The organism is Pseudonocardia sp. DR1-2, from assembly GCF_023717215.1.
GTDB classification, from domain to species: Bacteria; Actinomycetota; Actinomycetes; order Mycobacteriales; family Pseudonocardiaceae; genus Pseudonocardia; species Pseudonocardia alni.
This window is the reverse complement of sequence record NZ_JAMQOF010000004.1, coordinates 171,864-398,735: the sequence shown is the minus strand read 5'-3', so window position 1 is coordinate 398,735 and position 226,872 is coordinate 171,864. Positions and strand designations below refer to the sequence as shown.

The following is a 226,872-nucleotide window of genomic DNA, read 5'->3' as shown; positions in this document are numbered from 1 at the left end:
GCTGCTGACCTCCGCCGACCGGATCGCCGACGCCCTCGCCACCACCGAGGACGGCCCGAAGGTCGGCACGGTGTTCCGCGCCGCGGGGACCCGGATGGGTGCCCGCCGGTTCTGGCTGCGGCACGCCGCCGACGTCCGCGGGGCCCTCGACCTCGACGACGGCGCGGTCGAGGCCGTCCGCCGCCGTCGCCGCTCGCTGCTCGCCGCCGGGGTGCACGGCGTGTCCGGTGACTTCGACGCCGGCGACGTCGTCGAGCTGCTCGCCCCCGGTGGGCGGGCCATCGCGCGGGGTGTCGTCTCCTACGACGCGACCGAGCTGCCGCACATGATCGGCCGACGGACCCGCGAGCTGCCACCCGAGCAGCGGCGCGAGCTCGTCCACGCGGACGACCTCGTTCTGCTCTAGACGGCGGCAGGGGCACAATGCCCGCATGTCGGCCGACCGCGCCCGTTCCGCGCTGGTCGCGTCCCTGGTCCGCGACGGCCGGGTGCGCACCCCCGCGGTCCGCGCGGCACTGGAGACGGTGCCGCGCCACCTGTTCCTGCCCGCCCTCGACCCCGGCGGGGCCTACGCCGACGTCGCCGTCCCGATCAAGGTCGACGACGGCGTGACGGTCAGCTCGGTCTCCCAGCCGTCGATGGTCGCGATCATGCTGGAACAGCTGGAGGCCGGGCCGGGACACCGGGTGCTGGAGATCGGTGCGGGGGCCGGCTGGAACGCGGCGCTGCTGGCGGAGCTGGTCGGTCCGGACGGGGCCGTGACCACCCTCGACATCGACGACGACCTGGTCGCCGGGGCCCGGGCGAACCTGGACGCCGCCGGGTTCGACGGCGTCGACGTCGTCGTCGGGGACGGGGCGCTCGGGTACCCGCCCGCCGCGCCCTACGACCGGATCGAGCTGACCGTCGGCTCCACCGGCGTCCGGCCGGAGTGGGTCGCCCAGCTCGCGCCCGGTGGGCGGCTGCTGCTGCCGCTCACGGTGCGCGGCAGCCAGCTGTCGGTGGCGTTCGCCCACACCGCCCCGGGACGGCTGCACTCGCGGTCGGTGCGCAGCTGCGCGTTCGTCCGGCTGCGCGGGGAGGGCGCCGACCCGGGCGCCGAGGTCGCGCTTCCGGACGGCCGGTGGCGGGTGCAGCCCGCCTGCGGCTCCGACGACGCCGACGTCCCGGACCCGCGGGCGCTGGCCCGCGCGACCACCGGTGCGGGCACCGACCGGCCGGTGGCCGCGGCGGGCACGGTGGCGGACCTGTGGGACGGGCTCGGGCTGTGGTGCGCGGTCGCGGACCCGGGGGTGGTGCGGCTGTTCGGCCCGGCCGGGGGTGGGGTCGCACCGGCGCTGTTCGACCTCGGTGGCGTCCGCGCGACGCTGGGCCTGGTCGCGGGCGACGGGTGCGCGGTGCTGCTGGCGGACCCGGAGGCGACGGTGCGGGCCTGCGGGCCGGACGGTGACCTCGCCGCCGAGCGGCTGGCCGGGCTGGTCGCGGGGTGGGTCGACGCGGGCCGGCCGCACGCGGCGGACCTGCGGATCGAGGCGGTCGTCCCGTCGCTCGCCGGTCCCGGTGGCGGGGCGGAGCGCGGCTCCGGTGTGGACCGGGCCGGGCCGGGGGACGTGGTGGTGGACGGCGCGGGCACCCGGCTGACGCTGCGCTGGGGTCCGGCCACGGGCTGACACGCGGGGACACGGCCCGGAGCCGGGCCCGGGGCGACACGGTCCCGCACCGCTGCTGCGGCGCGGAGCCCGTGGCCCGGTGCCCCGGCCCACCGGCGTCCCCGGGCGGGCCGCCGGCGGACCCCGGGCCCGCCGGCGGCCCGCCCGCGGTGACCGGGGCACGGTGCTCACCGGGACCGGGTCGTCCGCTTCGGACCCGTCGTCTTCGTCGTGGTCCGCGGCGCCGCGGTCGCCCGGGGGGCCGGGGTCCGCGCGGCGGTGGTCCGCGGTGTGCCCGGGGACCGGGCGACGACTGTGCGGTGGTGGTCGTGGTCGTCGTCGTCGAGCGCGGAGACCGGCACCCACCGCGGCCCGGCCGGTGACACGACCGCCTCGGGCGCCGGGCAGGCGGCCGGGTCCACCTCCAGGTAGTCGTCGCCGTCGGCCTCCAGGACCCCGCACACCTGCCGTTCCGGTCCGGTCGAGCAGGCGGTCAGCGGGGCCCCGGCGACGACGACCAGTGCGAGTGCGGAGAGCCAGGTCGCGGTCCGCACGGCTCAGACCTGCTCGACGTCGAAGTTGACCAGACCGCCCTGGATCTCGGTCACGGTCGCGCGGACGTCGATCGAGTCCTCGCCGGAGGTGACGCGGCAGCCGACGGCCTGGCCGGTGGTGGGGGCGAGGTCGCCGTCGCAGGTGGTGGTGTCGATCGGGACGCCGGCGTTCTGCGCGACGAGCGAGCCGACGGTGTCCTGCAGCAGGGCCTTCGGCACCGGGCGGGGCTCGGTGGTGATGTCGAAGGAGACGTTGTCCCCGTCGACGGCGGTGACGGTGACGACCGCGCCGACCGGCTGGCCACCGGAGTGGAACTCGCAGGTCTGGCTCGCCCCGACGGTCGCGTCGAGGTCGGTGGCGCAGTCGGCCTTCCCGTTGTCGAGGGAGACGCCCTGCGCGCCCAGCTTGCTGACGATCTGCTGCTCGACGCTGTCCGCCGGGACGGAGGCGAGGCTGCAGGCCGTGGTGCCGAACAGGACGGTGCCGGTCGCCGCGGCGACCAGGCCGAGCCGGGCGAGGCTGCGCAGGGTGGCGTTCATGGTGTCTCCTCGGGTGGTGGCCCCGGCGGCCCGGGCGGCCGGTGGGGCGAACACCACGAACTCTGCGGTGGGCCACTGGCAATCCACTTGCAGCGGCCTTGCAGGGTCCTGCACGCGGTCCCGCGGAGCGCGGCTCAGGCGCTCCGGCCCACCACCCGGGTGGCGACGGTGCCGCCGTCACCGAGCTCGTCGAGGACCGCGGCGATCGCCGCCCGCCCACCCGCGACGCCCTCGGTGAACGCGGTGGCGTACCGCTCCGCCGAGCCGCCGAGCGCGGCCCGGACCAGGGCGACGTTGCGCTCGGAGTCCTGCGGGTCCATCTCCTCGGGCCGGTAGCCGACCTCGCCGCCGACCGCGGACACCGCCCCCAGCAGCCGGGCGCCCCGCGCTCCGTCGCCGGACTGTCCCAGCGCGCCCGCGAGCGTGTGCACCGCGACCAGCCAGGACGTCACGTCGGGTTCGCCACCGAGGAACCGCACGAGCGACTCCGCCTCGTCCAGCGCAGCCGGATCGCCGCGGTCGAGCAGGGTCTTCACCAGGTGCCAGCGCGAGGACCCGTCGGCGAACCCGTGCCCGGCCCGCCGCGCCACGGCCACCGCGGACCGCAGCACGTCCAGCGCCGTCGCCGTGTCCCCGCCGAGGCGCGCGAGGTGCCCGGCGGCCATCAGCGTCTCGGACTCACCGGGGCCGTCCCCGGCCGCGCGCGAGACCGCGAGTGCCTCGCCCAGCAGGGCCTGCGCGGCCGCCGGGTCGGCCGCCGCGGCCAGGTAGGCGCGGAACGCCAGCCCGCGGGCGACCTTCGTCGGGTGCCGGGCCGGGTCCATCCGCTCCAGCCCGGCGGCGACGTCGGCGGCTGCACCGGCCGGGTCACCGGCCAGGTAGCGCAGGGGACCGGAGGCGAAGTGCGCCAGCCCGACGGCCTCCGGGTCGGCGTCCGGCCCGGCCGCGGCCAGCGTGGCGGTGGCCCACCCGATGCCCTCGGCGACCCGGCCGAAGCGGTACCAGTACCAGCCCATCGCCCCGGCCAGGCGCAGCGCGTCGTCGACCGCGGCGGCACCGCCGTCGGCCAGCGCGGCACCGAACGCGGCCCGCACGTTCGGCTGCTCGGCGCGGACCCGCCCGAACCAGCGGGCCGCGTCGTGGCCGAGCCACGCGGCGTCGGCCTCGGTGACGACGTCGAGGACCCAGCGCCGGTGCGCGGTGCGGGCCGCGGTGCGCGCGGCGTCGTCGAGCAGGGTGTCGCCGAAGGCCCGCAGGGTCTCCAGCAGCGCGAACCGGCGGGGGCCCGGCGCACTGGTGTCGACGCCGACCAGGGACTTCGCGACGAGCGTGGCCAGCCCGTCGCGGACCGGCACCCCGGCGACGGCGGCGGCCGCGGCCGCGTCGAACCCGCCGGTGAACACCGACAGCGCCCCGAACAGCCGCCGGTCGGCCGGGCCGAGGTCGTCGACCGACAGCGCGATGGTGTGCTCCAGGCTCCGGTGCCGGGCGGGGGTGCCCCGGCCGGCCCCCACGAGCAGGGAGAACCGGTCGTCGAGGGCGTCGGCGATCTCCCCGACCGACAGGGTGCGGCTGCGGGCGGCCGCCAGCTCGACGGCCAGCGGGAGCCCGTCGAGCCGGGCGCAGACCTCGGCGACGCGGGCCCGGTCGTCGCCGGTGGGGGCCGCGCCGGGGGCCGCGGCCGACGCGCGGTCCAGGAACAGCTGCTCGGCCGCGGCGGAGGACAGCGGCGCGAGCTCCAGCAGCTGCTCACCGGGCAGGTCGACGGGCTCGCGGCTGGTCGCGACCACCCGCACGCCGGGGCACGCGGGCAGCAGCGTGGTGAGCAGCTCGGCGACGGCGTCGAGGACGTGCTCGCAGTTGTCGAGCACCAGCAGGCCGGGGGCGCCGGCCAGGGCGGCGGCGAGCTGGTCGGCGCCCTGGGCGGTGAGCACCCCGGCGGCCTCGGCGACGACCGGGGCGAGCAGCGCGCCGGAGGTCCCCGGGGCGAGGTCGGCGAGCTCGGCCCACCACACCGGACCGCCCGCGTCGGCGGCGAGCGCCAGCGCCACGCGGGTCTTGCCCACCCCGCCGGGGCCGACGACGGTGACGAGCCGGTGGGCGTCGAGGGCGGCGCGCAGCCGGACGAGGTCGTCGTCGCGGCCGAGCAGCGCCGTCGACGGCACCGGCAGCGGCCTGCGGGTGGTCCCGGCGGCGGGCGCCGGGGCGTCGGCGGCGGGGGCCCGGCGCAGCAGCTCCGGGTCGTGGGCGAGCACCGCCCGTTCGGTCGCGGCGAGGCCGGGCCCCGGGTCGACGCCGAGCTCCTCGGCGAGCAGGTCCCGCGCGGTCCGCAGGACGGCGAGGGCGTCGGCCTGGCGCCCGGCGCGGTAGAGCGCGCGGGCCCGCAGCTCCCACGCGCGCTCGCGCAGGGGGTACTCGGTGGTGAGCGCGGCCAGGTCGTCGAGCAGCGTCACGTCCTCGCCGGTGGCGAGCGCGGCGGCGGCCCGGTCCTCGCGGATCCCGGCGCGCAGCTCGGTCAGCGCGGCCACCTCGGCGGCCAGGAAGGCACGGTCGGCGAGGTCGCCGAACGGGGTGCCGTCGCCGGTGGCCAGCGCCAGGTCCAGCACGGACACCGCCTCGTGCGGGCGTCGCTGCGCCAGCGCGGTCGCGCCCCGGGCGGCGAGCTCGCGCATCGCCCACACGTCGACCTGCTCGGGCCGGAGGGCCAGGGTGTAGCCGCCGCTGCCGCGGACCAGCACCGTCGCGGCCCCGCGCGCCGAGCGGCCGGGCTCCAGGACACCGCGCAGCCGGGCGACGTAGGTGTGCAGCGCCTGCTTCGCGGCCGGGGCGGGTTCGGAGTCCCAGACGGCGTCGATGAGCAGGTCCTCGGTGGCCGGACGCCCGGCGGCGACGACGAGCGCGGCGAGCAGGGCCCGCGGGCGCGGCCCGCCGAGCGCCAGGTCGTCGCCGTCACGGCTCGCCCGCACACCTCCGAGGACCGAGAGCTGCAGTGACGACGCCTGCGGGGGGACCGCCTCCGCAGGCACGGCAGGACCGGACATGCCCCGACCCTACGAAGATGATCCGGATCTCCGGAATCATCTGCTCTGATGATGCGTGGCCGGTCAGCCGCGCGGCTCCAGGTGGACCAGCGGGATCTCGCGGGTGGTGCTGCGCTGGTAGCCGGCGTAGTTGCGGTACTTCCCGGCGATCTGCGGCCAGAGCGTCGCGCGGTCGGCCGGGTCGGCGATCCGGGCGCGCATGGGTACGCGGGGCCCGCCCTGCACGGCGACCTCGACGTCCGGGTCGGCACGCAGGTTGAGGAACCAGGCGGGGTGGCGGTCGTCGCCGCCCCGGGAGGCGACGACGACGTAGCTCCCGTCGCCGTGGACCGGTGCCGTCAGCAGCACCGTGCGCGGCTCGCCGGAGCGCCGGCCGCGGGTGGTCAGCTCGACGACGGGCATCCCCATCGCCGAGTGGCCGACCTTCCCACCGGTCAGCCGGATCAGCAGACGGTGGCCCGCGTTCATGGCCTTCAGCGCGATGTCGGGTGGGTTCACGCCCTCGAGCCTACCGGCGGGTAGCCGGGCTCGTCAGCTCGTCGCGACCTCCTCGTAGGACACCCCGGCCGTGCCCGGGACGGCGCGTCGCTCGCCCGCGCGTCCCGGCGTCGCGTCCGGGATCCGGGCGGCGACCGGCCGATCACGGTGACCGGGGCGGTCGTCCGACCACGGCGGACCGGGACGGACGACGGAGTCGGGACCGCTGCGCGGACCGGGCTGCCATGCTGGACCTCCGGGCGGCGGCGGAGCCCCGGGACGACCGAGCGGAGGCGCTGCGAGTGGACGCACCGCCCGGGTCCCCGACGAGCACCCCGGTGACGGTCCTCGTCGCCGACGACCACGCCGTCGTCCGCCGTGGGGTCCGTGCCTACCTGGAGTCCCTCGACGACGTCGAGGTCGTCGGCGAGGCCGGTGACGGGCAGGAGGTGCTGGACCGGCTCGGCGCGATGTCCGTGCACCGGGCGCTGCCCGACGTCGTCCTGATCGACCTGGTGATGCCCCGCCTCGACGGCGCCACGACGACGGCGCTGATCGTCGAGCGCTTCCCGGGCGTGCGGGTCGTCGTGCTGACCGGCTTCGGTGAGCGGGAACGGGTGCACGGCGCACTCGGCAGCGGAGCGTCGGGTTACCTGCTGAAGGACGCCGGACCGGGCGAGGTGGCCGCGGCGGTCCGGGCCGCCGCCCGCGGGGAGGTGTTCCTCGACCCGAGGGTCGCCCGGCAGCTGACCAGGGAGACGGTCTCGCCGGCGAGCGGGCTCGGCGCACTCACCCTCCGCGAGCGGGACGTGCTGATGCTGGTCGCCCAGGGCCGGTCCAACCAGGAGATCGCCGACCGGCTGCTGATCAGCGAGCGGACCGCGCGGAAGCACGTCGGCAACGTGCTGCGCAAGCTGCAGCTCTCCTCGCGCACCCAGGCGGCGCTGGTCGCGGTCCGGGAGGGGCTCGTCCCACCGCAGGGCCGGCCGGTCGGCGACGACGGATGACGTAGCGCGGCCGGGTGCCCGTGGCCGCCACGTCGGCCCGTCGCGCAGGTCCGAACCCCTTTCACCCGGTGGAAGGCGGTCTGGTGGGCCCCGAGGCGGATTCCTAGCGTGCCCGGGACCCCTCAGTTCCGACGACGGGACCCGCCATGTTCGAGACCATGATCGATCCGACCGGGGCCGCCGATCCGGTCGCCCCGGCGGGTGCGGCGCTCGCGCCACGCCCTGCGGACCTGGCGGGGCTGCGGCTCGGCCTGCTGCTCAACACCAAGCGCAACGCGGCGGAGCTGCTCGACGCCGTCGCGGAGCGGTTCGCACAGCAGTACGGCACGGTGCCCGCCGCCCGGCACGTCAAGCCGCACATCAACGACCCGGTCGCACCGGAGGTCCTCGCCGACCTGGTCGAGCGGTGCGACGTGGTGCTCGTCGGTGTCGGCGACTGCGGGTCGTGCAGCGCGTCCGCCGTCACCGACGGCATCGCGCTCGAGGCGGCCGGGGTCCCGGCCGCCGTACTGGTCAGCGAGGCCTTCCGGACGACCGCGGACGCGATGGCCGGGCTGCGCGGCAGCCCCGGCTACGACTACGCGGTCGTGCCGCACCCGGTCGCCTCGCTCGACGCCGCCGGAGTCGTGGCCCGGGCCGGCGAGGTGCTGCCCGGGCTGGTGCGGCTGCTGCACGCGCCGGTGGGACCGGGCGGCCCGCCCGGGAACGGCGCGGACCACCCCGGGGCGGGTGTCCGGTGAGCGCCGCGACCTCCGTCGATCCGGTGGACATCGCCCGGGCCGCGGTCGAGCACGCCTACGACCAGGGCTGGACCGACGGCCTGCCGGTCGTCCCGGTGAACGCGGCCACCCGCGACGAGTTCCTCGCGGCGACCCCGCGCGATCCGGGTGAGGTGGTCGCGCACGCCGGGAGCCTGGGCCGGGAGTGCACCGTCGAACGGGTCGCGGTGAACGCCGCGATGGCCGGCTGCCGCCCGGAGTACCTGCCCGTCGTGCTGGCCGCGTGGGACGCCCTGATGGCCCAGCGGGTCGTCACCGGCGGCGGCTGGCAGAGCACCAGCGGCCCGGCCCCGCTGATCGTGGTGAACGGCGACGTGCGGGCCGAGCTGGGGATCAACTCGGCGGGCGGCTCGGTGGGGCCCGGCTTCCGGGCGAACGCGACGATCGCCCGCGCGATCGGGCTGACCGTGCGCAACGTGCTCGGCATCCGCCCGCACGAGCTGGACCAGGCCACCCAGGGGCTGCCCGGCCGGTTCGCGGTGTGCGTGGGGGAGAACGAGGAGCAGAGCCCCTGGGAGCCCCTCTCGGTGGAGCTCGGCGCCGCGCCCGGCGCCGGGTCGGTCTCGGCGATGTTGATCCGGACCTGCGAGTTCGTCGACAACCGGGACTCCACCGACCCGGAGGACCTGCTCCGCGACATCGCGGACACGGTGGCCCGGACCGGCACGGTGGTCGGGGGACGGTCGTCGGCGGGTCTGCTGCTCGGCGTCGAGCACGCCACGCTGCTGGCCGACGGCGGGTTCGGCAAGGCCGACGTCGCCGCCTGGATCAGCGAGCACGCCGTGCGGACCGCCGCCGACCTGCGGGCCGCCGGGAAGGGCCGGGCGGCCGGGGACGCGCCGGACGACGCCCCGTTCCCGATGGTGCCCGAGCCCGAGCACCTGCCGATCGTCGTCACCGGCGCCCGCAACGCCGGGATGTCGCTGGTGGTGCGGCCGTTCGGGTTCGGCGGATGGTCGCGCACCACGCACCCGGTGCACGTCGGCGGGGCCGCGGCGTGAACCCGGTGCTGGACGTGCGGGACCTGCGTGTCGAGTTCCCGACGGCGGCCGGTGCGCTCGGGGTGGTCGACGGCGTCTCGTTCGACGTCGGGCCGGGCGAGACGGTCGCGCTGGTCGGGGAGTCCGGATCGGGCAAGAGCGTCAGCTCGCTGGCGGTGCTCGGGCTGCTCGGCAGGGGCCGGATCGCGGGCGGGTCGGTGTCGTTCCGGGGCGAGGAGATCGCCGGTGCCGGTCCCGAGCGGTTGCGCCGGCTGCGCGGCGCCGAGATCGCGATGGTGTTCCAGAACCCGATGAGCGCGCTGGACCCGCTGTTCAGCGTCGGGGACCAGGTCGTCGAGGCGATCCGGGTGCACCGGCCGGTCGGCCGGGCGCAGGCCCGGGAGCGTGCCGTCGAGCTGCTCCGCGAGGTGGGGCTGCCGGACCCGGAACGCCGGATGCGGTCCTATCCGCACGAGCTGTCGGGCGGTCAGCAACAGCGGGTCGGGGTGGCGATGGCGCTGGCGTGCGATCCGGAGCTGCTGATCGCCGACGAGCCGACGACCGCGCTGGACGTGACGGTCGAGGCGCAGATCCTGGCCCTGATGCGACGGCTCCAACGCGAGCACGGCGCGGCACTGCTGCTCATCACGCACGACATGTCGGTGGTGGCCCGGATGGCCGACCGGGTGGTGGTGATGTACGCGGGCCAGGTCGTCGAGCGGGGCACCGTCGCCGAGGTGCTGAGCGCGCCCACCCATCCCTACACCCGGGCGCTGATCGGCTCCGTCCCGACCGTCCACACCGGACGGGACGAGCTGCTGACGGTGATCCCGGGGAGCGTGCCGAACCCGGCCGACGTGCCCGACGGCTGTCGGTTCCATCCGCGTTGCCCGCAGGCGGTGGAGCGGTGCCGCACCGAGGTGCCACCGGTGGTCCGGACGGGGGAGGGCCGGATCAGCCGGTGCTGGCTGGCCGAGGACGCGGGCCGCGTCCCGGCGCCGACCGGGGCCCCGGGCACCGGCGCCCGGTGACCGGGCGGCCACGTCATCCGTCGCGGCGTGGACCGCGACGCGCACCGCACCCTGCGACCTGTCTTCTCCCTGGTGGAAGACGGTCTGGTGACCGGCCGGGTGCGATTCCTAGCCTCTCGCAGCACACGGCCGACGGAGTCCGACGGGAGACCCACATGTGTCAGACCACCACCGACCGGACCGGGCGTGTGCCGGCGGGCGTCCCGGCCGGTGCCCGGTGACCGGGCCGGCGCTGTTCGAGGCCCACGACCTGGTGAAGCACTTCCGGAGCCGGCGCGGGGTCGTGCAGGCCGTCAACGGCGTGTCGCTGAGCATCCCGCGCGGCCGCACGGTCGGACTGGTCGGCGAGTCGGGTTCCGGCAAGTCCACGGTGGCCCGGCTCGCGCTGCGGCTGCTGGAACCGACCTCGGGGACGCTGTCGTTCGACGGCGCCGATCTCGGCGCCGCCTCGGGCGCGGCGCTGCGCCGGCTGCGCCGCCGGATGCAGATCGTCTTCCAGGACCCGAACGGCTCGCTGAACCCCCGGATGACCGTCCTGCAGGCGGTGGGGGAGCCGCTCGTGGTGCACCGGATGGCCCGTGGGGCCGCACTCGCCGACCGGGTCGTCGAGCTGCTCGAACGGGTCGGGCTGGGTGCGCGCGACCTGAACCGGTACGCCCACCAGTTCTCCGGCGGTCAGGCCCAGCGGATCGGGATCGCCCGCGCGCTCGCCACCGACCCGGACCTCATCGTGTGCGACGAGGCGGTCTCCGCGCTGGACGTCTCGGTGCAGGCCCAGGTGCTCAACCTGCTCCGCGGCCTGCAGGCCGAGCGCGGGCTGTCCTACCTGTTCATCGCCCACGACCTGAACGTCGTCCGCTACATGTCCGACGAGGTCTGCGTGATGTACCTCGGCGAGATCGTCGAACGCGGGGACGGCGACGCGGTGCTGCGGGACCCGCAGCACCCCTACACCCGGATGCTCGTGTCCGCCGTCCCCGACCTGGCCACGGCCGGACCGGCCCAGGAGGTCACGCCGGTCGGCGAGGTGCCCAGCCCGATCGACCCGCCGCCGGGGTGCCGGTTCCACACCCGCTGCCCGCAGGCCGAGGCCGGCTGCCGCGAGGAACGGCCCGCGCTGCGCAGGGTCGTCGCCGACCGCGACGTCGCCTGCCTGCTGGCCGGGGCACGGACCTCCGGGGCGGTGCGACCGTGACCCGCTACGTCCTGCGCAGGCTCGCCTACGGCGGTGTGGTGATGGCGCTGGTGACCGCTCTGGTGTTCGTGCTCGTGCGGCTGGTCCCCGGCGACGCGGTGACGATGCAGCTGGCCGAGTCCGGCGCGAGCCCGGAGCAGGTCGCGGCGCTGCGCGCCGAGTTCGGCCTCGACGTGCCGGTCTGGACGCAGCTGGGGAACTGGCTCGCCGGTGTCGCACGCGGTGATCTCGGCAGGTCGTTCTACGGCGGCGGCGCACCGGTGACCGGGCTGTTCCTGGAACGGGTGCCGGTCACCGTCTCGCTCGGCCTGCTGGCGATGCTGTTCGCGACCGTCGCCGGCATCGGCCTCGGCGTGCTGGCCGCGGTCACCCGCGGCTCCGCGCTGGACGCCGCCGTGCGGAGCTTCGCGGTCGCGTTCCTGTCGGTGCCCAACTTCGTCGTCGCGCTGCTGGCGCTGACCGCGTGCGCGGTCTGGCTCAACTGGTCGCCACCGCTGGCCTACCGGCCGCTGACCGAGGACCCGGTGAACTGGATCCAGCAGATGGCGATCCCGGTGATCGCGCTGGGCACCGCCGGGATGGCGGGGACCGCGCGGATGGCGCGGTCGTCGCTGCTGGAGTCGCTGGGGTCGGACTACGTGCGCACGGTCCGTGCGAAGGGCGCGCGGGAGCGCACCGTCGTCGGCAAGCACGCCGCCCGGAACTCCACCATCGCGGTGCTCACGCTGCTCGGCCTGGAGCTGGCGACGGTGCTCGGTGGCACCGTGATCCTGGAGCAGATGTTCGGGATCCCGGGGACCGGGCAGCTCATCTACTCCGCGGTGCTGGAGCGCGACTACCCGGTGGTCGTCGCCTGCACGATCTTCTACGCGGGACTGTTCGTGGTGACGATCATCGTGATCGACCTGCTCTACGCGCTGGTCGACCCGCGGATCCGGACCGGGCGGGCACTCTCGTGAGCGCGCCGGCCACGCCCGCGCGGCTGCGCGCCGTCCCCGGCGCCGTCGCCCGGTTCGTCCGCGCCCAGCCCCTCGGCGGGATCGCGCTGACGGTACTGACGCTGTTCGTGCTGGCCGGGCTGCTGGCGCCGCTGGTGGCGCCGTACGACCCGCTGGAGCAGTTCCGCCGGGACATCCTCGACGGCCCGTCCGCCCGGTTCCTGCTCGGCACCGACGACCTCGGCCGGGACGTGCTGAGCCGTTCGCTGCACGGCGCACGGACCTCGTTGCTGATCGGGGTGGTGACCACCGCGGTCAGCCTGGTGCTGGGCACCACGATCGGGGTGGTCTCCGGCTACGCGGGCCGGGGCGTCGACATCGTCCTGCAACGGGTGATGGACGCCGTCCAGGCGATCCCCGGCATCGTGCTGCTGCTGTTCATCGCGGTGATCCTCGGGCCCTCGGTGCGCAACACGATCATCGCGCTGACCGTGGTGATCACACCGTCGTTCAACCGGATCGCCCGCGGCGAGACCCTGCGGGTGCGCGAGGAGCGCTACGTCGAGGCGGCCCGGGCCACCGGTGCCGGGACCGGCCGGATCCTGGCCCGGCACGTCCTGCCGAACATCGTCGCCCCGGTGTTCACCCTGGCCAGCCTGATCTTCGCCGGGGTGGTCATCGCCGAGTCGGCGCTGAGCTTCCTCGGCATCGGCGCGCCGCCGCCGACCCCGTCCTGGGGGCTGATGCTCTCCGAGGGCGTCCGGTACGTGGAGCGCGCGCCGTGGCTGATCGTCGTGCCGGCTGTGCTGCTCTCGCTGGCCGTCTTCAGCCTCAACCTGCTCGGCGACGCGCTGCGCGACCACCTGGACCCGCGCCTGCAGCACGCCACCTTCGCCGAGTCCCGGCGGTGGTGGCGGCCCCGCCCGCCGGCCCGCCTCGCCCCCGGCCTCGCCCGGGCGGCGGAGGAGCTCGACGCCACCGACCCCACCGACCGACGACCCGACTAGGAGCGTGCACAGTGGACATCTCACTCGCCGGGAAGGTGGCCCTGGTCACCGGAGCCGGTCCGAACATCGGCGGCGGGATCGGCCTGGCGCTCGCGCGCTACGGCGCGACCGTGGCCTGCAACGACATCGACCCGGACGCGGCGGCCGCCGCCGTCGAGCGGATCGAGCGCAACGGTGGCCGGGCCATCGCGGTCCCCGGCGACGTCACCGACGAGGACCAGGTGGCGGGCTACGTCGACCGGATCGTCGGCGAGCTGGGCGGGATCGACATCCTGGTCAACAACGCCGCCCTGCTCGGCGGCAAGGGGGTGCTCGACGAGAGCGCCGAGTTCTTCGACCGTGCCGTGCGGGTCGCCGGGCTGGGCAGCTTCCTCAACACCCGGGCGGTCGGGCGGCACATGGCCGAGCGCGGCACCCGTGGCTCGATCGTGCTGGTCTCGTCGTCGAACGGCTGGTCCGGCTCGGCCGGGGTGATCGCCTACGCCTTCCACAAGGGCGGGGTGAACAACTTCGTGCGGGCCGCGGCGATGGACCTCGCCCCCTACGGGATCCGGGTCAACTCCTTCACCCCGACCGCGCCGACCCCGGACAACCCGGCCCTGACCGGACCGGACGGGAAGTCGGCCATGGACCGGCCGCGGAACGGGATCGGCGGCGGCACCGGCGACGAGCCGTGGCGGCGGCCCGCCCGCTGGAGCGGCGACCGGGTGCCCATGGTGCCGATGGGCACCACCGGCACCCCGACCGACATCGGGCACTGCGTGGCCTGGATGTGCTCGGACCAGGCCCGGCTGATCACCGGCCAGGACTTCGTCGTCGACGGCGGGGCCCGGGCGAAGAACTTCGCCTACGTCCCGGCGGCGGCCGGTGACCTCGCCGGACCGGTTCCGCTGGTCGGGCTGGACGTGACCGGCGAGCTCGACCGGGAGACGGTGTGAGACCGGGTCGCGCCGCGGCGCTGCTGATGGCCGCGGCGCTGGTGCTGTCGTCCTGCGGGGCCGGTGGCGGTGGCGGCAGCGACGAGCCGGTCGGCGACCCGCGTCCCGGCGGCTCGCTGGTGTGGCAGCTGCCGGCCGAGGTGTCCACCGACCTGAACCCGCTGGAGAGCTCCGACCCGAGCGCCACCGGGCTGATCTCCGGCTCGGTCTACGGGAAGCTGCTCGACTGGCGCACCGGACCCGACGTCACGGAGATGGAGCTGGAGGGCGACCTGGCCGAGTCGTGGGAGGTCTCCGAGGACGGTCTGACCTACACCTTCCACCTGCGCCGGGACGTCACCTGGCACGACGTCGAGCCGGTGAACGGCAGGCCCTTCGTCGCCGACGACGTCGTCGCGACGATCACCGCGATGAAGGAGCGCGGCCTGCAGGCCTACATGCTCGAGGCGGTGCGGACCGTGCAGGCGCCGGACGAGCACACCGTCGTCCTGACCCTGGACCGGCCCTTCGCCCCGCTGCTGGAGTACGTGGCCTACCACACCTTCCTGATGGTTCCCCGGGAAGGGATCGAGGGGCGCTACGACCTGGACACGGTGGCGATCGGCACCGGGCCGTTCCTGCTCGCCGAGCACACCCCGGACGTCGAGTGGGTGCTCCGGCGCAATCCCGACTACCACGTTCCCGACCGCCCGTACCTCGACGAGGTCCGGCGACCGGTCATCAACGACACGGCGGCGACCACCGCGGCCCTGCGGAGCGGCCGCCTCGACGTGGGCACCACCAGCGACGTCACCGTGGCCGACGAGTTCCGCGACGGCGACCACACGGTGACCGAGACGCCCGGCGCGCCGGTGAGCTTCTACCTCAACCCGCGCGTGGAGCCGTTCGACGACGTCCGGGTGCGCCGCGCGGTGTCCCTCGCGATCGACTGGGAGGGCATGGGGGAGACCGTCCGCGGCTCGTTCAACCTCACCTCCATCCTGCGTCCCGACGTCTCCGACGCCGCACTGTCCGAGGACGAGGTCCGCGAGATCCGCCCGTTCGACTCCGAGCAGGCCCGCCGGCTCCTCGCCGAGGCCGGCCTCCCGGACGGCTTCGCGACCACGCTGCTCGTCCAGCGGGTCGACGACGAGGACGTGCGCGAGGCCCAGTGGATGCAGGCCGACCTGGCCGAGGTCGGGATCGACGTCACGATCGAGACCGTCGACCCCGGGACCGGGATCGAACGCCGGCGCACCCACGAGTTCGCCATGACCAAGGCACTCCGGACCGTGCACCTGCCCGACCAGACCTGGCGCGACTTCATGCCCGGCTACATCGAGAACTACGCGCTCGTCGACGACCCGGAGCTCGTCGAGGGCTACGCCCGGACCCGGACCACCACCGACGACGCCGAGCGGCGCGAGCTGCACCGCGCGATGCAGAGGCGGATGGAGACCGAGATCGTGCAGGGCCTGTTCCCGATCCAGAAGTTCGACTACACGATCCTCTCCTCGCGGACCCGGGACCTGTTCCCGGTGCCGATCCACCAGGGCCGCCGGCTCGCCGACGTGTGGCTCAGCGACCAGCCGGCGTCGCCGTGAGCGTCGGGGTACACGATCTCGTCGTCGTCGGGTCCGGCCCGGCCGGGTACACCGCGGCGGTCTACGCCGCCCGGGCCCGGCTGGCTCCGCTGGTGTTCGAGGGTTCCAGCCACGGCGGCGCCTTGATGACCACCACCGACGTGGAGAACTACCCCGGCTTCCCCGACGGCGTCGACGGGCCCGGCCTGATGGGACGGATGCGGGCGCAGGCCGAGCGGTTCGGCGCCGACCTGCGGCCCCGCGACGTCGGCGAGATCCGGCTGGACGGCCCGGTCAAGGAGATCGTGACCGACGGCGAGGTGCACCGGGCCCGTGCGGTGGTGCTCGCGATGGGCGCCGCGCCGCGCTACCTCGGCGTGCCGGGGGAGCAGGAGCTGCTCGGGCGGGGGGTCTCGTCCTGCGCGACCTGCGACGGGTTCTTCTTCACCGGCCGGGACGTCGCCGTCGTCGGTGGCGGGGACTCCGCGATGGAGGAGGCGCAGTTCCTCACCCGGTTCGCCCGCAGCGTCACGGTCGTGCACCGCCGGGACACCTTCCGGGCGTCGCGGATCATGCTGGAGCGGGCACGGGCGAACCCCGCGATCCGCTGGGCGACCGGTCGCGAGGTCGTCGCGGTGACCGGCGACGGCGCGGTCGGCGGGCTGCGCCTGCGCGACGTCCGGGACGGCGCGGAGTCCGGGCTGGACGTCGCCGGGGTGTTCGTCGCGATCGGCCACGACCCGCGCAGCGGGCTGGTCGCCGACCGGCTCGACCTGGACCCCGACGGCTACGTCCGCACGCTCGACGGGACCACCCGGACCGCCGTCGACGGGGTGTTCGCCTGCGGTGACCTGGTGGACCGGCACTACCGGCAGGCGGTCACCGCCGCCGGGTCGGGCTGCGCCGCGGCGATCGACGCCGAGCGCTGGCTGGCCGGGGCCCGCGTGGACCGTCCTTCCACGACGTGAAAGCGCCCTCCCGGCACCCGCCGGGAGGGCGGCATCGTGAGGTCACGAGCCGGTGACCCGGCCCACATTCCCTTCCGGGCCCCGGACCTCCGCCGAGGCGGCCGTATCCGTTCCCACACAGAGGAGCCGACATGGGCATGACGACCCGAGCCGCGATCTGCCGCACACCGGGGACGCCGTGGGAGATCACCGACGTCGAGCTGGACGACCCGCGCGCCAACGAGGTCCGCATCCGGTTCCACGCCGCGGGGCTCTGCCACTCCGACGACCACATCCAGAAGGGCGACGCCCGGATGCGGATGCCCGTCGTCGGCGGGCACGAGGGCGCCGGGGTGGTCGAGGCGGTCGGTCCCGGTGTCACCCGGGTGCAGGTCGGGGACCACGTCGTGTGCTCCTTCATCCCGGCCTGCGGCTCCTGCCGGTACTGCTCCACCGCCCGGCAGAACCTGTGCGACGCCGGGAAGAACGCCGCCACCGGTGAGTTCCCGGACGGGACCTTCCGGTTCCACCTCGACGGCGAGGACCTCGGCGGGCTCTGCGTGCTCGGCACGTTCTCCCAGTACGCGGTGGTCTCCGAGTTCTCCTGCATCCCGATCGCCGACGACATCCCGTTCGACGTCGCCTCCCTGGTCGGCTGCGGCGTCCCGACCGGCTGGGGCTCGGCGGTGCACGCCGCCGGGGTCCGCGCCGGGCAGACCGTCGTCGTCTACGGCTGCGGCGGGGTCGGGGCCAACGCGGTGCAGGGCGCCCGGCTCGCCGGTGCCCGCAACGTGGTGGTGGTCGACCCGGTGGCGTTCAAGCGCGACATGGCGAAGGTCTTCGGGGCCACCCACACCTTCGCCGACGCGCAGAGCGCGCACGAGTTCGTCGTCGAGACCACCTGGGGCGAGCTCGCCGACCACGCGATCATCACCGTCGGCGTGCTGCACGACGAGGTGATCGCCCGCGCGCTGGCGGTCACCGGGAAGTCCGGTCAGGTCACCGTCACCGCGGTCGGCAACGGCTCGGTCCGGGCGCCGTCCGGGATGCTGATCGGCTACCAGCGCCGGGTGCAGGGCGCGATCTTCGGCGCCTGCAACCCGCTCCACGACGTGCCCCGGCTGCTCGACCTCTACCGCTCCGGCGACCTCAAGCTGGACGAGCTGATCACCAGGCGGTACCGCCTGGAGGAGGTCAACCAGGGCTACGCGGACATGGCGGACGGCCGGAACGTCCGCGGCGTGATCGTCCACGAGCACTGAGGCGGCGACGATGACGACCGACACGACGGCCGGCACGGACACCGGTACCGGCACCGCACCGACCGCCGGGGCCACCCACCTGATCGGCGACGCCTGGGTGCCCGCCGCGGACGGCCGCACGATCGACGTGCTCGACCCCTCCACCGGCGAGGTCGTCGGCCGGGTGCCGCGGGGCACCGCCACCGACGTCGACGCCGCCGTCGCGGCCGCCCGGGAGGCGTTCCCGGCCTGGCGCGACACCAGTGCCACCGAGCGCGGGCGGCTGCTGCTGCGCTGGGCCGAGCTGGTCGAGCGGCACGCCGACGAGCTGGACCGGCTGGAGTCCCGTGAGGTGGGGCGGCCGCACTGGGGCCCGCCGCCGATGGCCCGGATGCTCACCTTCCTGGCCGGGCAGGCCGACAAGGTGCAGGGGCTCTCGCTGCCCACCCACACCCCGGACGTCCTCGGTCTCACCCTGCGCGAGCCCTACGGCGTCGTCGCCTCGATCATCCCGTGGAACGCCCCGGGCCCGATGTTCGCCAACGACACCGGCGCCGCGATCGCCGCGGGCAACACCGTGGTCGTCAAACCGGCCGAGGACGCCCCGCTGACCCCGCTCGCGCTGGCCCGGCTCGCCCGCGAGGCCGGGATCCCGCCGGGGGTGGTCAACGTCGTCACCGGCTACGGCCACGAGGCCGGCGCCGCCCTCCCCGCGCACCCCGACGTCGCCCGGGTCGGTTTCACCGGCTCCCCGGAGACCGGGTCCGCGGTGATGGCGACCTGCGCACGACGGCTGGTCCCGCTGCACCTGGAGCTGGGCGGCAAGTCCCCGCAGGTGGTGTTCCCGGACGCCGACCTGGACCGGGCGATCCCGGCGATCGTCGCGGGCATCACGCTGAACACCGGCCAGATCTGCGCCGCCGGGTCCCGGGTCGTGGTGGACCGGTCGATCCGCGCCGAGGTGGTGGAACGGCTCGCCGCCGAGATGGCGGCGGTCAGCGTCGGCCCCTGGCATGCACGGGCCCGGATGGGGCCGCTGATCAACGCCCGGCAGCGGGACCGGGTGCTCGGCTACGTCCGCACCGGACGGGAGGAGGGCGCCCGGCTGGTGACCGGCGGCGGCACGCCGACCGGGAGCGGACTGGACCGGGGGTTCTTCGTCGAACCGACGCTGTTCGACGACGTCGACCCCGGCATGACCATCGCCCGCGAGGAGATCTTCGGCCCGGTCCTGTCGGTGCTCGCGGTGGACGACGAGGCCGAGGCCCTCGACGTCGCGAACGGCACCGACTACGGGCTGGTCGCGTCGGTCTGGACCCGCGACGTCGGCCGTGCCGTGCGGATGTCGCGCGGGCTGGCCGCCGGGCAGGTCGTGGTGAACGCCGCGCTTGGCGCCGGGGTGATCGGCGGGCCGTTCGGCGGGTACCGGCGCAGCGGCTTCGGCCGCACCATGGGCGCCGACGCCGTGCTGGAGCACACCCAGGTGAAGACGGTGTCGATCCGTGGCTGAGCGGACGGCGGGCACCGGGGTGCGGCTGCGGGTGCTGATGGAACCCCGCCACGGCTGCCGCTACGACGAGATCCTCGCCCTCGCCCGGGCGACCGAGGCCGCCGGGTTCGACGCGTTCTTCCGCTCCGACCACCTGATGGGCGTCGACCCGCACGACCGCACGTACCGCCCCACCGACTGCTGGACCACGCTGGGCGGCCTGGCCCGCGACACCGGCCGGATCCGGCTCGGCGCCCTGGTCGGGGCCGCCACGTTCCGCGAGGCCGGCCTGCTCGCGACGATCGTCGCCTCCGTCGACGAGATGAGCGGCGGCCGGGTCGAGCTGGGACTGGGCACCGGCTGGTACGAGCGCGAGCACGCCGCGTTCGGGATCCCGTTCCCGCCGACCCGCGACCGGTTCGACCGGCTGGAGGAACAGCTGACGGTCGTCACCGGCCTGTGGCGGGCCGCCCGGACCGGCACGTCGTTCTCCCACGACGGCCACCACCACCGGATCGCGGACAACCACACCCCGCCGCACCCGGCGCAGGACCCGCACCCGCCGGTGATCGTCGGCGGGACCGGTCCGCGGCGCACCCCCGCGATCGCCGCCCGCTTCGCCGACGAGTTCAACGGCGCCCTCGGCGGCGACCTGGCCGAGCGCTACGCGGTGTTCGACCGGGCGTGCGAGGCGATCGGCCGGGACCCGGCGACCGCCCGCCGGTCCGCGGTACTGCCGGTGGCCTGCGGCGCCGACCCGGCGCAGGTCGCCCGCCGCGGCGCGGTCATCGGGTCCGACCTCATGCGCGACAACGCCGCCATCGGGTCCCCGGACCACGTCGCCGACCGGATCGGACGGCTGGCCGAGGCCGGTGCGGACACCGTCTACCTGCACGTCTACGACATCGCCGATCTCGACCACATCGCCCTGATCGGGGCGGAGGTGCTGCCGCACGTCGCGGCACGACCGGAGGGGGCCCCGCAGTGAGCACAGCAGAGACGACGGCCGGACCGTCCACCACCGACGCCGGTGTCATCACCACCCGGGCGGCGGTGGCCCGCGGCCCGCACACCGGCTGGGAGCTGACCGACCTGCGGCTCGAACCGCCCCGCGCGCACGAGGTGCGGGTCCGGTTCCACGCCGCCGGGCTCTGCCACTCCGACGACCACATCACCGCGGGCGACGCGCCCGTACGGTTCCCGGTCGTCGGCGGCCACGAGGGCGCCGGGATCGTCGAGTCGGTCGGCCCGGACGTGCGCCGGGTCCGCCCCGGCGACCGGATCGTCTGCTCCTACATCCCCGCCTGCGGCGCCTGCCGTCCCTGCTCGACCGGGCACCAGAACATGTGCGTGAAGGGCCTCAACGCGGGCACCGGGATGTTCCTCGACGGGTCGTTCCGGTTCCACCAGGGCACCGGCGACGAGCGCGTGGACTTCGGCGGCTTCTGCACGCTCGGCACGTTCTCGCAGTACGCGGTGGTGTCGGAGTGGGCGTGCGTCCCGCTGCCCGAGGACATCCCGTTCGAGATCGGCGCGCTGGTCGGCTGCGGTGTCCCCACCGGCTGGGGCTCCGCGGTGTACGCCGCGGGCGTCCGGGCGGGGGAGACCGTGGTGATCTACGGCGCGGGCGGGGTCGGGTCGAACGCCGTGCAGGGCGCCCGCTACGCCGGGGCGAAGAACGTGGTCGTCGTCGATCCGGTCGCGTTCAAGCGCGAGTCCGCCGAGATGTTCGGGGCGACGCACACCTTCGCCGACGCGGCGAGCGCACACGAGTTCGTCGTCGAGACCACCTGGGGCCAGCTCGCCGACCACGCGATCTGCACCCCCGGCGTCCTCACCCCGGAGATCGTGAACGACGCCGTCGCGGTCGTCGGCAAGGGCGGCAGGGTCACCGTGACCGCGGTCGGGCGGCTCGGGGAGAACACCGTCGACGTGCACGCCGGGATGATGATCAGCTACCAGCGCCAGATCCGTGGCGCGCTGTTCGGCGGCTGCAACCCCCTGTACGACATCCCCCGCCTGCTCGGCCTCTACCGGGCCGGCGACCTCAAGCTCGACGAGCTGATCACCCGCCGGTACCGGCTGGACGAGGTCGACCGGGGCTACGCCGACATGACCGCCGGCCGCACCATCCGCGGCGTGATCGTCCACGACGTCTGACGCCCGCCGCGATCCGAGGAGCCACCGTGTCCCCTGCACCCGTGCCCGGGTTCGTCGCGTCGGCCGACGCCGAGGCCGTCACCGACCTGTTGCGGGCCCAGCTCGAGGGCCTGCCCGCCCGCTCGCCGTTCTACGCCGACCTGTTCGCCGAGCACGGGATCGACGCGTCGGCGTTCGGCTCGCTCGCCGACCTGGCCCGGTTCCCCTTCACCGGCAAGCAGATGCTGCGCGACTCCCAGGCGGCGCAGCCGCCGTTGGGCCGGCACGCCGGCGTCGCGATGTCGGAGGTCGTGCGGGTGCACGCCTCCACCGGCACCACCGGACGTCCCAGCTGGGTCGGGGTGACCCGGCGCGACGCGGGCGCCTGGACCGAGCTGGTCGCACGGGCGTTCCGCACCATGGGGGCCACCCGCGACGACGTCGTCCTGCACGGCGCCGGCCTCACCCTGTTCGTCGGCGGTCTCCCGATCCGGGACGCGCTGGAACGCATCGGCAGCACGATGGTCCCGATCGGGACCGGGGCGTCGGAGAAGGCGGTGCTGGCGCTGGAGTCGCTCGGCGTCACGGCGCTGCACTCGACGCCGTCCTACGCCCGCTACCTGGCCGAGCACCTGCGGGCGGCCGGCCGCGACCCGCGCGGGTTCGGGCTGCGGAAGATCTTCGTCGGAGGTGAGCCCGGCGGCGGGGAACCCGCGTTCCGCAGACAGGTCGAGCAGGAGTGGGGCGCCCCGGTCACCGAGGGGCTCGGCAACGCCGACATGGCCCCGGTGCTGTTCGCCGAGCAGCCCGGCAGCGGTGGGATGCGCTTCACCGGCGGCCGGCACGTGGTCGCCGAGCTGATCGACCCGGAGTCCGGGGAGCCGGTGGGCGCCGAACCCGGCGCCGAGGGCGAGCTCGTCTACACCTCGGTGGACCGCGAATGCTGCCCGCTCGTGCGCTTCCGCACCCGGGACCGGGTGGTCGTCACCGGCCGGGCGGCCGACGACGCCCCGCTGATCCGCTGCATCGGGCGGACCGACGACATGCTGATCGTGCTCGGCGTCAACGTCTTCCCGTCCGCGGTGCGCGATCTCGTCGTCGCACTGCACCCGCGCACCACCGGCGCCGTGCAGATCGTGCTGCCCGAGCACGGCCCGCGGGTCGACCCGCCGCTGCGGATCGAGGCCGAGTGGGGCGAGGCGGCCGGTGACACCGAGCAGCTCGGCAGGGAGATCGAGACCGCGATCCGGACCCGGCTGTCGGTCAGGGCCGCGGTGACGCTCGTGCCGCCCGGCTCGCTGGAACGCGCCGAGATGAAGTCCCGGCTGACCCGGCTCGCGGGCTGAACAGGAAGGAGACGAGACGTGTCCGAGAGGCCCAGCCCCATCCTCGACCCGACCGGCCGGGGCGCCGATCCCTCCCCGGAGCCCGGGGCGGGAGTGCTCGCGCCGCGCCGCCCGGAGCTGACCGGCCTCCGGATCGGGGTCCTGGAGAACACCAAGAAGAACGCCGATCTGCTGCTCACCGAGGTGGCCCGGTTGCTCGTCGACGAGCACGGTGCCGCCGGGGTCACGGTGGCCCGCACGAAACGGCAGTTCGCCGTCCCGGCGCCCGCCGAGCTGATCGAGGAGTACGCCCGCGGCTGCGACGTCGTCGTCACCGGGGTCGGTGACTGCGGATCGTGCAGCGCGTCCGCGGTCGCCGACGGGGTGCTGTTCGAGAGGGCGGGGGTGCCCGCCGCGGTGATCTGCAGCGACGCGTTCGCCGCCACCGCCGACACGATGGCCGCGCTGCGCGGCGCCACCGGCTACCGCTACCTGACCACCCCGCACCCGGTCGCGATCCTCGAACCGGACCAGGTCCGGGACCGTGCCGCGCGGCTCGCCGGCGACGTCGCCGCTCTGCTCACCGGGGCGCAGCGGTGACCGCCGGGACCGACCCGGACCCGGATCTCGCCGCCGCCGCGGTCGAGCACTGCTTCGAGCAGGGCTGGACCGACGGGCTGCCGGTGGTGCCTGCGTCGCGCGCGCTGGTCGACCGCTTCCTCGCCACCACCGATCTGGCCCCGGAGACCGAGATCGGCAGGCTGCCGCAGCTGGACCGGGCGGTCACCGTCGAGCTGGCCGCGATCAACGCGGTGATGGCGGGCTGCCGCCCGGAGTACTTCCCCGTCGTCCTCGCGGCCTGGGCCGCACTGACCGCGGAACGCGCCACCGGTGGTGGGGGCTGGCAGTCGACCAGCGGTCCGGCACCGCTGATCGTGGTCAACGGCCCGGTCCGCGACGCGCTCGGGTTCAACTCCACCGGCGGCGTGTTCGGGCCGGGGTTCCGGCCGAACGCCACCGTCGCGCGGTCGATCGGGCTGATCGTGCGCAACGTCTACGGCGTGCACCCGCACGCCCTGGAGCAGGCCACCCAGGGGCTGCCCGGGCGCTGGCAGATCTGCATCGCCGAGAACGAGGAGGAGAGCCCCTGGGAGCCGCTGTCGGTCGAGGCCGGCGTCGCGCCGGGGGAGTCCGCCGTGTCCGCGACACTGCTGCGGACCTGCGAGTACGTCGACAACCGGCACACCGGCTCGGCCGAGCAGCTGCTCGCCGACGTCGCCGACACGCTCTCCCGCACCGGGGCCTGGATCTTCCGGCACGCGAGCGCCGGGGTCGTGTTCTGCCCCGAGCACGCCCAGCAGCTCGCCGCCGCCGGGTTCGGCCGTGCCGAGGTGCGGGCCTGGCTGGCGCAGCGGTGCGGCCGCAGCGTCACCGACCTCGCCCGGGCCGGGAAGGACGGCCTGGACGGCCAGGTCCGGTTCGCCGACGGCACCCGCGGCGACGGCTTCGACCCGCTGCTCGCCGGCTCCGGCCGGGAGAACCTGCTGCTGGCCGTCGCCGGGGCACGCAACGCCGGCATCTCGATGGTGGTGCGGCTGTTCTCCGACTGGTCCGGCACCGCGGTCCCGGTGGCGGGGGTGACCCGGTGACCGGCCCGCTGGAGAACCCGTTCGTGCCCGGGGCCGGCCCGATGGCCGGCCGCGCCGTGCTCGTCACCGGCGCCGGCCAGAACGGCGGGCTCCCCGGTGTCGGCTACGCGACCGCCCGGCTGGTGGCGGCCCAGGGCGCCCGGGTCGCGGTGCTCGACCGGGACCCGGCCGCCGCGGGCCGCACCGTCGAGCGGATCACCGCCGACGGCGGACGGGCCGTCCCGGTCGTCGCCGACGTCACGACCGACCCGGCCTGCGGTGCCGCCGTCGCCCGGGCGGCCGGCCTGCTCGGCGGCCTCGACGGCCTGGTGAACAACGTCGCCGCCGGGGACCGGGCCGGGCTGTTCGACGTCACCCCGGAGCGGTTCGACGAGCTGCTCCGGATCAACCTCACCTCGGCCTGGCAGGTCACCCGGCACGCCGTCCCGCTGCTGCCGCCCGGCTCGTCAATCGTGAACGTGTCCTCGGTCGGGGTCCGGATGCGCGGGCCCGGGATGGTCTACTGCGTCGCCAAGGCGGGGCTCGAGAACCTCACCGAGGGCGCCGCGACGACGCTGGGGCCGCAGGGCATCCGGGTCAACTGCGTGCAGGTCGGCGCGATCTGGGGGTCGTTCGCCGCCGCGAACATGAGCGAGGACCTGCGCGGTGCGCGCCGGGACTCGACCGCGCTGAAGACCGAGGGCACGGCCTGGGACGTGGCCGCCGCGGTGGCGTTCCTGCTCGGTGCGCACGCCCGCTGGATCTCCGGGCACACCCTCGCGGTGGAGGGCGGGCCGCCGCACCGGTTCCCGCCCGGGCCGCCGGTCCGCTCGGTGGCCGGGGCCGACGACGCGCGGTGGTCCGTCGGTGCCGGGACCGCGGGAGCCGCCCCGGGCGACGGAGGTGCCCGGTGAGCGCCCGGGTCGCGCTGGTCACCGGCTGCGGCAAGCCGGACGGCGCCGGCCAGGGGATCGCCCGCCGGCTCGCCGCGGCCGGGTACGCCGTCGTCGTCACCGACCGGGTGCCCGGCGGCGTGCCCAACGCCCGGCAGGCGGCGCAGTCCGGGACCGGGACGCACGACGGGCTCACGACGCTGACCGCGGAGCTCACCGGCACCGGGGCCCGGGCGGTCTCCGTGCTCGGTGACATCGGCCGGCCCGAGGACGCCGCCCGCATGGTGGGCACCGCCGTCGACGAGTTCGGCAGGCTCGACGTCCTGGTCAACAACGCCGCCGCGCCACAGGGCGCCGACCGGGCCGACATCGGCGAAACCTCGCTGCAGGTGTGGCAGGAGCTGCTGCACACCAACCTGACCGGCACCTTCCTGATGTGCCGGGAGGCGGTGCCGGTGATGCGCGGGCAGCGCTACGGCCGCATCGTCAACATCTCCTCGATGGCCGGGCTGTCCGCGGCCCCGCGCTCGGCCGCCTACTCGGCGTCCAAGGCCGGGGTGGTCGGGCTGACCCGCGCGCTCGCGATGGACGTCGCCGGGTGGGGGATCACGGTCAACGCGATCTGTCCCGGCCTGCTCGCGACCAGCCGGGCGGTGCTCGATCCGGCGCTGGACGACGAGGCCGCCGTCGCGGCGGTCGCCGTCCGCGGGCGGTCCATCGCGGTCGGGCGGGCCGGGCGGCCCGACGACGTCGCGGCGGCGGTCGCCTACCTCGCCGCCGACGACGCCGGCTACGTCACCGCCCAGACCCTCGTCCTCGACGGCGGCGGGCTCAGCCCGTTCCCGCTGCCCCGACCCGCCGACCACGCAGGAGACACGCCATGAGCGACCAGGTACGCGCGGCCGTGCAGACCGCACCCGGAACGATCGAGCTGCGCGAGTTCCCGCGTCCGGCGATCGGTGCCGACGACGGGCTGCTGCGGGTCGAGGCGAACGGGATCTGCGGCAGCGACGTCGAGATGTTCCGCGGCCACATGCGGATGGGGACCGGCAGGCCGGTGATCCCCGGGCACGAGCCGCTCGGGATCGTCGAGGAGGTCGGCGAGCGTGCGGCCGCCCGGTGGGGCGTCGAGCCGGGTGACCGGGTCGCCCTCGAGGTCATCGTGCCGTGCCGGGCCTGCCACGACTGTCTCACCGGCCGCTACCAGTCCTGCCGCCACCGCGGGAACGCACACGGCGTGACCGGGACCGACGTCGCGCCGTCGCTGTGGGGCGGCATGGCCGAGCACCTCTACCTGGCCCCGAACGCGGTGCTGCACAAGGTCGACCGGGACCTGCCCGCGGAGCTGGCGGTGATGTTCAACCCGCTCGGCGCCGGCGTCCGGTGGGCGGTGCACCTGGGCGGCGTCGGGCTCGGCGACACCGTGCTGGTGCTGGGTGCGGGCCAGCGCGGGATCGCCTCGGTGATTGCCGCCCGTGCGGCCGGGGCCGGGACGATCGTCGTCACCGGACTGGAGTCCGACGTGCACAAGCTGGAGCTGGCCAGGGAGTTCGGCGCCGACCACACCGTCGTCGTCGACGGGCCCGGCGCCGAGGACCCGGTCGAGACGGTGCTCGACCTGACCGGCGGGGCCGGGGCCGACGTCGTCCTGGAGCTGACCCCGATGGCCGCCGCCCCGCTCACCCAGGCGCTGCGCGCCGCGAAGCACGGCGGCACCGTCGTGCTCGCCGGGCTCAAGGGCGGCCGGGAGAACCCGCTGAACACCGACCTGATCATCAACCGGGCGCTGACCGTGCGCGGTGCCTTCGGCGTCGACGCCCGCGGCTACGCCGAGGCCATCGCGATCATCGAGTCCGGCCGCTTCCCGCTGGAGAAGCTGCACACCCACACCTTCGGGCTCGACGACACCGCGCTGGCGCTGCGGACCCTCGGCGGGGACGAGCCCGGCGAGCGCGCGGTGCACGTGTCGGTCCATCCCCACCTGCGCTGAGGAGTCGCCGTGCTGATCGACGCACACGCCCACCTGCTGCCCCACGACTACCCCGACGACGGCCCCGGGTGCTTCCCGCGGATGGAGGCGATCGACGGCACCGACGCCCGGCTGCTGGTGTTCGGGTCGGTGCGGTTCACCGCGAAGGCCGCGTTCTTCGACGCCGAACGGCGGATCGAGGCCCAGGACGCGTCCGGTGTGGACGCCGAGGTGATCACCCCGATGCCGCCGCTGCTGCGCTACGACCTCCCGGTCGCCGACGGGCTGTCGCTGGCCCGGCACGTCAACGAGTTCACCGCGACGCTGAGCGCGGCCGCACCGGGCAGGCTCTACGGCTTCGGCATCGTCCCGATGCAGGACCCGGACACCGCGACCGCGGAGCTGAAGCAGATCCGCGACGCCGGCCTGCACGGTGTCGAGATCGCCTCCGGGGTGCTCGGCAGGCCGATCGGGGACGAGCGGTTCCGGCCGTTCTTCGCCGAGGCGGAGCGGCTCGGGCTGCCGGTGTTCGTGCACGCGATGCCCGTCCCGACCGACCAGCTCCCGGCCTCGGCGATGGGCACCCACGTGGTCGGCCTGCAGGGCGCGACCGCCGCCGCGTCGATGGTCACCGGTGGGACCGCGGCCGGGTGCCCGGACCTGCGGCTGTCGTTCAGCCACGCGGCCGGCGGGTTCCCGCTCGTCCTGCCGCGGGCGCAGTACTTCTGGAGCGGCACCTGGAACGAGGAGCCCGCGGTGCCCGAGCGCGCGTTCGCGCACGACGACGGCCCGTCCCCGTCCGAGCTCGCCCGGCGCTTCTACTACGACACGACGGTCTTCGACCACCGCGCCCTGCGCTACCTCGTCGACCTGCTCGGCCACGACCGGCTGCTGGCGGGCTCGGACTTCCCGGCGATGCCGCGCGAGGAGCCCTGCGGCCGGACCCTGCGGTCGCTGGACCTGTCCGCGGCCGAGCTGGACGACATCCTGTGGCACAACACCTTCCGCTGGCTCGGGGTCGAACCGCCGGCCTGACCCCGGTCCCGCCGCACGCTCGCTCCCCCGGGCCCGGTGCCCGGGGGAGCGGCGTGTGCCGGACGGCTCAGAGGCCGGTGACCGGGCGTGGTCCCAGGGTCCGGGAGATCGCCCGGGACGCCTGGGTCAGCACCCCCGCGAGCTCACGGGTCCGCGCCTCGGTCGCCTCCACGACCACGCTGACGGCCGCGGCGACCCGTCCGCCGGCGTCGAGCACCGGCACCGCGACCACCATGTCGGGGACCGTGATCTGCCCGCGCGCCACCGCCACCCCGGTCTGCCGGATGGAGGCCAGGGTGCGTCGCAGCACGTCCGGGTCGATCACCGTCATCGGGCTGAAGCGTTCCAGCGGCGAGCTGAGCACCTGTTCCTGGAACTCCGGTTCGGCGTGCGCGAGCAGCACCAGACCGGTGCCGGTGGCGTGCATCGGCCAGCGGTCCCCGACCCGGCTGTTCACCGGGTTGCGCACACGGGCGCGGATCGCCTCCACGTAGACCACGCCGGTGCCGTCCCGCACCCCCAGCTGCACGTTGCCGCGGGTGGCCCGGTGGAGGTCCTCGAGGTGCGGGTGGGCGGCCTCGCGCAGGCCGAGACCGCGCGGTGCCAGCGCCGACAGCTCCAGCAGCCGCAGCCCGACCGAGTAGCGGCCCTCGCCGTCGCGCTCCAGCGCACCCCAGGCCACGAGCTCGTGCACCAGCCGGTGCGCGGTCGACAGGCTGAGCCCGGCGCGCCGCGCGATGTCGCTGAGCGTGAGCGACCGGTGCCGGGGTCCGAAGGCGTCGAGCACCGCGAGCATCCGGCCCGCGGCCGTGACCCGCCGGCCGGGATCCGGTTCGTGGGCCCACCCGGGGCCGTGCTCCGCCGTGACCGTCATCGACCGGCCCCCGTGCCCGTCGTACCGCAGGGTTCCACCACGCCCGACCCCCTCGTCCAGCGTCCACGTCGTGCGGCGGCCGGAGCCGGCGCCCGGTCAGTGTTCGCAGGTCACACGCTGCGTCACAAGGGCAGCACGGACGAACGGGTCGGATGGGACAGAGGGCCTACGTCATTCGTCGCGGTCGGGCCGGGGAGGGCACCAAGTTGTCTTCCGCCGGGTGGAAGCGCCCTCCACCGCGACGGTGGGGCTGCCCGACGCTGGTCGACATCACAGTGAGCCCGATCACGTTCCCCGGCTGCCCTCGACCGCCGGTCCCCGGGGCCCACCACCGACCGGACGCCCGCCGCCGCGCGGGCCGGCCGGTCCCGAACCGAACGGGAGTGCCCCGTGAGACGACGGATGCACCTGCCGGCCCTGCTGCTGGCCGCGGCCATGGTCGTGGCCGGCTGCGGAGGTGGGGCGGCCACGAACGCGGGCGGCGCTCCCGCGGAGCCGACCGGTCCGCCCCAGCGGGGCGGTGAGCTGACCGTCCTGGAGGACGGCTCGTTCGCCGGTGGCTGGCCGACCGGTCTGGACCCGGCCACCAACACCACCGGCGGTGCGAACGTGCCGCAGATGAGCGCGATCTACGGCGGGCTGTTCCGGCTCGTCGCCGACGACGACGGCACGAACGCCCGGGTGGAGCCGCACCAGGCGGAGAGCAGCTCCGTCGAGAACGGGGGCCGGACGGTCCGGATCACGCTGCGCGAGGGGCTCCGGTTCACCGACGGCACGGCGTTCGACGCCGAGGCGGTCGCCGTCAACTTCCGCCGCGCCGTCGACTCACCCTGCACCTGTTCGCCGAACTGGCCGCTCGCCGACGGCGGGATCACCACCGACGGGCCGCGGACCGTCGTCCTGCAGTTCACCCGGCCCTACGCCGCGGTGATCAACGCGATGCCGGTGACGAACGTGAACTGGATCGCCTCGCCCACCGCGCTCGCGGCGAAGGGCGAGGACGCCTTCGCGATCGAGCCGGTCGGCGCCGGGCCCTTCACCGTGGTGTCCAACCAGCTCAGCTCCGAGCTGGTGCTGGCACGCAACCCGGACTACTTCAAGGAGGGTCTGCCCTACCTGGACCGGCTGACCTTCCAGTCGATCGGCGGCGACCAGCCCGCCTACCAGGCGCTGCTGGCCGGGCAGGCGCAGGCCTACGAGGGCCTGACCACGACGCCGCTGCTGGAGCAGGCGCAGTCCCAGGGGCGGCTCGCCGTGACGGTGCAGCCCGCGACGTCGCCCTACGTCGTCCAGCTCAACACCCGGGCCGCGCCGTTCGACGACCCGCGGGCCCGGGAGGCGATCTACGCCGCCACCGACTTCGACGCGATCGGGCAGGGCCTGTTCCGCGGCCGGTACCCGGTCAGCCAGAGCTTCACCGGTCCGGGCGGGCTGTTCCACACCGAGAATACCCCCGGCTACACCGGCCACGACCCGGAGCGGGCGCGGCAGCTCGTCGCGGAGCTCGGCGGGCTGGAGGTCGACCTCGGGACACTCGGTTCCTACGTGGCCGAGCAGGTCCTGACCGCGCTGCAGACGCAGTGGCAGGAGGCGGGCATCACCGTCCGGACCGAGACCTACGAGCTGTCCACACTGGTCCAGGAGTTCAACGGCGGCGGCTGGCAGGCGATGCTGCAGACCGCCGGATCGTGGGACCCGGCCGCCGGGGTCGGCGTCAACTTTCGGTTCGACTCGGACAGCCCGTTCTCCGGGGTCGCCGACCCCGAGCTGGACGCACTGTTCGACCAGGCCGCCGCCTCGGTCGATCCCGCGCAGCGTCAGGAGCTCTACGACCGGGCGGGCGGCCTGATCGCCGAGAACCACTACGGCCCGTTCGGTCTCGCCTTCGCTCCGGCCAACCTCGCGGTCCCGGGGGTGTACGGACCGGGCCTGACCAGCCGGATCCCGCCGATCGTCGTCAACACCGGGGTGCACTGGGACGAGGTCTGGCGGGAGTCGCAGCAGTGACCGCGGGCGTACCGGTCCGCGACCGTTCCGCGCGACTCGCGGCGCTGCGCGGGTCACCGGCACTGCGGATGGTCGGCAAGCGGACGCTGATGGCGGTCCCCATCGTGCTCGGGGCCAGCGTCCTGACCTTCTGGGTGCTCAGCCTGATCCCGGGCGGGGCGGCGCAGCAGCTGCTCGGACCGGAGGCGACCGCCGAGCAGATCGCCGCGCTGGAACAGCGGCTCGGGCTCGACCGGTCCGGACCCGTGCGCTACCTGCAGTGGCTCGGCGGTGCCGTGACCGGAGACCTCGGCAACTCGGTGGTCAGCGGCCAGCCGGTCACCCCGGTGCTCGCGGAGCGACTGGCCGTCACCGGGCAGCTGGTGGGGATGGCCTTCGTCCTATCGCTCGGACTGGCGATCCCGGTCGCGCTGCTGGCGGCCTACCGGCCGAACCGCCTGTTCGACCGGCTCAGCATGCTCGTCAGCATCACCGGGCTGTCGGTGGCGAACTACGTGCTGGCCCTGCTGCTGGTGCTGCTGTTCGCGGTGCAGTTGTCGCTCTTCCCGGCGATCGGCTTCGTACCGCTCTCGGAGAGCGTGACCGGCAACCTGCACTCGCTGGCGCTGCCCGCGGTGGCGATCGCGTTCCCGCTGTTCTGCTTCTACACCCGGTTCCTGCGCGGCGACCTGGTGGACCAGCTGCAGGGCGAGGACTACATCACCACGGCCCGCGCCAAGGGCGTCGGGCCGTGGCGGGTACTGGTGCGGCACGCGTTCCGGAACTCGTCGTTCGGGCTGATCACCGTGGTCGGGCTGAACCTGGGGACGCTCATCGGCGCGACCGTGATCATCGAGCAGGTCTTCGCGCTGCCCGGCCTCGGGCAGCTGCTCCTGCAGGCGATCAACACCCGGGACTTCGTGGTGGTGCAGGCCTGCGTCGTCGTGTTCGCCGTGATCGCGGTACTGGCCAACCTGCTCGCCGACCTGCTCTACGCCGTGCTCGACCCGAGGATCCGCTATGGCAGTCGCTGAGCCCGTCACCGCCGTCGTCCCCGCCGCGCCGCCGGGCAGGCGTGGCCTGCTCCGGAGCCCGGCGGTCGTCCTGCCGGGCGGGCTGCTCGCCCTGATCACCGCGGCCTGCTTCGTCGGGCCGGTGGTGCTGCCGCTGCCGCCGCCGGTCGGCGGGAGCGTGCTGTCGAGCTACCTCCCGGCGCTCTCACCGGGGCACCTGCTCGGCACCGACCCGAACGGCAACGACATCCTGTCCCGGGTGCTGCACGGCGGGCGCTCGTCGCTGATCGTCGCGGTGTCGGTGAACCTGCTCGGGCTGCTCGTGGGCGGCACCCTCGGCGCGGTGTCGGGCTTCCTGGGCGGGATCGTCGACACCGTCATCATGCGGGTGCTGGACGTGCTGATCGCGTTCCCGTCACTGGTGCTGACCCTGGCGGTGGCCCAGAGCCTCGGACCGAGCCGGACGAACACCGTCCTCGCGCTGGCGTTCTTCAGCGTGCCGGCGTTCGCCCGGATCGCCAGGGCCGCGACCCTGCGGCTGCGCGAGCAGCCGTTCATGGCCGCGGCCGACCTGTGCGGGACGCCGGGCCACCGGACGCTGCTGCGCCACGTCGCGCCCAACATCGCACCCCAGCTGATCACCTTCGGGATGCTCGGCATGGGCATCGTGATGGTGATCGAGGGGGCGCTGTCGTTCCTCGGGCTCGGCATCCCGCCCCCCGCTCCGAGCTGGGGGAACATGATCGCCCAGGGCCAGCAGAGCCTGTCCGCGACGCCGATGCTGGTCGTCTGGCCGTGCCTGGTGCTCTTCGTGACCGTCCTGACCTTCAACCTGCTGGGCGAGACCCTGCGCGCACGATGGAGCGGCCGATGACGATCTCCGGCACCGACACCGCACCGGCCCGTACCGACCCGGCGCCGGTCGGAGACCCGTTGCTCGTGGTGCGGGACCTGCGGGTCCGGTTCACCCGCGAGGGCGTTCCCGTGCACGCGGTCAACGGGCTGTCCTACAGCGTCGCCCCCGGACGGACCCTGGCGGTGATCGGCGAGTCCGGGTCCGGCAAGAGCGTGAGCTCGCGGGCCCTGCTCGGGCTGCTGCCCGGCTCCGCCCGGGTCACCGGCTCGGCGACGTTCGACGGCACCGAGCTGATCGGCATGCCGGAGCGCGAGATGCGCAGGCGGCGCGGCTCGGACATCGCCATGGTCTTCCAGGACCCGGCCCGCTCGCTCAACCCGACGATGCGGATCGGCAACCAGATCACCGAGGCCGTCCGGGTGCACGCCGACGTCGACGCCCGGTCGGCGCGGGAGCGTGCCGTCGAGCTGCTCACGCTGGTCCGGCTGCCGGCACCGGAGCGGCGCTTCTTCGAGTACCCGCACCAGCTCTCCGGCGGGATGCGGCAGCGGGTCATGATCGCGATCGCGCTGGCCGGGCAGCCCCGGCTGCTGATCGCCGACGAGGCGACGACCGCGCTCGACGTGACCACCCAGGCCCAGATCATGGAGCTGCTGGCCGAACTGCAGCAGCGGCTCGGCACCGCCGTCGTCATGATCAGCCACGACCTCGGGCTGGCCGCCAGCTACGCCGACGACGTGCTGGTCATGTACGCGGGCCGGGCCGTCGAGTACGCGCCCGCGCCGACCCTGTTCGGTGCCGTCCGGATGCCGTACACCGCGGCACTGCTGGGCGCGATCCCGCTGCTCGACCGGCCGTCGCACAGCCTGCTGCCGGTGATCCCCGGCCAGCCGCCCGACCTGCGGGCGCTGCCCGAGGGCTGCCCGTTCCGCCCACGGTGCGCCTCGGCCGACGACCTGTGCCTGACCGAGCCCCCACTGACCGAACACGAACCCGGCCACCACTGGGCCTGCTGGCATCCCGCACCGGGCCGGGGCGCCGAACCCGAGGAGGACCGGCGATGACCGTCACCGACCACCGGGGGACCGGACCGCGGACCGCTCCGGTCGCCCCGCTGCTGGCCGCCCGCGACGTCGTCCAGGAGTTCCCGGTCCGGGCCGCGGGCGGGGGGAAGGGCGGCGTGGTGCACGCCGTCTCCAACGTGTCCCTGGAGGTCCACCCGGGGGAGACGCTCGGGGTGGTCGGCGAGACCGGTTCCGGCAAGTCCACGCTGGCCCGGTCGCTGATCCAGGCGCCGCGGCCGCAGTCGGGCGAGATCGAGTTCCAGGGCGTCGACCTGATGGGGCTGGGGCGGCGGGACCTGGTGCGGGCGCGACGGTCGCTGCAGATGGTCTACCAGGATCCGTTCGGCTCGCTGAACCCGCGCTGGCGGGTCGCCGAGCTGGTCGCCGAGCCACTGGTCGGCTACCGGGAGGGCACCGCCGCCTCGCGTGCCCGCCGCGTCGACGAGCTGCTGGACATGGTCGGGCTGGACCCGTCGCTGTACGGGCGGCGGCGCCCGCACGAGCTGTCCGGCGGGCAGTGCCAGCGGGTCGCGATCGCCCGGGCGATCGCGCTGGACCCGGCGCTGCTCATCTGCGACGAGGCGGTGTCCTCACTGGACGTGCTGATCCAGGCACAGGTGCTCAACCTGTTCGAACGCCTGCGCTCCGAGCTCGGCCTGTCCTACCTGTTCATCGCGCACGACCTCGCGCTGGTCAAACAGGTCAGCGACCGGGTCGCGGTGATGCACCTCGGGCAGCTCGCCGAGATCGGCCCCGCGACCGCGCTCTACCGCGCGCCCCGGCACCCCTACACCTCGGCGCTGCTCGACTCGATCCCCGGCCTGGACCCGGCGACCGGACGGGTGCGGCGGCCCACGGCGCCCCCCGGCGAGCCGCCGTCACCGCTGGACCCGCCCAGCGGCTGCCGCTACCGCACCCGTTGCCCGCGTGCGCAGGCGCGCTGCGCCGAGGAGGAACCGGTGCTGGTCGAACTGGCGCCGGGGCACCGGGCCGCCTGCCACTTCCCGCTCGACCCACCCGGACGCACCGACGACGAGGGGACCCGCACATGACGATCGACCACGCCGCCCTGGACGGACTGCGCGCCGGTCTGGAGGCCGACGACTACGCGATGGAGGTGACCGAGTCCGGCGACCGGCTGCAGGTCCGGATCAGCGCCGGACCGGACGCCTGCGCGGACTGTCTCGTCCCGAAGGACATGATGCGTGCCGTCCTGCACTCGGCGCTGGGCGTCCCCGAGGAGCGGATCGAGATCGGCTACCCCGGCGAAACGCTCGAACCGGGCGGCGAGTGACCGCATGATGGTGCGGTGCACACCGATGTGACGACCGTCCCCGACCGGGACGAGCCGGGAGCGGCCGCGCTCGTCGCGGTGTGTGCGGACGGCCTGGTCCTGCTCGACTCCGACGGCCGGTTCCGTTCGCTGAACCCGGCCGCCCTCCGGCTGCTCGGCCGCCCGGCCGACGAGCTCCTGGGCGTCCGGGCGCCGTTCGTCCCCGCCCCGGTGGGCCCGTCCGGGACGCGGACGGTGCGCTGGACCGGGGCCGACGGGTCGGCCCGCGAGCTCCGGTACCGGGCCGCGCCGGACGGCACCGGCGGCCTGGCCGTGTGGTTCAGCGACGTCACCGACCGGCTGGCCCGGCAGGAGCGGCTGACCGCGATCGTCCGGGCCGCCGCGGGGGTCGCCGAGGCGGGGTCGCTGGCCGGCACGCTGGACGCCATCGCCCGCGAGATCATCGGCACCGCGCACATCGCGGCCGCCCAGATCCTGGCGGTCGACGACCCGGCGGCCGACCTGCAGGTGCTCGGGATGGCCGGGTTCGGCGCGGCACCGGACTTCGTCCGGCGGCTGCGGGCCTGCCGGGAGGGCGGCGCGGACATCCGGTTCCTGGAGGCGTACGCGCGGGGCGAGGCGGTCGTCGTCCCGCACCGGCGGGCGACGATCATGGCGGACCCGGCGTGGGAGCCGCTGCACGAGATCATGGACCGGCCGGACTGGGACGGGTTCGTCGCGATGCCGATGGTCGTCCGCGGCACCACCGTCGGCGTGATCAACGCCTACTACGAGCCGGACGAGGCGCCGGACCCGTCCTCGCTGGCGTTCCTCGAGGCGATGGCCGCGCACGCCGCCGTCGCCGTGGACACCGCCCGGCTGGTGGCCCGGTCCCGGTCCGACGCCCGCACGGCGGAGCGCCGCAGGCTGGCCCGGGACCTGCACGACTCGGTGGTGCAGCAGCTGTTCTCGATACGCATGCAGGTCTCGGCGCTGCAGGGCCGGCTGGACCGCTCCGACCCGGACCCGGCCCGCGTACTCGGCGCGGCGACCGAGCTGTCCGCGATGTCCGCCGACGCGCTGGACGACCTGCGGCTGCTGGTGCGCGAGATGCACCCGGCCGCCCCGCGTGGCGGTGACCTGGTGGAGGCGGTCCGCACGCACGCCTCCGAGGTGCAGTCCCGGACGGGCCTGCGGGTGGACGTCGTCGCCCCGGTGGACCCGCGGCTGGGTCCGGGCGTCGCCGACGACCTCTACCGGACCGTCCGGGAGGCCCTGCACAACGCCGTCAAGCACGCCGGGGCGGGCACGGTGCGGGTGCGGATCGAACGTAGCGGCGGCGACCTGGTGGTCGAGGTCGCCGACGACGGGTCCGGGACCCGGCCCGCGGATCCGCCGGCCGGGCTGTCCGGGGGCCTGGGGCTGGTGTCGATGCGTGAGCGGGCCGAACGGTGGGGCGGCGCCTGCTCGGCGGGCCCGCGCCCGGACGGCGGTTGGACGGTCCGGACCGTGCTCCCGGTCGCGGGCCTGGACGAGCAGGAGACCTGAGGTGCCCCGTTCCGCGACGGCCGCGCTGGCCAACGTCGACCTGAACCTGCTGGTGATCCTGCGCGAGCTGTTGCGCGAGCAGAACGTCACCCGGGCGGCCGAGCGGGTCGGGGTGACCCAGCCCGCGGCGAGCGCCGCGCTCGCCCGGCTGCGCAGGCACTTCGACGACGACCTGCTCGAACGCACCCGCGGCCGCTACGTGCTGTCCCCGCTGGGGCGCCGGCTCGCCCTCCAGGTCGAACCGCTCTGCCTCGGTCTGGAGCGGTTGTTCGCGCCGGAGGAGCCGTTCCGGCCGGAGGTCTCCGAGCACGAGTTCACGGTGATGACCACCGACTACGTGCTGGCGGCGATGGGCGAGTCGCTGTCGCGCGTGGTGCACGAGGCCGCACCCGGGGTACGGCTGCACGTCCCGGTCGTGAAGGGCAGGCTGCCCGGCGACCTGCCGGAGACGCTGCGCACGCTGGACGGGATCATCTCCGCGCCGAAGGCCGAGTTCAAGGTCGACGAGCTGTGCGGCCAGGAGCTGTTCCGGGACCGCTGGGTGTGCGTCGTCGACGCGGAGAACCCGGTGCGGGACCGGATCGAGCTGTCCGACCTCGAACGTCTGCCGTGGGTGGTCCCGAACCAGCCCGACCCGCAGTACCCGGCGAGCTCCCCGCTCGCGCCCCTGCTCGCGATGCTCCGCACCCGGCCGCGGGTGGCGGTCCGGGTCGACAGCTACGCGGCCACCCCGTGGTTCGTCGCCGGGACCGATCGGGTCGCGGTCATGCAGGGTCGGCTCGCCGCCGGTTTCGCCGACCGTCCCGACCTGCGGATCCTTCCCTGCCCGGGGGACCCGCCACCGATCGTGGAGATCTTCTGGTGGCACCGGCTGCGCTCCGACGACGCCGCGCACACCTGGCTGCGCGCGATGCTGGACACCGCCTCGCGCTCGTTGCGACCCGGCCCATAGACGCGGTGGATGACCCGCATCCGAACTTCCTCTTTCCGTCCGGGGTGACCTGCGACATAGCGTCGGGAGCATGCGGATCGTGGTGGCCCGGGTGGACGACTTCCCGCCCGGCGAACGAAGGATCGTGACCCGTGGACGGCGCTCCATCGGGGTCTTCCGGGTCGGTGACCGGTTCTACGCGCTCAACAACCACTGCCCCCACCTGGGCGGACCGTTGTGCCAGGGCCGCACGCAGGCATGGGTCCGGTCGAGCACACCCGGACGGTACGAGCGCGACGACGAGCACGCCCTGATCGCCTGCCCCTGGCACGGCTGGGAGTACGACCTGGCCACCGGGCAGTCGTTCCTCGGCCCGGGGGAGCCGCCGGCCCGGAGCTACGAGGTGAGCGTCGAGCCCGCCGACGTGTCCACCGTGGAGCCCGCGCCCGGGGAGCGCAGGCCCGGCCCGTTCGTCGCCGAGACCTTCGACGTGACCGTCGAGCGGTTCGGCTCGGGCGACCACGTCGTCGTCGACACCACGCCGCGGCCCGCCCGCACCGTTCCGAGCCAGGGGGAGAGCCCGTGACCACCGCACCCGAGGCGCCCGCGGCGCCGGCCCGCCGGCGTACCGGCTTCACGATCGTCGACACCGACATCCACCCGGCCTGCCCGCCCGGCGAGCTGATGCCGCGCCTGGACCCGGCCGCCCGGCGCCGCTACGAGCTGTTCGGCAGCCGCGTGCCCGCCCCGCCGGACGTCTACCCGCGGGTGCGCAACTCCGGCTACCGGCTGGACGCCTGGCCGGAGGGTGCCTTCCCGGGCAGCGACCTGCAGCTCGTCCGCGACCAGCTGCTCGACGAGTTCGACATCGACCACGGCGTGCTCATCCCGCTGCAGTCGCACAGCTGGGGCGCCGAGACCCCGGAGTTCGCCGCGTCGCTGTGCCGGGCGCTCAACGACTGGGTCGCCGAGTGCTGGCTCGACCGCGAGCCGCGGCTGCGGTCGTCGATCGCGGTGTCGCTGGAGTCCCCGGAGCTGGCCGCGGCGGAGATCCGCAGGCGTTCGGGCGACCCGCGGTTCTGCCAGGTACTGCTGGCCACCGGCGGCGAGTCCGGGTTCGGCAGGCGCCGGTACTGGCCGATCTACGCGGCCGCCGCCGAGGCCGGGCTGCCGATCGCCGCGCACACCGGCGGGCTGGAGCAGCACCGCGGCGCGGGCTGGCCGTCGTTCTACCTCGAGGAGCACGTCTGGAACGGCAACATGATGGGCGCGCTGGTCACCAGCCTGCTCTGCGAGGGCGTGCTCACCGAGTTCCCCGAGCTGCAGGTCGTCTGCGTGGAGGGCGGGCTGGCCTGGGCGGCGCCGTTGATCTGGTCGCTGGACGACGGGTGGGCGGCGCTGCGGGAGGACGTCCCGCACCTGGACCGGCCGCCGTCGGAGATCCTGCGTGAGCACCTGTGGTTCACCACGCAGCCGATCGAGGAGCCCCGGGACCCGGCGGACCTGGCCACGGTGATCCGGCATCTCGGCCTGGGCGAGCGGATCATGTTCGCCTCGGACTACCCGCACTGGGACTTCGACTCGCCGACGGCGGCGCCCCGGCTGTTCCCGGCCGACCTGCGCGAGCCGATCATGGGATCGAACGCCTGCCGGCTCTACGGCCTGCCCGAGCGGGTGGCGTCGTGAGCGCCCCGGTGGTGGGGATGGTGGTCGACACCGACGTCCACTGTGTCCCGTCGACACTGTCCGACGTGGTCGCGCACATGGACCCCTACTGGCGCGACTACACCACCGACGGCGGGGTGTCGCTGTCGCCGACCCAGGGCGGCGCCTACCCGCCCGGCATCGGCCCTGGTGGCCGGCCGCTGTCCGAGGTCGGCGAGCTGGGGGAGCGGGTGCTCTCCCCGGACGGCACGGACCTCGCGATCCTGACCTGCACCAGCACCTTCCAGACCAACCGCAACCCGTACTACGAGGCGGCGCTCTGCCGGGCGCTCAACGACTGGCTCCTGGAACGGTGGCAGGCCCACGATCCGCGGCTGCGGGTGGCGATGGTGGTGCCGACCCTCGACGTCGACGCCGCGGTCGCGGAGATCCACCGGATCGGCGACCGGCCGGAGGTCGTCACCGCACTGCTGCCGGTCCGCAACGACACCCGCTGGGGCAACGTCGGGAACCGGCCGGTGCTGCGTGCCGCCGCGGAGCACGGTCTCGTCCTCACCCTGCACGCGTGGGGGCGTGCAGGGCAGGCGCCGTCGTCGAGCGGGATGACCCACAGCTACCTGGAGGACTACCTGGCCAACGGGAACGTCGTCGCGCAGGGGCAGCTGGTGAGCCTGGTGACCGAGGGCGTGTTCGCCGAGCTCCCCGGACTCCGGGTCACCGTCGCCGAGTGCGGCTCGACCTGGCTGCCGACGCTGCTGTGGCGGTTCGACAAGGACTGGAAGGGCGTCTGGCGCGAGGTGCCCTGGGTGGACCGGCCGCCGTCGGAGATCGTCCGTGAGCACGTCCGGTTCACCACGGCGCCGATCCACCTGCCGTCCGACCCGGTGCAGGCCCGGGAGGCGGTCGACCTGCTCGGCCCGGAGCTGCTGATGCACGCCGGGGACCACCCGCACGACCACGGTCCCGGTGCCGACCGCCTCGCGGCCGTGCTGGACGGCGACGAGCTGGCCGCGGTGCGCGGCGGGACGGCCGCCGCGTGGTACCGGCTCGGGTGAGCGGGATCGGGCTGCCGGGGAGCCCGCAGGACGTCCCGACGCCGTCCGGGGGGACCGTGCGGGTCCGGCAGGCGGGGGAGGGCCCGCCGGTGCTGCTGCTGCACGGATGGCCGCAGACGTCGGCGATGTGGCACCGGGTGGCCCCCGGCCTGCTCGACGGCCGCACCCTGGTGCTGGCGGACCTGCCCGGCTACGGCGACAGCGCGCTCCCGGCGGGCGCCGCCGTCGCGGTGTCGGGGAAGCGGACGATGGCCGCCGACCTGGTGGCGGTGATGGCGGCGCTCGGGCACGAGCGGTTCGCCGTCGTCGGGCACGACCGGGGTGCCCGCTGCGCCTACCGGATGGCGCTGGACCATCCCGGCGCGGTGAGCGCGCTGGCGGTGCTGGACGTCCTCCCGACGGCCGACGTGCTGGCCCGCGCCGACGCCGGGTTCGCCCGGGGGGCGTTCCACTGGTTCCTGCTGTCACAGCCGGCGGACCTGGCGGAGCGGCTGGTGGCCGCGGAGCCCGACGCGGTCCTCGGCCGGGGGCTGGCGGAGGTCTGCGACCCGGCGGCGCTCGCCGCGTACGCGTCGGCGTGGGCGCGCCCGGAGGTGGTGCACGGGATGTGCCAGGACTACCGGGCCGGGTTCGACGTCGACGCCGCCGACGACGAGGCCGACCGCGGCCGGCGCACGATCACCGCGCCGACACTCGTCCTGTGGGGGCGCCGCGGTCCGCTCGGGCGGGCACCGGCGGTGCTGGACGACTGGCGGGTCTGGGCCCCGGCCGCGACCGGGCGGGCGCTGGACGCCGGGCACCTGCTCGCCGAGGAGGCACCCGACGAGGTACGGGCGGAGCTGGCGGCCTTCCTCCCCACGACCGGCCGGGACCGACCCCATCGATGAACGACCGGGGGAACCCGGGACCGCCACGGATCGCAACGACGCGAGGAGACGTGAGCCATGACCACCACATCCACCAGGAGCGTCCGGGGAGCCCGCCGCGTGGGCCGGACCTGCGCCGCGGTACTGGCCGTCTGTGCGGTGCTGGCCGCCTGCGGCGGGAACGACGGGGGTGACGGCGGCGACCCGGTCACCTTCCTCAACGTGCTGCCGATGGAGAGCCTGTCGTTCGCCCCGGAGATGATCGCCGACACCCGGGGACTGTTCGAGGCGCGCGGGCTGGACGTCACGTTCGAGGCCACCCAGGGCTCCGCTCCGGCGATCCAGACGGTGCTCGCCGGCGGCGCGCAGCTGACCCGGATCGGCGACATCGAGACGATGATCGCCGCCGGTGAGCGCAACGCCCCGCTGCTCGCGTTCGGCGAGCCGATCCACACCGGCACCATCCGGATGATCTCCACCGAGGCCGCTCCGGTCACCCGGGCCGAGCAGTTCCGCGGCCGGCTCGTCGGGACCCCGTCGGAGGGCGGCACCAGCTCGATCACCCTGGACCTGGTGGCCGGGTCCGCCGGGGTGCCGCCGGAGGAGGTGTCGCGTCAGGTCGTCGGGCTGAGCCCCGGCGTGTTCGACCTTCTGACCTCGGGCCGGGTCGACTCCTACATCGTGTCGCTGGACACCTCCGTGCTGCTCGACCACACCCGCCCCGAGACGGTGGTCTACGACCCGAACCAGGACATCGACGCCGGCGCCCAGATGTACGTCACCTCCGCCGCGCAGATGGCCGACCCGCAGACCCGCGACCGGCTGGAGCGCTACGCCTCCGCAGTCGAGGAGGCCATGCAGTTCATCGTCGACGACGAGGCCAACGGCTTCGCCGAGACGATGCGGCTGATCGACTCCGAGTACGAGGTCCCCGCGCTGGGTGATCCGGACGTGGCGAAGGCCGCGCTGGCCGCCTACGTCGACGCCTACACCTCCGGTGACAGGTTGCTGGGGATCTCGCCCCAGCGCTGGCAGGCCGCCTACGACGAGATCGTCGGGATCGGTCAGCTCCCGTCCGGCCTCGACCCGGCCGCCTGGCTGGACACGACCCTGACCCCGGCTCCCGCCCGCTGACCGCGGACCACCGCCCGCTGTTCCCCCTCGGGGCCCGTCCGCCGTCCCGGCCGCGGAGGCCGGGCGCCGAGATGCAGCTCAGCGGGCTCCGGTGGTGCCGGTAACCCCGCTGAGCCGCATCTCGGTGACGCCGAGCCGGGCCGCGCCGCGCCGGGCCGCGCCGGTCCGGCCCGGTCCGGTCAGCAGGCGGCGGCGCGGGCGCGGGCCTCGGCGATCTCCGCGGCGGTGAGCAGCGGCAGCCAGGCCGACTCGCGGGCCGAGCCGACCAGGTTCTGCCGCACCCGCATCAGCGCCACCGGCCGCCCGTCGGGCGCGATCCGCAGGTAGGGCCGCGGGTCGGCGACGCCGAGCGGGCTCCACCCCCGCAGCAGGACGACGTCGCCGACCGCGATCCGGCTGCGGTGCAGCACCTCGGCCCGGTCACGCTCGGAGTGCTCGGTGAGCGTCCCGCCTCCGGCGAGGACCACCCACGCGGTGCAGCCCAGGTAGAAACGCCGCTCCCGGCGGGGCTCCGTGGCGTGCCGGGTCACCCGGCCGACCTCGGTCGGGGCGAACGGTGATGCGAGGTGCCGGGACTCCGCCAGCCGCGCGAGGCGCTGCGCGACGTCCGAGGTCACCGGGCGGCGCGCCGGTACGAGGCCGCAGATCCGTCCGTCCGCCGCGACCTCGGTGCTCAGCGCACGGAGGTCGTCGTCGCCGACGGTCCGGGGCACCACGACGAACCGGCGGCCGAACAGCGAGCCGGGAACCGGGTCCGCGGAGGAGCGGCTCATGGGTGCTCCTCCTCCGGCGGAACGGCGACGGCGCCGAGCCTAGGAGCGGTCTCCGGCCCGGGCGACCCGCTGCTGACCCGGTCCGCCTACGTCGTTCGTCGCGGTGGCCGCATCCTCCGGCGGACGGAGCACCGCCCGGGGACGGCCCGGCCGGGGGAGGCGCCGGCCGCCGATCACCCGGCGACGGCCAGCACGAGCGGCAGCACCTCCGGGGCCCCGGCCCGGCGCAGCGCCCGCGCGGCGACCGTCATCGTCCAGCCCGAGTCGACGACGTCGTCGACCAGCAGCACCGGCCCGTCCACCCCGGACAGGTCCGGCACGGTCGCGCTGTCGAGTCCCTCCCACACCGCGGCCAGGCGCTGGGCGGAGTTCTCGGTCGCCGCGGGGCGCTCGCCTGCGGGGGACAGGGTGCCGAGCAGCGGCAGCCTGCCGATCTCGGCGATCCGCCGGGCGAGGTGGTCGAGCTGGTGCGGGCGGGTGCGTGAGCCGATCCCGACCACGCCCACCGGGCGCTGTTCCCAGCCCCACCCGGCGAGCACCCGGACCAGCGCGTCGAGCACGTCGGCCGGCACCGGGTCGTCGCCGCCGGTCACGAGCTCGCGCAGCCGGGTGCCCCACCCGATGTCGGACAGCCGCCCGATCGCCCGGCCGGACGCGGCCTGCTCGCCCGCGCCGATCCTCCCGGACAGCGGGACCCCGATGTCCTTCATCCCGGACGGCCACATCTTCCGCGGCGCGACCTCGATCCCGGGCCGGGTCAGGCGCTCGGCGGCGGCCTGCTCACCGTCGGCGGACACCTCGTCGGACCAGACGGTGCCGGTGCAGGTGTCGCAGCGCCCGCACGGCGTCGGGTCCGGGTCGTCGAGCTGGCGGCGCAGGAACACCAGCCGGCACTCGGTGGTCGCGATGTAGTCGAGCATGGCCTGCTGCTCGGACCGGCGGGCGGAGTTCACGCGCTCGTGCCGCTCGGTGTCGTAGACCCACTCCCGGCCGGTCGCGACCCAGCCGCCCTTGACCCGCTTCGCGGCGCCGTCGGCGTCGAGGACCTTGAGCAGCATCTCCAGCCGGGTGCGGGACAGGTCGACCCGGGTCTCGATCGAGGCGGTGGACTGCGGCCGGTCCGACAGCACGGCGAGGGTCTGACGGACCAGCGGCTCGGGCGGGAACGCCAGCGACGCGAAGTAGGCCCAGATGTCGCGGTCCTCGCGGCCGGGCAGCAGCACCACCTCGGCCCGGTCCAGCGCACGCCCGGCACGGCCGATCTGCTGGTAGTAGGCGACCGGCGAGGCGGGCGCGCCGAGGTGCACGACGAACCCGAGGTCGGGTTTGTCGAAGCCCATGCCCAGCGCGGAGGTCGCGACCAGGGCCTTCACCCGGTTCTCCATCAGGTCGGACTCGGCGGCGAGGCGGTCCTCGGGGTCGGTGCGCCCGGAGTAGGAGCGCACGGCGACGCCGCGCTCGCGCAGGAACTCGGCGACGTCGTCGGCCGCCTGGACGGTGAGCGTGTACACGATCCCGGCGCCGGGCATCTCGTCGAGCCTGGCCGCGAGCCAGGCCAGCCGCCGCGCCGGGCTCGGGAGCCGGACCACCGCCAGGCGCAGCGACTCGCGGTCCAGCGACCCGCGCAGGACCAGCGTGTCCTGCTGGTCGCGCCCCATGCCGAGCTGCTCGGAGACGTCGGTGACGACCCGGTCGTTCGCCGTCGCCGTCGTGGCCAGCACCGGGATCCCCGACGGCAGCTCGGCGATCAGCGTGCGCAGCCGCCGGTAGTCCGGGCGGAAGTCGTGGCCCCAGTCGGAGACGCAGTGCGCCTCGTCGACCACCAGCATCCCCGCGCTCGCCGCCAGCTCCGGCAGCACCCGGTCCCGGAAGTCGGGGTTGTTGAGCCGCTCCGGGGACACGAGCAGCACGTCGACGTCGCCGTTCGCGATGTCGGCGTAGACCGCGTCCCACTCGTCGGCGTTCGCCGAGTTCACCGTGACCGCCACGATCCCGGAGCGGATCGCGGCGTCGATCTGGTTGCGCATCAGCGCCAGCAGCGGCGACACGATCACCGTCGGCCCGGCGCCCTGAGCGCGCAGCAGCGCGGTCGCCACGAAGTAGACCGCGGACTTGCCCCAGCCGGTGCGCTGCACGACCAGCGCGCGGCGGTGCTGGGCGACGAGTGCCTCGATCGCCCTCCACTGGTCCTCGCGCAGCCGGGCCTGCGGGCCGGCCAGCTGCTGCAGGACGGTCTCGGCGCGCTCGCGCAGGTCGGTGCTCGATGCGGTGGTCACGGCACCCATGGTGGACCCGACCCCCGACAGCGACCCGACGCGGGCCGCCGGGGTGTGAACCGGGCCACCCGTCCGACGCGCGGCGGGCCGGGCGTGCAGGATGATCGCGTGTCGTCCGACAGCCCCGCCCACCGCCCGGTCTTCGGCTCCGTGGCGGACGTGACCGCCCGGCTCGCCGACGCCGGCTACCTGGCCTCGACGGCCGTCGCGACGACGGTGTTCCTCGCGGACCGGCTCGGCAAGCCGCTGCTCGTCGAGGGCCCCGCGGGCGTCGGGAAGACCGAGCTGGCCAAGGCCGTGGCCGCGGCGACGGAGTCCGGGCTGGTCCGTCTGCAGTGCTACGAGGGCATCGACGAGGCCCGCGCGCTCTATGAGTGGAACCACGCCAAGCAGCTGCTGCGGATCACCGCCGGGCAGCGCGGTGACGACGGCGCGGACTGGGACGCCACCCGCGACGACGTGTTCTCCGAGGAGTTCCTGCTCCCGCGCCCGCTGCTCACCGCGATCCGGCGCACCGACCCGACCGTGCTGCTGATCGACGAGATCGACAAGGCCGACGTCGAGGTCGAGGGCCTGCTGCTGGAGGTCCTGTCCGACTTCCAGGTCTCCATCCCCGAGCTGGGCACGGTCACCGCGAACCGGCGCCCGTTCGTGCTGCTGACCTCGAACTCCACCCGTGAGCTGTCCGAGGCGCTCAAGCGCCGCTGCCTGTTCCTGCACCTGGACTTCCCCGACGCCGACCTGGAGCGCCGGATCGTGCTCGCCCGCGTCCCGGAGCTGACCGAGCAGCTCACCGACGCCCTGGTGCGCACCGTGCGGGTGCTGCGGGCGATGGAGCTGCGCAAGGCCCCCAGCGTCGCCGAGACGATCGACTGGGGCCGCACCCTGCTGGCCCTGGGCCTCGACACCCTCGACGACGACGCCGTCCGCGCCACCCTCGGTGTCGTGCTGAAGCACCGCTCGGACGCCGACAAGGCCGCCGCCGAGCTGCGACTGAACTGAACGGCCCAGTCACGCACCGCTGATCGGCTGTCAAGGTCTGCGCCCCTATGGAGTGAAGATCGGATCGATCGGGGCACCGGGCGTAACCGGGACGGGTGGCGCGAGTTGTTCCGGTTACACGCTCCCCAGCGACCGGAGGTCCACCGATGACCGCCCTCCCGGAACTGCCCCGCACCGCCCGCCGCCTGCTGCGCGCCGGACTGGCCGCCGGTGCCGTGCTCGCGCTCGGGCTCGCCGCCGCAGGCACCGCGTCGGCGCAGGACGGCGCCGCGGACGCCGGCGTGCACCCGGGGGTCATGACCCGTACCGGACCCGAGGGTGCGCAGTGCACCGCGAACTTCGTCTTCACCGACGGGTCCGCGACCTACCTCGGGCAGGCCGCACACTGCGCGGGCACCGGCGGGTCCACCGAGGTGGACGGGTGCGAGGCCGGGTCGCTGCCGCTCGGCACCCCGGTCGAGGTCGAGGGCGCCACCGCACCGGGGCGGCTCGTGTACTCCTCCTGGCTGAGCATGCAGGAGCGGGGCGAGACCGACCCGGACACCTGCCGGTTCAACGACTTCGCGCTGGTCGAGCTCAGCCCGGACGACGCCGCTCGCACGAGCCCCACGGTGCCCTTCTACGGCGGCCCGACCGGGGTGGCCGCCGACGGCGTCGCGACCGGCGGGATCGTCTACGGCTACGGCAACTCCTCGCTGCGCCAGGGCGTGCGCGCGCTGCGGCCGAAGACCGGCACCTCGACCGGTACCGGGGGCGGCGGCTGGACGCACACCGTCGTGACCGTCCCGCCCGGCGTGCCCGGTGACTCCGGCTCGGGCTACCTGACCGCCGACGGCCGTGCCCTCGGCGTCCTCTCGACGCTGAACCTGGCTCCGGCTCCCGGCACGAACGGCATCAGCGACCTGCGGAGGATCCTCGACTACGCCAACGGCCCCGGCGGCCACGGCGGAGCACTGCGCCTGGTCGAGGGCGACCGTCCCTTCACCCCGCAGCCGGTGCCGATCGACCCCGCCTTCTAGGCGGAGGACCCCCGCGGTGTGGGACCGCGGTGCACCCCGGCGCTCCGGTCGTGGCTCGGCGGCTCGACCGGAGCGCCGGTGTACGTGCTCGGCGACGACTCCGGCGGGGTCGACCCCGTCCGCACCCGGTACCCGGACCCGGCGCGACCACCGCGACCTACGCCTGGAGCCTGTGGACGGTGGGCTGACCACCCTCGCTGATCACGCCCGTGTCACGCATGATGGACCGGTGACGATCCCGCCCGCCACCGCGCTCGCCCCGGAGCACGGCCTGCCCGGGCACCTCGTCGACTTCGTCTCCGCGCTGCGCCGCCACCACGTCGCGGTCGGCCCGGGGGAGACCGTCGACGCGGCCCGCGTGCTCGGCGCCCTGGACCTGCTGCACCGCGACCAGCTGCGGGAGGGGCTCGCCGCGGCGCTGCTGCGCCGCTCCGGGCAGCGCGGCACCTTCGACGCGCTGTTCGACCTGTGGTTCCCGCCCGCGCTGGGCGCCGGGTCGTCCGACGTCGACGTCCCGCGGATCGACGACGAGTCCGGGGAGGGTACCGGCCCGGTCGACGTCGACGCGCTGCGCGAGATCCTCGCCGACCTGCTCCGCGACGGCGACGAGGAGACCCTGCGCGAGCTCGCCCGCGCCGCCGTCGACGCGATCGGGACCTCCGGTGCCGCCGGGCAGGGCGTCCGCGGGCAGACGGCGAAGCCGAACTGGTCGGCCTACCAGGCGCTGGGCGCGCTGTCCCCGGACACGTTGCTCGCCCGGATCCTCGACGGGCTGCGGGAGGAGGGCGACACCGACTTCGTGTCCGAGGTCCGCCGCCGCGAGATCCGCGACCGCATCGCCCGGTTCCGCGACGTCGTCCGCGAGGAGGTCCGCCGCCGCACCGCCGAGCAGCGGGGCCGCGAGCAGATCGCCCGCACCACCACCCCCACCCAGACCGACCAGGTCGACTTCCTCACCGCGAACGCCACCCAGCTCGCCGACCTGCGCCGCACCGTGCAGCCGCTGGCCCGGCGGCTCGCGTCGCGGCTGTCGGCGCGGCGGCGCCGCTCGAACCGCGGCCGGCTCGACCTGCGGCGCACGCTGCGCCGGTCGATGTCCACCGGCGGCGTGCCGATGGACCCGGCGCACAAGGTGCGCCGCCCCGGCCGCCCCGAGCTGGTGCTGCTGTGCGACGTGTCCGGCTCCGTCGCCGGGTTCAGCCACTTCACGTTGCTGCTGGTCCAGGCGCTGCGCGAGCAGTTCTCCAAGGTGCGGGTGTTCGCGTTCATCGAGCGCACCGACGAGGTCACGCACCTGTTCGAACCCGGCGCGGAGCTGTCCGGGGTGATGCAGCGGGTGCTGCGCGAGGCCACGCTCACCGCGTTCGACGGGCACTCCGACTACGGCAGCGCGTTCGGCGACTTCCTGGAGCACCACGGCGACGCGCTCACCCCGAAGACGTCGTTGCTGGTGCTCGGCGACGGCCGCACCAACTACCGCGACCCCAACCTGCGGGCGCTGACGATGATGGCCGGGCGGGTCCGGCACGCGCACTGGCTCAACCCCGAGCCCGAGCGCAGCTGGGGCTCCGGCGACTCGGCCGCCACCCGCTACGGCGAGGTGCTCCCGATGCACGAGTGCCGTACCGCCGCGCAGCTCACCGACGTCGTCCAGGCGCTGCTGCCGGTCTGATCCTCCGGGCGATCATCCCGGGAGGGCTGACACCGGCGTCGCCGCGTCCTAGATTGCCGGGGTGCAGGAGATCACGGTCCGGGTCCTCGGCCCGCTCCGTGTGACGGCAGGCGGCGCGGCGGTCGAGGTCGGCTCCGGCCGCCGCCGCGAGCTGCTCGCCCGGCTCGCCGCGGCCGGCGGCGAGGTCGTCGCCGTCGACACGCTGGTGGAGGACCTGTGGCAGGGCGCCCCGCCCGCGCAGGCACACGGCGGGCTGCAGGTCCACGTCTCCCGGCTGCGACGGGTGCTCGAACCCGACCGGTCCCCGCGGGCGGTCCCGACGGTGCTGGTCAGCCGCCCACCCGGCTACGCGCTGGCACTCGGCCCCGACGGGCTCGACGCGCGCGCCTTCACCGACCTCCTCGACCGCGCCGCCGAGGCCGCACCGGACCGGGCCGACGCCCTGCTCGGCGAGGCCCTGGCGCTGTGGGACGGTCCCGCCTACGCCGAGTTCGCCGACGCCGCCTGGGCGCGCGCCGAGGCCGAACGCCTCGACGAGCTGCGTCAGGTCGCGCTCGAGCGACGGGCCCGCGCGCGGCTGCGGCTGGGCCGGGCCGACGCCGTCGTCCCGGACCTGACGTCGCTGGTGGGGGAGCACCCGCTGCGCGAGGACGCGGTCGGGCTGCTGGCCGTCGCGCTGTACCGCACCGGCAGACAGGCCGACGCGCTGGCCGTGCTGGCCCGCACCCGTCGCCTGCTCGCCGACGAGCTGGGAGTCGACCCCGGCCCCGGGCTGCGCGCGATCGAGGCGGACGTGCTCGCCCACCGCGACCCCGGCGGCGACCCCGGCGGGGGAACCGGCGTCGGTCCCGCCGGCCGCACCGACGCGCCCGCGTCCGGGACCGCGCCGCGCCCGCCCGGACCGGCCGACACGTCCCCGCGGACCCCGGCCCTGCTCGGACGGGCGGCCGAGCTCGGCAGGCTCACCGCCGCCGCGGAGCGGGCCCGCGGCGGTGGGCAGCTGGTGCTCGTCGCCGCCGACGCGGGCGCGGGCAAGTCCACGCTGCTCGCCGCGTTCGCCGCCGCCGCGACCGCCGACGGCTGGACCGCCGTCACCGGCCGCTGCCCGGAGATCGACGGCGCCCCGCCGGCCTGGGCGTGGCGGGAGATCGTCGACGCGCTCGTCACGGCGCACGACCCGCCCGCCGACCTGGTCGAGCGGCTCGCCCCGCTGCGCTCCCCGGCCGGGCCCGGCGGCGCCGAGGTCACGTTCTGGCTGGCCCGGGCGGTGGTGGAGCTGCTCGCCGTCGCGGGGCGGGAGCGGCCGCTGCTGCTGGTCCTCGACGACCTGCACCGCGCCGAGTCCGAGACCCTCGCCCTGCTGCGCGCGGTCGTCGCCGGGGTCGCGGAGCTGCCCGTGCTCGTCGCCGCGGGCCTGCGCCCGGCCGAGGCGGGCGCCGAGCTGCAGGCCGCGCTCGCCGCCCTCGCCGAGCCCACGGCGGACCGCATCGAGCCGGCGCCGATGACCGCGGGCGACGTCGCCGGGATGCTGGACCGGCACGGCGTGCCCGCCGCCGCGCCCGAGCTGGTCGCCCGGATCACCGAACGGACCGGCGGGAACCCGCTCTTCGTCCGCGAGCTGGCCCGCCTCGTCGCCGCCGAGGGCCCGTCCGCCGCGGCCGACGCCGTCCCGGCCGGGGTCCGCGAGGTGCTGCGCCGGCGCCTGGCCCGGCTGCCCGCGACCACCCGCACCGCGCTGGCCCGGGTCTCGGTGCTCGGCCGCGACCTGGACACCGACGACGCCCTCGACCTCGCCGCCACCGCCGACGGCGTCGACCCGCTGGACGCCCTGGAGCCCGCGGTGCTCGGCGGGATGCTGCTCGAACCCGGGCCGGGACGGCTGCGGTTCTCCCACGACCTGGTCCGGGACACCCTCTACGGCGACATCCCGCAGCTGCGTCGCGCCCGGCTGCACGCCGCGGCCCACGCGATCCTCACCCGCAGGCGGCCCGACGACCCGGTCCCGCTGGCCCACCACGCACTCGCCGCCGGGTCCGCCGTCGAACCGGACCGTGCCCTGGCCGCGGTCCGTGCCGCCGCCGCGGCCGCCGCCGGGTTCGGCTCGCACCGCGAGGCCGCCCGGTTCTACGGCCGCGCCGTCGAGCTCGCCGGACGGGCCGGGACCGGCGTCGACGACGAGCTGGCCCTGCGCTGCGCGCTGGTCGCCGAGCTCGCCCGCGGCGGCGACGGCCACACCGCCCTCATCGAACGCCGGACCGCCGTCGACCAGGCGACGGCCGCCGCACCGCAGTGGCTCGGCGCCGTCCTGACCAGCTACGACACCCCGGTCAGCTGGACCATCCGGCCGGGCCAGAACATCGACGCCGAGCTGATCGACCTCATCGAGACCGAGCTCGCGGCGACCCCGCCCGACGCCGTCGACCGGCGGGTTCGGCTGCTCGCCGCCCTGGTGTTCGAGATCGAGGGGCACGACGACGACCGGGTCCGCTCCGCCTCGGCGGAGGCCATGGCGCTCACCGGGCGCGGCGTCGACCCGCTGCTGCGCTGCCGGGCGCTCAACGCCCGGTTCTTCGCCGTCCTCGCCCCGGACCTGTGGCACGAGCTGGCCCCGGTGGGGGAGGAGCTGGCCGAGCTCGGCGGCCGGGCCGGGCACGCCGGCTACCGCACGCAGGCCCACCACCTGCAGCTCATGGTCGCCGCCGGCAGCCACGACCTCGACGCGGCGACACGGCACGCGGAGGCCGCCGTCGCCGGGGCCCCGGGCGGGCAGCTGGAGTTCACGCTCGGCTGGGCCTACATCTTCTCGGCGCTGCGCGCACTCGTCGCGGGGGAGCTGGACACCGCCGAGGAGCGCTACACCGAGCTCGCGACCCGGCTGGTCGGTGCCGGCCAGGTCAACGGGGCGCTGATGGGGCTGCTCGGGAGGTTCGTCGTGCGGCACGACCAGGGCCGCCTCGGGGAGCTGGCCCCCGAGCTCGAGACGCTCCGCGACGCGCTGCCGCCGACCTTCGGCGACTTCCTCGCGCTGGCCCACCTGCACGCGGGCGACCCCGTCCGGGCCCGCGAGGTGTGGGCGCCGGACGCGGAGCTGGCCCGCAGCTACTACTGGCTGATCTGGACCTGCGTGCGCGCCGAGGTGGCGGTCGGCCTGGCCGACCGGGACGTCGCCGCGCGGTGCCGGGAGCAGCTGCGCCCGTGGACGGGAACGGTGGCGGGGCTGTCCTCGGGCACGATCGCGCTCGGCCCCACCGACCTGGTGCTCGCCGGTCTGGAGGGGCTGCTCGACCCGGCAGGCGGCGGCCGGGTCCACCACCTGCGCGAGGCCGAGCGGGTCGCGGCGGAGCTGGGTGCCCCGGTGTGGCGCGACCGCGCCCGGCGGCTGCTCTCGGCGGCCGGCGCCGACCCCTCGACGGCACCGGCTCCCGGGGCTCAGGACGTGCCGAACACCAGCGCACAGCGCCTGCGGTAGCCGCCGCGCAGCAGGCGCTCCAGCAGCACGACCACCGGCCCGGCCTCGCGGCGCATCCCGGCCCACTCCTGCGGGGTGGTCACCGCGACGATCCGCGGCAGCATGAACCGCAGGCCCGGCCCGGACTTCTGCACCTGCGCGACGACGGCGTCCCAGTCGTCGGCGGGCACGTGGCGCTCGATCACCGGGAACAGGTCGCGCTCCTCGGCGTCGAGGTGCTCGTCGATCTCGTCGCGGACGACGGCGAGCCGGTCCGCGAGTACGCCCGCCGCCCGCGCCCGGGCCGGTCCCTGCGCCGCGGCGACGACGGCGGCCGCGGCCTCCCGCACCGCGGCGAGCAGCGGGTCGAGGCGGCCGTGGTCGTCGCTGAGCTCGTCCAGGTCGACGGCGTGCCCGGCGTGCCGGGCGATCACCGGCCAGGCGATGTCGTCCTCGGCGGTGTGGTGGCCGTGGATCTCGTGCTCCAGCTGCTCCAGCCAGGTCCGCAGCGCGCGGGCGCGCCGGTCCGGGCAGGGCGCGCCGTCGGCGATCGCGCGGGCGGCGTCGGCGAGCCGGTGCAGGTCGACCCGCATGACGCGGTGGGCGAGGGTGATGCCGACCAGGTCGGCGGTACGGGTGTCGCGTGCGGTGGTCACCGGGGTCTCCTACGGGTTCGGGGCGGTCGGTCTCGACACCGCAGACCGTGCGCCCACCCGCTGGCCGGGGACTTGCACCTCACTTGTGCCACCGCTCGCCGGGTCTTGACCGGCCGGCCAACCAAGAGTAGACCGGAGGCATCCCCACAGGGACCTCACAGGAGAAGGTGACTGACGATGGCTGGGACCACTGGTCGTACCTGGCAGCGGTGGCAGGACTGGGCCGCTCTCGTGATCGGTGTGCTGACGGCCCTCTCGCCTCTCGTGACGACGACGAACGCCGCCGCCGCGTGGACGATGGTCGTACTGGGCGTGGTGCTCGCCGCCACGTCGCTCTGGTCGCTCGCCGTGCCCGGCTCGGTGGCGAGCGAATGGGTGCACGGTGTGCTCGGCGTGCTGCTGTTCCTCGCCCCCTGGGTGATGGGCTACAGCGCGCTGACCGGGGCGTCGTGGACGTCCTGGGTGGCGGGCGTCCTCGCGGTCGTCGTGGCGGCCTCGGCGCTGCCCGCGGCGAACGCGGAGCACCGCACGCTCGCCACGCACTGACCGTCCGGCAGCACGACGACCAGGTGAGGGGCCGCGACCCGGAGGGGTCGCGGCCCCCGCCGCGTCCGGGGGAGGATCGCACCGTGGACCCCGAGTTCGACCCGGACGCACCCGCCCGGGACCGCATCCTCGACGCGGCCGAGGGGCTGTTCGCCGAGCACGGCTTCGACGCGACGCCCACCTCGCGCATCGCCGAGCGTGCCGGGGTGCCGAAGGGGCTGGTGCACTACTACTTCCGCCGCAAGCCCGACCTGCTCGAAGCGCTCGTCGAACGGCTCCCGCACCCGGTGCGCGGGGCGGACGTCGCCGTCGCCGGGGACGTGCTCGCCGGGCTGCGTGCGCTGGTCGCCGCGCTGGACCGGGCGCTCGACGCGTCCTCGGTCCTGTCCCACCTGCTGTGGCGCGAGGCCGACACCCACCCGGTCGTCCGTGACGCGCTGCTGCGCCGCTCCGGCGAGCTGGAGGACGCGGTGCACGAGGTGCTGCACACCGGCGGCGGGGCACCGGATCGGATCCGAGGCGCCGCCCGGCTGCTGGCCGCGGCGATCGGGCACCGCTACGCCCTGGACCGGCACGGCGACGACGCCCGCACCGACATGGAGGCCGAGCTGTCCTTCGTGGCCGCGGGCCTGTAGCGGCGCCCGGGGCGGTGGTCAGGGCCAGGGGCGCCAGGGCGCGCCGGACTCCTCGTAGCGCGGGACGGTGTGCCTGCGGTCGGCGAGCCGGTGCAGCGCGTGCGCGGCCCACGTCCGCCATCCGACCAGCGCCAGCACGACGACGATCAGCCCGGCGGTGAGCGGCCCGGCCCAGCCGAGCGGACCCGAGGCGTTGACCGCGGCCATGACCAGCGGGCCGAGCAGCGCGAACACCGCGCCCGCGACCTGCGGGAGCCGGGCGTCGGCGAGCACGTCGACGGCGATCAGCCTGCGCTGCTCACCGTCCGGGGTGCCTCCCGAGCGCAGCACCTTCCGTGCGGCCGCGCGGTCGCGCACCAGTCCCATGTCCGGCCCGCGGGCCGGGGCGACCCGCACCGGGATCCGCGACGCCGACAGCCACAGCAGCACCACGCCGAGCAGGCTCAGCAGCCCGCCGACGACGATCGCGGCCAGCAGGTGGTCGGCGCGGGCGTGCACGTCGGTGGTGATCGAGTAGACGACGCCGAACCACGCCGCCGCGACCCCGGCCGCGACCCGGCCGACGACGACGGCCCGCAGCGACGGCGGTCGCACGGTCGGCCACGGCCCGGCCGGCGCGACGGCTGCGGCCGGCTCGCCGGGCCGGTCGCCGGGACGGCCCTCGGGCACCGGCGGCGCGGGCGGGGCCAGCACCGGGCCGGGTGCACCCGGGGGCCCCGGGGGCGGCGGGGCCGCGGGCTCGTGCGGCGGCCGACGTCCGCCGGGCGCGGGCGGAGGGGCCGGGGGACCGGGCGCGGGGGAGCGGGGGCCGGCGTCGCGGTCGGCCCGGTCGCCGGTGTCCGGAGCACGCATGGCCGCGACGCTACCCGCGGGTCGGGATGCTCCGGCCGGGGTGTCGGTCCCGCGCGACGGGTGCGGCCCCCGGGGCGCCGAACGAGCGGTACGGATCACGCGGAGTCGACCAACGGGTCAGGTTAGGCTCGCCTTCCTAACTCGAAGGAGGCTCCCGTGCCGCTCGCCGCAGCACCCCTGACCGCCCGTTCCGTGAGCCGTCGCGGCGTCCTCGCCGGCGCCGCCGGTCTGCTGGTCCTCGCCGGGTGCGGGACCCGGACGCAGGACGGGCAGGGGACCGACGGTGCGGCCGCGGAGGGTTACCCGGTGACGGTGCGGCACGCGCTGGGCGAGACGGTCGTCCCCGACCGGCCGCAGCGCGTCGTCACGCTGAGCGCGGCGAACACCGACGTCGCGCTGGCGATGGGGGTGCTGCCGGTCGCGATCCCACGCACCGTCTACGGCGGCGACGCCGAGGGCGTGCTGCCCTGGGTGCGCGACGCGATCACCGCGCACGGTGGCGCGTTCCCGCAGGTCATCGGCTCCGACGACCTGTCGGCGACGCCGATCGAACAGGTCGCCGCGGCCCGGCCGGACCTGGTGCTGGCCACCTACTCGGGGCTGACGCAGGCCGAGTACGACCAGCTGTCGGCGATCGCCCCGACCGTCGCCTACCCCGACGCCCCCTACTCCACCGGCTGGCAGGACCAGACCCGGATCGCCGGTCAGGTGTTCGGCGACCCGGCGCGGGCCCGGCAGCTGATCGACTCCACCGGGCAGCGCCTGCGCACCGCGGCCCAGCGGTATCCGCAGCTGGCGGGGGCCACGTTCGTCTACACCGGCGGGATGGACTCCGGGGCGCTCGGCGTCTTCCGGGCGGGCGACGTCCGCGTCCAGCTGGTCACCGACCTCGGGCTCACCCTGGCGCCCTACGTCGAGCAGAACGCCCCGGGCGGTGGGGAGGTCTACTACACCGTCAGCGGCGAGCTGCTCTCGCGCGTCGAGTCCGACCTGGTCATCGGCTTCTTCGCGACGCCGGCCGAGGAGCAGGCCTTCCGGACCGCGCCCGGCGTCGGGCTGCTGCCGGCGATGGCCCGTGGCGGGTTCGCCCCGGTCGTCGGGGCCGACCGGGTGGTGGCGAGCTCGGCGCCGTCGGTCCTGTCGATCCCGTGGGTGCTCGACGCGTACCTGCCGATCCTGGCCGACGCCGCCGCCCGTTCGCGCGGCTGATCCGGTCACCCACCTGCCGTAGTCGAAGTCTGACTATCAGTTATCTCCGCAGGTGACGCGAACGGGTGAATGCGCGTTGCGGGCACGGTCGCCCCTCGTTGAGTGGGCAAGACCGTTTGCGACGGTCTAACGACCAACCATGGAGGTTGTGAGATGCGGAAGTCCGTTCGCGGCGCGCTCGTCGGCGCAGCGCTGCTCCCCCTGGCCGTCGCGGCGCCCGCCGCGGCCTTCGCCGGCACCACCGGCTACGACGAGGGTGGCAAGGACAAGGGTCACTCGAAGCACGAGGGTGACAAGGACAAGGGCCACCACAAGAAGCACGGTCACCACAAGAAGTGGGACCACGAGAAGCACGACGACAAGAAGCACGACCTCGCGCTGCCGGCCCCGCTGGACAGCGTCGTCGACATGATCACCGGTGCCACCGGCGGCGACCTGCCGTCGGCGCCGGCGACCCCGGTCGGCTGACCGACCCCGGTCCCGTGACGGGCCGGTCCGGACCCTCGAGGGGTGTCCGGACCGGCCCGTCCGCCGTTGCGGGGCCGGTGTCGTACGGGCGGGTCAGATCACCGGCGCCGGGTCCTGCGTCGGTGGGTCCTTCAGGATCGTGTCGCCCTTGACGAACCACGCGACACCGAACGCGAGGATCGCGACGGCCTCCAGCCAGAACAGGGTGTGGAACCGCTCGGCGACGGCGTCGGGCACCAGTGCCGCGTCCAGTGCGGCCAGCGCGAGGCAGGTCACGATCGTCGCGCCGCAGACCCGGTAGACGAGGTTGCGGGCGGCCTTGCTCCGCGTCCCGGATCCGCCGCGGGTGAACAGGACCAGGCAGAACCAGGCCAGGCCCGCGAAGAACACCGTCGCCGCGGCCAGGTGGAGGTACCCGACGACGGTCGCCGCCGTCGTCGCTGCGCCGTCGGGCCGGGTGGGCAGCAGCGCGACGGCGATCGCCGCCGTCCCGGTGATGTTGGCGAGCCGGTTGTCCGGCCGCTCGTAGCGGTAGCAGAAGAGGAACACGCCGACCGCGCACAGCGAGCCGACGAACACGTCGCGCATCGGCGAGTAGTAGTAGCGGCTGATGGAGTCCCGCAGCCCGTCGCCGCCGAGGGCCAGGTCGCCCGCCACCAGCACGAACGGGAGCAGGATCCCGATCACGCCGACGGCACGCCGCAGACCCAGGTAGGACAGCACGGCACCGTCGGCACGCGAGGACATGACGAAGATCGTCGCAGAGACGTCACTCGAACTCTCGTTCGATCCGGCGTAGCGTCCGGGGGGTGGACGTCGGTGGGCAGGCCTCGCTCTTCGCGACCGGGGGTGCGGCCCCGGCGTACCGGCACGAGCTCACCGCCGGGGCGTGGGTCGACGTCGCGGTCGGCTGGGCCCCCGATGCGGACGAGCTGTTCGCGCTGCTCCGCACGACCGTGCCGTTCCGCGGCCACCGCCGCCGCATGTACGACCGCGTGGTCGACGAGCCGCGCCTCACCCACCGCTGGGTCCTGCCCGACGACGCGGTGCCCCACCGGCTGCGCGAGATGGGCCGGACGCTGGGGGAGCACTACGGCCACGACTTCACCCAGATCGGCGTGAACCTCTACCGCGACGGCGCCGACGGCGTGGCCTGGCACGGCGACCGGGTCGCCCGCGAGCGGCCCGAGGCCGTCGTCGCGCTGGTCGCCCTCGGCGCGACGCGGCCGCTGCGGCTGCGCCCGGCCGGCGGCGGCGCGTCGGTGTCGTTCCCGCTCGCCTCGGGCGACCTGCTGGTCATGGGCGGGACGTGCCAGCGGACCTGGCAGCACAGCGTGCCGAAGGTGGCGTGCAGCGGTCCGCGCATCAGCGTCCAGTTCCGCCACCTGTATCCGGGGATGCCGCCGGGTGGGCGACCGACATAGTCTGCGTCGATGCAGCGCAAGATCGGCGTGATGGGCGGGACGTTCGACCCCGTCCACCACGGCCACCTCGTCGCCGCCAGTGAGGTGGCGGACCGCTTCGCCCTCGACGAGGTGATCTTCGTACCGACCGGGAGACCGTGGCAGAAGACCGGCCGCGACGTCTCGCCGGCCGAGGACCGCTACCTGATGACGGTCATCGCGACGGCGTCGAACCCCCGGTTCTCGGTCAGCCGCGTCGACGTCGACCGCGACGGCCCCACCTACACCGCGGACACCCTCGCCGACCTGCACGACGCCATGCCCGACGCGCAGCTGTTCTTCATCACCGGCGCCGACGCGCTCCAGCAGATCCTGTCCTGGCGCAAGGTCGACGAGCTGTTCCGCTACGCGCACTTCGTCGGCGTGACCCGGCCCGGGTACGAGCTGGCCGACGGGCACCTGCCCCAGGGATCGGTGACGACGGTCGAGGTGCCCGCGATGGCGATCTCGTCCAGCGAGTGCCGGGCGCGCGTGGGTGCGGGGCGGCCGGTCTGGTACCTCGTGCCGGACGGGGTGGTGCAGTACATCTCCAAGCGCAGTCTCTACCTGAATCCGGACGTCTGACCTGCGGTTCCTCCCACCGGCACTGCGCTCGAACGGCTCCGTACGGGGCTCGCCGGTCTGTGGGTCGAACTAGCGGACCCGCCTGCGCCTCCCGCGGCCGTGGCGCCGCTGTCCGCGTCGTGGTTCGGCGATGGCGAGTGCGATCTCCCGTGCGGCGTCGTCGACCGCGCGGTCCTCACCGACGTCGACGCTCACGGTGGCCCGCCACCTCCGTGAGGACCGGTGCGGCGAGCTCGACTGCGAGCAGCAGGTCATGGAACCGGTGCGGCCGGCCCAGGGTCGCGCGGGTCGCGAGCCGTCCGATCCCCCCGAGGGCCATCAGCCCGGCGAGGAGCCGCATGCGGTCCAGGTTCGGTTCGTCGTCGGCCACGGCGTCGAGCCAGGCGACTCCGTAGCCGGCGAAGACAGGCCCCATGAAGCGGACGTGCGAGTCGACCGTCGCGTCATCGGTCATGCCCGGCTCCCCGCGTGTTCCGCCGACGAGCTGGATCCCACCGATCGCGATGCATGCCCACCCGGTCAGACGTCCCACGGCTCGCAGCATCGACATGAGGTGATCCTGGCACGAGCGGCGGCAGCGGTCGGACCGGATATCGACGGACCGTAGGGGGAGGCGGGCGTCAGCTGTCCTGGACTGTGCCCGATGTCGACGATCGCAACGGGGTCGATGTACCTGGCTCTCTCATAACTCGCGGACGAGTCGGGCCGGGTTCCCTGCGACGAGAACGCGGTCGGGCACATCCCGCATCACAACGCTTCCTGCCCCGACCACGGCATCCGCCCCGATGGTCACGTCAGGGCAGACGATGACCCCGGCGCCGAGCCAGGTGTTGCTCGCGATGCTGATGGGGAGAGGACGTTCCCATCCCTCGCGACGGCGGTCATGGTCGTCGACGGGGTGCTGTGCCGTGAGGAGTTGGGTGCGCGGTCCGATGCGGACGTCATCGCCGATGGTGATGGCGGCGTCGTCCATGAAGAGGGCGTCGTGGTTGACGAAGGCGCGGTCGCCGAGCGTGATGTGGGTGCCGTAGCTGCACAGGAAGCGGGGCAGTACCACCACGCCGCCGCCGACGTGTCCGACGATGTCGCGGAGGAGCATGGCGCGTTCGTCGTCGTCATCGGCGCCGGTCGCGTTGAACCGGTCGAGGAGACGCCAGCAGCGACGTCGGTGCTCGGCCAGGTCGGGTTCGTCGAGGTACCAGTCGTTGCGGAGCATGCGTTCCTTGTGCTCGCCCACGCTTCTGATCCTGCGTCCCGAGGGCCTTCGGGTACAAATCCGGTACATGCCGGCCCGGCCGGCGAGGCCCGACGACGACCGGTCACCACCACGGGGCCGGGGACCGCCGGGTGGACGGGAGCTCGGCCGGCCTGTCGGTGCGCCGGGTGCGACCGCCACGGTGGAGGTGCCGGTGCACCTCTGCACCGCGCCCGGGGAGGAGTGCGGATCCTGCCCCACCCACCCCGGGCGACGACGACGTCCCCGTCGATCAGTACAGGAGTGCTGTGCGCGCCCCGCGCGAGCGCGCTCAGGTACTGATCGACGGGCGACCGGCCGGCCCCGGCGGGCCTGAACCGGGGGGTGGGCTCAGGTCCGCTGCAGCTCCAGCACCGGGATGGTCCGCTCCGTCGAGCGCTGGTACTCGCCGAACTGCGGCTCCAGTGCGACCTGGCGGGCGTAGACTTCGTCCCGCTCGGGGCCGGTGACCTCCCGTACCCGCACGGGCAGGGTCTCGGTGCCCAGCTCGACGCGGGTGTCGGGGTTCGCCAGGAGGTTGTGGTACCAGTCCGGGTTGGTGTCGGCGCCGCCCTTGCTGGCGAAGATGAAGATCCGCTCGCCGTCGAGGAGCGGGACCAGGGGCGCGATCCGCTCGGTGCCGGACCGGGCTCCCGTGTGGTGCACCAGCACGAGCGGCTTGCCCTCGAACATGCCGCCCGCCCGTCCTCCGGTCGCCCGGAACTCCTCGATCACGGCGCGGTTCATCGCCGCCAGGTCGAACGGGGCCGACGCGTCACTCATCTCGTGCTCCTCCAACGGATGTCCGGCGCCGTCCGGCACCGCTCCGGTCAACCTCGCCCCGTCGTCGGCCATTCCGGCGGTCCGCAACCCGATCGACGGACCCGGCCGCGTCGGACACCCGGGACCCGTGCAGGCCCTGGTCCGAGTGGGTGCCGGACGGGCTCGTGTACCGGTTCCACCGCGAGGCGGCCGACGGGGACGGGCGACCGGTCCACCGGCGGTCGGACGGGGTCGTGGGGCGCCGGTGGCCCGATGGTGCCGGCCGGTGCGTCGTCGACGGCGAGGGCCGGCCGAACGGGTGGCCGGTCGGCGTACGGGCCCGGGGGAACCGCTATCCGGCCGCCTCCATGGCCACGTCGCTCCCGCGCCACTCCGCCGCCAGCTCCTCCAGCGGCACCCCGAGCGCCTCGCCCAGGCACACGATCGTCCCGAAACCGGGCGACGGCAGCCGTCCGGTCTCGAGCTTGCGCAGCGTCTCGGGGGAGATGCCGGCCGCCCGCGCGACGTCGACCGGGTCGCGGTCGCCCCGGGCCCGGCGCAGCAGCGCGCCGAGACGGCGGCCGGCCTCGATCTGCTCGGGCGTGAGGGGCTGACGGACCATGCGTCGAGCGTAGGGTCGGTATTACTGTACCGGCAAGCCGTGACGGTCCGGTATAGTAATACCGTGATCGAACTGAAGACACCGGCCGAGATCGACCGGATGCACACGACCGGCCGGTTCGTCGCCGAGGTGCTCACCGAGGTCGGCCGGATCGCCGACGTCGGTGTGAACCTCCTCGACATCGAGCAGCACGTGCGCGGCATGATCGCCGAACGCGGCGCCGAGTCCTGCTACTGGGACTACGCCCCGTCCTTCGGGCGCGGCCCGTTCCGCAACGTCATCTGTCTGTCGGTCAACGACGCCGTGCTGCACGGGCTCCCGCACGACTACGTGCTGCGCGACGGCGACGTCCTCAGCGCCGACATCGCCGTCAGCATCGACGGCTGGGTCGCGGACTCCGCCCGGACGGTCGTCGTCGGCACGACGGCCGACGAGGGCGACCTCCGCGTCATCCGGGCCACCGAGGACGCCCTGGAGGCCGCGATCGACGCGGCCCGGCCGGGCAACCGGCTCGGCGACATCTCCGCCGCCATCGGCGGGGTCGCCCGCGACTACGGCTACCCGGTCAACACCGAGTTCGGCGGGCACGACCTCGGCCGCACCATGCACGGCGACATCCACATCCCGAACGCCGGGCGGGCCGGCCGCGGCCTGACCCTGCGCCCGGGGCTGACCCTCGCACTCGAGCCCTGGTTCGCACGGACCACCGACAAGATCGTGTTCGACCCGGACGGCTGGACGATCCGCTCCGCCGACGGCTCCCGCACCGCGCATTCCGAGCACACAATCGCGATCACCGAGGACGGCCTCACGGTGCTGACCCGCCGCGGGCAGGACTGACCGGCCCGTGCGTGTCGCCCTCGACGCACTGACCGTGCCGGTCCCGCCGGCCGACGCCGAGCGGACCCGGGCCTTCTACCGTTCCCGTCCGGCGGGCCGCGGCCCCGCCGACGCCGACGAGCTGCGCGCGGTCCGGGCCGCGGCCGCCACGCCACCGCCCGCGGTGCCGCCCGCGGTGGGGGACACCGCCGTCGCCGACGGCCGTCGGGTGCCGGTGCGGATCTGCCGCCCGCCGGGCACGGCGCGCGGGGTGCTCCTGCAGATCCACGGCGGCGGCTTCTACCTGGGCTCGGCCGCGCGGGACGACGTCGGGAACCGGGCGCTGTCCGACGCGCTCGGCGTCGCGGTCGTCGCCGTCGACCACCGGCTCGCCCCGGAGCACCCCTGGCCCGCCGCCCCCGACGACTGCGCGACGGCGGCACTGTGGCTGCTCGACCGTGCGCCGGAGCTGTTCGGCACCGACCGGGTCGCGTTCACGGGCGTCTCCGCCGGAGCCACCCTGGCCGTGACGACGCTGCTGCGGCTGCGCGACCGCGGCCTGGCCGGCCGCGTCGCCGGGGCCGAGCTGCGGTACGGCACCTACGACCTGAGTGCCCGCACCCCGGCCGGTCGCCGCATCGCCGACGAGTACTTCCTGCGCGCCTACGCCGGCCACGTCGCCGACCGGACCGTCCCGGACCTCTCCCCGGTGTTCGCCGACCTCACCGGCCTGCCACCGCTGCTGATGACGGTCGGTACCGACGACGTGCTGCTGGAGGACAACCTCGCGATGGCCGCCCGGCTCGCGACGGCCGGGGTCGAGGTCGACCTGCGCGTCCACCCGGGCGTCCCGCACGGCTTCGCCGGGCACGACACCCCGGTCGCCGCGACCGCGCTGCGGTACGCACGGGACTGGCTGTCCGCCCGGATCGACGGCGCGTCCCCGCCGCCCGGCGTGTGACGACCCGACCCCGCACACCGTGCCCCGACCTCGCAGCCACTGCGGGGGCTGGGAGGTCCGGGAAGCCTCTGCGAGGTGCGACGCCGCGACCCGACCGATCACGGTGAGTCATGCAACGCGTGTTCCCGGTCTACGGAAAGTGAGCCCGGTGGGCGGACGTGCGCCACCGTCCGCGACATCGATCTTCCTGCGGCACACGAGAGACGGGAACGCAGTGCCTGCGACCCGGCCCCGCGCGTTACCACCGTATGAACTCCGACGACCTGACCATGCCCGTCCTCGACCCCGCCCAGCTCGCCGAGCTGCGCCGCAGCACCGACCCGGCCCCCGCCGCGGCGCCACCGAACGCCGCCGCCTGGCTGCTGATGATGGTGCTGGGACTCGGCATCGTCGTGACGATGCTGGGGCTCGTCGTCGCCTGGAGCTGAGCACGGCCCGGTCGGGATCTTGTGCCACGCGTCACAAGGGAGAAGAGTCGCCCCGGTCCGCGTCTTCGACGGAGCAGGAGCGTGACAGCAGTGACGACCGGGACGACAGCGCAGCCGACGGCGATCGAGAATCCCTACTACACCCACGAGTTCCACGGCGACTACGACCTGATCAGCTTGGGGGAGTTCGCGCTGGAGGAGGGCGGGGTGATCCCCGACCTGCAGCTCGCGGTGGCCACCTTCGGCACGCTGAACGCGGCGAAGGACAACGCGATCCTCGTGACGACCTGGTACTCGGGCACGCACCAGATCTTCCGCGACGTCTACATCGGTCCGGACCACGCGCTGAACCCGGAGCGGTACTTCATCGTCGTGGTCAACCAGATCGGCAACGGTCTGTCGACCAGCCCGCACAACGCCTCGGGTGCCAACGCGGGCATCGCGATGTCGAACTTCCCGCACGTCCGCATCGGCGACGACGTCCGGGCCCAGGAGCAGCTCCTGCGCGAGCACTACGGGATCGACCGGCTCGCGCTGGTCGTCGGGGGCTCGATGGGCGCGCAGCAGACCTACGAGTGGATGGTCCGGTTCCCGCAGAAGGTGCGCCGCGCCGCGCCGATCGCCGGGACCGCGCAGAACACCCCGCACGACTTCCTCTACACGCAGGCCCTGGTCGAGGCGATCACCTCCGACCCCGGCTTCGCCGGCGGCGACTACCGCAGCAACACCGAGGTCGAGGCCGGGCTGAAGCGGCACGCCGGCATCTGGGCGGTGATGGGGTTCTCCACGGAGTTCTGGAAGCAGGAGGTGTGGCGCGCCCTGGAGTTCGAGTCCCGCGAGGCGTTCATGGCCGGCTTCCTGGAGCCGTACTTCACCGCGATGGACCCCAACGACCTGCTGTGCATGGCGTGGAAGTGGCAACGGGGCGACGTCGCCCGCCACACCGGCGGGGACCTCGCCGAGGCGCTCGGGCGCAACGAGTCCGTCGCCCGGGTCATCCCGATCAACGAGGACATGTTCTTCCCGGTCCGTGACCACGAGGCCGAGCTGGAGCTGACCCCGCACGCGACGATCCGCGTCGTCGACGACCTGCTCGGGCACCTCGCCCTGTTCGGCGTCGCGCCCACCTACATGCCGCAGATCGACCAGTACCTGCAGGAGCTGCTCGACAGCCCGGCGTGACCGCGGGCCCGGACCGTCCCCGACCCGCCCGTTCGGGGACGGTCCGGCGCACTCCGGACACATTCGTGGCAGATACTGCCAACAAATCGTAGGCTGGGGTTCACCACCACGACCCCAGGAGTGTCGATGACCCTCGCCACCGAGCGTCCCCGCCTGCCGTTCACCCGACCGAACCTGCTCGACCTCGCGCCGTTCTACGAGGTCCTGCGCCGCGAGGCACCGATCGCGCCGGTGACCACCCCGGCCGGGGACCCGGCCTGGCTGGTGACCCGGTTCGCCGAGGTCCGCGAGCTGCTCGGGGACAAGCGGTTCGGCCGGTCGCACCCGGAGCCGGAGAAGGCGTCGAGGATCAGCACCGCCGCCGTCCAGGACGGGCCGACCGGCACCTACGAGAACGAGGCGGAGGAGCACGGCCGGATGCGCCGGCTGCTCACCCCGGCGTTCTCCGCCAAGCGGATGCGGACGCTGTCCGGGCACGTGCAGGAGCTCGTCGACGGCTACGTCGACGCGATGGTCGCCGAGCACGACGCCGCGGGCCCGGGTGCCACCGTGGACCTGCACACCCACCTCGCCTTCCCGCTGCCCGTCGCGGTCATCTGCTCGCTGCTCGGCGTCCCCGAGTCCGACGGCGAGTACTTCCGCGCCCTGTCCGACCGGATGGCCACCTTCTCCGGGGAGGACGCCCACGCCGCCCGCGAGGAGTTCGGCCGCTACATGGCCGGGCTCGCCGAGGGCAAGCGCGCCGAGCCGGGCGAGGACGTCATCACCGACCTCGTGCAGGCCCAGGCCGAGGACCCCGGGTTCGGCTACCCGGAGATGGTCCGGCTCTGCGTCGGGCTGCTGTTCGCCGGCCACGAGACCACGGTGAACCGGATCGGGCTCGGCATCCTGTTCCTGATGACCCACCGCGACGAGTGGGACAGGCTCGCCGCGGACCCGGACGGCCGGGTCGACGCCGTCATCGAGGAGGTCATGCGCCTCGGCGCGCCCGGCGACCTGGGGCTGCTGCGCTACGCCCACTCCGACGTGGAGATCGCCGGGGTCACCGTCGCGCGCGGCGACGCGGTGATCCTCTCGGTCAACGCCGCCAACCGCGACGTCGACGTCTTCGACCACGCCGAGACCTTCGACCCCGACCGCACCGAGCGCGGGCACGTCGGCTTCGGCCACGGGCCGCACTTCTGCATCGGCGCGAGCCTGGCCCGCACCGAGCTGCGCGCGGTGTTCGCGACGCTCGCCCGCCGGCTTCCCGGGCTGGACCTCGCCGTCGGCATGGACGAGCTCGACGTGCGCACCGACCACATCACCGGCGGCGTCCGCAGCCTGCCGGTCCGCTGGTGAGGGAGGGGACCGCGATGAAGGTCGAGGTCGACCAGCACGCGTGCGTCGGCTCGGGACAGTGCCTGCTCACCGCCCCGGACGTGTTCGACCAGCGCGACTCCGACGCCGTCGTCGAGCTGCTCACCGACACCCCGCCGGACGGCCAGGAGCAGGCCGTGCGCAACGCGGCGCGCGGCTGCCCGGCGTCGGCGATCACCGTCGTCGACGGCTGAGCGGAGCGATGAGTCCGGGACGCCTCCGCGGTCGACCATGGTGTACGACGCACCGACGACCGTGGAGGCATCTCCCGTGCGCACCCTCGCGATCACCCAGAACATCACCCTCGACGGCGCCGTCGAGTTCCTCGGCGACTGGTTCGACCCGAGCGCCGAGGGCCAGGACGACGTCCTGGCCGAGCTGCACCGCCAGGACTCCGCGTCCGACGCCACCCTGCTCGGCCGTCGCACGTTCTGCGACTTCCGCGGCTTCTGGCCCGCTCAGACCGACGACGCCACCGGCATCACCGACTACCTGAACCAGGTCGACAAGTACGTGGTGTCCTCCACGCTGACCGACCCGGAGTGGCAGAACTCGACGATCCTGTCCGGGGACCCGGTGGCCGAGGTGGCGGCGCTCAAGGAGCAGCCGGGCACCGACATCGTGCTGACCGGCAGCATCACGCTCTGCCACACGCTCATCGCCGCCGGGCTCGTCGACGAGTTCCGGCTCTTCCACCACCCCGTGGTCCAGGGTGCCGGCCGGCGGCTGTTCCCCGACGGCTGGAACGCCGAGGGGCTACGGCTCCTCGACGCCCGCTCGTTCGGCGGCGGGATCGTCTACACCGCTCACGCGCCGCGCTGAGCCGTCCGCGCTGCCAGCAGCTCCCGGCCCGGGCCGGACAGCTCCGCGACCGCGTCCGCCCGCCCCGCGGCGGCCATCAGCAGGGCCTCGGCGGGCCCGGCGACCTCCGGCCCGTCACCGTGGCGGAAGTCGAGGTCGGTCGCGACCAGCCGCAGGCCCGCGACCCGCCTGCGGGCGCCCAGCGGCGGTGCCGTCATCGTGAACGGCAGCGCGGCGGCGAGGCGGTCGGCCGGGACGCTGCGGTGCAGCCCGAGCGGGCGGCGGATGTCCTGGTGGTGGATCAGGGCGTCGGTGAGCCCGATCCGCCCGCCGAAGGCGGCGGTGACCCCGCGTGGACGCAGATGCGCCCGTACGGCCGCCACCACCTCGGTGACCGGGCGATCGGCCCACTGCGCGACGACGAGGTCGTTCGGGTCGCGGCCGGTGGCCCGGGCCCGCACCACGGTGCCGAGGAACCCGCGCAGCCCGGCCACGTCGTAGCCGATCAGGTGTGCGACGACGTCGCGCACCCGCCAGCCGGCGCACAGCGAGTCCGACACCCACTGGCCGGGCGTGAGGGTGTCGAGCAGGCCGGCCAGGTCGGCGCGCTCCGCGGCGGCGAGGTCGTGCACCGGGCCGCGCCTCACTGCGCCGTCTCCTCCCGGGAGGCGGCCCGCTCGACGCGGTGCCGCACGTACCGCGACACCATGAGCCCGCCCACGACGGCGACGAGCAGCCCGATCCAGGAGAACCGCTTCAGCCACGTCTCGGCGACGATGCCGAGCAGGTAGATGAGGGCGACCGTGCCGCCCGCCCACAGCACCGCCCCGGTGGCGTTCGCGGCGAGGAACGCGGGATAGCGCATCCGCATCGTGCCGGCCAGCGGCCCGGCCAGGATCCGCAGGATCGCCACGAACCGGCCGAACAGCACCGCCCACACCCCGTGCCGGTCGAAGATGCGGCGGGCGACGGTGAGGTGGGCCGGACCGAGGTGCTTCGGGAAGCGACGGCCGAGCCGGTCGAGCAGGCCGGTGCCGTAGCGGCGCCCGACCGAGTAGCCGATCGAGTCACCGACGATCGCGCCCGCCGTCGCCGACGCCGCGACGGCGACCGGGTCGATCGGCGACCCCGGGCGCGCGGCCAGCAGCGCCGCGCCGACCAGCACGATCTCGCCGGGGAGCGGGACGCCGATGCTCTCCACCCCGACCACACCCGCGCACAGGAAGTAGATCGCGAGCGGGGGGATCGCCATCAGGAGCATGTCGACGTGCACCACTCCATCATGCACACGTCTCGGTGGTGCGGTAACGGCCCGGTGCGGGCATCATGCGCGGGCGTGAGCACACCGCTGGAGCAGGTCTTCCTGGCCGCCCACGACGACCTGCCCCGTGAGGCGCCGGGGTCGGAGGAGACGACGGCGCTGCTGCTGCGGCTGGCCGGTGACCTGCCCGAGCGGCCGCGGATCGTCGACATCGGCTGCGGGACGGGCCCCTCGACGCTCCCGCTGGCCGCGGCGACCGGTGGTGAGGTCGTCGCCGTCGACCTGCACGAGCCCTTCCTCCGGCGGCTGCGGACCCGCGCCGCGACGTCCGGGCTGGGGGAGCGGGTGCGTCCGCTCGTCGCGGCGATGGACGACCTCCCGCTGCCCGACGGCGAGGCCGACCTCGTCTGGTCCGAGGGAGCGGCCTACATCATGGGGTTCGACGCCGCGCTGGCCGGCTGGCGGCGGCTGCTCGCCCCGGACGGTGTGCTGGTCCTCACCGAGGCCGAGTGGACGACCACCGAGCCGTCGCCCGGCGCGCGGGAGTTCTGGGACACGGGCTACCCGGGGATGCGGACGACCGCGGAGAACGTCGCCGCCGCGCAGCGCGCCGGGTACACGGTGCAGGCGGTCTACCTGCTCCCCGACTCCGACTGGGACGCCTACTACCGGCCGCTGGCCTGCCGGATCGCCACCCTGCGGGAGGACGGCGTCGACCCGGCGGCGCTGGACGAGGTGGGCGACGAGATCACCGTGCGGGAACGGTTCGGCGCCGAGTACGGCTACACCGGCTACGTCCTGCGTCCGCGCTGACCCGGCTCCCGCGCGCCCGTGAGCCGGCCGATCCGGTCGGCCCCCGCGCGCAGCAGCGCGGTCAGGTCCGGATCGGTGACCGGCAGCCGCCCGGTCGGGCCGAGGGCGGCGAGACAGCCGACGACGCGCCCCTCCGCGTCACGCACCGCGACCGCGACCGACGAGCGGCCGGAGCGCAGCTCATCGACCTCGGTGGCGACGCCCTCGCGCGCCACCCTCCGCAGCTCCGCGGCCAGCACGGGCCCGGCGGTCAGGGTGTGCCGGGTGAGGGTCCGCGGCCGGTCGGGGACGAGCTCGGGGTGCGCGGCGAGCATGATCTTGCCCATCGCCGAGGCGTGCGGATGGGCGAGCAGCGTCCGCTCCCCGGCCAGCTCGTGGTCGGGGTCCCGGTCGACCAGCCGCAGCGCGCCCGCGGGCCAGTCGGCGACGAACAGCCCGAACCGGACCCGGCCGCGGATCCCGGCGACGACCTCGGCCAGCTGCGGCGGACCCTGTGCGGCACCGGCGAGCTCGCGGGTACGGCGCCCCAGTGCGAAACCGGACAGGTCGCTGATCCGGACCAGGTAGCCGTCGGCGACGAGCACGTTGAGCAGCCGGTACGCCGTCGCGGACGGGATGCCGGTGGTGCGGGACAGCTCCCGCGCCGTCGCGCCCGGCCCGATCCGCGCCACCGCCTCGAGCAGCTCCAGGGCCCGGCTCGCGGCGCCCGGCTCGCTCACGGCGGGTCCCCGGCCCGCGGGTTCCGCCGGACCAGTCTCGGCGTGCCCGAGGCGTCCGGGACGAAGTCGCCGGCGCCGGGGAGGACGTCGTCGCTGCCGGGCTGGTCGAACGCCCCGATCCGGGCGAGCCGGTCCGGGTGCCCGCGCAGGAACCTCCACCACACCGGCCCCGCCGCGCAGCAGACCGCGAGGGCCGCCGCGGCGCCGATCCCGTCGGGGGTGCCGAGCAGACCGGGCAGCCGCAGCACCAGCAGGGCGGCCCCGAGCACGCCGACCGTGCACCCCAGCACGAGCACCGCGCGGGTGTGCTCCCGGATGCGCAGCAGGAACGCGACGGCGGCGACCGCGACCAGCACGTACATGACCGTGACCAGGGCGCGCACCAGGTGGCGCACCCCGTCGGTCCCGGACGGGGCCAGGTCGGCCAGCAGCCCGCCCAGCAGGACCACGGCCACGATCCCCACGACGGCACGGTGCGGGGTGCGCCACCGCCGGTGCACCGTCGCGAGACCGCGCGGCAGCAGGCGTTCCACCCCGAGGGAGAACGCGACCCGGGACGCCGCGTGTGCCGAGGCCGCGGCCGAGGCCAGGTAGGAACAGGCCAGACCGGCGTGCAGCGCCACCACCAGGGCGGCCGGCGCTCCCGACGACCCGGGATCGGTCAGGATCGCGACCAGCGTCGCGGCCCGGCCGGTCCAGCTCGCCCACGCCGCGAACGACAGCAGCGCCCCGCACAGCAGCGGCGTCCACAGCACCACCCGGGTCACCGTGACCAGCGGCCGGCGCGTCTCCGGGCCGAAGAAGGTCGCCGACTCGAATCCGGCGAGCATGAACATCGCCGTCAGCGCGACCGCCAGCAGGTCCGGCGCCGGCCCGGCCGGGACCGGGGCCGCGGGGTCCGGCGCGGGGACCACCAGCACCGCGACGACGAGCAGCAGCGAGCCGACCTCCACCCCGAGCAGGGTGAGGGCGGCGACCCGTGGGCCCCGCACGAGCACCGTCGCGATCCCGACCGCGACCACGAGGTGCAGCAGCACCTGCGCACCGGCGCCGCTCACGTCGACCCCGGCCGCCCCGCCGAGCGCGGTCAGGGCCCGCCCGCCCGCGTAGAGGGTGATCGCGGCGCTGCCCAGGTACTTCGCGCCGACCACGACGGCGGCCGCGAGCGAGGCCCGGGCACCGAGCCCCTGGTAGACGAAGCTGTAGACACCGCCCGCGGCGGCCTGGCGGCGGGTGAACTGGCCGAGACAGACCGCCACCATGGTCACCGCGACAGTGGCACCGACGACGACGAGCAGCCCGGACAGCGGGTCGGCGAGCCGGCCCACCACCAGGGGCAGCATCGCCATCGAGGCCGCGGGCGCGGTCGTCGCCACGGACTGCGCGACCAGCTCGGTCGCCCCCATGCGGCGCCGCCCGAGCGGCGCCATGGGCGACTCCGCCCGCAGCGGCGTGTGGCCGGGGGAGAAGGACCGCGCGATGGCCCTGTCGAGGTCGGACACGGCGCGACGCTAGGACCGCGCTGTTGCCCGGGTGTTGCGCCCGCGCGTCGGCCGTCGAACCCGCGATGGGAACCGGCGGTCCGCCTTCCCGGTCCGGTTGCCGCGAACGCAGCGCGGACGACCCGCGACCGTCGCCGCCGCTTCCGAACATCACCGCCGTGACCGTGACCCGCAGAACGTTCATCAGGGCGCTGGGGCTGGCCGGTGGGGCCGGTGCCGCGTACGAGGCCATGGCGACCATCGGGCTCGCCCCGCGTGCCGGCGACGACCCGGCCTGGGCCCCACCGGCCCGCGACGCCCGCGCCGCCGGCCGCCGGGTCCTCGTCCTCGGCGCGGGGCCCGCCGGGCTCGCCGCGGCCCACGAGCTGGGCAAGGTCGGCTACGACGTGTCCGTCGTCGAGGCCCGCACCCGGCCCGGCGGGCGGGTCTGGTCGGTGCGCGAGGGCACCGAGGAGACCGACCTGAACGGGGAGACGCAGCGCTGCACCTTCGCGCCGGGCCACTTCTTCAACCTGGGCGCGACCCGGATCCCGCAGAGCCACGTCACGCTGGACTACTGCCGCGAGCTCGGCGTGGAGATCCAGCCGTTCGGCAACCAGAACGCCAACACCGTCGTCAACTACACCGACGCCGGCGCGCTGGCCGGGACCTCGGTCACCTACCGGGCGGCGAAGGCCGACACCTTCGGCTACGTCTCCGAGCTGCTCCACAAGGCCACCGCGCGCGGCGCGCTCGACGACGTCCTGACCGCGACGGACAAGGAGGCGCTCGCGGAGTTCCTCGTCTCGCTCGGGGACCTGTCCTCCGACGGCCGCTACCTCGGCTCCCCGCGCCGGGGCTACGCCCGCGAACCCGGCGGCGGGACCGACGCCGGGACCCCCACCGTGCCGTACCCGATGTCGTCGGTGATCCGCAGCGGCCTGGGCCGCAACTTCGCCTTCGACTACGAGTACGACCAGGCCACGATGATGTTCACCCCGGTCGGCGGGATGGACCGGATCCACCACGCGCTCGCCGGGCGGATCGGCGCCGACCGGATCCGCTACGGCACGGCCGTCACCGGGCTGCACAACACCCCGGACGGCGTGACCGTCGACGTCGTGCCGGTCACCGGCGGGCCGGTCGAGCGGCTGACGGCCGACGAGGTCGTCTGCACCCTGCCACCGCACCTGGTGACCCGGCTCGAGACCAACCTGCCCGCCGCCGTGCTGGCCGCGCAGCGTGCGGCGAAGCCCAGCTCGTCGGGGAAGCTCGGGATCGAGTACACCCGCCGCTGGTGGGAGACCGACGAGCGGATCTACGGCGGCGCCAGCAACACCGACCGCGACATCGCCCAGATCATGTTCCCCTACGACCACTTCCACGCCGACCGGGGCGTGGTCGTCGGCTACTACAGCTCCGGGAAGCGGCAGCGGGCCTTCGAGTCCCTGACCCACCGCCAGCGGCTCGCGAAGGCCCTCGACGAGGGCGCCGCGATCCACGGCGAGAAGTACCGCTCCGACGTCGCGTCGTCGTTCTCCGGGTCGTGGGCGGTGACCCGCTGGTCGGAGTCGGCCTGGGCGAGCTGGGAGGCCACGAGCCCGGAGTACCGGCTGCTCACCCAGCCCGCCGGCCGCATCTGGTTCGCCGGCGACCACCTCTCGCACGCCATCGCCTGGCAGCACGGCGCGTTCACCTCCGCCCGGTCGACGGTCTCGGCGCTGCACGCCCGGGTCGCCGGCGGCGCCTGACCCCACCCCGTTCCCCCGAGGAGACACGATGCGACGTCCCGTTCCCGCCCTGATCGCCCTGTCCGTCGCCGCCGCGCTGCTCACCGGCTGCGCCGGCGGCGCGCCCGACCCCGCCGAGCCCGGACCGTCCGCCCTGCCCGTGCTGGAGGCGGGCGAGGCCAACCCGATGATCGCCGAGGGGGTGAGCCTGGTCGCCGGGTCGTCGCTGTACAAGTCCAGCGGCCTCGGTCCGTCCGCGGCGAACCCCGCCGCCGCGGACGGCACCCCGCAGGCCTATGTCGACGCGGGCCAGTTCCCCGGCGGCACCCTCCCCGCCGGGGTCTCGCTCACCGAGGCCCAGGGCATGAACGCGCTGGCCCGGATCAAGGAGAACCTGGAGGCCCGGGGCCTGCGCCTGGACGACGTCACCTCGATGCGGGTGTTCCTCGACAACGCCCCCGGCACGACCCGCGCCGACTACGCCGGCTGGAACCGGGCCTACCGCCAGTACTTCGCCAACACCGACCTGACCACGGGGGAGACGGTGCTGGTCCCGACCGGCACCGCCGCGCCCGCCGCACCGCTGGTGCGCAACCCCGCCCGGCCCAGCCGCTTCGCGCTGGAGGTCGCGAGCCTGCCGGTGCCCGGCTGGCTGGTCGAGGTGGAGGTCGACGCCGTCTACCCGGCCGGGGTGACCCCGCGCTGACCTGCCCCCCGCCTGCCCGGCCGGCACCGGCGGTGGCGCCGATCCGTCCGCGGCACCGGGGTGCGGCGGTACGGTCGGGTCGTGAGCCCCGTCGTGCCGCCGGGCCTGCGCCCCCGCACCGATGAGGACCTGCCCGCCTGCGTCACGGTGCTGCGTGCCGTGCACGCCGCCGACCGTTACCCGTCGACCTGGCCGGCCGACCCGGCGGCGTTCCTGTCGCCGCCGGGCCTGGCCACCGCGCTGGTCGTCACGGTGGGGGAGCGGGTCACCGGGCACGCCGCGCTCGTCGCCGACGACGCGGGCGACCCCGGTGCGCTGCGGCTGACCCGGGTGTTCGTCGACCCGGCGGTCCGTCGTGCCGGACATGCCCGCGCCCTGCTGGCGGGCGTCGCCGCCGCGCTGGCGGCCCGCGGCCGCGACGGGGTTCTCGACGTCGTCGAGTCCGTCCCGGCCGAACGCCTCTACCGGGCGGCCGGCTGGGTCCGCACCGGGACCGCGCCCGCCGGGTGGCGGTTCCCGGACGGCCGCGAGCCGGTCGCCGCGCTCTACCGACTACCGGTCACGCAGCGCCGAAAGGGTGACGACACAGCGCGATAGTCGACCATCGGTCACGCTACGCTGCGCCGATCGGGCTACGGTGATCCTCGTGATCGAGGTCCCCACCCCGACGGTGGCCGGTCTGCTGCTCCGCGCGGTGCCGCAGCCCGTCCGCCGGGACGCCCACGCCGCGATGCACACCCTCGCCCCGTGGGGCGCGGTGTCGGCACAGCTCGTGCAGGACTCCGGCGGCGGCGTCGCCGACCACGACGTGCACGTCGACGGCGACCCGGTCCACATCCCGTTCCGGACGTCGTTCCCCTGGCCGTCGTCGGCCGTGCTCGCCCGGATGGGCACGCGCCGCCGCGCCGTCGTCGCCGCGTGGATGTCGCGCAGCGAGAACGCCGGGCACCGCCAGCGCGCCGTGCGCGACCTGCTCGGCGTACACGAGGCGTGGGTGGTGCCGTTCGTGGTCGCCCCCTGCGGGGAGTACGTCCACGAGATCGGCGCCGACGTCGACCGGTTCGTCCGCACCGAGCTGGGCCGCCACCCCGTGCTCCGGTACGCCTACGCCCGTTTCGTGCGGGACAACCCGCGCTTCCTGGCCACCACGCGGCACCGCGCGGTGACCTTCCGCCACCTGGACCACCGGTGGCCGCACCGGGGCGACCCGGACCGGACCTACCCGCAGCTCGCGGCGCTCGACGCACTGTCCGCCCTCGCCTATCGGGGAGGTCAGGACTACCCGGGGGACCCGGCGCCGCCGCGGGTCACCGCGGCGGCGTCCTGAGCGCTCAGGCGGACGGGGCCGCCGCCGTGACCTCCGCGGTGCCGCGGTCCAGCACCACCTCGCCGTCGACGGCGGTCCGGAACGCGACCGTGCCGTCGCCGGTGTCCCACACCGAGACGGTCAGGGACTGCCCGGGCACGACCGGGCGGGTGAACCGGGCGTCCATCGCGACGAGGCGACGGGCGTCGCCGTCGCAGACGGTCGCGACCAGTGCACGCGTGGTGAACCCGTAGGTGCACATGCCGTGCAGGATCGGCCGGTCGAACCCGCCCTTCGCGGCGAACTGCGGGTCGCTGTGCAGCGGGTTGCGGTCCCCGGTCAGCCGGTACAGCAGGGCCTGGCCGGGCGTGGTCCGGTAGGTCACCTCGTGGTCGGGCGCCCGGTCGGGGACGGGGCTCGGCGCGCTGTCACCGCGGGGGCCGCCGAAGCCGCCCTCGCCGCCGAGGAACAACGTCTTGGTGCTGGTCAGCACCGGTTCCCCGGTGCCGGCGTCGACGGCCTCGGCCTCGGTGCGCACCAGCGCCCCGGACCCCTTGTCGAGCACCTCGGTGACCGTCGCGGTCACCCGGACCCGCCCCTCCACCGGCAGCGGGCCGACCACCCGGAACGCCTGCTCGGCGTGCACGACGCGCGAGGCGTCCACGTCACCGAGGTCGACCTTCGCGCCCGCCGTGACGATCTCCGCGAACGACGGCAGCACCGCCGTCCGCACGCCCCCGGTGTTCTCCGTGGTCAGCGACAGCTCGGCGGTCGGGTCCTCACCCCCTGCGCCGACGGCGACCGCGTAGAGGAGCACGTCGTCCCGTGCCCACGCGAAGCTGACCGGTTCGCACTGCGTGCCCTCGAGATCGGGCGCCAGGGGCATGGGGAGTCTCCTTCGACGATCCACCGTGAGGCGGAAACCTATCCCGCCCGGTGCCCGCCGCCCAAGCCCCCGGTGCCCGGCTGACACACTGTCGAGGTCAATCGTGGTCGTGAAGGGAAGAGTGTGGTGACGGCATCACCGGAGGCGGTCGAGCTGGCGAAGGTGGCCGCGGCCGCCGCGGCCGACAAGAAGGCCGTCGACATCGTCGCGCTCGACGTGTCCGACCAGCTCGCGCTGACCGACTGCTTCGTGCTGGCGTCGGCGGCCAACGAGCGTCAGGTCCAGGCCATCGTCGACGAGGTCGAGGAGAAGCTGCGCGAGCGCGGCAGCAAGCCGACCCGGCGCGAGGGCGACAACGACAACGGCTGGGTCCTGCTGGACTTCAACGACATCGTCGTGCACGTCATGCACACCGAGCAGCGCGGCTTCTACGGCCTGGACCGGCTCTGGAAGGACTGCCCGGCGATCGAGGTGCCCGACCCCCAGGGCGCCCCGGACGGCACTGCATGACGCTGCGCCGGGTCACCCTGCTGCGGCACGGGCAGACCGAGTACAACTCCGTCGGCCGGATGCAGGGGCACCTGGACACCCGGCTGACCGACGCCGGGCGCGCGCAGGCCGCGGCCGTCGCGCCGCGGCTCGCGCAGGAACGGTTCGACCGGATCATCACCTCGGACCTGACCCGCGCCCACGACACCGCGACCGCCGTGGCCGAGGCCGTCGGGCTGCCGCTGTCGGTGGACAAGCGGCTGCGGGAGACCCACCTCGGGGACTGGCAGGGACGCACCATCGCCGAGATCGGTGCCGACGACCCGGGCGCGATCGCCGAGTGGCGGTCCGACCCGCGGTTCACCCCGCCCGGCGGGGAGTCCCGGGTCGACGTCGTCGTCCGGTCGCTGCCGGTCGTCGAGGAGCTGGACCTCGAGTACGCCTCCGACCCGGAGGAGCGCTCCGTGCTGCTCGTCGCGCACGGCGGCATGATCGCCGGGATGGTGTGCGGGCTGCTCGACCTGCCGCAGTCGTCCTGGCCGGTGATCGGCGGGCTGGGCAACACCCGCTGGGCCGTCGTCGCCCGTCGTGACGACCACCCCCGCTGGCGCCTGTCGGGGTACAACATCGGTGCCTGACCTGCTGGTCGTCGGGGACTCGCTGGCCTTCCACGGGCCCGAGCGGCCCTGCCCGGCCGACGAGCCGAGGCTGTGGCCCAACATCGCCGCCGCCCGGCTCGGGGGCCGGGCCGAGATCGTCGCGCGTGCCGGGTGGACCGCCCGGCACGCCTGGTCGGCGATCACCGGGGACCCGCGGGTGTGGGCGGCGCTGCCGCGGGTCGGAGCGGTCGTGCTCGGGGTGTCCGGGATGGACTCGCTGCCGTCCCCGCTGCCGACCGCGCTGCGCGAGCTGATCCCGGTGCTGCGGCCCGCCCCGCTGCGCCACGCGGCCCGCAGCGCCTACCGGCGCGCCCAGCCGCGGCTGGCCCCGGCACTGGCGCGGCTGCCCGGCGGGGGACCGGCGACCCTGCCGCCCCGCCTCACCGCCGCCTACCTGGAACGCTGCCGCGCCGGGGTGCACGCGCTGCGCCCCGGGCTGCCGGTGGTGGCGCTGGCACCGTCGGTGCACCGCGCCGCCGACTACGGCCTGGCCCACCCGCACCGCGCCGCCACCGACGCCGCGATCCACCGCTGGGCGGCCGGCGCCCCGGCGGTGACGGTGCTCGACGTGCCCGCCCTGGTCGGCGAGCACGTCCTCGGTGGACACGGCAACCCCGACGGGCTGCACTGGGGCTGGGCGGGACACGCCGCCGTCGGGGAGGCACTGGCCGGGCTCCTCGCGGCCGCGGGGGACCGGCCGTGACCCTGCTCGGTGTCGACCTCGGCACCACCTCGGTCAAGGCGGCGGTGTTCACCGGCGACGGCGTCCGGGTCGCCACGGCCCGCGCCGCCCACCCCACCGCGCGGCCCGCACCCGGGCACGCCGAGCAGGACCCGCACGACTGGTGGTCCGGACTCACCGAGGTGGTCGGCGCGCTCGGCCCGGCACTGGCCGGGGTGACGGCGGTCGGGGTGTGCGCCCAGGTCAACACCCATCTGTTCGTCGACGACGACGGTGCCCCCGTGCACCCGGCGATCACCTGGCAGGACGGCCGGTGCGGCCCGGTCGCGGCGACACTCACCGGGCGGCTCGCCCCCGCCGACCGGGCCCGGGTCCGGGGCGGGCTGGGCACCGTCGACGCCTCGCACGCGGCCGCCCGCGCCGCCTGGCTCGCCGCGCACCGGCCCGACGCGTGGGCCCGCGCACGGAGGCTGCTCGCCCCCAAGGACTGGCTGCTCGAGCGGCTCACCGGCACCGCCGTGGCCGATCCGTTGTCCTCGACCGGGCTCCTCGGCCCCGACGGCCGGTACCCGGACTGGCTCGACCTGCTCGTCCCCGGGCTGCGCGCGATGCCGGCGCCCCTGGCCGACCCGGCGTCGGTCGCGGGGGAGACCACCGGCGCGGGCGGGCTCCCGGCCGGGCTGCCCGTCGCGGTCGGGACGATGGACGCCTGGGCGGCGCTGCTCGGCGGCGGGATCGCCGCCCCCGGCGACGCGATCGACATCGCGGGCACCTCGGAGGTCCTGGCCCTCGCCGCGATGCCCGGCGGTGGCGCCCCGGGCATCGTCACGTTCCCGTCGTGGCGCGGGCTGCACGTGCACGCCGGGCCCACCCAGGCCGGCGGCGACGCCCTGACCTGGGCGTCCGCGGTGCTCGGCGTCGCACCGGGCGAGCTGCTGGACCGCGCCGCTTGCGCCGACCCGGGCCAGGTCCTGTTCCTGCCCCAGCTCGCCGGGGAACGGGCCCCGCTGTGGGACCCGGACCTGCGCGGGCACTGGCTCGGCGCGGGCTTCGCCACCGGGTCCGCCGAGCTGGGCCGCGCCGTGCTGGAGGGCGTCGCGCACGCCGCCCGGCACGTCCTGGGGCCGCTGGAGGCCGCCGCCGGACGTCGCGCCGACACGATCGCCGCCTGCGGCGGTGGTGCGGCGAGCGACCTCTGGTGCCAGATCAAGGCCGACGTGCTGGACCGGCCGCTGCGCCGCACCGCCGAGCGCGACGCCGGGGTGCTCGGTGCCGCGATGCTCGCCGCGCTCGCGACCGGCGACGCCGCCTCGGTCGGCGAGCTCGCCGGGCGCATGGTGCGGGTCGACCGGGAGTTCACCCCCGACCCGCGCACCCGCGGTCGCCTCGACGACGCGCACGGCCGCTACCTCGCCGCGCAGCGGGCACTGGCACCGCTGTTCCGCCCGACGGGTGGATAGGGTCCGGCCGTGCCCCCCTCGCCGGTCGCCGTGGTCACCGACTCCACCGCCCACCTGCCGCCCGGCGTCGCGGAACGGCGGGGCATCCACGTCGTCCCGCTGGAGGTGCGGCTCGGCGAGCGCACCGCCCGTGACGGTGTCGACGTGTCCGCCGCCGAGCTGATCACCGCCCTCGCCGACCGCACCCTGCTGGTGCAGACCTCGCGCCCGACCCCGGCCGCGTTCGCCGAGCGCTTCACCGCCCTGCTCGACGACGGCGCCCCCGCCGTCGTGGCCGTGCACCTGTCCCGGGAGCTGTCCGGCACCTGGGACGCGGCCCGGCTCGCCGCACAGGAGGTCGCCCCGGACCGGATCCGGGTCGTCGACTCCGGCGCCATCGCGATGGGTCTGGGCTTCGCCGTGCTGGCCGCCGCCGACGCCGCCGGGGCAGGTGCGGCCCCCGAGGACGTCGAGGCCGTGGCCGGTGCCGTCGCCGCACGGGCACGGGTCCTGTTCGCCGTGCAGGACCTGGAACGGCTGCGCCGTGGCGGCCGGATCGGTGCCGCGTCCGCGCTGGTGGGCACGGCCCTGTCGGTCAAGCCGATCCTGCACCTGCGCGACGGCCGGATCGCGCCGCTGGAGAAGGTGCGGACGACCTCGCGCGCGACCGAACGGCTCGTCGCGCTCGCGGTCTCCGAGGCGGGTCCGGGGGCGCACGTCGCCGTGCACCACCTCGGCGCCGAGGACCGGGCCGAGGACATCGCCGACCGGCTGCGCGAACGGCTGCCCGACGCCGCCGGGATGCACGTCTCCGAGGTCGGCGCGGTGATCGGGGCGCACGCGGGACCGGGGCTGGTGGGGGTCGTGGTGGTGCCGGCGGGCTGACCGCCTCCCCGAGGGTGGCCGGCTCCGGACGCCCGCCACGGGCCGGCGGGGCCCCGCCGGTGTGTAGCACAGACCGCCGACGGTCCGGCCCCGTGACGGCCCACCGGATGCCGTCGGTCCCCAATCGACGGATCCGTCCACAGGCCGGACATCGGCCGGTCGGAACGGGTGTGACGGACCTAGCGTCGGATGCGTGACCAGGACCGACGCCTCCCTCGACCCGGCCCGGCGGCTCGCCGGGATCGGCAGGCGCGGGCGCCCGGAGACGGTCGCGGACCGGCTCGGACCCCCGACGGTCCCGTTGCCGGCGCTGCCGGTGCCTCCCGGCCCGGCCGGGTCACGCCCCGGACGACCACCCGCACCCGGGCCACCCCCGCCGCACGATGTCAGCGGTGCCGTTCCGCCGGGTCCGATGCCGCCCACCTCCCGACGCGACACCCCGCACCGTGCGGCACCCGGCCGGCCCGCCGACCCCGGCGCCTCGCACGGTGCGGCACCGGTGCGGCCCGCCGACCCGCAGGGCGCGCCGCCGGTGTGGACCGCCGACCCCGACGCCGGCCACCCCCTGGCCCTGCTGGCCCGGGACGACCCCGCCCCGCCCGAGGAGACCCTCGCCGACGACGGCCCGCACGGCGGGCGCCCCTCGTGGCTGCGCCGCCGGGCCCGGCGGTGGCTGCCGTCGTCGCTGGCCGGGGCGCGGGTCGACCCGGGCCGCCCCGGTGCGCTCGCTCTGGTGGCGGTGGTGCTCGTCGGTGCGCTCGTCGCCGGGGTGGGGGTGTGGCTCGACCGCCCCACCGTGCAGCCCGTCGGCGGCCTCCCCGAGGTGACCGCGGTGCCCGGCGAGGCGGCGGCCGGGCAGACGGACCGGTCGGCGGACGCGGACGCACCGGCACCCGTCGCGGCGGCCCCGGTCACCGCGGGGCCGCTCGTCGTCAGCGTCGTCGGGCGGGTGGCCCGGCCCGGCCTCGTCCGGGTGCCCGACGGCTCGCGCGTCGCCGACGCCCTCGACGCCGCGGGGGGCCCGCTGCCCGAGGTCGACCTCAGCGTGCTCAACCTGGCGCGGCGGCTCGGGGACGGCGAGCAGATCGCGGTCGGCGTCCCACCGGCCGCCGACGCCGCCCCGGTCCTGCCCGCCCCGGGCTCCGAGCCCGCGTCGGGCACCGAACCGGGCACGGCCGCCGCCCCCGCCCCGCCCGGCGCCCCCGGCGGGAAGATCGACCTGAACACCGCGACCGCGTCCGACCTCGACGCCCTGCCCGGCGTCGGCCCGGTCACCGCGAAGAAGATCATCGACTGGCGCAGCGCCAACGGGCGCTTCAGCCGGGTCGAGCAGCTGCGGGAGATCGACGGCATCGGCGAGCGCCGCTTCGCCCAGCTCCAGGAACTGGTGCGGGTGTGAGCCGCGCCGGAGCCCGCCGGGCGGACCCGGTCCACGGGGAGCACGACGACGAGCACGACGAGCAGGCCGAGCGTCCCGCCCCACCCGACCTGCGCCTGGTCCCCGCCGCGCTCGCCACGTGGGCCGCCGTCCTCGCCGGGCTGCTCGGCGGCACCACGGGTGGGATCACCGCCGCCGTCCTCGCGGCGCTCGCCGTGCCGGTCGCGCTGCTCCGCGCCCGGACCAGCGCCCGTGCTGCGGCACCGTCGTCGATCGTGCTCGCCGCGGCCGGGTGCGCCCTCGTCGCGGCCGTCCTGGTCACCGTCCACGCGGCCGCGCTGGCGTCGCACCCGCTGCGGGCACCCGCCGACCGCGGTGCCGCCGCCGAGGTCCGCGTCCGGCTCACCGACGACCCCCGGCTCCTGCGCAGCACCACCGGCGGCGGCGACGAGTCCGGCGCCGCCCGGGCGCTGGCGCTGGTACCCACCGAGCTCGTCACGGCCACCGTCGGCGGGGACCGGGCGACCACCGGCGGGAAGCTCCTGCTCCTGGCCCCGGCGGCGAGCTGGACCGGGCTGCTCCCCGGCCAGGAGGTCTCCGCCGCCGGGCTGCTCATGCCCGCACAGCGCCCCGACCTCACGGTCGCCGTGCTGAAGGTCCGGGGTGCGCCGCAGGACGTGACCGCGCCGCCCTGGTGGCAGACCGGTGCCGGGGCGCTGCGCGACGGCCTGCGCGACGCCGCGGTCTCCGCGCTGCCCGAGGCACCCGCGGGGCTGCTGCCCGGGCTCGCGATCGGGGACACCCGCGCCCAGCTCGCCGAGACCGAGCAGGACTTCCGCACCGCCGGGCTCGCGCATCTCACCGCCGTCTCCGGGGCCAACGTCGCGATCATCACCGGGGCGGTGCTGCTCCTCCTGCGCCTGTTCCGGACCGACCCGCGGATCGCGGCCGCGGCCGCGATGCTGGCCCTGGTCGGGTTCGTCGTGCTGGCCCGGCCGTCACCGTCGGTACTGCGGGCGGCGGTCATGGGCGGGGTGGTGCTGATCGCGTTCGCGGCCGGCCGCGCCCGGTCGGCGGTGCCCGCGCTGGCGGTGGCCGTGCTCGGCCTGCTGCTGGCCGCCCCCGCCCTGGCCGTCGACGCCGGGTTCGTGCTCTCCGTCGTCGCCACCGGTGCGCTGGTCCTGCTCGGCCCGGGCTGGACGGCGGCGTTGCGGCGGCGTGGGCTGCCGTCCGGACCGGCCGAGGCACTGGTCGTCCCGGTCGCCGCGGCCCTGGCGACCGCGCCGGTGATCGCCGGGCTCAACGGGGGAGTCGGGCTGGTCACCGTGGTGGCGAACCTGCTCGCGGCGCCCGCCGTCGCCCCCGCGACGGTGCTGGGCGTGCTCGGTGCGGTGCTGTCCGCGGTGAGCCCGGCCGCCGCGTGGTGCTGCGCCTGGCTGGCGGGACCGTTCGTGTGGTGGCTGGTGGTGGTCGGCGACCGGGCCGCCGCGGTGCCCGGTGCCACCGTGCCGTGGCCCGCGGGGGCGGGCGGCGCGCTGCTGCTCACCGGGGTGCTGGTCGTGCTGCTGGCGATGGGCCGGGTGCCCCGGCTGCGGGCGCTGTTGCTGGCCCTGCTGGTCGGGCTGCTCGTCGTCCTCGTCCCGACCCGGTTCGCGCCGCCCGGATGGCCGCCCGCCGGGTGGCGGATGGTGGCCTGCGACGTCGGTCAGGGCGACGCGCTCGTCCTCGCCACCGGTACACCCGGGCACGCCGTCCTGGTCGACACCGGGCCGACCGACGACGCCGTCGACACCTGCCTGGACCGGCTCGGCGTCCGGGTCCTGGAACTCGTGGTGATCACCCACTTCCACGCCGACCACGACGGCGGCATCGCCGGCGCGCTGCGTGGCCGCGCTGCGGGCGGTATCGCCGTCGGGCCGGTACGGGAACCGGCGTCCGGGCTGCGCGACATCACCCGGCGTGCCGAGGAGGCCGGTGCCCCGGTGGTGGGGCTCGCGCGCGGGATGGAGCTGGGCTGGCCGGAGCTGCGCCTGCAGGTCCTCGGTCCGGTCCACCCGCCCCTGACGGTCGACGGCAGCGACGGGACGGCGGTCAACGACATCTCGCTGCTGCTGCGCGCGACCACCCCGGCCGCGACGATCCTGCTGACCGGCGACGCCGAGCTGGTCGCCCAGGACGACCTGCTCGACTCCGGGGCCGACCTGCGGGCGGACGTGCTGAAGATGCCCCACCACGGGTCCCGCAAGGTGGTCCCGCGGCTGATCACGGCCGTCGCGCCGCGGGCGGCGGTGATCAGCGTCGGCAACGGCAACAGCTACCGGCACCCCAATGCGGAGCTGGTGGACCGGCTCGCCGGGGCGGGGATCGTCGTCGCACGCACCGACCGGTCCGGCGACCTGGCCCTGACCGGCGACGACCCGGCCGGGCTGACGGTGGTCGCGCGGGGCGACCCCCGTCCGGCGCCCGGCCGGCGGGGCCGGTCAGCCCCGGTTCGCCAGCGCCTCGCGGACCGCGGCGGACGTCGACGGCACGGTCGCCGTCGGGCCGACCTCGCCGGAGACGGCGTCGAGGGTCTTGAGCCCGTCACCGGTGATCATGAGGACGGTCTCGGCGTCGGGGTCGAGCGCCCCCGCCTCGAGCAGCTTCTTGGTGGTCGCGATGGTGACCCCGCCCGCGGTCTCGGCGAACACGCCCTCGGTGCGGGCCAGGAGCCGGATGCCGGCGACGACCTCGGAGTCGGAGACGTGGCCGACCGAGCCGCCGGTGCGGCGCACCGAGTCGAGGACGTACGGGCCGTCGGCCGGGTTCCCGATCGCCAGCGAGCGCGCGATGGTGTCCGGCTTCTGCGGCTGGATCACGTCGTGGCCGGCCTCGAAGGCCCGCGCGACCGGCGAGCAGCCGGTGGCCTGGGCGCCGAACACGGTGTACGGGGTGGGCTCGACCAGACCCAGGGCGCCGAGCTCGGTGAACCCCTTGTCGATCTTGGTGAGCTGGGAGCCGGAGGCGACCGGGACGACGACCTGCTGCGGGAGCCGCCAGCCGAGCTGCTCGGCGACCTCGTAGCCCAGGGTCTTCGAACCCTCGGCGTAGTACGGCCGGACGTTGACGTTCACGAACGCCCAGTCCTCGTGCTCGGCGGCCAGCTCGGTGGCGAGCCGGTTGACGTCGTCGTAGTTGCCGTCGACGGCGAGCAGGGTGCCGCCGTAGACGGCGGTGGTGACGATCTTCGCCTGCTCCAGCGAGGACGGGATCAGCACGACCGAGTCCCAGCCCGCGCGGGCGGCCGCGGCGGCGACGGCGTTGGCCAGGTTGCCCGTCGAGGGGCAGCACAGCACCGAGAAGCCGAGCTCACGGGCGGCGGCGAGCGCGACGGCGACGACGCGGTCCTTGAACGAGTGCGTCGGGTTGCCCGTGTCGTCCTTGATCCAGATCTTGCGGACGCCGAGCGCGCGGGCCAGGTTGTCGGCCTCGATCAGCCGGGTCAGGCCGGGCTCGGTGTTCGCGTGCTGCTCGACGGTCGACGGCACCGGCAGCAGGTCCTTGTAGCGCCAGATCGACTTCGGCCCGGCCTCGATGGAGGCGCGGGTGACCGTCGGGAACTCGTAGGCGACCTCGAGGGGGCCGAAACAGCGCGGACACGCGAACTCCGCGGCGAGCGGGATCTCGTGGCGGCACTCGCGGCACGCGAGAGCGCGCGCGGAACCGAGGTCGTAGGCGGAGGTGGTTTCGGGCGCAGCAGTGAGAGTCACGAGATCTCCTCATCTGTCCCGCCGGACGTGGCGGGCCGGAATTGGCACCGTGTTCGTCGACGTCCTCGCCACGCGGATTGCGCAGGTCTGGGCGGATCGTCGTGCGACGCCGGTTGCCGGGGCTTCAACGGGCCGTTCCCTCTGCCCCTCTGGATGAGCCATATGCGGTTGTGGTGTTCCGGACGCCGGGCGCCGGAATCGACGACGACCGTACGCGAGCGGGCCGCCCCACCGCCAGACGACGTCCTCCGGTCGGGACGCGGCTCACCCGTTGTCGGAGGTGTGGGCCACCATGGGGGTGTGAGCAGCACGAGCGAACCGGGCCCGCTGCAGCTGGTCGTCGGGGACGAGGAGTTCCTGGCCGAGCGGGCGGTGTCCGACCTGGTCCGGCGCGCACGGCAGCGCGATCCGGAGACCGAGCTGCGCCGCTTCCGCACCTCCGAGGTGGCACCCGGCGAGCTGGCCGGGCACCTCAGCCCCTCGCTCTTCGCGGAGGGCAGGGTGATCGTGCTCACCCACGGTCAGGACGCGAACAAGGACATGACCGCCGCGATCGCCGACTACGTGAAGGACCCGGCCGACGGGATCGTGCTCGTGGTCCAGCACGCCGGGGGGGCGAAGGGCAAGGCGGTCCTGGACCTGATGCGCAAGGCCGGGGCGCACACCGTCACCTGCAACCGCATCACCCGCGCCGACGAGCGGTCGGACTTCGTGCGCGACGAGGTCCGCCGCCACGGCGGCACGATCACGCCCGGGGCGCTCGCGGTGCTGGTCGAGGCGGTCGGGTCGGACCTGCGGGAGCTGGCGGCCGCGGCCGGGCAGCTCGTCGCGGACACCGGCGGCGCCGTGGACGAGGCCGGGGTGCGGCGCTACCACCGCGGCCGGGCCGAGTCCTCGGGCTTCGCGGTGGCCGACGCGGCGGTCGCGGGGGACCGGCGGGCGGCGATGGAGGCGCTGCGGTGGGCGCTGGTGCTCGGTGTCCCGCACGTGCTGATCGCCGATGCCCTCGCGGACTCGGTGCGCACCCTGGCCAAGGTCGGCTCGGCCGGGCGGGGCGACCCGAACCGGCTGGCCGGGGAGCTGGGCATGCCGCCCTGGAAGATCCGCAAGGCCCAGCAGACGGTCCGGCAGTGGCGGCCGGAGCAGCTCGCCGTCGCCATCGCGGCGACGGCGCGGGTGAACGCCGACGTCAAGGGCGTCGCCGCGGACGCGGAGTACGCGTTGGAACGGGCCGTACTGGCCGTCGTCTCCGCGCGCACCCCGCGCTGACCCGGCCGGCCCCCGAGCGCTCCGACACCGCCCGGGGCCCGGAAACACGACGACGGCGCCGCCCGGGTGGGGCGGCGCCGTCGTCGGAAGAACCGGGGTGGCTCAGGCCTGGACGTCGTTGAGACGCTTGGCCAGGGCCGACTTGCGGTTCGCCGCCTGGTTCCGGTGGATGACGCCCTTGCCGGCCGCCTTGTCGAGGGCCTTGGCCGCCTTGCGCTGCAGCTCCACGACGTTGTCGGCGCCGGAGTCGGCGGCCTCGCGGAAGTGGCGGATCGCGGTCTTGACCGACGACTTCACCGACTTGTTGCGCTGCCGGCGCTTCTCGTTGGTCTTCACTCGCTTGATCTGCGACTTGATGTTGGCCACGTCTGCCTCTGGTCTTCCTGCCTGCTGGTCGGCTGGTGAGTGTTCTCGTCCGGGTCCGCTCCGGCGGCACCGAACAGCATCACTGGAGAGAGGGTCCAGGCCGTTTCGGGCGAGCACGCCGAGCGCTCGACGCACAAGGTTACCAGCGGCGTCGTCGCGCTCTGTGCCGGGTCACCAGACGCGGTAGGGCAGGAACTTCCCGTTGAGGGTGATCACGGCCCGGTCGCCCTTGGGGTCGGGCACCCGCTGCAGGTCCAGCTCGAAGTCGATGGCCGAGACGATGCCGTCGCCGAACTCCTCGCGAACCAGCTCCGAGATCGTCGTTCCGTACACCTGGACCATCTCCGAGAGCCGGTAGACCAGTGGATCGGTGAGGTCCACCGCGGACGCGCCGCGGACCGGCGGGAGGGTGAGCGCGTCGACGACGTCGGGGTCCAGGTCGAGCAGCGAACCCGCGGTCTCGGCCTGCTCGCGGGTCAGCGTCTGCTGCCCGAGCAGGGCCGAGGTGGACCACTCGACCGGGTGGCCCAACGCCTCGGCGATCTTGTCCCAGGTGAGGCCCAGCTTCTTCTTGCGGGCCAGCACGACGCGGGCGGCGCCCAGTCGGTCGAGCGGGGGGACGGGGGTGACCGACACGGTGACTCCTCCGGGTGGGGGTGGCTGACCGTTCGATCGTGCGCGATCGGTGGGCGGGCGGCAACGCCGGGACGCGTCGCGTGAACGGCGTGTGACGATCTGCGGTGCCACCACGGCGGTCGCCCGGCCCGACATGGGACGATGGGACCCAGTGCCCCGAGCCCCGAGTGCCCTGAGCACCCGAAGTGCCCGAAGCCCCACGCATGAGCGAAAGCCGAGTACAGCCGAGTGACGACGTACGCCGACCGCACGTTCACCCCGCCGGAGCGCATCCGGAACTTCTGCATCATCGCCCACATCGACCACGGGAAGTCCACCCTGGCCGACCGGATGCTGCAGGTCACCGGGGTGCTCAGCGCGCGTGACGCCCGGGCCCAGTACCTGGACCGGATGGACATCGAGCGCGAGCGCGGCATCACGATCAAGGCGCAGAACGTGCGGCTGCCGTGGACGGCGAAGAACGCCGACGGCGTCGAGACCGAGCACGTGCTGCACCTGATCGACACCCCGGGCCACGTCGACTTCACCTACGAGGTGTCCCGGGCGCTCGAGGCGTGCGAGGGCGCGATCCTGCTGGTCGACGCCGCGCAGGGGATCGAGGCGCAGACCCTGGCCAACCTGTACCTGGCCATGGAGAAGGACCTGCACATCATCCCGGTCCTCAACAAGATCGACCTGCCGGCGGCGGACCCGGAGCGCTACGCCGCGGAGATCGCGCACATCACCGGCTGCGAGCCGGAGGACGTGCTGCGCTGCAGCGCCAAGACCGGTGAGGGTGTGGAGGCGGTGCTGGACGCCGTCATCGCGCAGGTCCCCGCTCCGGTCGGCGACGCCGACGCCCCCGCCCGCGCAATGATCTTCGACTCGGTCTACGACACCTACCGCGGCGTCGTCACCTACATCCGGGTCGTCGACGGCAAGCTCTCGCCGCGCGAGAAGATCAAGATGATGTCCACCGGTGCCGAGCACGAGCTGCTCGAGATCGGGATCGTCTCCCCGGAGCCCAAGCCGTCCGACGGCCTCGGCGTCGGCGAGGTCGGCTACCTCATCACCGGGGTGAAGGACGTCCGTCAGTCCAAGGTCGGCGACACCGTCACGTCCAAGCGCAACGGGGCCACCGCGCCACTGACCGGCTACCGCGAGCCGCAGCCGATGGTCTACTCCGGGCTCTACCCGATCGACGGCTCGCAGTACCCCGACCTGCGTGAGGCGCTGGACAAGCTGCAGCTCAACGACGCCGCGCTCACCTACGAGCCGGAGACCTCGGCCGCGCTGGGCTTCGGCTTCCGCTGCGGCTTCCTCGGCCTGCTGCACCTGGAGATCACCCGCGAGCGGCTCGAGCGCGAGTTCGACCTCGACCTGATCTCCACCGCACCCAACGTCGTCTACCAGGTCACCACCGACGACGGCGAGGAGATCGAGGTGACCAACCCCAGCGACTGGCCGGTGGGCAAGGTCGCCGAGGTCCGCGAGCCGATCACCAAGATCACCATCCTGGCGCCGTCGGAGTTCGTCGGCACCATCATGGAGCTCTGCCAGAGCCGGCGCGGCCAGCTCGGCGGGATGGACTACCTGTCCGAGACCCGCGTCGAGCTGCGCTACACGATGCCGCTCGGTGAGATCATCTTCGACTTCTTCGACAACCTGAAGTCCCGCACGCGCGGCTACGCCAGCCTCGACTACGAGGAGGCCGGCGAGCAGGTGGCCGACCTGGTCAAGGTCGACATCCTGCTGCAGGGCGAGGCCGTCGACGCGTTCTCCGCGATCGTGCACAAGGAGTCGGCGTACTCCTACGGCACCTCGATGGCGACCAAGCTGCGCGAGCTCATCCCGCGCCAGCAGTTCGAGGTGCCGATCCAGGCCGCCGTCGGCGCCCGGATCATCGCCCGCGAGACGATCCGCGCGATCCGCAAGGACGTGCTCGCCAAGTGCTACGGCGGCGACATCTCCCGCAAGCGCAAGCTGCTGGAGAAGCAGAAGGAGGGCAAGAAGCGGATGAAGACGATCGGCCGCGTCGACGTCCCGCAGGAGGCCTTCGTCGCCGCGCTGTCCACCGGCGGCGGGACGGCCACCGAGAAGCCCAAGAAGTAGCTCCCGGACGCGAAGCGGGCCCGACTCCCGGCTGGGGGTCGGGCCCGACGTGTACGTGGTGGGGGCGGGGGAGCGCGGGGGCGGTCTACATGACCGAGCCCGCCCGGGGGCCGGGGATCGGCCCGTCGCACGGCGCGGGCCGGGCGGCGGGGGCACGGCGCGGCGACAGGATGCGCTGCACCCGCTGGCAGACGGACTCGACGACCGTCCGTCCCTCGGCCGACAGGTGCACCAGCACGCGGCGCCGGTCGAGCGGGTCGGCCGACCGGTAGGCCAGCTTCTTCTCGACGAGGCGGTCCACGATCCGGGTGGCCGTGGGGGCGGGCAGCGACGTGTGTCCCGCGACCTCGCCCATGCTGCGGCCGGTGCCGCGGGCGAGCATCAACAGGACCCGCCAGCCGTCACGGCTGACGTCCGTCGAGGACGGGTTGGTGGACAGGGCTGTGGCCACGGCGTGGTCGACCCGGTCCAGGAACTCGACGACACCCGCGGCTCCAGGCGTCGGGGCAGCCATGGTGGCAGTCCCCGACGCCCGTCGACTGAAAGGCTCGGTCACGATGACGCACTGTACTTGCCGAACGGGCGAAATCCGACCCTGTCCTGGGCAAACGTCCCCCGAGCGCCGGGCGGTCGTCACGCAGCGATGACCGACAGGCCGACGACCAGCGATTACGTAGACCGCTTGACGTTCACCAACGACATCACGACTGCATCACACCCGGATCACGTAACGCCTCAGCGGGTCAGGACGATCTTCCCCGCCGTGCGCCCCGCGGCCATTGCCTCGAACGCCTCCTTCGCGGAGTCCATCGGCAGTTCTGTCCCGATCTCCGGCGCGATCCCGGCCGTCGCCACGAAGTTCATGAGATCCGCGAGCTCCTGGCGCGTCCCCATGGTCGCGCCGACCACCTCGAGCTGGAGGAAGAACAGCCGCTGCAGGTCCGCGGGCGGGTTCGGGCCCGAGGTGGAGCCGCAGACGACGATGCGGCCACCGGGGCGCAGCGCCCGCATGGAGTGCTTCCAGGTGGCCTCGCCGACCGACTCCATGACGGCGTCGACCTTGCCCGGCAGCTTCGCCCCGGACTCGAACGTGGCGTGCGCGCCGAGGCGCTCGGCCAGTGCGCGCTTCTCCTCGTCGCGGCCGGTGACCCACACCTGGAAGCCCGCGGCGCGGCCCAGCTGGACCAGCGCCGTCGAGACGCCGCCGGAGGCGCCCTGGACGAGCACCGTCTGGCCCGGCTGCAGGCCCGACTTGGTGAACAGCATCCGATACGCGGTCAGCCAGGCGGTGCCCAGGACGGCGCCCTGGCCGGGGGTGAGGCCCTTCGGGGCGGGGACCGCGTTGCGCGCCGGGACGATCACCTTGTCGGCCATCGTGCCCTGGTGGCGCTCGGTGAGCAGGGTGCGCTTCGGGTCGAGCGTCTCGTCGCCGCGCCAGTCAGGGTCGCCGATGATCGGGTAGAGGACGACCTCGGTGCCGTCGTCGAGGGTCCCGGCGCCGTCGCAGCCGAGGATCATGGGGAACTGGTCGGGCTTGATGCCGACCCCGCGCAGCGTCCACAGGTCGTGCATGTTGAGGCTGGCGGCGGAGACGTTGACGGAGACCCAGCCGTCGGGAACCTCCGGGTCGGGCCGCTCGCCCACGACGAGGGAGTCGAGGGGAGCGTCGGCGTTGGGCTCCTGCGCATAGACAGCGAACATGGCCCCGAACCTAATGCCTGGGCCCGGGGACTACCGTGTGGAGTGTGCGCACGATCATCGACGGCTGGGACGCGTTCGAGCTGTGGCTCACCGGCCTGCCGTTCGTGGCGCAGGTCGTGTTCGTGACGGTGGTGGTCCTGCCCGCGTGCGCACTGGTCGCGATCGGTGCCGACCGCGCCACCCGGCGCTTCGACACCCCCCGCGGGCGTCGCGACGGCGGGGCCTGAGCGCTCAGACCGGCTGGGCCGCGAGTGCGGCCAGCGCCTCCGAGCAGCCCGCGTCGACGCGCAGGTCGGCGAGCTCGTCGCCCCGGGTCGCCCCGCGGTTGACGATCACGACCGGCACCTCCGCACGGTGCGCGGCCCGGACGAACCGCAGCCCCGACATGACGGTGAGCGAGGACCCGGCGACGAGCAGCGCGCCGTCCTCGGGGGTCAGCGCGGCCACCATCGCGTAGCAGCGCGCCACCCGGTCCTTCGGCACGTTCTCCCCGAAGAACACGACGTGCGGTTTGAGGACCCCGCCGCAGGACGCGCACGGCGCGATCCGGAAGCCGTCGGTGATCTCCACCGCGGCGTCGCCGTCGGGGGCCGTCTCGACCTGCGCGCTGTGCGCCTCGGTGAAGCCGGGGTTGAGCGCGGTGAGCCGGGCCTGCAGCGCGTCGCGCGGGGTGATGCGGCGGCAGTCCAGGCAGACGACCTCGTCGATGCGCCCGTGCAGGTCGACCACGCCGCGGCTGCCGGCCACGGAGTGCAGGCCGTCGACGTTCTGCGTGATCAGCCCGTCGACGACGCCCGCCGCCCCCAGTGCGGCCAGTGCGCGGTGTCCGGGGTTGGGGTCGGCGCGACGCATCCGGGCCCAGCCGACGTGGCTGCGCGCCCAGTACCGCCGCTGCGCGGGCTCACCGGACACGAACTCGGAGTAGGTCATCGGGTTGCGCGGTCGTGAGCCCGGGCCGCGGTAGTCCGGGATGCCGGAGTCGGTGGACAGCCCGGCCCCGGTGAGGACGACGAGGCGCCGCCCGGCGAGCAGGTCCAGTGCCGCGCCCGGGTCGGTGCTGACGACGGGGACGCTCATGCCCTCCAGGGTAGGCGCGCCCGGTGGCTCCCCGCCCCTCGGCGGCCCGCCCCGCCTCCGCACCGGGCCCGGCCGCCGCGGAGCCCCCCTTCGCCGAGCCGCAGCAGGACCCCCGCCCGCAGTGGTCGCGGCACACCCTCCCCGGACCTCCGGGCCGCCCTGGCCGAGCCACGGCCCGGTTCGCCCAGTGGCACACCGTGGACCCGTCGGGGCCGGTCCCGGGTCCGTGGTGTGCCACTCGGCGCACTCCGGCGACCGGATCGGTTCGCGATCGCACACCGGCGACGCCGAACGGCCCCGCCCGGCGCGGTGTCCCCGGATCCTGCGTCGGTGGACGTGCCGGGGTGGCCCCTCATCTTCCGTGGCTCGGCCGCCGTCGGCGCGGGCCTCGTGACGGCGCGACGGCTGCAGGGCCCGGCGTTCGTCCGGGTGCTGCCCGACACCTGGGCCGCCCGGCACCTCGTCCCGCTCGGACACGCCGACCGGTGCCGGGCGGTGTTCCGCTGGTCCGGCGGTCGCGGGGTGATCGCGGGATGGGCCGCGGCTGAGCTGTCCGGCGCACCGTGCGCGCCGGTCGGGGCGCCGGTCGACGTGGTGCTCCCGGTCCGGGCCCGGGCCCCGGCGGGGGTGCGCGTGCGCCGCGACCGGCTGCACCCCGGTGAGATCGGGTGGTGCGACGGGGTCCGGGTCACCACGCCGCTGCGGACCGCGTTCGACCTGGCCCGGGGTCGCGACGAGACCGCCGCCGTCGTCGCGGTGGACGCGCTGGCGTTCCGGCACGGGTTCGCTCCGGACCTGCTGCTGAACTTCGCGGTCCGCTACCGGGGGCTGCGCGGAGTGGCCGGCGTTCCCGGCGTCCTGGGGCTCGCGGACCGGCGCGCCATGTCCCCGCCCGAGACCCGGCTGCGGTTGCTCCTGGTCCGGGCCGGCCTGCCGCGACCTGAGGTCCAGCACCCGGTGCTCGACGACGCCCGGCGCCGCGCGGTGTGGCTCGATCTCGCCTATCCCGCGCCGCGCGTCGGCATCGAGTACGAGGGCGCCGACCACACCGGCCCCGACCGGGTCCTGCGCGACGCCACGAGGGTGACCCGCCTCGTCGACGCCGGGTGGCGGATCTACCGCTACACCCGGCTCGACCTGCGCGACGAGCCCGGGCGCATCGTCGCGCAGATCGGCCGGGCGCTGGACCACGCACCGACGAGTGGCACGCCGTGAACCCGCCCGAGGGGGTCCGAGGTGCCCGGTGTGCCACTCGGCTGTCCGGGCCGGGACGGACCCGGGCCGTGGCGAGCCGGGCCGGCGCGAGGCGAGCCGGGCCTGGTCGAGCCGGAGCGGGCCTGGGCCGGGGCGAGCCGGGCCGGGGGCGCGGGGCTCAGCCCTCCGGCACCCAGGACGGCGTCCGCTTCTCCCCGAAGGCCAGGATGCCCTCCTGCCCCTCCTCGGAGGCGAAGTACGAGGCGGACAGCGTGTTCATCGCGGCGAAGTCGTCGCTCATCGTCGCCGGGCGCTCGCGGCGCAGCATCGCCTTCGCCCCGGCCAGGGCGCCGGGCGCACCGAGGCGCAGCATGCCGGTGTAGCGGGCCACCTCGTCGTCGAGGGTCTCCGCCGGGACGGCGCTGTTGATCAGCCCGACGGCCGCCGCGCGCCGCGCGTCGAAGGTCTCCCCGGTGAGGAAGAGCTCGTGCGCGGCGCGGGCGGACAGCCGGGGCAGCACGGTCACCGAGATGACCGCGGGCACCACCCCGATCCGGACCTCGGAGAACGCGAAGGTGGCCGACTCGGCGGCGACGGCGATGTCGCACGCCGCCACGATCCCGACCCCACCGGCGCGGGCCGGGCCCGACAGCCGGGCGACGACCGGCTTGGGGGAGTCCCACAGCGTCGTCAGGATCCGCGGCACCTCGGTGACGCCCTGCTGCTCGGCGCCCGCGCCACGGGACTCCTTGAGGTCCATGCCCGCGCAGAACACCGTGCCGGTGTGGGTCAGCACGATGACCCGCACCGCGTCGTCGGCGATCGCCGCGTCGAGGTGCGCGATCAGCTCCCGGCGCAGCTGCGCCGAGAGTGCGTTGCGGTTGCGCGGGGAGTCCAGGGTGATCGTCGCGATCCCGGCCTCGACGGCCAGGTGGACGAGCTCGGGGGAGTCGACGGTGTCTGCCACCCCCGCAGACTAGGACCTCAGGCCTTCGTCCAGGTGCTGGTGATCGACACCCCGGCCAGGGCGAACAGCTGCGACACCGGGCAGCGGCGCTCGGTCTCCCGGGCCAGCTGCGCGACCTGCTCGTCGGTGCCGTCGGTGGTGATCACGGCGTCGACCCGCAGGTTCTGGAAGGTGGTCTCGCCGTCGCGGTGGGTCCCGGTGGTCATCGTCGTCGGGTTGAAGTCGGCGGCGACGTCGAAGCGCACGTGCTCGATCGTGATGCCGAGCTCCTTCGCGACGATCGAGCTGGTGACCTGGTTGCACGACGACAGCGACGCGAGCGTGTAGGCGAGCGGGCTGGGGTGCTCGTCCTTGCCGCCGAAGGCGGGGTAGGCGTCGGTCTCGATGACGTAGCCGGCGCCGTCGACCGCGACGGTCTGCGCGACGCCGGTGCCCTGGCCGCTGACGGCGAAGGTGACGAGAGGCATGGGTGAACTCCTGTACGAGGGGCTGCGGGGGGACGGGGTCAGGAGCGGGGACAGAGGGCCCCGGCCGTCCGGCCCAGGTCGATGTGCAGCCTCCGCACGAGCGCGATCACCGGATCAGTGAACCGCACCGAACGGTCGTGCGCGACGTGACGGAGCCGACCGAACCGGCGACGCCCGCGGTCCGATGGGCGCGGTGGCGCCGGTCGCCGGAAGAGGGCTAGGCTCCGAAACGGAGTTGGCTCCGTTTATGAGAGGACATGCCGTGAGGATCGGACTGCACATCGCGGACTTCACCTACCCGGCCGGACCGGCGGGCCTGGCCGACGACCTGTCCCGGATCGCCGTCGCGGCCGAGGAGCAGGGCTTCTCCCGGGTGAGCGTCATGGACCACCTCTGGCAGATCCGGCCGGTCGGGCCGGTCGAGACCGACATGCTCGAGGCCTACACCGTGCTCGGCTACCTGGCCGCCCGCACGGAGAAGGTCGACCTGCTGGCCTGGGTGACCGCGGTGACCTACCGCGACCCCGGTCTGCTGGTGAAGGCCGTGACCACCCTGGACGTGCTGTCGAAGGGCCGCGCGATGCTGGGTGTCGGCGCCGCCTGGAACGACGAGGAGGCCACCGGGCTCGGGCTGTTCTTCCCGCCGACCGCGGAGCGGTTCGAACGGCTGGAGGAGACGCTGCGCATCGCCCGTCAGATGTGGAGCGACGACGACGGCCCCTTCGAGGGGACCCACTACCGGCTCGGCGCCACGCTGAACACCCCGCAGCCGCTGCGCAGGCCGTATCCGCCGATCCTGATCGGCGGCGGTGGGGAACGGAAGACGCTGCGCCTGGTCGCGCAGTACGCCGACGCGTGCAACCTGTTCGGCGGCCCCGAGCTGGAGCGCAAGCTGGACGTGCTGCGCACCCGCTGCGAGGAGGTCGGGCGCGACTACGACGAGATCGAGAAGACGGTCATGGCGCGGCTGGACCCGGCCGACCCGAAGGCCGCGGTCGAGGAGCTGCGCGGCTACGCGGCGCTCGGTGTGCAGCACGTGCACACGGTGGTGCCGGACGTGGCGACGATCGAGCCGCTGCGGGTGTTCGGGTCGGAGATCATCCCGGCGGCGGCCGAGCTCTGACCCGCGAGGGTCAGCTGCCGGGTTGGCGGGGCATCGTCCGCAGGATCGCCACCTGTTGGTCCAGCTCGGCCGCGATCAGCTCGGCGTGCAGGGCGGCGGAGGCGCCGTCGTGCGCGGCGAGCGCGCGGTGCCGGCGCACCAGGTCGTCGATCGAGTCCAGCAGCCGGTCCACGGTCGAGCGGCCGGCCTGGGGTGCCGGGAGCTCCACGGGTGCGGGAGCCTCGGGCAGGGGGTGAATCAACTCTGCGGTCATGCGACGTTCTCCGTTGAACGTGTCGGGATCGGGGCGTGTCATGCGCAGTCGTTCCTGGTCTCTCGAGCTCCGTTGTACCCGCTTCAACGCGCTTTTACTGCGCGTAGAACAGGGGTGCGACGCAGGACACGGTGACCGGATGCACCTACGCGGTGACCGGTCGTGATCATGGCCCGTCACCGGCCCGCCGATGCGGTCGGCGGGCGAACGGAGGGTGGTCGTCGCGGCAGCCGTGGAAACAGCGGGTGACGGGACGGTGGCGGTTCGTCGCGACGTCTGTACCCGAACGGGTGACCCGGCCTAGCGTCCGGACCATGATCATTCGACCGGATGCGCGGTCCGGGACGCGTGCCTTGATCGTCGGGGCACTCGTCGCCGTTCTGGCCGCCCTCGGCCTCGCCCTGCCCGCCGCGGCCGCCGCCGCACCCGCTCCGGCCGTGCCGGCCGCCGTCGCCGCTCCCGTCGCCCCGGCCGCCGTGCCGGGGGAGCAGGAGTCCGGGCTGCCGGTGCGGGCGCTGTCGTCGCTGCCGTCCCAGGCCACCGACACCTACCGGCTGATCCGCTCGGGCGGGCCGTACCCGTACAGCCAGGACGGGACGACCTTCCAGAACCGGGAGGGGATCCTGCCCGCGAAGTCCTCGGGCTACTACCAGGAGTTCACCGTGCCGACCCCCGGCGCGAGCACCCGCGGCGCCCGGCGGATCGTCACCGGATCGGGCGGGGAGTACTACTACACGGCCGACCACTACGCCTCGTTCGTCGTGGTAGACGTCTCGAGGTGAGCACCCTTCCCCGTGAGAGCGCCGGAACCGCCCCCGCCGTCGACGCGGCCCGGGGGCGGGCCGGTGGCTCCGGTCTCGTCGCCGTCGTCGAAGGGGTCGCGGACCGCGCCGCGGTCCTGTCCGCCGTCGGCCGGGCGCTGAGCTTCCCCGAGTACTACGGCCACAACCTCGACGCGCTGGCGGACTGCCTGGGCGATCTGTCCTGGCTGCCCGCCGGACCCGTCGAGCTCGTCGTCGCCGACGGTCCGCTCGCCGCGGCCGACCCCGGCACCCACGCGACGGTCCTGGAGATCCTCGCCGAGGCCGTCGCCGCGACGGCGGGGACCGACCGGCCGCTGCACGTCACCCTGGCCGGCCCGGCCGCCTGACGACCGTGCCGCCACCGGCCCGCGCTCACGGACGGGGTGCGGAATCCCGGAGGCCCGGTGCGGTGTTGAGGCAGGTGGACCGACCGTGGCGGGTGGCCACGGCGAGGGAGGCGACCTACCGTGGCATCCATGGGTCTCCGGCTGGTGAGGCGCAGGCACGTCGACCTGTGCCGCCTGCGGTGGGCGCCGTGAGGGGTCGTCCCCCTCCGCCCGCCGACCCAGGAGCGCCCCGATGTCCCGTAGCCCGCACGCCCCGTCCGTCGTGATCGTCGGCGCCGGCCCCCGAGGGGCCGGCGTGCTGGAGCGCATGGTCGCGAGTGCGCCCGAGCTGCTGTCCGACGCCCTGGCCGGACCCGGCGTCGACGTCCACCTCGTCGACCCGTTCCCGGCCGGGGCGGGCCGCATCTGGCGGCACGCGCAGTCCCCGCTGCTCGCGATGAACTCGATGGCCGCCGACGTCACGATGTGGACCGACTCCTCGGTCGTCTGCGACGGCCCGGTGGCGCCCGGCCCGTCGTTCTGGGACTGGGCGCAGAACCTGCGCGAGCACGGCGACCCGCGGGCCGAGCTCGGACCGGAGCTCGCCGACGAGCTGGCGCAGGTCACGGCGTCGACGTTCCCGTCGCGGCGGCTGCAGAGCCACTACCTCGCCGCGGTGCTGCGCGAGGTCGTCGGCCGGGCGCCGGCCGGGATGCGGGTGCACCTGCACCGCACCACCGCCGAGGCCCTCGACGAGACCGACGGCAGGCAGGTCGTGGCCCTCGCCGACGGCACCGTCCTGCGCGGCGACGCCGTCGTGCTCGCCTCCGGGCACCTCGACGCCACCCCCACCGACGACGAGATCGCGCTCGCCGCCCGCGCCGACGAGTTCGGCCTGCGCTACCTGCCCCCGGAGCAGACCTCCGACTCCGACCTGTCGGTGATCGCGCCGGGCGAGACCGTGCTGGCCCGCGGGCTGGGGCTGGCGTTCGTCGACCTCGTGGTGCTGTTGTTCGAGGGCCGCGGCGGGCGCTTCGTCCCCGACCCGGACGACGCCGACCCGGGCCGGCTGCGGTACGAGCCGTGCGGGCGGGAGCCGGTGGTCGTCGGCGGGTCCCCGCGCGGCGCGACCTACCACTCCAAGACCCACTACCAGCTACGGGGCGGGCTTCCGCCGCTGCCGCGGTTCCTCGGCCCCGACGTCACCGACGACCTCATCGCCTCCGGCGGCCCGGTCGACGTCGCCACCCGGGTGTGGCCGCTGATGGCCAAGGAGATCGGCTGGGGCTGGTACCACGAGCTGTTCGTCGGCCACCCCGACCGCGTCCGCGCCGGGTGGGACGAGTTCGCGCGGCGGTTCTCCGCCGTCGCGCACGGCTCGCCCGAGGAGGCGGCGCTGATCGCCGAGCTGGTGCCCGACCCGCTCGACCGGCTCGACCTGACCGCGCTGGACCGCCCGCTCGACGGCGTGCACGCCCCGGACCTCGAGGCGCTGCAGCCCCTGGTGCGCGAACGCATCGCCGAGGACCTGCGCCAGCACGTCGACGAGCGGCACACCCCGCACCTCGGCGCGTTCGTCGCGATGCTGTCGGTCTACACCGAGACCACCCGCCTGGCCGGGTCCGGGGTGCTCTCGCCGCGCTCGCGGGCGAGGGACATGCCGTGGTGGCAGTCGTTCTTCAACTCGGTCGCGTCCGGCCCACCCGGTTTCCGGGTCCGCCAGATGCTCGCCCTGTCCCGTGCCGGGTACCTGCGGTTCCTCGGCGCCGGGATGAGCATCGACATCGACGCCGACGGCTTCCACGCCACCAGCACCACCCTGGCCGGGGCGCCGCCGGTGACGACCCGGGTCCTGGTCGACGCCCGGTTGCCCGACCCGAGCGTCTCGCGCACGGTGGACGGGCTGCTGGGCGGCCTGCTCGCCCGCGGCGAGGCCGTCGAGGAGGTCCTCCACGACGACGACGGCACCCCGCTGCGCAACACCGGCCTGCTGTCGGTCCGTCCGGCCGACGGCGCGCTGCACACCGCGGACGGCGGGGTGCACGAGCGGCGGTTCGCGGTCGGGCCGCACACGACGGTCAAGGTCGCCGGGGCGTTCACCCGGCCCGGGATGAACGCGCAGAGCCTGCGCTACAACGACGCCGTCGCCCGCGCCGTGCTGGGCGCCCTGCCCGGCGCCGCGTCCCGCGCCGTCCCGGCGGCCTGAGCCGTTCCCGGGGGAGCGGGACCCGGTCGGGGTCAGTCGCGGGCGCCGACCGGCTCGGGGACCCGCTCCGGCTCGGCGACGGCCGGGCGGCGGCGCGGCAGCAGGACGACGGTCACGACGAGGGCGGCCGCCGTCGCCACCAGCACCCACGGGCCGGGGACCCCGAGCAGCGCGAGCGCCGAGGCGAGCAGCACCGCGGTCACGACCGGCTTGATGAGCCGGCCGGTGCCCCCGGAGGACAGCCGCGCGCCGAACCACACGCCGGGCAGGGCACCGACGAGCAGCGCCGCGGCGAGACCGAACTGGACGTCGCCGAAGAACAGGTGCCCGACCGTCGCGGCGGCGACCAGCGGGATCGCCTGCACGATGTCGGTGCCGACCAGCCGCGACGGGTGCAGCTGCGGGTAGGCGAGCAGGAGCATCGCGATGATCAGCGACCCGGCGCCGACCGAGGTCATCCCGACCGCCAGCCCGCCGACGACGCCGATCAGCACCGTCCGCAGCGGACGGACGTCCACCGGCGCGTCGACGTCGACGGCGTTGCGGCTGCCGCGCCGGTCCATGACCTGCCGGAACAGGGTGGTCAGCACCGAGGCGACCAGCGCGATCCCGATGAACACCTTGAGCCGGTCCTCGACGCCGACGCCTTTCCCGATCATCCCGATGACCACCGCGCCGGCGAACCCGGCGGGGACGGCGCCGAGCACCAGCCACCCGGTGAGCCGCCAGTGCACGGTGCGCCGCCGGGCGTGCACCGCGGCGCCGACCGGCTTCATGACCAGCGAGGTCAGCAGGTCCGAGGAGATCGCGGTGAGCGGGTTGACCTTGAACACCAGGACGAGCAACGGGGTCAGGAGCGCACCTCCGCCCATGCCGGTGAGGCCGACGAGGAAGCCGACGAGCAGGCCGGCGAGCGCGAGCGAGGGGTCGAACATGATCCTGCTTCCTGCGCACGCCGGGCGTGCGGGAGCGTCCGTGACCCGTGCGAGGGGTGCGCGGTACGTGGTGGGAGGTCGGTCGGGGAGGTGTCTCAGCCCCGACGACAGAACTCGTCGAACGCGTCGAGCCGGCGCGACGGCCAGAACCGCTCGAGGTGCGCGACGAGGTGCCAGGAGACCGCCGGGTCCGACTCCGCGCGGCGGCCGGACGCGAGGGTCCGGTCGGCGGGGGCGGCGGTCGTGGTCACCCGTCCATGGTGGAACGGATCGAGGGGGTCGACAAGTCGTCGTCCGCTGGTCGGGACGACGGGAAACCTGTCCGGACATGTGGCCGACGCGGGTCGCTGAGCTGCGGGGACGTGACGTGGCGGGTGCCTCGTCGGCGCGTCCGGGCGGTCCGGGTGTCCCGGGCCACGACCGCCCGGTCCGGACACCCCGCCCGGCACGACACGGCCCCCGCACCCGGAGCGGGTGCGGGGGCCGTGGACGGCGCGGAGCGGTCAGCCGGCGGCCGGCACCGCCGCGAGCGGGTCGCCCACCAGACCGGCGGCGAGCGTGTTGCCCGTCGGCGGGTCGATCAGCAGGAACCCGCCGGTGGTGCGGACCCGGGCGTAGGAGTCGACCGGCAGCGGGTCGGCGACGCGCAGCGACACCCGGCCGATGTCGTTGATCTCCAGCTTCTCCGGTGCGGCGGCGTAGGACACCGTCTCGGTGTCCAGCCGCGACCCCAGCGCCCCGACGATCACCTGGGTGGTGCGGGTGCCGTGCTTGAGCAGCAGCCGCGCGCCCGGGAGCAGCGGCTTCTCGGCCAGCCAGCACAGCGTCGCGTCGATCTCGGAGGTGACCTCCGGGACGTCGGACGCGGCCGCGATCAGGGCGCCGCGGGGGGCGTCGATGTCGTCGGCGAGCAGCACCGTCACGCTCAGGCCCGCCCCGGCGGCGGCCAGCGGGCCGTCGGCGGTCCGGACCTCGGAGACGGTGGTGCGGTGCCCCTCGGGCAGGACGACGACCTCGTCGCCCGGACGGACGGTGCCCGAGGCGACCTGGCCGGCGTAGCCGCGGTAGTCGTGCAGGTCACCGAGCGGAGCGTCAGCGGAGCGAGACTCGGCACCGTTCCTGGGGCGGATCACGTACTGGACCGGCATCCGGAACGGGGCGTCGGCGTCGGGGCCGTCGACCGGGACCGACTCCAGGTGCTCCAGCAGCGTCGGCCCGGTGTACCAGGAGGTGTTCCCGCTGCGGAACGCCACGTTGTCCCCGACCAGCGCGGACACCGGGATGACCTGGACGGCGTCGTCGGTGAAGCCCAGCGAGCGGGTCAGCTCGGTGAACTCGCGCTCGATGTCGGCGATCTTCGCCTGGTCGTACTCGATCAGGTCGATCTTGTTGATCGCCAGGACCAGGCGCGGGACGCGCAGCAGCGACAGCACCGCGGCGTGCCGGCGGGTCTGGGAGACCACGCCGTTGCGGGCGTCGACCAGCAGCACCGCCAGCTCGGCGGTGGACGCGCCGGTGACGGTGTTGCGGGTGTACTGCACGTGGCCGGGGGTGTCGGCGAGCACGAACTCCCGGGTGGGCGTGCCGAAGTAGCGGTAGGCGACGTCGATGGTGATGCCCTGCTCGCGCTCGGCGCGCAGGCCGTCGACGAGCAACGACAGGTCCGGCGTCGACATCCCCTTGTCGACCGAGGCGCGCTCGACGGCCTCGATCTGGTCGGCCAGCACCGACTTGGTGTCGTAGAGCAGGCGCCCGACCAGGGTGGACTTGCCGTCGTCGACGGAGCCCGCCGTGGCGAAGCGCAGCAGGGACCGGGAGGTGGTGTCCGCAGTGCCCGTCATCAGAAGTAGCCCTCCTTCTTCCGGTCCTCCATCGCGGCCTCGGACAGCCGGTCGTCGGCCCGGGTCGCGCCGCGCTCGGTGAGCCGCGACGCGGTGACCTCGGCGATGACCTCGTCGAGGGTGGTGGCGGTGGACTCGACGGCCCCGGTGCAGGAGCCGTCGCCCACGGTGCGGTAGCGGATGGACCGGCGCTCCAGCCGCTCGCCGTCGCGCGCCCCGCCCCAGGGGCCCTCGGCGAGCCACATGCCGTCGCGCTGGAAGACCTCGCGCTCGTGGGCGTAGTAGATCGACGGCAGCTCGATGCCCTCGCGCCGGATGTAGCGCCACACGTCGAGCTCGGTCCAGTTGGAGATGGGGAACACGCGGACGTGCTCGCCGGGGGCGTGCCGTCCGTTGTAGAGGTTCCACAGCTCCGGGCGCTGCTTGCGCGGGTCCCACCGGCCGAACGCGTCGCGCAGGCTCATGATCCGCTCCTTGGCCCGGGCGCGCTCCTCGTCGCGGCGGCCGCCGCCGAACACGGCGTCGAAGCGGTGCTCGGCGATCGCGTCGAGCAGCGGCTGGGTCTGCAGCGGGTTGCGGGTCCCGTCGGCGCGCTCGACGAGGCGGCCGTCGGCGAGGTAGTCCTCGACGCGGGCGACCTCCAAGCGCAGCCCGTGCTGCGCCGCGACCCGGTCCCGGAACTCGATGACCTCCGGGTAGTTGTGCCCGGTGTCGACGTGCAGCAGGCCGAAGGGCACCTTGGCCGGCGCGAACGCCTTGATGGCCAGGTGCACCAGCAGCGTCGAGTCCTTGCCGCCGGAGAACAGGATCACCGGGCGGTCGAACTCGCCGGCGACCTCGCGGAACACGTGGATCGCCTCGGACTCCAGCGCGTCGAGCGCGTCCAGGGCCGGGGTCGTGACGGCGGCGGTCACGGCGGTCTCCTCCAGGGTCGTCATGCGTGCAGCCCGCACTCGGTCTTGGCACGCCCGGCCCAGCGGCCGGAGCGGGGGTCCTCGCCGGGCTTCGGCTTCGCGGTGCAGGGCGCGCAGCCGATGCTCGGGTAGCCGGCGTCGACGAGCGGGTTCACCAGGATCCCGTGCTCGGCGATGTAGGCGTCCATGTCCTCGTCGGACCACGCGGCGATCGGGTTGATCTTCACCAGGCCGAACTTCTCGTCGTAGGTGACCAGCGGCGTGTTCGCCCGGGTCGGGGCCTCGACGCGGCGGACACCGGTGACCCAGGCGTCGTAGCCGGACAGCGTCCGCTCCAGCGGGACGACCTTGCGCAGCGCGCAGCAGCGGTCCGGCTCGCGGGCGAACAGGTCCTTGCCGTACTCGGCGTCCTGCTCGGCGACCGTCTGGTCCGCCTGTGCGTTCACGATGCGCAGCCGCGGGTAGACGGCGTCGACCGCGTCGCGGGTGCCGATGGTCTCCGCGAAGTGGTAGCCGGTCTCCAGGAACAGCACGTCGACGTCCGGCCGGGCCCGCTGGGCCAGGTCGACCAGGACGGCGTCCTGCATGTTGGAGGCGACGATCAGCCGGTCGCCGAAGGTCTCCGCGGCCCAGGCGAGCAGCTGCTCGGCGGTCGCGTCCGGGCCCAGCTCGGCGGCACCGCGCTCGGCGGTGGCGCGCAGGTCGGTCTCCAGGGCAACACTCATGATTCCGCTCCCGAGGTCTCGGGGACGCCGATCCCCACGAAGGTCACGACGAAGGTGCGCAGGCAGCCCGCGCACCACCAGGCGGCGCCGGGGACCTTCTCGGACCGCTCGGCCGGACGCAGGTCCTCCTCGCCGCAGTACGGACAGTGGAACGGCGTGACGCGCCCGCTCACTTCAAGTCCTCCTCGTCGGCCCGCAGGACCCACTGGGCGAACCGCTCGTCGCCGTCGCGCTGCTCGGCGAAGCGGCGCACGACGCGCTCGACGTAGTCGCCCAGCTCGGCGCTGGTGACCTTGAGCCCGCGCAGCTTGCGGCCGAAACCGGAGTCCAGCCCCAGCCCGCCGCCCAGGTGGACCTGGAAGCCCTCGACCTGGTTGCCGTCCGCGTCGGTGACGATCTGGCCCTTGAGGCCGATGTCGGCGACCTGGGTGCGGGCGCAGGCGTTCGGGCAGCCGTTGAGGTGCAGCGAGATCGGGACGTCCGGGACGACGTCGGCGAGGCGCTTCTCCAGGTCCTCGACCAGCCGGATCGCGCGTTCCTTCGTCTCGACGATCGCGAGCTTGCAGAACTCGATGCCGGTGCAGGCCATCGTGGAGCGGCGCCAGGTCGACGGCCGCGCGGGCAGGCCGAGGGTGTTGAGCTCCTCGATCAGTCCGTCGAGCTTGTCGTCGGCGACGTCCAGCACGACGATCTTCTGGTACGGGGTGAACCGGATCCGGTCCGACCCGGCGCGCTCGGCGGCGTCGGCGACGGCGAGCAGCGTCGTGCCCGACACGCGGCCCGACGGCGGGGCGACGCCGACGTAGTTGCGGCCGTCCTTCTGCTTGTGGACGCCGACGTGGTCGATGGGCCGCTCGGGGACCGCCGGGGCGGGGCCGTCGACGAGCTTCCGGCCCAGGTACTCGTCCTCCAGGATCTGGCGGAACTTCTCCGGGCCCCAGTCGGCGATGAGGAACTTGATGCGGGCGCGGTGGCGCAGGCGGCGGTAGCCGTAGTCGCGGAACACCTGGATGACGCCGTGCCACACGTCGGGGACCTCGTCGAGCGGGACCCAGGCGCCGAGCCGCTCGGCGATCCGCGGGTTGGTCGACAGCCCGCCGCCGACCCACAGGTCGAAGCCGGGGCCGTGCTCGGGGTGCTCGACGCCGACGAAGGAGATGTCGTTGATCTCGTGCGCGACGTCCTGCTGCCAGGAGATCGCGGACTTGAACTTGCGCGGCAGGTTCGACAGCTCGCGGTCGCCGATGAAGCGGCGCACGATCTCGTCGATGGCCGGGGTCGGGTCGACCACCTCGTCGGCCGAGACGCCGGCGACCGGGGACCCCATGACCACACGGGGGCAGTCGCCGCAGGCCTCGGTGGTCTGCATGCCCAGCGGCTCGATCAGCTTCCAGATCGCCGGGACGTCCTCGACGCGGATCCAGTGGTACTGGATGTTCTCCCGGTCGGTGACGTCGGCGGTGTCGCGGCCGTAGCGCTGCGAGACCTCACCGAGCGCACGCAGCTGGGCGACGTCCACCGACCCGCCGTCGAGGCGCACGCGCATCATGAAGTACTCGTCGTCGAGCTCCTCGGGCTCCAGCGCCGCGGTGCGGCCGCCGTCGATCCCGGGCCTGCGCTGGGTGTAGAGCCCCATCCAGCGGAACCGTCCGCGCAGGTCGGCGGGGTCGATCGAGTCGAAGCCGCGCCGGGCGTAGACGTTCTCGATCCGCGCGCGCACGTTCAGCGGATTGTCGTCGCGCTTGCTGCGCTCGTTGGGGTTCAGCGGTTCGCGGTGGCCGAGCTTCCACTGCCCCTGGCCCTTCGGGCGGCGGGGTGCGGTCTTCGAGGGCGCCATGTGGTGGGTGCTCCGATGTCGGGCGGACCGGGCACACCCCGGCCCGGGACAGGGCACGGAGCGGCCCGGGGCGGTTCGGGAGGGGCCGTCGGGTCAGCGACGACGACAGAGCGCGCTACGGGTCCGGTTCAGATCCACGTGGCGACGCGCCACGAGGCGGAGACGGAGTGCGGGCACGGATACAGGGTGCCACGGTGTCCGGACCTGCCACAAAGTGATGTTCGCATCCTGGGAGGGGTGGGCGGATAGGTCCGGACGTTCGCCGCGCGGTGTCCGGTTCACCCGGAATCACCGGGGTCACGGGCCCGGTGGAACCCATCGTCCACCGCGGGGACCCCGGGTGCCACCCCGTCGCGACCGGCCCGTCCCGCGCGCCCCGGACGTGCCGGGGAGCGGTCCGGGCCCGAGGTGCGCCCGGCACCGACCGGCCCGGCGGTGGCACACTCGCCGGACGTGACCCCCGTGCCGCCGGCCTTCGGGCTCTACGTCCACGTGCCGTTCTGCGCGACCCGCTGCGGCTACTGCGACTTCAACACCTACACCGCCTCCGAGCTCGCGGGCGACGCCGCGTCCCCGGACGGCTGGCTCGCCGCCGCCCGCGCCGAGATCGCCCTCGCCGCCCGCACGGTGGGGGACCGCACCGTGGAAACGGTGTTCGTCGGCGGCGGCACCCCGTCGCTGATCGGCGCCGACCGGCTCGTCGCGATGCTCGACGCGGTCCGCGAGCACCTCCCGCTCGCCGACGACGCCGAGGTCACCACCGAGTCCAACCCCGAGTCGGTCTCGCCGGAGTTCTTCGACCGGCTCCGGGCCGGCGGGTTCACCCGCATCTCGCTGGGCATGCAGTCCGCCGCCCCGCACGTGCTCGCCGTACTGGACCGCACGCACACCCCGGGGCGCGCCGTCGCCGCCGCCCGGGAGGCCCGGGCCGCCGGGTTCGGCCACGTCAACCTGGACCTGATCTACGCCACCCCCGGCGAGACCGACGACGACCTGCGCGCCTCCGCCGACGCCGTCCTCGACGCGGGGGTGGACCACGTCTCGGCCTACGCGCTGATCGTCGAGGACGGCACCGCGCTGGCCCGCCGGGTCCGCCGCGGGGAGCTGCCCGCCCCCGACGACGACGTCGCCGCCACTCGCTACGAGCTGCTCGACGCGCGGCTGCGCGACGCCGGGCTGTCCTGGTACGAGGTGTCGAACTGGTCGCTGCCCGGCGCCGAGTGCCGGCACAACCTGGGCTACTGGCGCGACGGCGACTGGTGGGGGATCGGCCCCGGCGCCCACTCCCATCTGGCCGGGACGCGCTGGTGGAACGTCAAGCACCCGGCGCGCTGGGCGGGCGCGCTCGCCGCGGGCGAGACCCCCGAGGGCGGTCGCGAGGAGCTCACCGCGGACGAGCGGCACACCGAGCGGGTCATGCTGCGGCTGCGCCTCGCCGAGGGCATGGCCCTGACCCTGCTGCACGACGGCAGTCGCGCGGCCGCCGCCCGCGCCGTCACCGACGGGCTGCTGGACCCGGCGGCGCACGCCGCGGGCCGCGCGGTGCTGACCGACCGCGGACGGCTGCTGGCCGACCGGGTCGTCACCGACCTGCTGATCGCCGACGACACCCCGGCCGCCGGCACCCCGGCGGGGGCCCGGTGAGCCCGCGCCGCCGGGCGCTGCTGGTCGTCGCCGCACTGCTGCTGGTGGTGGGCGTGGTGGCCGCCGTCGTCGCGGCCCTGCCCGAGGGGTCCCGCGGAGCCGGCGGGCCCGTCGCCCAGGACCGGCCGGGCCCGGTCCTGCTCGTCCCCGGCTACGGCGGCGACCGCACCGGCCTGGAGGTCCTCGCCGGGGCCCTGCGCACCCAGGGCCGCGACGCGCGCGTCTTGGCCCTGGACGGCGACGGCACCGGCGACCTCGACCGGCAGGTGGAGGTCCTGGACCGCGCGGTCACCGTCGCCACCGACGCCGGGGCGCCGTCGGTCGACGTCGTCGGCTACTCCGCGGGCGGCGTCGTCGCGGGGCTGTGGGCGATCCGCGACGACGGCCCGGCGCGGGCCCGGCGGATCGTGTCGATCGGCTCCCCGCTGGCCGGGACGACGGTGGCCGGCTCCGCCGCGGCCGTGGCCCCGGAGGCGTGCCCGCAGGCGTGCCGTCAGCTCGCCCCGGGGTCGGCGCTGCTGGGGGAGCTCGCCGGGGCCGGGACGGTGGTGCCCTGGCTGTCGGTGTGGACCGACCGTGACCAGGTCGTCACCCCGCCGACCTCGGCCCGCCTCGACGGTGCGGTCAATGTGGAGCTGCAGCAGCTGTGCCCGGGCTCGACCGTGGGCCACGGCGGCTTGCCCGCCGACGACGCCGTGATCGGCCTGGTCGTCCGTGCCCTGTCCACCGCACCGATCGACGAGGCCCCGGCCGCCTGCGGCACCCTGCGCGCCGCGGGCTGAGACGGCCCGGCGCGGCGGGCGGTCAGCTCGCGATGTCCTTGGTCGCCAGGTTCGCCCACGCCGCCCCGACGGCGACGGCGACCCAGCCCGCCTGCACCCACGCCCCGGTGCGGGCGGCGTCGTAGAGGACCGGGTCGCGGTAGAGGTCGATCCAGGCCAGCCAGTGCGCCGTCGGCAGGAAGTCGACGAAGGCGGCCGAGGCGTCGAGGGCCTGCAGCGACGCGCTGGTCACCACGACCGCGAGCACCGCCAGCGCCGCCGCGAGCGGGGAGTCGGTCAGGGTGGAGAAGAAGATCCCCAGCGCGCCCAGGGTGAGCATGCACAGCGCCAGGTAGGCCACGGTCAGCCCGGTCCGGGTCGCCAGGTCCACCGGTTCGATCACCGTCCCGGACAGCGACGCGACCGAGCCGGGCCCGGCGTCGACCGGGGGCAGGGTGAGACCACCGGTGGCGGTGGTGGTGCCGGTGCCGAACACCGCGATCCCCACCGCGTAGGACGTCAGCACCACCAGCGTCACCGCGGTGACCACGAAGAACGCCACCGACACCAGCTTCGCCACCAGCAGCCGCAGCCGCCCGACGGGCCGGATCAGCAGGTAGCGCAGGGTCCCCGCGGCGGCCTCCCCGGCGACGGTGTCCCCGGCGACCACCGCGACGGTGATCGGCAGCAGGATCGGCAGCACCAGCGCCAGCGCGAACGCCGGGAAGATCTGCCCGTTCGTCGCGACCGCGGACAGGAACGCGGGCCCCTGCCCGGGCGGCGGGAGGATCCCGGTGGCCGACACGACCACCGCGACGAGCGCCGGCAGCGCGCACAGCAGCAGCCAGCACAGCCACACCCGGGTGCGGCGCAGCAGCAGCGCGAGCTCGACGAGGATCACCGCGCCACCCCCCGCCCGGCCGTGGCCACCCGGTCCGAGCCGTCACCGGTCCGTTCCAGCACCACCTGTTCGAGGGTGCGGCGCTCCGGTTCCAGCGACGCCACCGGCACCCCGGCCCGCACCAGGTGCGCGTTGAGGTCGGCGGGGTCGACGGCGCGGACCACGAGCCGGTCGCCGTCGGCGGACTCCAGCGCCCGGCCGAGCGCCCGCGCCGCGGCCGCCGGGGCCGGGGTGCGGACGACGACCCGGCCGGTCGGTGCCCGCAGCTCGTCGAGGTCCTGGGTGAGCACGAGGTGCCCGGCGTCCATCACCCCGACCCGGGTGCACAGCGTCTCCACCTCGGCGAGCAGGTGGCTGGACAGCACCACGGTCGTGCCCCGTTCGTTCAGCGCGGTCAGCAGGGCGCGCATCTCGCCGATACCCCGCGGGTCCAGGCCGTTGGTCGGTTCGTCGAGCAGCAGCAGCTCCGGGGCGCGCAGCAGCGCCGAGGCGATGCCCAGGCGCTGGCGCATCCCCAGCGAGTAGGCCCGCACCGGGCGGCGGTCGACCCCGCCAAGGCCGACCTGCTCCAGGGCCTCCTGCACGCGTCGTCGCCGGTCGGCGGGCCGGTGCAGCGGGCCGCCCACCGAGCCCGCCGCGTCGAGCAGGGTCAGGTTCGCCCGGCCCGACAGCCCCGGCCAGGCGGCGGGGGACTCGACCAGCGCACCGACCCGCGGCAGCACCGTGCGGGCGGCCCGCGGCATCGGCGAGCCCAGCACCTCGATCGACCCCGAGGTGGCGTGCACCAGCCCGAGCAGCATCCGCACCAGCGTCGTCTTGCCGGAGCCGTTCGGGCCCAGCAGCCCGAACCGGGAGCCGGCGGGTACCGCCAGGTCGACGCCGTCGACGGCGGTGACCCGGCCGAACCGCTTGGTCACCGCGTGCGTCGCGACCACCGGGCCGTTCACCGGCGGGTCCCCATCAGCTCGACGGCGGCGGACTCCAGCACACCGGGCCGCACCGTCCCGGCCAGCAGCACCCCGCGCCGTCGCCGACGGGCGACGACCAGGCTGAGCAGGGGTGTCGCCACCCGGGCGGCCGAGCCGCCGGGCAGGCCCGCCACGTCCACCCCGCCCGCGGCGGCCGAGCCGCGCACGATCCCGTCGACGACCTCCGGTGCGGCCGGGACCAGCACGAACCGGCCGACCCCGGTGCCGTAGACACCGACCCCGGGCAGCAGCTCGGCGGCCGGGACGTCCCCGGACACCGGCAGCTCCACCCGGTCCCGGCCGGCGAGCCGGTCCGGCGGGGGCACCGCGCCGACCCCGCGCAGCGAGCCGGTCAGGTCGTCGGGACGGGCCCGCACCCGCTCCGCCGACGACGGCGGCGCCGGGACCAGCGCCGCGGCCGGCGGCGCGGCGGTGTCCACCGCCTCGAACGCCGTCTCCAGGAGCGGGCCCGCGCCGTCCCGGGCGGCGATCTCGACCGCGACCGGGAGGGCGCCGTCGCCGACGGGGACCGACCACACGTCGATCCGCCCGGCCAGGCTGTCCGGGTCGGCCGGGGTCACCCGCAGCCCGGCCGCGGCCCGCCCGGCGACCCGCCGTGCCGGCAGCGCCGTCACCGGGTCGTCGGGGGTCGCGCCGAGCAGCCGGCGGGCCAGGTCGGCCGGGGCGAGGTCCGAGGCCCGCGGGAAACGCACCGGGGCGAGCGGGGAGACCGTGGTCAGCCGGTTCGCGCCGTAGTCCCAGATCCGCTCGACCTGTCCGTCGCGGTAGGTGTCGACCTCGCCGACCGGGGTCAGCTCGTCGACCCGCCAGCGGCCCGCGTCGGCGACCTGGACGCGGATCCGGGTGGTCGTGGACAGCAGCCGGGCCGCGGACCCGATCGGCGCGACGGTGGGCAGCCCGAGCCGGCCGGTCGCCGTCGCCAGGCCGGAGTGGGGGACGACACCCGCCAGGATCCGGGCCCGCAGCGCGGCCGGGTCCGGGGTCCCGGCGACGTCGCCGACGGGGAGCCAGCGGTCGGTCGTACCCACCGCGACCAGGGCGACGGCACCGGCACCGACGAGCAGGGAGCGCCGGCCGAAGCGGCGTGCGGACATCACCCCACCCACCGTGCCACGCCGCGTGCCCCGGCCGCGCGGCCACGACGGCGCCTAGGATGGACGGGGCACACCGGGGGAGGTGCGAGGAGATGAACGCCGACGAGCGGCGGTTCGCCGTGCTGCGGGCCATCGTGGCCGACTACGTGTCGACGCAGGAGCCCGTGGGGTCGAAGGCCATCGTCGACCGGCACAATCTCGGGGTGTCGAGCGCGACGGTGCGCAACGACATGGCCGTCCTCGAGGAGGACGGCCTGATCGCGCAGCCGCACACCAGCGCGGGCCGGATCCCCACCGACAAGGGCTACCGCCAGTTCGTCGACCGGATCTCGCAGGTCAAGCCGCTGTCGTCGGCCGAGAAGCGGGCCGTGCAGACGTTCCTGGACGGCGCCGTCGACCTCGACGACGTGCTGCGCCGCTCGGTGCGGCTGCTCGCGCAGCTGACCCGCCAGGTCGCCGTCGTGCAGTACCCGACGCTCACCCGATCCACGGTCCGCCACCTCGAGGTCGTGCAGCTGACCCCGGCCCGGCTGATGCTGGTGCTGATCACCGACTCCGGGCGCGTCGACCAGCGCGTCGTCGACCTGGGGGACGTGCTCGCCGACGCCGACGTCGCCCGGCTGCGCGAGATCCTCGGCAACGCCCTGGGCGGTCGCAAGCTCGCCGAGGCCTCCGCGGCCGTGGCCGAGCTGCCGGAGACGGCCCCGGAGGACCTGCGCACCCCGCTGCTGCACCTCGCGACGGTGCTCATCGAGACCCTCGTCGAGCACCCCGAGGAGCGGATGGTGCTGGGCGGCACGGCCAACCTGACCCGCAGCCACGCCGACTTCCCCGGCTCGCTGCGCCAGGTCCTGGAGGCCCTGGAGGAGCAGGTCGTGGTCATGCGGCTGCTCGCGGCCTCGCAGGACTCCGGGCTGGTGACGGTCCGGATCGGCGAGGAGAACGAGGCCGAGGACCTGCGCACCGCGTCCGTGGTCACGGTGGGGTACGGATCGGGTACCCCGCTGGGCGGGATGGGCGTCGTCGGGCCGACCCGGATGGACTACCCGGGCACGATCTCGGCGGTGCATGCGGTCGCCCGGTACGTGGGTGAGATCCTGACCGGTCGGTAGACCTTTCATCGTCGTTGTACGTACTTCACTGAGGAAAAGAGCCAGGTGGCACGCGACTACTACGGGATCCTGGGCGTCGAGCGCGGCGCCGACGCCTCGGAGATCAAGCGGGCGTACCGCAAGCTCGCCCGTGAGCTGCACCCGGACGTCAACCCCGACCCCGCGGCACAGGAGCGGTTCCGGGAGGTCAGCGCCGCCTACGAGGTGCTGACCGACCCCGAGAAGCGCCGGGTCGTCGACCTCGGCGGCGACCCCCTCGACGCCCGCGGCGGGGGTGGTGGCGGCGGTGACCCGTTCGCCGGGTTCGGCGGGTTCAGCGACATCATGGACGCGTTCTTCGGCGGCACCGCCGGCGGCGGACGCGGGCGCGGCCCGCGCAGCCGGGTCCAGCCCGGCGCCGACGCGCTGATCCGGATGGAGCTGACGCTGGAGGACTGCGCCGCCGGTGTGCAGCGCGACCTCGCCGTCGACACCGCGGTCCTGTGCACCCAGTGCCAGGGCTCCGGCTGCGCCGAGGGCACCCACCCCACCGCCTGCGACACCTGCGGCGGCTCCGGGGAGATCCAGAGCGTGCAGCGCTCGTTCCTCGGGCAGGTCGTCACCGCACGGCCCTGCCCGACCTGCCGCGGCTTCGGCGAGGTCATCCCCGACCCCTGCCGCCAGTGCGCGGGCGACGGCCGGGTCCGGTCGCGGCGCACCGTCGCCGTCAAGATCCCGGCGGGCGTCGCCGAGGGCATGCGGGTGCGCCTGTCCGGCCAGGGCGAGGTCGGCTCCGGCGGCGGTCCCGCCGGTGACCTCTACGTCGAGGTGGAGGAGGCGCCGCACGAGCTGTTCACCCGCGACGGCGCCGACCTGCACTGCACGCTCCCGCTGCCGATGACCGCGGCCGCGCTCGGCACCACGTTGCCGTTGCCGCTGCTCGACGGCTCGGTCGCCGAGATCGACGTCGAGGCGGGCACCCAGCACGGCACGGTCCGCACGCTGCGCGGCAAGGGCATGCCCCGGCTGCGCTCCACCGGGCGCATCGACGGCCACGGCGACCTCCTCGTGCACGTCGAGGTGGCGGTGCCGACCCGGCTGGACAAGGAGCAGACCGACCTGCTGCGCCGGCTCGCCGAGCTGCGCGGGGAGGAGCAGCCGGACCTGATCGGCGGCTCCCGCAACGGGCACGGCCTGTTCTCCAAGCTGCGCGACAGCTGGACCGGACGCTGACCCGGTGACGACGGCGCCGTTGTTCCTGGTCGACGACGTCGGGTCCCTCCCGGGTCCGGGCTCCGACACGGTGCTCGACGGCCCGGAGGGGCGCCACGCCGCGACCGTGCGACGGCTGCGCCCCGGCGAGGCGCTGGTGCTGTCCGACGGCCGGGGCGGGCTCGCCCGCGCCGAGGTCGTCGACGTCGCCGGGCGGGACGCGCTGACCGTGCGGCTGCACGAGGTGACCCGGGTGCCCGCACCCGCGGTCCGCGTCGTCGTCGCGCAGGCGCTGGTCAAGGGCGACCGCGGCGAGCTCGCCGTGGAGACCGCCACCGAGGCCGGCGCCGACGGGTTCGTCCCCTGGAGGGCGGCCCGCTGCGTCACCCGCTGGGACGACGGCCCGCGCGGCGCGAAGGCCCTCGAACGCTGGCGGTCCACCGTCCGCGAGGCCGCCAAGCAGGCCCGCCGCCCGTGGCAGCCCGACGTCGCGGGCCCGGTGACCACCGCGCAGCTCGCCGCCCGGGTCGGTGCCGCCGACACCGCGCTGGTGCTGCACGAGTCCGCGGGCGAGGACCTCGCCTCGGTCGCGCTGCCCGCGGCGGGGGAGGTGCTGCTCGCCGTCGGACCGGAGGGCGGCGTCGACGACGCCGAGCTCGACCGCCTCGCCGAGGCTGGCGCCGTCCCGGTCCGGATGGGGCCCGAGGTGCTGCGGGCCTCCACCGCGGCCTGCGTCGCGCTCGGCGCGCTCGCCGTGCGCACCGGCCGCTGGGCCCGCTGAGCCCCCTCGCCGACCCGTCCCGGGACGCCCCCAGGGTCACTTTCGGGGCGTAGAGCGCTACGAGGGTGACCCTGGGAGCAGGGCGGGGAGGCGCAGGCGCGTCACGATCCGGCGAACCGGTCGTCGGGGACCGGGCGCGGGTGTCATCATCCGCCGCGTGAGTGACCACGCTCCCCGGATCGGACGCCGCGCGCTGCTGGCCGGCCTCGCCGCCACCCCGCTGCTCGGCGCCTGCGGCAACGACGCCCCCGCGGCCCAGCGGCGGCCCCCGCGCGACGAGACCGCCCCGCGGACCGAGCGGATGGCCTACGGCGGCCAGCCCGACCAGTTCGGCGAGCTGACCTTCCCGGCGAGCCGGGACCTGCCCCGCGGCACCGTGATCGTCGTGCACGGCGGTTTCTGGCGGGCCGGCACCGACCTCACGATCATGCGCCCGGTCGTCGACGCGCTGGTTGCGGCGGACTTCGCGGTCTGGAACATCGAGTACCGGAAGGTGGGCGCCGGCGGCGGCTGGCCCTCCACCTTCGACGACGTCGCGATGGCCGCCGACCACCTCGCCACCCTGCGCTCCACCCGGCTCGACCTGCGCCGGCTCGTCGTGCTCGGGCACTCGGCGGGCGGGCACCTCGCGGGCTGGCTGGCGATGCGCGCGACACTCGCCCCCGGCGACCTGGGCGCGACGCCCGTGGTCCGCCCGGCCGGGGTGGTCTCGCTGGCCGGGGTGCTCGATCTGGCCGGCGGGACGCTGCTCGGCGACGGCGCCGTCGCCGACCTCGTCGCGGCGACCCCGGGCGCCGACCCGGCCCGCTTCCGGGCGACCAGCCCGCTGGAGGCCGTACCGCTCGGGGTGCCGTCGGTGTGCGTGCACGGCACCGCCGACGAGGTGGTCCCGCTCTCCCAGAGCGAGGACTTCGTCGCCGCCGCGACGGCCGCCGGTGACCGGTCGGAGCTCGTGCGGGTCGAGGGCGCGAACCACCTGCAGCTCATCGACGTCGCCCACCCCGGCTGGGCCGCCGCGCTGCAGGCCGTGGAACGGCTGAGCACCCCCGCCTGATCCGCGGGGAGAATCCGCGGGTGCCGTCGGCGGTCCGACCGGTACGATCGGCGCAGTCCGGCGACCCGACGTACGAGGCAGGCGAACACACTCTTGACCGGCACCGAACCCGGCTCCACCCCCCGGACCGACCTGCGGTCCACCGCGGCACCGGGCGGGACCGTCCGGTCGAGGATGGCCGTGCCGGACACCGCCCTCCTGTCCCTGCTCGGCTCGCGTGACGAGAGCCTGCGCGCCGCCGAGGAGGAGCTGACCGCCGACGTCCACGTCCGTGGCAACGAGCTGACCCTGTCCGGGGACCCGGGCGACGTCGCGTTCGCCGAGCGGGTCTTCACCGAGCTGATCACCCTGGCCGAGCGCGGCCAGCTGGTCGGCGCGGACACCGTGCGCCGCACCGTGCAGATGCTCTCGGCGGAGAACACCGCCGACGAGCGCCTGGGCGAGTCCCCGGCCGAGGTGCTGAGCCTGGACATCCTGTCCCGGCGCGGGAAGACCATCCGGCCCAAGACGCTCAACCAGAAGCGCTACGTCGACGCCATCGACGCGTTCACCATCGTCTTCGGCATCGGCCCGGCCGGTACCGGCAAGACCTACCTGGCGATGGCCAAGGCCGTGCAGGCGCTGCAGGCCAAGCAGGTCAACCGGATCATCCTGACCCGGCCCGCGGTCGAGGCGGGGGAGCGGCTGGGCTACCTGCCCGGCACGCTGTTCGAGAAGATCGACCCGTACCTGCGCCCGCTCTACGACGCGCTGCACGACATGATCGACCCCGAGTCCATCCCGAAGCTGATGGCCGCCGGGACGATCGAGGTCGCGCCGCTGGCCTACATGCGCGGCCGCACCCTCAACGACGCGTTCATCATCCTCGACGAGGCGCAGAACACCACGCCCGAGCAGATGAAGATGTTCCTCACCCGGCTCGGCTTCGGCTCGCGGATCGTGGTGACCGGCGACATCACCCAGGTCGACCTCCCGGGCAACGCCCGGTCCGGCCTGGCCGTCGTGCAGGACATCCTCGACGGCGTCGACGACGTGCACTTCTCCCGGCTCGAGAGCGCCGACGTGGTCCGGCACCGCCTGGTGTCCGACATCGTCGACGCCTACGCCCGGTTCGACGCGTCCGAGCACCGCGCGGCCGCCGTCGGCAACGGCGCACCCCGCAACGGCCCCGCGCGGCGTCCCGACCGGCGGCGGTGACCGGGGGGCGGGTGGCACCGGGACCGTCGGTACGGCCGTCTAGGCTGCCCCCTACATCCGTATCGGCGAGCAGGGGCAGGGCAGCGGCGGCGTGAGCATCGAGGTCGTCAACGAGTCCGGGATCACGGTCGACGAGGCGCAGATCGTGTCGGTCGCCCGGTACGCGCTGGACGCGATGAAGGTGAGCCCGTCCGCCGAGCTGGCGATCACCGCCGTCGGGCTGGACGCGATGGAGGAGCTGCACGTCCGCTGGATGGACGAGCCGGGCCCCACCGACGTCATGGCGTTCCCCATGGACTCCCTCTCCGAGGACACCCGGCGCCCCGACGCGCCGGACCTGGGCCCCGCCCTGCTCGGCGACGTCGTGCTCTGCCCGGCCTTCGCCCGGGACCAGGCGCGCAAGGCCGGGCACACCCTGGCCGACGAGCTGCACCTGCTGACCGTGCACGGCATCCTGCACCTGCTGGGGTACGACCACCTCGAGCCCGAGGACGAGCGCGAGATGTTCGCGCTGCAGAACCGGCTGCTGGTCCGCTGGCGGTCCGACCGGGCCGCCGAGCGCGCCCGGGACGCCCAGAAGCGCAGCGACGACCGCCTGCTCGGTGCCGCCGGCTTCGAGGACGAGTCCGGCCGGTGACCGGAAGACCCACGACCACGTTCTCCGAGGAGCAGAAGTGACCACCGTCTGGCTGATCGTCGCGACGGTCCTGCTCGTGCTGCTGGCCGGGGTGTTCGCCGCCGCGGACTCGGCCCTCATGTCGATCTCGCGGGCCCGGGTGGACGCCGTGGTGCGCGCCGGCCGCGCCGGCGCGAGGGCGCTCGCCGCCGTCGTCGCGGACCGGCCGCGGCACGTCAACCTGCTGATGCTGCTGCGGGTCACCTGCGAGACGGTCGCGATCATCCTGCTGGCCGTCGCGCTCGCGCCGCTGTTCTCCGCCACCTGGATCGGGCTGCTGCTCACCGGCGTTCTCATGGTGCTCGCCAGCTACGTCCTGGTCGGGGTCGGCCCGCGGACGCTGGGCCGCCAGCACCCGTACCGGATCGGGCTGCTGCTCGCGGGCCCGATCCGCGCGATCGGCGTCGTGCTGTCCCCGCTGGCGAAGCTGCTGATCCTGCTGGGCAACGCGATCACCCCGGGCCCCGGTTTCCGCGACGGCCCGTTCTCCACCGAGGTGGAGCTGCGCGAGCTCGTCGACATGGCCAGCAACCGCGGCGTGGTCGACGAGGGCGAGCGCAAGATGATCCACTCGGTGTTCGAGCTGGGGGAGACCCCGGTCCGCGACATCATGGTGCCGCGGCCCGACCTGATCTGGACCGAGCGCGACACCCCGGTGGAGAAGGTGCTGCGCCTGGCGCTCAAGAGCGGCTACTCACGCATCCCGGTGCTCGGCGAGGGCGTGGACGACGTCATCGGCATCGCCTACCTCAAGGACCTGGTCCGGGCCCGCGAGGAGGCCCGGCGCGGGGAGCGCGAGGTCCCGCTGCTCGACATCCTGCGCCCCGCGGCCTTCGTGCCGGACTCCAAGCGCAGCGACGACCTCATGCGCGAGATGCAGCGCACCCGCAACCACATGGCCGTGGTCGTCGACGAGTACGGCGGCACCGCGGGCGTGGTGACGATCGAGGACATCCTGGAGGAGATCGTCGGCGAGATCACCGACGAGTACGACACCGAGGAGGTGCCCGACGTCGCCGAGGCCTCCGACGGCGCCTTCCGGGTCTCCGCCCGGCTGCCCGCCGAGGACCTCGAGGAGCTGTTCGCCGGCCGGTTCCGCGGCACCCCGCGCGAGGACGAGCTGCACGAGGCGCTGGAGAACGCCGACGTCGACACCGTCGGCGGGCTGCTCGCCCAGCGGCTGGGCAAGGTGCCGCTGCCCGGCGCCACCGCGGAGCTGGACGGCCTGCTGCGGCTGCAGGGCGAGGGCGGCAAGGACGCCCGGGGCCGTGTCCGCATCACCTCGGTGCTGGTCAGCCCGCTGGACCCGGCCGAGACCGAGGACACCGACCACGACGAGCCGCGCGGGGACACCCGGGAGTCCGACGTGCCCGACCACGTCGCGGGCGACCCCACCGAGCACGCCGGCGCCGACCGGCACTGACCTGGCCGCCCCCGCCACGGGGAGCGACCGACGGACGTGACCGTCCCGCCACGGGTGGGACGCGAGGAGGACCTGATGGCTGCCCGCACGACCATCCCCGCGGAGCGTGCCCGGTGACCGGGCTGCCCGCGACACCGCGCTACGACCTGGTCGTCGTCGGCGGTGGGATCGTCGGCCTGGCCACCGCGTACGCCGCCACCCGCAACGGGCTCAGCGTCGCCGTCGTCGAGCGTGAGCAGCGCCTGGCGAACCACCAGACCGGCAACAACTCCAACGTCGTGCACTCCGGGCTGTACTACGCGCCGGGCGGCTACAAGGCCCGCCTGGCCGTCGCCGGGTGTGCCGAGACCATCGCGTTCTGCCGTGAGCACGACCTGCCGCACCAGGTGTGCGGCAAGCTCGTCGTCGCGACCGAGCCCGAGGAGCTGCCCCGGCTCGACGAGCTGGCCCGCCGCGGCGACGCCAACGGCGTGGAGAACCACCGCCTCGACGAGCACGGCATCCGCACCTACGAGCCCGACGTCCGCGGTCTCGCCGCGCTGTGGGTGCCCTCGACCGGCATCACCGACTACCGGCTGGTCGCGGAGAAGCTGGGCGAGCTGGTGGAGAAGAACGGAGGCGAGGTCCACCTGGGCCGCACCGTCACCGGGTTCGCCCGCCGCCCGTCCGACGTCGTCGTGCGCACCACCCGCGGTGACCTGCTCGGCACCCGCGCGGTCGTCTGCGGCGGCCTGCGCTGCGACGAGCTCGCCCGCCTGGCCGGCGCCGATCCCGGGGTGCGGATCGTGCCGTTCCGCGGCGAGTACTCCGGCTTCTCCGAGCGGGCCGCCTCGCTGGTCCGCGGCCTGATCTACCCGGTGCCCGACCCGGCGTTCCCGTTCCTCGGGGTGCACGCCACCCGCGGCATCGACGGCACCGTCCACGCCGGCCCGAACGCCGTGCTCGCGATGGCCCGCGAGGGCTACGACTGGCGCACGGTCAGGCCGAAGGAACTGCTGGGCACGCTGACCTACCCCGGCATGGTCAAGGTGGCGCGCACGCACTGGCGCTACGGCATCGGCGAGGTCCGCCGCTCGCTGTCGACGCGGGCGATGGTCCGCCAGATCCAGCGGATGCTGCCCGACGTCACCGCCGCCGACCTGCACCCGGCCGGCGCCGGGGTGCGGGCCCAGGCGGTGAAGGCCGACGGCACCCTGGTCGACGACTTCCTGTTCCTCGACCAGGCCGGTCCGGACGGCGCGGGCCGCCCCGGCTCGATCCTGCACGTGCTGAACGCACCGTCCCCGGCGGCGACGGCGGCCCTGCCGATCGGCCGCGAGATCCTCGACCGGCTGGGTGCGGCGTGACCGGCGCACAGCCCGAGGGCTTCCGGTCCGGGTTCGCCTGCTTCGTCGGCAGGCCCAACGCCGGCAAGTCGACGCTGACCAACGCGCTGGTCGGGGAGAAGATCGCGATCACCTCCTCGCGCCCGCAGACCACCCGGCACGCGATCCGCGGGATCGTGCACCGCCCGGACGCCCAGATCGTCCTGGTCGACACCCCGGGGCTGCACCGCCCGCGGACCCTGCTCGGGTCGCGGCTCAACGACCTGGTGCGCGAGACCTGGTCCGAGGTCGACGTCGTCGGGTTCTGCGTGCCCGCGAACGAGAAGGTCGGCAAGGGCGACCGGTTCATCGCCGAGGAGCTGCGGCGGATCGCCGCGCACACCCCGGTGGTCGCCGTCGTCACCAAGACCGACACCGCCCGCCCCGAGCAGGTCGCCGAGCGGCTCACCGAGGTGTCGGCCCTGATGGAGTTCACCGAGGTCGTGCCGACCTCGGCGCGGTCGGGCTTCCAGGTGTCGCTGCTCTCGGACCTGCTGGTCGGACTGCTGCCGGAGGGCCCGCAGCTCTACCCGGACGGCGACCTCACCGACGAGCCGACCGACGTGCTCGTCGCCGAGCTCGTGCGGGAGGCGGCGCTGGAGGGCGTGCGCGACGAGCTGCCGCACTCGATCGCCGTCGTCGTCGAGGAGACGATCGAGAAGAAGGACCTCCTGGAGATCTACGCGATCATCTACGTCGAGCGGTCCAGCCAGAAGGGCATCGTGATCGGCAAGGGCGGTGCCCGGCTCAAGCAGGTCGGCAGCGACGCCCGTCGCCAGATCGAGAAGCTGCTGGGCACCCGGGTGCACCTCGACCTGCACGTGAAGATCGCCGAGGACTGGCAGCGGGACCCGAAGCAGCTGCGCAAGCTGGGGTTCTGAGCAGGACCTAGACTGGGTGCGTGGCCCAGCTCTACCGCGACACCGGGATCGTGCTCCGGGTGCAGAAGCTGGGCGAGGCGGACCGGATCATCACGATGCTGACCCGCCGGCACGGCAAGATCCGGGTGGTCGCCAAGGGCGTGCGCCGCACCCGGTCGCGGTGGGGCGCACGGCTGGAGCCGTTCAACCACGTCGACGTCCAGTGCTACACCGGGCGCACGCTGGACGTGGTCACCCAGGCCCAGACCGTCGACGCGTTCGCCCCGGCGATCGTCGCGGACTGGTCGGCGTACTCCTGCGGCTGCGCGATCCTGGAGACCGCGGACCGGCTGGTGTCCGAGGAGGGTGAGCCGAGCCTGCGGGTGTACCTGCTGCTGCTCGGCGCCACCCGGGCGCTGGCCGACGGCGCCCGTGAACCGGCCCTGGTGCTCGACGCGTTCCTGCTGCGGGCGATGAGCCACGCGGGGTGGGCGCCGTCGCTGTCGGAGTGCGCGCGCTGCGCCACCCCCGGCCCGCACCGGTCGTTCACCGTCGCCGGGGGCGGCATGGTGTGCCCGCGCTGCCGCCCCCCGGGCTCGGTGACCCCGGCGACCGAGACGGTGGCCCTGCTGTCCGCGCTGCTGCACGGCGACTGGGACACCGCGGACGCCTCGGGCACCCCGACCCGGCGTGAGGCCAGCGGCCTGGTCGCGGCGCACCTGCAGTGGCACCTGGAGCGGCAGCTGCGCTCGCTGCCCCTGGTCGACCGCCGCGCCCGGGTCCGGCCCGCCGCCGCCGTCGCACCCGGGGTGCCGGGGCCCGCCCCGGAACCGCCGGACGGCGGAACCGCGACACCCCCGGACGCGCTCCCCGGCTAGTCCGGTCGGACTTGTGTCCGGTGTGGGGTGCCGTGAGCGGGCCGTCCGCTCCGTCGAGCGGTTGACGTACGGGCGTGCCGGCCCTCTCGGTGCCGCCGGTCGCGTCGTACGGGACTTCCGCCGACTCCACCGGGTGATCATCGCTTTCGACGGGCAACCGGTTCCGCCGTCTCGTTACGCTCCTGTGATCGAGGGGACCCCAGCCCCGTCGGAGAGGCAGTCGTGAACCGACCCCACACCCCGCCGCCGGACGACGACCACACCGGTCGCACCCACCGTCTCCCGGCCGCCACGCAGCGCATCCCGGTGCCGCCGACCCAGCAGTTCCCGGTCCGCACCGAGGCGATGCCGGAGTCCCCGCAGGACGGGCCCACCCGCGCGATGCGTCAGGTCCGGGCCCGCACCGAGGACGGCGCGTGGCCGGCCATCCCGATGCTGCCGGTGATCCGGCCCGACGAGTCCGAGCCGATGTCGGAGGCCGACCGGATCCGCGGGCACCGCGGGATGCGCCGGCTGCGCGAGACCATCGAGCGGCTGGAGGACCCGGCCGTGCCGGCCTGGCCGCAGCCCGACCACCGCGACTGAACCCGTCCGCCGTCCCCGACGTAAGGTCGGCGACGTGCCGTTCCAGCCTCCCGCACCGCACCCGTCCGGTGCCCGGCCCCCGGCGATCCCGCCGGAGCTGGTGCCACGCCACGTCGCCCTGGTGATGGACGGCAACGGCCGCTGGGCCAACGCCCGCGGCCTGCCCCGCACGGAGGGCCACAAGCGGGGCGAGGCCTCGCTGATGGACGTCGCCCGCGGTTGCATCGACCTGGGCGTGCGCTGGCTGTCGGCGTACGCGTTCTCCACCGAGAACTGGCGGCGCAGCCCCGACGAGGTCCGGTTCCTGATGGGCTTCAACCGCGACGTGATCCGCCGCCGCGTCGACGAGATGGACGCGATGGGTGTCCGGGTCCGCTGGGCGGGCCGGCGCCCGCGGCTGTGGCGCTCGGTGATCAAGGAGCTGGAGATCGCCGAGGAGCGCACCCGCGGCAACGACGTGCTGAACCTGACCATGTGCGTCAACTACGGCGGCCGCGCCGAGATCGTCGACTCCGTGCGGCAGCTCGCTCGCCTCGCCGCGGAGGGCCGCATCAACCCCGACAAGATCGACGAGCGGATGCTGGCCCGGTACCTCGACGAGCCGGACATGCCCGACGTCGACCTGTTCGTGCGCTCCTCGGGGGAGCAGCGGACGTCGAACTTCCTGCTCTGGCAGAGCGCCTACGCCGAGATGGTCTTCCTGGACACGCTGTTCCCGGACTTCGACCGCCGGCACATCTGGCAGGCGATCGAGATCTACGCGCGCCGGGACCGGCGTTTCGGGGGAGCTTCCGAGCGTCGCGGAGCGGACGCGAGCATCGACACGGCCGCCGCCGTCCCGAACGATGGAGTGACACCGTGACCACCGATGTGATCTCCGGGATGCTCACCACCGCCAAGGGGGCGCTGGAGCGGTTCCACGACGTCACCACCGACGACGACGGCGCGCTGACCTTCGCCCACGGCGGCGTGCTGTGCGTGGTGCAGGGCACCGAGCTGGAGGAGGGTCTGCCCGTCCTCAACCTGACCTGCGTCGTCGCGTGGGACCTGCCGGAGTCCGCCGACCCGGAGCACGACGTGCCGCGCCGGGTCGGCCTCGGGGTGGGGGAGGGCCTGTTCGGCACGCCCCGGGTGGTGCGCGGCGAGCGCGGCTGGGACGTGACCCTGCGCTACGCCTTCCCCGCGGCCGGGCTGGGCGAGGGGCCGATGGGCACCCTGCTGATGCTGGTCGTGTCCTCGGCGTCGAGCATGCGCGCGGAGCTGGTCGAGAGCTGAGACCGCCCGGCCGGGGGCGTGCCCCCGGCCGCGGCCCGGTCACTCCTGGTCGGCGCCGGTGTCGACGGCCGCGACGACGGCGTCGACCGAGGTGTAGTCCTCGGCCGGCGCCGAACGCAGGGCCTCGACCGTCGCGGCGTCGGCGCCGTTGCGCTCGGCGGTCCACGCCAGGTCGTCCTTGGAAGCGGGGAACTCGAGACCGTGCAGGGCGCTGCGGACGGCGTCGGCGGTCGTCGTACGGGCTGTCATGGGTCACCTCTCGTCGTGGACGTTCGGTGACCGGGTAGCCGGTGTGCGGCCGTCCATGCACGGACGGCCGCACCCGTCAGCCGTCGGTGTCCGTGGTCTCCCCGGCGGTGTCCCCGGAGTCGCTGAGGTGCACGATCGGCAGCGCCGCCAGCTGGCCCGCGGTCATCGCGTGCGCCACGCCCAGCACGTCGTTCTGGGCCTTGGTCATCCGCGCGTCCACCAGCCCGGACAGGCGGTAGGCGACCCGGCCGAGCAGCCGCACCGTGGTCTCGTCGACCTGGGGGCGCGGGGTGGAGACGACCGCGACACCGCGCGGGGCGCCGTCGTTGGACTGGGCGACGCCGATCTCGTAGGACTCACGCGGGTTGACGTGCCGCGATGCGTAGTGGTCGCGCAGCGTCGACATCATGTCGTGGAACCCGGTGACGTCACCCTCGAGCTCCAGGGTGGACAGGTCGTCCTTCGTGAGGGTCTTCGTGCGGCCGGAGAAGCAGCGCACGTAGCCGATCACCGCACCGGTCCACAGTGCCTCGACCAGGGCCGGGTCGGCGGCCACCCGGACCGGACCGGACTCCGGACCGCCGAGCGCCGTCACCAGGTGCTCGCAGCACTGCAGCACGTACTGCAGGTCGTCGAACACCGCCGCCAGCTGGGCAAGCTCGCCGGACTCCGGGACGTCGATCCGCCGTACCGTGCCCGGGGCGGGTTGCGTGTCGGTCATCGTTCAGACGCTATCCGGGGTGGCGACGGTCACGGTGTCTCCTTCTGAGACGGTCTGCTAGCTTCGGCGGCGAAGGTCACGAGTGCCAGCGCGAAGCCCCGGCTCGCTGGACGGCAACCCTCCTCCGCGGTGGGGTGCCCCGGGTGATGACCGGGCCGACGCGACACCCGCAGTCGGCAAGCGCGGATCCGTGCGCCACGCCGGGTCCCCGAGATCGGCCGGAGGCCCGATCATGACCCTCGCCCTGTCGCGTCCCGTCCAGCACGCGCTGCCCCGTGTCGTCGGCGCGGACCTCACCGTCCCGCTCGTCGACGGCAGGTGGGCCCGCTACTGCGACCTCGACTCCGCCGCGTCGGCGCCGGCGCTGGAGAGCGTCGCCGCGCATGTCGCGCAGGTGCTGCCCTACCACGGCAGCGTGCACCGCGGCGCCGGCTGGACCTCGAAGGTCTGCACCGCCCTGGTGGAGAACGCCCGCGCCGACGTCGCCCGGTTCGTCCGGGCCCGCGCCGACGACGTCGTGGTGTTCACCCGCAACACCACCGACGCGCTCGGCCTGCTCGCCCGCGCCGTGCCCGGCCCGGTGGTGACCCTGGACCTGGAGCACCACGCGACGCTGCTGGCCTGGCGGGGCGGTACCGGCGGCGCCGAGCACCGGGTCGTGCGGGCCGGCCACGACATCGCCGCGACCCTCGACGCACTGCGGGCCGAGCTCGCCGCCCGTCCCGACGCCGCGCTGGTCGCGGTCACCGGTGCGTCCAACGTGACCGGCGAGCTCCTCCCGGTCGCCGAGATCGCCCGGATCGCGCACGCCGCGGGTGCCCGGCTGTGCGTCGACGCCGCGCAGCTCGCCCCGCACCGGCGCGTCGACCTGGCCGGGTGGGGCGCGGACTACGTCGCGCTGTCCGGGCACAAGCTCTACGCGCCCTACGGCGCCGGGGTCCTCGTCGGCCGCCGGGACTGGCTCGACGCCGCCGAGCCGCACGTCGCGGGCGGGGGAGCGGTCCGGTCGGTCGGCGTCACGGCCGACGACGCCGTCGACGGCCCGGGCGGCACCGTGACCGAGTGGCTGCCCGCGCCGCAGCGCCACGAGGGCGGCACCCCGAACGTGCTCGGCGCCGCCGCCCTGGGCGCGGCCTGCCGCACCCTCGAGGACCTGATCGACGACGCCGTGCCCGCCCACGAGCGCGAGCTCGCCGCCCGGCTGCGCGCGGGCCTGGCGACCGTTCCCGGCCTGCGGATCCTGTCCTGCTTCGACGACGGGCCCGACGCCGACCGCACCGCGACCGTCTCGTTCACCCTGGGCGAGCTGCCCGCCGGCCTCGTCGCGGCGGCGCTGTCCGCCGAGTACGGCATCGGCGTCCGCGACGGGCGGTTCTGCGCGCACCCGCTGCTGGAGCGGCTCACCGGCGGTCGCGACGCGGTGCGCGCCTCGCTGGGCCTGCGCACCGGCTCCTCCGACGTCGACCGGCTGGTCGACGCGCTGACCGACCTGGCGCGGCGCGGTCCGGCCTGGACCTACGCCCTCGTCGACGGCCGGTGGGCACCCACCCCGGACCCGCGCCCGGCCGACCCGTTCGCCCGGGACCGGGAGCTGCCCGCCGTCCCCGGCTGCGGGGACTGAGCCCCGGGCGTCAACCCGCCGAGCAGCGGCCGCAGAGGCCGAAGATCTCCAGGGTGTGCGACACCTCGGTGAAGCCGTGCTTCTGCGCGACCGACTCGGTCCAGGACTCCACCGCGGGGCCCTCGATCTCGACGGCGGCGCCGCACCGGCGGCACACCAGATGATGGTGGTGGTGTTCGGTCTCGCAGCGCCGGTAGACCGCCTCACCGGACGCGACCCGCAGCACGTCGACCTCGCCGCCGTCGGCGAGGGTCTGCAGCGTCCGGTAGACCGTGGTCAGACCGATGCCCTCACCGGCGCGCCGCAGCTCCTCGTGGATCTCCTGGGCGGACCGGAAGTCCTCCAGGCGGTCGAGCAGCGCGGTGACGGCGGCCCGCTGCCGGGTGGCGCGGATGCCGCGCGGCCCGGCGGTGGACCGCTGCGTGATCGTCGCCGCGGTCGTCCGGTCGGTCGTCTCCGTCACGTGTCCTCCTCGACGTGGGCGACGGCGTCCACCACGATGTGCGCCAGGTGGTCGTCCACCAGCGAGTACAGCACCTCACGGCCCTTCCGCTCGCCCTCGACCACCCCGGCGGCCTTGAGGACCCGCAGGTGCTGGCTGATCAGGGGCTGGGTGACCCCGAGCGCGTCCACCAGGTCGTGCACGCACCGGGAGTGTTCCAGCAGCTGCAGGACGATGGCGATCCGGACCGGTGCGGCGAGTGCCCGCAGCAGGTCGCCCGCGGCGGCCAGGGTGCGCGGGTCGCGGGTCGGGCCGGGCTCGGGCGCGGGGTGGTGGTCGTCGTCCGCACCCGGGCCGGCTCCCGGTGCGTGCGTGGTCTGGGCTGCGGCAGACATGTGGTGGACCCGTCCGTTCCCCGGAGGCGGCGGCCACACCCCCCGGCGCTGCTGTGCCGTGCCGGCCGCACCCGACATGGTAGGCGTGTTCGTTATCGTCGCGTCGTGCTGCTGGTCTGCCGCTTCCGCGTGTCCCCCTCCGAGGAGGCCGCGTTCACCGCGCGCGCGGCCCGCGCGCTGGAGCTCCTGGCCGCCCGGCCGGGCTGCCGCGGGGGTGAGGCGGGCCGGGCGATCGAGGACGCCGGGCAGTGGGTCCTGACCGTCCGCTTCGACTCCGTCGACGCCTATCGGCGCGCCCTGGGGCCGTTCGAGGTCCGTGAGCACGTGCACCCGCTGCTGGCCGAGGCCGACACGACCACGGAGGCGACCTACGAGTCCCTGATCACGGTGAGCGCCGGCGCCGCCCCCGTCCACCACCCCAGCCTGTTGAGCTAGACACCCGAGAACGCGTCCGGGTCCGGAGAACGCGTCCCCGATCGGACACGCGTTCCACGAACCCACGCGCGTCCGCGGGTTCGTCCTCGGACGGGGTGGGTTGTCTACAGCGGCGGTGGTCGTGGGGTCGTGGGGGCGGTCGACGGGGCAGGGTCGTCCCATGGGGTCACTGCACCGCCGTCGCGACCTGCTCGCGGAGGGCCACACCGACGAGGGCGTCCGCGCGGCGATCCGGGCGGGTCGGCTGACCCGGGTCCGGCCCGGCGTCTACGTCGAGCCCGACGACCCGTCCCGGCCCGACGCCGACGCCCGGCACCGGCGGCTCGTCGAGGCGACCCTCCCGCTGCTCGCTCCGGGCGCGGTGCTGAGCCACGCCACCGCGGTGGTGATGCACGGCCTGCCGTCGTGGGGGATCGCGCTACGGCGGATGCACGTCACCCGGGACCTGCCCGCCGGTGGCCGGGCCGGCCGCCACGTCCGCCTGCACGCCGCACCGCTCCCCGCGGGAGACGTCGTCACGGTCGGGACGACGCCGGTGACCGCGGTCGCCCGGACCGTGGTCGACGTCGCCCGGAGCTGCTCGTTCGAGTCCGCCGTCCTCGTGGCCGACGCAGCCCTGTTCCGGGGGCACGTCACGGTCGACGAGCTCGCGGCCGCGGTCGGGACCGCGGCCGGGCGACGCGGTGTCGCCCGGGCGCGGGCGGTCCTGGCCGTCGCCGACGGTCGCGCCGACGGCCCGGGGGAGTCGCGCAGCAGGGTCCGGATGCGCCGGGCGGGGCTGCCGGCACCCGAGCTCCAGCGCGTCGTCCGCGACGCCCGGGGCCGCCATGTCGGGCGGGTCGACTTCTGGTGGGAGCACGCGGGCGTCGTCGGCGAGTTCGACGGCATGGAGAAGTACGGTCGTTCGCTGCGTCCGGGGGAACGCCTCGGCGACGCGGTCGAACGGGAGAAGCGCCGCGAGGACGCCCTCCGCGCCCAGCCCGGGGTCCGCCACGTCGTCCGCTGGACGTGGCACGACCTGGACCCCATCACCTCCCTGACCACCCGCCTCCACTCCCTCCTCACCACGGTTCCCTGAACGCGATCGGGTTCGGAGAACGCGCATCCGATCGGGAAAGCGTTCTCGCAACGAGCGCGCGACCGGTGGGTGAGCGGAGGGGTGGGGACGGGGGTGGGGCGGGGCAGGGGGTGGGGATGCGCGGCGGGTCGGTAACCTGGGACGCCCCGTATCCGGGGGACCTCCGAACCACCTTCTCTGGAGTGCCGCCAGTGGCCAGCAAGCCCACCTCCGCCAAGATCGAGACCATCGTCGCCCTGACCAAGCGGCGCGGATTCGTCTTCGCCTCCGGTGAGATCTACGGCGGTACCCGGTCGGCGTGGGACTACGGGCCCCTCGGCGTCGAGCTGAAGGACAACATCAAGCGCCAGTGGTGGAAGACCATGGTGACCGGTCGCGACGACGTCGTCGGCCTGGACTCCTCGGTCATCCTGCCGCGCCAGACCTGGGTCGCGTCCGGCCACGTCGGCACCTTCTCCGACCCGCTGGTCGAGTGCGAGTCCTGCCACAAGCGCTACCGCGCCGACCAGCTCGCCGAGGAGTTCGCCGAGCGCAAGGGCCGCGACCCGGAGCAGGCCGACCAGAACGACCTCTCCGAGGTCCCCTGCCCGAACTGCGGCACCCGCGGCCGGTTCACCGCACCCCGCGAGTTCAACATGATGCTCAAGACCTTCCTCGGCCCGGTGGAGTCCGAGGAGGGGCTGCACTACCTGCGCCCGGAGACCGCGCAGGGCATCTTCGTGAACTTCCTGAACGTGCAGACGACCTCGCGCAAGAAGCCGCCGTTCGGCATCGGTCAGATCGGCAAGAGCTTCCGCAACGAGATCACCCCGGGCAACTTCATCTTCCGCACGCGCGAGTTCGAGCAGATGGAGATGGAGTACTTCGTCGAGCCCGGCAGCGACGAGGAGCTGCACCAGTACTGGATCGACGAGCGCACCCGCTGGTACACCGACCTGGGCATCTCCTCGGAGAACCTGCGGCACTACGAGCACGCCAAGGAGAAGCTCTCCCACTACTCGAAGCGCACCGTCGACATCGAGTACCGGTTCAACTTCACCGGCCAGGAGTGGGGCGAGCTCGAGGGCATCGCGAACCGCACCGACTTCGACCTCACGGCGCACTCGAACCACTCGGGCGTCGACCTGTCGTTCTACGACCAGGCCTCCGACACCCGGTACAAGCCGTACGTGATCGAGCCCGCCGCCGGCGTCGGCCGGTCGATGATGGCCTTCCTCATCGAGGCCTACACCGAGGACGAGGCGCCGAACGCGAAGGGCGGCGTCGACAAGCGCGTCGTGCTGAAGCTCGACCGCAGGCTCGCCCCGGTCAAGGCCGCGGTGCTGCCGCTGTCGCGCAACGCCGACCTCTCGCCCAAGGCGAAGGACCTGGCCGCGCAGCTCCGGAAGAACTGGAACGTCGACTTCGACGACGCCGGCGCCATCGGCCGCCGGTACCGCCGCCAGGACGAGATCGGCACCCCGTTCTGCATCACGGTCGACTTCGACACCCTCACCGACCAGGCGGTGACGATCCGCGAGCGCGACTCGATGGCGCAGGAGCGGGTCGCCCTGGACCAGGTCGAGACCTACCTGGCGACGCGCCTGCTCGGCTGCTGAGCAGGCTCCGGACCGACGAACGCCCCCGCCCGGTACCCGGGCGGGGGCGTTCGTCGTGAGTGGGTCAGCGCCGGTAGGCCAGCAGCTGCACGCCCAGCTCGGACTCGGCGCGGCGCACCTCCTCCAGCTGCTCGGCGGTCAGCGCGGCGTAGGGCGACTCGGGCCGGTAGGCCACGAGCGGGCCGCCGATGCGGTCCTCGAGCTGCTTGAGCCTGGCCAGCGCCGTGTCGTCGAGATCGGCGGGACGCAGCGTCGGAGCGGTCATCACAACCTCCGTGGGTGATCGGGAGGCGACCCAGAGTAGGACCGCCCCGGACCGGGCGCAGCTCGGGTACCCGGTCCGGGGTCGCTCCTACACCGGCTCGGGGAGGAGCCGTTCCACCAGGTCGGAGAGGGTGACGATGCCGACCGGGCGGTCGTCGGACTCCACCAGCGCCAGGTGCGCACGCTGCTCACGCATCGTGTTCACCGCAGTGTGGTACTGCGTGTCCGCCGACAGGGTGAGCACCGGGCGCATCAGGTCCCGGGCCCGGGTCCCCGGGGCCCGCGTCAGGGTGTCGCGGACGTGCACGTACCCGATCGGGGTGTCGCCGTCGCGGACGACCAGCCGGAGGTGACCGGTCCGGCGACAGGTCGCCTGGATGGCGGCGACGTCGTCGTCCGCGGCGACCCCGGAGGGCTCCCGCGCGAGCTCGCCGAGCGGGGTCCGCTCCAGCTCCAGCGCCGTGACCAGCTGGTCACGGCGCCCCTGGTCCAGGGTGCCGGTCTTCGCCGAGTGGTCGACCAGCTGGCGCAGGTCGTCGGCGTTGCGGCCCGAGGCCATCTCGTCCACCGGCTGGACCCCGCACAGCCGCAGGCAGCGGTTGGCGGCACCGTTGAGCAGGAGCAGCACCGGCCGGGCCACCACCATGAACCCGCGCATCGGGATCGCCAGCATGATCGCCGAGCGCTCCGGGTGCGAGATCGCCCAGGACTTCGGCGCCATCTCCCCGACGACCAGGTGCAGGAACGTCACCACGATCAGCGAGATGACGAACGACGCCACCCCGGCGACCCCGGCGGGGATGCCCCAGCCCTCCAGGACCGGGCGCAGCGCGTAGTCCACGGCCGGCTTGCTGATGGCGCCCAGTCCCAGCACGCACAGCGTGATGCCGAGCTGGGACCCGGCGAGCAGCACGGAGATGTCCTTGGAGCTGCGCAGGGCGGCCCGGGCGGCGGCCGAGGACTGTGCGGCCTCCTCCAGCCGGTAGTTGCGAGCCGCGATCAGGGCGAACTCGATCGCGACGAAGAAGGCGCTCGCCCCGATCAGGACGATGGTCGCGATGATCTGGAAAGCACTCATGCCCGCACCTCCCGCTCGTCGCTGTCCTGCTCGGAACCGGCGGTCACCGGTCCGGTCCACTCCAGGCGGACCGCCGACGGGACCCGCCGGTCGACCTCCTGCACCACCAGGCGCAGGGCGCGGTCCTCGTCGTCCGGGCTCTCGGCAGGGATCGTCACGACGACGGCGTCCCCGGCGTCCGGCAGCCGCTGCAGCTCGGCCATCACCAGACCGCCGACGGTCTGGTAGTCGCCCTCGGGCAGCTCGGCGTCGATCAGCCTGCCGACCTCGTCGACGTGCCGGTCACCCGGCACGACCCAGCCGTCGTCGGACCGCAGGGCCTGGTCCGTCCCGGCCTGGTCGTGCTCGTCGGTGATCTCACCGACGAGCTCCTCGGCGACGTCCTCGACGGTGATGACACCGGCGAGGCCGCCGTACTCGTCGAGCACGCAGGCGAGCTCCTCGTCGTCGGCACGCAGCTGGGCCAGCACCTGCGGCAGCGGCAGGGACGAGGGCACCAGCACCGGGGCCCGCATCAGGTCCGACACCAGCACCTCGTCGAACGGCCGGTCGTCGCGGTCGGCGAGGGCCAGCACGTCCTTCAGGCAGACCACGCCCACCAGCTCCAGCGCGTTCTCGGTGTCCGTCGCCTCGGCGGGCGGCCCGAGCACCGGGTACCGCGAGTGCTGGACGGCCATCTGGCCGACCAGGCTCTCGACGGTCGCGTCGGCGCGCACCCACGATACCCGCGGCCGCGGGATCATCGCGGCCCGCGCGGTGCGGTCGCCGAAGTCGACGGCGCGGTCCAGCAGCACCGCGAGCTCCGGGTTGAGGTCACCCGAGTCCTTCGAGTCGTCGATGATCGCCTCGAGGTCGCGCGGGGTGGCCGAGTGCTCGACGTCGTGCACCGGCTCGATCCGCAGCGCGCGCAGCAGCAGGTTCGAGGCCGCGTCGAAGATCCGGATGATCCACCCGAACAGCGCCAGGTAGGTCTTGGTGGACAGCGCCAGCCAGCGGGCCACCGGCTCCGGCCGGGCGATCGCCAGGTTCTTCGGGAACAGCTCGCCGAACACCATCTGGACGACGGTGGCGAACAGCAGCGCGATCACGGTGCCGATCGCGACACCGACGCCGAGCGGGACGTCGACCAGGCCCAGCAGCTCACCGATGCCGTTACCGATCAGCGGCTCGGCGACGTAACCGACCAGCAGACCGGTGACGGTGATGCCGAGCTGGGCGCCCGACAGCATGAACGAGGTGCGACGGGTGATGTCGAGGGCTCGGGACGCTCCGGTGTCGCCCTCGGCCGCACGGGCCTTGAGCCGGGAGCGGTCGACGGCCATGTAGCCGAACTCCTGGGCCACGAAGTAGCCGGTCAGGGCGGTGATCGCGAGGACCACCAGGATGCCCAGGAGGATGCCGAGGATCGTGCCGATCACCGGGAGGTCACCGCCCGGGTCTCGGGCCCGGCCGGGATGTGCACGGCGTGGGCGGGGACGAGGACGATGCGGGGTCGCCGGCCGTCACGGGGACGGTCGGCGCGCGGACTGCAGGTGGGGTCCATGACTCCTGACTCGCGGTCTGATGGGTGTTCGACGCGTACAACGCGTGCCGGAATCGTACGGTTCCGGAACGCAGCCGTCGCGGTGGTCACCCTGTGATGGCCCGAACGGCGGTACCGGTGTTTGGTGCAACGCCGGAGCGGGTCATCCCCGTCCGTGATCACGTCTCGCCTGGAACAGGCCGGTCCGCCCTGGTTCGGGGCGGTGATGGGGACCGGGATCGTCGCGGTCGCGACCACCTCGTTCCCGGTGCCGGTGCCGGGCCTGCGCGTCGTGGGGACCGTGCTGTGGCTGCTCGCGGCGGCGTTGCTGGTGGCGCTGGGCGTGCTGGTCGTGCGGGCCGGGGCGGCGCGACGACGGCGTGGTGACCGTCCCGACCCGTCGGACCTGCCGTTCCTCGGTGCACCCGGCCTGGGGATGCTCACCGTCGGCGCGGGGGCGGTCGAGCTCGGTCCCGGCCTGCTCGGCGAGCCGGCCGCGGCCGCACTGAGCTGGACGTTGTGGTCGTCGGGCACCGTGGTGGTGCTGGTCGTCGCGGTGTGGGTGCCGTTCCGCTGGATCAGCAGGCCCGGATCGGCCACCGACCCGGCGCCCGCCTGGATCATGCCGGTGGTCGGGCCGATGGTCGCCGCCGCCGACGGCGCGCTGCTGATCGGACACACCCCGGGCCCGGCGGCGGCGTCGACGATGCTGCTGGTCTGCGTGGCCCTGTTCGGGCTGGGCGTGGTGTCGGCGCTGGCCCTGCTGCCACGGGTGCTGGCCCGGCTCGGCACGGCCGGGCTCGCCCTGGCCGACACCCCGACCGTCGTGATCGTGCTGGGGCCGTTCGGGCAGTCGGTGACGGCGGCGAACCTGCTCGCGGGACAGGCGCAGGGGCTGCTGCCCGAGCCGTTCGCCGGCGTCGCGATCGGCGCGGGACTGCTCTACGGCGCGCCCGCCTGGGGCTTCGCGGTCGGCTGGACGGTGCTGTCGGCGGTGCTGATCGGCCACGCCCTGCGCCGGGGGATGCCCTTCAGCGCCTCCTGGTGGGCGGTGACCTTCCCGTTCGGCACCCTGGTGACCGGCACGAACGCGCTCGCCGCGCGGACGGCGCTGCCCCCGGTCGTCGGGGCGGCGGTGGTGCTGTTCGCGGTACTGGTCCTGGTGTGGGTGGTGGTCGCGGCCGCCACCGTGCGGTCGGCACTGTCCGACGTCGCCGACGAGATCGGGCCGGCGCGACGGTCGGTACGGGCCTGACCCCGGACACGGTCCTCGTGAGCGGCGCGCTGTGGCCCGTTCTCAGCTCACCGTCAGGCCCCGTCGCTACCCTGGCGACCGTGAGCACCTCGGCGACCTCCTCCGCGGCACGGCCACCGGCCGACCCCCGTCGTGACCTGGGCGCGGCCCTGCGCCGCTGGGCGGTGACCGGCGGCCCGGGGATCGGCGTCGTCCGGGTGCTCGACCGGCACGGGTTCGGCTCCGTCGAGTCCGGCCAGCTGGTCGCGGGCACCACCGACGGCGAGGTCGGCGGCCTGCTCTATCTCGGCGCCCTCGACGACTCCGCGCACCCGCTCGCCGCGGAGGCGGCGTCCGGGACGGCCACGGTGCGCGAGGCGCACGTCGGGGAGTCCTCCGCGGTCGCGGCCGGGCTCGCCTGCGCCGGCGGGGCGACGCTGCTCGCCCACCCGCTGCCCGCCGCTCCCGCCGCCGCGCTGGGGGAGGCGCTGGAGGCCGGTCGGCCCGCCGCGCTGCTGTCGGTCGTGGACACCGGCGCGGCCCTCGTGCTCACCGGGCCCGGCCTGGAGGAGTCCACCGGTGACCTCGGCGGGGTCACCGCCGCGGCGGCCGAGCACGCCCGGGCCCTGCTGCGCCGCGGGGCCACGGCCACCGAGCGGCTCGACGTCGACGGCATCCCGGTCCTGGTCGACCTGCTGGTGCCGGTCCCGTCGGTGCTGGTCGTCGGGGAGGGTGCGCTCGGGGCCGCCCTGCACGCCCAGGCGGGCCTGCTCGGCTGGAGCGCCCGCACCGTCACCACCGTCGACGACGCGCGCGCCGCGGTCGCCGCCTTCACCGAGGCCGACGTGCTGGTGCTGCTCGACCACGACCCGGCCTTCGACGCGGCCCTGCTCGACGGCCTCGCCCACGGCCGCGGGTTCCTCGGGGCGCTCGGGTCGCGGCGCACCCAGGCCGCGCGCCGCGAGCGGCTGCTCGCCGCCGGGGTCACCGAGGACGCCCTGGCCGCGGTCCACGGGCCGGTCGGTCTCGACCTCGGTGCCCGCACCCCGGCCGAGACCGCGGTGTCGATCGTCGCCCAGGTCGTGGCGCTGCGCGCCGGGCGCTCGGCGTCGGCGCTCGCCTCCTCCGCCGGTCGGATCGGCGGATGACCGGCACGTCGTCGCGGCGCGGGCTCGGCGGCGCACCGCCGGAGCCCGGTCCGGACCGGCGCACCGTGCGCCGCCCGGTGCGGACCGGCATGACCTGGGGCGCGCGGCTGCTCGTCGGCGGGCTGGTCATGCTCGTCGCGGTGGTCGGGGTGACCGCGCTGCGGGTCTGGCAGGTCGCCCGGGTGGACGACCAGCGCCCCAGTGACGCGGTCGTCGTGCTCGGCGCCGCCCAGTACAACGGCGAGCCCAGCGCGGTGCTGGCCAACCGCCTCAAGCACGCCGAACAGCTGTGGCGCGACGGCGTGGCCCCGCGGATCGTCACCGTCGGCGGCGGGCGGACGGGGGACCGCTACACCGAGGCCGAGGCCAGCCGGGACTGGCTGATCGAGCAGGGCGTGCCGTCCTCGGCGGTCGAGGCCGTGCCCGAGGGCGCGGACACGCTCGGCAGCCTGCAGGCGGTCGCGGCGACCGCGCGGCAGCAGGGCTGGTCCTCGGCGCTGCTGGTGTCCGACCCGTGGCACAGCCTGCGGGCCCGCACCATGGCCCGCGACGCCGGGCTGAAGGCCTACACCTCCCCGACCCGCAGCGGCCCGATCGTGCAGACCCGTGAGACGCAGCTGCGCTACATCTACCGCGAGACCGGTGCCCTGTTGTTCTACGAGCTGACGCACGCCTCGGTCGACACCGCGAGCAGCGGTCTGGGATGAGCGTCCAGCACGCCCCGGCCGATCCGGGTTACACCGCCGCCGACGCCGAGCGCCGCCACCCCGAGGCCCCGAAGGGGTCCGGGCTGGGGGAGCGCGGCCGCGTCGAGCGGCGCAGTCCCTACTCCCGGGACCGGGCCCGGGTGCTGCACTGCGCGGCGCTGCGCCGGCTCGCGGGCAAGACCCAGGTGGTCGGGCCGGGGGAGGGCGCCGAGGTCAGCGGCATCCCGCGGACCCGGCTGACGCACTCGCTGGAGGTCGCCCAGATCGGCCGCGGCGTCGCCGAGGAGCTGGGGCTCGACCCGGACGTCGTCGACGCCGCCGGGCTCGCCCACGACATCGGCCACCCGCCGTTCGGGCACAACGGCGAGCGGGCGCTCGACGTCGCGGGTGCGGAGTGCGGCGGGTTCGAGGGCAACGCCCAGACCCTGCGCATCCTGACCCGCCTGGAGCCGAAGGCCCGTTCCGGCGACGGTCTCGTCCCCGGTGGGCTCAACCTGACCCGGGCGACGCTGGACGCCGCCACCAAGTACCCGTGGGCGCGCCGCGGCGCGGAGCGCAAGTTCGGCGCCTACGCCGACGACCTGCCCGCCCTGGAGTGGCTGCGCGCCGGGGCCCGGCCGGGGGCGCGGAGCATGGAGGCCCAGGTCATGGACTGGGCCGACGACGTGGCCTACTCGGTGCACGACGTCGAGGACGCGGTGCACGCCGGCCGCATGGACCTGGCCGTGCTGTCCTCGCCCGCCGAGCGCGCGGCGCTCGCGGTGGAGGCGTCGCTGCGCTTCGGCGAGGACGAGGGCGCCTGCGCCGAGGCCGCCGCCCGGCTCGACGCGCTGCCGGTGGTCCGCGCGGTCCGCGGGTTCGACGCCGCCACCGCCGCGGGCGACGACCTGGTCGCGATGAAGCGGATGACCTCCGAGCTGGTGGGCCGGTTCGCGCTGGCCGCCACCGACGCGACCCTGGACACCTACGGCGACGCACCGCTGGCCCGGCACCGCGCCGACCTGGTGGTCCCGGTCGTCGCGGCGGCGGAGGTCGTGGTGCTCAAGGCGCTGGCCACCCGCTACGTGATGAGCGACCCGCGGCGGCTGGAGATGCAGTCCCGCCAGCGCGACCTGCTGCACGACCTCGTCGCGGCGTTGTGCGCCCGGGGGCCCGACGCCCTGGACCCGGCCCGCGCGGAGGACTGGGCGGCCGCCCCCGACGACCGGGCGCGGCTGCGCGTCGTGATCGACCAGGTCGCGACGCTGACCGACCCGCAGGCGCACGCCTGGCACCGCACGCTCTGCCGACCCTGAGACCACACCGGCCCCGGGACGCCGACGGCCCCGCCGTCCGGTCGGACGGCGGGGCCGGGTCGGCAGAGGTCAGCGCAGGGTGATCGCGGGCTTCGCCGCGTCGGCCTCGCTGGTGACGGCGCGGGTCGGGCAGGTCCCGAGGACCCTGTCGATCGCGTCGCGCTCGGCGCCGGTCACCCACAGCTTGTACTTCTTCTTCACCGCGACCTGCCGCGCGACGTAGGCGCAGCGGTAGCGGCTGTCCGGCGGGAGCCAGGTCGCGGCGTCGCCGTCGCTCTTGCGGCCGTTGGTCGGGCCGTCGACCGCGATCAGGTTCAGCGGGTCGTTCCCGATCTTCTCCCGGGTGGCCGCGTCGAGCTGCTGGGCGCCCTTCTGCCAGGCGTCGGACAGCGCGACGACGTGGTCGATCTGCACCTTCTCGCTCGTGCCCTGGCCGCGGGTGAACGCGATGGTGGTGCCGGTGTAGGGGTCACGCAGCGACCCGGTGAGCACGACGCAGTTGTGCGTGCCGGCCTTGAACGTCTCGCGGTCCATGTCCCGGGCGAGGACCTGGTTGCGCTGGTCGCAGCCGTCGCGGTCGATGTCGGTCCAGGTGCGCCCGAACTGCTCGCGGTTGTAGCCGGTCTTCGGCGCCCGGCCCTTCACCGCCAGCGTCCTCAGCGTCGTCGACGCGCTGCCCGCGGCCGCGCCCTCCACGGTGCCGGGCGTCGCCGGCGCCGCGACACCGACGTCGACGACGCCGGTGTCGAGTGCCGCGTCCAGCACGTCCACGAACGACCCGGGGGATCCGCACCCGGCCATCACCAGCATCGTCGCGAGCAACCCGGCGACCCGCACACCTCGAACACGCACACCGGAGATGTTCGCGAATGCGAACGCCGGAACCACGTCAACACGCCGCGTGTTCGTCACTCAGGGTGAAGAGACTTGCCAGGAAGGGGCCGGTCCGTGCACAGGGTCGGGCCGTCGGTGGGTCCGTGATCACGCTCATCGACCTGCGGTCCACCACTGCCGGGGTGGAACCCGAGCACGCCCGGGCTACGCGTGCTCGTCGCGACGGCGTCGCCGGCCGACCGGCCCGCCGCCGGGCCCGGCACGCGGCCGGGCCCGGCGGCGGAGGTCAGGCGTTGATCGCCGGCCGGTCGGAGTCGTGCCCGGACTCCACGGCGATCGTCCGCGGCTTGGCCGCCTCGGCGACGGGGATGCGGATGCGCAGCACCCCGGCGTCGTACGACGCGTGGATGGCGGACGTGTCGAGGTTGTCGCCGAGGAGCAGCTGACGGGCGAACACGCCGTAGGCCCGCTCGGAGGCGACCCACTCGACCTGGTCGGTGGTCCCGGTGTGGGTGGGCCGGCGTTCCGCCTTGACCGTCAGGGTGCTGCGCTCGACGGAGAGTTCGACGGCGTCCGGGTCGATGCCGGGCAGGTCGAACTCCACGAAGAACTCGTCACCGTGACGCCAGGCGTCCATCGGCATCGCCGCCGGGCGCGACCAGGTGCCGCCGGACTCGAACGTCTGCGCGGCGAGCCGGTCCAGGGCCCGGAACGGGTCGGTACGCAGCAGCATCGTGAACCACTCCCTTCCAGCCGTGCCGGTTCGCGACCGGCCGGCTGACTCCTCGTCGTCCTTCGTCGGGTCGGTACTCCGGAGAGGAGCTCCGGATATCTCCAGTTATAGCTAGAGATTTTCTTCTGTCAAGGGTTCGAGCGGACGGTGGCGCCGAGCTCGGCCTGCAGCTGCGCGAGCTCCGTGCGCAGCCGCTCGATCTCGCGGTGCGCGGCGCCGAGGCGGTCCTCGCTGTCGGCGAGCTCCCCGCGCAGCCGGTCGATCCACGACGCCGACCCCAGCGGGTGTCCCTCGTCCAGCAGGGTGCGCAGGCGGGCGGCCTGCTCCAGCTGGTTGCGCGAGTAGCGGCGGTGCCCGCCCGCGGAGCGGTGCGGATTCACCACGCCCGCGCTGTCCAGGCTGCGCAGGAAGGCGGGCTCGACCTCCAGCAGGTGCGCGGCCTGGCCCATCGCGACGGTCGGGTAGTCGGGGTCGTCGAGTCGGTCCAGTGCCATGGTCGGTCCTCCCTCGCGGCCCGCGGCGCACTCCCGGGCGCCGGGACCGGTCGTCCGTCGATCCCGAGTGTAGCCGCTCGGTGGCGAAAATCTGGCGTGTGCGCTAGAGGTATGAGGGAGACGACGATCCGGGAGGAGAGCGTGATGAACGAGAGCAGGGTCCGCACCGACCGTCCCCGGGAGGACGTCCTCCGCATCCGCGTGGAGGGCGAGCTGGACGCGGCGGCGGGCGCGTCGCTGTTGCGCCAGGTCGACGCGCACCTCGCCGTCGCCGGCGCCGGGTGGGCGCCGGTGCGGCACGTCCTCGTCGACCTGGGTACCGGGGTCACCGCGCGCGGGTCGCGGGCGCTGCACCACCTGCGGCACGTGGCGCGGAACCGTGGCCTGGACGTCCGGCTGATCGGCGCCGCACGCGTCGCGCCGCGCATGGTGCCGGGCGCCCGGGCGGTCCTGCACGGGATGCGCAACCACCCGGACCTGGCCTCGGCGCTCGCCGAGCTGGAGCCGCCGGCCGTCGTCGCGGCCTGACCGGACCTCGGGGTGAGGCTCCCGCCACCCCGGCTTGCCCCGATCGTTAGCACTGCGATGGAGTGAGGGCGTGACCTCCTCGCGTTGGCTCGTCCCGGTGCTGGCCGTGCTCTTCGTCCCGCTGTGGGCGTCCGGCTTCATCGCGGGCAAGATCGCGACCGGGTCGACCGACGTGCCCGCGGTCCTGCTCTGGCGGTTCGTGATCGCGCTGGTCGTGATGCTCGCCGCGGTCGCGGTACTGCGGCCGGGCCTGCCGCGCGGCCGGGCCTGGCTGCACCTCGCGGTCACCGCGTTGCTGCTGCAGGTCGGGCAGTTCACCTTCGTCTACAGCGGGCTCGCCTCGGGCGTCCCCGCCGGGCTCTCGAGCCTCATCCTCGGGATGGCGCCGCTGCTGGTCGGGCTGCTCACCCCGTTGCTGCTGGCCACCCGTCTGGGCGTCGGACCGGTGCTGGGCCTGCTGATCGGCGCCACCGGCGTCTACGTCGTGCTGGCCGACGACCTCGGCGCCGGTCTCGGCGGCAACCTCGTCTTCCCGGTGCTGGGCATGCTGTCGCTGGCGGCAGGCACGCTCTACCAGAAGCGGTTCAACGACAGCACGCCCGTGGTGACCAGCGTCGTGGTCCAGATGGCGACCTCGCTGGTCGCGACCCTGGCCGCCTGGCCGTTCCTCGGTGCGGACTGGCTGCCCCGCGCGCCGTCGGGCTGGGCGGCCGTGGCCTTCCTGGGAGTCGTGAACTCGGCGGGCGCCTTCGTGCTGATGTTTGTGCTGCTGCGCCGCCGCTCGACGGTGTTCGTGTCGTCGCTGCTCAACCTGGTCCCGGCGACGACGGCGCTGGTCGCCGTGCCCGTGCTCGGCGAGCCGCTCACCGTGCAGGCGCTGCTGGGCCTGGGCATCGCCCTGGTCGGCATGTTCGTCGGGCTGGGCCGGGTGCCCGGCCTGCGCGGCCGCCGGGTGGTCGCCGACGCGGCCGTCGCCGCCCCGTCCGGTCGGCCCGACGGACACACCGTCGCACCGGCGGCGGGCGGACCGGGGCGCCGGGCCACAGGCGCCTAGACTGGCCCGCGTGGCAGGACGGATCCGGGACGCCGACATCACCGAGGTCCGCAACCGCACGCGGGTCGAGGAGATCGTCGAGGAGTACGTGGCCCTCCGCCGCGCCGGGGCGGGCTCGCTGAAGGGCCTGTGCCCGTTCCACGACGAGAAGTCCCCGTCGTTCACCGTTCGCCCCTCGCACGGCACGTTCCACTGCTTCGGCTGCGGCGAGCACGGCAGCGTCATCGACTTCGTCATGAAGATGGAGGTCATCGGGTTCCCCGAGGCCGTCGAGCGGCTCGCCGAGCGGTGCGGGGTCCGGCTGACCTACGAGGGCGGCGGGTCCTCGGTACAGCGCGACCGCGGCACCCGCAGCCGCCTGCTGGAGATCAACAAGAAGGCCCAGGTTTTCTACGCCGAGCAGCTCGCCACCCCCGCGGGCCGCGCGGGCGTGCAGTTCCTCGCCGACCGCGGCTTCGACGCCGCCGCCGCCGAGAAGTTCGGCTGCGGCTACGCCCCGGCCGGCTGGGACACCGTTACCAAGCACCTGTTGTCCCAGGGGTTCGCGCTCGACGAGCTGATCAAGGCCGGCATCTCCAAGGAGGGCAGGCGCGGCGCGATCGACCGGTTCCACCGGCGTCTGCTGTGGCCGATCCGCGACCTGGGCGGCGACGTCGTCGGCTTCGGCGCGCGCCGGCTGTTCGACGACGACGGCATCGAGGCCAAGTACCTCAACACCTCCGAGACGCCGGTCTACCGCAAGACCCACGTGCTGTTCGGCCTCGACCAGGCCAAGCGGGAGATCGCGAAGACCCGGCAGGTGGTCGTCGTCGAGGGCTACACCGACGTCATGGCGATGCACCTGGCCGGGGTGACCACGGCGGTCGCGTCCTGTGGGACGGCGTTCGGCACCGAGCACGTCTCGGTCATCCGCCGGCTGATCGGCGACGACTCCTTCGACCGCGGGGAGGTCATCTACACCTTCGACGGCGACGCGGCCGGGCAGAGCGCCGCGATGAAGGCGTTCGAGGGCGACCAGAACTTCGCCGCGCAGACCTTCGTCGCCGTCGCCCCGGACGGCCAGGACCCCTGCGACCTGCGCAACAACCACGGCGATGCCGCCGTGAAGGACCTCGTCGCCCGGCGCGAGCCGCTGTTCGAGTTCGCCATCCGCACCGAGCTGCGCAGCCACGACCTCGCCAGCGCCGAGGGCCGGGTCGCGGCGCTGCAGCGGACCGTCCCCCTGGTCGCGCAGATCAAGCGGGAGGATCTGCGCGACGAGTACGCGCGGCGGCTGGCCGGCTGGGTCGGCTGGGACGACATCGCCGTCGTCGTGCGACGGGTGCGCGAGAGCGCCGGGGTGCCGCCCGAGGGGGGCCGCTCCCGGCGTCGCGCCCCGCTGCCCGCCCCGAGACGTGACGACACCCAGCTGCACCTGCAGCGCGAGGCGCTCAAGGCGGCCCTGCAGATCCCCGGCGTCGTCGGACCCGGCTTCGACGAGCTGCCCGAGGCAGGGTTCACCCACCCGCAGCTGGCCGCGGTGCACCGGGCGATCATGGCCGCGGGCGGGGTGTGCGCCGGGCTGGACGGGTCGGACTGGCTCGACGCCGTCGTCGCCGAGGGTGCGGGCGACGACGTGAAGCGCCTGGTCAGCGAGCTGGCCGTGGAGAACCTGGAGCTCCCCAAGCGCAACACCGACGAGGTCCGCTACGTCAACGGCGTCCTCGCCGGGGTCCGGCTCGGCCTGGTCGAGCGCGAGATCGCCGACCTCAAGTCGCAGCTGCAGCGCACCAACGCCGAGACCGACCACGACGAGTACATGGACCTGTTCGGCGTGCTCGTCCCGCTGGAGCAGTACAAGATCCAGCTGCGCGAGCAGGCGTCCGGGGTCGCGTCGTGACGGGCTTCTGGGCGCGGCTGCTCGGCCGCGAGCCGGTGCCCGACGCGGTCGCCGACGCCCTCGCCGACTCCGAGGCCGTCGTCGCCACCGCGCAGGCCCCGGACGGGATGCTCGTGGTCACCTCGTGGGGGATCTGGCCGCCCGGTGGGGAGCGGCTGGGCTGGCACGAGATCGCGAAGGCCACCTGGGACAAGGTCAGCCTGGTCGTGACGCCGACCTCGGCCGAGCAGATCGCTCCCGGCACCGAGCTGCTCGCCGACGGGCGCCCGCTGCGGTTCCGCCTCGTCGAACCGGGGAAGGTGCCGCAGGCCGTGCAGGAGCGGGTCACCCAGTCCATCCGCACCCGCAACCGGCGTGAGCTGCCCGGGGGAGGGGTCTGGGTGCTGCAGCGCCGGGTCCCCGGCCGCGACGGGCTGGTGCTGCAGGTCCGGCCCGACCCGGGCACCGATCCGGTCGCCGCCCGGAGGCTGGCGGAGGGCATCGCCGCACGACTCCCGGAGGAACCGTGACCACGACCAGCTGGGACCCGGAGCTCTACCGCGCCTTCGACGACCACCGCTCGCGCCCGTTCCTGGACCTGCTGGCCCGGGTCGGGGAGCCCGACCCCGCGCTGACCCGGGTCGTCGACGCCGGCTGCGGCCCCGGCCACCTGACCGGGCTGCTCGCCCGGCGGTGGCCGACGGCGACGGTCGAGGCGTTCGACTCCTCCCCGGACATGGTCGCCGCGGCCCGCGCCGCCGGCGTCGACGCCACGCAGGTCGACGTGCGCGACTGGACCCCGCCCCGCGACACCGGGGTGCTCGTGACCAACGCGGTGCTGCAGTGGGTGCCGGAGCACCCCGACGTGCTGCGCCGCTGGGTGGCCTCGCTCGCGCCCGGCGCGTGGATCGCGGTGCAGGTCCCCGGCAACTTCGACGCCCCGTCCCACGTGCTGACCCGCGAGGTCGCGACGCTCCCGCAGTGGCGGGACCGGATTCTGCTGCGCGGCACCGAGACCGTGCTCGACCCGCTCGGCTACGCCGACATCCTGGCCGCCGCGGGCGCCGACGTCGACGCCTGGGAGACGACCTACCTGCAGCGGCTCGACGGCGACGACGCGGTCCTGCGCTGGATCTCCGGCACCGCCCTGCGCCCGGTCCGCGACGCCCTCGACGACGACGCCTACGACGCGTTCGTCCGCGAGCTCGCGCCCCGGCTGCGGGCGGCCTACCCGCCGAGCGCCGACGGCGGCACCTGGTTCCCGTTCCGCCGCGTCTTCGCGGTGGCCCGCACACGCTGACCCGCCCGTCGCGTGACCCGGGGACGGGCCACGGGACGGGGCGAGCCCTCAGCGCCCGGTGTTCTGGCCGCCGCGCACCTTGTCGAGCGCACCCTCGACACCCGCCCGCGCGACGCCCGCGGCGCCCTGCACCGCGGGGTGGTCCGCCGCCCGGTGATAGGCACGGACGAGCTGTTCGTAGCGCTCGTGACCGGCTCTGGTGCCGAGGACGTACCCGACGGCGACACCCACGAGGAATTTGACCATTCCCCTCACCTCCGACCGCGACCGTACCCGGACCGCGGCCGTTGTCCGACCGCCACCCGGATGGGGCTCCGACCTGCGGGAACAGCGGCCGAACGGGGGGTTGCGAGAGGGCTGTCGGGGGTGTTGTAGAGTTCTTCTCGTCGCCGGGAACACCACCCGGAACGGCATGAACGGTCCTCCGTAGCTCAATGGCAGAGCACCCGACTGTTAATCGGGCGGTTATTGGTTCGAGTCCAATCGGAGGAGCATTTCCCCGAGGTCAGACCGTGACCCGGGTGGCGACTCACGATCGACCCCCAGGAGACCGACAGCGATGGGTTCCGGGGGTCGACGTCGTTCCGACGACCTCCAGGCCCCCTCGCCCCGCTCGTGGCCAGGTGAACCCACGTCTGCCCGCACGACCGCGGTGGATCGGACGCGAGAGCGGTCGGAGCCGAGCTGCGATCAGGGGCGGGTGTGCGCGAAGATCATGGCCCCCGGGACGTCCTCATCCGGCCGGATGACGAGGTGGGCGTCGATGGTGAACCCCGCGTCCCGCAGCCGGGCTGCCACCGTGCTCGGCCGGCGGTGGTGGTTCTCGATGGAGACCGGTCGGCCCGTGTAGCCCTCGGACGTGTGTCGGGTCTCGTCGCCGATGTGGAAGCCGACGAGCAGCGGTGCTCGGGGGCGCAGCACTCGGTGGAACTGTCCGAACACCCCGGGTAGGGCGTGGTCGGGCACGTGGACGATCGACCAGAACGCCACGAGGCCGGCGACCGAGCCGTCGGCGAGGTCGAGGTCGGTCATCGTCCCCACCTCGAAGCGGAGCCCGGGGTAGTCGCGGCGTGCGATCGCGATCAGCTCGGGTGACAGGTCGATGCCGAATGCGTCCACTCCGGCGTCCTGGAGGTGGCGGGTGACGTAGCCGGGGCCGCAGCCGACGTCGGCGACCGGGCCGCCACCGGCCCTGTGCACCGACTCGGCGAACAATCCGAGGCCCGCGCGCAGGTAGGGATTGTCGTCGAGCAGGCCACGGACCTTCTCGGCGTATCCGGCGGCGTCGGTGTCGTACGACGAGCGGGTATCGGACAGCCAGGTGTCGGACATGGGCGACACGGTAGGCCGCTCACGAGCAGTTGTGGCGTCGTGCTGCGGACGGGAGGGCAGGAGAGGGAGTGCACCGAGACCGTCACGCGCCGGGAACCGTCGGATCTGGACGGGATCGCGGCGGACAGGGTCGTCCACCTCGACCGTGAGATCGTCGCCGACGGTATGTGGAGCGCCGCTCGGGAACGGCTCACCGAGGCCGGTCCGGGGACGACGCTCCGGGTGAGCGAGAACGAGTACCGGTTCAGCAGCCTGTCCATGCGACTGGCGGCGCCACTCCTGCGCGGCGTCTTCCGCCGGCAGTCACGACTGCACATGCAGGACGTCGCGGCATTCGCCGAGGGGGGGCCGACGTCCGCGAAGCGGAGGGCCGACCGCCGCGCGCGCGAGGGTGCACGGGCCCGCCGGGGCGGTGTAACGCGGTACCGCGGCGATCCGACATCGGGACCGCAAGCACCCACACCGGTCGTGGAGGACCCCGCGATGTCGACGCTCGTGCTCAAGCTCGCCCAGGCGATCGGGATCGTCGTGCTCGCCGTCCTCGTCGTCGGCACGGTGATCGGCGTCCTGCAGTGGGTCGTGGTCGCCGCCGGTCTGGTCGCGCTGCCGGTGGCGGGCATCTGGTTGTACTCCCGCCTGTCCGGCCGTCCGACGGCGCGCCCCGCGCGGCGGTCGGCCCCGCGGCCCACCCGCGCCGACCGTGCGGTCACGGCCCGCCGGGCCGAGTTGGAGGGCCGGGCGGTCTACGACGCGGTGGGCCGCTGCGGGTGGTGCGGCTCGGGGACACGGCACCAGGACCGGTACGGGTTCCCCGCCACGCCGCTCGCGTTCCACCGCAGCGAGATCGACGCGATGCTGTAGCGGTCTCACCCCACGTCGCGCGCCCGGATCCCCGCCTCGTGCGGATCCACCTGCTGATCCTCGGGTGACAGCGCGAGGGTGAGGACCCGCGTCGGGTGGATCCGGATGATCGGTCCCGACCTCGTCGTCTGCCCCGCGGAGTCCGTCGGCTCGGTCAGCGCCTCGCCCCGTCCCCGGATCTCGACGAACCGCACCCGCCACGGGTCGGTCGACAGCACGTCGTCGACGACGAACGCGACCTGGCCGTTGGCGGCGACGTTGCCGAACTTGCGGCTGCGCTCCATCCGGAACCCGCCCACGTCGATGGTCCCCAGCGTCGTGTTGACGCCGAACCCGACCGGGTTGACCTGCAACGTCCCGTCCGGTCGTGCGGTCGCGAGCCGGCCGATCCTTTGGCCGCGCAGGTAGCTGATCTCCTCGTCGGTGAACATGCCGGCGACCGTAGGAGCTGGAGTCGGGTCGAGGTCAAGCCGCCCGCGCCCGGGCGACGGCGGCACGCGCGTCGGCCACGGGGACCCCGAGGGTCAGCAGGTGCCCGAGGGCGACGTCGGCCTCGTCGCCGTCCCACCGCTCGTCCTGTGCGGCGTGCTGGTAGGCCATCGACCCCGCCTGCAGCACCTCGGCCAGCACCGGGGCCGCGACGTGCCGGGAGAACACACCGGCCCGCTGCCCGTTCTCCAGCAGCCGGATCATGATCGTGTGGAACGGCGCCATCGCGGCGCGGATCTCGTCGTCGGCGGTCCGGCGGGCCAGTGCGATGACCGGGCCGTAGCGCCGCGACGTGCTCCAGGTGCGCAGGAGGGTGGCCGCGAGCTCGCCGGCCGGGTCGGGTGCGTCGGGGTCGACCTCCCCGACCTGTTCGACGAAGTCCGCCGACGCCGCCCGGACGAGTGCGACCACCAGGTCGTGCCGGCTGGTGAAGTGACCGTAGACGGTGCGCCGGACGACGCCGGCGCGGGCCGCGACCTCGTCGAGCGAGGCGTCCGGGTCCTCGCGCAGCACGGCCTGCGCGGCGTCCAGGATGGACCGCCGGTTCCGCTCCCGGGCCGACGGCCGCCGTTCCGTCCCTTTCCTCACGAGTGCATTTTTGCACGAGGAGTGCAATCCTGGCGAGAGCCGAGGTCACCCAGGACGAGGAGCCGACGATGACGACCGACCACGACACCCGGCCGGTGGTGCTGGACCAGGACTTCTTCGACGATCCCGATGCGCTCTACCGCGAGCTGCGCGACGCGCGTCCGGTCACCCGTGCGACCGGCCCGAACGGGCTGACGTTCTGGATGGTCACCCGCTACGACGACGCCCGCGCCGCACTGAACGATCCGCGGCTGCGGAAGGACTCCCGGCGGCTGCCCGAGGTGCTGCAGCGGCACGGCGCGACCTCGTTCCGCCAGTTCGCCGACTCCCTCGTCGGGCACATGCTCAACGCCGACCCGCCGGACCACACCCGGCTGCGCAAGCTGGTCGGGCGGGCGTTCACCGTCCGCGCGATCGCCCGGCTGCGGCCGCGGATCGAGCAGATCGCCACCGAGCTCGCCGACGCCGCCGAGCAGGCGGGCCCCGAGCTGGACCTGCTGGACCACTTCGCGTTCCCGCTGCCGATGACGGTCATCTCCGAGATCCTCGGCGTCCCGGGGGAGCGGCGCGAGGACTTCCGGCACTGGTCGAACCTGCTGCTCTCCAGCGGCCCCGACGAGGAGCGCGCCGCGGCCGCCGCGTCGATGGCGCAGTTCCTGTCCGAGCTCGTCGCCGACAAGTCCGCCCACCCCGGCGACGACATGCTGTCCGAGATCGTCCGCGCCTCGGAGGACGGCGACTCGCTCAGCTCCACCGAGGTCACCGCGATGGCGTTCCTGCTGCTGGTCGCCGGGCACGAGACCACGGTCAACCTCATCGGCAACGGCATGCTGGCGCTGCTGCGCGACCCCGACCAGCACGCCCGGCTGCGCGCCGACCCCGACCGGGTGCCGCACGCGGTCGAGGAGTTCCTGCGCTACGACGGACCGGTCAACCTCGCCACGATCCGCTTCACCGACGAGCCCGTCGAGTACTCCGGGGTGACGATCCCGGCCGGCGAGGTCGTGCTGGTCTCGCTGATCGGGGCCAACCGCGACCCCGGGCGCTACCCGGACCCGCAGCGGTTCGACCCCGATCGCGACACCTCCGGGCACCTGGCGTTCGGCTACGGCATCCACCACTGCCTCGGCGCCCCGCTGGCCCGCCTCGAGGCCGACGTCGCGTTCCGGACGCTGCTCGCGCGGTTCCCGGACATGGCGCTCGCCGGCGCCCCCGGGCAGTACCGGGAGAGCACACTGATCCACGCGCTCACGGCGCTCCCGGTGCGCCTGAACGCCTGACCGGTACCCGGGTCAGCCCGCGCTGAACTGCTCGCTGCCGATCACCCGGAGCAGCTCCAGGCGTCGTCCGGTCTCGCTGCGCGGCGCCGCGGTGAGCACGAGCAGCGCCTGGGACCGGTCCTCGGTGAACAGCGCCTGGCAGTCCACCTCCAGCTCGCCGAGCTCGGGGTGCAGCAGCGTCTTGTGGTCGGCGAACCGGCGCCCGACCTCGTGCAGCTCCCACAGGGCGGCGAACTCGGGGCTGCGCTCCGACAGCACCCCCACCAGCTCCCCGGCCCGCGACCGGGGCCCGAGCATCGCCAGTGCCGCCCGCAGCGTCGCGACCTGCGCGCGGCTCTGGCGGGGCCGGTCGTCGGGCGGGTACATGCGCCGGGCGTCCGGATCGGTGAACCAGCGGAAGACCTCGCTGCGGGCGAGCCCGGTGTGGTGGGTGTGGTCGCCGAACAGCGCCCGGGCCATGTCGTTCTGCACGAGCGTCTCGCCGAGCACGGTCAGGATCAGGGCCGGGCTGTCGTGCAGCCGGTCCAGCACCCGCAGCAGTGCCGGGGCCACGTGCTCGGACACCGGGCCCGACGCCGGCGCGTTGCGGCCCGCGCACCGGAACAGGTAGTCGCGCTCCTCGCTGCCCAGCCGCAGCGCCCGGGCCAGCGACGCCAGCATCTGCTCACTCGGCTGCGGGCCGCGCTGCTGCTCCAGCCGCGTGTAGTAGTCGGTCGACATGACCGCGAGCGCCGCGACCTCCTCGCGGCGCAGCCCCGCCGTGCGCCGGCGCGGCCCGTCGGGGAGCCCGACGTCGCCGGGGCGGAGGCCGGCGCGGTGCCGGCGCAGGAAGTCGGCCAGGGCTGCTCGGTCCACGGCATCGAGTATCCGTGGGCACCCGCTGGGCAACCAGGGACCGGCGATCCCCCGATGACCGGTCTCTGCCGTCCCGTCCGCCGCGCGGCGACGGTGGGGACATGCAGATCACCGGACGCACCGTCTTCATCCCCGGCTCGACGAGCGGCATCGGACTCGCCCTGGCCCTGGCGCTGCACGAGCGCGGCAACACCGTGGTCCTCGGCGGCCGGCGGCGCGACCTGCTCGACGAGCTCGTCGCCGCCCACCCCGGCCTCGACGCCGTCGAGATCGACACGGCCGACCCGGCGAGCGTCACGACGGCCGTCACCGAGGTCCTCGACCGGCACCCCGACCTCGACGTGCTCGTCGCGATGGCCGGGATCATGCGGGTCGAGGACTGGCACGGCCCCGAGGGCTTCCTCGCCTCGGCCGAGCAGGTCGTCACCACCAACCTGCTCGGCCCGATCCGGCTGATCGGCGCGCTCGTGGAGCACCTGCGGGGACGGCCGGTCGCGTCGGTGGTCACCGTGTCGTCCGGTCTGGCCTTCGTCCCGCTCGCCGCGACGCCCAGCTACAACGCCACCAAGGCCGCGGTGCACATGCTCACCGAGTCGCTGCGCCTGCAGCTCGCCGACACCACCGTCGAGCTCGTCGAGATCGTGCCGCCGTCGGTGGCGACGGAGCTGATGCCCGGCCAGCAGGACAGCCCGATCGCGATGCCGCTCGACGACTTCGTCGCCGAGGTGCTGACCCTGCTCCAGGCCCCGACACCGGGCGGGGAGGTGCTCGTCGACCGGGTGCTGCCGCTGCGCCACGCGGAGGCCCGCGGCGAGTACGCCGAGGTCGTCGCCCGCCTCAACGCGGCCGACCCGCACTGACCACCACGCCGTACCCGACCGTCCACCCGGAACAGGAGACACCCGTGCCGTTCGCCAACCTCAAGGTCCCTGCGGGCCTGCTCGACGCCGACGCCAAGCGCGAGCTCGTCGAGAAGGTCACCGAGCTCTACGCCGCCACCTTCGGCGACGACGTCCGCGCCAACACCATGGTCCTCGTCGACGAGGTCGCCGACGGCGGCTGGGGGATCCGTGGGCAGGTCCTGACCCTCGCCGACCTGCGGGGACGGTGACCGTCCGGCCCGCCGCCCCCTGGACGCGGTCCGGCCCCGCGTCCGTCCGGGGCGGGCGGCCCGGCCCGTAGGCTGACCGCGCGACGACGGGGGAGGGCGCCATGACGGCACCGGGCCGGGCTCGGCAGGAACGGATCTACCGCGAGGGCGTCTCCGGCGCCCGTCCCCGGGTCCCGACCGGTCCCGACGAGCTGGAGCGTCGCGCGCGGCGGGCCATGAGCCGGCGCGCCGACGCCTACGTCACCGGCGGCGCGGGCGCCGAGACCACGATGCGCGCCAACCGGGCGGCGTTCGCCCGCCGGGAGATCGTGCCGCGGGTGCTGCGCGACGTGGGCGAGCGCGACCTCGCCGTCGAGCTGTTCGGCCGCACGCTGCCCGCCCCGCTGCTCCTCGCCCCGATCGGCGCGCTGGACCTGGTCCGGCGCGGCGCCGACCTCGCCGTCGCCCGCGGAGCCGCGGCCGCCGGGGTCCCGATGGTGATCTCCAACCAGGCGGGGACGCCGATGGAGGACATCGCCGCGGTCGGTGGCCCCACCTGGTTCCAGCTGTACTGGTCCACCTCCGACGAGCTCGTCGACAGCTTCCTGCGCCGCGCCGAGGCCGCCGGCTGCGACGCCGTGGTCGTCACCCTCGACACGACGATGCTCGGCTGGCGCCCCCGCGACCTCGACCTGGGCCACCTGCCCTTCGCCCGCGGCATCGGGATCGCCCAGTACACCTCCGACCCGGTGTTCCGCGGCCTGGTGGAACAGACCCTCGCCGCGCCGTCGGCCGGGGCGCCGCCGAGGGTCACCCCGCAGGCCGTGCGCACCCTGCTCGAGATCACCCGCAACGCCCCGGGACGGTTCCGGGACAACCTGCGCTCGCCCGTCCCGCGGGCGGCCGTGGAGACCTTCCTGCGGGTCTACTCGCGACCGCGGCTGTCCTGGGAGGACCTGGCGACCCTGCGCTCGCGGACCCGGCTGCCGATCCTGCTCAAGGGTGTCCTGCATCCCGACGACGCCCGCCGTGCCGCCGACGCCGGTGTGGACGGTGTCGTCGTGTCCAACCACGGGGGCCGCCAGATCGACCACACGGTCGCCTCGCTGGACGCGCTGCCCGGTGTCGTCGACGCCGTCGGCGACGCGCTGCCGGTGCTGCTCGACTCCGGGGTGCGCACCGGGGCCGACGTCGCGACCGCGGTCCGGCTCGGCGCCCGCGCCGTTCTGCTGGGGCGCCCGTTCGTGCACGGGCTCGCCCTGGACGGGGCCCGCGGCGTCGCGCAGGTGCTGCAGAACGTCGTCGCCGAGCTCGACCTGGTCTGCGGGCTGGCGGGGGCCATCACCCCGGCCGGGATCGAGCTGCGCGAGCGTCCCTGACGGAGCACCCGGCGGTGTGGTCCGGCGCGCCCGCCCGCCCGGGCCGTGGCACGGTCGGACCATGACGCGCACGACGGCCACCCGCACCCGGCAGGACGTCGCCCGCCTCGCGCTCGGCGCGATGCTGGTGTTCGCCGGGACCTCGCACCTCACCGTCGCCCGACGCGAGTTCCGCGCCCAGGTCCCGCCGTGGGTCCCGATGGACACCGACGACGTCGTGCTGCTCTCCGGGGCCGCCGAGATCGCGCTCGGCGCCGCGCTGGCCGGCCTCCCGAGGGAGCGCCGCCGAATCGGCGGCCTGGCCGCGGCGTTCTTCACCGCGATCTTCCCGGGCAACGTCTCCCAGTACCGCAACCGCGTCGACGGGTTCGGTCTCGACACCGACACGAAGCGCGCCGCTCGGCTGGCCGGGCAGCCGCTGCTGGTGGCGTGGGCGCTCTACGCGGGCGGGCTGATCCCGCGCCGGTGAGCCGGTGCCGGTCCGTCGCCGGCCGACCGTCATGATCACCGGATGGACGCGATGGTGCGGATCGGGCTCGTCGAGCTCGCTCTCGGTGCGATGCTGGGCTGGGCGGTGGTCGTGTCGGTGACCCGCCCCGACGCGTGGCGGCGGATCGGGATCGTGGAGCCGCGCCGGCTGCTGCAGGCGCACCTCGACTTCGTGCTGATGGGGCTGATCCTGGTCGCCGTCGGGCTGGCCGCGCCGGACCTGCCGGGCTGGCTCGTGGCCGTGCTGGTGTTCGGGACGTGGGTCAACCCGGCGCTGTTCCTGCCGATGGCCTGGGGACCGGACGTCGTCCGGCACCCGGTGTTCCGGGTCGTCAGCGGACTGTCCTTCGTCGCGACCAGCGGCGGGCTGGTGCTGGCCGCGATCCTCGGCTGAGCGCGCCGGGGACCCCGGGGGAAACGGGCGAACGGGACGTCCGGCGCGACGCGCCGATACCCGATCGCACGTCGCCTGTAGCACGGCGGGGTCCGGTACGGCTAATGTCCACCCCGTAGGAACCGGCAAGACGCGAGGAGACATCCGGATGCCACAGGGAACCGTCAAGTGGTTCAACGCGGAGAAGGGGTACGGGTTCATCACGCCGGACGGAGGCGGGCAGGACCTGTTCGTCCACTTCAGCGCGATCCAGTCCTCCGGATACCGCAGCCTCGACGAGGGGCAGACCGTGACCTTCGAGGTCACCCAGGGTCAGAAGGGTCCGCAGGCGGACCAGGTCGTTCCCACCTGACCGCCTGATCCGACGCCGACGCCCGGGGTGCTCACGCGAAGCACCCCGGGCGTCGTCGTGTCGGGGGTCAGGACGCCAGGCGGGTCTCCAGCCCGGCGACGACCAGCTCGACGCGGCTCAGCGTCCAGCTGCGCGGCGGGTCGTCGATCCGGTCCCGGAACACCGACCGGATCTGGGCGTCGAACGGCTCGGCCGACTCCAGCACCTGGTCGCGCCGGCGCACGTCCCCGATGCCGGAGGAGTTGGCCGTCAGCCACGGCTGCATTCCCATCTGGATGGCGGTCGAGGCGCCCAGCGCCGCGTCCTCGGCGGTGAAGCCCGCCTCCAGCAGCCGGTCGGTCAGTCGCCGGAACGCCGACATCATCGCGTCGGGGGACTCCGGCAGCCGCACCATCGCGGGGGCGAGTCCCGGGTGCTCGGCCATCACGTCGAACGTCGCCGCCGCGAACGCCAGCATCTGCTCCTGCCACCGGCCCTCGTCGGTCGCGGGGAAGACGTCGTCGGTCACCACGTCGTCCACCAGCGCGGCGACGAGCGCCTCCAGGCTGGGGAAGTGGCGGTAGAACGTGGAGTACTTCACACCGACCCGGGCGGTCACCGCGCCGACCGTCAGGTCGGAGAAGCCGAGCTCGCGCGCAGCGGCCAGCAGTGTCGCGCGGTCGGTCAGTGGCGGACGGCCGGTGCGCCGTGCCGGTCTGCTCTCGGTCTCGGTCACGCCCGCATGCTACTGCCCGTGCCCACGTCCGGGACAGGCTAGTCGCGGTTCGTCTGACGACTACCTGTGACCTGGCCCATCTCTCGTTCGTTGAGCGGTCGTTCGTTCGGCCGGACGGACGTGCGGTGGTCTCGCAAAGCGGATCGCCCATGACGGAGCGTCACGGCGGAACGGGTGCTCCGGCAACGATCCGGCCCAGGGTGCTCAGGCTCGGCGAGCCGGGGTCCCAGTAGCCGCCGTGCGCGGCGGCGAACGCGGACTCGTCGTTCGGGGTGGCCGGGTCGTCCGGGCGCGGGAGCGCCGACCCGGGGGCCGAGCCGAACACCCGTGCACCGAACGCCGGTGCCGCCGGGTCCGGGCCGTGCAGGAGCCCGGTCGGGGCGAGACCGCGCGAGGTCGCGAAGACCTCGACCCCGGGCACCCGGCCGATCGGGTCGTGCCGCGCGGTCGTCGCCCAGACGTGCCCGGGTGCGGTGCCGAGCTCGGAGGCGTGCCCCGCGCCGGTCCCGGGGCTGCCGACGAACACGACGTCGTCGGCGGCGAGGCCGCCGCCCCGGGCGGCGTTCCCGAGCACCGTCGAGCCGTAGGAGTGCCCGACGACGGTCAGGTGGACCGGTCCGGCGTGCCCGGCCCGCAGGCCGTCCTGGAAGGACCGCAGGTCCCCGGCGGCGGCGCGGGCGGCAGCGGGGTCCGCCGCCGCGAGCAGGTCCGGGGGAGCGTCGTAGCCGGTCCACAGGACCGCGGCGACGGCGTCGTCCGGCGCGGCCGCCCGGGCGGCCGCGCGGGTCGCCTCGACCCGTGCCAGGTCGCCGGGCACCGTGCCCCAGCCCGCGGTCGTCCCGGGGACGTGGGTGAGCACGTGCGCGGCGCGTTCCGGGTCGCCGACGGCGAGCACGAGCCGCCCGCCGGTGTCCCCGCGCTCCAGGCGGAGCAGGTACGCGTCGCCGCCGTCCAGGCGTCGACGGGTGGTCTCCAGCCCGGCCGAGGCCCGCCGGGCGCGGTCCGCGCCCGCGGTGTCCCCGGCCCGGTCCAGCAGCGCCGCCCGGGCCCGCAGCCGGGACAGCTCGGCGTCGAGCAGGACCCGGTTCGCCCGGTCCCGGTCGGCGACCGGCACGCCGTCCAGCCCGCCGACGAGCCCGGGCCGGGTGTGCAGCAGCTGCTCCCGGTCGGCCCCGGGCAGCCCGGTCCACCAGGACCGCACGGCGCCGGCGTCCGCACCGGCGGGCGGCGCCGCGGCGGGCGCGACCGGGCGGGGCACCGCCGCGGGGGCCGGGCGGAGCGCGTCGAGCGCGGCGGCCGTGGCGTGGTCGGACCGGGTGGCGGCGCCGACGGCGTCGGCCACCGCGGTGGACAGGCGGACCAGGTCCGCCCCGAAGCGGGCGACCATCGCGGGCAGCCGCCACACACCCGGCGGGTGCGCGGCGGGGCCGGCGCACAGCGTGCCGCGCTCGAGGTCGACGACGAACTGCGGGTGCGCCGCCAGCGCGGCGACGACGAGCCGGCGCTGGGCGTCGAGCACCTCACCGGCGTGGGTGCCCAGCACCTGCGCGGCCCGGGACGCGGTACCCGCGTCGGCGCGCAGCCTGCGCACCTGCTCGGCGCGGGCGAGCGCGGCCGCGTCGGCGTCGGCCCCGCTCCACGATTCCGGTGCGGAGCGTTCCAGCTCGGCCGCGCGCTCGGACAGGGCGCGGGACACCCCGTCCCAGGTGCCGGCGCGGCGCAGCCACGCGCCGGGGTCGGCGGCCACGAGGTCGCCCAGCGCGGGCCCGGCGCTCACGAGGCGTGCCCGGCGAACGCCACCGCGGCGTCGTCGTCGGCGGCGCGCCAGCCCGCGGCGGCCGCGCGCAGGGCCGAGGCCGTCGACGCGGTGTGCCCCGCGTGCTCCCGGACGGCCCGCACCATCGCGTCCTCCCAGGCCGCGGCGGCCGTCCCGGTCGCGAAGCCGGGCACCGGCACGGCGGGGCCGACGAGCGTCGCGTCCCCGGTGAGGCCCTCGGCGACGCGGTCGAGCGCCGTGGCGGCGGCGTCGAGCCCGTCCGGGTCGGAGCGCGCCACCCCGCCCGGCGACGGGTGCGGTCCGGGACGGGCGCGGCCGCTCGTCCACGGCGTCCCCGGTCGGTCTCGGTCGTGCACCGCGGCACCTCCGTCGTCGGTGGCGGGCCCGCCCGGCCCGCCCGCGTCGGGGGGAGTGTGCGTGCCGCGCGCCCCCGGCACGGGCGTTCCGGGGAAACCGGCACGGGGCTCTCGATCATGGCCGGTCGCCGTGAGACCATCTGCGCCGGTCGGGAGCAGCGGGCCGGGTCCCGAGCGGCGCCCGGCCGGGGAGAGGAGCGTCGTGGTCGGCGTCCAGCGGGTGATGACGGTGTCCACCCCTGCCGAGACGGTGCTCGGTTACCTGGCCGACCACGGGCACAGCGAGATCTGGGACCCCACCGTGCGCTCCAGCACCCGCTCCGACGGCGGCGGCCCGGTCGCGGTCGGCGCCGCCTGGCACACGGTGTCGGTGTGGAGCGGACGGGAGAGCGAGCTCGACCACACGCTGCGGGAGCTGACGGCCGGTCGGGTCGTGTTCGTCGGGGAGAACCCGACGGTCACCGCGACCGAGGAGATCGTCGTCGAGCCGGCCGAGGGCGGGGGGAGCGTCGTGAGCTTCCACGCCCGGGTGCGGCTCAAGGGTCTGCTGAAGCTGGCGGCGCCGTTCCTGCGGCGCGAGTTCGAGCGGCACGGCGACGAGCTGGAGCGCACCCTGCCGCCGGTGCTGGAACGTCTGCAGGGGCCCGCGCCGGCCCCGCCGCCGTAGGGCCGCGGCTCAGCGGTCGCGCCAGAACCCCATGCGACGGCTGATCTCACGCCCCGCGGCGACGACCTCCGGGGTGATCCGCTCGATCCGCTCGGCGGAGAGCCGGTAGGCGGGCCCGGACACCGACAGGGCGGCCACCACCGCACCACCGTGGTCCAGCACCGGCGCGGCGACGGCGTTGAGGCCGGTCTCCAGCTCCTCCAGCGACCACGCGTACCCGTGCCGGCGGACCCGGCGCAGCTCCTCGACGAGTGTGTCGCGGCCCTGCTCCGGCACCGTGTCCGGCATCGTCCCCGGGTCGTCGAGGACGACCGAGGCGAGGAGCACCTTGCCGCTGGAGGTGTTGTGCATCGGGGTGATCCGGCCGAGCCAGTTGAACGTGGTGACCATCGACGGGCCGCGGGCCTGGTCGACGTTGACCGCCCACCCGCGGTCGGGGATGGCGATGTTGACGGTCTCGCCGAGCCGCTCCGCGAGCGTCTCGCAGACCGGGTGGCCCTGGGTGGTGACCTCCAGGCGCTCGGCGACCCGGCCGGCGAGCGGGATCAGCCCGAACCCGAGGCGGTACTTGCCGCGGTCGGCGATCTGCTCGACCAGTCCGCGCTCCTCCAGCGCCCCGAGCAGCCGGAAGGCGGTCGACTTGTGGACGTCGAGCGAGGCCGCGAGCTCGCTGACCCCCGCCTCGCTGCGGTCGGCCAGCAGGGTCAGCAGGGTGATGGCCCGGTCGACCGACTGCACCCCGGGCTCCCGTCCACGCACCGTGTTGCTCATTGCGCAACTCTAACCCGGCATTCCGTACGTTGCCACGTGGGGCGGCTGGAAGGCGTGACCGTGTCCCTGCACACGGGTGTCCGGCCCGGGTTTGCACACCGACCGGTTCCCGGTGAAAGCTCGCGCCGTGCCGAGCCTCTACATCGACGGAAGCTGGACCACCGGGTCCGCCGGGACTGCCCCGGTGGTCAACCCCTACGACGCCTCGACCGTCACCGAGGTCGACCAGGCCGGGCCCGACGACGTCGACCGTGCCGTCGCCGCCGCGCGCCGCGCCTTCGACGACGGGCCGTGGCGGCGGACCACGACCGGCGAGCGCGGTGCGCTCCTCGGGCGGATCGCCGACCTGCTGGTGCGGGACCGGGAGAGGATCGCCCGGCTGGAGACCCTCGACACGGGCAAGACGATCGCGGAGGGCCGCCAGGACGTCGACGACGTCACCGCCGTCTTCCGCTACTACGCCGGGCTCGCCGACAAGGACGCCGGGCGGATCGTCGACACGGGCAACCCGGCCGTGGTGTCGCGGATCGTGCACGAGCCGGTCGGCGTCTGCGCCCTGATCACGCCGTGGAACTACCCGCTGCTGCAACTGTCCTGGAAGGTCGCCCCGGCGATCGCCGCGGGCAACACCATGGTGATCAAGCCCAGCGAGGTCACCCCGCTCACCTCGATCGTGCTGGTGGAGCTGTGCGAGGAGGTCGGGGTCCCGGCCGGGGTGGTGAACATCGTGCTGGGCGACGGGCCGTCGGTCGGCGCCCCGCTGACCGAGCACCCGGACGTGGACATGGTCAGCTTCACCGGCGGCCTGTCCACCGGCCAGAAGATCATCCGGGCGTCGGCCGAGACGGTGAAGCGCACCGCCGTCGAGCTGGGCGGGAAGAACCCGAACATCGTCTTCGCCGACACCGACTTCGAGCTCGCCGTCGACTACGTGATGCTCGCGGTGTTCCTGCACTCCGGCCAGGTCTGCTCCGCGGGGGCCCGGCTGATCATCGAGGACTCGGTCGCCGACGCCGTCGTCGACGAGGTCGTGCGCCGCGCGCAGCTGATCCGGCTCGGCAACGGTCTCACCGACGGCGTCGAGGTCGGCCCGCTGGTCTCCGCCGCGCACCTGGCCAAGATCGAGGACTTCGTCGCGGCCGCCCGTGCCGAGGGCGCCACGATCCGCTGCGGCGGCGCCCGGCCGGACGACCCGGACCTCGCCAACGGCTACTTCTACCTGCCGACGGTCATCACCGACCTGGCGCCGGGATCGCGGCTGATCCGCGAGGAGACCTTCGGCCCGCTGCTGACCGTCGAGCGGTTCCATACCGAGGAGGAGGCCGTCCGCCTGGGCAACGACACCGAGTACGGGCTGGCCGGTGCGGTGTTCACCGCCGACATGGGCCGCGCCCACCGGGTCGCGTCCGCGCTGCGCCACGGCACCGTCTGGATCAACGACTTCCACCCGTACTTCCCGGGCGCGGAGTGGGGCGGCATGGGCCGGTCCGGCAACGGCCGCGAGCTGGGTCCGACCGGGCTGGCCGAGTACCAGGAGATCAAGCACGTGTGGACCAACACCGATCCGCAGCCCCAGGGATGGTTCTCGGGCCGCTGACGGCGCCATGATGACGCGACGCAACGGCACAGGAGGTCCACGATGACCGTTCCCGAACCGACCCGGCGCACCCCGTCCCCGGACACGGACGGCGACGGGGGAGGGCTCGCCGAGTTCGGCTACAGCCAGACCCTCGACCGCAGCATCGGCAAGTTCGCCAGCTTCGCGGCCGGGATCAGCTACATCTCGATCCTGACCGGCACGTTCCAGCTGTTCTACTTCGGCTTCGGCACCGGCGGCGCGGCCTACTGGTGGTCCTGGCCGATGGTGTTCGCCGGCCAGTTCATGGTGGCGCTGTCCTTCGCCGAGCTGGCCGGGCGCTACCCGGTCGCCGGGTCGGTCTACAACTGGTCCAAGCAGCTGGCCGGGCCGACCGTGTCCTGGCTGGCCGGCTGGATGATGTTCACGGCCTCGGTGGTGTCGCTGTCGGCGGTCGCCCTGGCCGCGCAGCTGACCTTCCCTCAGATCTGGTCGGGTTTCCAGCTCGTCGGCGATGCCTCCGACGCCGGCGACGCCGCCGTCAACGGCGTGCTGCTCGGGGCGATCCTCATCGTGCTCACCACGGTCATCAACGCCGTCGGCGTCAAGCTGATGGCGCGGATCAACTCCACCGGGGTGTTCATCGAGCTGATCGCCGCGGTGGTCATCGTCGTGGCGCTGCTGCTGAGCATCCGCAACCCGGTCTCGGTGCTGTTCGAGACCCCGGCACCGGCCGCGGGCGGTGGCGGCTACTTCGGCACGTTCCTCGTCGCGGCGCTCGCCTCGGCCTACGTCATGTACGGCTTCGACACCGCCAGCTCGCTCGGCGAGGAGACGGTCGACCCGCGGCGCACCGCCCCGGCGGCGATCCTGCGCGCGGTGATCGCCTCGTTCGTGCTCGGCGGGCTGATCCTGCTCGGCATCATCCTGGCCGCACCGGACCTGGCCGACCCGCGCCTGGGCAGCAAGGACGGCGGTGGGCAGCTCGTGCTGCTGGAGGTCGCCGGCGGCACGATCGGCCGGATCTTCCTGATCACCATCAGCATCGCGGTGATCGTCTGCCTGCTGGCCGTGCACACGGCCGCGATCCGGCTGATGTTCGCGATGGCCCGGGACAACGCGCTCCCGGCCGGCTCGGTGCTGGCGCGCATCGACCCGAAGCACAAGACGCCGGTGGTGCCGGCGATCGTCGTCGGTGTCGTCGCGATCCTGATCCTGGTGGCGAACGTCGGTGTGCCCGAGGTGTTCACCGCGGTCACCAGCGTGGCGATCATCATGATCTACATCGCGTACCTGCTGGTCACGGTGCCGATGCTGGTCCGGCGGCTGCGCGGGCACTGGCCGGACGAGGGGCAGAAGGGGTACTTCTCGCTGGGACGTCTGGGTCTGCCGGTGAACGTGCTGGCGGTGCTGTGGGGCGCGGCGATGGCCATCAACCTGGCCTGGCCGCGCGAGGAGGTCTACGGCACCGGGTGGCTGCGGTTCATCGCGTTCCTGTTCATCGGCGTCGTGGCACTGGCCGGGCTGACGTGGTTCCGGCTGCGTGGCCGCCACGGACTGGGCTGCCTGCCCGAGCACCGGGCGAAGGAGATCGAGCAGGGCATGGGGGAGACGGCATGACGGACCGGTTCGACTACGTCGTGGTGGGCGGCGGCTCGGCGGGCTGTGCGCTCGCGGCGCGGCTCTCCGAGGATCCCGCCGTGCGGGTGCTGCTGCTGGAGGCGGGCCCGTCCGACGTCGGCGACCCGAACATCCTGCGGCTCACCGACTGGATGGCGCTGCTCGACTCCGGCTACGACTGGGACTACCCGGTCGAGCCGCAGGAGCGCGGCAACTCCCACATGCGCCACGCCCGCGCGAAGGTGCTCGGCGGCTGCGGCTCGCACAACTCCTGCATCGCCTTCTGGACCCCGCGCGAGGACCTCGACGAGTGGGCCGCGTCCGGCCTGACCGGCTGGTCCGCCGACGAGTGCTGGCCACTGATCCGGCGCCTGGAGACCAACGACGGCGACTGGGACGGCCACGGCCGCTCCGGCCCGGTCAACCTCATGCAGATCCCCGCGAAGGATCCCTGCGGCGACGCCGTGCTGGCGGCCGCCGCGCAGGTCGGCATGCCGACGGTGCGGTTCAACGAGGGTCACACCGTCACCGACGGCGCCGGGTACTTCCAGATCAACTCCTTCCCCGACGGCACCCGCGCGTCGGCCTCGGTGTCCTACCTGCACCCGATCCTGGACTCCCGCCCGAACCTGGAGGTGCGCACCGACTGCTGGGCCTCGCAGGTGCTGTTCGACGGCACCCGCGCCACCGGCGTCGAGTACCAGCGGGGGATCGGCCCGGGCCGCGAGACCGCGCACGCCGAGCGCGAGGTGATCCTCTCCGCGGGGGCGATCGACACCCCCAAGCTGCTGATGCTCTCGGGCATCGGCCCGGGGGAGCACCTGCGCGAGTTCGGCATCGAGGTCCGCTCGGACCTGCCCGGCGTCGGCTCGAACCTCGACGACCACGTCGAGGGCCTGGTCTTCTGGGACGCGGCGAAGCCGATGGTCACCGAGTCGACCCAGTGGTGGGAGATCGGGCTGTTCCACCGCACCGACCCGGCCCTGGACCGGCCGGACCTGATGATGCACTACGGCTCGGTGCCGTTCGACATGAACACGCTGCGCTGGGGCTACCCGACCACCGACAACGGGTTCTGCCTCACCCCGAACGTCACCCGCGGCCGGTCCCGGGGCACCGTGCGGCTGCGCACCCGCGACTTCCGGGACCGGGCCCGGGTCGACCCGCGCTACTTCACCGACCCCGAGGGCCACGACATGCGGGTGATGACCGCGGGCGTCCGGCTGGCCCGCCGCATCGCCGAGCAGCCGCAGCTGAAGGAGTGGATCGCCGCCGAGCTGGCACCGGGCCCGGACGCCGTGACCGACGACGAGCTCGCCGACTACATCACCAAGACCCACAACACGGTGTACCACCCGGCGTGCACCGCGCGGATGGGCGCCGACGGCGACCCGGACGCCGTCCTGGACCCGCAGCTGCGGGTCCGCGGGGTGCAGGGCCTGCGGGTCGCCGACGCGTCGGCGATGCCCTTCCTGCCGGCGATCAACCCGAACATCACCACGATGATGATCGGGGAGAAGTGCTCGGACCTGGTGCGGGCCGCGCACGCCGGCTGACCCGGACCGGACCGGCTCAGCCGGGAACGGCCGCCAGGAGCCGGTCGACGAGGTCGTCGACCGGCACGTCGTCGGCGGAGTTGTCCAGCGTCACGTGCGTCGCGCCGGTCCAGTGGCAGGTGCGCGCGCCGGCGGAGGCCCAGAACCGGTCCCAGTCGGCGAGCTTGCCCCGGTCGCGGGCCAGCCCGCGGCGCGCGACGCGCTCCCGCACCGTCGCGCCGTCGGCGTGCACCTGCACGACGACGGCCGCGGCGGTGTCGGGGACCGCGTGCTCGCGGCGCCGTGCGCCGAGGTGGCCCTTCTCGTCGAACCAGCGCAGGAACGGCGCGTCGAGCACCACCGGCCGGTCGAGCCGCAGGTTCGCCGCGGCGAGCCGCCACAGCGCCGCGTACTCCAGGTCCATCACGACGTCGCGGTAGTACGGGTTGTCGTCACGGCCGTGCGGGTCGGTGCCCGCGGCGGCGAGCAGGGCCTCGGTGAACCCGGCGGCCACGTCGTCCTTGTCCAGGTAGGCGCCGCCGACCCGCTGGGCGAGTCGGCGGGCGACCCCCGACTTGCCCGAGCCCGCGGGGCCGACGACCAGGTACAGCGCGCTCACGACCGGTCCCGCACGAAGGCGCCGTAGGACAGCGCGCCGAGCAGCAGCAGTGCCCCGCCGACCACGAACACCCACGTGTAGCTGCCGCCGGTCGCGGCGAGGATGGCCCCGGTGACCACCGGTGCGACCGCCGCGCCGACGAAGCCGCCGAAGTTCTGGATCGCGCCGAGCGAGGCCACCTGGTGGGCCGGTGCGATGTCCGCGGCCAGCGTCCACAGGCAGCCGATCGGCACCTGGGCCGCGAAGTACCCCAGGCTGAGCAGGGCGATCACCGACGGGACGTGCGTGACGAACGCGGCCGGCAGCACCGCGGCGGCGGCGAGCACGGCACCGCCGACGATCGGGATCTTGCGCGCCAGCACGGTGGACACCCCGGCGCCGATGAGCCGCCCGGACAGCCAGCCGCCGAACAGCACGCCGACCACGCCGCACAGGAACGGGAGCGCGGCCAGCCAGCCGCTCTCCTTGAGCGAGAAGCCCAGCGAGGTCTGCAGGTAGCTGGGCAGCCAGGTCAGGTAGACCCAGACGGTGTAGAAGATGCCGAACGCGCCCAGGACCATGAACCAGGTGTTCGGGCGCCGCAGCAGGGTTCCCCAGCCGACCTTCGCGGTGTCCGGCACGACCGGGCCGGCGGCGAGGGCCTCCTCGGCGTGGATCGCGGCCTGCTCGCGCAGCGTGGGGTCGCGGTAGATCCGCAGCCAGACCAGCGCCACGACGACGCCGAGCGCACCGACGACCAGGAACATGCCGCGCCAGGACATCGTGAGCATGAGGAAGGTCAGCAGCGGCGGCGCGATCGCGTTCGCGACCTGGGAGCCGGTGTTGACCAGTGCCACCGGCAGGGCCCGCTCCGAGCGGCCGAACCACCGCTGGTTCACCGACAGCGCGGCGGTGAAGAACGGCGCCTCGGTGACGCCGAGCGCGACCCGCAGCGCGTAGAGCGCGCCGAAGGACTGGGCGGCCGCGGTGACCATCCCGACCAGCGACCAGGCGGCCGAGGCCGCGGCGAACATCCACTTCGGGCCGAACCGGTCGACGAGGTAGCCGGCCGGGAGGTTCGCGATCGCGTAGGGCCAGGCGAACGCCGACAGCAGCAGGCCCATCTCGACCGGGCCGAGCCCGAACTCCTCGGCGATGGTCGTGTTGGCCACGCTGAGCGTCGAGCGGTCCAGGTAGTTGACGATCCCGCCGATGAGCAGGAACGCCACGAGGACCCAGCGGATGCGGGGCGGCCGCTCCTGGACGGCGGGCGTCGCCGTCGCGCTGCTCGCGGTGTCGGTCATGCAGTCACTCCTTCGTAACCGGGTGGAGAGGGTGGTGCCGGGGAGGGTCAGGCCCGGGCGTCGGCGACCGCCGCCAGGAAGTCCGCGGCGGCCGCGGTGACCCGCGACATGTCGCCGTCGGGGCGGGCGGCCTTGGTGACGGCGCTGCCGACACCGACCGCGTGCACGCCTGCGGCGAACCAGTCCTTCACGTTGCCGGTGGAGACCCCACCGGCGGGGACCAGCGACGCCTGGGGGAGCGGCGCGAGCAGGGCCCGCGCGTAGTCCGGGCCCGCGTTCTCGGTCGGGAACAGCTTGACCAGGTCGGCGCCGGCCTCGAGGGTCGCGACGACCTCGGTCGGGGTGTAGGCCCCGCTGACCGAGACGGCGCCGTACCGCTGGGCGGCGCGGATCATGCCGGGCGACAGGTGCGGGCTGACCAGCAGCCGCGCCCCGGCCCGGACGGCGGCGAACGCCGCCGCCTCGTCCAGCACGGTCCCGACGCCGACCGCGACGCCGTCGCCCGCGAACTCGCGCGACAGCGTCCGGACGACGTCGAGCGCCCCGGGCACCGAGTAGGTGATCTCGAGGACCCGGACACCGCCGGCGACGGCCGCACGGGCGACCGCGAGGGCCTCCTCGGGGTCGTCGAGCCGGACGATCAGGATCGTCCCGGTGCGGTCCACGGCATTGAGAACATCCAGCTTCCGTAACATCGAGGCACACGTTAGCACCAGGATTCACACGAGAGAACAGCATGTGTGAATCTGTGTGACAGCTCGTACGATCGACCCGTGGAGACGGAGGAGCACGTGGCGGCACCGCTCATCCCGGAGGAGCGTCACCAGGAGCTGCTGCGCCTGCTGCGCCGCTCCGGGGTGCTCAGCATCCGGACGCTGACCGGGCTGATGGGCGTCTCGCACATGACGGTGCGGCGCGACATCGCGACCCTGGAGGAGGCCGGCCGGGTCGTCGCCGTCCAGGGCGGGGTGCGGCTGGCCGAGGAGCCCGGCCGCCCACCGCGGGCGCGCGCCGGACGCGCGGCGCTGGAGCTGCCGCGCAAGCGGGCGATCGCCGAGCACGCCGCGTCCCTGGTCGACGACGGCATGGTCGTCTTCCTCGACGCCGGCACGACCTGCGAGTCGGTCGTCGCCCACCTCGCGGGGCGCAGCGGGGTCACGGTGGTGACCAACGACTTCGGCACCGTCCGGGCGCTGCACGGGCTGTCCGGGATCGACGCCGTGCACACCGGCGGCGCGGTCGACCCGGACAGCGACTCGGCCTCCGGTCCGCTGGCCGCCGCGACCCTCGGGGCGCTCGCGGTGGACCTGTGCTTCCTGAGCACCGGGTCCTGGGACGCCGGGCGGGGCGTGACCAGCCACGCCACGGACAAGGTCACGCTCAAGCGTGCCGCGATGGCGGCGTCCGGCCGGCGGGTGCTGCTCGCCGACAGCACCAAGTACGGCACCCACGAGCGCTTCCGGGTCGCCGGGCTCGACGAGCTGGACCTCGTGGTGACCGACGACGAGCTCCCCGCGGCGGCGGCCCGCCGGATCGAGGAGCTCGGCGTCGGCCTGCACCGGGTGCCCGCACCCGCCGCGGGCTGACCGCTCAGCCCTCGCCGACGACCTCCACCGTCGCGTGCAGCGGGGTGTCGGCCACGGAGAACCCGAGGTGCAGGTCGTAGGTCCCCGGCTCGGTCGCCCACGTCCCGCTCGCACGGTGGCGGAACGCGCGCCGCGACACCGCCACGGTGGCCGTCGTCGTGCCGGGGGCGGCGTCGACGACCGCCCAGCCGGCCAGCCAGCGGACGGGCCGCTCGACGTCGGAGCCGGGCCGGGACAGGTAGGCCTGCACGACCTGGCGGCCCGCCCGGTCGCCGGTGTTGGTCAGGGTGACCGTCACCGCGACCCCGTCGGCCGACCAGGGCCCGGCGACGGCGTCGTCGAGGGTCCAGGTGGTGTAGCCGAGCCCGTGCCCGAACGGGTACGCCGGCGTCTCGCCGTGGCGCAGCCAGTTGCGGTGCCCGACGTGCACGCCCTCGTCGTAGCGCAGGACGCCGCCGGTCGGGCGCCCGGACAGCACCGAGCGCTCCCCGCCGGTGGCGGGCCAGGTGGTCGGCAGCCGCCCGCCCGGCTCGGCGTGCCCGAGCAGCACGTCGGCGACGGCGTCGCCGAAGCGCTCCCCGCCGAACCAGCCGAGCAGCACCGCGGCCACCTCGTCGCGCCAGGGCAGCAGCACCGGGGCGCCGGAGTTGACCACCACCACGGTGCGCGGGTTGGCCGCGGCGACGGCCCGGACCAGGTCGTCCTGGTGGCCGGGCAGTGCCAGCGAGGTGCGGTCGAAGCCCTCGCTCTCGATCCGGTCGCTGGTCCCGACCACGACGACGGCGACGTCGCAGGCCGCCGCCAGCGCGGCCGCCGCGGCCACCTCGGCCTGCGGGTCGGCGACGACGGTCTCGGTCCCGACGGTGAGCGCGAACAGCGCCATGCCGGCCTCGCCGCCGGACGGGCGGAACCGGAAGACCAGGTCGACCGGTCCGTCGGTGCCGACCTCCCCGGTCACCGAGGGGGCCTCGAAGATCGCCGCGCCCGGACCCTCGTCGCCGGTCAGGAGGGCCTCGGTGTCGAGCACGGCCGTCCCGTCGGCGTGCACCGTCACGTGCCCGACGGCGGCGGCCCCGACCCGGTGGGTCCCGGGCTCGGGTGCCCACCGCGCCGACACCTCGACGGTCTCGGCGCCGTCGGGGATCTCGGCGCCCATCCAGATCAGCGAGGCGCCGAGCCGGTGCTCGCTGCGCAGCGCGGAGCCGTCCGCGGCGCGGAACACCGCGCGCAGTCCGGGTTCCCCGGTGACCGGGTCGGTGACCGTGGCCGGGTCGAAGGGCTGCACGCCCTCGGCGACCTGCGCGCCCAGCCGGTACCGCACCCGGTCCTCGCCGAGCGCGCCGCGCAGCCCGTCCAGCGGCGCGACGACCGCGGCGGGCCGGACCGTGGCGCTCCCGCCGCCCTGGGTGCGGGCGAGCGCGGCGTTGTGCCCGAGCACCGCGACCGTGCCGAGCGACGAGGCGTCCCACGGCAGCTCGCCGGTGTTGCGGAGCAGGACGCTGCCCGCGGCGGCGAGCCCGCGGGCCACGCCGGCGCCGTCCTCGGCGGCCGGGGCGGCGGGCGGCGTCGGTGCCCCCTCCAGCGCGCCGACCCGGGCGGCCAGGCGCAGCAGCCTCCGCAGCTTGCCGTCGACGACGGACTCCTGGACCTCGCCGTCGCGCACCGCGGCGACCAGGCGCTCGCCCCAGGCGCCCACCGGGCCGGGCATCACCAGGTGCTGCTCGGCGCGCGCCGACGCGACCGTGGTGCGCACCGCGCCCCAGTCCGACATCACGAGCCCGTCGAAGCCCCACTCGCCGGTGAGCGGCTCGGCGAGCAGCGGGTTCTCGCTCATCGTCGCCCCGTTGACGGCGTTGTAGGCCGACATCACCGCCCACGCCCCGGCCCGGGTGACGGCCGGTTCGAACGCGGCCAGGTACAGCTCGTGCAGCGCCCGCTCGCCGACCGCGTCGTCCACGGTGAAGCGCTCGGACTCGGCGTCGTTGGCGACGTAGTGCTTCGGTGTCGCGGCGACCCCGTGCGCCTGCAGTCCCTCCACGTAGGCCGCGGCGAGCTCGCCGGTCAGCAGCGGGTCCTCCGACAGCGCCTCGAAGTGGCGGCCGCCGAAGGGGGTGCGGTGCAGGTTGATCGTCGGCCCGAGGACGACGTCGGCGTGCTGTCGGCGGGCCTCGGCGCCCAGGGCCGAGCCGTAGCGGCGGGCGAGCTCCGGGTCCCAGGTCGCCCCCAGTGCCGTCGACGACGGCAGCGACAGCGACGGTGACCGCTCGTCGAAGCTCTCCCCGCGCACCCCGGACGGGCCGTCCGACAGCACCATCCGGCGCAGCCCGATCGCGGGCTCGGCCGGGGTGGACCAGAAGTCGGCCCCGGTCAGCAGCCGGACCTTCGCCTCCAGGTCGAGCCGGGCGATGAGCGTGCTGAGCAGGTCCTCGTCGACGGAAGGCATGGGGCCACCGTACCCGTGAAAATCTAGTGGCACTCGGGATTCGTGGGCTAGCCTCGACCGGTGACGACGGCACGCGGGCGCTACGCCAAGGGGCTGCAGCGGCGGGAGCAGATCCTGGACACGGCGCTGGAGGTGTTCGCGACCGGCGGGTTCCACGCGTCGTCGACGAAGGAGATCGCGCGCCGGGTCGGGGTCAGCGAGCCGACCCTGTTCCACTACTTCGGGTCCAAGCAGGCGCTGCTGGTCGCGGTGCTGCAGGCCCGCGACGAGCGCTCCGCCGCGGCGCGCGCCGAGCCCGGGACCGGCCCCGAGGCGCTGCTGGAGACCGTGCGCGACAACGGGTCCGAGCCCGGTCTGGTCCGGCTGTACGCGGTCACCTCGGCCGAGGCGACCGACCCGGGCCACGCCGCCCACGACTGGTTCGCCCGGCGCTACGACCGGCTGCGCACCGCGCTCGCCGCGGAGCTGGAGCCTGGAGCGGGTCCCGGTGCGGACCCCGGAGCCGACACCGGAGCCGGTGCGGCGCCCGCCGGGGAGCTCACCCCGGACCGGGTGGCCCGGCTGCTGCTGGCCGCGGCCGACGGGCTGCAGGTCCAGTGGCTGCTCGACCGCCCTCCCGGCGGTGACCCGGCCGACCCCGCCGACCCCGGCGGGTTCGACATGGCGGCCGACCTGCGTGCCCTCGTCGCGGCGCTCGTCCCGCCGCGGTGACGACGCCCGGGGGCGCTCAGCGGGTCCCGAGCGCGGCGGGCAGCTCCCGCGCCGCCTCCACCAGGCTCGGCCCGTACCAGGTCAGCAGCCGCCCGCTGACCAGTGCCGACGGCGCGTCGAACGCCTCGGGCCCGTCGTCGGCGGTGAACAGGTACGGCTCGTCGGGCAGCACGACGAGGTCGTGCTCCGGCAGCGCCGCGGGGTCGATCCGCGGGTAGCGCTCGGGGGAGCCGGCGAGCGCGTTGTCGATCCCGAGCCGTTCCAGCACCGCGCCGGTGAAGGTGTCCGAGCCGACGGCCATCCACGGCCGCCGCCAGATCGGCACCACGGCGCGCCGCCGCGGCGACGCGGGCTCCACGGCCGCCCACAGCGCGCGGGCCTCGCGCAGCCAGCCGGGCTCGCCGAGCCCGCAGGCGGCGAGCAGCCGGCCCAGCGAGGCGAGGCCGCCGTCGACGTCACGGATGTCGGTGACGTAGACCGGCAGCCCCGCGGCGCGCAGCGCGTCCAGGTCGGGGAGGCGGTTCTCCTCCTGGTTGGCGACGACCAGGTCCGGGGCCAGCGCGACGATCCGCTCGACGTCGGGGTTCTTCGTCCCCCGGATCCGTTCCGCGCCGAGGTCGCCGGGGTGGGTGCACCAGTCGGTCGCGCCGACGACGATGCCGGGTGCGGTCGCCTCCAGCGCCTCGGTCAGCGACGGCACGATCGACACGACCCGCCGCACGGTGCCCGGGACCCCGACCTCGCGGCCCTCGTCGTCGACCGGTGCCGCAGTCCGCGCAGTCATGGGCCGACGGTATCCCGGGGGGCCGGGCCGGACGTGTCCCTGTCCGGCACCGCGGCCGTCCGCCGGGTCCGCCGACGCGGGTTCACCCGTGGTCGGCCAGCCACCGGGGCCCGTGCCGGACGACGAACTCCCGCAGGTCCCGCACCGGCGCCGTCGGCCGCGGGTCGGCCGCGTGCACCATCCCCAGCGTCCGTACGGTGTGCGGGCTGCGCACCGGCACCTGCACCACCCCCGGCACGTCCGGCCCGGCGGGGAGCAGCGCGACGCCCAGCCCGGCCCCGACCAGGCCGCGCAGCGTCGCCGTCTCCCCGCCCTCGAACGCCCGGCGCGGGCGGAACCCGGCCTGCGCGCACCACGACTCCACCACCCCCTGCAGCCCGTAGCCGCGGGCGAACAGCAGGAACGGGTCGTCGGCGACCTCGGCGAGGTCCGCGGCACCCGCGCTCGCCAGCCGGTGCCCGGACGGCACCGCGAGGCGCAGCTCCTCCTCGGCCAGCGGGGTCGCGACCAGGCCCGGCTCGTCGGGCACGGGGGAGGTGAGGGCCAGGTCGACCCGGCCGTCGCGGACCCGTTCCAGCAGTGCCGCGTGCGGCACCTGCACCAGCTCGATCCGCACCCGCGGGTGGTGCTCCCGGAACTCCCGCAGGATCCCCGGCACCGCGGAGGTGCCCATCGTCCCGAGGAAGCCGAGCGCGACCCGGCCGGTGACCGGGTCGGCGTCGCCCGCCAGCTCGGCGACGCCCGCACCGAGCTCGGCCAGCGCGGCCTCGGCGCGCGGCAGCAGCGTCCGCCCGGCCGCGGTCAGCGCCAGCCCGCGCCCGGAACGCCGGAACAGCGCGACGCCCAGCTCGCCCTCCAGTCGGGCGATCGCCCGCGACAGCGTGGGTTGTGGGACCCCGATCCGCTCCGCGGCGCGGGTGAGGTGACCGTCGCGCGCGACCGCGACGAAGCGGCGCAGCGCCGGCGCCAACGACTCATGCATCGACGCATGGTACGTCGACGAAGCATGCATTGGACGCATCCGACGTCGGCACCTACGGTCGTGTGCGATGACAACGACCGAGCGTCCCCCGGCTCCGACCGCCACCCGGCCCGCCCCGCCCCATGAGCGCGGCACCCCCGGCTACCGGCGGCTCGGCATCGCCCTGTGGCTCTCGGGTCTGGCGACGTTCGTGCTGGTCTACAGCGTGCAGGGGCTGCTGCCGACGCTCTCGGCGGAGTTCGGCGTGCCCTCGTCGACGGCCAGCCTGGTCCTGTCGGCGACGACCGGCACCCTCGCCCTCGCCGTACTGCCGCTGTCCGCGCTCACCGAGTCCTGGGGCCGCGCGCGGGTCATGACCTGGGCGCTCGCGGCGTCGGCGGTCCTCGCACTGCTCGCCCCGCTGGCGCCCACCTTCGAGGCCCTCGTCGTCGTCCGTGGGCTGCAGGGCATCGCCCTCGCGGCGCTGCCCGCCCTGTCGATGGCCCACCTCACCCACGAGGTCGCGCCGCGGCACCTCGGCGGCGCGGTCGGGCTGCTCATCGCCGGCAACACCCTCGGCGGGCTGTCCGGGCGGCTCGTCGCGTCCTGGGTCGCCGAGCTCGGCGGCTGGCGGGCCGGGCTCGCGGCCGTCGGTGCGGTCTCGGTGCTCGCGACCGTCGCGTTCCGGCTGCTCCTGCCGCCCGCGACGGCGCCCGCCCCGGCCCGCACCCGACTGCGCGATCTCGGTGGACCGCTGCGCCGCCACCTCACCGACCGGGGCCTGCTCTGCCTGTTCGGGATGGCGTTCCTGCTGATGGGCGCGTTCGTGACCGTCTACAACTACCTGGGGTTCCGGCTGCTGGCCCCGCCGTTCTCGCTGCCCGGCACCCTGGTGGGTCTGGTGTTCCTCGGCTACCTCGCCGGCAGCTGGGCCTCCACCGGCGCGGGCAGGCTGGGGGACCGGTTCGGGCGCCGCCCGGTGCTGTGGGTGGCGACGCTGGTCGCGCTCGGCGGGATCTGGGTGACCCTGCCCGACCTGCTCCCCACCACCCTGGCCGGGCTGCTGCTGGTGACCGTCGGCTTCTTCGGCGCCCACTCGGTCGCCAGCTCCTGGGTGGGGCGGCGCTCGGCGATGCTGCCCGGTGCGGTGCCGGCCCAGGCGTCGTCGCTCTACCTGGTCGGTTACTACGCCGGGTCCAGCATCGGCGGCGCCGTCGGCGGGGTCGCCTACGACCACGCCGGCTGGGCGGGCGTCGTCGGCTACGTCAGCGCGCTGCTGGTGGGGGCCCTGGTGCTGGCGCTGGTCCTGCGCCGGACCCCGGCGCCCGCGGTGTGAGACGCGCTTCTCCCCACCTGGAGCAGTGGCCCGGCGCGTCCACCCCGGCGTTGCTCCGTCGGTGCCACCGCCACTCGACACGCCGTGCCGCGGTGCTCCGCCCGGGTGGTCGACGTCCGCGACGGGACCGGACGCTGTCCGGTTCGTCACCCTCATGGACCAGTGCCCCCGTGTCGACGACTCGCCGTCGTCTGTCACGGTGAGGTCTCGCCCCCAGCACCAGACACATCTTCGGAGGAACCCCGATGCGGAAGGCCGGACGCAAGCTCTCCAAGGCTGCCGAGTCGTTCGTCGAGGCGATCGGCATCCTCGGCGGCTGGAACCGCGGCCGTCGACGCAGCCGCCCCCGCCGCTGAGCCGGCCGGGCGGCCGCCCCGCCCGAGGTGTTTAGCTTGTGGTAAGCACATCATGTCCGTTTCCTCCGGGAAGACAGGTGTGCCCACCACGTGACCGACGCCGCCCACGACACCCACCGCCCGGCCGGGGACGGCTCCGCCGGGCCGCCCGGCGACGACCCGCTGCCCCGGCGCGTGCCGGTCTTCGCCGTCGTCGGTCTGGCGCTGCTGATGTTCTCCCTCGACGGGACGTCGGTCGCCACCGCGCTGACCACGATCAGCGGCGACCTCGGCGCCGACCTGGCCTGGACCGGCTGGGTCGTGACCGTCGCCGCCGTCGGGCAGATCCTGGCGCTGCCACTGGGCGGGTGGCTGTCCGACCGCTTCGGCGGCCGGCGGATGTTCCTGGCCGGGGTCGCCGTGTTCACGGTGATGTCCGGGCTGAGCGCGCTCAGCCCCTCGATCGGCGTGCTCATCGCCTGCCGGCTGGTGCAGGGCCTCGCCGGCGGTGTGATGCTGCCGGCCGCCAACGGGATCGTCGCGCACCAGTTCGGCCGTGACCGGGACCGGGCGCTCGCGCTGTTCACCAGCGTCTTCCCGATCGGCGCGATCCTCGGGCCGCTGGTCGGCGGGCTGGTGCTCACCACCTGGACCTGGCACGGCATCTTCCTGGTGAACGTGCCGATCGGGATCCTGCTCGTCGCCGTCGGGCTGGCCCTGGTCGACGACCCTCCGCACCGGCGGACCGCGCGGATCGACGCCGCCGGTATCGCGCTGCTCGTCGTGACCCTGCTGGCCACGATGCTCACCATCACCCGGCTCGGCTCGCCGGGGTCGGGGCCCGGCTGGACCGCCCTGGCCGGGGTGGTCGCGCTGACGGCGGGTGCGGTGTTCGTCCGGCACGCCCGGCGACGGCCCGACGCGGTCGTCCCGATGCACCTGCTCGCCGGGCGCGGTCTGGGCATCATGAACGTCACCAACGTCGTCTTCGGCGCCGTGGTGATCGGGTTCTCGGCGACCCTGCCGCTCTACGCCCAGGTCCGCTACGACCTGCCCGCGTTCGTCGCCGGGGCGCTGCTGACCGGCCGCGCGGTCGGCACCATCGTCACCTCGGCGGCCGCGGTCGCGCTGCTGCGCCGGCTGGGCTTCCGGCCGCTGCTGCTCGGTGGCCTGGTCGCCGTCGTCGCCGGGCTGGTGGTCACCGCGGTGGCGCCCCCGTTCGGCGGGCCCACGGTGTGGCTGCTCGCCGGCTCCACCCTGCTCGGGCTGGGCACGGGCCTGTCCGGGCCGGCCGCCAACAACGCCGGCATGCACCTGGTGCCCGACGAGGTCGCCGCGGTGTCCGGGCTGCGCATCATGTTCCGGCAGATGGGTGGGATCGCCGCGGTGTCGGTGCTGACCGCCGCGGTGACCGCCGCCGAGGACCCGGGCGTCGCCGCCGGAATCGCCTACGGGGTGCTGGCGGTGGCGCTCGCGGCGGTCGGCCTGGCGGCCGCCCGGATCCCGAACCGGCGCGGCCGCTGGTGAGGGAGGCGGGGCCGGGTGGACCGGCCCCGCCCGCCGTCACATGTTGCGCCGGTACTGTCCGCCGACCTCGAAGAACGCCGTGGTCAGCTGACCCAGCGAGCACACCCGCGCGGCCCGCATCAGCTCGTCGAACACGTTGCCGTCACCGGTCGCGACGTCCTGCAGCCGCCGCAGCGCCTGCTCGGCCTCGGTGCGGTGCCGGGACTGGAAGTCCGCGAGCCGGTCGAGCTGGGACTGCTTCTCGGCCTCGGTGGCGCGGGCCAGCTCGATCTCCTGGTGCGCCTCGTCCGGGTCGGCCGGCTTGAGGAAGGTGTTGACGCCGACGATCGGCAGCTCACCGGTGTGCTTGCGGTGCTCGTAGAGCATCGACTCGTCCTGGATCCGGCCGCGCTGGTAGCCGGTCTCCATCGCCCCGAGCACACCGCCACGCTCCGCGATCGACTCGAACTCGCGCAGCACCGCCTCCTCCACGAGGTCGGTGAGCTCGTCCACGACGAACGAGCCCTGCAGCGGGTTCTCGTTCAGCGACAGACCCCACTCCTTGTTGATGATCATCTGGATGGCCATCGCGCGACGCACCGACTCCTGCGTGGGTGTGGTGACCGCCTCGTCGTAGGCGTTGGTGTGCAGGGAGTTCGCGTTGTCGTAGAGCGCGCAGAGCGCCTGCAGCGTGGTGCGGATGTCGTTGAAGTTCATCTCCTGCGCGTGCAGGGACCGTCCCGAGGTCTGGACGTGGTACTTCAGCTTCTGGGAGCGCTCGTTGGCCCCGTAGCGCTCCTTCATCGCGACCGCCCAGATGCGGCGGGCGACCCGGCCGATCACCGTGTACTCGGCGTCCATGCCGTTGGAGAAGAAGAACGACAGGTTCGGCGCGAAGTCGTCGACGTCCATCCCGCGCGCCAGGTAGCTCTCGACGAAGGTGAACCCGTTCGCGAGGGTGAAGGCGAGCTGGCTGATCGGGTTCGCCCCGGCCTCGGCGATGTGGTAGCCGGAGATCGAGACGGAGTAGAAGTTGCGCACCTTGTGCGCGATGAACCACTCCTGGATGTCGGCCATCATCCGCAGCGAGAACTCGGTGGAGAAGATGCAGGTGTTCTGGCCCTGGTCCTCCTTGAGGATGTCGGCCTGCACCGTGCCCCGGACGTTCGCCAGCGCGTAGGCGACGAGCTCCTCGCGCTCACCCTCGTCGGGCTCGCGGCCCTGCTCGCCGCGGAACCGGTCGACCTGCTGGTCGATCGCGGCGTTGAGGAAGTAGGCGAGGATCGTCGGCGCCGGGCCGTTGATCGTCATCGACACCGAGGTCGTCGGCGAGCACAGGTCGAAGCCGTCGTAGAGGGCCTTGAGGTCGTCCAGGGTCGCGATCGAGACGCCCGAGGTGCCGACCTTGCCGTAGATGTCGGGGCGGGTGTCCGGGTCGTGGCCGTAGAGGGTGACCGAGTCGAACGCCGTCGACAGGCGCTTGGCGTCCGAGCTCTCCGACAGGTACTTGAACCGCCGGTTGGTGCGGAACGGGTCGCCCTCGCCGGCGAACATGCGGGCCGGGTCCTCACCCTCCCGCTTGAACGGGAACACCCCGGCGGTGAAGGGGTAGAAGCCGGGCAGGTTCTCCCGGCGCAGGAAGCGCAGCAGCGCGGCGTCGTCGTCGAACTTCGGCAGCGCGACCCGGCGCACCGGGTTGCCGGACAGCGTCTCGCGCGTCAGCTTCGTGCGGAACTCCTTGTCCCGCACGGTGTAGACGTACTCGTCGCCGGAGTAGTCCGCGACCCGCGACGGCCAGGACTCCAGCAGCTCGGCGGACTCGACGGGGACCTTCTTCTCGGCGGTGCGCAGCGCCTCGTCGAGGTCGTCGCCGCCGACCAGCTCGGCGGCGGTGCGCAGGTGCTGCGCGGTGCGGGCCGCGTGGGCGTGGGTCTCGGTGTCGGCGTGGTAGTCCCGCACCGCACCGGCGATGTCGGCGAGGTAGCGGACCCGCTCCGGCGGGATGACGGCCGCGTAGTCGCTGGAGGTCTTGGTGTCGACGCGGGGGAGACGCCCCTCGCCGACGGTCAGCCCGCCCTCGGCGAGCAGGTCGCGCAGGTGCTGGTAGAGCGCGGTGACGCCGTCGTCGTTGAAGGTGGCGGCCGAGGTGCCGTAGACCGGCATGTCCTCCCAGGTCGCGCCGAACTCCTCACGGTTGCGCACCAGCTGGCGGCCGACGTCGCGCCGGGCGTCCTCGGCGCCGCGGCGCTCGAACTTGTTGATCGCGACGACGTCGGCGAAGTCCAGCATGTCGATCTTCTCGAGCTGGGACGCGGCGCCGAACTCCGGCGTCATCACGTACAGCGAGTGGTCGACGAACGGGACGATGCCCGCGTCGCCCTGGCCGATGCCGGGCGTCTCGACGACCACCAGGTCGAACCCGGCGGAGCGGAGCACCGCGATGGTGTCGCCGAGCCGCTCGGGCAGTGAGCCGCCGTCGTTGCCGCGGGTGGCGAGGCTGCGGAAGAAGACCGGGCTGTGACTGCCTCCTGCGCCGGCGGGCCCGGAAGACAGCGCGTTCATCCGGATGCGGTCGCCGAGCAGCGCGCCACCGCCCTTGCGTCGGGTCGGGTCCACCGCGAGTACCGCGATGCGGAGCTTGTCCTCCTGGTCGAGCCGGAAGCGGCGGACCAGCTCGTCGGTCAGCGAGGACTTGCCGGAGCCGCCGGTGCCGGTGATGCCGAGGACCGGCACCGGGCGCTCGGCGGCGGCGACGCGCTCGCGAACCTCCTGGGGCAGCGTCCCGGACTCCGCGAGGGTCAGCGCCCGCGCCAGCGTCGCGGTCTCCCCGGAGAACAGCCCGTCGAACGACGACGGCGGCTGCGCCTCGAGATCGGTGTCGCACTCGCGGATCATGATGTTGATCATCCCGGGGAGGCCCAGGTGCTGGCCGTCCTCGGGGGAGAAGATGCGCGCGACGCCGCGGGAGTGCAGCAGCTCGATCTCCTCGGGGACGATCACGCCGCCGCCCCCGCCGTAGACCCTGATGTGGCCGGCGCCGCGCTCGCGCAGCAGCTCGACCAGGTAGGAGAAGTACTCGACGTGCCCGCCCTGGTAGGAGGAGATGGCGACGCCCTGCACGTCCTCCTGGATCGCGGCGGTCACGACCTCGTCGACCGATCGGTTGTGGCCGAGGTGGATCACCTCGGCGCCCTGTCGCTGCAGGATCCGACGCATGATGTTGATGGCGGCGTCGTGCCCGTCGAACAGGCTGGCCGCGGTCACGAAACGGACCGGGTGCGTGGGGACGTGCAGCTCGGCCTGCGCGTTCGTGTCCGTGCTCATCGGGGACGTTCCTCCCGCCGGGCGGACGGCGGTGTCCCGGCCGGTTTAGTTTGACATCCTAGTATCGGACGTACAAGGAACCCGGCGAGCGTCACAGGGGTCGTACGGTGCGGGTCAGGCCGCGTCGCGTGCCGCGGGCTCCCCGGTGGCCGGAGCGGCCTGGTCGCGGACCCGGCGGGCGTGCCGACCGGTCGGCCAGGAGGTCTCCGGACCGGTCGCGTCGGGCTCGTCCTCGTGCGCGACCAGGTCGTCGTCGGCGGATGGGGCGGAGTCCACGACGTCGGACAGCACGCGACGCGCCCGGGCGAGCTTGCGCGCCCGCCAGCGCTTCCCGGCCAGCCCGGCGACGAGGCCGAGGGTGGGCAGCAGGATCCCGGAGGCGATGACCAGCACCACGGAGTACGCGGGGAATGCGGCCACCAGCAGGAAGGCCGTCAACGGCCAGTACAGCAGTGCCCGTCCCGCGCCCCGTCGCGTCCAGTCGCGATGAGGCGGCATGATCCCTGCCTACCCGAACTCCGCGATCGTCATGCACGACTCGCCGCAACCCACCCACATGTTCCGCGACCGGGGGTACGAATTCATGACCACGACACCGGACCGCACCGCGGTCGACCCGTACGCCGCCGTCCTCCTCGCGGAGAACGACCGGCTGGCCACCCTCCTGACGACGGCCGATCCGGCCACCCCGGTCCCGACCTGCCCGGGCTGGTCGCTGCTGCAGCTGCTCCGCCACGTCGGGCGCGGGCACCGGTGGGCGGCCCGGATGGTCGCCACCGGCGCCACCGAGGCCCTCGACCCGCGCGAGGTGCCCGGCGGGAAGCCGCCCGAGGGCGGCCCGGAGGTCGCGGCGCAGTGGCTGCGCGACGGCGCGACCGAGCTGCTCGACGCCGTCGTCGCGGCCGGGCCGACCGCGCCGGTGTGGACCTTCACCGGTCCGCAGCCCTCGGCGTGGTGGGTGCGGCGGCGGCTGCACGAGGCGACGGTGCACCGCGCCGACGCCGCCGTCGCGCTCGGGGCGCCGTTCCCGATCGACCCGCAGGTCGCCGCCGACGGCGTCTCGGAGTGGCTGGGCCTGCTCGCCGCCCGCCCCGCCGCCGCCGAGCCGCCGCTCGCCGACGGCGCCACGCTGCACCTGCACTCCACCGACGACGTGCCGGACGCGGCGGGGGAGTGGATGGTGCGCGGCGCGGGCGGGCGCGTGGTCTGGGAGCACGGGCACGGCAAGGGCGACGCCGCCGTCCGCGGCACCGCCGCCGACCTGCTCCGGGGCGTCACCCGCCGCATCCCCGCCGACGACGACCGTCTCCAGGTCCTCGGCGACGCCGAGGTCTGGACGGGCTGGCTGGCCGGTACCGGGTTCTGACGGGCCGTCGCCGATGCCCCCGGTCAGACCGCCGGGGTGGTCCCCCTGCGCTGCCGGGCCGCCATGGGCGGGGCCTGCGGGGTCAGCACGACCTCGGCCGCGGTGTCGAGCACCGCGGCCGAGCGCGGCCGCTCGAACCGGCACGACGCCCGTCGCCCGTCGGTCTCCAGGGTCGCGACGAGGTTGCCGAACAGCGGACCGGTCGTCCGCTCCCAGGCCACGCCCGCGCTGCCGGCCCCGGTCCGGCGGGTCCAGCGGGTCGTCATCCTGCCCAGCAGCCGCGACCAGGTGATCCGGAACATCACCCGCATCACCGCGGGGACCACGTTGTGCACCGGTGAGCAGGTCAGCTGGTGGACCCGGGTGCCCTCCGGGCCGCGGCCGGGCCGGTCCCCGGGGGTGTGGGTGTGCACGTCGGCGACGGCGGCGTAGGAGTGGTGGACGTCGCCGGACAGCACCGACACCGTGGCGGGCGGGGCGTCCCCGGCGCGCGGGCGGCACGCCTCGCGGATCAGCTCGGCGAGCCGGGCGAAGGAGTGCCCGAACGCGGGCCAGTGCTCCAGGTCGGCCTCCTGGCGGGCCCACTCGGCGACGGCGGCGACCCGGCCGGAGCCGTTCGCGCCCTTCTCGGTCGCGGCCTCCAGGTCGGAGATGACCTGGGGCATCAGCCAGGGCACCGAGGTGCCCAGGACGAGGTGGTCCACGTCGCCGGGGGCGAGCGCCTTCGCGGAGATCCAGTCGAACTCGGCGTCGGACACCATCCGGCGCGGCGTGGACTCCACGATCCGTCCGTTGCGGGAGTCGATGACGATCAGCCGGGTGCGGCCGAGCTCCCAGCAGAAGGAGAACCGCTCGTCCTTGCGGGTGTCGTCGCCGTCGCCGGTCTCGCGGTCCCACAGGGCGGCCCGCTCGGACAGCAGCGGCCAGACGTCGCCCTCGGCGGCCTGCACCTCCTGCCAGGTCCGGTCGGCGGCGAGCTCGGCGGGGGAGAGGTTGCCCAGGTGCTGGTGGACCCAGTACGAGGCCAGGCCGGAGCGGATGCGCTCGGACCACCAGGGCGTGCGGGCGATCTGCTCGCGCCAGGCGCCGGAGGTGTTCCAGTCGTCGCGGACGTCGTGGTCGTCGAAGATCATCGCGGTGGGGACGGTGGAGAGCATCCACCGCACCTCGGGGTCCGACCAGGTGTCGCGGTAGAGGCCCGAGTACTCGTCGAAGCCGACGATCTCGTCGTCGGGCCAGTCCGGGTGCCGCTCCCGCCGCCCGGCGATCCGCCGCCGGGTCTGCGGGGTGAGCTCGTCGGCGTAGACCTGGTCGCCGAGCAGCAGCAGGGTGGTCGGCCAGGTCTCCGGGGGCAGCCCGGCCATCCGGCCGGCGTAGACGTCGAGCGCGTCGAGGCCGTACTGCCGGGCCAGCTTCGGGTCGGCCAGCTTCACGTAGCGGCAGGAGCCGAAGACGATCCGCTGGTGGGCCTCGGTGTCCGCGCCGCGTGTCGCGATCAGGCTCGGCGGGAACGGCGAGTGCGGCAGCGGCCAGACCTGCTCGCCGTCGAGGTGGACCTCGTAGGCGGTGCGGGTGCCCGGCGTCAGCCCGGTCACCCGCACCAGGGCGAAGTGGTGGCCCGACACCTCGAAGGTCGCGGCGTCGCAGCCGAGCACCGAGACGCGGCACGGGCCGGAGGTCTGCACCCAGACCAGCGCGCTGGTCTCGTCGACGTGCCGCAGCACCGGTCCGAGCAGGAGTGTCACCCGTCCGAGCGTAGTCGTGCCCCGGCCCCGTCGCGGGACGAGATCAGGTCTCCTCCAGCGCCAGCAGCCCCGCACCGATCTTCCCGGCGTCGCCCTTGTAGGTGGCGGGCAGCACCGGTGGGATCGGGCGGACCTCGGGCGGGCCGTAGTGGAACTCCCGGGCCGCCCGGCGCGCCGGCTCGAGCAGCAGCTCGCCCGCGTCGACCAGGCCGCCGCCGATCAGCACGACCTCGAACTCGAAGATCGCGTTGATGCTGGCGATGCCGATCCCCAGCGAGCGCCCGAGCCGCTGGAACAGCGACGCCGCCGTGCTGTCGCCCGCCATCGCCGCCATCGTCACGTGCTGGCCGGTGACCTCGCCCCCGGCCTCCGCGGCCAGGGTCGCGATCATGCCCCGCGGGTCGTGCAGGGCGGCGCTGCGGCCCATCCGGGTCAGCGCGGTCCCCGACGCGACCGCCTCCAGGCAGCCGTAGTTGCCGCAGCCGCACTGCGGGCCGTCCGGGTTGACGTTCATGTGCCCGACCTCGGCACCGAGCCCGTGCGCGCCGCGGTAGATCTTCCCGTCGAGCACGATCCCCGCCCCGACGCCCGTGCCGACGGTCAGCAGCACCATGTCGTCGTTGCGGGTCCCGCCGAGCCGGGCCTCGGCCAGACCGGCGACGTTGCCGTCGTTGTCGACGACCACCGGCAGCCCGCACGCGGACTCCAGGAGGCCGCGGACGTCCCAGTTCTCGTAGTTGTTGTTGGGTGCCCAGCGGATCCGGCCGACCGGCCACTCCACGGTCCCCGCGGCACCGACGCCGATCGCGGACACGTCCGCCCCCTCGGCGTCGCCGCGCAGCTCCTCGACCATCTCCCGCAACAGGGTGGTCATCGTGTCCGCATCGGACGTGTCCGGGGTGTTGCGCCGCAGCTCGGCGTGGACCGTGCCATCCTCTCCCACGATCGCTCCGGCGACCTTCGTTCCTCCGATGTCGAGCCCGATGGCCCGCCGTCCGTTCGTCACCCGGGCATGATTGCCATCCCACGGCGGTGACGCCACACCCACCCCGGGTTTGCGGACGGACGAGCCGGGGAAAGGTGCCCCATGCCAGTCTTGCGACGTGTAGCCCGACCCGCCCTCGCGGCCGTGTTCATCTACGGCGGAATCAACGAGCTGCGGAACGCCGACGCGTTGACTTCCGCCGCACAGCCCGTTCTCGACCAGGCCGCCCCGGCCATCGACAAGGTCGTGGAGAACGCCCCGCTGGACCGGCGCCCCGACAACGAGACCCTGGTCAAGGTCGACGCCGGAGTGAAGATCGTGGCGGGCTCGCTGCTCGCCCTGGGCAAGTTCCCCCGCCTGTCGGCCACCGCGCTGGCCGCCTCGCTGGTCCCGACCACCCTGGCCGGGCACCGCTTCTGGGAGGAGACCGACCAGCAGAAGCGCGCCAACGAGCAGATCCACTTCCTGAAGAACGTCGGCCTGCTCGGCGGGCTGCTCATCGCGGCCGCCGACACCCACGGCAAGCCGTCGCACGCCTACCGGACGCGCCAGGCCGCCGAGCGGGCCCAGGCCCGGCTGTCCGGCTCCGGTTCCGACACCGGTGCCCAGCTCGCCGCGGGACTGGCCGGCGCGGGCACCTCGATCGCCGCGGCCGCCGCGGGCAGCCGGGAGAAGCTGGCCGAGGCCGTCGAGGAGTACGGCCCGGTCGTGCGTGAGCGCGCCACCGAGTGGGGCGGCAAGGCCTCCGAGCAGGCCGCGCACCTGTCCGAGGTCGCCTCGGACAAGGCGTCCACCTGGTCCGAGCAGCTCTCGGCCGCCGCCGAGCGCACCTCGAAGGCCGCCCAGAAGCAGGCCGCGGTCGCCGAGAAGCGCGGCGCCAAGCTGGCGAAGGCGGCCGAGAAGCGCGGCGCCCAGCTCGAGAAGGTCGTGGACAAGAAGGGCGCCCGGTACCGCAAGACCGCCGGGCGCACCGGCGACCGGTGGGTGCGCGAGGCCGAGAAGCGTCGCGTCCGCTGGGAGAAGCAGGCCCGCAAAGCCGCCGCCCGCGCGGAGAAGCGTGCCCCCGAGTACGCCGACCGCTTCTCCACCCTGGTCACCCAGGCCCAGTCGCAGGCCGCGAAGCTCGGCTCGGACCTGGCCGACCGCGCGTCGGTGGCCGGTGCCGAGGCCGCCAAGCAGGCCAAGGCGTCGGCGAAGGACGCGCGCAAGCGCGCCGAGGCCGTCGCCCGCTGACCCACCGCGACACCCGTCCACGGCCCTCCCGACCGGCTCCGCGCCGGACGGGAGGGCCGTGACGTGTCCGGGGTCAGACCGGGCGCAGCACCTGCAGCTCGCCCGAGTCGAGCGACCGCACCTCGACGACGACCCGGCCGTCCCACACCGGGGAGCGCAGCGCGTTCGCCATCCGCGTGAACAGCGCCTGGCTGCGTGCGTTGGCCGCCGCCTGGTCGGCGATCAGGTTCGGCATCATCCCGCCTGAGCGCTTGCGCACGGTCTGCGGGAGCGTCGACAGCGTGGTCAGCAGCCGGTGCAGCCGCGCGACGTCGGCGGCCCGGCCCGCGAGGTCGCTCTCGACCAGGGGCCGCAGCGCGGTCAGCGGCCGGTTCGGGGCACGCAGCAGGTGGTCGGCCGCGGTGAGCAGGATGCGCCGGGCGTCCAGGACGAGTGCCTGGTAGGCGCCGTGCACCGCGGCCGGGAACCCGGTCCAGCCGAGCTTGCCGACCTCACCGAGCGCGTCCCGCAGCGCCAGGCCGGGCGTCCCCGACGGGTCCGCCCCGGCGACGACCCGCTCCCAGCCCGCGATCCAGGCGTGCGTCTGGTGGCGCAGGACCGACAGGTTCGCGACGGCCGTCTCGAGCCCGCGCGACGGGGAACCGCTGTCGGTCGCGTCGCCGTCGACGACGAGCGAGCCGCGTTCGAGCAGCTCGGTCTGGGCCTCGCGCAGCGACTCCTCGGCCGCGCGGAGCCGCGAGTCCAGCCGCATCACGCACGACGGGGCCAGCTGGTCGACCGCGGCGGTCAGCTCGTCGAGCACCCGGGTCTGGGTGCCCGTCGCGGCGATCTCGGCCGCCGTGGTCAGGGTGAGCAGGCCCAGCCCGGCGCCGTGCCGGTCACCGGGTGCGGTGGGGGCGACCGGCACCAGCGCCGACGACCCGGGGGCCGCCGCGGCCGTCTCGCCGCCGGCCAGGCGCAGCAGCGGCTCGGCGCCGAACGCCTCGGGCAGCGCGAGCCGGAAGGTGAGCCCGGCGGCGGGTGCCCGGCCGGCGTCGGGCGCGAGCCGCCGCGCCAGCTCGCTCGACGCCGACAGCGTCGCCCAGGTGCGGTCGTCGTCGACGGCCGGGGTGGGGGTCCAGCTCAGCAGCAGTGCCGGGCCGGGGGGAGGGGTCCCGTTGCGGAGGGGACGCGGGCCACCGTTGCGTTCGGGGGCGCCGGTCTCCGTTCCGCCGGGCCGCCCGTCGAGCGGGAGCACGATGCCTCGCGGGTCGTCCGGTTGACCGAGCATGTCTCTCCAACGACGTCACGGGCCCCGAGGTCACGAGCCCGGCGGAAGGGGGGCGTGTCCATGGTGCCCTGCGCCGTCCGGGCTCCGGCCCTCGCCCCGGGTGCCCGGGTCCGGGTAGAACTCCTGTGTGGGGACCGCATACGTGATCGGCACGTTCGACACCAAGGGCGCCGAGCTGGCGTGGGTGGCCGAGCTGATGGCCGCCGACGGCGCCGACGTGCGCCGGGTGGACGTGTCCACCTCCGGTGCGGCGGGCCCCGGTCCGGACGTCACCGCGGCCGAGGTCGCCGCCTGCCACCCCGGTGGCGCCGGCGCGGTGTTCACCGGTGAGCGCGGCAGCGCGGTGGGGGCGATGGCGCAGGCGCTGCGGGCCTTCCTCGCCGGCCGCGACGACGTCGGCGGCGTCCTCGGGCTCGGCGGCTCGGGCGGGACCGCACTGGTCACCCCGGCGATGCGCGACCTGCCGGTCGGGGTCCCCAAACTGATGGTCTCCACGGTCGCCTCCGGCGACACCGCGCCCTACGTGGGGGCGAGCGACGTCGCGATGCTGTACGCCGTCACCGACGTCGCCGGCCTCAACCGCATCTCGCGACGGGTACTGGGCAACGCCGCGCACATGCTGGCCGCCGCCGTCACCGCCCCGCCGCCGGAGACCGGTGCCGACCTGCCCGCCGTCGGGCTGACCATGTTCGGGGTGACCACGCCGCTGGTCACCGCGGTCCGCGAACGGCTCGGCGACGGCGTCGACGCCCTGGTCTTCCACGCCACCGGCTCGGGCGGGCCGTCGATGGAGAAGCTCGTCGACTCCGGCCTGGTCGACTCGGTGTTGGACCTGACCACCACCGAGGTCGCGGACCTGCTCGTCGGCGGGGTGATGGCCTGCGGCCCCGACCGGCTCGACGCCATCGCCCGCTCCGCGGTGCCGTGGGTCGGGTCCTGCGGCGCCCTGGACATGGTCAACTTCGGTGCACGCGCGACCGTCCCGGAACGCTTCGCCGGCCGCCTGTTCCACGAGCACAACGCGAACGTCACCCTGATGCGCACCACCGTCGACGAGAACCGGGAGATCGGGGCCTGGCTGGCGGCGAAGCTGAACGCGCTGACCGGGCCGTGGCGGTTCCTGCTCCCGCTGGGCGGGGTGTCCGCACTGGACGCGCCGGGCGCGGCGTTCCACGATCCCGAGGCCGACGCGGCGCTGTTCGCCGCGATCGAGGCCGGTGTGGACTCCCCGGACGGTGTCCGGCGGGTCGCGCACCACGTCAACGACCCGGAGTTCGCCGACGCGGTGCTCTCGGCCTGGCAGGAGGTACGGCGATGAGACGGTTCGGCCGCGCGGAGCTGATGGAGCGGTTCGGCGAGATGGCCGCCCGCGGCGAGCCGATCGTCGGCGGCGGCGCGGGCACCGGGCTGTCGGCCAAGTGCGAGGAGGCCGGCGGGATCGATCTCATCGTCATCTACAACTCCGGGCGCTACCGGATGGCGGGCCGCGGCTCGCTCGCCGGGCTGCTGGCCTACGGCAACGCCAACGACATCGTCGTCGAGATGGCGGCCGAGGTGCTGCCGGTGGTCCGCCGCACCCCGGTGCTGGCCGGGGTCAACGGCACCGACCCGTTCCTGTTCACCGACCGCTTCCTCGACGAGCTGTCCTCGCTCGGGTTCGCCGGCATCCAGAACTTCCCGACCGTCGGGCTGATCGACGGCACCTTCCGGGCCAACCTGGAGGAGACCGGGATGGGCTACGCGCTGGAGGTCGACCTCGTCGCCGCGGCGCGGGCCAAGGACATGCTCACCACGCCGTACGTCTTCTCCGCCGACGACGCCCGCGCCATGGCCCGGGCCGGTGCCGACATCGTGGTGTGCCACATGGGGCTCACCACCGGCGGCGCGATCGGGGCGGGCACCGCGAAGACCCTCGACGACTGCGTGGCACTCGTCGACGAGTGGGCGCAGGCGGCGCTGGAGGTCCGCGACGACGTGCTCGTCCTCGTCCACGGCGGGCCGGTCGCGATGCCCGAGGACGCCGCGCACGTGCTCCGCACGGCGAAGGTCTGCCACGGCTTCTACGGGGCCTCGTCGATGGAGCGGCTGCCGACCGAGACCGCGCTGACCGAGCAGACGCGCGCCTTCAAGAACGTGCTGGAGCGGTGATGGCGCGCGGGATGCCCGCCCCGCCGCCCGGCGGGGACTGGCGGCGACGGATGGCGGTGCGCGGGGGCAGGGTGTCGCACGCCCTCGCCGCGCACGGGTGGCTGGTGCTCCTGCTGGCCGGGGCGGCCCTCGGTGTGCTGATCGGGGTGATCGTCGGCATCACGCAGGTGGGGCAGTACCCGGCCGACGAGCTGCTCGGCCGGACGCTAGGCTACGCGATCGCCTCGGCGGTGTTCTGCGCGGTCCCGGCGGTGCTGTTCGTCGGGCTGCCCGCCCAGGCGCTGGCCCGTTCCTACCTGCGCTCCGCGAGCCCCGCCGAGCGCGAGGCCATGCGACGGGCCGCCGAGAACGCCCCCGCATCCCTGCCCGACGGCCTCGTCGCCGGGTCGCGCTGGGCCCGCGCCTACTCCGGCTGCGTCGGCTCGGTGACCGCCTTCCACGGCGTCGTGCGCACGGTGCCCGACGGCCCGGCCAGGGACTGGCTGCACGACATCGGCCGCAACCTCGACGCCGAGCTCGCCGAGGCCCTGCGCACCGCGCGGATGGGGGAGAGCCTGGAGAGCGCGGGCCAGGGCAGCGGGGTGGCCCGCACCGTGGGCGCCCGCCTCGAGGTCGCCCGCACCGCCTTCCACGACACCGCGGAACTGGCCGCGTCGATCGCGCTGGACCTGCGGGTCGACAGCGGCTTCGACGACGTCCGCGCCCAGCTCGACCAGCTCGCGGCGCAGGCCCCCCACCTGCGCCGGCAGTCCTGACACTCCCGAGGAGGAGTCCCCGATGCCCCGTCCCTACTCCAGTGCCGTGATCACGGCACCGCTGGCCGAGGTGTGGCCGCACGTCCGCGACTTCGGTGGCCTGCACCGCTGGCACCCGGCGATCGCGACCTGCGAGCTGATCCGCGGCGCCTCCGGCAGCGAGATCGGCGCGCAGCGACGCCTGACCCTCGCCGAGGGCGGCGGCACCGTCGTCGAGGAGCTGACCGCACTCGACGAGCGCGGCCACGCCCTCACCTACGAGATCCTCGAGTCGCCGTTCCCGGTGCGCCGCTACGTATCCACCGTGCGGCTGGCCCCGGTCACCGCGGTCGGGCACACCTTCGGCGAGTGGTGGACCGAGTTCGACGCCGACGGCCCCGACGAGGGCGACCTCGCGGGCCTGTTCGCGAACGGCGTGTTCGGTACGGGCCTGGCGGCGCTGGGGGAGAGGTTCGGCCGGTAGGCCTCACCAGCCGCGCAGGTCGACCGCCCAGGTCTCCAGCACCTCGTCGCCGTCGACGAGGTGCATCCGCTCGTGCAGCGCGACGGTCGGGTCGACGTGTGCCGGCACGATCCGCACCCGGTCACCGGTGCGCGGCGGGGCGTCGGCGGCGAACACCAGGTGCTCGTCGGAGCAGAACCACACGTTCCCACCGGGCACCGTGGGGTTGCCGTGGTCCATGCCGAACGCCTTGAGGCCCGCGTCGGCGACCGCCCAGCCGGGCATGTCGCCGTCGGGTGCGGTCGTCGAGACCACGGTGGACAGCACCGTCAGCGCCTGCCGGAACGGCAGCCCGGCGGCGGTGTAGGCGGTGTCCATCAGCGCGTAGGACCCGGCCTGGATCTCGGTGCAGGCGGTGTTCATCGCGTGCGTGCCGGTGCCGCCGCCGGAGACCACCTCGCCGCCGACGTCGGCGTGCGCGGCCAGCAGCCGGTCGGTGCACTCGGTGGTGAGCCGGGCGCGTTCGGCTGCGTCGTCGAGCATCTGCAGGTGGCCCTCGTAGCCCATCACGCCGCGCACGACGAGCCCGGCGGCGCGGGCGGCGTCGGCGAGCGCCCCGGCCCGCGCGGGCGCGATGCCGCAGCGGGGCAGGCCGATGTTGACGTCGACGAGCACCTCGCGGACGCCGCCGTCCACGGCGGCCCGCAGCGTCTGCTCCGAGTCGATCGCGACGGTGACCCGCGCGCCCGACCCGACGACGGCGCCGAGCCGGCGGGCGTCGAGCACCTCGTTGGCGAGCAGCAGGTCCGCGCCCAGCCCGGCCGCCGCCATGCCCTCCACCTCCCGGACGGTGGCGCAGGTGAACCCGGTGTGGCCGTGGGCGGCCTGCCGCCGGGCCAGCCCGGTCGTCTTGTGCGCCTTGACGTGCGGGCGCAGCCGCGGGCCGGGCAGCAGCGCGGCCATGTCGGCGAGGTTCGCCTCCAGCGCGGCGGCGTCGACGAGCAGCGCGGGTGTGGTCAGGTCGTCGACGTGCACGGCACTCCCAGGACCCGGTCGAGATAGGGGTTGCGGAACCGGCCCGCCGGGTCGAGCCGGTCACGTGCGGCGACGAACGCGTCGAACCGCGGGTAGCGGGGGCGCAGCTGCTCCGCGGTGCGGGTGTGCAGCTTGCCCCAGTGCGGCCGTCCGTCCAGTGCGGACAGCACCGACTCGACGGCCCCGAAGTACGCCTCGTGCGGGCGTCCCGAGTGGACGTGCACGGCGAGGTAGGCGGTGTCCCGTCCGTACGCGGTGGACAGCGCGATGTCGTCGCCGCGCAGGATCCGCACCTCGACCGGGAACGCGACGTCGTGGGCGTGCCGCGCGGCGGCGGCCCGCAGCCCGGCGAACGCCTCGGGCAGCGCGGCCCGCGGCACGGCGTACTCCATCTCCAGGAACCGGACACGGCGCGGGCTGCAGAACACCGCGTACGACGGGGCCACGTACTCCCCGGCGGCCATCTGCCCGGCCATGACCCGGTTGAGCCGCGGGACCAGCGGTGGGGCGAGCGCGGCGACGCGCTGGACGAGCCCGAACGCGCCGTTGCCGAGCACCTCGTCGCCGACCAGCGCGGCGACCCGGCCGCGCCCGGGCGAGCGCCGTTCCGTCCGGTCGTTCGTCTTGAGCACCGCGGTCGTGGTGTGCGGGAACCAGTAGAACTCGACGTGGTCGTGGCCGGCGGCGAGATCGTCGAGGCCGTCGAGGACCTCGGCGAGCGGGCGCGCGGACTCGCGGGCGTGCAGGTGGAACGCGGGCACGGTCGCCAGCGTCACCTCGACCAGGACACCGAGCGCCCCGAGCCCCACCCGCGCCAGGTCGAACAGGTCGGGGTGGGCGGCCGGGCCCAGCTCGTGGAGCTCCCCGAGCCCGTCGACCAGGCGCAGCCGGCGCACCCCGTCGGCGATGCCGCGGTATCCGGCGCCGGTGCCGTGAGTGCCGGTGGAGATCGCGCCGGCGACGGTCTGGGCCTCGATGTCGCCGAGGTTGGGCAGGGCGCGGCCGTGGGCCCACAGCCACCGGTTCAGCGTGTGCAGGGTGACCCCGGCCGGGACGGTGACGAGCCCGCTGTCGAGCCGGATCGCGGCGGGGTCGGCGGGGACGGCGAGCGCGACGCCGTCGGGCACGCCGATGCCGGTGAAGGAGTGGCCGCTGCCGAGCGGGCGGACCCGCAGGTCGCCCTCGGCGGCGTCGCGCACCGCCCGGACGACGTCGTCGGCGTCGCGGGCGTGGACCGTCCTGATCGGACGGGTGCGCTGGTTGCCCGCCCAGTTGCGCCACCGGTCCGTCACGCTGCGAGCCTGCGCGGCCCGGCGGGCACGGTCAAGACCGGCACGCGTGTCGGCGACCCGGCGTCACAGTGTCGCGCGGTTACCCTCCGTGTCCGTTCGGAAGGGGTGGGGTCACGATGATGGGGCGTACGCACGCGTTGTCGGGCGCGGTGCTGGGGCTCGCGGTCTGCTCGGCGGTCCCGCCGCCACCGGTGCTGGTGCCGGTGGTCGTGGTGGTGTGCGCGCTGGCGGCCTTCGCGCCCGACCTCGACCACCCGTCGAGCGTCGCCGCGCGGTCGCTGCCGCCGGTCACCTGGCTCCTGTGCCGGGCGATCCGGTGGCTGTCCCGGGTGACGACCGGGGTCTCGCACCGTGGCCTGTCGCACTCGCCGGTCTTCGCGGCCGCGGTCGGGCTGCTGGCGTGGTGGGGGACCGGTTTCCTGCTGCCCGGGGAGACGGCGGTCTGGACCGGTGTCGCGGCCGGCGCGGGCTGCTGGGTCGGGGCGATCGGCGACGAGCTGACCTCCCACGGCAACCGGTTCGCCTTCTGGCCGCTGGAGGGGATCCGCTGGCCGCGGGCCCTGCGGTTCCGCACGGGCGGGACGGGGGAGCACGTCGTCGTCGGGCTGCTGGCCGTCACCGGCGTGGCGCTGCTGACCGGGACCTGGGCCTTCTGACGACACTGCGTTCGACATCGCTCTGTATAGCTGATACACCTAGCTATACACTCGATACAGGAGGAACGCATGAGCGTGCAGTCGTTGCAGGGCCGGACCGTTCTCGTCGCCGCGGGCGGCAAGAACCTCGGCGGGCTGATCAGCCGCCAGGTCGCCGAGGCGGGGGCGAACGTCGCGATCCACTACAACTCCGCGTCCTCGCGCGCCGAGGCCGAGGAGACGCTGAAGGCGGTCGAGGCAGCGGGTCGCGAAGGGGTGCTCCTGCAGGGCGACCTGACCGTCCCGGCGCAGGTCGAGCGGCTCTTCGCCGACGCGGCGGGGTCGCTCGGGCCGATCGACGTCGCCGTCAACGCCGTCGGCAAGGTGCTCCGCAAGCCGATCGTGGACACCACGGAGGCCGAGTACGACGCGATGTTCGACATCAACTCCAAGGCCGCGTACTTCTTCATCAAGGAGGCGGGCCGCAGTCTCGCCGACAACGGCGCGATCATCACCGTCGTCACGTCGCTGCTGGCGGCCTTCACCGACGGCTACTCCACCTACGCCGGCGGCAAGGCCCCGGTCGAGCACTTCACCCGTGCGGCGGCCAAGGAGTTCGCCGACCGCGGGATCTCGGTGAACAACGTCGCCCCCGGCCCGATGGACACGCCGTTCTTCTACCCGCAGGAGACCCCGGAGCGGGTCGAGTTCCACAAGTCGATGGCCATGGGCGGGCGGCTCACCGAGATCGAGGACATCGCGCCGATCGTGCGCTTCCTCGCGACCGAGGGGCGCTGGATCACCGGCCAGACGATCTTCGCCAACGGCGGCTACACCACGCGCTGAGGGTGGTCCGGTGGGTGCCGGGGGCGGGCGGCGGCCGGCCCGCGGTCCGCGCCCCGGCCCCGGCCGGGCGTCCTACAGTGGGGTCGTGGCAGATCAACCGGCCGAGGTCGGGACCCGGGACCGGCTCCTGCGTGCGGCTGCCGACCTCATCGCGGCGTCGCCGGGGGAGACCGTCCCGCTGCGGGCCATCTGCGACGCCGCCGGCGTCCGGCTCCCCACGCTGTACCACTTCTTCGGTAGCAAGGAGGGCCTGCTCGACGCCGTGGTCGAGCACGGGTTCGAGCAGTACCTGTCCGCGAAGCGGGCCCGGGAGTCCAGCGGTGACCCGATCCAGGACATCCGCGACGGGTGGGACGCCCACGTCGAGTTCGGCATCGCCAACCCGGGCTTCTACGCCCTGATGTACGGGCAGGTCACCCCCGGGCGACGGCCGTCCGCCCAGGACGGACCGGCTGCCGCCCTGCTCGGGCTGACCCGGGAGGCCGACCGCCGGGGCCGGCTCACCGTGAGTCCGGAACGCGCCGCGGCCCACGTCCTCGCCGCCAACGTCGGGGTCACCCTGCGGCAGATCATCACCGCGCGCCCGGACCCCGGGCTGTCGGCCGACATGCGCGAGGCCACCCTCGCTGCGATCACCGGTGGACACGCGGAGCACGCACCCGGCGGGCCGGGGGTCGGCGACGCCGCGGCGGCCCTGCTCGCGCTGCCCGACGACAACGACGTCCTCGGGGCGCCGGAGACGGTGCTGCTCAAGAAGTGGCTGGCCGAGCTCGCGCGGCGGGGGTGAGCGTCACCGCCGCCGGAACGTCCGGGCCGGCTTCCCGACCGTCCCGGCGCGGACCTGCCCCGTCTCGACGAGGCCGTCGGCGACCCGGCGGCGGAAGGTGTCCTTCTGCAGGCGTCGTCCCTCGACGGCCTCGTGCACGCCCTGCAGTTCCAGCAGCGTGAACTCCTCGCCCGCCAGTCCCGCCGGGTCCGGCGCCGCCGCGTAGCGCTCCCGGGCCCAGGCCAGCGCGTGGGCGACGACGAGGTCGTGGTCGTAGGCGAGCGGGTACGGCAGTGTCCCGTCCTCGACCGGGGCGAGGACGCCGGTCGTGTCCCGGATCCGGTCGTGCGGCACGAGGTCGACGTGCGCCACCGACAGCACCCGGCCGCGCGGGTCGCGGGCGGGGTCGTCGAAGACCCGCAGCTGCTCGGGCTCCCGGCCGGTCACGCCGACCTTGTCGCGCAGCGCGCGCAGCGCCGCGTCACGCAGCGTCTCCGTGCCGTCGACGTGCAGGAACGTCCCCGGCAGTGCCGGCAGCCCGTGTGCGTGCGCCCCCGTGCGCTCGTGGACGACGACGGCGAGCCGCCCCCCGGGGTCGAGGGTCAGCAGGGCGACGTCCACGGCCACGGACGGCCGGTCGTAGTCGGTGAGGCGCCTGCCGTGCTCGTCGGTCCATCCCATGCTGGACAGATTAGCGCGATCGTGCTCTTATTGGTTAGCGCAGAACTGATCCAATAGGGGGCGTCATGGACCTGCACGTGGGCAACCCGGTGGGGCACGGGGCGCCGACCCTGTCCCCGGTCTTCAGCGGCGGGGCCGTGCGCGGCCGCGGCTACGACCTGGGCGGCGGCCCGCTGCGCGTCGCCGAGCGGGCGGGCACGCCGGTGGTCGGGCGGATCTCCGTCGACGCCGTCGCGGCGAACCCGACCCACCCGCCGGTGGTGGCGGCGTGAGCACCGTCGCGGACCGGGCCGCCGGGGTGCTGCTGGGCGCGGCGGCGGGCGACGCCCTCGGTGTCCCCTACGAGTACGGTTCCCGCCCGCTCGTCGGTGAGCCCGCGATGCTCGGCGGCGGCCTCGGCGGCTACGCACCGGGCCAGTGGAGCGACGATACCGAGATGAGCTGCGTGATCGCCCGGGTCGCCGCCACCGGCGCCGACCTGCGGACGCCGGACGCGCTCGATGCCGTCGCCGACGGCTTCCTCGCCTGGTTCGCGACCGGCCCGGCCGACGTCGGGATCCAGACCAGGCGGGTCCTCAGCGGCCTCGCGTCCGGCCCGGGATCGGCGGCCCGGATGCGGGCGGCCGCCGCGCGGGTGCACTCCGAGACCGGGCGCACCGCGGGCAACGGCTCCCTGATGCGCACCGCACCGGTCGCGCTCGCCCATCTCGGCGATCCGGAGGCGATCGTCGAGGCCGCGCACGCGGTCAGCGCGCTGACCCACCACGACCCGGTCGCGGGCGAGGCGTGCGTCCTGTGGTGCCTCGCGATCGACCGTGCCGTGCGCACGGGGGAGCTCGACCTGCGCTCCGGGCTGTCCCGGGTCGATCCGCAGTGGACGGTCTGGCTGGACCGGGCCGGGGGACTGCGGCCGGGCGCCTGGGCCGTCGGGAACGGCTGGGTGGTCGCCGCGCTGCTCGGCGCCCGGTCGGCGGTGGAGGGGGCGGCGACGCTCCCCGACGGCCTGGTCGCGGCCGTGGGCGGGGGAGGGGACACCGACACCGTCGCCGCGATCGCGGGGGCGTTGCTGGGGGGACGGTTCGGTGGTGCGGCGGTGCCCGGGCGGTGGCGTCGTGAGCTGCACGGATGGCCGGGGTTGGGCGGGGAGGACCTGGTCGCGCTCGCCGGGCGGATCGTGTCAGGGAGGTAGCGGGTCCCCGGCCACCGTGGCCGGGCCGGGCGGTCACCGGTGCGGGCGCACCACCGGCCGCGGCCGCATCGCGGGCGTGAGGTCGTCGTCGGTGTCGACCTCCTCGACGACCGCGGGCCCGTGCGCCGGCCCCGCCACCCCGAGGAACGGTCGCACGAAGCGCGCGGTCCGCTCCATCACCTCGTCGTGCACGTCGGCGCGCACGGTCGACGGCTGGGCCTGCACGACGATCTCGCCCGCCCACGGGAGGGCGGGGTCGGCCAGCAGCTCGTCGATGATCCGGCCGGTCGAGTGGCCCGCCGGCAGCGGCCGGGACAGCGCGACGCGCGGGACCCCGCGGGCGTAGGTCCAGTACCGGGCCAGCTCGGACACGACGTCGCCGTCCGACGACGGCGGCCTGCCCGACAGCACCCCCACCCCGCGGGCCGCGGCGGCGTCCACGGACGACGGCGTCGCCGTCGCCCACCACACCCGCTGCGCGGCGAGCGCGGGCGGCAGCATCTCCAGCAGGACGTCCAGCGCGGCGACGGTGTCACGGTGCCGGTCGTCGTGGTGACGCCCGAAGCGTCGTGCCGCGTCGGGGTCGGCACCCGCGCCGATGCCGAGCTCCAGGCGTCCGCCGGAGAGCGCGTCCAGCACGCCGGCGTCCTCGGCGAGGCGGCGCGGGTCCTCCAGCGGCAGCGCGACGACGGCCGTCCCCAGCCTGATCAGCCGGGTGCGTTCGGCGACCGCGGCCAGCAGGACCAGCGGCGACGGCAGCCGCCCACCGAGATGCCCGTCGTGGTGCTGGGCCACCCAGAACGAGTCGTATCCGAGCTCCTCGGCCCGCTCCGCCAACCGGATCGTCTCGCGGTAGGCGCGTGACGGATCGTCACCGGTGACGTGCGTGAGGTAACCGAGCCGCATGGCGTCGCAGCCTAGGCCGGGTCCCCTCCGGCCCTGGCGGAGGACCGGGGTGACGCAGGTGCGGGGTGTCCTGGCTCCGGTACTCTCCGGCTCGCCGCGGCGGTAGCTCAATTGGTCAGAGCAGCGGACTCATAACCCGTCAGGTTGCCGGTTCGAGCCCGGCCCGCCGCACAGCGTCGCAGCTCAGAGCGTTGCGCCAGCGCGGTTGCGGTCCACACGAGGTTCGAATCCGACGGACACCAACGCCGGCCGTGCGGGGTTCGATCGAGCGGCAGGTGATCGGCGGGGCCCGACCTCCGCTGCCGATGGGTACTTACGGCAGCATCGAGGTCGCCCGACGGGCGGGCGACACCACCGGCAGCCAGGTCGCCACGTGCCGGTTCCGGGACTTCGACGGCAGGACCCGGCTGATCGAACGCAGTGGGGCGACGGAGGCCGCCGTCTCCCGCGCGTTCCGGGACGAGATCCGGACCTGGTCGCGCAGCGTCGCGACCGCGCCCCTGCGGCCGGAGCACACGTTCGAGCGGGCGGCCTCGCTGCGGCGTCGACGCCCATCTCACGGTGGAGCGCGGGCCGGTCCCCAGCGGTCCGTCGCCGGCCTCGTCGCGGACCAAGCCGGCGACGTCCGCATCGATGTCCCGGGCCGTCCCGTCGTGACCCCCCGACCGGGCTGTTCGTCGGTGTCCGCGACGGCGGGAGAGCGCAGACGGCCATCGGGTCGATGCGCACCACAGCCCACTCCGCGGGGCGCGCGGGTGTCCGGTGCCGCGGGGCCTGCAGCAGCCGGGCGCGGACGGCGTGGTCGTCGTCGGCGGGCAGGCAGCCCGGGCCCAGGACGGCCGTGTGCCGGCACCCGCGGGGAGCGGGTACCGGCACACGGAGGTCGGTCAGGGACGCCCCGGTCGCGTGGGTGGGGTCCCGTCCCGACGTCGTCGGGGGTACTGGCCGGCGGGGTCAGAACGCCCCGGGCAGGACCAGGACCGCCCACGCGGCGAGCGGGCCGAGGGCCACGATCCCGCAGGTGTAGGTGATGACCTGGCGGTAGAAGCGGGTGCGGTCCACACCCCGGGCGTTGGCCAGCACCAGGGCGCCGTTGGTGGAGAACGGGGACACGTCGACGATCGTGGTGGAGATGGCCATCGCCGCGATCACGCCCGCCGCGGGCAGCGAACCGGTCAGCAGCAGCGGGATCGCCATCGGGATCACCGCGGTCAGGATCGCCGTCGAGGACGCGAAAGCCGAGGTGATGCCGACGACCAGGCACAGGACCAGGGCCACCAGCAGCGGGGCGCCCAGGTGCACGGCGCCCTCGGACACCCACTCGATGGTGCCCGCGTGCTCCAGTACACCGACGTAGGTGACCATGCCCGCAACCAGCAGGATCGTCGGCCAGCTGATGCCGTCGATCGCCTTGCCGAGGTTGTCGCGGTCCATCAGGGCCAGGACGGCACCGGCGGCCAGGGCCAGGAAGCCGATCTGCAGGTGGAAGGCCAGGGCGCCGACGACGAGGCCGACCAGCGCGACGAGCGTGGCGCGCTGCTGCCAGGTCACGACGCGGGGCTGCGTGCGGACCATCGTCGCCACACCGCCGCCCCCGGTGGGCAGCTCGTCGTCGTCGGCGGGTTCGGGCCGCTCGACGAAGCTCTCCTCGCCACGACGGCGCAGCAGCAGGTAGGTGATACCGCCGAGCAGGGCGTTGAACGCGAGGCTGGCGAAGAACAGCACGGCCTGGGACACGGCGAGGCCGGAGTCGGCGACGATCCCGAAGACCAGCGCCCCGGAGACAGCCATCGGGGAGAACGCCCCGGCGTGCGCGCCGCAGATGACCATCATGCCGATCATCAGCGGGCTGATGCGGTACTTGAACGCGAAGTTCATGCCGACCGGGACGAGCAGTGCGACGGCGGCCGGGGTGAAGGTGCCGAGTGCGGTGAGCACCGCGGCGACGGCGAACAGCACCCAGGGCACCAGGATCGCGCGGCCCCGCACCAGGCGGATCCCGGCGTCGACGAGCAGGTCGATGGTGCCGTTCAGCTTCGCCACGGAGAACAGGTACGTGACGCCGACGACGGTGATGAACAGCGAGACCGGGAAGCCCTCGAAGATCTCCTTCTCGTCGAGGCCGAGGGCGAACGTCCCGACCACGAACGAGGCGACGAAGGCGAGGATCCCGATGTTGATCGGCAGCATCGTCGCGACGACGAACATGCCGGCCAGGACCAGGACGGAGAGGAGTTGGGGTGACATCGTTGTCCTTCGTGACTCGGAGCGGTCCGGGTGTGGGCGGGATCCGGCCGGTGGTGCCGGTCCCGGGGCGGTGTCAGGCGGCGTGCACCGCGGCGGTCGGGACGGTGGCGGCGGTCGCGGGCTCCGGCAGGGCCAGGAGCGCGTCCGCGATCCGGCGCGCGGTGCGGCGGACCGCGACCGCGGGCAGGCCGTCACGGCTGCCGTGCACGGTGGCGATCACGCCGGCCGGGGTGTCGATCAGCAGGTCCTCCCGCTCCGTCGCGACGAGGTCGTGCAGGACGGTACCGGCGGTGCGGGTCGCAAGGGTGAGCGCGATGCTGCCGGTCACGGCGAGTGCCGGGTGGGTGCGCCCCATCGACAGCATGCGGACGGCCACGTCGGACCGGCCCGGCGCGCCCTCGGCGACCAGCGCCAGCTTGGGGACGGCGCGGGCGGCGTCGCGCGGGGTGTCGGCCAGGCCCATGCGGACGGCCGCGGCCCGGCGGAGCACGTCCAGCCGGTCCAGCAGGCCGGGCAGCGCGTCGATCTCGGCGGGCGACTCGTGCCCGGTGATCCCGACGGCCGCCGCCGGGACGACGACGACCGGGGCGCCGGCGTCGACGAGGGTGACCGGCACGCCGTGCACGACGTCGGCCGGGTTCCCGCTGGGCAGCAGCGACCCGGTCGTGCGACCGGCCGGGTCGACGAACCACATGCGGATGCCGACGCCGGGGGTCGGGACCCCGGGGATGTGCTCGTGGCCCTCCTCGACGACGCGCCCGCCGGGGGTCGGCACCTCCAGCACGATCAGCTGGCCGGTGTTGGTGTTGTGCACGCGGACCTCGGTGACGTCCCCGGTGGGGACGACCCACCCGCGGCGCAGCGCCCACGGCCCGACGACCGCGGAGCAGTTCCCGCAGTTGCTGGTCCGGTCCACCCGGCCGTCGGCGATGCCGACCTGGGCGAAGGTGTAGTCGACGTCCGCGCCGGGGCGGGTGCTGCGGGAGAGGATCACGGCCTTGCTGGTGGTGGACGTCGCGCCGCCGACGCCGTCGATCTGGCGCGGGTCCGGGCTGCCGTAGAGCCGGAGCAGCACCTCGTCCGCGGTGCGGCCGTCGACCCGGAGGTCGTCGGCGTCGAAGACCCAGCACTTGCTGGTCCCACCGCGCATCCACGTGGCGGAGATGTCTCGCATGGCTGCTCCCGGGGTTGCGGCGCGGCCGCCGGGGGTCGGCGACGTCGTCGACGGTGACGCCGACCGACGTGCAGCACAATCACGAGTTGTGGCACCCTCGTGAAGTCCTGCTTCAGGATGACGAAGGCTGGAACGGGGCGGGCAACCGGCATCGGCGCGCGACTACGCAGCTCGGCAGCGTGAAGCAGAACTGCACGCCCCCCAGCAGAACGCTGATTCACCGATCCCTCGTCATCGGTCGCTTCGCGCGGCCGACCGGCCCCCGGAGGCCCCCGTGCTCGACGTCCGACGGCTCGCACTGCTCGCCGCGGTGCTCGACTCCGGCTCCATGACCGCGGCCGCCGAACAGCTCGGCTACTCACCGTCGGCGGTGTCCCAGCAGCTGCGCCGGCTGGAGAAGGAGGCCGGCCAGCCGCTGCTGCAGCGCCAGGCCCGCGGGGTGCTCCCCACCGAAGCCGGCGCAGTGCTCGCCGGGCACGCCCGGCACGTGCTGCGCCGCCTCGAGGCCGCCGAGGCGGACCTCGCCGAGCTGGCCGGGCTGCGCCGCGGGACGCTCGCGATCGGTACGTTCCCGACGATCGCGAGCGCGCTGATGCCACGGGTCGTCAGCCGCTTCCGCCGCCAGTACCCCGACATCCGGCTCGACGTCCGCAGCGCCCGCCACGACGAGCTCATCGCGATGCTGGAGAGCGGCCGGGTCGGGATCTCGCTGCTCTGGGACTACGCCTGGGACCGGGTCGACCCAGGGCAGTTCTCGCTCACCCCGCTGCTCGACGACCCGACCGTCCTCGTCGTCGCCGACGACCACCGCCTCGCCCGCCGCCGCAGCGTCACCATGGCCGAGCTGGCCGACGAGGACTGGATCGTCCGCGCCCACGACCACCCGGTGGCCGAGGTGCTGGAACGCAGCTGCCGGGCCGCCGGGTTCTCCCCGCGCATCGCCTTCGAGGCGAACGACTACCAGGAGGCGCAGGCGATGGTCAGCGTCGGCGTCGGGGTGGCGCTGGCCCCGCGGACGGCGGTCAGCGCACCCCGTCCCGACGTGCGGGTGCTCGGTCTCGGACGGGAGGCGCCGTCGCGGCGGGTGCTGCTGGCGCACCGGCCGGACCGGCTGCGGGCGCCGGCGGAGCTGGCGATGCACCAGATGCTGGTCGACGTCGCGCGGGAGTACCAGACACAGCCGTGATCCCGGCGCCGGCGATCGGCCGGTCCCGTACGCGATCCGTCCGCCTCCACCCGTTCCCGGCCTCCTCAGCGACGACCGGACGGCCGTCCGGCAGTCCGCTCCGGATCTCGGACCAGGTCGGGACCGGCTCGGTCGCCGGTGGACGGGCCCGGCGCCCCGTCCACCGGCCCGGCCGGGCTCAGCGTCGTCCCAGTTCCAGCACCGGCGTCCGGTGGGTCTCCCGCGCGGTCAGGGCGGCGACCGCCGAGACGACTCCGCAGCCGAGCGAGAACAGCGCGACCGGAACCCACGCGGTGGGCCCCTCGCCCATGATCGCGAAGGCGATCGACGGCGCGAACCCGGCGATGAGGAACCCGATCTGGGTGCCGACGGCGAAACCCGTGAAGCGCACGCGCGCGTCGAACATCTCGGTGAAGAAGGCCGGCCACAGACCGTTGACCGCGCTGTAGACGAGCCCGCCCTGCAGGATGCCGGCGACGAACACCGACGACAGGTCGCCGGTCGAGATGGCCCAGAGATACAGGCCGGTGGCGAGCGCCGAGCCGAGCGCACCGAACACCCAGACCGGCTTGCGGCCGATCCGGTCCGACAGCAGCGCCCAGGCGGGGATCGCGACGATCGCGACGCCGTTGGCGGCCACCGTCACCCAGAGCACGGACGCGCGATCCATCCCGACGGCGTCGGAGGTCGCGTAGGCGAGCCCGAACACCGCGAACAGTGTCTGGAACACCGCGAACAGCGAGCAGCCGACCACGCGCAGGAGATCCCGCCCCCGGGTCCTGACCAGACCGAGCAGCGGCATCTGCTCGGGGTGCCCGTCGTCGTTCCCGTGTGCTCCCACGCCGTGGTCGGCGGCGTCCCCGGCGACCGTCCCGGTGAAGACGGGCGACTCGTCGAGCCGGCGCCGGATCATGTAGGTCACCGCGACGACGACCACGCTGAGCAGGAAGGGGATCCGCCAGCCCCACGACAGCATCTGGTCGCGCGGCATCGCAGCGACGGGCACGAACACCAAGGTCGCGAGCACCATCCCGGCCGCGAAGCCGGACATCGTGAAGCTGGTGTAGAACGCCCGGCGGCCCTCGGGTGCGTACTCCATCGTGAGCGTGCTCGCCCCCGCCGCCTCACCGCCCGCGGACAGCCCCTGGATCAGGCGACAGACGACCAGCAGGACCGGTGCGAGCACGCCCGCGGTCTCGTAGGAGGGGAGCAGCCCGATCGCCACGCTGCTCAACCCCATCAGCAGCAGCGTGGTGATCAGGACGCCGCGCCGCCCCACCCGGTCCCCGAAGTGCCCGAACACGACCGCGCCGAGCGGGCGGGCCACGTAGGCGACTCCGAACGTGGCCAGGGACAGGACGGTCGCGGTCGCCGGGTCGCCCGCGGGGAAGAACACGACGTTGAACACCAGCGCAGCCGCCGAGCCGTAGATGAAGAAGTCGTAGTACTCCAGGAGGCACCCGAGGAAGGCGGCGACGGAGGCCCGGCGGGCCTCCCGCGGGCGCGCTCCGGCGGCGTTCACCGCCCCGTCGGTGACGGTCCCCGTGGACGTCGGTGGCTGCACGCGCCCCGGTTCGGTCGTGGCCATGTGATCTCCCTCGATCATCGACCGCCCGGCCTGGTCCCGGCGGTGGTTGCGAGGAGGGTGCGGGAGGGGACGCCCCGCGCTGAACGGTGACTCCGTTCAATGGGAGGAGCGGGTTGAGCGGCCGCCCGGGGCGGGACAGCATGGTCCGATGGCCCGGTCACCGTCCGGCGAGTCACTGCTGACCCGTGTGGACCGCATCCTCGCGAGCTTCGGCCCGGACAACCCCGTCCGCACCGTCGCCGGCATCGCCCGCACGGCGGAGCTGCCCGTCGCGACGGCACACCGTCTGGTGCACGAGCTCGTCGAGCTCGGCTACCTCGAACGCACCGCGACGCGTCGGGTGCGGCTGGGCGTGCGGCTGTGGGAGCTGGCCTCCCGCGGATCGCGGGCGCTCGGCCTGCGCGAGGCGGCGATGCCGGTGATGGAGGACGTGCACGCCGTGATCGGCCACCACACCCAGCTCGCCGTCCGCGACGGCGCGGAGGTCCTCTACCTGGAGCGGCTCTCCACCCGGGGCGGCTCACGCAACATCATCCAGGTCGCCGGACGCTTGCCCGTCCACGCCTGCTCCTCGGGGATCGTGCTGCTCGCCCACGCGCCCGTCGAGGAGCAGGAGGCGGTCCTCACCGGCACCATGGCCCGCTACACCGCGCACACCCCCGCCACCCCGACCGCGCTGCGCCGGCTGCTCGCCGACACCCGGCGCCAGGGGTTCGTGCTGGCCGACGCCTTCATCACCGACGGGGCCACCGGTGTCGCCGTGCCGATCCGCGGACCCGGTGACGCCGTCGTGGCCGCGCTGAGCATCGTCGTGCCCTCCGGGTCGGGCAACGCCCCCGCCCAGATCTCCGCGCTGCTGGCCGCGGCCCGCGCGATCTCCCGGGCGCTCGGCGCCCACCCCCGGCTCGACGCCGACCTCACCTCGCTCTGACCGGCCGTCCCGGTCCCCGGCGACCTCCCATTGAACGGAGTCGGCGTTCCCGCCGACCGTCCCCGGCGGTGAGCCTCGACCCGCACCGACGACCGGCAACGGCCGGCGTCGCGGAGCCGAGGGACGGAGTGGTTCATGAGGCAGGAGCGAACCCGGGTCGCCGTCGTCGGCGCCGGGCCCGCGGGCCTGGTGCTGGCGATGCTGCTGGCGCGGGAGGGGATCGACGCGGTGGTCGTCGACCACCGCACCCGTGAGGAGATCGAGGGCACCGTCCGGGCGGGGATCCTGGAACAGGGGACCGTGGAGCTGCTCGACGCCTGCGGCGCGGGCGCGCGGATCGGTGTCGACGGTGCCCGGCACGACGGGATCGGCCTCCGGGTCGACGGCACGACCCACCGGGTGGACCTGCGCGGGCACACCGGACGGTCGGTGTGGCTCTACCCGCAGCACGAGGTGCTGACCGACCTGCTCGCCTGGCATCGGGACCACCACACGGACCTCCGGCTGGGCGTGTCGGGGGCGACGGTGGCCGAGACCGGCGCGGACGGTGCGGTCGTCACCTTCACCGGTGCCGACGGCGTGCCCGTCGAGCTGGCCTGCGAGGCGCTGGCCGGGTGCGACGGTTCGCGCAGCGTGGTCCGTGGCGCGATCCCGGACCGGATGCGCACCGACCACTTCCGGGCGTTGCCGTTCGCCTGGTTCGGCGTCCTGCTCGATGCGCCGCCGAGCGCGAAGGAGCTGGTCTACGCCTCCTCCGAGCGCGGGTTCGCGCTGATCAGCTCGCGGACGCCCACCGTGCAGCGGATGTACTTCCAGTGCGATCCGGCCGAGTCCACGTCGGACTGGTCGGATGCGCGCATCCTCGACGAGCTGCAGGCCCGGGTCGCCGGGGCCGACGGGTTCGCCCTCGTCGAGGGGCCGGTCCTCACCCGCGACGTCATCCCGATGCGGTCCTACGTCTGCGAGCCGATGCGCCACCGCCGCGTGTTCCTCGCCGGGGACGCCGCGCACACCGTGCCCCCGACGGGGGCGAAGGGGCTGAACCTGGCCGTCGCCGACGTGGTCCTGCTGGCCGGGGCACTGACCGACCTGCTCGTGCATCGCCGCGACGAGGCCGTCGACCGGTACGCCGCCGACGCGGCCCGGCGGGTGTGGCGGACCCAGCAGTTCTCCTACCACCTGACCACGACGTTGCACCCGGAGCCGGGCGCCGACCCGTTCGACGAGCGGCGCCGGCGCGCCGCGGTCGAGCACCTCGTGACCTCGCAGCGGGCCGCGGCCGAGCTGGCCGAGGGCTACGTCGGATGGCCGCTCCCCGGTGCCGGCTGCTCCGGGACCACCCGGTGATCCGCCACGTGGTGCTGTTCCGGTGGCGCGCCGGGTTCGACCCCACCGAGTGGCTGGACCGGGTCCGGGCGCTGCCGGCGCTGGTCCCGCAACTGCGGAGCCTGTCCGCAGGGCCGGACGTGCTGGGCGCCGACCGGTCGTGGGATGCCGCCGTGGTCGCCGACTTCGACGGCCTCGACGACGTCGCCGCCTACACCGACCATCCGGCCCACCGGCCGCTGATCGCGATCTCCGGCGCGGGCGCCGAGCAGATCGTCTCCGTCGACTTCGAGGTCCCGGACGAGGGACCGGCCCCGAGGAGGGACGTCCATGAGTGAGCGCATGAGCGGGAAGACCGTCGTGCTGACCGGTGGTACCGGCGACCTGGGACGGGCCACCGCGCGGCTGCTGGCCGGGCACGGCGCCGTCGTCGTGAACCTGGACAGCCGCCGCAACGACGAGGGATGGGACGGCCTGCCCGTCACCGACGTCGTCTGCGACGTCACCTCCGAGAGCGAGGTCGGCGACGCCGTCGCCGGGATCGTCGCCGGACACGGCGCGCCGCACGTGCTCGTCAACGCGGCGGGGATCATCGGCCGCCCCGCGCCGTCGCACGAGTCGACGGTCGAGGAGTTCGACCGGATCTTCGACGTCAACGTCAAGGGCGTCTGGCTCACCACCCGCGCCGTGGTGCCGCACATGGTCGCCGCGGGCCGGGGGAGCATCGTGAACTTCTCCTCCATCCACGGCCTCACCGGCGGCAGCAACGTGCCGCTCTACCACGCGACCAAGGGCGCGGTCCGGCTGCTCAGCAAGGCGGACGCCGCGACCTACGGGCCACACGGCGTCCGCGTGAACTCCCTGCACCCGGGCTCGATGGACACGGCGATGAGCCGGGCGTCGGCGGAACGCTCGGCGATCGGCCCGGAGGCCTACTACCGCCGGCTCGTCGCCGGCAACCCGTTGCCGCGTCAGGGACGGCCCGAGGAGATCGCCCACGCCGTTCTCTACCTCGCCTCCGACGAGTCCGGCTTCACCACCGGCGCCGAGCTCGTCGTCGACGGCGGCTACACCGCGCTGTGACCCGCACCCCACCCCCCGTGAAGGAGACCACCGTGAAGACCTGGACCTGCGACGTGCTCGTGATCGGCTCCGGCGCCGGCGGGATCGCCGCCGCCCTGCGCGCCGCGCACGACGGCAGCAGCGTGATCGTCGCCGAGAAGGACCGCTACCTGGGCGGCACGACCGCCATCTCCGGCGGCTGGCTGTGGGTGCCCGGCAACGAGCAGGGCGTGCGGGAGGGCGACACCCGCGAGGAGGCCGAGACCTACATCCGGCACCTGGCCGGGGACTCCTACGACGCCACCGCCGTCGGCGCCTTCCTCGACACCGTGCCCGAGGCGATGCGTTTCTTCACCGACGAGGCCGGGATCGGCTTCCACTACCCGGAGAAGGCGCCGGACTACCGGATGGACGCCCCCGGCGCGAAGGTCTCCGGCCGGGCGGTGACGGTCGGCGCCACCGACGCCCGCATCCTCGGCGAGGACCGCCTGCGGATGCAGCCCTACCTGCAGTCCTACACGGTCTTCGGGTACATGCCCGAGGTCGGCCCCGACATCGCCCGGTTCCTCAAGGCCAACCGGGACCCGGCCGCCTTCCGGCACGCCGCCCGCAAGATCACCGCGACCTGGGTGCAGACGCTGCTGTACCGCCGCGCGCACCTGCGCACCAACGGCAACGCACTGATGACGCGGATGGTGGCGGCCGCCCGCGAGGCCGGCATCCGGATGTGGACCTCCACGACCGCCCAGGAGATCCTGCGGGGCCCCGACGGCGTGGTGACCGGGGTGCGGCTGTCCGGCGCGCACGCCGGCGAGGTCCGCGCCCGGCTCGGGGTCGTCATCGCCTCCGGCGGGTTCTCCGGCAACGCCGAGCTGCGCCGCCGGTACTTCGCGCACGACCCGCACGGTGAGGACCACACGACACCCACCCTCGGCCACGACGGCGACGCGGTCCGGCTGGCCGGACCGGTCGGCGGGCACGTCGACGACCGCCCCCACCAGCCGGCGTCCTGGGGGCCCGTGACGGTGTTCCGCGGGCTGCGCGGGCAGAAGCGGTGGTTCCCGCACCTGCGCGCGTTCGGGCTGCCCGGGCTGATCGCGGTCGACCGGGACGGCGAGAGGTTCGCCAACGAGTCGAGCTCCTACCACGACTTCGGCGTCGAGATGATCCGCAACGACGCCGACCGGGAGGGGACCTTCGGCTGGATCGTCGCCGACGACACCGCGATGCGGCGCTACGGCATCGGCTGGGCCAAGCCCTGGCCGTTCCCCCAGGCGCTGTTCCGCCGGGCCGGGTACCTGCACAGCGCCCCGACCGTCGCCGGGCTCGCCGGGAGGATCGGCGTGCCCGCCGAGGCCCTGCAGCGGACACTCGACGAGTTCAACGCCGGTGCGGCCCGCGGCGAGGACCCGCGCTTCGGACGGGGGTCGAACTGGTTCCACCACTTCAAGGGCGACATGGACCACCGACCCAACCCCAACCTCGCCCCCATCGAGACGGGGCCCTTCCACGCGGTCAGGATCGAGATGGGGGATCTCGGGACCTACGCCGGCCTCGCCGTCGGCCCGCGCAACGAGGTGCTGGACGAGGACGCACAGCCCGTGCCGGGGCTCTACGCCGTCGGCACCTCGGCCGTGTCCGTGTTCGGCGGCGGATACCCCGGATACGGAGCCAACATCGGTCCCGCCATGGTGTTCGGCTATCGGGTCGGACGGGACCTCGGTGCCTGCGCAGGGGAGCGTGCGAACCGGTCACAGCCCCCTGCCGCCGCGGTGCCCGACGGGTCCGAGGATCTCGCCGTCCGCGGCCGCCGCTGACGGCGGCCGCTCGTCGGGCCCGGCGGACGTGTACCGGGCCGGCCGGCTCCGGTTGACGGTCGCGTCGGTGTCCCCGTACCTCCCGCGCCGGCGTTCTCAGCGCCGCCACAGCACCGGCGCGGGACAGTTGCACGGTGAACACCGCCGATGCACAGCAGGCCGCGGGACTCGTCCTGACACTCGGATGGCTGCTCGTCGCGGTCGTCCTGTTCGCCCACCGGGCGGGCCTGGTGACGTCGGGCCCGCTGATCGGTCGCGACGTCCGGGTCCCCGGCCCGTTGCTGTGGGGATCGGGTGCGGCGGTGGCGTTCTACACCGGGCAGGCCGTCGTCGTCGACGCGGTGGAGGACGCCCCGAACCGCATCGTCGCCGGGGCCGACCGGCCGGTGCTGGACTGGATGATCGCCCACCGCACCCCGGACCTGACGTCGCTGATGGAGGCGGTCAGCCGCTACGGGGGTACGAACGGGACGCTGCTGCTCGCGGCGGCGGCCGTCGCCGTCCTGCTGGTGACGCGTCGCTGGTGGGACGCACTGGCCGTCGCCGTCGCGACCGGTGGTGTGGCGGTGCTGGTACCGAGCTTCAAGGACCTCTACGGCCGCACCCGCCCGCCGGTGGCGACCCAGCTGGTCGTCGAGCCGGACCTGTCGCTGCCCTCCGGCCACGCCCTCGGCGCGATCGTGGTCATCGGGATCATCGCGGTGGTCCTGGGGCGCGCGGTGCGGTCCACCGGGTGGCGGGTCGTGGTCGGCGCCGTCGCCGCCGCCGCGGTCCTCACGATCAGCGTCAGCCGGCTCTACCTGGGGGTGCACTGGGTCACCGACGTCGCGACCAGCTGGACGCTCGGCGGGGCCTGGCTCGCGGTCGTCGTCACGGGTCTGATGTGGGTGACCGGACGGGGCTCGGGTTCCGGCGTTGGCGGTCGTCCGGCCCGGCGCCCCGGACCGCCCGTCGCGGGCTGACCAGCTCGGCGCGCGGCACCCGGTCCCGGCGCGGGCGACGACCTCGTCCCGGATCGCCGGTCACGGACCCGCCATGACCGTGCGGCCGTAGGTCCTGCCGCTGTCGCGGAGCTCCTCCCACATGATCGCGGCCTCGACGCCCCCGGCGGCGGTTCCGCCCAGCTCGGCCGGGATCATCGTCCTGAGCACGCCGGCCTCGACGGCCCTCTCGTGGACCTCGCGGATCAGGGCCGATGCCTCGCGGGGGTCCGGGGTCGCACGGACCCGCTCCGCCGGCGGTGCGAGGTGCACCTGAGCGAACTCGCGCATCGTGACCGTGAGCTTCGCCTGCGCCGCGGGCTGGACGACAGCGCAGTCCTGGAGGACTCGCGGGTGCGCGGGCGGCACCGGCACGCCACTCGGGCGGAGGTACCGCACGACGTCCCGTCACTGCTGATCTGGATCTGTCCCCGCAGGACAAGCTCCCCGTCCAGTTTTGTCCGTCGGTTCCATCGGAGCACGTGGTGATTGGCGGCACTGTGACCCACACGACGCCGAGGTGCCGTGACCGGCCGGCCCCGCGGGACGACGCCGGTCCACCCGAGTTCAAGGAGGAACTTCCATGGCCGAGGTACTGGCCGAGGGCTACAACGTCTTCGACACCGGCAAGTCCCCCAGCGGAACCATCAAGTACCTGTCGTCCCCGGCCGACGTCATCTCGCTGATCCAGTCGGGGAAGCTGCAGGAACACATCCTCCTGGTGCAGGGCGGCACGACGACCTTCCTGGCTCCCGCGCTCAGCATGGGCGCCATCGGCGTGATCACGATGTCCGGTGCTCCGGAGTCCCACCTGGGGATCCTGTCCCGCGAGTTCCAGACGCCCTGCGTGATGACCGCCCACCTCACCAGCAGCGACTCGCGCTACGTCGTCGGCAGCACCGACCCGTCGCACTTCGACGAGATCGCGACGGCCCTCGACGGCCGCAAGGTCCGCCTGGACTGCACCGACGGGGAGGTCGGCCGCGTCGTCGCCGACGACTGACCCGGTCCCGACAACGACCCCCTTCCACGACGCCGACGAACCGGGACAGGAGCACAGCGCAGTGACCGCAACCGAGGGCAAGAAGGCGACCTACAAGCAGCGATACGAGGAGGGCGACGACGGCCTCCGGTTCCAGGACCTGACCTACACCGGCAACTTCGTCGGCCTCGAGCCCGTCACCGACGGCATCAAGGGCGACAAGATGCTCAAGGAGCGCGCGAAGTCCGGCGTGCTGGAGAAGGTGTCCAAGGAGGACGTCCTCAGGGACCGGTTCAGCATCGACGAGCTGAACGACCTGAACAACTACCTGGCCTGGAACATCTGGGACGTGCTGGTCATGCGCGCCACCGAGGGCGTCAGCGGCATGATCCCCCGCCAGGAGTACGAGATCCTGGCCTTCATGCACGAGTTCTACCGCTGGCCGGAGATCCTGCGCATGACCACCAACGAGGTGGGTGCGCAGGGTGTCATGGACATCGGGGCCAGTGCGCGGCGCGAGATCGGCACCAAGGTCAACTCCGTGCACGACTGGTGCATCGGCGCCGTCGGGTTCGGCATGGGTCGCTGCGGCCTGCTCGCCCTGGAGGCCATCGGCCCGGACGACTACGTCGCCGAGTCCAACGAGATCCTCAAGTTCATGCAGCGCGTGCTGTGGGGCAAGCGCCAGGACGGCTACATCCTCAACTCCCAGGACCGCTACCGCTGCCGGATCCACGAGGAGGACTTCCTGCAGCAGCTCACCTCGCAGATCGAGCCCCTCGACCACGGCAGCCCGAAGCACGCGGCGTTCACCCAGTTCAACGCCGCCACCGAGCTGCTGGCCTTCCTGCACCACTACGACAACCGGCTCGGCCTGGGCGACACCGGGCCCTACGAGCTCCCCGACGGCACCCTGCTGATCCTGCGCGACCTGTTCGTGAACGAGGAGATCTACCACTGGTCGGACGTGAGCGAGGACGCGAAGCTCCCGCACGCGTACACCCTGGCCATGATCATCGACCCGGAGAAGATGGGCCTGGAGGAGATCCGGGTCAACGACATCTCCACGACCTTCACCCGTCCGAAGAACTACATCGAGGCCATCATCGGCGGCGCGGTCTTCGCCCGCGAGAAGTGGGACACCCCGATGGGCGAGGTCTACCCGATCGCCGTCGACGACCTGTCCGACCACCTGGGCCGGGTCCAGCAGGCGACCCTGAAGCTGTACACCAAGACGTCGAAGATGTGCCGCCGCGACCTCATCTGGAACGGGCAGTACGTCTACTACATCGACATGATCCTCCCGCACCTGCGCAAGGCGGGGACCTACGAGAAGGCCTGCCGCGACTACGACCTGTGGGAGATCGACCAGCGGGTCTCGAACTACTACTACGAGATCACCAAGCGCGGCTTCGCCCAGGAGACGGTGCCCAGCAAGATCTTCTCCGGCGCCGGTTACCTGCCGTTCTCCGACAAGGCCGACCTGCGCAGCTCGAAGGGACGCTGGCTCTAGACCCGCCGCACCGGCCCGTCCGCGGGCCGGCCCACCGACGAGCCGACCGGACCGGGCGGCGTGGCGCTCCCCGCCACGCCGCCCTGCCACGTGAAGGGACACCCATGTCCGCAGCCGTGCTGGACAAGACGGACTACGACGTCCTCGACGTCGTCGCCCTGAAGAAGATGGCGACCGCCCAGGTCGTCGCGGCGGCCTCCGGCGTCGCCGCCGACCGTGTCGACGCGGTGCTGGAGGACCTGGCCGGGCGGGGCCTCGTCGTGGTCGCCGGGGGTGCGGCGCTGCCGACCGACGAGGCGGAGCCGGCGCTGCGGGCCGCCGCCGCGGAGCACTACGCGCCGGTGCGCACCGACGACGAGGTCCTCGCGCTCGTCGACCGGTTCGAGACCACCAACGCCCAGTTCCTCACCACGATGTCGTCCTGGCAGCAGATCGACGTCGGGGGGCGGAAGGTCACCAACGACCACACCGACCCCGACTACGACGACAAGGTCATCGCCCGGCTCGAGAAGCTGGTCGCCCGCCTCACCCCGCTCCTGGAGGCGCTGGCCGCCTTCGACGCCCGCTTCGCGCTGTACGGCCGGCGGTTCGAGGCCGCGATCGGGTCCGTCGACGAGGGACGGCACGAGTTCGTCTCCTCGCCCACGATCGACTCGGTGCACAACATCTGGTTCGAGTTCCACGAGGACCTGCTGCGCACCCTCGGCCGGGAGCGGACGGAGTGACCGTGGCCGAACCGCAGAGCACCGGGCGCCCAGGCGTGCCGGCCACACCGGGCTTCACCTGCACGTTCGCCGCGGCCGATCCCGCCGATGTCGACCGGCTCGGTGGCAAGGGCAGCGGTCTGGCCCGGATGAGCCAGCAGGGGCTCCGCGTCCCGCCGGGGTACGTCATCGGCACCGACGCGTGCCGTCGGTACCTCACCGAGGGGACGCTCCCGGCCGGGCTGGCCGACGAGGTCGCGGCCCGGCTCGCCGAGCTCGAGCGGGACTCGGGGAAGACCTTCGGCGCCGGTCCGACCCCTCTGCTGCTGTCCGTGCGGTCCGGGGCGCCGGTCTCGATGCCCGGGATGATGGACACCGTCCTGAACCTCGGCATCGGGCGGGAGGCCGCCGTCGCGCTGGGCGCCGTCACCGGGGACGCCCGCTTCGTCGCCGACCTGACCGCGCGGTTCCACGCGATGTACGCCGAGACCGTGCTCGGCGCGCTCGACCCGGGCGAGGGGAGCGACGCGCTCGTCGCCGCCGTCGACCCGGCCGAGGACGCGGGCACGGTGTACGACCGCATCTGGTCGGCCTGCGAGGCCGCGCTGGAGGAGTCCGACGGCGAGTCCGTCCCGGCCGACCCCACGGCCCAGCTGTTCGGCGCCGTCGAGGCGGTCTTCCGGTCCTGGAACACCCGCCGGGCCCGGACCTACCGGGAGTTCCACGCGATCCCGCACGACCTGGGCACCGCCGTCGTCGTGCAGTCGATGGTGTTCGGCAACCTCTCCGACGACTCCGGCTCCGGCGTCGTCTTCACCCGCAACCCCGCCTCCGGCGAGCCCGGCCTGTTCGGCGAGTACCTCGCGCACGCCCAGGGCGAGGACGTCGTCGCCGGGACGAGGACCCCGAACCCGGTCGACCGGGCACTCGCCCCCGCCCTGCTCGACGAGCTGCGGCGCACCTGCGCCGACCTGGAGCGAGACCGGGGCGACGTGCTCGACATCGAGTTCACCGTCGAGCGGTCCACTCTCTACTTCCTGCAGGTCCGCAGCGCCAAGCGCACCCCGGAGGCGGCGGTGCGGATCGCCGCGGACTTCCTCGCCGAGGCGCACGTCGCCCCCGCCGTGGCCCTGCGCAACCTCAGCCCCGAACAGGTCCGCCAGGTCCAGCGCCCCGGCTTCGACGACGACGAGGTCGCCCGTGCCCGCGCCGGGGACCGGCTGCTGACCACCGGTATCGGGGCCTGCCCCGGCCAGGTCAGCGGAGTCCTCGTGCTGGACCCGGACCGGGCGAAGGAGCGTGCCGACGCCGGCGAGGACGTCATCCTGGCCCGCGCCGTGACCAGCCCGGCCGACCTGCACGGGATGATCGCGGCGAACGGCATCGTGACCGCCACCGGCGGCTCCACCAGCCACGCGGCGGTCGTCGCGCGGGCGCTCGGCACGTCCTGCGTGGTGGGCGCGTCGGCGATCACCGTCGACGAGGCGGCCCGCACCCTGGTCGTCGGCGGCCGGACCGTCGCCGAGGGCGACGAGGTCTCCCTCGACGGCGCCGGGGGAGAGCTGTTCCTCGGCCGGATCAGCACCGCGACGCCCGCGGCCGCGACCGGGGCGCTGGGCTCGGTGCTCGCCGCCGCGGCCGGGGCCTCGGGCTGCGAGGTGCTGGTGCGGGTGACGCTGCCCGCCGACGTCGCCCGCGCCCGCGAGGCCGGCGCGAGCGGGCTGGTCACCGCCGTCGACGACGTCCTGGCCGCCACCGGCCACCTGGACGGTCTCGTCGAGGAGCTGCTGTCCGACGCCGGGGTGCAGGAGCGCTTCGACCGCGTCGCGGACCTGGTGGAGCAGGAGCTCACGCCGCTGCTGGACGCGGCGGGGGACCTGCCCGTGGGGGTCCGCGCCGTCGACCTGGTCGCCGACGAGGCGCGGGAGCTGCTCCAGCAGACGGCGGTCACCACCCGGCACCCGGAGCTCGCCCTGCCCCTCGGCCGCCCCGCGCTGGTCGAGGCCCAGCTGCGCGGCCTGACCCGGGCGGCCGCCGCCGCGGGCCGCACGGGTGGGGTCCACCTCGCGGTGCGGCACCTGTCCGACCCGGCCGAGGCGGCGGCGTTGCGCGCGCTGGCGACGGAGGTGCCGGGCGCGGTCGCCGTCGGCGCGTACCTGACCAGCCCGCGGGCGGCCGCCGGTGCGCCGGACATCGCGGCGTGCGTCGACGTCCTCTGGGTCGAGGTCCGGGCGCTGCAGTCCGCGGTGTTCGGGATCCCGGCGCGCCAGCTGCTGACCTCCGACCCGTTGGACGACTACCTGCGGCGGGGGCTGCTGTCGGTGGACCCGCGCACCGCGCTCGACCCGGTCGTGCGGTCGCTGCTCGGCACCGTCGCGACGGCGCAGCGGGCGGACCTGCCGGTCGGCATGCGGCTGTCGGGCGAGGTTCCGGAGGAGGCGGCCGCCCAGCTGTACGGGCTCGGGTTCCGCCGCTTCGCCGTCGACGTCGACGGGGCCCGGCCGCTGGTGCTGGCGCTGGGGAAGGCGGCCCTGGGCGACTGAGGCCCGGGGGCCGGAGCAGCGCGGCGGCCCTCCCCGGACCGGGGAGGGCCGCCGCGGTGTCCGTGGCCCGGTCAGCGGCCGGCGGGCACCAGGAGTCCGTCGCGGAGCTGCCGCGGCACGGACGCGGCGATCCCGCGTCGTCGCGCCCAGCCGTGGGCGCCGCCGTGGTCGCGGTCGAGCGCGGCCAGGAACCCGCGGATCGTGTACTCGCGTGCCTCGTAGACCGCGGGCGGGACGACGTCGATGTGGTCGCGGTAGCGCGGCCAGGTGCGGAAGCGCTCCACGATCCGCACCATGTTGGGCCCCGAGCGCAGGTAGTCGACGACGATCTCGTCGTCGTCGACGCCGAGCAGCCGCAGCAGGAGCGCGGTGACCAGGCCCGTCCGGTCCTTGCCCGCCGCGCAGTGCAGCAGGGTCGGGCGCCCGGCCAGCGCCGCGACCACCCGCACCACCGTCGCCAGCGGCGACGCCGGTGACGACAGGTGCTCCAGGGAGAACGACAGCGACTGCTCGTGGGCGGGCAGGTCCGAGACCGGGAGGTCGAGCAGGGGCGCGTTGAGGTAGCCGACCGGCCGCAGGGCGAGTGGCCCGCGACCCTCCTCGACGGCCTCGGTCCCGCTCCGCAGATCGACGACCAGCTCCAGCCCGAGGCCGGACACCAGGTGGTCGACGTCGGCGGGGGAGAGCGCCTGCAGGGTGTCGCTGCGGAACAGGGCGCCGGGCCGGACCCGCAGGTCCGGCCCGGCACGCAGCCCACCGAGATCGCGGAAGTTGTAGACGCCGTCCATCCCGCGGGGCGGGGTCGTCATCCGCGCACCACCCGCCGCACGGCGTCGAGCAGCTCCCGCCCGGCGACCGGGCCCGGCGGACCGGGAGGCGACGCGGCCGGGGGACCGGAGCCGGGCCCGGGGCCGGGAGGGGTCTCGGTGGCCGGTGCGGCCCCGGCCGGCGGAGCGAGCCCTGCCACGGCGGTCCGGCGCCGGTCCCGGCGCACCCGGGCCGCGCTGCGCAGCGGCACCCGGAGCGGGTCGCCGCCGCAACCGCACCCGCAGTCCCCGTCCCCGGCCGCCGCGTCCCGCACCGGTGGGCCGGCGTCGTCGGACGGCTCCGGAGCGGAGCCGGAGCGAGGAGGGGTCGCGCAGGCGGGGGCCGTGCCGCCGGCCGGGACCGCGCAGGCGCCCCCCGGGGGGAGCGCGGCGGCGTCGCCGAGCAGGTGCGCCGTGATCTCCTGCGGCCACAGCGCGACGAACTCCGCCCCGGCGGCGAGCAGCTCGTCGGGGGAGTGCATCCCCCACGCCACGCCCACCGCGCGGATGCCGACCTCGACGGCGTCGCGGACGTCGCCCGCGGTGTCGGTGACCAGCACCGTGCTGGTGAGGTCGGGGGTCTGCAGGCGGCCGCCCTCGTCGTAGTCGGCGGAGCAGCGGCGACCGTAGGAGTTCGCGGCGTCGGCGAGGAAGGTGCGCATGGCGGTGCGCTTGTCGGGGGTGACGTCGCCCCCGAACACGTGGGCGAAGCAGTACGCCAGGTCGTTGCCGGTGAGCACCCGTCGCATGACCTGCATCGCGTTGGACGACATCACCGCGAGCGTGCAGTGCCCGGCGAGCCGCCGGACGACGTCGGCGACCCCCGGGACCAGCGGCGGGTCGTACTCCTCGCGCAGCAGGGTGAGGAAGGCGTTCTTCACCTCCGCCGCGTGGGCCTCGTCGCGGCAGAGCTTCGCGATCGAGTCGTAGACGTTGCCGCGGAAGAGGTCGAAGTACTGCTCGGGTCCGTCCACCCCCAGCCCGAACCGGTCGTTGATCGTCGAGAACACCGTCCAGGAGGCGATGCGGGTCTGGACCAGCGTCCCGTCGAGGTCGAACAGCACGGCCTCGACCGGACGCGGGGGCGTGGGGCTCACGGTCGCGGCCTCACTTCGGGTCGTGGACCCTGTCGTACACGGCGCCGAGCTCGCCCATGCCGACGAAGTCCATGCACTCGCCGTAGGCGGTGCGGCCGTCGAGGTCCCAGCGCAGCAGGGCGTTGTGCCCGACGACGCCGGGCTGGGACTGCCACGGGAACGTGGTCAGGGCGTGGCCCTCAGCGTTCCAGACCGTGTCGGCGGTGTCGGTGACGCTGATCGAGATCTGTTCCGGGTAGAGGTGCGAGCGCTTCGTGACGCCGCCGCCGGCCTTCAGGCCGCGCAGCTCACCGTTCTCGACGACGTAGCCGTGGGTCAGGCGCAGCGGCGACTCGCCGTCCGGGCCGTTGTCGGTGGAGAAGTCGAACAGGCCGTGCAGCACCAGGTCGGTCCCGGCGTGGGCGTGCATCCAGCTCAGCCGCGAGGTCTGACGCTCGGCACGCACCCCCCAGCTGTGGTCCATCGTGGACACGCAGTCGATCGGGGTCGTGATCCCGCGGAGCCGGATCTCGCCCTCGTAGTGCCCGGACTGGTCGAAGTGGCCGGCGTAGGCGTGGCCCCAGGTCTTGGCCATGTCCTTGCCCGCGGCCAGCGGGTCCATGTCCGGGTCGTTGATGTCGTAGGGCTCGTGCAGGGCGGTGTAGCGGAACCGGATCTCCAGGTCGGCGGCCGGGTCGGAATAGGAGACGTCCCAGATCCGGTTCGGGTCGGTCGCGACGACCTTCAGGCCGTTGGCCAGCTCGTAGTCGAGCAGGTTCGACGGCTGCGGCACGACCAGGTGCTCCCAGGCGTCCCAGTAGTCGGCCTCCCAGGGGGCCCGCACGCGGCGGCTGTTCACCGAGACGGTGGAGCCCACCACGCCCAGCGGCTCGCGGAACAGCCCGTAGAGGCCGATGTTCATCGGCCGGTCGGTGTCCTGGCCCGCGTAGAGGCCGAAGTAGTTGGTCTCGGCCCAGAGCGGGTCGTCGCTGGTCGGCGGGTGGAACTGTGCGTCCTCGGGGCGGATCACCGATGAACCTCCTGGCGCGCGGGGGCCCGGGGCGGCCGGGCCGTGGTCTATGTCCTGCACGCTCCCGCGGTGCTCCCGGTCCGGCCACGGCGCCGAAGGACAACGGCCGCCGGTCACGTTGTCCGGAACGGATAAGGCTGCGGGGATCGTGCCGGTCCTACTGTCCCGGCAACGGTGGTCCGGCTCGCGCCGAGGCCACCCGGCTTCTACCGACGGAGGTGGTCCGGGCATGCAGCTGGCCAAGGTGCTCGGCCAGGTCGTCTCGACGATCAAGGGCCCCGGACTCGAGCGGTTCACCCTCCTGCTGGTGCAGGAGGCCGACTCCGACGACCCGGAGCGCGACGGCGGAGCCGTGTTCGTCGCGGTGGACACCGTCGGTGCCGGGGTCGGCGAGATCGTGCTGGTCTGCGCGGGCGGAGCCGCCCGGGTGGCGGCCGGCCCCGACGTCCCCACCGACCGGGCGGTCGTCGGCATCGCCGACACCGTCGTGCGGGTCGGCAGCGTGACCTACCAGAAGACATGACGACGGTCGCCGATCCGGCACCGTCGGCACCACACCGGCATCAGGAGGAAGACATGGCTCCGACGACTGGAACCCCGGCCGTCCCGGCCCTGCGCGGCGCGCTGGGACTCATCGAGACCAAGGGGCTGGTCGGTGCGATCGAGGCGGCCGACGCGATGGTGAAGGCCGCCAACGTGCAGGTGCTCGGCCACCGCGAGATCGGCGGCGGTCTCGTGACGATCATGGTCCGTGGCGACGTCGGCGCGGTGAAGGCCGCCACCGACGCGGGCGCCGTGGCCGCGGGCAAGGCGGGCGAGGTCGTCTCGGTGCACGTGATCCCGCGACCGCACGACGAGACCGAGAGCATCCTCGCCGTCCTCACCCGGCCCAAGGGCTGACCGGCCCCACCCCGGGCCGGGCCCGCCCCGCACCGGTGCACGCCTGACGTGCAGCGGCGACCGGGCGTGCCCACCCACGACAGAGACGGAGGTGTGGGGATGACCGCGACAGCGCCCGCCGACCCGCGCGGGCTCGACGCCGACCTGGCGGGACTCGCCGACGTCCGCGCCAAGGCCCGCGCGGCGAGGGCGGCCTTCGACGCGATGGAGGGGACCGACCAGGAGACCCTCGACCGCTACGTCCGGGCGATGGCACGGGCGGGCACGAAGGCCGCCGAGGAGCTGGCCCGGCTCGCCGTCGACGAGACCGGCTACGGCGTCTACGAGCACAAGATCTACAAGAACCGCTACAACACCGGCTTCGTCGCCAAGTGGATGCTGGAGCGCCGCGCCGTCGGCGTGCTCTGGGTCGACGACGAGGCCCGGGTGACCGCGGTCGGGTCCCCGATGGGCGTCATCGCCGGGATCATCCCGGTCACCAACCCCACCTCGACCGCACTGTTCAAGTGCCTGGCCGCGGTGAAGTCGGGCAACGCGATCGTGCACGCCCCGCACCCGCGGGCCGCCCGCTGCACCCTGCGCGCGGTCGAGATCATGGCCGAGGCCGCCGTCGAGGCGGGCGCCCCGGAGGGGCTGGTCTCCTGCCTGGAGCACCCCACCCTGCCCGCCACCGCGGAGCTCATGCGGCGTCCGGAGATCGCGCTCGTCATGGCCACCGGCGGGCCGGGCATGGTGCGCGCGGCCTACTCCAGCGGCAAGCCGACGATCGCCGTCGGGGCGGGCAACGTCCCCGCCTACGTCGGGGCGAGCGTCGCCGACCCGGCCGAGGCCGCCGAGATGATCATCACCTCGAAGTCGTTCGACAACGGCACGGCGTGCGTGGCCGAGCAGTCGGTCGTCGTCGTCGAGGCGGTGGCGCCGGCCTTCCTGGCCGCGTTCGAGCAGCGAGGCGCCTACTGGATGAACGCCCCCCAGCAGGCCGCGCTGGCCCGGGTGCTGTTCGACGAGCGCGGCGCGATGCGCCCGGCCTCGGTCGGGCAGACCGCGATCCGCCTCGCCGAGACGGCGGGGTTCGCCGTGCCGTCGTCGACCCGGGTGCTGGCCTGCGAGCTCGACACGGTCGGGGTGGACACCCCGCTGTCGCGGGAGATCCTCGGCCCGGTCCTGTCGGTCTACCGCGCCGCCGATCGCGACGCCGGGTGGCGCCGCTGCCGGGAGATCCTGGCGCTCGACGGCGAGGGGCACACGGCCGCCGTGCACGCCTCGGACCCGGAGGAGATCGCCCCGTTCGGTGCGTTGCCCGCGGGCCGGATCGTGATCAACACCCCGGCGCTGTTCGGCGGGATGGGCTACTCCACCGACGTCGACCCCTCCTTCCAGCTCGGCACCGGCAGCTGGAGCGGGTCGATCTGCTCGGACAACGTGACCCCGCTGCACCTGATCAACATCAAGCGGATCGCGCACGAGGTGCGTCCGTGGCGCACCGTCTACGACCCGGTGGAGCTGTAGCCGTGGCGACCGCGACCGCGGGTCGCCGCCCGGGACGCCGGCGTCCGGCGCGCGCCGCCGAGACGCGCCGGACGCCGGACCAGCTGCTCACCGCGGCGGCCGCCACCGCCGGGTCGGTGGCCCGCGACGGCGCCCCCGACGGGCCCGCGGCCGCCGCGCTGGCCGCCGCGGCCTCCCTGCGGGCCGGGGTCGACCTCGGGACGGCGAGCTGTGTGCTCGTGGTCCTCGCGGTCGCCCCGGACGGCACCGAGCACCCCGTGTGGATCGACGCGTCCCCGTCGGGTGCGCTGGCCGACGGCGTCGTCGTCGACTTCGCCCGCGCCACCGCGACCGTCCGCCGCCTGCGGGAACGGGCCGAGGCCGGGCTCGGCGTCGGGCTGGGTGCCGGCGTACCGGTCGCGACGGCCCACCCGCCGTGCATCCCGGCCGCCGACGCGAAGGCCTGCAGCTATGTCTGCGAGACCGCCGGGTTCGACCGGGTCGCGCTCGTCGACGAGGTCGCGGCGGCGCAGCGCACGCTCGGGATCCGCGACGGCGTCGTCGTCGACGTCGGCGGCGGCTCGACCGGGGTCGGGGTCTACCGCGACGGCGCCCTGGTCGCGCTCGACGACCGCGCCGGCGGTGGCCACCACCTCGACCTGATGCTGGCCGGGGGCCTGGGCATCGCCGTCGAGGAGGCCGAGCCCTACAAGCGGGCCCATCCGGACGAGGCGTTCCCTCTCCTGGTCCCGGGGCTGCAACGCATCGCGGAGAACGTCCGCGCGCTGACCGTGGGCGCCGAGGACCTGCCGCTGCACCTGGCGGGCGGCGCCCTGATGATCGCCGGTGCGCAGCGCGTACTGGCCACGTACCTGGAGCGAACCGTCGTGACCCATCCGCACGCCCTGCTCATCACCCCGATCGGCATCGCCCGTGCGGAGGTGCCCGCATGAGCAACGCGAGCCCGACCCTGCGCACCTACGCCTTCGTCGACCGGATGCAGCCCCAGTGCGCGGCGCACATCGCCGCGACCAGCCCCGGCGACGTCCCGCTCGCGGGGATGGCCGAGCTCTACATCGAGATGGCCCCCGGGAACGAGGTGTTCCGGGCCGCCGACATCGCGCTCAAGGCGGCCGGTGTCCGCCCGGCCCTGCAGATCATCGAGCGCGAGTTCGGGCTGCTGGAGATCCACTCCGAGCAGCAGGCCGAGGTGCTCGCCTCCGGGCAGGCGATCCTGGACGAGCTCGGGATGACCGAGGCCGACCGGATCCGGCCGACGATCGCCTCCACCCAGTTCATCACCAACGTGCACCCCTACCAGGCGCAGCTGCTCAACAAGTGGCGCAAGGGCTCCATGCTGATGCCGGGCCAGAGCCTGTTCGTCATGGAGGTCGCACCCGCCGCCTACATCGCGGTGGCCGCCAACGAGGCGGAGAAGGCCGCGAACATCACCGTCATCGAGCTGCGCGCGGTGGGCCGGTTCGGCCGGATGTTCCTGTCCGGGACCGAGAGCGAGGTGCAGTCGGCCCGCGACGCGGCGGTCGCCGCGCTGGAGGGCGTCCACGGCCGGGAGGTCACGCGATGAGCGTCATCGGAGCGGCGCAGGTCGACGACGCCGTGGGAGGGGTGCTGCGGGTCGCGGCCCGCGACGTCGTCACCCCGCTCGCCCGGGAACGTGCGCGCGAGCTCGGGGTGGACATCGTGTCCGGCCCCGCCGCGCCCACCCCCACGGCCGCGCCCACCCCCACGGCCGCGCCCGCACCCGCCGCGGACCCCGCCCGGTCCTCGGCCACCACGACGCCCCCGTCCGCCGTGCGCGGCGGGGGTCCGCCCCCGCCGCCCCGCCCGATCGCCTCGGTGCCGCCCCCTGCGCCACGCCCGGTCACCCCGGCGCCGTCCCCGGTCGGCCCGGTCCCGTCGGCCGCCGCCGTCGCCCAGCTCCGGGGCGCCGCGCCGCCGCCGGTGCGTCCGCCCTCGGGCGCGCTCCACCGGCGCGGTGCCCCGCTCCCCGCCGCGGTGCGGCCCGGCGGCCCCGGTGGGGGACGCGGGGCGACGCGCACCGGCCGGGTGGTCGTCGTCGGTGCGGGCAACGTCGGCATGATCGCCGCGATGCGGCTCGCCGACGCCGACGTCTTCGCCGAGGTCGTGCTCGTCGACATCGACGCCGGCCGGGCCGCGGGCGTCGCGCTGGACCTCACCCACACCGCCGCGCTGTCCGGGTTCGACACCCGGGTCCGCGGCGTCGGCACGGTCGAGGAGGCCGGCCCGGCCGACTACGTGGTCGTCACCGCGGGCCGGCCGCGCACTCCCGGGATGAGCCGGTCGGACCTGATCAGCACGAACGCCGCCATCGTCGGCGACGTCGCCGCGCGGGTGGCGGCGACCTCGCCGGGTGCGGTGATCGTCGTCGTCACCAACCCGCTCGACGAGATGACCCAGCACGCCTGGAAGGCCTCCGGGTTCCCGTCGGAGCGGGTCCTCGGCATGGCCGGGGTGCTCGACACCGCCCGGTTCCAGGCGCTCACCGCGCTGACCGGTGTGGCCCGGGCCGACCGGATCGAGGCCTGGGCCCTGGGCAGCCACGGCGAGGAGATGGTCATCCCGCTGTCGCGGGCCACCGCGGACGGGCGGCCGCTCGCCGCGGCGGTCCCGGCAGCCGAGCTCGACGCGATCGTCACGCGCGCCCGGGGATCGGGCGGCGAGGTGGTCGGGCTGCTGCAGAAGGGCAGCGCCTTCCTGGCGCCCGGTCTGTCGGCGGCCCGCATGGTGCTGGCGATGGTCGCCGACTCCGGGGAGGTCATGCCCGCCGCGGTGCTCGCCGACGGCAGCTACGGCATCCGCGGGGTCTACGTCGGGCTCCCGGCCCGGCTGGGCCGCGGCGGCCTGACCGAGATCGTGACGATCGACCTGCAGCCGGCCGAGCTGGAGGCGCTGGCCGAGGCCGCGGCCCGGATCCGCGAGCGGCTCGCCGACCTGGCCGAGGCGGCCTGACGTCGTGCGCGCGGTGACCTACGCCGGCGACGGCGCGGTGCGTGTCGCGCAGGTTCCCGACCCCCGGATCGAGCAGCCGACCGACGCGGTCGTCGAGGTCCGCAGATCGGCGGTCTGCGGGACGGACCTGCACCTCCTCGCGCACGACGAAGGGCTGCCCGCCGGCTCGGTGCTCGGCCACGAGTTCGTCGGGCAGGTCGTGGAGACCGGCACCGCGGTGCGCGGGCACCGCGTCGGCGACCTCGTCGTCGGAGCCGACTTCGTCGCCTGCGGCACCTGCTGGTGGTGCCGGCGGGGTGACCACTGGGAGTGCGCGGAGCGGCGGTTCTTCGGCACCGGGACCGCGTTCGGCCCGCCGCTGGCCGGCACACAGGCGGAGCTGGTCCGGGTGCCGCACGCCGACACCGTGCTCCGGACCGTCCCCGACGGGGTGTCCCTCGACGCGGCCGTGTTCCTCGGCGACACCCTCGCGACCGGCTACGCGGCGGTGCGCCGCGCCGACCTGCAGCCCGGCGACACCGTCGCGGTGGTCGGCGGTGGCCCGGTCGGCCAGCTGACGGCGCTGGCAGCGCAGGCCTGCGGCGCCGGAGCGGTGCTGCTCGTCGAGCCGGTCGCGTCCCGCCGCGCGGTCGCGGGCCGGGAGGGCTCGGTCGCCGTCGCCCCGGAGGAGGCGGTCACGGCGGCACACGGGCTGACCGACGGGCGGGGCGCCGACGTCGTCGTCGACGCGATCGGTGGCCCGCGCGGGCTCGGCACGGCGTTCGGGCTGGTGCGCCGCCGCGGAACCGTCGTGTCGGTCGGCGTGCACGACGGTACCTGGGAGCTGCCCGCCGGACGGGCCTTCGCCGACGAGCTCACGCTCCGGTTCGCGATCGGCGACCTGATGCGCGACGGCGACCGGCTTCTCGCCCTCGTCCGTTGCGGCGCAGTCGATCCGACGGTCCTCGTGGAGGACCGGGTGTCCCTGACCGACGCACCGGACGCCTATCAGCGGATGTCACAGCGACGTACGCTGAAGTCGCTGATCGTGTTCTGACGGCTGGGGGTGGGATGACGACACTCGACCGGGTCGGAGCGACGACGGGCGTCGACGCCCTCGGCAGGCTCCTGGGCACCGTCCCGCCGTCCCCGGACGCGGCCGCCGAGCTCCTGGTCGGCGCGGCGACCCTGCTGGCAGGCACCTCGATGACCGTCGCGGCCTGGCGGGACGGGCGGTGGCAGGTGCTCGCCGGCTCCGGGGTCGGGATGGCGGGTCTCCCGCCGGGCGGCCCGTCGGCGGCCGAGGCCCGGTCCGGCCGGATCGTCGGGCCGGACGGTGCCGCCGCGCTGTGCTGGGACCCCGAGGTCCGGCTCGCCCCCGGGCCCGTCGGGCTCCTCGGGCAGGCCCGGGTGTGGATGTCGCTGCAGCTGGCCGGGGCGCGCGCCGAGGACGAGGAGTACGCGGCGACGGTCGAGGCCGACGCGGTCCGCGAGGTGTCGCGGCGGCTGCTGTCGGTCCGCGACCTCGACCAGGTCCTGCTCACGGTCTCCGAGCAGACACTGCGCCTGCTCGAGTCCGACATCTGCGGGGTGATGCTCCGCGAGGGCGACGTCGTGCGGATGCGCGCCTGCGTCGGCAACCGGGCGACACAGACCGCGCGGCTGACGATGCGCCGCGGTCAGGGCGTCGCCGGGCTGGTGTTCCTCACCGGTGAGCCCGCCAGGATCGACTCCTACCTCGACGACGAGACGATCAGCGACGACTTCAACTCCCTCGCCGAACGGGAGGAGACCCGGTCGGCACTCGCCGTCCCGCTGCAGCTGCAGGGGGAGTTCCTCGGCGTCCTGGAGGTGTGGCGGCGCCGGCACTCGGTGTTCACCGACCGCGACATGCGCCGGATGGTCACCCTCGCCGACTTCGCGACGATCGCCATCGACAACGCCCGTCTGCACGACGAGCAGGTGGCCGCCGCGGCCGAGCTGAGCCGGGCCCACGAGGCGCTGCAGAACCAGCACACGCTGCTCGACCGGGCGTCGCGGCTGCAGCAGGAGCTGCTGCGCATCGTCGTCGGCGGTGGCGGTCTGCCCGCGGTCACCCGGACCGTCGCGACCGAGCTGGGCTGCGAGGTCGCGGTCTACGGCCCCGACGGTGCGCGGGTGGCGGGTCACCGGGCCCGGGACCTGGTCTCCCGGCTGCCCGCGTCGGTGCCGACCCGCGGCGGGGAGATCGTGCCGACGCCGGAGGACCGGACCTCGCTGGCGCACCCCGTCTACGCCGACGGCGACCAGGTCGGCCAGGTGCTGTTCGCCCGGTGCGGACCGTCGCAGGACCTCCTGGCGGCCGTCGCCGGTCAGGTGGCGATGGCCTGCTCGCTGGCGCTGATGCGGGAACGGGCGGTGGGCCGGGCCCGGGCCGAGGCCGCCGAACAGGTGCTCTGGGACCTGCTGCAGGGCTCGGTCGAGCACCGGCTCGCCGCGCGTACCCGCGCCCAGCACCTCGGCATCACCCTGACCGGGGGGTTGCGGGTGCTGCACGGCCGGATCGAGAACGTCGAGGTCCTCACCGCCCAGCACGGTTGGGACACCTCGCAGGTCGACCGGGTCCGGCGCCGGGTGCTGCGGATCGTCCGCACCCTGCACGGCCGCGGCCTGTCCCTGGCCAGCCTGCGGGGCGACCTGCTCGTGGCGGTCGCCGCCGACCTGGACCGCATCGGCGCGAAGAACCTGGTGAACGCGTTCTCCGGGGCCGTGCACTCCGAGCTCCCGGAGCTGCGCCTGCGGTGGGGGATCAGCCGCGAGTACCACGAGGCCGTCGACCTGCCGAGCGCGTTGAACGAGGCCCGCACCGCGCTGTCGGCCGCCAAGCGCTTCGGCGGGCAGGACGTGTTCCTGTACGAGGAGCTGGGCATCGTGCGGCTGCTGCTCGGCTCGGGCGACGACCCCGACCTGCAGACCTTCGTCGACGAGGTGACGGGCCCGCTGCTGGACTACGACCGCGACAACGACGGCTCGCTGATCCGCACGCTGCGCGCCTTCTTCGACGCCGACTGCTCCCAGAAGCTGGCCGCGGACCGGCTGTTCGTCCACCACAAGACCCTGCGCTACCGGCTGGAGCGGATCCGGAAGCTGACCGGCCTGGACCTGGGGCGCCACGAGGACCGGATGCGCGCGGACTTCGCGTTGCGGCTGCTGCAGGTCACCCGGCACGACGACCCGGAGGACACCGACCCGGGCCGCTGACCCGGGCCGCCGCCGGGGCCCGCCCGCTCAGGTGGTGCGGGTGGGCTGCACGGCCTCGCCGATGACGCCCTCGGTGTCCTCGTGCGGGCGCGGGATGACGTGGCTGCTGTACAGCTCGCCGACCCGGGCCGCCGCGGCCGTCCCGGCCGCCACCGCGGCGTTCACGGCGCCGACGTCGCCCCGGACCAGCACCGAGACCTGGCCGTTGCGCAGGGTCCGGTACCCCTCGACGTCCACGTTGGCGGCCTTCACCATCGCGTCCGCCGCCTCGATCGCCCCGACCAGGCCCCTGGTCTCGACCATCCCGAGGGCGCCACCGGCCCGTCGTGCGTCCGACATGGAGCCGTCTCCTCTCGAGCGGGACACCGACGCCTGCGTCGGCCCGACCCACGGTAGGTCCGTCCGGCGGGGGGCACGCTGTCCCGCCCGGACAACGGGACCGGCGGGGGTTGTCCCCGGTGGAGGGTTCCGGGCCGACGCCACCGCGCCCGGGCCTTTCGGCCCTTCGCCTCCCCGCCGCCCACGAGCACCATGGAGGCCTCGGGGGGATGCCGTCCACCCGCCGCTGGGGAGCAGGCGGGTGGGCGAGGGCCGGGGCCGGCCACGCTCAGGGAGCGTGGCCGGCCCCGGTGGTCCCCCGAGAGCGCCGGGGAACGGTTCTCTCGGATTCCGAGAATGCAGCACGGCGTGAGGTATGTGTTCCGTGCAAGCCGGTCGTGACGATTCTCCGGCGACATTGCTCCGGAAGGCCCTCGAATCCGCATGCCCGGTCCCAGGACCCTCGAGCGAGACGTGCCGGTCACGGAGCCGGAACCTGTGCTGGGAGCCACCGACATGCCGGACGACGACAGGAGACCGCCGACCGGGCGCCGTCGGGCGGGCGCACCGGCCGGGTCCGTGACATGACCGGGCCGCCACGACGGTCTCCGCGGAGGCGACAGGTCCCGGACCTGCGTCTCGTGGCCGGGGGCCGCTCGGCCGTGCCGGGGCCCGCCCCGGCCCCCGGCACGGGCCCCGGAGCCGTCGCCGCCGGGCATCGTCGGACGACCCCGCGGCCGCTCGCCGCCCGGCCCCTCGCGGTGGTGCGCCCCGGCCCGGCCCCGCCGGGACGGATCGGCACCACCACGGACGACATGTCCGGTGCCGACGCGACACTCGACGCGCACCTGGGATGGACGCTGTACCGGGTGCTCGACGGGCTGCGGTTCCCGGTGCCACGCTGGCGCGTCCTCGCACAGGCCGACGCCTGGGGGGTCGGCGGCAGCCTCCGGCTCTGGCTGACCGACCTCCCCGAGGGCAGCTACGCCGGCGTCCACACCGTCGTCGCGGAGATCCGCCGGAGCCGGCGGACCTCCTGACGGCCGAGGGGACGGCCCCGGTGCGCGGCTCCCCGGCGCATCGGGGCGCATCCCGTCCGATCCCCGGCCACCGGTCCCGCACCGTTCGAGGAACGCGCGGCCGAGCTCGGCGGCCGGGTCGACCTGGACGTCCCGCACGGCGGGGGCCCGGCTGCGGTGGCCGGTCCCGCTGCGGGCCCCGTCGGTGCCGGGCCCCGGGCCCCGACCGGTAACGGAGCGGCGGCCCACGCCGAGTCCGTGTCGGAGACGACGGTGGGGGGCGGGGTGTGACGAGGTCCTGCGCGGCCGGGCGAGACGTGTCGAACCCGGCGAGGGGGTGGCTGCGGGCCCAGCTCGACCGCGAGGTCGACTGTTCCGTGCGGACGCTGCTCGGCGCGATGACCGAGCGGCTGTCGATCGCGGCCGGCAGCGCCGCGACGTTACGGAGGCTCTCCGCGGACGGCGAGTGCCTGTCGCCCGTCGCCGCCCACCACCCCGACCCGGGGATGACCGCGGCCATGACCGCGATCATGGAGGAGACGGCCCCTCGCGCCCGGTCGGGGCTGTGGCGACCGGTCGTCGAGGAGCGCCGCGCCGTCCGCTACCGCGTCGACTCCGGGAGCACGCCCGCCGAGGCGTCCGACGAGCAGGCCCGATTCCTCGACCGCTTCCCGGTCACGGCGGTGCTCGGCGTCCCGGTGGAGCACGACGGACGGCTGCTGGGCGGGACGGCACTCGTGCGCTACTCCGTCCCACGCCCGTTCGACGACGCGGACGAAGCCCTGCTGGTCGACTTCGCCGCCCGCGCCGGTGTCGTGCTGGCGATGCTGGAGGAGCACACGACCCTCCACACCCCCGACGGCTGAGACCGCCGGGCCGGCGACGGCCGCACGACCCGCGCGCCGCCCCCGGTCAGGCCGCCGCAGGCGGGGCCTGCGGGGGTGCACCGACCCGGCCGATGTGGACCCCGGCGTGGTCGACAACCTCACCACCGTCG

General features: G+C 74.7%; 230 protein-coding genes, 2 tRNA genes, 1 pseudogene and 2 riboswitches (2 of these 235 running past the window's edge). Of the genes and pseudogenes, 151 read left to right on the top strand and 82 right to left on the bottom strand.

What is annotated here, in order from left to right; translation table 11 throughout:
* On the top strand, positions 1-406 hold the end of the coding sequence (gene proB / locus ND486_RS14165; protein ID WP_251784729.1) for a glutamate 5-kinase. Its footprint begins 707 nt before the window's first position; 406 of the gene's 1,113 nt are visible here — the last part of the coding sequence; its start codon lies off the left edge, out of view; it ends in the stop codon at positions 404-406.
* Positions 407-431: 25 nt separating this feature from the next.
* Positions 432-1,670: a methyltransferase domain-containing protein gene (locus ND486_RS14160; RefSeq protein ID WP_251784728.1), complete on the top strand. Its 1,239-nt coding sequence runs from the start codon at positions 432-434 to the stop codon at positions 1,668-1,670.
* 167 nt (positions 1,671-1,837) lie between these two features.
* Here ND486_RS14160 and ND486_RS14155 read toward each other — a convergent pair whose 3' ends face one another.
* From ND486_RS14155 to ND486_RS14135, 4 genes are all read right to left on the bottom strand, one after another.
* Positions 1,838-2,203 carry a hypothetical protein gene (locus ND486_RS14155; RefSeq protein WP_251784727.1) on the bottom strand — a complete coding sequence of 122 codons (366 nt, stop codon included), beginning with the start codon at positions 2,201-2,203 and terminating at the stop codon, positions 1,838-1,840.
* A gap of 3 nt (positions 2,204-2,206) precedes the next feature.
* On the bottom strand, positions 2,207-2,743 hold the full coding sequence (locus ND486_RS14150; protein ID WP_251784726.1) for a DUF4333 domain-containing protein: 537 nt from the start codon (positions 2,741-2,743) through the stop codon (positions 2,207-2,209).
* Between the two features lie 134 nt (positions 2,744-2,877).
* Complete coding sequence (locus tag ND486_RS29130; RefSeq protein WP_285898655.1) at positions 2,878-5,784, bottom strand: BTAD domain-containing putative transcriptional regulator; 2,907 nt, start codon at positions 5,782-5,784, stop codon at positions 2,878-2,880.
* Between the two features lie 63 nt (positions 5,785-5,847).
* On the bottom strand, positions 5,848-6,252 hold the full coding sequence (locus ND486_RS14135; protein WP_062404411.1) for a nitroreductase/quinone reductase family protein: 405 nt from the start codon (positions 6,250-6,252) through the stop codon (positions 5,848-5,850).
* Between the two features lie 347 nt (positions 6,253-6,599).
* Between ND486_RS14135 and ND486_RS14130 the strand changes: the two genes are divergently transcribed.
* The 21 genes from ND486_RS14130 to ND486_RS14030 all read left to right on the top strand — a co-directional run bounded on the left by ND486_RS14130 (position 6,600) and on the right by ND486_RS14030 (position 28,364).
* On the top strand, positions 6,600-7,268 hold the full coding sequence (locus ND486_RS14130) for a response regulator transcription factor (protein WP_251784725.1): 669 nt from the start codon (positions 6,600-6,602) through the stop codon (positions 7,266-7,268).
* A 158-nt stretch (positions 7,269-7,426) separates the two neighbouring features.
* Positions 7,427-8,008, top strand: coding sequence for a UGSC family (seleno)protein (locus tag ND486_RS14125; protein WP_251784724.1), 582 nt, complete (start codon positions 7,427-7,429; stop codon positions 8,006-8,008).
* Positions 8,005-9,048, top strand: coding sequence for a hypothetical protein (locus ND486_RS14120; RefSeq protein ID WP_251784723.1), 1,044 nt, complete (start codon positions 8,005-8,007; stop codon positions 9,046-9,048). The genes ND486_RS14125 and ND486_RS14120 overlap by 4 nt, the downstream gene beginning before the upstream one ends.
* The gene (locus ND486_RS14115; RefSeq protein WP_251784722.1) at positions 9,045-10,058 is read left to right on the top strand and encodes an ABC transporter ATP-binding protein; all 1,014 of its coding nucleotides are present in this window, start codon (positions 9,045-9,047) and stop codon (positions 10,056-10,058) included. The genes ND486_RS14120 and ND486_RS14115 overlap by 4 nt, the downstream gene beginning before the upstream one ends.
* Before the next feature lie 217 nt (positions 10,059-10,275).
* Positions 10,276-11,253 carry an ABC transporter ATP-binding protein gene (locus ND486_RS14110; RefSeq protein ID WP_251784721.1) on the top strand — a complete coding sequence of 326 codons (978 nt, stop codon included), beginning with the start codon at positions 10,276-10,278 and terminating at the stop codon, positions 11,251-11,253.
* Positions 11,250-12,212 (top strand): ABC transporter permease, encoded by a 963-nt coding sequence (locus tag ND486_RS14105; protein WP_251784720.1) that lies wholly within the window; start codon positions 11,250-11,252, stop codon positions 12,210-12,212. Before ND486_RS14110 ends, ND486_RS14105 begins: the two co-directional genes overlap by 4 nt.
* Positions 12,209-13,198, top strand: a complete 990-nt coding sequence (locus ND486_RS14100; RefSeq protein WP_179760634.1) for an ABC transporter permease — start codon at positions 12,209-12,211, stop codon at positions 13,196-13,198. The genes ND486_RS14105 and ND486_RS14100 overlap by 4 nt, the downstream gene beginning before the upstream one ends.
* 11 nt (positions 13,199-13,209) lie before the next feature.
* Positions 13,210-14,136 (top strand): SDR family NAD(P)-dependent oxidoreductase, encoded by a 927-nt coding sequence (locus ND486_RS14095; RefSeq protein WP_251784719.1) that lies wholly within the window; start codon positions 13,210-13,212, stop codon positions 14,134-14,136.
* A complete protein-coding gene (locus ND486_RS14090) occupies positions 14,133-15,719 on the top strand; it encodes an ABC transporter substrate-binding protein (protein ID WP_251784718.1) in 1,587 nt (528 codons plus the stop codon). The genes ND486_RS14095 and ND486_RS14090 overlap by 4 nt, the downstream gene beginning before the upstream one ends.
* Positions 15,716-16,666, top strand: a complete 951-nt coding sequence (gene trxB, locus ND486_RS14085) for a thioredoxin-disulfide reductase (RefSeq protein ID WP_251784717.1) — start codon at positions 15,716-15,718, stop codon at positions 16,664-16,666. The genes ND486_RS14090 and trxB overlap by 4 nt, the downstream gene beginning before the upstream one ends.
* Before the next feature lie 131 nt (positions 16,667-16,797).
* Positions 16,798-17,907 (top strand): NDMA-dependent alcohol dehydrogenase, encoded by a 1,110-nt coding sequence (locus tag ND486_RS14080; RefSeq protein WP_251784716.1) that lies wholly within the window; start codon positions 16,798-16,800, stop codon positions 17,905-17,907.
* 10 nt (positions 17,908-17,917) lie between these two features.
* Positions 17,918-19,396 carry an aldehyde dehydrogenase gene (locus ND486_RS14075; protein WP_251784715.1) on the top strand — a complete coding sequence of 493 codons (1,479 nt, stop codon included), beginning with the start codon at positions 17,918-17,920 and terminating at the stop codon, positions 19,394-19,396.
* A gap of 37 nt (positions 19,397-19,433) precedes the next feature.
* Positions 19,434-20,363, top strand: coding sequence for a TIGR03560 family F420-dependent LLM class oxidoreductase (locus tag ND486_RS14070; protein WP_251784906.1), 930 nt, complete (start codon positions 19,434-19,436; stop codon positions 20,361-20,363).
* A 47-nt stretch (positions 20,364-20,410) separates the two neighbouring features.
* Positions 20,411-21,535 carry an NDMA-dependent alcohol dehydrogenase gene (locus ND486_RS14065; protein ID WP_062404425.1) on the top strand — a complete coding sequence of 375 codons (1,125 nt, stop codon included), beginning with the start codon at positions 20,411-20,413 and terminating at the stop codon, positions 21,533-21,535.
* 26 nt (positions 21,536-21,561) lie between these two features.
* Positions 21,562-22,860: a phenylacetate--CoA ligase family protein gene (locus ND486_RS14060; RefSeq protein ID WP_251784714.1), complete on the top strand. Its 1,299-nt coding sequence runs from the start codon at positions 21,562-21,564 to the stop codon at positions 22,858-22,860.
* A gap of 18 nt (positions 22,861-22,878) precedes the next feature.
* Positions 22,879-23,439 carry a UGSC family (seleno)protein gene (locus ND486_RS14055; protein ID WP_251784713.1) on the top strand — a complete coding sequence of 187 codons (561 nt, stop codon included), beginning with the start codon at positions 22,879-22,881 and terminating at the stop codon, positions 23,437-23,439.
* Complete coding sequence (locus tag ND486_RS14050) at positions 23,436-24,488, top strand: hypothetical protein (protein WP_251784712.1); 1,053 nt, start codon at positions 23,436-23,438, stop codon at positions 24,486-24,488. Before ND486_RS14055 ends, ND486_RS14050 begins: the two co-directional genes overlap by 4 nt.
* Entirely contained in the window at positions 24,485-25,381 is an 897-nt protein-coding gene (locus ND486_RS14045; protein WP_251784711.1) for an SDR family oxidoreductase, read from the top strand. Before ND486_RS14050 ends, ND486_RS14045 begins: the two co-directional genes overlap by 4 nt.
* Positions 25,378-26,244, top strand: coding sequence for an SDR family oxidoreductase (locus ND486_RS14040; RefSeq protein WP_251784710.1), 867 nt, complete (start codon positions 25,378-25,380; stop codon positions 26,242-26,244). The genes ND486_RS14045 and ND486_RS14040 overlap by 4 nt, the downstream gene beginning before the upstream one ends.
* On the top strand, positions 26,241-27,350 hold the full coding sequence (locus ND486_RS14035) for a zinc-binding dehydrogenase (protein ID WP_179760626.1): 1,110 nt from the start codon (positions 26,241-26,243) through the stop codon (positions 27,348-27,350). Before ND486_RS14040 ends, ND486_RS14035 begins: the two co-directional genes overlap by 4 nt.
* A gap of 9 nt (positions 27,351-27,359) precedes the next feature.
* Entirely contained in the window at positions 27,360-28,364 is a 1,005-nt protein-coding gene (locus ND486_RS14030) for an amidohydrolase family protein (RefSeq protein WP_251784709.1), read from the top strand.
* Positions 28,365-28,431: 67 nt separating this feature from the next.
* Here ND486_RS14030 and ND486_RS14025 read toward each other — a convergent pair whose 3' ends face one another.
* Complete coding sequence (locus tag ND486_RS14025; protein ID WP_251784708.1) at positions 28,432-29,238, bottom strand: IclR family transcriptional regulator; 807 nt, start codon at positions 29,236-29,238, stop codon at positions 28,432-28,434.
* A 390-nt stretch (positions 29,239-29,628) separates the two neighbouring features.
* Between ND486_RS14025 and ND486_RS14020 the strand changes: the two genes are divergently transcribed.
* The 13 genes from ND486_RS14020 (at position 29,629) to ND486_RS13960 (ending at position 42,629) form a co-directional block, all read left to right on the top strand.
* On the top strand, positions 29,629-31,245 hold the full coding sequence (locus ND486_RS14020; RefSeq protein WP_251784707.1) for an ABC transporter substrate-binding protein: 1,617 nt from the start codon (positions 29,629-29,631) through the stop codon (positions 31,243-31,245).
* Positions 31,242-32,258 (top strand): ABC transporter permease, encoded by a 1,017-nt coding sequence (locus tag ND486_RS14015; RefSeq protein WP_251784706.1) that lies wholly within the window; start codon positions 31,242-31,244, stop codon positions 32,256-32,258. Before ND486_RS14020 ends, ND486_RS14015 begins: the two co-directional genes overlap by 4 nt.
* Positions 32,245-33,111 carry an ABC transporter permease gene (locus ND486_RS14010; RefSeq protein ID WP_179760623.1) on the top strand — a complete coding sequence of 289 codons (867 nt, stop codon included), beginning with the start codon at positions 32,245-32,247 and terminating at the stop codon, positions 33,109-33,111. The genes ND486_RS14015 and ND486_RS14010 overlap by 14 nt, the downstream gene beginning before the upstream one ends.
* Complete coding sequence (locus ND486_RS14005) at positions 33,108-34,157, top strand: ABC transporter ATP-binding protein (RefSeq protein ID WP_251784705.1); 1,050 nt, start codon at positions 33,108-33,110, stop codon at positions 34,155-34,157. Before ND486_RS14010 ends, ND486_RS14005 begins: the two co-directional genes overlap by 4 nt.
* Complete coding sequence (locus ND486_RS14000; protein WP_251784704.1) at positions 34,154-35,209, top strand: ABC transporter ATP-binding protein; 1,056 nt, start codon at positions 34,154-34,156, stop codon at positions 35,207-35,209. Before ND486_RS14005 ends, ND486_RS14000 begins: the two co-directional genes overlap by 4 nt.
* Positions 35,206-35,451 carry a hypothetical protein gene (locus ND486_RS13995; protein ID WP_179760620.1) on the top strand — a complete coding sequence of 82 codons (246 nt, stop codon included), beginning with the start codon at positions 35,206-35,208 and terminating at the stop codon, positions 35,449-35,451. The genes ND486_RS14000 and ND486_RS13995 overlap by 4 nt, the downstream gene beginning before the upstream one ends.
* A 15-nt stretch (positions 35,452-35,466) precedes the next feature.
* A complete protein-coding gene (locus tag ND486_RS29755) occupies positions 35,467-36,978 on the top strand; it encodes a sensor histidine kinase (RefSeq protein ID WP_251784703.1) in 1,512 nt (503 codons plus the stop codon).
* Between the two features lies 1 nt (position 36,979).
* Positions 36,980-37,930 carry a LysR family transcriptional regulator gene (locus tag ND486_RS13985; protein WP_251784702.1) on the top strand — a complete coding sequence of 317 codons (951 nt, stop codon included), beginning with the start codon at positions 36,980-36,982 and terminating at the stop codon, positions 37,928-37,930.
* Positions 37,931-38,000: 70 nt separating this feature from the next.
* Positions 38,001-38,495: a Rieske (2Fe-2S) protein gene (locus ND486_RS13980; RefSeq protein ID WP_062401353.1), complete on the top strand. Its 495-nt coding sequence runs from the start codon at positions 38,001-38,003 to the stop codon at positions 38,493-38,495.
* The gene (locus ND486_RS13975) at positions 38,492-39,595 is read left to right on the top strand and encodes an amidohydrolase family protein (protein ID WP_251784701.1); all 1,104 of its coding nucleotides are present in this window, start codon (positions 38,492-38,494) and stop codon (positions 39,593-39,595) included. The genes ND486_RS13980 and ND486_RS13975 overlap by 4 nt, the downstream gene beginning before the upstream one ends.
* Positions 39,592-40,629: an amidohydrolase family protein gene (locus ND486_RS13970; protein WP_251784700.1), complete on the top strand. Its 1,038-nt coding sequence runs from the start codon at positions 39,592-39,594 to the stop codon at positions 40,627-40,629. The genes ND486_RS13975 and ND486_RS13970 overlap by 4 nt, the downstream gene beginning before the upstream one ends.
* A complete protein-coding gene (locus tag ND486_RS13965; protein WP_251784699.1) occupies positions 40,626-41,516 on the top strand; it encodes an alpha/beta hydrolase in 891 nt (296 codons plus the stop codon). Before ND486_RS13970 ends, ND486_RS13965 begins: the two co-directional genes overlap by 4 nt.
* Positions 41,517-41,573: 57 nt before the next feature.
* Entirely contained in the window at positions 41,574-42,629 is a 1,056-nt protein-coding gene (locus tag ND486_RS13960; RefSeq protein ID WP_251784698.1) for an ABC transporter substrate-binding protein, read from the top strand.
* Positions 42,630-42,808: 179 nt separating this feature from the next.
* Here ND486_RS13960 and ND486_RS13955 read toward each other — a convergent pair whose 3' ends face one another.
* Together ND486_RS13955 and ND486_RS13950 are read right to left on the bottom strand one after the other, a co-directional pair.
* Positions 42,809-43,402, bottom strand: coding sequence for a hypothetical protein (locus tag ND486_RS13955; RefSeq protein WP_251784697.1), 594 nt, complete (start codon positions 43,400-43,402; stop codon positions 42,809-42,811).
* A gap of 173 nt (positions 43,403-43,575) precedes the next feature.
* Positions 43,576-45,687, bottom strand: a complete 2,112-nt coding sequence (locus ND486_RS13950) for an ATP-dependent DNA helicase RecQ (RefSeq protein ID WP_251784696.1) — start codon at positions 45,685-45,687, stop codon at positions 43,576-43,578.
* Positions 45,688-45,786: 99 nt separating this feature from the next.
* Here ND486_RS13950 and ND486_RS13945 point away from each other — a divergent pair, with 99 nt between their 5' ends.
* The 4 genes from ND486_RS13945 (at position 45,787) to ND486_RS13925 (ending at position 52,840) form a co-directional block, all read left to right on the top strand.
* On the top strand, positions 45,787-46,680 hold the full coding sequence (locus ND486_RS13945; protein ID WP_179760616.1) for a MoxR family ATPase: 894 nt from the start codon (positions 45,787-45,789) through the stop codon (positions 46,678-46,680).
* Between the two features lie 146 nt (positions 46,681-46,826).
* The gene (locus tag ND486_RS13940; protein WP_251784695.1) at positions 46,827-47,699 is read left to right on the top strand and encodes a serine protease; all 873 of its coding nucleotides are present in this window, start codon (positions 46,827-46,829) and stop codon (positions 47,697-47,699) included.
* A gap of 229 nt (positions 47,700-47,928) precedes the next feature.
* Positions 47,929-49,371, top strand: a complete 1,443-nt coding sequence (locus tag ND486_RS13935; RefSeq protein ID WP_251784694.1) for a VWA domain-containing protein — start codon at positions 47,929-47,931, stop codon at positions 49,369-49,371.
* A gap of 61 nt (positions 49,372-49,432) precedes the next feature.
* Complete coding sequence (locus ND486_RS13925; protein WP_308215844.1) at positions 49,433-52,840, top strand: BTAD domain-containing putative transcriptional regulator; 3,408 nt, start codon at positions 49,433-49,435, stop codon at positions 52,838-52,840.
* Here the strand turns inward: ND486_RS13925 and ND486_RS13920 are convergent.
* Positions 52,801-53,475 carry a hemerythrin domain-containing protein gene (locus ND486_RS13920; protein WP_208825159.1) on the bottom strand — a complete coding sequence of 225 codons (675 nt, stop codon included), beginning with the start codon at positions 53,473-53,475 and terminating at the stop codon, positions 52,801-52,803. The genes ND486_RS13925 and ND486_RS13920 overlap by 40 nt on opposite strands.
* Before the next feature lie 177 nt (positions 53,476-53,652).
* Between ND486_RS13920 and ND486_RS13915 the strand changes: the two genes are divergently transcribed.
* Together ND486_RS13915 and ND486_RS13910 are read left to right on the top strand one after the other, a co-directional pair.
* Positions 53,653-54,021: an SPW repeat protein gene (locus ND486_RS13915; RefSeq protein ID WP_062401380.1), complete on the top strand. Its 369-nt coding sequence runs from the start codon at positions 53,653-53,655 to the stop codon at positions 54,019-54,021.
* An 83-nt stretch (positions 54,022-54,104) separates the two neighbouring features.
* A complete protein-coding gene (locus tag ND486_RS13910) occupies positions 54,105-54,656 on the top strand; it encodes a TetR/AcrR family transcriptional regulator (protein ID WP_208825161.1) in 552 nt (183 codons plus the stop codon).
* Positions 54,657-54,674: 18 nt separating this feature from the next.
* Here the strand turns inward: ND486_RS13910 and ND486_RS13905 are convergent, their stop codons facing one another.
* Positions 54,675-55,508 (bottom strand): hypothetical protein, encoded by an 834-nt coding sequence (locus ND486_RS13905; RefSeq protein WP_251784920.1) that lies wholly within the window; start codon positions 55,506-55,508, stop codon positions 54,675-54,677.
* Between the two features lie 156 nt (positions 55,509-55,664).
* Here ND486_RS13905 and ND486_RS13900 point away from each other — a divergent pair, with 156 nt between their 5' ends.
* Both ND486_RS13900 and ND486_RS13895 read left to right on the top strand, forming a co-directional pair.
* Positions 55,665-56,717, top strand: a complete 1,053-nt coding sequence (locus ND486_RS13900) for an ABC transporter substrate-binding protein (RefSeq protein ID WP_251784693.1) — start codon at positions 55,665-55,667, stop codon at positions 56,715-56,717.
* A gap of 153 nt (positions 56,718-56,870) precedes the next feature.
* Positions 56,871-57,185 carry a hypothetical protein gene (locus tag ND486_RS13895; protein WP_179760610.1) on the top strand — a complete coding sequence of 105 codons (315 nt, stop codon included), beginning with the start codon at positions 56,871-56,873 and terminating at the stop codon, positions 57,183-57,185.
* Positions 57,186-57,278: 93 nt separating this feature from the next.
* On the opposite strand, the gene ND486_RS13890 is transcribed toward ND486_RS13895, so the two are convergent.
* A complete protein-coding gene (locus tag ND486_RS13890; RefSeq protein WP_251784692.1) occupies positions 57,279-57,932 on the bottom strand; it encodes a DUF998 domain-containing protein in 654 nt (217 codons plus the stop codon).
* Positions 57,933-57,994: 62 nt separating this feature from the next.
* Here ND486_RS13890 and ND486_RS13885 point away from each other — a divergent pair, with 62 nt between their 5' ends.
* Entirely contained in the window at positions 57,995-58,609 is a 615-nt protein-coding gene (locus tag ND486_RS13885) for an alpha-ketoglutarate-dependent dioxygenase AlkB (RefSeq protein ID WP_251784691.1), read from the top strand.
* 9 nt (positions 58,610-58,618) lie between these two features.
* Entirely contained in the window at positions 58,619-59,212 is a 594-nt protein-coding gene (gene nadD / locus ND486_RS13880; protein ID WP_062401391.1) for a nicotinate-nucleotide adenylyltransferase, read from the top strand.
* A gap of 175 nt (positions 59,213-59,387) precedes the next feature.
* Here the strand turns inward: nadD and ND486_RS13875 are convergent, their stop codons facing one another.
* From ND486_RS13875 to ND486_RS13860, 4 genes are all read right to left on the bottom strand, one after another.
* Positions 59,388-59,756, bottom strand: coding sequence for a DUF4345 domain-containing protein (locus ND486_RS13875; RefSeq protein ID WP_251784904.1), 369 nt, complete (start codon positions 59,754-59,756; stop codon positions 59,388-59,390).
* 138 nt (positions 59,757-59,894) lie between these two features.
* Positions 59,895-60,449, bottom strand: coding sequence for a sugar O-acetyltransferase (locus ND486_RS13870; protein WP_251784690.1), 555 nt, complete (start codon positions 60,447-60,449; stop codon positions 59,895-59,897).
* A gap of 348 nt (positions 60,450-60,797) precedes the next feature.
* Positions 60,798-61,229, bottom strand: a complete 432-nt coding sequence (locus ND486_RS13865; protein WP_062404432.1) for a nitroreductase family deazaflavin-dependent oxidoreductase — start codon at positions 61,227-61,229, stop codon at positions 60,798-60,800.
* A 331-nt stretch (positions 61,230-61,560) separates the two neighbouring features.
* A complete protein-coding gene (locus ND486_RS13860) occupies positions 61,561-61,830 on the bottom strand; it encodes a helix-turn-helix domain-containing protein (protein ID WP_073578031.1) in 270 nt (89 codons plus the stop codon).
* A gap of 63 nt (positions 61,831-61,893) precedes the next feature.
* Between ND486_RS13860 and map the strand changes: the two genes are divergently transcribed.
* The 7 genes from map (at position 61,894) to ND486_RS13825 (ending at position 67,401) form a co-directional block, all read left to right on the top strand.
* On the top strand, positions 61,894-62,670 hold the full coding sequence (gene map, locus ND486_RS13855) for a type I methionyl aminopeptidase (RefSeq protein WP_251784689.1): 777 nt from the start codon (positions 61,894-61,896) through the stop codon (positions 62,668-62,670).
* Positions 62,671-62,677: 7 nt separating this feature from the next.
* The gene (locus ND486_RS13850) at positions 62,678-63,610 is read left to right on the top strand and encodes an alpha/beta hydrolase (RefSeq protein ID WP_251784688.1); all 933 of its coding nucleotides are present in this window, start codon (positions 62,678-62,680) and stop codon (positions 63,608-63,610) included.
* 248 nt (positions 63,611-63,858) lie between these two features.
* Entirely contained in the window at positions 63,859-64,038 is a 180-nt protein-coding gene (locus ND486_RS13845; RefSeq protein ID WP_251784687.1) for a hypothetical protein, read from the top strand.
* Between the two features lie 81 nt (positions 64,039-64,119).
* Entirely contained in the window at positions 64,120-65,220 is a 1,101-nt protein-coding gene (locus tag ND486_RS13840) for an alpha/beta fold hydrolase (protein ID WP_251784686.1), read from the top strand.
* Positions 65,221-65,346: 126 nt separating this feature from the next.
* Positions 65,347-66,561, top strand: coding sequence for a cytochrome P450 (locus ND486_RS13835; protein WP_251784685.1), 1,215 nt, complete (start codon positions 65,347-65,349; stop codon positions 66,559-66,561).
* 14 nt (positions 66,562-66,575) lie between these two features.
* A complete protein-coding gene (locus ND486_RS13830; protein WP_062404434.1) occupies positions 66,576-66,773 on the top strand; it encodes a ferredoxin in 198 nt (65 codons plus the stop codon).
* Between the two features lie 76 nt (positions 66,774-66,849).
* The gene (locus ND486_RS13825; RefSeq protein ID WP_251784684.1) at positions 66,850-67,401 is read left to right on the top strand and encodes a dihydrofolate reductase family protein; all 552 of its coding nucleotides are present in this window, start codon (positions 66,850-66,852) and stop codon (positions 67,399-67,401) included.
* Here the strand turns inward: ND486_RS13825 and ND486_RS13820 are convergent.
* Both ND486_RS13820 and ND486_RS13815 read right to left on the bottom strand, forming a co-directional pair.
* Entirely contained in the window at positions 67,386-68,027 is a 642-nt protein-coding gene (locus tag ND486_RS13820) for a maleylpyruvate isomerase family mycothiol-dependent enzyme (RefSeq protein ID WP_251784683.1), read from the bottom strand. The genes ND486_RS13825 and ND486_RS13820 overlap by 16 nt on opposite strands.
* Positions 68,024-68,653, bottom strand: a complete 630-nt coding sequence (locus ND486_RS13815; RefSeq protein ID WP_251784682.1) for a DedA family protein — start codon at positions 68,651-68,653, stop codon at positions 68,024-68,026. Before ND486_RS13815 ends, ND486_RS13820 begins: the two co-directional genes overlap by 4 nt.
* Before the next feature lie 63 nt (positions 68,654-68,716).
* Here ND486_RS13815 and ND486_RS13810 point away from each other — a divergent pair, with 63 nt between their 5' ends.
* Positions 68,717-69,454, top strand: a complete 738-nt coding sequence (locus ND486_RS13810; RefSeq protein WP_251784681.1) for a class I SAM-dependent methyltransferase — start codon at positions 68,717-68,719, stop codon at positions 69,452-69,454.
* Here ND486_RS13810 and ND486_RS29750 read toward each other — a convergent pair.
* Positions 69,433-70,173 (bottom strand): IclR family transcriptional regulator, encoded by a 741-nt coding sequence (locus tag ND486_RS29750; RefSeq protein WP_251784680.1) that lies wholly within the window; start codon positions 70,171-70,173, stop codon positions 69,433-69,435. The genes ND486_RS13810 and ND486_RS29750 overlap by 22 nt on opposite strands.
* The gene (locus tag ND486_RS13800; RefSeq protein WP_251784679.1) at positions 70,170-71,675 is read right to left on the bottom strand and encodes an APC family permease; all 1,506 of its coding nucleotides are present in this window, start codon (positions 71,673-71,675) and stop codon (positions 70,170-70,172) included. Before ND486_RS13800 ends, ND486_RS29750 begins: the two co-directional genes overlap by 4 nt.
* Before the next feature lie 164 nt (positions 71,676-71,839).
* On the opposite strand from ND486_RS13800, the gene ND486_RS13795 reads away from it, so the two are divergent.
* The 4 genes from ND486_RS13795 to ND486_RS13780 all read left to right on the top strand — a co-directional run bounded on the left by ND486_RS13795 (position 71,840) and on the right by ND486_RS13780 (position 75,417).
* Entirely contained in the window at positions 71,840-73,405 is a 1,566-nt protein-coding gene (locus ND486_RS13795) for an FAD-dependent oxidoreductase (protein ID WP_251784678.1), read from the top strand.
* A 28-nt stretch (positions 73,406-73,433) separates the two neighbouring features.
* A complete protein-coding gene (locus ND486_RS13790) occupies positions 73,434-74,090 on the top strand; it encodes a Rid family hydrolase (protein ID WP_251784677.1) in 657 nt (218 codons plus the stop codon).
* 81 nt (positions 74,091-74,171) lie between these two features.
* Positions 74,172-74,687, top strand: a complete 516-nt coding sequence (locus ND486_RS13785) for a GNAT family N-acetyltransferase (protein ID WP_251784676.1) — start codon at positions 74,172-74,174, stop codon at positions 74,685-74,687.
* A 49-nt stretch (positions 74,688-74,736) separates the two neighbouring features.
* Positions 74,737-75,417 (top strand): hypothetical protein, encoded by a 681-nt coding sequence (locus tag ND486_RS13780; RefSeq protein ID WP_251784675.1) that lies wholly within the window; start codon positions 74,737-74,739, stop codon positions 75,415-75,417.
* A 4-nt stretch (positions 75,418-75,421) separates the two neighbouring features.
* Here the strand turns inward: ND486_RS13780 and ND486_RS13775 are convergent, their stop codons facing one another.
* Positions 75,422-76,282, bottom strand: a complete 861-nt coding sequence (locus tag ND486_RS13775) for a MaoC family dehydratase (RefSeq protein WP_251784674.1) — start codon at positions 76,280-76,282, stop codon at positions 75,422-75,424.
* A gap of 126 nt (positions 76,283-76,408) precedes the next feature.
* On the opposite strand from ND486_RS13775, the gene rsfS reads away from it, so the two are divergent.
* The 7 genes and pseudogenes from rsfS to ND486_RS30035 all read left to right on the top strand — a co-directional run.
* Positions 76,409-76,792, top strand: coding sequence for a ribosome silencing factor (gene rsfS / locus ND486_RS13770; RefSeq protein WP_062401418.1), 384 nt, complete (start codon positions 76,409-76,411; stop codon positions 76,790-76,792).
* Positions 76,789-77,409, top strand: a complete 621-nt coding sequence (locus ND486_RS13765; RefSeq protein WP_208825198.1) for a histidine phosphatase family protein — start codon at positions 76,789-76,791, stop codon at positions 77,407-77,409. The genes rsfS and ND486_RS13765 overlap by 4 nt, the downstream gene beginning before the upstream one ends.
* The gene (gene octT, locus ND486_RS13760; RefSeq protein WP_062401422.1) at positions 77,402-78,133 is read left to right on the top strand and encodes a diglucosylglycerate octanoyltransferase; all 732 of its coding nucleotides are present in this window, start codon (positions 77,402-77,404) and stop codon (positions 78,131-78,133) included. Before ND486_RS13765 ends, octT begins: the two co-directional genes overlap by 8 nt.
* On the top strand, positions 78,130-79,572 hold the full coding sequence (locus tag ND486_RS13755; RefSeq protein WP_251784673.1) for an FGGY-family carbohydrate kinase: 1,443 nt from the start codon (positions 78,130-78,132) through the stop codon (positions 79,570-79,572). The genes octT and ND486_RS13755 overlap by 4 nt, the downstream gene beginning before the upstream one ends.
* A gap of 9 nt (positions 79,573-79,581) precedes the next feature.
* Entirely contained in the window at positions 79,582-80,436 is an 855-nt protein-coding gene (locus tag ND486_RS13750) for a DegV family protein (protein WP_251784672.1), read from the top strand.
* A gap of 499 nt (positions 80,437-80,935) precedes the next feature.
* Positions 80,936-81,835, top strand: coding sequence for a helix-hairpin-helix domain-containing protein (locus ND486_RS13745; RefSeq protein WP_251784903.1), 900 nt, complete (start codon positions 80,936-80,938; stop codon positions 81,833-81,835).
* A 593-nt stretch (positions 81,836-82,428) separates the two neighbouring features.
* Positions 82,429-84,054: pseudogene (locus ND486_RS30035) on the top strand (ComEC/Rec2 family competence protein); the annotation flags it as partial.
* Positions 84,055-84,294: 240 nt separating this feature from the next.
* On the opposite strand, the gene thrC reads toward ND486_RS30035, so the two are convergent.
* The gene (thrC, locus tag ND486_RS13735) at positions 84,295-85,563 is read right to left on the bottom strand and encodes a threonine synthase (protein WP_251784671.1); all 1,269 of its coding nucleotides are present in this window, start codon (positions 85,561-85,563) and stop codon (positions 84,295-84,297) included.
* Positions 85,564-85,569: 6 nt separating this feature from the next.
* Positions 85,570-85,723, bottom strand: a riboswitch (SAM riboswitch).
* 140 nt (positions 85,724-85,863) lie between these two features.
* Between thrC and holA the strand changes: the two genes are divergently transcribed.
* Positions 85,864-86,832 carry a DNA polymerase III subunit delta gene (holA, locus tag ND486_RS13730; RefSeq protein ID WP_251784670.1) on the top strand — a complete coding sequence of 323 codons (969 nt, stop codon included), beginning with the start codon at positions 85,864-85,866 and terminating at the stop codon, positions 86,830-86,832.
* 102 nt (positions 86,833-86,934) lie between these two features.
* Here the strand turns inward: holA and rpsT are convergent, their stop codons facing one another.
* Together rpsT and cynS are read right to left on the bottom strand one after the other, a co-directional pair.
* On the bottom strand, positions 86,935-87,198 hold the full coding sequence (gene rpsT / locus ND486_RS13725) for a 30S ribosomal protein S20 (RefSeq protein WP_062401442.1): 264 nt from the start codon (positions 87,196-87,198) through the stop codon (positions 86,935-86,937).
* A gap of 171 nt (positions 87,199-87,369) precedes the next feature.
* Positions 87,370-87,834, bottom strand: a complete 465-nt coding sequence (gene cynS / locus ND486_RS13720) for a cyanase (protein WP_226369567.1) — start codon at positions 87,832-87,834, stop codon at positions 87,370-87,372.
* A 228-nt stretch (positions 87,835-88,062) separates the two neighbouring features.
* On the opposite strand from cynS, the gene lepA reads away from it, so the two are divergent.
* Entirely contained in the window at positions 88,063-89,925 is a 1,863-nt protein-coding gene (gene lepA / locus ND486_RS13715; protein ID WP_062401443.1) for a translation elongation factor 4, read from the top strand.
* Between the two features lie 85 nt (positions 89,926-90,010).
* On the opposite strand, the gene ND486_RS13710 is transcribed toward lepA, so the two are convergent.
* Together ND486_RS13710 and ND486_RS13705 are read right to left on the bottom strand one after the other, a co-directional pair.
* Positions 90,011-90,439: a MarR family winged helix-turn-helix transcriptional regulator gene (locus ND486_RS13710; RefSeq protein WP_062401445.1), complete on the bottom strand. Its 429-nt coding sequence runs from the start codon at positions 90,437-90,439 to the stop codon at positions 90,011-90,013.
* A 221-nt stretch (positions 90,440-90,660) separates the two neighbouring features.
* Positions 90,661-91,626 (bottom strand): zinc-binding dehydrogenase, encoded by a 966-nt coding sequence (locus ND486_RS13705; RefSeq protein ID WP_251784669.1) that lies wholly within the window; start codon positions 91,624-91,626, stop codon positions 90,661-90,663.
* A 44-nt stretch (positions 91,627-91,670) separates the two neighbouring features.
* Here ND486_RS13705 and ND486_RS13700 point away from each other — a divergent pair, with 44 nt between their 5' ends.
* The gene (locus ND486_RS13700) at positions 91,671-91,853 is read left to right on the top strand and encodes a hypothetical protein (protein ID WP_062401450.1); all 183 of its coding nucleotides are present in this window, start codon (positions 91,671-91,673) and stop codon (positions 91,851-91,853) included.
* Between the two features lie 4 nt (positions 91,854-91,857).
* Here the strand turns inward: ND486_RS13700 and ND486_RS13695 are convergent, their stop codons facing one another.
* Positions 91,858-92,703: an NAD-dependent protein deacetylase gene (locus tag ND486_RS13695; protein ID WP_062401452.1), complete on the bottom strand. Its 846-nt coding sequence runs from the start codon at positions 92,701-92,703 to the stop codon at positions 91,858-91,860.
* A gap of 330 nt (positions 92,704-93,033) precedes the next feature.
* Here ND486_RS13695 and ND486_RS13690 point away from each other — a divergent pair, with 330 nt between their 5' ends.
* Positions 93,034-93,918: an endonuclease domain-containing protein gene (locus ND486_RS13690; protein ID WP_251784668.1), complete on the top strand. Its 885-nt coding sequence runs from the start codon at positions 93,034-93,036 to the stop codon at positions 93,916-93,918.
* A gap of 157 nt (positions 93,919-94,075) precedes the next feature.
* On the opposite strand, the gene ND486_RS13685 is transcribed toward ND486_RS13690, so the two are convergent.
* The 3 genes from ND486_RS13685 to ND486_RS30030 are packed head-to-tail and all read right to left on the bottom strand — an operon-like array spanning position 94,076 to position 95,441.
* Positions 94,076-94,864 (bottom strand): enoyl-CoA hydratase-related protein, encoded by a 789-nt coding sequence (locus tag ND486_RS13685; RefSeq protein ID WP_251784667.1) that lies wholly within the window; start codon positions 94,862-94,864, stop codon positions 94,076-94,078.
* Positions 94,865-94,881: 17 nt separating this feature from the next.
* A complete protein-coding gene (locus tag ND486_RS13680) occupies positions 94,882-95,331 on the bottom strand; it encodes an OsmC family protein (RefSeq protein WP_073578011.1) in 450 nt (149 codons plus the stop codon).
* A gap of 38 nt (positions 95,332-95,369) precedes the next feature.
* Positions 95,370-95,441 carry a putative leader peptide gene (locus ND486_RS30030; RefSeq protein WP_368858478.1) on the bottom strand — a complete coding sequence of 24 codons (72 nt, stop codon included), beginning with the start codon at positions 95,439-95,441 and terminating at the stop codon, positions 95,370-95,372.
* Between the two features lie 152 nt (positions 95,442-95,593).
* On the opposite strand from ND486_RS30030, the gene ND486_RS13675 reads away from it, so the two are divergent.
* The gene (locus ND486_RS13675; protein WP_251784666.1) at positions 95,594-96,454 is read left to right on the top strand and encodes an LLM class F420-dependent oxidoreductase; all 861 of its coding nucleotides are present in this window, start codon (positions 95,594-95,596) and stop codon (positions 96,452-96,454) included.
* A gap of 10 nt (positions 96,455-96,464) precedes the next feature.
* On the opposite strand, the gene ND486_RS13670 is transcribed toward ND486_RS13675, so the two are convergent.
* Positions 96,465-96,707: a hypothetical protein gene (locus tag ND486_RS13670; protein ID WP_145983293.1), complete on the bottom strand. Its 243-nt coding sequence runs from the start codon at positions 96,705-96,707 to the stop codon at positions 96,465-96,467.
* Positions 96,708-97,021: 314 nt separating this feature from the next.
* Between ND486_RS13670 and ND486_RS13665 the strand changes: the two genes are divergently transcribed.
* The 3 genes from ND486_RS13665 to ND486_RS13655 all read left to right on the top strand — a co-directional run bounded on the left by ND486_RS13665 (position 97,022) and on the right by ND486_RS13655 (position 100,042).
* A complete protein-coding gene (locus ND486_RS13665; protein WP_251784665.1) occupies positions 97,022-97,489 on the top strand; it encodes a ribonuclease domain-containing protein in 468 nt (155 codons plus the stop codon).
* The gene (locus tag ND486_RS13660) at positions 97,486-97,857 is read left to right on the top strand and encodes a barstar family protein (protein WP_251784664.1); all 372 of its coding nucleotides are present in this window, start codon (positions 97,486-97,488) and stop codon (positions 97,855-97,857) included. The genes ND486_RS13665 and ND486_RS13660 overlap by 4 nt, the downstream gene beginning before the upstream one ends.
* 232 nt (positions 97,858-98,089) lie before the next feature.
* On the top strand, positions 98,090-100,042 hold the full coding sequence (locus ND486_RS13655) for an FAD/NAD(P)-binding protein (protein WP_251784663.1): 1,953 nt from the start codon (positions 98,090-98,092) through the stop codon (positions 100,040-100,042).
* A gap of 32 nt (positions 100,043-100,074) precedes the next feature.
* Here the strand turns inward: ND486_RS13655 and ND486_RS13650 are convergent, their stop codons facing one another.
* The 7 genes from ND486_RS13650 to ND486_RS13620 form a co-directional block, all read right to left on the bottom strand.
* Positions 100,075-100,977: a sulfite exporter TauE/SafE family protein gene (locus tag ND486_RS13650; protein WP_251784662.1), complete on the bottom strand. Its 903-nt coding sequence runs from the start codon at positions 100,975-100,977 to the stop codon at positions 100,075-100,077.
* A 95-nt stretch (positions 100,978-101,072) separates the two neighbouring features.
* Complete coding sequence (locus tag ND486_RS13645) at positions 101,073-101,228, bottom strand: hypothetical protein (protein ID WP_251784661.1); 156 nt, start codon at positions 101,226-101,228, stop codon at positions 101,073-101,075.
* Between the two features lie 252 nt (positions 101,229-101,480).
* Complete coding sequence (locus ND486_RS13640) at positions 101,481-102,818, bottom strand: sulfate adenylyltransferase subunit 1 (protein WP_251784660.1); 1,338 nt, start codon at positions 102,816-102,818, stop codon at positions 101,481-101,483.
* Positions 102,818-103,756 (bottom strand): sulfate adenylyltransferase subunit CysD, encoded by a 939-nt coding sequence (gene cysD / locus ND486_RS13635; protein ID WP_251784659.1) that lies wholly within the window; start codon positions 103,754-103,756, stop codon positions 102,818-102,820. The genes ND486_RS13640 and cysD overlap by 1 nt, the downstream gene beginning before the upstream one ends.
* Positions 103,753-104,457 (bottom strand): phosphoadenylyl-sulfate reductase, encoded by a 705-nt coding sequence (locus tag ND486_RS13630; protein WP_251784658.1) that lies wholly within the window; start codon positions 104,455-104,457, stop codon positions 103,753-103,755. The genes cysD and ND486_RS13630 overlap by 4 nt, the downstream gene beginning before the upstream one ends.
* On the bottom strand, positions 104,454-104,630 hold the full coding sequence (locus tag ND486_RS13625) for a hypothetical protein (protein WP_062401491.1): 177 nt from the start codon (positions 104,628-104,630) through the stop codon (positions 104,454-104,456). The genes ND486_RS13630 and ND486_RS13625 overlap by 4 nt, the downstream gene beginning before the upstream one ends.
* Positions 104,627-106,294 carry a nitrite/sulfite reductase gene (locus tag ND486_RS13620; RefSeq protein WP_251784657.1) on the bottom strand — a complete coding sequence of 556 codons (1,668 nt, stop codon included), beginning with the start codon at positions 106,292-106,294 and terminating at the stop codon, positions 104,627-104,629. The genes ND486_RS13625 and ND486_RS13620 overlap by 4 nt, the downstream gene beginning before the upstream one ends.
* Positions 106,295-106,747: 453 nt before the next feature.
* On the opposite strand from ND486_RS13620, the gene hemW reads away from it, so the two are divergent.
* Complete coding sequence (hemW, locus tag ND486_RS13615) at positions 106,748-107,938, top strand: radical SAM family heme chaperone HemW (RefSeq protein ID WP_251784656.1); 1,191 nt, start codon at positions 106,748-106,750, stop codon at positions 107,936-107,938.
* Positions 107,935-108,720 carry a lipase gene (locus tag ND486_RS13610; RefSeq protein WP_251784655.1) on the top strand — a complete coding sequence of 262 codons (786 nt, stop codon included), beginning with the start codon at positions 107,935-107,937 and terminating at the stop codon, positions 108,718-108,720. Before hemW ends, ND486_RS13610 begins: the two co-directional genes overlap by 4 nt.
* 22 nt (positions 108,721-108,742) lie before the next feature.
* Here ND486_RS13610 and ND486_RS13605 read toward each other — a convergent pair whose 3' ends face one another.
* Genes ND486_RS13605 through ND486_RS13595 form a run of 3 tightly spaced genes read right to left on the bottom strand, consistent with a single transcriptional unit; the run spans position 108,743 to position 111,683 of the window.
* Entirely contained in the window at positions 108,743-109,600 is an 858-nt protein-coding gene (locus ND486_RS13605; RefSeq protein ID WP_062401494.1) for an ABC transporter permease, read from the bottom strand.
* A complete protein-coding gene (locus tag ND486_RS13600) occupies positions 109,597-110,547 on the bottom strand; it encodes an ABC transporter ATP-binding protein (protein WP_251784654.1) in 951 nt (316 codons plus the stop codon). The genes ND486_RS13605 and ND486_RS13600 overlap by 4 nt, the downstream gene beginning before the upstream one ends.
* A complete protein-coding gene (locus ND486_RS13595) occupies positions 110,544-111,683 on the bottom strand; it encodes a hypothetical protein (protein WP_251784653.1) in 1,140 nt (379 codons plus the stop codon). The genes ND486_RS13600 and ND486_RS13595 overlap by 4 nt, the downstream gene beginning before the upstream one ends.
* Positions 111,684-111,775: 92 nt before the next feature.
* On the opposite strand from ND486_RS13595, the gene hrcA reads away from it, so the two are divergent.
* From hrcA to ND486_RS13530, 13 genes are all read left to right on the top strand, one after another.
* On the top strand, positions 111,776-112,795 hold the full coding sequence (gene hrcA / locus ND486_RS13590; protein ID WP_208824747.1) for a heat-inducible transcriptional repressor HrcA: 1,020 nt from the start codon (positions 111,776-111,778) through the stop codon (positions 112,793-112,795).
* Positions 112,796-112,840: 45 nt separating this feature from the next.
* On the top strand, positions 112,841-114,007 hold the full coding sequence (gene dnaJ, locus ND486_RS13585) for a molecular chaperone DnaJ (protein WP_161151755.1): 1,167 nt from the start codon (positions 112,841-112,843) through the stop codon (positions 114,005-114,007).
* Between the two features lie 4 nt (positions 114,008-114,011).
* Positions 114,012-114,767, top strand: coding sequence for a 16S rRNA (uracil(1498)-N(3))-methyltransferase (locus ND486_RS13580; protein ID WP_251784652.1), 756 nt, complete (start codon positions 114,012-114,014; stop codon positions 114,765-114,767).
* A gap of 157 nt (positions 114,768-114,924) precedes the next feature.
* Positions 114,925-115,821, top strand: a complete 897-nt coding sequence (locus ND486_RS13575; protein WP_251784651.1) for an alpha/beta hydrolase — start codon at positions 114,925-114,927, stop codon at positions 115,819-115,821.
* Positions 115,822-115,953: 132 nt separating this feature from the next.
* Positions 115,954-117,018 (top strand): PhoH family protein, encoded by a 1,065-nt coding sequence (locus ND486_RS13570; RefSeq protein WP_251784902.1) that lies wholly within the window; start codon positions 115,954-115,956, stop codon positions 117,016-117,018.
* Positions 117,019-117,109: 91 nt separating this feature from the next.
* The gene (ybeY, locus tag ND486_RS13565; protein WP_251784650.1) at positions 117,110-117,655 is read left to right on the top strand and encodes an rRNA maturation RNase YbeY; all 546 of its coding nucleotides are present in this window, start codon (positions 117,110-117,112) and stop codon (positions 117,653-117,655) included.
* Positions 117,656-117,692: 37 nt separating this feature from the next.
* Positions 117,693-119,117 (top strand): hemolysin family protein, encoded by a 1,425-nt coding sequence (locus tag ND486_RS13560; protein ID WP_251784649.1) that lies wholly within the window; start codon positions 117,693-117,695, stop codon positions 119,115-119,117.
* 113 nt (positions 119,118-119,230) lie between these two features.
* The gene (lhgO, locus tag ND486_RS13555; RefSeq protein WP_178375482.1) at positions 119,231-120,463 is read left to right on the top strand and encodes an L-2-hydroxyglutarate oxidase; all 1,233 of its coding nucleotides are present in this window, start codon (positions 119,231-119,233) and stop codon (positions 120,461-120,463) included.
* Positions 120,460-121,362, top strand: coding sequence for a GTPase Era (gene era, locus ND486_RS13550; RefSeq protein ID WP_224403076.1), 903 nt, complete (start codon positions 120,460-120,462; stop codon positions 121,360-121,362). The genes lhgO and era overlap by 4 nt, the downstream gene beginning before the upstream one ends.
* A 20-nt stretch (positions 121,363-121,382) precedes the next feature.
* Complete coding sequence (gene recO, locus ND486_RS13545) at positions 121,383-122,219, top strand: DNA repair protein RecO (protein ID WP_251784648.1); 837 nt, start codon at positions 121,383-121,385, stop codon at positions 122,217-122,219.
* A 222-nt stretch (positions 122,220-122,441) separates the two neighbouring features.
* Complete coding sequence (locus ND486_RS13540; RefSeq protein ID WP_062401510.1) at positions 122,442-122,804, top strand: hypothetical protein; 363 nt, start codon at positions 122,442-122,444, stop codon at positions 122,802-122,804.
* 34 nt (positions 122,805-122,838) lie between these two features.
* Positions 122,839-123,666, top strand: coding sequence for an isoprenyl transferase (locus ND486_RS13535; RefSeq protein WP_251784647.1), 828 nt, complete (start codon positions 122,839-122,841; stop codon positions 123,664-123,666).
* 20 nt (positions 123,667-123,686) lie between these two features.
* Entirely contained in the window at positions 123,687-124,079 is a 393-nt protein-coding gene (locus tag ND486_RS13530; RefSeq protein WP_062404463.1) for a hypothetical protein, read from the top strand.
* 39 nt (positions 124,080-124,118) lie between these two features.
* Here the strand turns inward: ND486_RS13530 and ND486_RS13525 are convergent, their stop codons facing one another.
* Together ND486_RS13525 and ND486_RS13520 are read right to left on the bottom strand one after the other, a co-directional pair.
* Positions 124,119-124,328, bottom strand: coding sequence for a DUF2795 domain-containing protein (locus ND486_RS13525; RefSeq protein WP_208824731.1), 210 nt, complete (start codon positions 124,326-124,328; stop codon positions 124,119-124,121).
* Positions 124,329-124,404: 76 nt separating this feature from the next.
* On the bottom strand, positions 124,405-125,049 hold the full coding sequence (locus ND486_RS13520) for a hypothetical protein (RefSeq protein WP_251784646.1): 645 nt from the start codon (positions 125,047-125,049) through the stop codon (positions 124,405-124,407).
* A gap of 74 nt (positions 125,050-125,123) precedes the next feature.
* Positions 125,124-125,238: riboswitch (SAM riboswitch) on the top strand.
* A gap of 43 nt (positions 125,239-125,281) precedes the next feature.
* Between ND486_RS13520 and ND486_RS13515 the strand changes: the two genes are divergently transcribed.
* Positions 125,282-126,670 (top strand): aminotransferase class V-fold PLP-dependent enzyme, encoded by a 1,389-nt coding sequence (locus ND486_RS13515; protein WP_251784645.1) that lies wholly within the window; start codon positions 125,282-125,284, stop codon positions 126,668-126,670.
* Between the two features lie 10 nt (positions 126,671-126,680).
* On the opposite strand, the gene ND486_RS13510 is transcribed toward ND486_RS13515, so the two are convergent.
* Positions 126,681-127,133, bottom strand: a complete 453-nt coding sequence (locus ND486_RS13510; protein ID WP_373324130.1) for a Fur family transcriptional regulator — start codon at positions 127,131-127,133, stop codon at positions 126,681-126,683.
* Positions 127,130-127,507, bottom strand: a complete 378-nt coding sequence (locus ND486_RS13505) for a helix-turn-helix transcriptional regulator (protein WP_020624590.1) — start codon at positions 127,505-127,507, stop codon at positions 127,130-127,132. The genes ND486_RS13510 and ND486_RS13505 overlap by 4 nt, the downstream gene beginning before the upstream one ends.
* A gap of 105 nt (positions 127,508-127,612) precedes the next feature.
* Here ND486_RS13505 and ND486_RS13500 point away from each other — a divergent pair, with 105 nt between their 5' ends.
* The 3 genes from ND486_RS13500 to ND486_RS13490 all read left to right on the top strand — a co-directional run bounded on the left by ND486_RS13500 (position 127,613) and on the right by ND486_RS13490 (position 130,618).
* Entirely contained in the window at positions 127,613-127,942 is a 330-nt protein-coding gene (locus ND486_RS13500) for an antibiotic biosynthesis monooxygenase (protein WP_251784644.1), read from the top strand.
* A gap of 160 nt (positions 127,943-128,102) precedes the next feature.
* On the top strand, positions 128,103-129,020 hold the full coding sequence (locus ND486_RS13495; protein ID WP_251784643.1) for a hypothetical protein: 918 nt from the start codon (positions 128,103-128,105) through the stop codon (positions 129,018-129,020).
* 191 nt (positions 129,021-129,211) lie between these two features.
* Positions 129,212-130,618, top strand: a complete 1,407-nt coding sequence (locus ND486_RS13490; RefSeq protein ID WP_062401525.1) for a glycine--tRNA ligase — start codon at positions 129,212-129,214, stop codon at positions 130,616-130,618.
* Between the two features lie 64 nt (positions 130,619-130,682).
* Here ND486_RS13490 and ND486_RS13485 read toward each other — a convergent pair whose 3' ends face one another.
* From ND486_RS13485 to ND486_RS13475, 3 genes are all read right to left on the bottom strand, one after another.
* On the bottom strand, positions 130,683-130,883 hold the full coding sequence (locus ND486_RS13485) for a hypothetical protein (protein ID WP_073577983.1): 201 nt from the start codon (positions 130,881-130,883) through the stop codon (positions 130,683-130,685).
* An 87-nt stretch (positions 130,884-130,970) separates the two neighbouring features.
* Positions 130,971-131,960, bottom strand: coding sequence for a CNNM domain-containing protein (locus ND486_RS13480; protein ID WP_251784642.1), 990 nt, complete (start codon positions 131,958-131,960; stop codon positions 130,971-130,973).
* Entirely contained in the window at positions 131,957-133,378 is a 1,422-nt protein-coding gene (locus ND486_RS13475) for a hemolysin family protein (RefSeq protein WP_251784641.1), read from the bottom strand. Before ND486_RS13475 ends, ND486_RS13480 begins: the two co-directional genes overlap by 4 nt.
* 279 nt (positions 133,379-133,657) lie before the next feature.
* Here ND486_RS13475 and ND486_RS13470 point away from each other — a divergent pair, with 279 nt between their 5' ends.
* The 4 genes from ND486_RS13470 (at position 133,658) to ND486_RS13455 (ending at position 137,866) form a co-directional block, all read left to right on the top strand.
* The gene (locus ND486_RS13470) at positions 133,658-134,737 is read left to right on the top strand and encodes a C4-dicarboxylate ABC transporter (protein WP_251784640.1); all 1,080 of its coding nucleotides are present in this window, start codon (positions 133,658-133,660) and stop codon (positions 134,735-134,737) included.
* An 80-nt stretch (positions 134,738-134,817) separates the two neighbouring features.
* Positions 134,818-135,864 (top strand): XdhC family protein, encoded by a 1,047-nt coding sequence (locus ND486_RS13465; protein WP_251784639.1) that lies wholly within the window; start codon positions 134,818-134,820, stop codon positions 135,862-135,864.
* Between the two features lie 89 nt (positions 135,865-135,953).
* Positions 135,954-136,571 (top strand): YdcF family protein, encoded by a 618-nt coding sequence (locus tag ND486_RS13460; protein ID WP_062404469.1) that lies wholly within the window; start codon positions 135,954-135,956, stop codon positions 136,569-136,571.
* Positions 136,568-137,866 carry a deoxyguanosinetriphosphate triphosphohydrolase gene (locus ND486_RS13455; protein WP_251784638.1) on the top strand — a complete coding sequence of 433 codons (1,299 nt, stop codon included), beginning with the start codon at positions 136,568-136,570 and terminating at the stop codon, positions 137,864-137,866. Before ND486_RS13460 ends, ND486_RS13455 begins: the two co-directional genes overlap by 4 nt.
* 69 nt (positions 137,867-137,935) lie before the next feature.
* Here ND486_RS13455 and ND486_RS13450 read toward each other — a convergent pair whose 3' ends face one another.
* The 3 genes from ND486_RS13450 to ND486_RS13440 form a co-directional block, all read right to left on the bottom strand.
* The gene (locus ND486_RS13450) at positions 137,936-138,718 is read right to left on the bottom strand and encodes an HNH endonuclease family protein (RefSeq protein ID WP_224403068.1); all 783 of its coding nucleotides are present in this window, start codon (positions 138,716-138,718) and stop codon (positions 137,936-137,938) included.
* Between the two features lie 268 nt (positions 138,719-138,986).
* Positions 138,987-139,433, bottom strand: coding sequence for an Hsp20/alpha crystallin family protein (locus tag ND486_RS13445; RefSeq protein WP_251784637.1), 447 nt, complete (start codon positions 139,431-139,433; stop codon positions 138,987-138,989).
* A gap of 128 nt (positions 139,434-139,561) precedes the next feature.
* The gene (locus ND486_RS13440; RefSeq protein ID WP_251784636.1) at positions 139,562-139,927 is read right to left on the bottom strand and encodes a helix-turn-helix domain-containing protein; all 366 of its coding nucleotides are present in this window, start codon (positions 139,925-139,927) and stop codon (positions 139,562-139,564) included.
* Between the two features lie 144 nt (positions 139,928-140,071).
* Here ND486_RS13440 and ND486_RS13435 point away from each other — a divergent pair, with 144 nt between their 5' ends.
* The 5 genes from ND486_RS13435 to ND486_RS13415 all read left to right on the top strand — a co-directional run bounded on the left by ND486_RS13435 (position 140,072) and on the right by ND486_RS13415 (position 144,667).
* Complete coding sequence (locus ND486_RS13435; protein ID WP_251784635.1) at positions 140,072-140,455, top strand: hypothetical protein; 384 nt, start codon at positions 140,072-140,074, stop codon at positions 140,453-140,455.
* Between the two features lie 70 nt (positions 140,456-140,525).
* Positions 140,526-141,509 carry a DMT family transporter gene (locus ND486_RS13430; protein ID WP_251784634.1) on the top strand — a complete coding sequence of 328 codons (984 nt, stop codon included), beginning with the start codon at positions 140,526-140,528 and terminating at the stop codon, positions 141,507-141,509.
* A 10-nt stretch (positions 141,510-141,519) separates the two neighbouring features.
* Positions 141,520-143,388 (top strand): DNA primase, encoded by a 1,869-nt coding sequence (gene dnaG / locus ND486_RS13425; RefSeq protein WP_251784633.1) that lies wholly within the window; start codon positions 141,520-141,522, stop codon positions 143,386-143,388.
* Positions 143,385-143,897, top strand: coding sequence for a hypothetical protein (locus tag ND486_RS13420; protein ID WP_251784632.1), 513 nt, complete (start codon positions 143,385-143,387; stop codon positions 143,895-143,897). The genes dnaG and ND486_RS13420 overlap by 4 nt, the downstream gene beginning before the upstream one ends.
* Positions 143,894-144,667 (top strand): trans-aconitate 2-methyltransferase, encoded by a 774-nt coding sequence (locus ND486_RS13415; protein ID WP_251784631.1) that lies wholly within the window; start codon positions 143,894-143,896, stop codon positions 144,665-144,667. Before ND486_RS13420 ends, ND486_RS13415 begins: the two co-directional genes overlap by 4 nt.
* Before the next feature lie 48 nt (positions 144,668-144,715).
* Here ND486_RS13415 and ND486_RS13410 read toward each other — a convergent pair whose 3' ends face one another.
* A complete protein-coding gene (locus ND486_RS13410) occupies positions 144,716-144,913 on the bottom strand; it encodes a hypothetical protein (protein WP_226365781.1) in 198 nt (65 codons plus the stop codon).
* 174 nt (positions 144,914-145,087) lie between these two features.
* Here ND486_RS13410 and ND486_RS13405 point away from each other — a divergent pair.
* Positions 145,088-145,159: transfer RNA gene (locus ND486_RS13405), tRNA-Asn, on the top strand.
* A gap of 198 nt (positions 145,160-145,357) precedes the next feature.
* On the opposite strand, the gene ND486_RS13400 is transcribed toward ND486_RS13405, so the two are convergent.
* Positions 145,358-145,999: a class I SAM-dependent methyltransferase gene (locus ND486_RS13400; RefSeq protein ID WP_251784630.1), complete on the bottom strand. Its 642-nt coding sequence runs from the start codon at positions 145,997-145,999 to the stop codon at positions 145,358-145,360.
* A gap of 483 nt (positions 146,000-146,482) precedes the next feature.
* Between ND486_RS13400 and ND486_RS13395 the strand changes: the two genes are divergently transcribed.
* The gene (locus ND486_RS13395; protein WP_251784629.1) at positions 146,483-146,860 is read left to right on the top strand and encodes a hypothetical protein; all 378 of its coding nucleotides are present in this window, start codon (positions 146,483-146,485) and stop codon (positions 146,858-146,860) included.
* 5 nt (positions 146,861-146,865) lie between these two features.
* On the opposite strand, the gene ND486_RS13390 is transcribed toward ND486_RS13395, so the two are convergent.
* Together ND486_RS13390 and ND486_RS13385 are read right to left on the bottom strand one after the other, a co-directional pair.
* Positions 146,866-147,291 carry a PPOX class F420-dependent oxidoreductase gene (locus tag ND486_RS13390; protein ID WP_073574058.1) on the bottom strand — a complete coding sequence of 142 codons (426 nt, stop codon included), beginning with the start codon at positions 147,289-147,291 and terminating at the stop codon, positions 146,866-146,868.
* 34 nt (positions 147,292-147,325) lie between these two features.
* Positions 147,326-147,937, bottom strand: coding sequence for a TetR/AcrR family transcriptional regulator (locus ND486_RS13385; protein WP_251784628.1), 612 nt, complete (start codon positions 147,935-147,937; stop codon positions 147,326-147,328).
* Positions 147,938-148,005: 68 nt separating this feature from the next.
* Between ND486_RS13385 and ND486_RS13380 the strand changes: the two genes are divergently transcribed.
* Positions 148,006-149,217, top strand: a complete 1,212-nt coding sequence (locus ND486_RS13380; protein WP_251784627.1) for a cytochrome P450 — start codon at positions 148,006-148,008, stop codon at positions 149,215-149,217.
* A 12-nt stretch (positions 149,218-149,229) separates the two neighbouring features.
* Here the strand turns inward: ND486_RS13380 and ND486_RS13375 are convergent, their stop codons facing one another.
* Entirely contained in the window at positions 149,230-150,072 is an 843-nt protein-coding gene (locus ND486_RS13375) for a helix-turn-helix transcriptional regulator (RefSeq protein WP_251784626.1), read from the bottom strand.
* A gap of 101 nt (positions 150,073-150,173) precedes the next feature.
* Here ND486_RS13375 and ND486_RS13370 point away from each other — a divergent pair, with 101 nt between their 5' ends.
* The 6 genes from ND486_RS13370 (at position 150,174) to ND486_RS13345 (ending at position 153,776) form a co-directional block, all read left to right on the top strand.
* Entirely contained in the window at positions 150,174-150,932 is a 759-nt protein-coding gene (locus ND486_RS13370; protein ID WP_251784625.1) for an SDR family oxidoreductase, read from the top strand.
* A gap of 44 nt (positions 150,933-150,976) precedes the next feature.
* Positions 150,977-151,183, top strand: coding sequence for a 4-oxalocrotonate tautomerase family protein (locus ND486_RS13365; RefSeq protein WP_251784624.1), 207 nt, complete (start codon positions 150,977-150,979; stop codon positions 151,181-151,183).
* Between the two features lie 101 nt (positions 151,184-151,284).
* Complete coding sequence (locus ND486_RS13360; protein ID WP_251784623.1) at positions 151,285-152,541, top strand: alpha-hydroxy-acid oxidizing protein; 1,257 nt, start codon at positions 151,285-151,287, stop codon at positions 152,539-152,541.
* Positions 152,542-152,602: 61 nt separating this feature from the next.
* A complete protein-coding gene (locus tag ND486_RS13355) occupies positions 152,603-153,010 on the top strand; it encodes a hypothetical protein (protein ID WP_251784622.1) in 408 nt (135 codons plus the stop codon).
* Positions 153,011-153,052: 42 nt separating this feature from the next.
* The gene (locus ND486_RS13350; RefSeq protein WP_251784621.1) at positions 153,053-153,424 is read left to right on the top strand and encodes a hypothetical protein; all 372 of its coding nucleotides are present in this window, start codon (positions 153,053-153,055) and stop codon (positions 153,422-153,424) included.
* A 148-nt stretch (positions 153,425-153,572) separates the two neighbouring features.
* The gene (locus tag ND486_RS13345) at positions 153,573-153,776 is read left to right on the top strand and encodes a cold-shock protein (RefSeq protein ID WP_020624259.1); all 204 of its coding nucleotides are present in this window, start codon (positions 153,573-153,575) and stop codon (positions 153,774-153,776) included.
* 67 nt (positions 153,777-153,843) lie between these two features.
* On the opposite strand, the gene ND486_RS13340 is transcribed toward ND486_RS13345, so the two are convergent.
* The 3 genes from ND486_RS13340 to ND486_RS13330 form a co-directional block, all read right to left on the bottom strand.
* A complete protein-coding gene (locus ND486_RS13340) occupies positions 153,844-154,491 on the bottom strand; it encodes a TetR/AcrR family transcriptional regulator (RefSeq protein WP_208824269.1) in 648 nt (215 codons plus the stop codon).
* 160 nt (positions 154,492-154,651) lie between these two features.
* A complete protein-coding gene (locus ND486_RS13335) occupies positions 154,652-156,268 on the bottom strand; it encodes an alpha/beta hydrolase (RefSeq protein ID WP_251784620.1) in 1,617 nt (538 codons plus the stop codon).
* Complete coding sequence (locus tag ND486_RS13330; RefSeq protein WP_251784619.1) at positions 156,265-156,624, bottom strand: hypothetical protein; 360 nt, start codon at positions 156,622-156,624, stop codon at positions 156,265-156,267. The genes ND486_RS13335 and ND486_RS13330 overlap by 4 nt, the downstream gene beginning before the upstream one ends.
* Positions 156,625-156,826: 202 nt before the next feature.
* On the opposite strand from ND486_RS13330, the gene ND486_RS13325 reads away from it, so the two are divergent.
* A complete protein-coding gene (locus ND486_RS13325; protein WP_251784618.1) occupies positions 156,827-157,291 on the top strand; it encodes an SRPBCC family protein in 465 nt (154 codons plus the stop codon).
* 9 nt (positions 157,292-157,300) lie between these two features.
* Here the strand turns inward: ND486_RS13325 and ND486_RS13320 are convergent, their stop codons facing one another.
* Positions 157,301-158,062 carry an IclR family transcriptional regulator gene (locus tag ND486_RS13320; RefSeq protein WP_174525552.1) on the bottom strand — a complete coding sequence of 254 codons (762 nt, stop codon included), beginning with the start codon at positions 158,060-158,062 and terminating at the stop codon, positions 157,301-157,303.
* 127 nt (positions 158,063-158,189) lie between these two features.
* Here ND486_RS13320 and ND486_RS13315 point away from each other — a divergent pair, with 127 nt between their 5' ends.
* Genes ND486_RS13315 through ND486_RS13305 form a run of 3 tightly spaced genes read left to right on the top strand, consistent with a single transcriptional unit; the run spans position 158,190 to position 162,814 of the window.
* A complete protein-coding gene (locus ND486_RS13315; protein ID WP_251784617.1) occupies positions 158,190-159,659 on the top strand; it encodes an aldehyde dehydrogenase family protein in 1,470 nt (489 codons plus the stop codon).
* Between the two features lie 42 nt (positions 159,660-159,701).
* The gene (locus tag ND486_RS13310; RefSeq protein ID WP_251784616.1) at positions 159,702-161,258 is read left to right on the top strand and encodes an APC family permease; all 1,557 of its coding nucleotides are present in this window, start codon (positions 159,702-159,704) and stop codon (positions 161,256-161,258) included.
* Positions 161,255-162,814 (top strand): GMC family oxidoreductase, encoded by a 1,560-nt coding sequence (locus ND486_RS13305; protein WP_251784615.1) that lies wholly within the window; start codon positions 161,255-161,257, stop codon positions 162,812-162,814. The genes ND486_RS13310 and ND486_RS13305 overlap by 4 nt, the downstream gene beginning before the upstream one ends.
* A gap of 16 nt (positions 162,815-162,830) precedes the next feature.
* On the opposite strand, the gene ND486_RS13300 is transcribed toward ND486_RS13305, so the two are convergent.
* The 3 genes from ND486_RS13300 to ND486_RS13290 are packed head-to-tail and all read right to left on the bottom strand — an operon-like array spanning position 162,831 to position 165,390.
* A complete protein-coding gene (locus ND486_RS13300; protein WP_251784614.1) occupies positions 162,831-163,412 on the bottom strand; it encodes an AAA family ATPase in 582 nt (193 codons plus the stop codon).
* Entirely contained in the window at positions 163,409-164,695 is a 1,287-nt protein-coding gene (locus ND486_RS13295) for an MFS transporter (protein ID WP_251784613.1), read from the bottom strand. Before ND486_RS13295 ends, ND486_RS13300 begins: the two co-directional genes overlap by 4 nt.
* A gap of 47 nt (positions 164,696-164,742) precedes the next feature.
* On the bottom strand, positions 164,743-165,390 hold the full coding sequence (locus ND486_RS13290) for a bifunctional 4-hydroxy-2-oxoglutarate aldolase/2-dehydro-3-deoxy-phosphogluconate aldolase (protein WP_208824285.1): 648 nt from the start codon (positions 165,388-165,390) through the stop codon (positions 164,743-164,745).
* A 78-nt stretch (positions 165,391-165,468) separates the two neighbouring features.
* On the opposite strand from ND486_RS13290, the gene ND486_RS13285 reads away from it, so the two are divergent.
* Positions 165,469-166,281, top strand: a complete 813-nt coding sequence (locus ND486_RS13285) for a DeoR/GlpR family DNA-binding transcription regulator (RefSeq protein WP_251784612.1) — start codon at positions 165,469-165,471, stop codon at positions 166,279-166,281.
* 4 nt (positions 166,282-166,285) lie between these two features.
* Here ND486_RS13285 and ND486_RS13280 read toward each other — a convergent pair whose 3' ends face one another.
* Positions 166,286-168,724 (bottom strand): glycoside hydrolase family 3 C-terminal domain-containing protein, encoded by a 2,439-nt coding sequence (locus tag ND486_RS13280; protein ID WP_251784611.1) that lies wholly within the window; start codon positions 168,722-168,724, stop codon positions 166,286-166,288.
* A gap of 60 nt (positions 168,725-168,784) precedes the next feature.
* On the opposite strand from ND486_RS13280, the gene ND486_RS13275 reads away from it, so the two are divergent.
* Positions 168,785-169,435 (top strand): TetR/AcrR family transcriptional regulator, encoded by a 651-nt coding sequence (locus ND486_RS13275; RefSeq protein ID WP_251784610.1) that lies wholly within the window; start codon positions 168,785-168,787, stop codon positions 169,433-169,435.
* Positions 169,436-169,451: 16 nt separating this feature from the next.
* On the opposite strand, the gene ND486_RS13270 is transcribed toward ND486_RS13275, so the two are convergent.
* Together ND486_RS13270 and ND486_RS13265 are read right to left on the bottom strand one after the other, a co-directional pair.
* Entirely contained in the window at positions 169,452-170,219 is a 768-nt protein-coding gene (locus ND486_RS13270; protein ID WP_251784609.1) for a helical backbone metal receptor, read from the bottom strand.
* A gap of 82 nt (positions 170,220-170,301) precedes the next feature.
* Positions 170,302-171,201, bottom strand: coding sequence for a LysR family transcriptional regulator (locus ND486_RS13265; RefSeq protein WP_251784608.1), 900 nt, complete (start codon positions 171,199-171,201; stop codon positions 170,302-170,304).
* A gap of 67 nt (positions 171,202-171,268) precedes the next feature.
* Here ND486_RS13265 and ND486_RS13260 point away from each other — a divergent pair, with 67 nt between their 5' ends.
* On the top strand, positions 171,269-172,516 hold the full coding sequence (locus ND486_RS13260) for an MFS transporter (RefSeq protein WP_251784607.1): 1,248 nt from the start codon (positions 171,269-171,271) through the stop codon (positions 172,514-172,516).
* 446 nt (positions 172,517-172,962) lie between these two features.
* Positions 172,963-174,378 carry an MFS transporter gene (locus ND486_RS13255; protein ID WP_251784606.1) on the top strand — a complete coding sequence of 472 codons (1,416 nt, stop codon included), beginning with the start codon at positions 172,963-172,965 and terminating at the stop codon, positions 174,376-174,378.
* Between the two features lie 36 nt (positions 174,379-174,414).
* Here ND486_RS13255 and icmF read toward each other — a convergent pair whose 3' ends face one another.
* On the bottom strand, positions 174,415-177,681 hold the full coding sequence (gene icmF, locus ND486_RS13250; protein ID WP_251784605.1) for a fused isobutyryl-CoA mutase/GTPase IcmF: 3,267 nt from the start codon (positions 177,679-177,681) through the stop codon (positions 174,415-174,417).
* A 114-nt stretch (positions 177,682-177,795) separates the two neighbouring features.
* Entirely contained in the window at positions 177,796-178,179 is a 384-nt protein-coding gene (locus tag ND486_RS13245; RefSeq protein ID WP_251784604.1) for a hypothetical protein, read from the bottom strand.
* On the opposite strand from ND486_RS13245, the gene ND486_RS13240 reads away from it, so the two are divergent.
* Entirely contained in the window at positions 178,178-179,047 is an 870-nt protein-coding gene (locus tag ND486_RS13240) for a maleylpyruvate isomerase family mycothiol-dependent enzyme (RefSeq protein WP_251784603.1), read from the top strand. The two genes, ND486_RS13245 and ND486_RS13240, sit on opposite strands and share 2 nt — an antisense overlap.
* A 23-nt stretch (positions 179,048-179,070) precedes the next feature.
* Here the strand turns inward: ND486_RS13240 and ND486_RS13235 are convergent, their stop codons facing one another.
* On the bottom strand, positions 179,071-180,792 hold the full coding sequence (locus ND486_RS13235; protein WP_251784602.1) for an alkaline phosphatase D family protein: 1,722 nt from the start codon (positions 180,790-180,792) through the stop codon (positions 179,071-179,073).
* A gap of 43 nt (positions 180,793-180,835) precedes the next feature.
* A complete protein-coding gene (locus ND486_RS13230; RefSeq protein WP_224403036.1) occupies positions 180,836-181,798 on the bottom strand; it encodes an ROK family protein in 963 nt (320 codons plus the stop codon).
* 123 nt (positions 181,799-181,921) lie between these two features.
* Between ND486_RS13230 and ND486_RS13225 the strand changes: the two genes are divergently transcribed.
* Positions 181,922-183,010, top strand: coding sequence for a DoxX family protein (locus ND486_RS13225; protein ID WP_251784600.1), 1,089 nt, complete (start codon positions 181,922-181,924; stop codon positions 183,008-183,010).
* 73 nt (positions 183,011-183,083) lie between these two features.
* Here the strand turns inward: ND486_RS13225 and ND486_RS13220 are convergent, their stop codons facing one another.
* On the bottom strand, positions 183,084-184,280 hold the full coding sequence (locus ND486_RS13220; RefSeq protein WP_251784599.1) for a hypothetical protein: 1,197 nt from the start codon (positions 184,278-184,280) through the stop codon (positions 183,084-183,086).
* Between the two features lie 127 nt (positions 184,281-184,407).
* Here ND486_RS13220 and ND486_RS13215 point away from each other — a divergent pair, with 127 nt between their 5' ends.
* From ND486_RS13215 to ND486_RS13200, 4 genes are read left to right on the top strand one after another with little or no spacing between them, the layout of a single operon-like run.
* Entirely contained in the window at positions 184,408-185,598 is a 1,191-nt protein-coding gene (locus ND486_RS13215) for a Tm-1-like ATP-binding domain-containing protein (RefSeq protein ID WP_251784598.1), read from the top strand.
* Positions 185,595-186,428, top strand: a complete 834-nt coding sequence (locus tag ND486_RS13210; RefSeq protein ID WP_062401664.1) for a phosphoenolpyruvate hydrolase family protein — start codon at positions 185,595-185,597, stop codon at positions 186,426-186,428. Before ND486_RS13215 ends, ND486_RS13210 begins: the two co-directional genes overlap by 4 nt.
* Entirely contained in the window at positions 186,428-187,183 is a 756-nt protein-coding gene (locus tag ND486_RS13205) for a hypothetical protein (RefSeq protein ID WP_251784597.1), read from the top strand. The genes ND486_RS13210 and ND486_RS13205 overlap by 1 nt, the downstream gene beginning before the upstream one ends.
* Positions 187,184-187,205: 22 nt before the next feature.
* A complete protein-coding gene (locus ND486_RS13200) occupies positions 187,206-187,646 on the top strand; it encodes an SRPBCC family protein (RefSeq protein ID WP_251784596.1) in 441 nt (146 codons plus the stop codon).
* A 3-nt stretch (positions 187,647-187,649) separates the two neighbouring features.
* Here ND486_RS13200 and ND486_RS13195 read toward each other — a convergent pair whose 3' ends face one another.
* Together ND486_RS13195 and ND486_RS13190 are read right to left on the bottom strand one after the other, a co-directional pair.
* Positions 187,650-188,660 (bottom strand): alanine racemase, encoded by a 1,011-nt coding sequence (locus ND486_RS13195; RefSeq protein WP_251784595.1) that lies wholly within the window; start codon positions 188,658-188,660, stop codon positions 187,650-187,652.
* Complete coding sequence (locus ND486_RS13190) at positions 188,642-189,952, bottom strand: D-arabinono-1,4-lactone oxidase (protein WP_251784594.1); 1,311 nt, start codon at positions 189,950-189,952, stop codon at positions 188,642-188,644. The genes ND486_RS13195 and ND486_RS13190 overlap by 19 nt, the downstream gene beginning before the upstream one ends.
* A gap of 116 nt (positions 189,953-190,068) precedes the next feature.
* On the opposite strand from ND486_RS13190, the gene ND486_RS13185 reads away from it, so the two are divergent.
* The 3 genes from ND486_RS13185 (at position 190,069) to ND486_RS13175 (ending at position 192,220) form a co-directional block, all read left to right on the top strand.
* Positions 190,069-190,608 carry a metal-dependent hydrolase gene (locus tag ND486_RS13185; RefSeq protein WP_251784593.1) on the top strand — a complete coding sequence of 180 codons (540 nt, stop codon included), beginning with the start codon at positions 190,069-190,071 and terminating at the stop codon, positions 190,606-190,608.
* A gap of 69 nt (positions 190,609-190,677) precedes the next feature.
* Entirely contained in the window at positions 190,678-191,433 is a 756-nt protein-coding gene (locus ND486_RS13180; protein ID WP_251784592.1) for an SDR family oxidoreductase, read from the top strand.
* Positions 191,434-191,518: 85 nt separating this feature from the next.
* Complete coding sequence (locus tag ND486_RS13175) at positions 191,519-192,220, top strand: TetR/AcrR family transcriptional regulator (protein ID WP_251784591.1); 702 nt, start codon at positions 191,519-191,521, stop codon at positions 192,218-192,220.
* Between the two features lie 3 nt (positions 192,221-192,223).
* On the opposite strand, the gene ND486_RS13170 is transcribed toward ND486_RS13175, so the two are convergent.
* Positions 192,224-192,880 carry an NUDIX domain-containing protein gene (locus ND486_RS13170; protein ID WP_251784590.1) on the bottom strand — a complete coding sequence of 219 codons (657 nt, stop codon included), beginning with the start codon at positions 192,878-192,880 and terminating at the stop codon, positions 192,224-192,226.
* Positions 192,881-192,945: 65 nt separating this feature from the next.
* On the opposite strand from ND486_RS13170, the gene ND486_RS13165 reads away from it, so the two are divergent.
* Together ND486_RS13165 and ND486_RS13160 are read left to right on the top strand one after the other, a co-directional pair.
* Positions 192,946-193,152: a hypothetical protein gene (locus ND486_RS13165; protein ID WP_251784589.1), complete on the top strand. Its 207-nt coding sequence runs from the start codon at positions 192,946-192,948 to the stop codon at positions 193,150-193,152.
* Positions 193,149-194,069, top strand: coding sequence for an ADP-ribosylglycohydrolase family protein (locus tag ND486_RS13160; RefSeq protein ID WP_251784588.1), 921 nt, complete (start codon positions 193,149-193,151; stop codon positions 194,067-194,069). The genes ND486_RS13165 and ND486_RS13160 overlap by 4 nt, the downstream gene beginning before the upstream one ends.
* Before the next feature lie 33 nt (positions 194,070-194,102).
* Here ND486_RS13160 and ND486_RS13155 read toward each other — a convergent pair whose 3' ends face one another.
* On the bottom strand, positions 194,103-194,975 hold the full coding sequence (locus tag ND486_RS13155; protein WP_251784587.1) for an LLM class flavin-dependent oxidoreductase: 873 nt from the start codon (positions 194,973-194,975) through the stop codon (positions 194,103-194,105).
* 96 nt (positions 194,976-195,071) lie between these two features.
* Here ND486_RS13155 and ND486_RS13150 point away from each other — a divergent pair.
* Positions 195,072-195,146, top strand: a tRNA-Ile gene (locus tag ND486_RS13150).
* Between the two features lie 783 nt (positions 195,147-195,929).
* Here ND486_RS13150 and ND486_RS13145 read toward each other — a convergent pair.
* Complete coding sequence (locus ND486_RS13145) at positions 195,930-197,222, bottom strand: SLC13 family permease (RefSeq protein WP_208825846.1); 1,293 nt, start codon at positions 197,220-197,222, stop codon at positions 195,930-195,932.
* A 73-nt stretch (positions 197,223-197,295) separates the two neighbouring features.
* Entirely contained in the window at positions 197,296-198,396 is a 1,101-nt protein-coding gene (locus ND486_RS13140; protein WP_208825844.1) for a PrpF domain-containing protein, read from the bottom strand.
* Between the two features lie 274 nt (positions 198,397-198,670).
* Between ND486_RS13140 and ND486_RS13135 the strand changes: the two genes are divergently transcribed.
* Positions 198,671-199,582, top strand: a complete 912-nt coding sequence (locus ND486_RS13135; protein ID WP_179760449.1) for a LysR family transcriptional regulator — start codon at positions 198,671-198,673, stop codon at positions 199,580-199,582.
* A gap of 178 nt (positions 199,583-199,760) precedes the next feature.
* Here ND486_RS13135 and ND486_RS13130 read toward each other — a convergent pair whose 3' ends face one another.
* Positions 199,761-201,170 carry an MFS transporter gene (locus tag ND486_RS13130; protein ID WP_251784586.1) on the bottom strand — a complete coding sequence of 470 codons (1,410 nt, stop codon included), beginning with the start codon at positions 201,168-201,170 and terminating at the stop codon, positions 199,761-199,763.
* A 148-nt stretch (positions 201,171-201,318) separates the two neighbouring features.
* Between ND486_RS13130 and ND486_RS13125 the strand changes: the two genes are divergently transcribed.
* The 6 genes from ND486_RS13125 to ND486_RS29745 all read left to right on the top strand — a co-directional run bounded on the left by ND486_RS13125 (position 201,319) and on the right by ND486_RS29745 (position 207,268).
* On the top strand, positions 201,319-202,101 hold the full coding sequence (locus tag ND486_RS13125) for an IclR family transcriptional regulator (RefSeq protein ID WP_251784585.1): 783 nt from the start codon (positions 201,319-201,321) through the stop codon (positions 202,099-202,101).
* Between the two features lie 135 nt (positions 202,102-202,236).
* Entirely contained in the window at positions 202,237-203,448 is a 1,212-nt protein-coding gene (locus tag ND486_RS13120; RefSeq protein WP_251784584.1) for a 4-hydroxybenzoate 3-monooxygenase, read from the top strand.
* Positions 203,445-203,765: a Dabb family protein gene (locus ND486_RS13115; RefSeq protein WP_251784583.1), complete on the top strand. Its 321-nt coding sequence runs from the start codon at positions 203,445-203,447 to the stop codon at positions 203,763-203,765. Before ND486_RS13120 ends, ND486_RS13115 begins: the two co-directional genes overlap by 4 nt.
* A complete protein-coding gene (locus ND486_RS13110; protein WP_251784582.1) occupies positions 203,758-204,510 on the top strand; it encodes an SDR family NAD(P)-dependent oxidoreductase in 753 nt (250 codons plus the stop codon). Before ND486_RS13115 ends, ND486_RS13110 begins: the two co-directional genes overlap by 8 nt.
* Before the next feature lie 32 nt (positions 204,511-204,542).
* On the top strand, positions 204,543-206,306 hold the full coding sequence (locus ND486_RS13105) for an FAD-dependent oxidoreductase (protein WP_251784581.1): 1,764 nt from the start codon (positions 204,543-204,545) through the stop codon (positions 206,304-206,306).
* Between the two features lie 134 nt (positions 206,307-206,440).
* Positions 206,441-207,268 carry a phosphatase PAP2 family protein gene (locus tag ND486_RS29745; protein ID WP_251784580.1) on the top strand — a complete coding sequence of 276 codons (828 nt, stop codon included), beginning with the start codon at positions 206,441-206,443 and terminating at the stop codon, positions 207,266-207,268.
* A gap of 60 nt (positions 207,269-207,328) precedes the next feature.
* Here ND486_RS29745 and ND486_RS13095 read toward each other — a convergent pair whose 3' ends face one another.
* A complete protein-coding gene (locus tag ND486_RS13095) occupies positions 207,329-207,655 on the bottom strand; it encodes an acyl-CoA dehydrogenase family protein (protein WP_308215850.1) in 327 nt (108 codons plus the stop codon).
* A 214-nt stretch (positions 207,656-207,869) separates the two neighbouring features.
* Between ND486_RS13095 and ND486_RS13090 the strand changes: the two genes are divergently transcribed.
* From ND486_RS13090 to ND486_RS13075, 4 genes are all read left to right on the top strand, one after another.
* Positions 207,870-208,289, top strand: coding sequence for a PEP-utilizing enzyme (locus tag ND486_RS13090; RefSeq protein ID WP_178375381.1), 420 nt, complete (start codon positions 207,870-207,872; stop codon positions 208,287-208,289).
* A gap of 61 nt (positions 208,290-208,350) precedes the next feature.
* Positions 208,351-209,781, top strand: a complete 1,431-nt coding sequence (locus ND486_RS13085; RefSeq protein ID WP_251784578.1) for a hypothetical protein — start codon at positions 208,351-208,353, stop codon at positions 209,779-209,781.
* A 104-nt stretch (positions 209,782-209,885) separates the two neighbouring features.
* A complete protein-coding gene (locus ND486_RS13080) occupies positions 209,886-210,506 on the top strand; it encodes a hypothetical protein (RefSeq protein ID WP_251784577.1) in 621 nt (206 codons plus the stop codon).
* A gap of 2 nt (positions 210,507-210,508) precedes the next feature.
* The gene (locus ND486_RS13075; protein WP_251784576.1) at positions 210,509-213,028 is read left to right on the top strand and encodes a pyruvate, phosphate dikinase; all 2,520 of its coding nucleotides are present in this window, start codon (positions 210,509-210,511) and stop codon (positions 213,026-213,028) included.
* A 71-nt stretch (positions 213,029-213,099) separates the two neighbouring features.
* Here the strand turns inward: ND486_RS13075 and ND486_RS13070 are convergent, their stop codons facing one another.
* Genes ND486_RS13070 through ND486_RS13060 form a run of 3 tightly spaced genes read right to left on the bottom strand, consistent with a single transcriptional unit; the run spans position 213,100 to position 215,940 of the window.
* Positions 213,100-213,837 (bottom strand): tyrosine-protein phosphatase, encoded by a 738-nt coding sequence (locus tag ND486_RS13070; RefSeq protein WP_251784575.1) that lies wholly within the window; start codon positions 213,835-213,837, stop codon positions 213,100-213,102.
* On the bottom strand, positions 213,834-214,931 hold the full coding sequence (locus ND486_RS13065) for an HAD family hydrolase (protein WP_251784574.1): 1,098 nt from the start codon (positions 214,929-214,931) through the stop codon (positions 213,834-213,836). The genes ND486_RS13070 and ND486_RS13065 overlap by 4 nt, the downstream gene beginning before the upstream one ends.
* Positions 214,932-214,941: 10 nt before the next feature.
* Positions 214,942-215,940 (bottom strand): hypothetical protein, encoded by a 999-nt coding sequence (locus ND486_RS13060; RefSeq protein WP_251784573.1) that lies wholly within the window; start codon positions 215,938-215,940, stop codon positions 214,942-214,944.
* Between the two features lie 229 nt (positions 215,941-216,169).
* Here ND486_RS13060 and ND486_RS13055 point away from each other — a divergent pair, with 229 nt between their 5' ends.
* The 8 genes from ND486_RS13055 (at position 216,170) to ND486_RS29085 (ending at position 224,538) form a co-directional block, all read left to right on the top strand.
* Complete coding sequence (locus tag ND486_RS13055) at positions 216,170-216,463, top strand: EutN/CcmL family microcompartment protein (RefSeq protein WP_226356115.1); 294 nt, start codon at positions 216,170-216,172, stop codon at positions 216,461-216,463.
* Between the two features lie 53 nt (positions 216,464-216,516).
* Positions 216,517-216,840, top strand: a complete 324-nt coding sequence (locus ND486_RS13050) for a BMC domain-containing protein (RefSeq protein WP_208825827.1) — start codon at positions 216,517-216,519, stop codon at positions 216,838-216,840.
* Between the two features lie 99 nt (positions 216,841-216,939).
* Entirely contained in the window at positions 216,940-218,349 is a 1,410-nt protein-coding gene (locus ND486_RS13045) for an aldehyde dehydrogenase family protein (RefSeq protein ID WP_251784572.1), read from the top strand.
* 2 nt (positions 218,350-218,351) lie between these two features.
* On the top strand, positions 218,352-219,281 hold the full coding sequence (eutJ, locus tag ND486_RS13040; protein WP_251784571.1) for an ethanolamine utilization protein EutJ: 930 nt from the start codon (positions 218,352-218,354) through the stop codon (positions 219,279-219,281).
* The gene (locus ND486_RS13035; RefSeq protein ID WP_208825822.1) at positions 219,278-219,913 is read left to right on the top strand and encodes a BMC domain-containing protein; all 636 of its coding nucleotides are present in this window, start codon (positions 219,278-219,280) and stop codon (positions 219,911-219,913) included. Before eutJ ends, ND486_RS13035 begins: the two co-directional genes overlap by 4 nt.
* Positions 219,910-221,319 (top strand): malate dehydrogenase, encoded by a 1,410-nt coding sequence (locus ND486_RS13030; protein ID WP_251784570.1) that lies wholly within the window; start codon positions 219,910-219,912, stop codon positions 221,317-221,319. Before ND486_RS13035 ends, ND486_RS13030 begins: the two co-directional genes overlap by 4 nt.
* Positions 221,320-221,323: 4 nt before the next feature.
* On the top strand, positions 221,324-222,355 hold the full coding sequence (locus ND486_RS29740) for an alcohol dehydrogenase catalytic domain-containing protein (protein WP_251784569.1): 1,032 nt from the start codon (positions 221,324-221,326) through the stop codon (positions 222,353-222,355).
* A 14-nt stretch (positions 222,356-222,369) separates the two neighbouring features.
* Complete coding sequence (locus ND486_RS29085; protein ID WP_285898646.1) at positions 222,370-224,538, top strand: helix-turn-helix domain-containing protein; 2,169 nt, start codon at positions 222,370-222,372, stop codon at positions 224,536-224,538.
* A gap of 27 nt (positions 224,539-224,565) precedes the next feature.
* On the opposite strand, the gene ND486_RS13010 is transcribed toward ND486_RS29085, so the two are convergent.
* Positions 224,566-224,877, bottom strand: a complete 312-nt coding sequence (locus tag ND486_RS13010) for a BMC domain-containing protein (protein WP_251784568.1) — start codon at positions 224,875-224,877, stop codon at positions 224,566-224,568.
* 794 nt (positions 224,878-225,671) lie between these two features.
* On the opposite strand from ND486_RS13010, the gene ND486_RS13005 reads away from it, so the two are divergent.
* On the top strand, positions 225,672-225,896 hold the full coding sequence (locus ND486_RS13005; RefSeq protein WP_145983302.1) for a hypothetical protein: 225 nt from the start codon (positions 225,672-225,674) through the stop codon (positions 225,894-225,896).
* A gap of 356 nt (positions 225,897-226,252) precedes the next feature.
* Positions 226,253-226,741: a GAF domain-containing protein gene (locus tag ND486_RS13000; protein ID WP_251784567.1), complete on the top strand. Its 489-nt coding sequence runs from the start codon at positions 226,253-226,255 to the stop codon at positions 226,739-226,741.
* Between the two features lie 46 nt (positions 226,742-226,787).
* Here the strand turns inward: ND486_RS13000 and ND486_RS12995 are convergent, their stop codons facing one another.
* Positions 226,788-226,872 carry the final stretch of a hypothetical protein gene (locus tag ND486_RS12995; RefSeq protein ID WP_251784566.1) on the bottom strand. The gene runs 104 nt beyond the window's last position, so 85 of the gene's 189 nt are visible here — the last part of the coding sequence; its start codon lies off the right edge, out of view — the gene reads right to left on this strand; the stop codon is at positions 226,788-226,790.

What these genes read in the sequence shown, in the direction of transcription:
- ND486_RS13860 (WP_073578031.1), bottom strand. Translation starts at nt 61,830, where the DNA reads ATGGTCCGTCAGCCCCTCACGCCCGAGCAGATCGAGGCCGGCCGCCGT.
- ND486_RS29085 (WP_285898646.1), top strand. Translation starts at nt 222,370, where the DNA reads ATGACGACACTCGACCGGGTCGGAGCGACGACGGGCGTCGACGCCCTC.
- ND486_RS13435 (WP_251784635.1), top strand. Translation starts at nt 140,072, where the DNA reads ATGAACGAGAGCAGGGTCCGCACCGACCGTCCCCGGGAGGACGTCCTC.
- ND486_RS13640 (WP_251784660.1), bottom strand. Translation starts at nt 102,818, where the DNA reads ATGACGGGCACTGCGGACACCACCTCCCGGTCCCTGCTGCGCTTCGCC.
- ND486_RS13620 (WP_251784657.1), bottom strand. Translation starts at nt 106,294, where the DNA reads ATGGCGCCCTCGAAGACCGCACCCCGCCGCCCGAAGGGCCAGGGGCAG.
- ND486_RS14125 (WP_251784724.1), top strand. Translation starts at nt 7,427, where the DNA reads ATGATCGATCCGACCGGGGCCGCCGATCCGGTCGCCCCGGCGGGTGCG.
- ND486_RS13480 (WP_251784642.1), bottom strand. Translation starts at nt 131,960, where the DNA reads ATGAGTGCTTTCCAGATCATCGCGACCATCGTCCTGATCGGGGCGAGC.
- ND486_RS13865 (WP_062404432.1), bottom strand. Translation starts at nt 61,229, where the DNA reads ATGAGTGACGCGTCGGCCCCGTTCGACCTGGCGGCGATGAACCGCGCC.
- ND486_RS13055 (WP_226356115.1), top strand. Translation starts at nt 216,170, where the DNA reads ATGCAGCTGGCCAAGGTGCTCGGCCAGGTCGTCTCGACGATCAAGGGC.
- ND486_RS13180 (WP_251784592.1), top strand. Translation starts at nt 190,678, where the DNA reads ATGAGCGTGCAGTCGTTGCAGGGCCGGACCGTTCTCGTCGCCGCGGGC.
- ND486_RS14000 (WP_251784704.1), top strand. Translation starts at nt 34,154, where the DNA reads ATGACCGTCACCGACCACCGGGGGACCGGACCGCGGACCGCTCCGGTC.
- ND486_RS13410 (WP_226365781.1), bottom strand. Translation starts at nt 144,913, where the DNA reads ATGGTCAAATTCCTCGTGGGTGTCGCCGTCGGGTACGTCCTCGGCACC.
- ND486_RS13130 (WP_251784586.1), bottom strand. Translation starts at nt 201,170, where the DNA reads ATGGCCACGACCGAACCGGGGCGCGTGCAGCCACCGACGTCCACGGGG.
- ND486_RS14070 (WP_251784906.1), top strand. Translation starts at nt 19,434, where the DNA reads ATGGAACCCCGCCACGGCTGCCGCTACGACGAGATCCTCGCCCTCGCC.
- ND486_RS13205 (WP_251784597.1), top strand. Translation starts at nt 186,428, where the DNA reads ATGGCGCGCGGGATGCCCGCCCCGCCGCCCGGCGGGGACTGGCGGCGA.
- ND486_RS13170 (WP_251784590.1), bottom strand. Translation starts at nt 192,880, where the DNA reads ATGGGATGGACCGACGAGCACGGCAGGCGCCTCACCGACTACGACCGG.
- ND486_RS13775 (WP_251784674.1), bottom strand. Translation starts at nt 76,282, where the DNA reads ATGCCCCTGGCGCCCGATCTCGAGGGCACGCAGTGCGAACCGGTCAGC.
- ND486_RS13495 (WP_251784643.1), top strand. Translation starts at nt 128,103, where the DNA reads ATGGGGTCACTGCACCGCCGTCGCGACCTGCTCGCGGAGGGCCACACC.
- ND486_RS13240 (WP_251784603.1), top strand. Translation starts at nt 178,178, where the DNA reads ATGATCCCTGCCTACCCGAACTCCGCGATCGTCATGCACGACTCGCCG.
- ND486_RS13875 (WP_251784904.1), bottom strand. Translation starts at nt 59,756, where the DNA reads ATGCTGCGAGCCGTGGGACGTCTGACCGGGTGGGCATGCATCGCGATC.
- nadD (WP_062401391.1), top strand. Translation starts at nt 58,619, where the DNA reads ATGCAGCGCAAGATCGGCGTGATGGGCGGGACGTTCGACCCCGTCCAC.
- ND486_RS13955 (WP_251784697.1), bottom strand. Translation starts at nt 43,402, where the DNA reads ATGAGCCGCTCCTCCGCGGACCCGGTTCCCGGCTCGCTGTTCGGCCGC.
- ND486_RS14135 (WP_062404411.1), bottom strand. Translation starts at nt 6,252, where the DNA reads ATGAACGCGGGCCACCGTCTGCTGATCCGGCTGACCGGTGGGAAGGTC.
- ND486_RS13845 (WP_251784687.1), top strand. Translation starts at nt 63,859, where the DNA reads ATGAACTCCGACGACCTGACCATGCCCGTCCTCGACCCCGCCCAGCTC.
- ND486_RS13010 (WP_251784568.1), bottom strand. Translation starts at nt 224,877, where the DNA reads ATGTCGGACGCACGACGGGCCGGTGGCGCCCTCGGGATGGTCGAGACC.
- ND486_RS13295 (WP_251784613.1), bottom strand. Translation starts at nt 164,695, where the DNA reads ATGACCGACACCGCGAGCAGCGCGACGGCGACGCCCGCCGTCCAGGAG.
- ND486_RS13525 (WP_208824731.1), bottom strand. Translation starts at nt 124,328, where the DNA reads ATGACAGCCCGTACGACGACCGCCGACGCCGTCCGCAGCGCCCTGCAC.
- ND486_RS13125 (WP_251784585.1), top strand. Translation starts at nt 201,319, where the DNA reads ATGGCCCGGTCACCGTCCGGCGAGTCACTGCTGACCCGTGTGGACCGC.
- ND486_RS13520 (WP_251784646.1), bottom strand. Translation starts at nt 125,049, where the DNA reads ATGACCGACACGCAACCCGCCCCGGGCACGGTACGGCGGATCGACGTC.
- ND486_RS13140 (WP_208825844.1), bottom strand. Translation starts at nt 198,396, where the DNA reads ATGCGAGACATCTCCGCCACGTGGATGCGCGGTGGGACCAGCAAGTGC.
- ND486_RS13370 (WP_251784625.1), top strand. Translation starts at nt 150,174, where the DNA reads ATGCAGATCACCGGACGCACCGTCTTCATCCCCGGCTCGACGAGCGGC.
- ND486_RS13200 (WP_251784596.1), top strand. Translation starts at nt 187,206, where the DNA reads ATGCCCCGTCCCTACTCCAGTGCCGTGATCACGGCACCGCTGGCCGAG.
- ND486_RS13915 (WP_062401380.1), top strand. Translation starts at nt 53,653, where the DNA reads ATGGCTGGGACCACTGGTCGTACCTGGCAGCGGTGGCAGGACTGGGCC.
- ND486_RS13305 (WP_251784615.1), top strand. Translation starts at nt 161,255, where the DNA reads ATGACGGACCGGTTCGACTACGTCGTGGTGGGCGGCGGCTCGGCGGGC.
- ND486_RS13630 (WP_251784658.1), bottom strand. Translation starts at nt 104,457, where the DNA reads ATGAGTGTTGCCCTGGAGACCGACCTGCGCGCCACCGCCGAGCGCGGT.
- ND486_RS14010 (WP_179760623.1), top strand. Translation starts at nt 32,245, where the DNA reads ATGGCAGTCGCTGAGCCCGTCACCGCCGTCGTCCCCGCCGCGCCGCCG.
- ND486_RS13765 (WP_208825198.1), top strand. Translation starts at nt 76,789, where the DNA reads ATGACGCTGCGCCGGGTCACCCTGCTGCGGCACGGGCAGACCGAGTAC.
- ND486_RS14160 (WP_251784728.1), top strand. Translation starts at nt 432, where the DNA reads ATGTCGGCCGACCGCGCCCGTTCCGCGCTGGTCGCGTCCCTGGTCCGC.
- ND486_RS13670 (WP_145983293.1), bottom strand. Translation starts at nt 96,707, where the DNA reads ATGACCGCAGAGTTGATTCACCCCCTGCCCGAGGCTCCCGCACCCGTG.
- ND486_RS13120 (WP_251784584.1), top strand. Translation starts at nt 202,237, where the DNA reads ATGAGGCAGGAGCGAACCCGGGTCGCCGTCGTCGGCGCCGGGCCCGCG.
- ND486_RS14150 (WP_251784726.1), bottom strand. Translation starts at nt 2,743, where the DNA reads ATGAACGCCACCCTGCGCAGCCTCGCCCGGCTCGGCCTGGTCGCCGCG.
- ND486_RS14035 (WP_179760626.1), top strand. Translation starts at nt 26,241, where the DNA reads ATGAGCGACCAGGTACGCGCGGCCGTGCAGACCGCACCCGGAACGATC.
- ND486_RS13905 (WP_251784920.1), bottom strand. Translation starts at nt 55,508, where the DNA reads ATGCGTGCTCCGGACACCGGCGACCGGGCCGACCGCGACGCCGGCCCC.
- ND486_RS13185 (WP_251784593.1), top strand. Translation starts at nt 190,069, where the DNA reads ATGATGGGGCGTACGCACGCGTTGTCGGGCGCGGTGCTGGGGCTCGCG.
- ND486_RS29130 (WP_285898655.1), bottom strand. Translation starts at nt 5,784, where the DNA reads ATGTCCGGTCCTGCCGTGCCTGCGGAGGCGGTCCCCCCGCAGGCGTCG.
- ND486_RS13515 (WP_251784645.1), top strand. Translation starts at nt 125,282, where the DNA reads ATGACCCTCGCCCTGTCGCGTCCCGTCCAGCACGCGCTGCCCCGTGTC.
- ND486_RS13030 (WP_251784570.1), top strand. Translation starts at nt 219,910, where the DNA reads ATGAGCGTCATCGGAGCGGCGCAGGTCGACGACGCCGTGGGAGGGGTG.
- ND486_RS13220 (WP_251784599.1), bottom strand. Translation starts at nt 184,280, where the DNA reads ATGCTCGGTCAACCGGACGACCCGCGAGGCATCGTGCTCCCGCTCGAC.
- ND486_RS13440 (WP_251784636.1), bottom strand. Translation starts at nt 139,927, where the DNA reads ATGGCACTGGACCGACTCGACGACCCCGACTACCCGACCGTCGCGATG.
- ND486_RS13165 (WP_251784589.1), top strand. Translation starts at nt 192,946, where the DNA reads ATGGACCTGCACGTGGGCAACCCGGTGGGGCACGGGGCGCCGACCCTG.
- ND486_RS13445 (WP_251784637.1), bottom strand. Translation starts at nt 139,433, where the DNA reads ATGCTGCTGCGTACCGACCCGTTCCGGGCCCTGGACCGGCTCGCCGCG.
- ND486_RS13980 (WP_062401353.1), top strand. Translation starts at nt 38,001, where the DNA reads ATGCGGATCGTGGTGGCCCGGGTGGACGACTTCCCGCCCGGCGAACGA.
- ND486_RS13210 (WP_062401664.1), top strand. Translation starts at nt 185,595, where the DNA reads ATGAGACGGTTCGGCCGCGCGGAGCTGATGGAGCGGTTCGGCGAGATG.
- ND486_RS13265 (WP_251784608.1), bottom strand. Translation starts at nt 171,201, where the DNA reads ATGCATGAGTCGTTGGCGCCGGCGCTGCGCCGCTTCGTCGCGGTCGCG.
- ND486_RS13110 (WP_251784582.1), top strand. Translation starts at nt 203,758, where the DNA reads ATGAGTGAGCGCATGAGCGGGAAGACCGTCGTGCTGACCGGTGGTACC.
- ND486_RS13895 (WP_179760610.1), top strand. Translation starts at nt 56,871, where the DNA reads ATGCGGAAGTCCGTTCGCGGCGCGCTCGTCGGCGCAGCGCTGCTCCCC.
- ND486_RS13070 (WP_251784575.1), bottom strand. Translation starts at nt 213,837, where the DNA reads ATGACGACCCCGCCCCGCGGGATGGACGGCGTCTACAACTTCCGCGAT.
- ND486_RS13155 (WP_251784587.1), bottom strand. Translation starts at nt 194,975, where the DNA reads ATGCGGCTCGGTTACCTCACGCACGTCACCGGTGACGATCCGTCACGC.
- ND486_RS14075 (WP_251784715.1), top strand. Translation starts at nt 17,918, where the DNA reads ATGACGACCGACACGACGGCCGGCACGGACACCGGTACCGGCACCGCA.
- ND486_RS14080 (WP_251784716.1), top strand. Translation starts at nt 16,798, where the DNA reads ATGGGCATGACGACCCGAGCCGCGATCTGCCGCACACCGGGGACGCCG.
- ND486_RS13005 (WP_145983302.1), top strand. Translation starts at nt 225,672, where the DNA reads ATGTCCGGTGCCGACGCGACACTCGACGCGCACCTGGGATGGACGCTG.
- ND486_RS13940 (WP_251784695.1), top strand. Translation starts at nt 46,827, where the DNA reads ATGACCGCCCTCCCGGAACTGCCCCGCACCGCCCGCCGCCTGCTGCGC.
- ND486_RS13680 (WP_073578011.1), bottom strand. Translation starts at nt 95,331, where the DNA reads ATGCCTCTCGTCACCTTCGCCGTCAGCGGCCAGGGCACCGGCGTCGCG.
- ND486_RS13460 (WP_062404469.1), top strand. Translation starts at nt 135,954, where the DNA reads ATGACCTGGGGCGCGCGGCTGCTCGTCGGCGGGCTGGTCATGCTCGTC.
- ND486_RS13995 (WP_179760620.1), top strand. Translation starts at nt 35,206, where the DNA reads ATGACGATCGACCACGCCGCCCTGGACGGACTGCGCGCCGGTCTGGAG.
- ND486_RS14005 (WP_251784705.1), top strand. Translation starts at nt 33,108, where the DNA reads ATGACGATCTCCGGCACCGACACCGCACCGGCCCGTACCGACCCGGCG.
- ND486_RS13310 (WP_251784616.1), top strand. Translation starts at nt 159,702, where the DNA reads ATGACCGTTCCCGAACCGACCCGGCGCACCCCGTCCCCGGACACGGAC.
- icmF (WP_251784605.1), bottom strand. Translation starts at nt 177,681, where the DNA reads ATGAGCACGGACACGAACGCGCAGGCCGAGCTGCACGTCCCCACGCAC.
- ND486_RS13035 (WP_208825822.1), top strand. Translation starts at nt 219,278, where the DNA reads ATGAGCAACGCGAGCCCGACCCTGCGCACCTACGCCTTCGTCGACCGG.
- ND486_RS13835 (WP_251784685.1), top strand. Translation starts at nt 65,347, where the DNA reads ATGACCCTCGCCACCGAGCGTCCCCGCCTGCCGTTCACCCGACCGAAC.
- ND486_RS13280 (WP_251784611.1), bottom strand. Translation starts at nt 168,724, where the DNA reads ATGCCTTCCGTCGACGAGGACCTGCTCAGCACGCTCATCGCCCGGCTC.
- ND486_RS13290 (WP_208824285.1), bottom strand. Translation starts at nt 165,390, where the DNA reads ATGTTACGGAAGCTGGATGTTCTCAATGCCGTGGACCGCACCGGGACG.
- ND486_RS13145 (WP_208825846.1), bottom strand. Translation starts at nt 197,222, where the DNA reads ATGTCACCCCAACTCCTCTCCGTCCTGGTCCTGGCCGGCATGTTCGTC.
- ND486_RS13045 (WP_251784572.1), top strand. Translation starts at nt 216,940, where the DNA reads ATGACCGCGACAGCGCCCGCCGACCCGCGCGGGCTCGACGCCGACCTG.
- ND486_RS13050 (WP_208825827.1), top strand. Translation starts at nt 216,517, where the DNA reads ATGGCTCCGACGACTGGAACCCCGGCCGTCCCGGCCCTGCGCGGCGCG.
- ND486_RS13350 (WP_251784621.1), top strand. Translation starts at nt 153,053, where the DNA reads ATGGACGCGATGGTGCGGATCGGGCTCGTCGAGCTCGCTCTCGGTGCG.
- ND486_RS13270 (WP_251784609.1), bottom strand. Translation starts at nt 170,219, where the DNA reads ATGACTGCGCGGACTGCGGCACCGGTCGACGACGAGGGCCGCGAGGTC.
- ND486_RS13830 (WP_062404434.1), top strand. Translation starts at nt 66,576, where the DNA reads ATGAAGGTCGAGGTCGACCAGCACGCGTGCGTCGGCTCGGGACAGTGC.
- ND486_RS13090 (WP_178375381.1), top strand. Translation starts at nt 207,870, where the DNA reads ATGGCCGAGGTACTGGCCGAGGGCTACAACGTCTTCGACACCGGCAAG.
- ND486_RS13790 (WP_251784677.1), top strand. Translation starts at nt 73,434, where the DNA reads ATGCGACGTCCCGTTCCCGCCCTGATCGCCCTGTCCGTCGCCGCCGCG.
- ND486_RS13950 (WP_251784696.1), bottom strand. Translation starts at nt 45,687, where the DNA reads ATGGGTGCCGTGACCACCGCATCGAGCACCGACCTGCGCGAGCGCGCC.
- ND486_RS13260 (WP_251784607.1), top strand. Translation starts at nt 171,269, where the DNA reads ATGACAACGACCGAGCGTCCCCCGGCTCCGACCGCCACCCGGCCCGCC.
- ND486_RS13320 (WP_174525552.1), bottom strand. Translation starts at nt 158,062, where the DNA reads ATGAGCAACACGGTGCGTGGACGGGAGCCCGGGGTGCAGTCGGTCGAC.
- hrcA (WP_208824747.1), top strand. Translation starts at nt 111,776, where the DNA reads ATGAACGCCGACGAGCGGCGGTTCGCCGTGCTGCGGGCCATCGTGGCC.
- ND486_RS13595 (WP_251784653.1), bottom strand. Translation starts at nt 111,683, where the DNA reads ATGTCCGCACGCCGCTTCGGCCGGCGCTCCCTGCTCGTCGGTGCCGGT.
- ND486_RS14025 (WP_251784708.1), bottom strand. Translation starts at nt 29,238, where the DNA reads ATGACGGTCACGGCGGAGCACGGCCCCGGGTGGGCCCACGAACCGGAT.
- ND486_RS13400 (WP_251784630.1), bottom strand. Translation starts at nt 145,999, where the DNA reads ATGTCCGACACCTGGCTGTCCGATACCCGCTCGTCGTACGACACCGAC.
- ND486_RS13705 (WP_251784669.1), bottom strand. Translation starts at nt 91,626, where the DNA reads ATGTTCGCTGTCTATGCGCAGGAGCCCAACGCCGACGCTCCCCTCGAC.
- ND486_RS13960 (WP_251784698.1), top strand. Translation starts at nt 41,574, where the DNA reads ATGACCACCACATCCACCAGGAGCGTCCGGGGAGCCCGCCGCGTGGGC.
- ND486_RS13380 (WP_251784627.1), top strand. Translation starts at nt 148,006, where the DNA reads ATGACGACCGACCACGACACCCGGCCGGTGGTGCTGGACCAGGACTTC.
- ND486_RS13345 (WP_020624259.1), top strand. Translation starts at nt 153,573, where the DNA reads ATGCCACAGGGAACCGTCAAGTGGTTCAACGCGGAGAAGGGGTACGGG.
- ND486_RS13485 (WP_073577983.1), bottom strand. Translation starts at nt 130,883, where the DNA reads ATGACCGCTCCGACGCTGCGTCCCGCCGATCTCGACGACACGGCGCTG.
- ND486_RS13655 (WP_251784663.1), top strand. Translation starts at nt 98,090, where the DNA reads ATGTCCCGTAGCCCGCACGCCCCGTCCGTCGTGATCGTCGGCGCCGGC.
- ND486_RS13355 (WP_251784622.1), top strand. Translation starts at nt 152,603, where the DNA reads ATGACGCGCACGACGGCCACCCGCACCCGGCAGGACGTCGCCCGCCTC.
- cysD (WP_251784659.1), bottom strand. Translation starts at nt 103,756, where the DNA reads ATGACGACCCTGGAGGAGACCGCCGTGACCGCCGCCGTCACGACCCCG.
- ND486_RS13455 (WP_251784638.1), top strand. Translation starts at nt 136,568, where the DNA reads ATGAGCGTCCAGCACGCCCCGGCCGATCCGGGTTACACCGCCGCCGAC.
- ND486_RS13530 (WP_062404463.1), top strand. Translation starts at nt 123,687, where the DNA reads ATGCTCACCACCGCCAAGGGGGCGCTGGAGCGGTTCCACGACGTCACC.
- ND486_RS13890 (WP_251784692.1), bottom strand. Translation starts at nt 57,932, where the DNA reads ATGTCCTCGCGTGCCGACGGTGCCGTGCTGTCCTACCTGGGTCTGCGG.
- ND486_RS13695 (WP_062401452.1), bottom strand. Translation starts at nt 92,703, where the DNA reads ATGAGCGTCCCCGTCGTCAGCACCGACCCGGGCGCGGCACTGGACCTG.
- ND486_RS13650 (WP_251784662.1), bottom strand. Translation starts at nt 100,977, where the DNA reads ATGTTCGACCCCTCGCTCGCGCTCGCCGGCCTGCTCGTCGGCTTCCTC.
- ND486_RS13665 (WP_251784665.1), top strand. Translation starts at nt 97,022, where the DNA reads ATGATCATTCGACCGGATGCGCGGTCCGGGACGCGTGCCTTGATCGTC.
- ND486_RS13395 (WP_251784629.1), top strand. Translation starts at nt 146,483, where the DNA reads ATGTCGACGCTCGTGCTCAAGCTCGCCCAGGCGATCGGGATCGTCGTG.
- ND486_RS13245 (WP_251784604.1), bottom strand. Translation starts at nt 178,179, where the DNA reads ATGCCGCCTCATCGCGACTGGACGCGACGGGGCGCGGGACGGGCACTG.
- ND486_RS13710 (WP_062401445.1), bottom strand. Translation starts at nt 90,439, where the DNA reads ATGGCTGCCCCGACGCCTGGAGCCGCGGGTGTCGTCGAGTTCCTGGAC.
- ND486_RS13360 (WP_251784623.1), top strand. Translation starts at nt 151,285, where the DNA reads ATGACGGCACCGGGCCGGGCTCGGCAGGAACGGATCTACCGCGAGGGC.
- ND486_RS13390 (WP_073574058.1), bottom strand. Translation starts at nt 147,291, where the DNA reads ATGTTCACCGACGAGGAGATCAGCTACCTGCGCGGCCAAAGGATCGGC.
- ND486_RS13505 (WP_020624590.1), bottom strand. Translation starts at nt 127,507, where the DNA reads ATGTCTGCCGCAGCCCAGACCACGCACGCACCGGGAGCCGGCCCGGGT.
- ND486_RS13080 (WP_251784577.1), top strand. Translation starts at nt 209,886, where the DNA reads ATGTCCGCAGCCGTGCTGGACAAGACGGACTACGACGTCCTCGACGTC.